The organism is Clostridium beijerinckii (assembly GCF_036699995.1).
In the GTDB taxonomy this organism is placed as follows: Bacteria; Bacillota; Clostridia; order Clostridiales; family Clostridiaceae; genus Clostridium; species Clostridium helianthi.
Genome location: NZ_CP144906.1, coordinates 2,819,387 through 3,050,072, shown reverse-complemented (window position 1 = coordinate 3,050,072; position 230,686 = coordinate 2,819,387). Strand labels below are relative to the sequence as shown.

Genomic DNA, 230,686 nt, shown 5'->3' with positions numbered 1-230,686 from the left:
ATAATTACTGTAACTAATGATATATTAAAGAAACTCCCTACTATGGGAAAAGATTTATACGAATATTCTTTGGAAACTGTACGAAGTTTTTATAAGGATGCATCAAGTTTAGGATTTTCTATTTTGTAGCATTAAGGAAGGTGGCAAGGCTATGATTGAAAAGTTATTTAATAAAGAAACAATTGAACTAAATGTTGAAGTAAATGATTGGATAGAGGCTATAAGATTTTGTGGAAGTCTATTTGTTAAGAATGGAAATACTGAAGCAAAATATACTGATGCAATGATAAATACAGTAAAAAATATGGGACAATACATTGTTATTGAAAAGGGAATAGCTATGCCGCATGCAAGACCAGAAGATGGAGTTAAGAAAATTGGTATGGGGCTTATAAAACTTAAGAAGCCTATAGAATTCGGTAATGAAGAATATGATCCTGTTGATATATTGATTTTTATATGTGCAATAGATAAGACTTCGCATTTAAAAGCCTTGGCCGAACTTATGATACTTATTGAGGATAATGAATTTTTAAGCATTGTAAGAAATTCATCTTCAAAAGAAGATGTTCTTAGCTATATTAAGTCAAAAAGCTTTTAAATTAGCTTAAAGGACTTTTAGTAATATTATAAAGGAGATAGTAAAATGGAAATATTAACGGTTTGTGGCAATGGAATTGGAAGCAGTTTAATGTTAGCTATGAAGATTGAGGAAATCTGCAGGGAAAACAATATAAAAGCTAATGTTGAATCAACTGATTTTAATTCAGCACAAGGGAAGAAGGCAGATTTGATAATTACTGTCAAGGAACTTGCTCAGCAGTTTGATAATAGAGATGTTGCAGTAGTGAGAAGTTATATAAATAAAAAGAAGATAACAGAGGATGTTTTGGAAATTATTAAAAAGAAGTATATGGAATTAAATAAATAGGGGGTAAGTATATGTCAGTTCTTGAGTTTTTTAGAGACGTATTGAAACAGCCGGCTTTATTAATGGGAATTATGTCATTCGTTGGACTTATTGCACTTAAGAAACCTGGTCATAAAATTATGACGGGAACTTTAAAGCCTATACTTGGTTACTTGATGCTTGGCGCTGGAGCAGATTTTATTACCTCTAACCTAGATCCTCTTGGAAAAATGATACAAGAGGGATTTCATATAAATGGAGTTGTTCCAAATAATGAAGCTATTGTTTCTGTTGCACAAAAAGTATTAGGCGTAGAGACAATGACAATTTTAATTGTAGGACTTTTAATTAATTTATTGATAGCAAGATTTACAAAATTTAAATACGTCTTTTTAACAGGTCATCATAGTTTTTTCATGGCTTGCCTTTTATCAGCTGTTCTTGGGACAACAGGTATGAGCGGAACTGAATTAATATTATTCGGTGGATTCTTACTTGGAGCATGGAGTTCAATATCTCCTGCGATAGGACAAAGATTTACTAGAAAAGTAACTGATGGTGACGATATTGCACTAGGTCACTTTGGTAGTTTAGCGTACTATATTTCAGCATGGGTAGGATCTAAGGTAGGAAAACCTGAAGAAAGTACTGAAAAAATTGAAATACCAGAGAAATGGGGATTTTTAAGAGATACAACTATTTCTACTGCATTAACAATGATGATATTTTATTTAATTGCAGCAATAGCTGCAGGTCCAACTTTTGTAGCAACTATTTCAGATGGTACATCGCCTATATTATTTGCCCTTATGGCAGGACTAAAATTTGCAGTTGGAGTAACAATTGTTTACAGTGGTGTTAGAATGATTCTTGGTGATCTTATTCCAGCATTCCAAGGTATTGCAACTAGAATTATCCCTGATGCCGTACCAGCTGTTGACTGCGCAGTATTCTTTACTTATGCACCTACAGCTGTTGTTATAGGATTTGTATCTTCTTTCATTGGTGGTGTTATTGGTATGATTCTTTTAGGATTTGCCGGAGGAGTATTGATAATTCCAGGACTAGTACCTCACTTTTTCTGTGGAGCAACTGCTGGAATATTTGGTAATGCAACTGGTGGTCGTAAAGGTGCTATAGTAGGTTCATTTGTAAACGGGCTTTTGATTACTTTTGCACCAGCATTACTTTTACCTGTTCTTGGTTCATTAGGATTCCAAAACACAACTTTTGGTGATTTTGATTTTGGAGTTTTGGGTATTATACTTGGTAAAGCATCAGAATTAGTAGGAAAATTTGGTGTTATAGCTATTGTTGTTATATTACTAGTAGTTTTAATTGTTCCTAATTTCATAAAAACTAAATCAAAAGCAATTAATAATTTAGATTGATATTTCTAATAAATTAGAGGAATTTATCTTAATGACATAATATCCTTTCTCTTCAATATAAATAATATTAGTGGGTTGAAAGTAAATTAAGCTTTCAACTCATTTGCTTAAGTTAATGAATATTTAAATATTTAAGGCATAATCAAAGGAATAGCAAGTCAATGGTATATTTAGGTTTGTTGTTTTCTTTCATATGCCTAAAAAAGTGAGTGATCTTATTAAAAGCAGGTGTATAATATGCTAAATAGCAGGTGTTCAGATATACTAAAACTCATAGCAAGCAGCAGTATGCCTCTAACTATAAAGGATATTGCTCTTAAGTTTAAAATAAGTTCTAGAAGTATAAGATATGATTTAGATAGAATAGATGAGTATTTAAAAGAAATAAATTTAAAACCATTAGTTAGAAAACCTAATGAGGGAATATCAATAGATTTAAGACAAGATGAAAATAAGAGACTTTTAAACTTAATAGAATCCATAAACAGCTATGATTATGTTATGTCTCAAAAGGAAAGAACAATTTATATAATCTATAAGTTATTAGAAAAAAATAGCTATCTAACAATAAACAGCCTAGCTGAAAATATGTTCGTCAGCAGAGGAACTATTAATAATGACCTTAAAGAAGTTAGAAAATTACTTGAAGGTAATAATATAAAGCTTAAAAGTGAAAAATCCAAAGGAATAAAAGCTATTGGAGATGAGAAAGATCTTAGAAAAGTTGTTTCGAATCTTATGTTTGAAAATGTAGCTGACTCAGATTTGATTGGTGTTAATTTTAAAAAGTTATTTAAGGATATGGATATAGAATTCATAGGTAATGTAATAAAGACTGCAGAAGATCAATTAGAAAGTACATTATCTGATTATTCATTTAACAATTTATTGATTCATATTGCAATTGCCATAAAGAGAATTGAACTAGCTAAAGATATCGTGATGGATGAGAATGAGCTTAAAAATTTAAGTAAAACTTGTGAATTTTCTATAGCTTCTGCAATGGCAAGAATGCTGGAGGATAGATATGATATAAAGATACCCAAAAGTGAAATTGGGTATATGACAATACATCTTCTTGGAAGTAATGTAATGTTAAAAGAAGAAAAAAATGATGATCTAATATACATACAGCTTATTTCAGCTACATTGATAAGTGAAGTTGAGAAAAGGACAAAGTATAATTTTGAAGCGGATGAGCATCTTTTAGAAGGATTAATTCAGCATATAAGACCAATGATTTATAGATTAAAACATGGAGTCAGTATAAATAATCCTCTTCTTGATGAAATTATATATAAATATAAGGAAGTTTTTACTTTAGTAGAAGAAAGCCTGATATTTTTGGAAAAGGATTTAAATGCAGAAATAAGCAAAGAAGAAATTGGCTATATAACTTTGCACTTTATGGCATCTTTAGAGCGGATAAAGAATTTAAATAAGATAAACCCTAGAGTTTTAGTGGTATGTGCTACTGGAGCTGGGACATCAAAATTTGTATCAATAAAGCTTAAATCAATATTTGACATAAACATAATAGATACAGTTTCAAGCCACGATATTGAAAAGATAGCAAAAAGAGAACCTATAGATTTAATTATAACAACAATCCCAATTAATATAATAGGTATAAGATGTATTTTAGTAAGTCCATTTTTGACAGAAAAAAATATAAGTGAGTTAAGTTTATTCTTTTCAAAATATTCACAAGAACTTGATGATATTGAAAATAAGAAAGAGTTTGAAAGTGAAAAAAGTTTTTCTAAATGTTTCAATGAAGATGATGAATATTATAATATGAATTTGGAATCAAAAAGAAGTGTCATAAAAAATATACTGAATATAGTTGATAAGAACTGCATAATAAGCAACTACTCAAATTTAGAAAAAGAAATAGTGACATGCTTAAGTTCATACAAAGAAACAATTCAGCCTTCATTAAGTGAAATAATAAATGATAAATGCATTAAACTAAATGAAGAAGCAGAAAACTGGAAAGAAGCAATAGTAAAAGGTGGACAAATTCTTAAAAGAAACAGCTGCATAAACGACTCTTATATTGATGCTATGATAAATAATGTTGAAAAATTGGGTTCGTATATAGTTATCTTACCAGGAATAGCAATGCCTCATGCAAGGCCAGAAGATGGAGCGTATAAAATTGGCTTTAGTATTATGACATTAAAATACCCAATTAAATTTGGAAACCTTGAAAATGATCCGGTAAAGGTAATAATAACTATGTCAGTAATAGATAATAAAAGCCATATGAAGGCTTTGAAGGAATTAATGAAAATAATAGAACAAGATGATTTTATAGATGAAATGAATCGAACTAATTCTGTAGAAGAAGTTTTGAGAATATTTAATTTATCTAGATAAAAAGCAAATGACAATAATAAGTTCTATAATGATGACAAAAGCAAGTAAGCGTAGTTTCCTAAAACTCGGAATTATAATTAAATAAAACTATTTTTAATATGTAAGCATTGTGCTAAATCGATATATTTAGTGCAGTGCTTTTCATTATTTAGGAACTACCTATTAAGGAAAAGCTTTCGAAAAGTATAATAAAAATAGCTTTATCTTATAGTAAATTATAATTTAGTTAAGTCGGCTGCTGTTGTACTTTATTTGAAGTTATAAGTTATATAATATGATTTTCAATTGGTTTGAAAAGAACCAATTGAATAAAGATGGAAAAAGGTATTCATATTCGTATTATATGGTATAATAACTACAATAAAAGCGTAACATTAATGATAGATGCTTAGGCTTTAATAAATTATGTGTATACTGTTTACAATTTTAATATGTATGTTAAAATCAAGTTTCTAAATTTCAGTCTTAAGCGAGCACTTAATGCATATTTATTATTTCGGTAAATTATCACAAAAATTTAGTTTTAAAGTTGGATATCTATAACATATAATGAGTTTATGATTGAAATAATAAACTATAAAGGAATGAAATATTTCTAGTGTTTGTACACGTAGTAAACAGTAAATAAAAATTAAGAATATTAACTAACTTTTATAGATGGAGGGAATAGTATGGAATTTAAAATTAATACAATTAAAGCTCATGAAGCTGACTTGGTTATGCTTCCTGTTTATAGTGATAATAAAGATTTGCAAGATGAAAAGCTTACTGTTATATATAAGCATTTTAGAGAAAGCAATAAATTTAAAGGTAATGCTGGGGAAATATGTGCGGCTACCAATGTAGTTGAAAGTGGAGTTCAAGACATAATATTTATTGGACTTGGAAGCAAGGATGAGTTGACAACAGAAATTATAAGAGGTTCTTTTGGAAAGGCAATAAAAAAGGCAATTGAATTAAAAGCTAAAAAAATAGCATTAAATATGATATCTAATGAAAAGTTATCAGTTGAAGATATTACAAAGTCTATGGTTGAAGGAATTGGTTTTGGAGAATATAGATTTGATAAATACAAGACTGAAGCTAATGAAAATTCGGAAATTGAGGTAAGTATCTGCACTGATGAAAATGGAAAAACAAACTCAATATATGAATATATAGATGAAGCTTTGATACTTGTTGAAACAACTAAATTTGCAAGGGATTTAGTTAATGAACCAGCTAATGTACTATATCCAGAAACTCTTTCAGAAAAGGTTATTGGCTCTGGAAACAAATATGGATTTGAAGTTGAAGTATTCGATGAAAAGAAAATTAATGAACTTGGAATGGAATCTTTCCTATCAGTGGCAAAAGGTTCAGAACTTCCTCCTAGACTTATTGTAATGAGATATTTTGGAGATGAAAGCAAAAAGGACGACATATTAGGTCTTGTTGGAAAGGGAGTCACTTATGATTCAGGTGGATATTCTATAAAGCCAACTAGCAGCATGGATTCAATGAAATCAGACATGGGTGGAGCTGCATCAGTTATTGGAGCAATAAGTGCTATAGCAAAGAAAAAGTTAAAGATAAATGTTGTAGGAGTAATTGCTGCATGCGAGAATTTAATATCTGGAGCTGCATATAAACCAGGAGATATAATTGGTTCTATGGCTGGTAAATATATTGAAGTTTTAAATACAGATGCAGAAGGAAGGCTTACTCTCATAGATGCGGTACATTATATAATTGAGAAGGAAAAAGTTAATAAGGTTATAGATTTAGCTACATTAACAGGAGCTGCCTTAGTTGCACTTGGAGTTACTACAACAGCTGTGGTATCTAATAACGATGAGTTTTATAAAGATTTAGAAAATGCATCACTTAAAGCTGATGAAAAAGTTTGGAGATTACCTAACTTTGATGATTATAAAAAACTTATTAAGTCCGATATAGCAGATCTAAAAAATACTGGAGGCAGGCATGCAGGTACTATTACTGCTGGATTATTTATAGGCGAATTTGTACAAAATAAGCCTTGGTTACATTTAGATATTGCAGGTACAGCTTGGACTGAAAAGGAAACTAGTTATTGCACTAAAGGTGGTACAGGAGTTGGTGTGAGAACTCTTTACTATTTAGCAAAGAATAGGTGTTAAGATCAATAAAGGTATTTTAATAATTTTTATTAAATTTCTTTGAGAAAATAGAACTTATTAGCTTTTAAGAAGCTAATAAGTTTTTTTATATTTATAGGGTAGACTAGAAGTAAGATTACATTCCCAAAATACTAATTTATAAAAAAGATTATTGTTGAGTGATTTTATCATGTATAATAGTAATAACATATAAGTTAAAATAGACCAAAGGAGGGGATATGAAGTGGATTTACTAATGACGATATTATTGTTGATGGGATGTTTATTGATTTCAAATATTATTAGTCACTATGTTCCATCTATACCTACAGCTTTGACACAAATTGTTTTGGGTGTAATTATTGCATTTGCATTTAAACATACTTCTTTTGAATTAGAAGAAGAATGGTTTTTTCTCTTATTCGTAGCACCGATTTTATATAATGATGGAAAATACTTTCCACGAGAAGAGTTATGGAAAATGAGGCGCTCAATATTTGGAAATTCTTTAATACTAGTTTTATTAACAACTATAGGTGGAGGATATTTTATTCATTGGATGATACCAGGAATTCCTCTTGCAGCTGCCTTTGCATTAGCAGCTATTTTATCACCAACTGATCCAGTGGCTGTAAATGGTATAGCAAAGAGAATTCACATACCTGAAAAAGTATTAAATCTTGTTAAAGGAGAGTCTTTGATAAATGATGCATCAGGTATAGTAGCTTTTAATTACGCTATAGCTGCTGTAGTAACAGGCTATTTCTCATTAAAAGATGCAATTTTAAATTTTTCGTATTTATTTTTGGCTGGGGCGGTCTTAGGTTTGATTTTTGCCTTGATTTTGACATTAATAAGATTTAATTTGCGTAAAGAGGGTATAAATGATGTTGTCTTTCACTCTCTTCTGCAGATATTAGCTCCATTTGTAATATTTATAATTACTGAAGAACTTCTACACGCATCAGGAGTAATTGCTGTGGTGGTTGCAGGTATTATTCATTCACTTATCAGCAGAAGATTTGAAACTAGCATAGCGGAAGAGCAGGTACTTACAGAAAATATATGGTCCATTATTTTATTTGTGTTAAATGGAATTGTATTCTTATTATTAGGATTAAATATTCCTCTATCAATGAGTGAAACAATAGCTGATCCAAATATAGGAAATTTAAAGGCCATTGGATATGTTATTGCAATTGGTTTTGTTATTTTGGCAATTCGTTTTGTCTGGTCTTATATTTCAGCTTTTTATGAATATCGTTTAAGCAAAAATAAAGATATAGAAGTACCTAATGTAAAGATAGCCTTATTAACTAGTTTAACAGGTGTTAGAGGTACGGTTACAATGGCGGGAGTTCTATCAATACCTTTTTTCTTGAATAACGGAGATGCATTTCCAGAACGCTCACTGATACTTTTTTTAACTGCTGGCGTAATATTATTTACACTAATATGTGCAACAGTGTTCTTGCCATTTTTATGTAAAGATGAATTGAATGAGGATGAAAAGATTATTGATAAAAACTTAATTGATGCCAAAAACAGACTTTTATCAGCCGGTATTAAAGCTATTGAGTCAGAATTAAATGATAAAAATGAAGCAGTAGCTTATGAATTAATTCATGAATATAAACATATATCTCAAAATCTTAGATTTGAGCAAACTTCAAACGCAGTTGAGAAAAAATTTAATCAGCAAGAAATGGTTGAAATACAATTAATAGCGTTAAAGGCAGAGCGAAAATATATTAATGAATTAATGGGTAAAAGTGAGATTGATGAACAAGTATTTAAAGCACTTGATAAATCTTTAGATTATAGAGAAGAAGTCTTTCTAAGAAATCCTAGTCAAGATACTATGTTTCTTGTAAGGAAATTAATGAGAGCAACGAAGATTTTTTATAAAAAGTTCAGGAAGAGAAAAGAAATCAAGCTAAATAATTTGAAATTAGTAAAAGATATTCAATTGAAATCCTTTCAAGCTGCAATTGAAGCATTAGAGGAATATCTAAGAAGTCATGAAGGATCAAACGCTGCACAAGATGTAATTCTATATTATAGAACCATGATTAATAGATTCAAAGGAAACGTAGTTAAATATAATGAGGAAAACATAAAACAAAAGGAAGAACTAAGAATTAAAGCCATGGATATAGAGCGTTCAGCAGTTCGTAATATGTATGAATCAGGAGAAATTACTAGAGAAGAATCAAATGAATTAAGAAGGTATATAAATTATATTGAAAGTGTGATTTTGTATAAGCATGCAGAATAATTCATATAGATAAAGCAGTTTTTTATGATATTCAATTGGATTATACGTTTCAATGTTAAAGAGAACAGTGAAACGGAGAATAGAGCAGTAGCTTGATTAGCTACTGCTTCATTATACATTTGTGACAAGCGTTACTCCCATGTCAAAGGCTTTTTGACAATCAACAGGAAATTGTTCAGCTTTATGTTTTGCTTTTTCTTTTTCAGAAAACCTAGAAGATTCGTATTTATCATAATCAGAGAATTGATAAGTATTATAACTATATAATGATTCTAGGGGTTTTCCTGTGGTTCTTGCAATCATATTTTCACGTAAAGTAAAACTTTGCTTAACTCCAAATTGATTAATTTGTTCTTCTGTAGCATTCATAGTATAAATAAATCCTGCAGGGATTTTCTTAGGATAAACCGTTGGTATTTCTTCGCTATAGATGTTATTAGAAAATAAGAAACGCTCAAGTAGTGCAGTCATTCCAGCAGTAATATTCATGTAATAAATGGGAGAACCAAAGATAACTGCATCTGCTGTTTTTAATTTTTCGAGAATAGGGGTTAAATCATCTCTTATTACACATTTTCCATGTTCACCGTTTTTTCTTTTACAGGCAAAACAGCTTATACAGCCACTATATTTTAAGTCATAGAGGTTTATAAGTTCAGTTTCTGCTCCTTTTGAGGCTGCTCCTTCAAGAGATTTCTTTAATAAAGTTGCTGTATTCCAGTTCTTACGTGGGCTCCCGTTAATAGCGATAATTTTCATAAATGTTTTGCTCCTTTTCATTTAAAATAAAATTTATATTATGATATAATTATATTACTAAATCAAAAATATACTAGTACGCAACTTTTTTTGACTAGGTATATTTAATTTTACTAAGGAGATTATTTATTATGAACGATGAAAGAAAGGATAAGTCCATAAATACTCATCTACAATATTTACTTAAAGTAATTGGTGGTAAATGGAAATTGCCTATACTATGTATATTAACCAAAAAAGAAGTAGTACGTTTTAATGAATTAAAAAGAGAACTAAATGGAATTACTAATATGTCGCTAAGTAACTGCTTGCAGGAATTAGAACAGTATAAAATAGTAAAGCGTATACAATACCTAGAAATGCCTCCTCGTGTGGAATATTCATTAACGGAGAATAGTAAGAAATTGATTCCTTCATTAAAAGGTCTCAGTGATTGGGCGAAGGAACAAATTGAAATTGATGATGAAGACTAAACGCTAAAATTAATATTGAAGAAAAGCTATAAAAGTGCAAACTAAGCTATAAGAATTTTGTAACAATAGAATAATAGAGCAGCATAAAAGCCGCTCTATTTATTTGAATAAAATCAAATTTTTACTATCGTAAAACTAATTTTAGAATTGATAAGTGTATAACAAAAAGCTAACAGAAATATTTAAACTGTATTTTATTTAGAAATTTGTATTTCACTTCCTAGATTATATCTATCTATTTGTTCTATATTATCTCTAGAAATTATATCTAAGGCCTTATCTTTTTCTACATTATTAAACTCTACGATATATCCAAGAGCAACATTTGGATCTTTATAGAAACTCATATTTTTATCGCTATCATAATTAGAGTAATAAACTTGACCTTCTGTAAAATTATAATACATACTCATACTACTTGCCATTAATAAACTTGCCTTTTCTGAACTTCCCTTACAATATACTTTTACAGTATTATCATTTCTTTCAATATTATATATTTCTCCTTTACTTCCATCAGAGAAATCGAAAGATTTTGAATAGGTTACATTATTAGTTGTTTGTTTATTTGTATCTTCTTTTTTATTACCATTTTCATGTGCTTTTCTAAATTCGTCCCAAGTTATATTACAAGTTAAAGGTATTACACTTATATCTTTTTGCTCTTTAAGAATATCATAAGTAGCCGACTTTGATTCATAAGTTCCTTTTGTTTCTTTATCATCTGAAGAACTTCCAGAAGCGCTTAACCTATACATTTTATCGCCAACCTTTAAGATCATTGAAGAATCCATATACATATCATCATGGTCTTTTCGAGGCTCTCTATAAGTAACTGTTGTTCCTAAAACATCAGACTCCAATTTATTTAAGGTCCGATCAGATCCAGAGATTTTTGTTGATAGATCTTTTTCAATTATGTTTTTAAATGATTCCGAAAAATCTGCGTTTGAATCCATTCCTATGTTAACTTTATAATTAGGAAATACTACATCTAGCCTTAAATCACCACTTTCAGGAAATTCTTCGTCGTCATTATCTTGATCTATAGTAATTAATAGAGTTTTATCATCTATAAAATCAGTCGACATACCTTCTCCGCCTCGATGAGTTTCACCATAAAGTAATTGAAATATTGAGTTATCATTGTATTTAGTTTTATCAAAAGGTTGTGTGCTTTCTACTTTAATTACTGCATTTAACTTATGCTTTGTTACCGTTGCCTTTTCTAATGTTACTTTTAATCCATTTTGAGTAACGCTCTTATTTATATTAACTGAATAATCTTTATAAGTAGCAGCAGCTGAAGTTGTACTACTTGTGTAAGAAGAAATTGCTTGTACATTATCATCTGCTAAAGCTGGCATTTCTAATACGCCCATGGTTAGCATAAATCCCATAATTCCAATAACTGGTCCTAATAATTTACTAATTATTTTGTTTATCATTAATAATTTTCCCCCTAACTAAATACTTAATAAGTGATAAGTTATAAGTGATAAGTGAGAGTCCAAATTTTACATTTGGGTTCTCGAACTTAGCTGACAACCGTAGGGCGTCAGCGTCCTTTGAAGTTGATTTTTGGTTACTCGAACTTAGTTAAGTCGCGCAAGTGACTTAACTTCCTTTATTGTATTTGCTTCTTTGAACTTAGCCAACAACCGTATGTTATTAGCTTCCTTTGTAGTTCTTTTAGTATATAAAACTTATGTCATGATATTTAATTCGACTAAGTTTGTCTTTTTACCGTACAATTAATTATATCCCTATAATGGAAAACAATCAATTAATTTACATAATATTCATTTTACTGTTATACAAAATCAATATATTCAAGCATTAATTAAGAAATTGATTAGCATTTACACTTATTTTATTTGTGATTGATGGATTAAGTTAAATAATAGTAATATTTTTTATATGATAAATCAAATCGCTTAAAAGCAAGTCACAAATAAATATTCTTTTGAACGAACATTTTTTAAAATAAAACTTTTTTACAATTTAAAAAGGAAAAAAGTTAAGAATTTAAAAACAAAAGAAGTTAAAAATGTAACAATTTATATTAGATATAGGGTTAAGGTGCATTAAAAGATTTTCTAAAAGACAAGTATTATGAAATATGGGAATAGTAAAAATGGGTGGAAAATTATTTTTCTAATTCGGACAATTTTCATGTAATATTAGTTACATTTTTACATTTTTTTGTGGTTTTAAAAACATGAAATATAAAATATATATGAATTAATTGTAAATTATGAAATTAATTAGAATAAATATTCCGATAATGGGAAGTTAGTGATATAATAGTTGGGTAAATTATGTAAAAAAGTGAATCAATATACATAAATTACTAAAGTTTTCTTTTGAGGAGGCAATATACGTTGCAAGATATAGATGAGCAAGAAGCAGATTATATTATAGAATCAAAAAAGAAGTGTAGAAAATTAGGATTAGATCCCAACAAACCTAGAGTGTCTCCTAATGCTATATCAGAATTAGAATTAGCTAAAAAGAAAGAGGTATATAAAGAAGTTTTAGATGTTGTTAAATTTTTTGGCAATAAAATGATTAAATCTTTAGAAGGTACTCCTATATTAGTTACTATTACTGATGAGAATGGGTATTTATTAGAGATTCTTGGGGACGAAGCTATAGGAGAAACAATGTTTGAATTTGGAGTTAAGCCAGGTATTCAATTTCGTGAAGAGGTTATGGGAACAAATGTAGTAAGTTTAACTCTTAAACAAAATCATCCAATACAGATAATAGGAGATAGTCATTATTATAATTGTCTACAGAAAAGCGCGTGTTATGGAGTACCATTCCACTATTCAGACGATGATAATTTACTTGGAACTATATGCATAATGACGGCTGTTATACTTCATAATCCATTTTTCTTAATGACACTAACTACTGTAGTTGATGCCATAGAACGAGAACTATTGCTTAGAAAACAAAATCGTAAGATAAATAAGCAAAAAGAACTATTATATGAATCAGAAAAAAAGCAAAGGGAGCTTTTAGAAAAAGATCTTGTGATGAAGGATGAATTTATAACCCTTATTACTCATGAATTCAAAACACCAATAAATGTAATTTATTCAGCTATTCAATTGATTGAACAGGTATATATTAATGAGATTCCTCAATCAGTCAAAAACTTAATAGGAAGCATAAAGCGAAATGCTTTCAGGCAGTTGAGGCTTGTAAATAATTTATTGGATATTACTAAGTTAAAAGCAGATCAATTTAAATTAAACCCCAAAAATATAGATATTGTATTTATAACACAATTAATTGCAGAGTCTATAAAAATATATGCGGAGCAAAAGAAAATCGCATTTGGATTTAAAACTAATACATATAGCATAAATACTTCAATAGATGATGAAAAATATGAGCGCGTAATTTTGAATCTTTTATCAAATGCAATAAAATTCACACCAGAAGGTGGAAATATAACTGTTGAGATTACAGAAAATATGAATAATAAAACAGTATCAATTGCTGTGATTGATACTGGGGTAGGGATTCCAGAAGATAAGCGTGAAGTGATTTTTGAACGATTTGGACAAGTTGATAATAATCTTTCGAGACAGGCAGAAGGTAGTGGAATTGGTTTAGCATTAGTAAAGATGCTTGTAGAAATATTAGAAGGTAGCATAAAGGTAGAAAGTGAATTAGGAATAGGTAGTAAATTTACAATAACACTACCTATTAAAGAAGTTATATTTGAAGAGAAAAGCAATGCATTCATATCTTCAGATAATGGATTAGTAAATGCCATTAATGTTGAATTTTCTGATATTTATTTTTAAAGGAATATTTATAAAAGTAATATATGAAAAAATTTTATAAACTAAGCTATTTAATTAGTGAGTTATTTATTTAATGTATCTATATAGATTTTGATAGGTATCGAGAAGGGAATGACAGAGTTATTATGGACTATAAGAAGTTATTTACGCCATTCAAAATTGGAAGCATGGAGGTTAAAAATAGAATAGTTTTTTCGCCTATAGGAATTAATGCATCCAATAGTGATGGTACTATTTCAAATGATGAAATTGATTATTATGAAGAACGTGCAAGAGGCGGAGTGGGACTTATAATTATGGGCGCTCAGTTTATCTCGCATGATATAGCACAAGGTCCTCTTTCAGGTATATTAGAGCATACGTATGTAATACCAAAACTTACTACTCTTTGTGAAACTGTGCAAAAATATGGGACAAAAATAGCTGCCCAATTATGTTGTGGTACAGGACGTGATGCACTTCCAAACGAATATGGAGAGCCACCGATGTCAGCATCACCTATACCAGCAGCATATAATAGAAAAGTTAATTGTAGGCCTATGAGTCATTACGATATAAAAGAAATTATTAAAAATTTTGCATGTTCTGCCAAAATCGTTAAAAATGCAGGCTTTGACGCGATTGAGATACATGGACATGCTGGAGATTTAATAGATCAATTTATGTCTCCAATATGGAACAAACGTGAGGATGAGTATGGTGGAACAGATGAAAAACGCGCTCGCTTTCCTATGGAAATTATTCGTTCAGTAAGAAATGCGGTTGGACCAGATATGCCAATATTATTTCGTATATCACTTGATCATCGATTTGAAGGTGGACGTACTATAGAAGACAGCGTACATCTTATTAAACTACTGGAAGAGGCCGGAGTTGATGCAATAGATATAGATGCAGGATCGTCTGAGGCAATTGAATATGTTTTTCCGCCTTCATATTTAGGCGATGCATGTATGGAATATTTATGTGAGCCTACACGCAAAGCTGTTAATCTTCCAATACTTAATTCGGGAAACCATACGCCCGAAACAGCAGTTAGGTTAATAGAATCTGGGAATGCTGATTTTGTCATGTTTGGACGTCCTCTAATAGCAGATCCAGAAATGCCAAATAAGCTTATGAATGGTAATCGTGAAGATGTAAGACCATGCATTCGCTGTAATGAGGGATGTATAGGACGTATTGCAGGTAGATTTGCTAAGTTAGGATGTTCTGTAAATCCGCAAGCTTGTAATGAAAAGCGTTTTAAAATTAAGCATACTAAAATTCCGCAAAATGTCGTAGTTATAGGAGCTGGGCCAGCAGGGTTAGAGGCAGCACGTGTTGCTGCAATTGAGGGACATAAGGTTACTCTATTTGAGAAAGAAAAAGTAATTGGCGGACAGATTGCAGCAGTCTCGACACCTGCTTTTAAGAGTCAGTTGCGCAGATTAATAGATTGGTATGGTGTTCAGTTTAAAAATTTAAATGTTAAAATTCAACTAGGCACAGAAGTTTCTGAAGCTGATGAGATATTAGCAAAGTGCGATAAAATCATCGTAGGAACAGGTGCAGTTCCAGCTAATCCTCAAATTCCTAGTATCGACGGTTCAAATGTTATTAATTTAATTGAGGCACATAAAGATAAAGGATTATTAAAAGGTGAGGATATTGTTATATGTGGGGGCGGCTTATCAGGCTGTGATAGTGCTTTGGAATTCGCTACTGAAGATGGTAAGAAAGTTACGATTATTGAAATGTCAGATGCAGTTGCAAAGGATGCTTTGTTTGTTAATGCAGCATCATTAATACCTATGCTTTATAAGGCGGGAGTGAAAATTTATACAAATAGTAAAGTTACATCAATTGATAGTAAGGGCGTTTATATAGAAAAACATGATGGTTCATCTGAATTTATAAAAGCTGATAGTGCGATTAATGCCTTGGGCATGGTAATGAACAATAAACTGGCAGAGGCAATAAAAGCAAAATATTATACAAAAACTAGGATTATAGGCGATTGTGAAAAAGTTGGGAATGTTGGCACAGCTGTACATATGGGATTTTATGCAGCAATTAGTTTGGAATAAGGAAAAACTTGATTCAGAAAGCACATAAGTGAAAGTGGAAATCTATGAGTTAACGGTTTATTATTAGTTAACCACTTAAGGAGTTATAATCACTTAAATGTGATTCATTTGAATTTAGTGAGAGAGGTTTTATGTAACACATTTGTGCTATTGTGGATAGACATCAGATAAGATGATTAATATTCTAAAATTACTTTCTAGAATATTAATATTAATTATAAAAGGAGAGATACATATGAGAAACATAGCATCTATTTTAGTATCCAATTTTAGAAAATGGGGGATTAATAATGTTTTTGGAGTACCAGGAAGACCTCTTGCTTCTTTGATTATGGAATTGGATAGACAAGATATTAATTTTATTTTAAGTAAACATGAAAGTGGTGCTGGTTATGCAGCAGCAGGTTACTCGTTAATTAACAAGAAATTGGGTGTTGCTCTTGTAACTTCTGGACCTGGAGGCACAAACGCATTAACTGCTGCAGGACAGGCTAAAGCTTACCATGTACCAGTACTATTTATTACTGGGCAGCAATCTATGCATAATGTTGGAAAAGCTATAGGACAAGATTCAACAATTTTTGGTACAGATTTAGTTAGGATGTTTGAATCAGTTACTAAATTTAGTGCTAGAGTCGAAAGAGCTGATCAGTTTCAAATATTATTAAAACATGCATTAGAAAAAGCTTATTCAGGAGTTAAAGGGCCAGTTCATTTATCAATACCTCTTGATATACTTGATGAAGAAATAGATGAATTTGAACTTGATTTACCTAACAATATGGATAAACTAATATCATCGAGATTAGATGAATTTGTTAGTAAACTAAATAATGCTAGAAAACCTGTTATATTAGCAGGTAAAGGAGTACATTCAAGTCTAGCTTACGAAGAAGTTAAAAACATAGCTGAAATTTGGGACATACCAGTTATGACGACTCCAGGAGGAAAAGGAACATTTTCTGAGAACCATCCTTTATCACTTGGCGCATTAGGTTTAGGTGGTACAGATAAATCAAGTGAATATATTAAGGAAGATATAGACTTAATGATAGTCATAGGAAGTAAACTATCTGATATGTCTTTAGTAGGAATATCACCGGACAATTATCCTAAAGAAGTTGTTCATTTAGATTATGATAATACATTCATAGAAAAAGCATTACCAGTTAAAACACTACCTATTATTGGTCATATCAAAGAAAATCTACAGCTAGTATTAGATAAAGCTAAAGATAAGAGAAGAAAAGAATATACTTTATTAGAAGAGATTTATGAATTTAAAAATAATATTAAAGAAATCAATAAGTATCTTTCATCTGCTCATGCTATGGAAATAATAAGAAAAGTATTACCGGATGATGCTGTCGTTTTTGGCGATGATGGAAGTCATTCTTTTTATGCAATAAGATATTTTAATATCAGAAAACCAGGCACATTCTTTTTCGATGACGTATTTGGAGCTATGGGGCATGCTATAGGATACTCAATCGGAGCGCAACTAGCAAACTATAATTCAAGAATTATTTGCATGACAGGTGATGGATGTACTTTTATGCAGGGAGCTGAAATTTCAACAGCAGCAAATTATAATATTCCAGTTACCTTTATAGTAATAAATAATGGAAGATTAGATATGCCAGAAAAGGCTATGATAAAGTTTTTTGGAAAGACAGTAGGAACAAATTATAATGTACCATTAGATGGTAAAAAATTTGGTGAATCTCTTGGTGTAAAGTCATTTAGATGCTGCAATGAACTTGAATTAAAAGAAGCGTTAGAAATTTCAAATTTACATAGGGAAGCAATTCTAATAGAAGTTATGGTTGATCCAAATGAAATACCGCCAACTATGAAAAGGGGATAGTAAAATGAATAAAGATTATGATAACGGAATCAATATGTTAAAACAAATGACAGATGAAAATGGTGAACAAATGATAAATTCTGTGGGAGAGATATTTCCAGATTTTTTGGATAAAATGATTTCTTTTGGATTTGGTCAAATATATGCAAGACCAAATTTGGATTTAAAAACAAGAGAAATTGTAACTATAACTGCTCTTATAACACAAGGCGCATTTGAACAATTAGATTTTCATATAAAAGGTGCTCTTAAAGCTGGATTAAAACAAGAAGAAATCTTAGAAATTATTTTGCAATGTGCAGCATATGTAGGTTTCCCTAAAGCATGCAGCGCATTAGGCATTGCAGGGAAAATCTTCACTGGAAAGCTCTAAATTGGAGATTGCCTTCCATAACTTCATGTTTCCACTTTTAGTGTGACAAGTACTAAATGAAATAAGCTCTAGCAGAAAATTTACTCGCGTTTGTTCGCTGATTAAGTTATTATCACACAATCAAAAATTGGAGTTATATACTTGGGAGCATTTAAATACAACATATTTTTGTGTACTTCTAAGATATTAATATAAGTACAAAGTTAAACAACTACTTACTAATAAATTTGAGTGGTCAAATTTTAAATGATTATTTCTTGAAATTAAAAAAATGCATATGATACCTGATTATGTGTGCACAAAAAGTGTAATAGAAAATTAGTTGAGCTGAGGCTTTCTTGTATTTAGAAAGTCTCAGCTTTATTGATTTTATATAAGTTCTTAAGTTTAGTTTGCTTTAATTTGACAATAAGTAGAAAAAATAAAGAGATTTTTAAAGATAGAATATAATTTGTTATGTAATAAGTTATAAATAAATGTAAAGTTGAAGGATTTTGGTATTTAATGTAGAAATTATAGTAATATAAAAGAATATTTAAAAATGGGGTTGAGTTTTTATGGAAATGAAATATTTATTTGAGACTATAATCAAAAATATCAAGCAGTCCTTACTAATTACCGATTCTAATGGAAAGTTAGAATTCTTTAATGCATCAACAGAAAAAATGTGGAATTATTCTGAGGAAGAGCTTAAAAATATGAATATTAACGATTTATTTTATTTTGAAAGTAGTTATACAGAAGATAATAAGATAAGTCAAATAAGCAATTTATTTCTATTTGAAAATTGGAATGGTGAAATTTATGCTAAAAATAAAGAAAATTCTGTATTTTGTCTAAAGGTATCTATATGTCAAATTTTTGAGGAAAATTCAAATGTTAAGAAATATCTTATTATTTCTGAAAATATTGAAGAAAAGAAAAGCCTCCTAAGTCAATTGAAGCTTAAAGATGAAGAATTGCAAAAGAGTATTAAGAATTTAGAAAATGCTCAATTTATGATGATTGAAGAAGATAAATTGGCAAACTTAGGTCATTTATCTGCTGGAATAGCTCACGAAATTAATAATCCTTTAGGCTTTATCATAAGTAATTTTGGAACATTAAAAAAATATGTTGAAAAGCTTAATGAGATAATATTGCTATATAAAAGTTTGCTAGCTAATTCAGAAGAAGGAATGTGCTTGGTTAAAGATGAAGTGGCAAATGTAGAGAGTTTAGAAAGAAAATATAATTTAGATTTTATAATGGATGATATTGATGAGTTATTAAAGGATACTGAAGGTGGAATTGAAAGAGTTCAGAAGATAATAGCTGCAATGAGGAATTTTGCTCATTCATCTTTAGAAAAGAATTTTGAACAATATGATTTAAACTATGGAATAACAAATACTCTAGTTATTGCTAAAAATGAAATTAAATATAACTCTAATATTGAAATTGAGCTAGATGAAATACCACAAGTGGAAGCAATCCCTAGTGAAATAAACCAAGTTATATTAAATCTTATTATTAACTCTTCCCACGCTATAAAGGAGAAACAAGAGAATGCGGATCTAGACTACTTTGGATTACTAAAAATTTATACTTTTAGTGATGATTTATTTGTAAGTTGTGTTATAGAAGATAATGGTACAGGTATACCTAAGGAAAATTTAGATAAAATATTTGAACCATTTTTTACAACAAAACCTATAGGTAAAGGTACTGGACTTGGATTAAGTATTGCCTATGATATTATAAAAAATACTCATAAGGGAGATTTGATTGTTGACAGTGTTTTAGGAGAAGGTACAAAGGTTACTATAAAGCTTCCTATTAGACATGAAGAAAAGGAAGAGGTGAGCCAAAATGAGTAAGTCTATTTTATTTGTAGATGATGAAAAAGCTATTTTAAATTCAATCAGAAGAGAATTTTTTGACAGCCCTTATGACGTGTATATTGCAAACGGTGGAAGAGAAGCTTTAGATATTCTTGAAAAAAACCATATTGATCTAATAGTAAGTGATATGAGAATGCCCGAAATGGATGGATATGAATTATTAAAAAGAGTTAAATTATTATACCCGGAGGTAACGAGATTAATATTAAGTGGCTTTACAGATGAAAAAACTGTATTTAAATCTATTTATAATAATTTAGCAAAGCTATTTATAACTAAGCCTTGGAAAAAGGATGATTTTAGAAGAGCTATTGATGAGGTTTTTAAAACTGAAGAATTATTACATAATAATATATCCTTAAACCATATAAAAGAAATGGGCAAGCTTCCGACAATTCCTTCTGTACTACAAGAAATAAGCGATGTTGTTGAACATGATGATCACAATATAGATAGGATAGTAAGATTAATTGAGGCAGATATAACTTTAAGTTCTGAAGTTCTAAGAATTATAAATTCAGCTTTTTATGGAATTAAGACAGCTTCAATAAAGACGGCAGTATTAAGCCTTGGACTAGTAAATTTAAAGGCAATTATGGCAACTGCAGAAGTTTTTAAATCAGGAAATGATTTTTATAATAAAAATGAAATATGGGAACATTCAAACTTAACTAATAAAATACTAATAGAATTATATAATAAAGCATTAGGTAAAAAGATTCCTGATTATTACGGTACTGCAGGTCTTCTTCATGATATAGGAAAAGTAGCTTTCTTTAAGATATATGATAAGGAATATGATGATATTTATAAATTAGCGGCTGACAAATCCTTAGGTGAGATAAGTACTTTAGAGAAAGAAAAATTCAAAATAGATCATGAAGAATTAGGCGGATATCTATTACAATGGTGGGATATACCGTATGCAATAGTCGAAAGTGCGTTATATCATCATAATCCTATGTTAAGCAGCGATGCAAATAGAGAGCTCGTATCAATGATTTACATTGCAGATTATTATTCTTGGCATATAATAAATCCAAATTATAAACCAAAGCTTTATTTAGAGGTTTTTGACAATTACGGAATATCTGAAGAAAGATGTGAACAGATAGTAAAAAACTTAGTAGAAAGGAAGAATTAGCATGGATAGATTTAATGTACTTTTTGTGGATGATGAAACTAATATATTAAATTCAATAAATAGAATAACTATTCAAGAAGATTTTAAGTCGCTTTTTGCAGGGAGTGGAGAAAAAGCCTTAGAACAATTTCAGGAAAATGAGATTGCTGTAATAGTTACAGATATGAGAATGCCTAAAATGAATGGCTTAGAACTTTTAGAGAAAGTTAAAGAAATATCTCCTAACACAGTTAGAATGGTACTTTCAGGATATGCTCAAATATCGCAAGTAATAGCCACAGTAAATAAAGTAGGTGTTTTTAAATATATTACAAAGCCATGGAATAATGAAGAGGAATTTCTTCCAGCTATTCGTGAAGCTTTAAAATATTATAACTTAGTAAAAGAAAATGAGATATTTAAAGTTCAAATAGAAGAAAAAAATAAGTTATATAAGAAGATACTTGATAGCAACAATAATTTAGTAAAAAATAGTCAAAAGGATATTAATTATATTAAAGTGGTTTCAAAAATAATATTTGACTTAAAAAATAGTATGTATGATAGCTTAAATAATGAATGCTCTAAGCAAAAACACATTAGTGAATTAATAGATAAAGTATATTTTCAATATTTAGAGACTGTTCCAAGCATTTCTGAAACTTTTAATTTAACTTCATTGCAGCCTAAATTTGACGAGTTAAAAAGTAGAAAATTACCTATAATTTATGATAATAATAATACAGCTCAAATTAATTATTTAGGTAACAAGCGAGTGTTTGAGTTAATATTTAATAATGTTTTAGAGGTTATTACTTGGGATTCAAAAGAAGAAGAACTATTATTAAATTTCATGCATAACTCAACTTTAAATATTAATTTTTTCATTAGAAACAAAAATAATTTTATAAAGACTATTAGTAAGCCAGAAGCTAAGCTTATATTAAATTTCCTAGATGGCTTAAGCAAAATATTTGGAGGCAAGATTACTATAGTTCCTGACAAGTTCTTAATAAACATCAATACAGGTCTAAAAATTGCAGATTAGGGGTTGGGAATTATGAATATTTTAATTGTTGATGATACAAAGTTTAACATAATGACGGCAAAAGAGGTAATTAAAATAAGTGAAATCAAATGTGATATTATAACAGCAGCATCAGGAGAGGAAGCCATTGAAATTGTAAATACTAAGAATATAGATATTATACTATTAGACATAGTTATGCCTAAGTTATCTGGAATAGAAACCTTAGAGATTATAAGAAGAAATAATAAGAATGTTATCATTTTGATGTTTACATCGCTAACAGATAAAAAATACTTGGAAAAGAGTTTTGAATTTGGAGCTAATGACTACATTAATAAACCAATTGAGCCTATAGAATTCGCATCCAGATTAAAATCAGCAATAAAGATGAGGGAATATCAAAATGCTTTGATGGAATCCTATAATAATTTGAAAAATACTAATGCTCAACTTAAGGAGTCAAATGCAAAGCTTAAAACAACACAAATTGAATTGGTAAATAAAGAAAAACTATCTACTATAGGAAGGTTTTCAGCAGGAATTGCTCATGAAATCAATACGCCTTTAGGATATGTTACTTCAAATATATATACAATTCAAAGTTATGCTAAAACTATAAAAGAATATTTAGATAAATATTTAACTTTTATTAAGGAAAATGAAGAATATTTTTCTGATAAAAAAGAACTTGAAGAGCTATTAGGTTCTAGAGGTAAATTAGAATTTATCCTATCAGACTTTGAACCAGTTATAACGGAGACAAATGAAGGTCTTGAAAAAATAAGCAGCATAATTAAAAATATCATTAGATTTTCTAATGAAGATGCTTACGATAATTTTGAAATGAATAAGTTCAGTGAATTAATAGAAGAATCTATGAAAATTTTGAAAATGGAACTTAAAGAATACAAAATTGATGATTTATTTGACTTAGAGCTAAACTTAATTGATGATGATTATATTAAGTGTAATAGGTTCCAAATTGAACAGGTTATCTTCAATATTATAAAAAATTCAATTTATTACATTGGCATAAAAGATAGAAAAGGCAGCATAAAAATAAAGACTTATAAGGAATCAGAATATTTTTGTTTAGAAATAAGAGATGATGGTACTGGCATTGAAGAAGAAAATATAAATAAAATATTTGATCCTTTCTTCACGACAAAAGAACCTGGCGAAGGAACTGGCTTAGGTTTGAGCATTTGTTATGATATTGTTGTAGTTAAACATAAGGGACATTTGTTAGCACAAAGTGTATATGGAGAAGGTTCAGCCATTATTATGAAATTGCCACTTTAATGGAGAAAATTAGAGTGCCGTGCAGACTATGTATTTCTGATACTTTCAAAGGTTATGCGTTCAAGAAGTAAACAGTCCGCAGAATTCACTCAAATATAAATTCATAAAGAAAAAACAAAAGACATTTGTCTAATGACAAATGTCTTTACTATTGACACAACAAAATAAAAACGATACAATAAGTTAGATATCGCTTTTGAATAATGTTATTTATAAATCTCTAATTATATTATACACTTTCGAAAAAGCAATGTCAATAGAGTTTTGAATTAATTCTATAAAATTATTTTATCATAAGGAGCGAAATATTATGAAAAATAACGACTTTGAATGGAAACTTGAACGTGAATGGCTGCTAGAGGTACTTAAAGAAGCTCAAAAACAACTTGATGAAAAACGTAACTTTAGGGAAAAATTTAAAAGTGATGCAATTGAAGTACAAAGGGAGTTATGGGAAAATGTAGGATCAGTTTCTGTAAATAATGGATTAGAACAGATCGTAGACTTTATGCAGTCTATTAATACTATGAAAATACAGAAAAGAACTCATGAATTCACAAGAAAGCTTGAGCAAAAATACGAAAGAGTACTTTTATCCCCATATTTTGCAAGAATGGATTTTATTGAAAAAGGGGAGGAAAGGGCAGAAAAGTGTTATATAGGAATATCTAATCTTATTAATGATAACTTTGATTTTCTAATATATGACTGGAGAGCGCCAATTTCAAGTATGTTTTATGATTATGAAATTGGACAGGCAGAGTTTAAATGTCCTGAGGGTATAGTAGAGGGTGAACTTACACTTAAAAGACAGTATAAAATTAATAATGGTGAAATTGAATATATGTTTGACAGTAATCTTAAGATAGATGATGAAGTATTACAGGATATCTTGAGTAAAAGTACCGACACCAAGATGAAAGGCATTGTAACAACTATACAAAGAGAGCAGAATAAAGTAATTCGTAATGAAGAATATAAAAATCTGATTGTTCAAGGGCCAGCTGGAAGCGGAAAAACTTCTGTTGCTCTTCATAGAATTGCTTATCTTTTATATAAGCATAGGGATAAAATAACGCCTAAAAATATAGTGATATTTTCGCCAAATGATATTTTTAATGAGTATATTTCTGATGTATTACCTGAACTCGGAGAAGATAATATGTGTCAGACTACATTTAAAGAATATATGCACAAGGCTTTAGGTGGAGGACTTAGCAAAGAAAACTATAGCGAAATGATGGAATATATTTTAGCATCAAAGAAGGAATCCGACTATCAAATAAGAATCAATAATATTAAGTTTAAATCTTCAAAGGAGTTCATAGATATACTAAAGAGGTATGTAACCTTTATGGAAAAGGAAGATACAAACTTTAAGAATATTAAATTTAGAGGGGATTTAATAATTTCATCTCAGGACTTAGATGAATTATTTTTCAAAGACTATGCAAATCTTCCACGAAAAAGAAGACTTCAAAAGATAAGAGAGAGGATTTTATTTCTTTTAAAGCCTTATGAAGAACAGCGTATAGAAGAAGTTGCTGGTGAACTTAAAGATTCAGGTTCTTATTTAGATAAAGCTGAAATCATAGAACATAGTACAGCTATGGTAAAGAATGAACTGAAAGAGATTTATCATGAAATAAATAGAATGACAAAATTTGATTTAATGGGCATTTATAAAAAGTTATTTGAGAATCTTGAGTTTTTCTTGAAAAATTCAAATATTGAGTTCAACGAGAAGAAAATTAGTGAAATAAGAAGCTATACCTTAGAAAAAATAAAAGTCCACAGGCTTAATTATGAGGATCAGATAGCTCTTCTGTATCTAAAAGGTGCTATGGGAGATCTTCCTAAAACATCAGAAATCAAATACGTTATTATTGACGAGGCCCAGGACTATTCACCACTTCAATATGAAATATTTTATCAGCTTTTTAACCATGCAAACATGACTATACTTGGGGATTTGAATCAATCAATAAACCCATTTATGAATGTAGGAGAGTATAAGAATATATCTCATATATTTGCTGAAGATAATACCTGCATAATAAATTTAACAAAAAGTTACAGATCAACAATGGAAATTACTAAATTTTCAAGAAGGCTCCTTGATAAGGGGATTGAGGGTCAATGTGTGGAAAGAAGTGGAGAAGAACCTTTGCTTCTTGGTTTTTCAAATGAAAAAGCTATAAAAGAAAGACTTCTTGAAGATATAAAAATATATAATGAGAAAAATTATAAATCCATTGGAATCATAACAAAAACTGCCAAGGAAGCAAATGAGGTATATAATTTCTTAAAAGATAAGACTAATGTTAGAGTGATAATGAAGGATGACGATGAGTATGTGAGTGGAATATTGGTAATACCTGCTTATCTTGCTAAAGGATTAGAATTTGATGTGGTGATTATATATAATGCAGGAGATGAAAATTATAGTTGTGAAGAGGAAAGACTTTTACTTTATACTGCTTGCACTAGAGCACTTCATGTTTTGCGCGTATACTACTCAGTAAATATAACACCATTACTTAAGTAAGATTATTATTGCGTGTTTAACAATTTTTTTAGGAGAGGTTTAATAAAAGGAAATAGAAGACTATGACTCAAATTTTATTATAGGGTTCCATATTGATAACAATACATATCCACTGTTTGAATTTCCTGAATAATGGCAATGTTGGAATTTCATAAGTTTGAATATCATTGTGGAACTCTATAAAATAAGTATGAAGTTCAGATAAATTAAAAAAATAAGAATGACATCTCATATTGAAAGTTAAAATGGTGATATTATAAAAAATTAACTATTGGTTAATTTTTATGAATAAAAGATGAAAAGTCTTCAATTGCTCAAGCTATGTAGCTTTGATATCATTTAATTATAAAGTTCCGCGTGAGAATCAAATTTATGTGGATATAGCCGAAATTGAAATATTTCAAATATTCAATGAGGAACTCAATAATGTTTTAGTTGATCAACAAGGACATAATAAATAGAGGAGTTAATTTTATGATTATAAGTGAAGTTATTAGGCATTATAGAAAAAGGGAAAATCTTACTCAAGAGCAGGTTGCTGATTATTTAAATGTAAGTACTCCGGCAGTAAATAAGTGGGAAAATGGAGTTTCATATCCAGATATAACATTGCTGCCACCTCTTGCACGTGTCTTAAAAATAGATGTTAACACTTTATTGGCATTTAATGAGGAATTAACAGATGCGGAAGTAAAAAAACTTACAAAAGAGGTAGGTGAAACTGCATCAAAAGAGGGAATTAAAAAAGCTTTTGAGAAAGGTAATGATTTAATTAAACAATATCCAGGTTGTGATGAGTTAATATTAATGATATCAGAGGTGCTAAGAATATATTTGTTAGGACCTCAAATTGAAGAAAAAGAAAAATATGAAAGAAAAATTATTGCTTGGCTTGAAATTGTAGCAGCTGGCAATAAGGAAAAGACAGCTTCTATGGCAAAATTGGATTTAGCAGCGATTTATAGGGAGAAAAAAGAGTATGAAAAAGCTCAAGAAATATTAGATAAAATTCCAGAAGTAGACGTAGATAAAAAAATTCAACAAGCAATATTATTTGACAGTATGGGTAAAATAGATGATGCTTATGGTGTTTGCGAAGATAAATTAAGGAAAAATGGTCATGAAACATTTACTGTTTTATCTCTTATAATAATGCTGCTATATAAAGAAAAGAAATTTACAGATGCAGAAGAATACATAGATCGTGCAAAAAAAATTGCTGAAGTATTTGATTTAGGGGCGTACCATAAATACGAATTAGATTTATCTTTGGCAATAGAAAGAAAAGATAAAGAAAAAACTATAGAGATGGTTATAAACATGGTAAATGAAGCAAGTACAATGGATGACTCTATTAAATCAAAATTATATAGTCATGTGAAATTTGATGTGACTAATAATTGGACTAAAGATAAATATAAAGATTTAGTAAAAAGGGGATTAAAAAAGAGAAAGAATATTGATTTTGTTAAAGATGATCCAAGAGTAAAGTCTCTGTTGGAATAAACAATATTAAGTCTATTTTATTTTGAAATTAGAAATAAAATAGACTTAATATTTATCTAAGTGATTTTTAGTTTTGAATAAATTTAAGGATATTACAGCATACATAATATAAATTTAAAAAGAATTGTATTACAGTGATTTGCGGTAAAATACTCTTATTAAAGGAGATTTAAATGTGGGGATAAAAGACAGAGCAAGAAAATTGAAATTAGATATACCGGCAGTATACATAGCATTAAAAAAGAAGGAAACATCAGTAATTGCAAAAGTTTTTACAATGATTACAATTATATATGCGTTATCACCTATTGATCTTATTCCTGATTTTATACCAGTTATAGGCTTGCTAGATGATATAATTTTACTTCCAATACTTATTGCAATAACTATAAAATTTATACCAGAAGAAATACTTAGCCAATGCAGAATTGAAGCAGAAAACTTATGGATTGGCGGGAAACCTAAAAGGTGGTATTTTGCCATACCAATTTTATTAGTATGGATAGTGTTAATATTTCTAGCATTAAAACTTCTTTAAATAAAACTTTTTTACAATTTAAAATGTAAATTATCCAGTCATGCTTGTAATAGAAAAGAGTTTAGAAATTTAGTACTTAACTTTTTGATATAAATTACAAGAATATTTGGTGATTAAGACCGATATTCCTTATTACAATATTAGATTAATTAAACCCTAATATTCATAAATCAAGATGCCACATTATTCATAATGAGTTTTGTGGCATTTTTTTGTAATTCGAATAATGCTTTTGTAATATATGCTATAATTGGTGTATAGTGTCAATAAAGTTTGTGTTATTAGAAATATATTTATTTTTTAAGATAATATGACAGTATGTTGTCATAATTAGAAATTTATAATGATTATGGAGGTGTTGATTTTGAAATATGAATGGAGAAAAGAGGAAAAAGAGATCTATCAGCCAAAAGAAAAACCGACTTTAGTTAAAATTCCTAAAGCAAAATATTTCTGTATTAAGGGAGAAGGGAATCCGAATGATGGAGATTTTTCTAATAGAATTGCTGTATTATATTCTCTTGCCTATGCAGTAAGAATGATGCCTAAAAGTGGTTTTATTCCTGATGGATATTTTGAATATACTGTTTATCCTTTAGAAGGATTGTGGGATATGACTGAAGTTGGTAAGAGTAGTGAGGTATTTAATAAAGATGAACTTATATATACGATAATGATAAAACAACCAGATTTTATAAACGAAGAAGTAACAAAGAAAGCCTTTGAAATTGCTAATAAGAAGAAGCCTGATAAATTATTAAAAGAAGCCTATTTTGATGAAATAGAAGATGGATTATCGGTTCAAATGCTACACATAGGTTCTTATGACAATGAGCCAGAAACATTTAGTAAGATGAAAGAATATATTAACGAAAATAATTTAAAAATTAAAAGCTTAGTTCATAGAGAAATATATTTATCAGACGCTAGAAAAGTTGAAAGAGATAAATTAAAAACAGTATTAAGATATACGGTAACTAAATAATAAACTTATATTTATACAAGAGTTTAAATTAATAATCATTTATACAATAAAGGAGAAATACTATGGCATATAAATTAAAAGAAATAACAATAAGAACAAATAATTCTGATGAGGGAATAAAAATGATTGATGAACTATGGGGGGATATTGTAAGTGGTAAATTACCTCTTCTTTTTGATAGTGAACATATACTTCAAAAAGATGCTTCTCCAATTTCAAAATATAGTAACTATTCTAGTGATGAAAGAGGGGATTATGACCTTACAATAATGAATGTAACACCTGATTTTTTTGAGAAAATGGAAATGAAAGTGAGTACAGGCTTATATAAAAAATACGATGAAATAGATGAAGATGGAAAAATAGATGTGTGTGCAAAAAAAGCATGGGAAAAGGTATGGAGTGAGCAAAAATTAGGAGCTATAAAGAGAGCATTTTCGGAGGATTATGAAATTACTGTTCCTAGTGAATACGCAAAAGATGGAAATGCACATTGTTATTTATATATTTCTGTTCAGTAAAATAGAATACACAATTGTAGAGATAATTTTAAATTCATAAACTTAGGTTTTAGAAATATTTATAAATTAGTCTTATGGTAGTGGAAAGAAGTGATAGATTAAAAGTATGTTAGGAGTATATTTTAGTGGAACAGGCAACACAAAACATTGTATTGAACTGTTCGTAAAAGAACTTGATGCAACAGCGAAAAGTATTTCAATTGAAGATGAGAGTGTGCAAGATGAAATGCAAAAAAGTGACTTTATCGTTCTAGCGTATCCAATTTATTTCAGCAACTTGCCTAAAATAATGAGAGATTTTATTTTGCAGAATAAACAAAAGTTTATGGATAAAAAAGTTTTTATTATTGCTACTATGGGATTATTCAGTGGTGATGGGGCTGGGTGTAGTGCAAGGTTACTCTCAAAATATGGTACTGAGATTGTTGGCGGACTACATCTAAAAATGCCTGACTGTATAGGTGACGAAAGGGCATTAAAGAAAACATTAGAGCAAAATAAAGCTATTGTAGAGCAAGCACACATAAAGATAAAAAAATCTGCAAATCTCATAAAAGAGAATAATGCAACACAAGACGGAACTGGATTTTTCTATCATATTGCAGGTCTTTTTGGGCAAAGACTTTGGTTCTATGGAAAAACAAAAGAATATTCAAATAAGCTGAAGATAGACAATAAAAAATGTGTTTCTTGCGGAGTTTGCACGCAACTATGTCCGATGAAAAACTTAACTATTGTAAACCAGAAGGTAGCACAAAAAGGAAGATGCACCATGTGTTACAGGTGTATTAGTAATTGCCCTAAGCAGGCAATTACTTTGTTAGGAAAAAAGATATATGAACAATGTAAAATAGAAAAATATCTCTAATGGACAAAATGAGAATATACAGTATATATTCTTATAATGACTATTAATTTAGTAATTTTAAAAAATAAGTTGAAATACATTTTAAAGCGTTATATTATGAATTCAGGCACCGGTGTACTTTATTAATAAAGAAGGTAAGGTATGGATATTAATATTGAGATGATACCAGAATATAAAATTGCTTATATAAGGAAAATAGGTCCTTATGGTTTAGAAAATGTGCAAGTAATGGAACAATTGAAAGGCTGGGCTAAAGAAAATAGCTTATTTAATGAAAGGTCAATAATCCTAGGAATAACTCAAGATAATCCTGAGATTACAGAACCTGCAGATTGTCGCTATGATGCATGTCTAGTTGTTTCTGATGAATTTGATTTTGAAAGTAAGAATATTAACATTGGAAAAACTATTGGTGGAAAATATTGTGTGTTTAAAATAAATCATACAGTAGATGCTATACAAAAAGCATGGATTGAAATATTTTCGGAGTTATCAAAAAGAAATTATAAAATTGATGATAAAAGAAAGATTATTGAACGTTATACCATGGAAATGATAAGCAACCATTATTGCGAAATTTGTGTGCCTATAGTGTAAAAAATATTAAAACAAATTCTAGTTTACCTGAGCAAACAATATGAAAGAGGTATGCTATGATTAATTTTGGATTTTAATATAATAATAAGCGTTTAAGATTTAGAATTAAATATCTGCATATTAGGAAGAAGTATCTAAAAAGATAAAGATACTTCTTCTTTTTGTAAATAATAAAGTGATGTTATACATATGATCTAAAATACTTTATAAGCAAATATATTGGGTTATATTACAAGTTAGCGGCGAGTTTACTATAATTTTTTTAAGCGAAATTTCTAACATTAAGTTTATTTACAATATAAGGTTATTATGTTAATCTATATACATAGATATACTAGGTATAATTAATGGAGGTGGCGTAATGAAAATAAACAAAGAACTTCTAAAAGGAAGCACAAATATCCTAATATTAAGTCTTTTACAGAGAAATGAAATGTATGGTTATGAAATAATAAAAGAAATGCAATTAAAGTCTAGTGGAGTTTTTGAATTTAAAGAAGGTACTTTATATCCAATACTTCATAGTCTTGAAGAAGAAAACTTAGTTGAGTCCTTTTGGAAGGAAGGTGAAAATTCAAGAAAAAGAAAATACTATAAAGTAACCAAAAAGGGAAGAGAAGCTTTAAAGGAAAAGAAAGATGAATGGGGATTGTTTACAGCAACTGTGAACAAGATAATTACTGAATAGGGGTGAATAGTGGTTATGAGAAACGATACAATTGAAAACTACTTAAAAGAGGTATGTAGTTACATTAGGAATAAGGATGTACATCAAGAAATTTCAGAGGAAATAGAAAATCATATTAGCGAAATTGCTGATGAATATATTAATGATGGACTTGAAGAAGTAGAATCAATAGACAAAGCAATTAAAAGGTTTGGAAGTGCCTATGAGTGTGGCACTAGGTTAAATAAGGTACATAGGGCAAAGCCTGATATAACTACTATAATATTGGCTATGGCGTTAGCAAGTATAGGCATATTTACCATGTATTCGATGAGCGAAAATAGTTCGGCAGTCTATGATTTAGCTTTCAATAATATAATTGGATTAATTATAGGAGGGATAATTGGTATAGGAATTTACTTCTTTGATTATAGAAAGCTAAAAAAATATAGTTACTATATTTATTGGCTATCGATTATCATGTTAATAATTTCGTCAATGAAAGCAAATATTTTTCATGTTATAAAAATCGGTGAATTTTCTATTAGCGAGGTTTCAGTTCACTTGTCAGTAGTAACATTGGTTTTAATAGGATTAAGTGGAATAATAAACATTAGGAGCATAAATAACAAGATTGATTTGGCTCTAATTGGAGCTGTGGGAATTATCCCATTAATTGTATTTTATTCCACATCTGACATAACTATAGGATTAGTTTATTTGTGTGGTATAAATGTAATTTTTTTATCATCAAAAGTTAGTAAATCATTAAAAAAGAGTTTAATTTACATAGAAACAATTTTTATAGTAATATCCTTATTTTTATTGTTACGTGAGCCTTATAGAATTAAACGTATCTATAGTCTTATTAATCCAACCCAAGATCCACTTGGAGATGGTTATACTATTAATAGGATAAGAAATTTATTGTCTAATGTAACCTTGCTTGGAAACAAATTAAGTGTAAAAGAATTAAAAATTGGAGATGTAAAAAGTAATTTTGCTTTAATATATACTATATATAATTTTGGAATTATATTTGGAGGAATATGCATATCTGCAATGATTGTATTTGTAGCAAGAATATTTAATATCATGAGAAAAGTTAAGGATTCTTATGGAAGAATGCTAGTATTGTCCATAGGATATGTATTTTTTGTACAAACAATAATAAATCTTCTTAGTAATCTTGGAATTATGGGGATTTATATTAGTTTACCATTTATTTGTTTTGGAAGTATTGATTATATTATAAGTATATCAATGGTTGGCTTAATATGTAGTATATATCGAAGGAGAGGGCTTAGTGATAGAGCTGTTAGTTAATCATTCATTTAAATAAATATTATTTTAAATAAACCTTTTTCAAAATTTAAAAAGTAAAAAAGTTACGAAGGTAAAAACAAAAAAGTTAACAATTTAACTTAAGGTGAATCTCTATCTAATTAAAAAAGCCCCTCTACTTGGGGTAAATAAGCACTTTAACTTAACAGGAAATAGAATTATAATAGTATTTAATAAATTTGAAGATATTTTTACAATAAATTATCGTAAAAAACCAAAAATATTATTATTGAGTTATGCTTGTTGGAGTAAAAACTAATTGACCATTACCTAATACAACAAAATTAAAATCCTCTTTCATTGGTCTTAAGACATAACGTATTGAATTACCTTCTAAACGTATGGATTGCTGTATTACTTTGCTACCATCGAATATAATCAAGAAAACTTCAGTGGGGGAAACATTCTGAGCAGTATACGCAACATTGGGGAGCAGATTTAAATCCTTCATTCTGTAAATACCTTGTGAGAATGTTTTTTGAGCTGGAGACGCAAAAGAAGGAATTGTATTTAGGTTAAGCGATAAGAATAAAAAAATGGAGCAGATAAAAATAATTTTTTTCATCGATTTGCACCCCTTCATAATTTTAGTAACTAAATTTATTATGTGAAGGCTCAAAGAAAATATTCGTGTTAGAAGATTTAAATATTATAGTAAAAAAGATCAAGAAATAGTCAGTGAATAAGCAGTTTATAAAGCTAGAAAATGCTATATATAATATACATCTATCTGTAGCCAATAATGAAATACTTATCTAATATGCTATAATTAGTTTATTAAAAATTTATATTTCATATAAAGGGGGATTAATTATGATAGTAAAAAGTGTAACAATTTATGTAAAACAAGAGCATGTAGATGAATTTATTAAAGCAACTAAAGAAAATCAAAATAATTCATTGAAAGAAAAAGGAATTATATGTTTTGATTTTTTTCAATGCAAAGATGATTCAACTAGGTTTTTACTTTACGAAGGCTATAAATCAGAAGACGATGTGAACAAACATATGGAAACCGAACACTTTAAAAAATGGATTAATACAGTTGAACAGTGGTTTTCAGCTCCGAGAGATAAGGCTACATACATACCTATTCCATAAATAGAATGAATATTAAGGATAAGATTATTACTTTATTTTACATTTAATAGAGAAAATAATTCTTATTAAGTATAATTTTAGGCGTTGCCATGTAGTAAGAATAAATTAAGCTAAGATTTTCTTGAATTTAGAAAATCTTAGCTTTAAATATATTATCTTAAATATCAATAGAATTAAAATCTATTTCAAGATTATCATAAATATTTACTTTAACTTTATCTGCAAAGGTATAAGCTATTGGAGCATCATATCCACCTTCAGTTAGGATATAAACTAAAATATTTCTTCTCATAGGGTTTACAATCCAATATTCCTTAACTTTAAATTGTTCATATAGATTTAATTTTCGTATATAATCATTTCTTGGATTAAAATTCGATACAACCTCGACAATCATATCCGGTGAACCAGTACAGCCTTTATCAGTTAATTTGTTTTTATCACATATAACTGATATATCAGGTTGAACTATATTTTTACTGCTGATCAATTCATCATCATCATTTTTTAATATTACATCAAATGGGGCGGTATATACTTTGCATGGGCCATTATTAGATTGAATATATTGCCTTATTTTAAAAAGCATTTCAGTTATTATTTCCTGATGTATTCTACTTGGCGCTGGACTCATATTAATTATTTCTCCATCTATAATTTCTATTCTCTCATTTTCATCATAAGACAAATAATCTTTATAGGTATAAGTTTTTATTGGATCTATTAGCATTATAAAGCCTCCTTTACTTATATTATTGACTAAGAATTTACTTAGCTAAACTGATTCTTCTAACTAAAATAATATCATTAAAAAGTATTTTTGTAATCATTTGATATATAAAATGTTAGATGATTAAGACGTATAAGCAATAGATTATAGAGAATTATACATGACTTGAATGAAACAGAGAGATTTTATCACAGCATTTGAAAGTACAGATACATGAAGAAATTTTCACTACACCAAATTCGTCTGCAATTTGCTTCTTTTTAAATTTAACTTAATTAGTAGATAAGATGTAAGATAAGGAATTTAGTTAAATACATATCATTCTTAAAATTATAGGGTTTTATCATATAATATGGTAAAATTAAGATGTTCAATAAGAATTATAATGAAAGAAAGGAGAAGATATGACCGAAATTATAGTGATTTTTGCATTAACACTAATAACGCTTAGCGCCATATTCTTGGATATCACTAAAAGATTAAATTTGCTACATAAGATTTTAATGTATATATATTTTATCTTTGCGCCACATATTGTTGCGTTAGGATATTTTTCAATCCAACATAGCAAATTTGGACAAGATAATGCTATATACAGATGGGCTATTTTAACGGAGATAATTATTTTTATTCTATATATTTTTATAAAAGTAAACATAATTCCAAATAATAAAAAGCAAATAGTAAACCTTAGATTAAGAATAATGTTAGGCGGAAGATGTCTTGTTTTATATGGATTATATACAGCATTTGTTCAAATTATTATATATTTAATAGGAAATACAATAATGCAAAGATTGGCAATTCCAGAACACATATTAGTAATTGATAGCATTATTGTTGTGTTAAACATTATTATTTTAATTATCAATGGAATGCTAAGAATTTTATGTACTTCAAGAAGATTAAATATTGTAAAAAGACTTATAGTAGGCTTTTTGAGTCTTATTCCAATCGTAAATATTTTTGTGATGTTATATGCTTGCCATATTGCAGCAATAGAGTATGATCATGAGTGTTATAAAGTAATTAATCATGAAGCTCGTGTTGATTCAGAAGTATGTAAAACAAAATATCCTCTTGTATTAGTTCATGGTGTAGGGTTTAGAGATTTAAAATATATTAATTACTGGGGCAGGATACCTAAAGAGTTAATTCGTAATGGAGCCACAGTTTATTATGGAAATCAGGAAGCTTGGGGAACAGTTGAGTATAATGCAGAAGATATAAAAAATAAAATATTAGGTATATTGAAAGAAACAGGATGTGAAAAGGTAAATATTATTGCGCACTCAAAAGGTGGACTAGATTCACGTTATATGATTACTAAATTAGAAATGGGAGATTACGTTGCATCATTAACCATGGTATCATCTCCACACAGAGGATGTAAGTTTGTTGATCTTGCTTGTAAAATTCCTGATAGAATCTATAAAGCCATTGCAAGATTTTTTGATAACCGTTATAGATTTCTAGGTGATAAGAATCCTGACTTTTATACTGCAAGCAGACAGTTTTCAACTTACCATAGTAAAAAATTCAATGAAGAGGTAAAAGACGTAGATGGTGTGTATTATCAAAGTTACACATCTGTAGTAAGAAATATATTTAGTGATTATGTTGTTGCAATACCATATATTTTAGTAAAGTTAACAGAAGGTGAAAATGATGGTCTGGTATCTATTGAATCTGCTAAATGGGGAGAATTTAAAGGGGTATTGAGAAATAAACGAAGGCGTGGAATCTCTCATGGAGATATTATAGATCTAAGAAGAGATGATTATAAAGACTTTGATGTAATAGAAAAATATGTGGAAATTGTATCAGATCTTAAAAATAAAGGTTTTTAGGTAGTATTATAAAATTTATATAAAGCATTATAGCTTATGAATAAAGGATTAAAAATACTAAGGCAGGTTTAATTAACTTGGCTTAATATTTTTAATCCTTTATATTTTAAACATTTTTATTTTATCGCTTAAAACCAATATTTATTACTTCTTAAACGTGTTATTTTACAATCATATTCTGATTCAAACTTTTAAATTTTGTATTATTAAAAAAATCTAAAAGCAGCAAATACTAATAATATTATTATAACTGGAATAGACAAGATAGATGCCATTATACGCCTACCAATTTTACTTCCAAAATTAATAGTGCTTCCTATACCATTCCTCTTATCAACAGATTCAGATGGATTATCTGGATTATAGTAGAGAATTCCAAGTTTCCAATGTCTAGGGTCGTCATCTTTATTCACTAGAAATACATCTCCTTATATTTATATACAAATAGTTAATTTTATATTTGTTTAATTATATACCTTTAATTGTAAATATTCAAATGTCTAATGTATCTACATATAAATTTTGAATATTGATTTTGAAAACAGGATGCAAAGCTAAAAATATACTAAATGAATAGTGTATTTAACCAAATGACTCTGTATAGATCATTCTTAAACTGAGAATATTGTACAAGGTTTTGAAATTTTGATAAATAATTAATAATAGTGAAAAATGACAGTATAGCACAAATACTAGACGTTACTGTGAAAGATAAGCATTCCGTATACTCTACATTATTTCTAATTCATTATTAAAATAAGTAATTGTTCTAAATCAAATATTCTGCTCGTGTTAAACATTTCCTCAAGATCATAAAGGGTTTTTTCTGAATTTTCAACTTCCTTAGAATACATATGCATTATGTCTATTTGATCATTTATATCAAAGTTATAATTATTATCAATCCAGCGTACCACATTTAACTCTTTAATAATGAGATAGCTCATGACAGCTAGTGTAACCTTAGAGCATAATTCTTCATCAAAAATAGCTTTCATAAAATATTGGAATATAAAATATACCATTAAATGTTCATATTCATAGGTTCTTGTTTTATAATATTCATTAAAAGCATCATATTGTTTTTTATAAAAAGCAACATCGTCTATTTTATAAAAATAGTCAATAGCATGTTCTAGTATTTGTGGCCAGTTATCATTAATAGGATTGAGGTTTTTATACATATTCATACATTTAAGCATATTTTCATACTTATCAGATTGTTTTGCTTTATACTTATCAAACTTATTAAGAAGCTCTTTCTTATAAGATTCTCTAGAATATCTATTTACTATATTTTTAGTTTTGGATAGATCATTTTTATTTATTTCTTCTTGAATATCATGAGCAAAATTAATTACTAATGCAATCCTATGATTTAAATCTACAGATCGATCTTGTAAAATATCTAAGGCCATTTTCCTAGCTGATATTAGCTGCACGGAAATATCAAAATTTATATCATCATATGGATTTTCCATTTCATAATCATCTGAAACTTCAAAACTAATTGGATTAGGATCTTGAAGAATTAATCTTGCAGCTTCAGGACAGGACAAAGATACCCCCATTTCACGTAAATTACTATATTCCTCTATTAACCTTGGGTATGTTTTGCATGTATAACATAAGCTTTTTTCTCCAAGTTCAGTATAGATATCACAGAGGTTATTTTTACTTAAAAATGGGCAGTTATTATTTTGTAATACAAAACCAGGCTCTCCATCTTCATATAATGTTAAATTTGATCTTAATCTTTCACCAAATTCACCACTTACCTTGTTATAATTCCTATATGTTTCGTCATCAATTATAATTTCCCACCCAGCACAACAAGTATCAGTACATTTTGAAGCGATGCATTTAAAATTTTTATAATAATGGGGTACTATTGTTTTCATGTAAATTACCTCTTATGTTTATTAATTAAATTCCATTATAATATACCACTTAATTTAACATTTAGAAAAGTATTTTAACAAGTTAACGTTTGGAAATATATTATAGATGATTTGAATAAATTAAAAGACATGTGCATTTCAATCTTGTAACTTCGCAAGGTTTTGATTTGATGCCAAACTTACAATAAAATTCTGTTTTGCTCCAATGTTATTATACAGAGCTCTAGTATAATACTTCTTGTATCTCATTTTAAGGATGAATGATACATAAATTCCATTTTAAAGGGAACATATTTGTAGTTTTACTGCATGAGAATATATGTTATCGTATACACAAGGAAGACACAAAAAGAAAAGTAAAGGGGGAAAAGAATGCATAACCTAAATAGCAGACAGGTTGAATTTATAAATTTGTTATTAGATGAGAATCAATATAGACCAATTAAATATTATACAGAATTCTTGAATGTGTCTGATAAAACTTTAAAGAAAGATTTAGTTGTAATTGAAGAATATTTAAACAAATTTAATGTTGAATTAGATAAAAAGCATAGCGTTGGAATAGCGATAAAAGATATTATGAACGCAAAACTAATTTTACGCAATACTCTTGAATCACAAAGAAATAAAAATAAGAAGATTTCCATTAATGATAGAAGAATTGAGATTATTAGAGACATGCTAATTGATTCTCATAATAGTACTTCGATTCAGAAGCTTTCTGATAAGTATTATGTGAGTAAAACAAGCATAATTAATGATTTTAAATATATAGAGGAATGGCTTCATTCCTTTAACTTAAAATTAGAAAAAACAGTAGAAGGGACACAAATAAAAGGCTTTGAAGTTGATATCCGTAGAGCTATTGCATCTTTACTTTTTGAATATTCGAAAGATGGAAGAAATAAAAAGACTATTGAAGAATTAGCAACACGTTTAGATGTAATTACATTAAATGGATTGTCAGAGTTATTTGAAAAAGACAAGGTGATATATGTTAATAAACTTTTACTCGACTTAGAAAAGAAATATAACTGTAGAATAGATGATCCATATTATATTAACTTACTTACTCATATTTTAATTTCAATGGTAAGAGGTTCAAAAGGGAGAACAGTACACAAAAAGGAAGTCATCGGAGAATTTAAATCAGAAAAGGATTATAAAGAAGCTGTCTTATGCATTAACAAAATTAATAGCGATTTTGGGATGAAATTAGATGAGAGCGAGGTTTATTACTTATATCAATATTTTGTATCTTTTGGATTAATTAAAGATGTAATTGAAAATGAAGATAAAGTGTTAAACAAATTAGATTGTCTAGCAATAACCTATAGAAATAAGATGACTCAATGCATGGAAGAGATATTACAAGTAAACATTGCAAAAAATCAAAGTATAATGGAAAAATTATTACTCCATATACGTCCTATGCTAAATCGTATGGAGCATGATATTCAAATATCAAATTCACTTATGAGTGATATAAAAGACCATTATCCTATTCTTTTAAATGTGTGTAAAGCGGCTGCACTTATGGTATCTCATGATATGAAACTAGAGGTTATTCCTATAGATGAAATTGGATATTTAACTTTATATTATCAGTTAGGCTTGGAGGAATGTCACTCTGAAAGGAAACGAGTTCTAGTTGTTTGTCATAGTGGATATGGAACATCAAAACTCTTAAGTACAAGACTTAAAAGATATTTTCCAGAATTTGAAATTATAGAAAGCATTTCAGCAAATAGGCTCATGAATAGGAATCTTGATGATATTGATTTTGTAATCTCGACAGTTCCATTAGATTTAGAGAGTAATCCTTTCTTACTAGTATCAACATTTTTAAATGAGAATGATATCAAAAATATATCAGATTTCTTACTTAATAATAAAGAGAGATTTTCTAATATGCCAGTTGCAACTAAATTTATCGGAGAGTATTTATGGGAGAATTTAATATATTTCAATAAAAACCAGAGTGACATAGAGAAAGAAATTAAAAAAAATATCAAGGTGAACATTAATTTTAATGAAATAGATATTAATAGAAATTTAAAAATACAATTAGGTTTTTGCAAGGAAGAATGTATACTTGGACTTTCAATAAATGACATAGAGAATAATGAGAAGCAATTAGTATTTTACGTTGCTATGGATGATATTGAGATAATGACTCATATTTTAAGAGAAGCAGTAAATTTTAGTGTTAAAGAAAGTTATGCTAATTATTTAATGAAATGTAAGAAGGAGAAAGATATAAAGCAATACTTTAAATTAAATAGCGAAGGTGGTACAAAAATGGAAGCAGATTTAGCAAAAGTAATACAAAAGGAAACAATAAAACTCAATATGAAAGCGACTACAAAGGATGAAGCATTAAAAGAACTTACGGAATTATTATATGATGCAGGTGCACTTTCAAGTAAGAAAGAATTTTTGGAAGACGTATATTATAGAGAAACTCTGGGTTCAACAGGTATAGGCAATGGAATTGCAATTCCACATGGAAAATCTAAATTTGTAAATAAAACATCCATAGCTTTTGGTAAAACAAATTCAGATATTAAATGGGAGACTTTAGACGGCAAACCTGTGAACTTCGTTATACTATTTGCTGTAACTGAATCTGATAAAAATAGTGTTCATGTTAGGTTACTTTCCAAAGTAGCAGCAAAACTTGGAGATGATGAAGCTTGTGAGGATTTATTAAAAGCAAAAACACCGGAAGAAGTATATGAAATATTTACAAGAGCAGAGGAAATTTAATAGGAATCATAGATATAGATTTTCGCTTATCCGATCAAGTTGAAGATAACAGCTATAGGCTCCTGGACATTACAATCTTTGAGGTTAATTAGTGCCAATTGAGAGGATAAGTTCAACTAGAATTCAGATTGGGATTGTAAACTCGCCTTAATCAAGTTTAACTTTATAATGCTTAACAATAAAATTTATCCGATAGCTAGCATCCGTAACACTCCCTCTTCTACGAGCGGGAGATAACGGCTGCACGCTCCTGGAAAAGTTCAACTAAATTCAGTTGGAGTATAAAACTCCACCTGAAAAGTTTCACTTTATATAAATAAAAAATAAAAGGGGGACAACTTTATATGAAAATTGTAGGAATAGCAGCTTGTACATCTGGGATTGCACACACTTATATAGCAAAAGAAAAATTAGTACGTGCTGCAAAAGCATTGAACCATGAAATCCATATTGAAACACAAGGAACAATTGGGACAGAAGATGAACTTAGTCTTAAAGAGATCGAAGAAGCAGATGTAGTGATTATCGCAGCAGATATTAAAGTAGGAGGGAGGGAGAGATTTAAAGGAAAGAAAGTTATTGATGTCTCAACAGATATTGTAATTAAAGCTCCAAAAGCACTTATTAATAAGATTCAGCAAGATTTAGGGTCAAAGTAAAAATTTTGTGAAAAGGGGAGAGAACTTATTATGTTAAAAAGATTACAATTAAAAAAACATGCTATGACAGGTATATCATACATGCTTCCACTAGTTGTAGCATCGGGTCTATTAATCGCCATCGGTAATTTAGCAGGAGGAAATCCATCATTAATTTCTGATTATAAAAGTTCTTATAATGTTTGGCAGGCTGCAGTTTCACTAGGTGTATTTGGTATGGGATTGTTACCTTCAGTTATGGGTGCTGCCATTGCATACTCTATTGCAGACCGCCCTGGTATTGCACCAGGTTTATTGATGGGTATGGTAGCCAATGCTATGGGTGCTGGTTTCTTAGGTGGAATGCTTGGAGGTTATCTTGCAGGTTATTTTGTAAATTATCTAAAGAAAGTCATAGTTGTACCTAAGTGGGCCCAAGGGTTATTGCCAATGATGATCATTCCATTAATATCTTCTGTAGTCATAGGATTAGTTATGTTTTTTGTAATTGGCAGGCCTATAGCAGCAGCTTCAGCTGCACTTACAAATATGCTTAACAACATGCAAGGGGGATCAAAAGCCGTGTTTGGTGCTATTATGGGTGCTATGGCAGCGTTTGATTTTGGTGGGCCTGTTAATAAAGTTGCATCTCTTTTTGCAGATGGACTTCTATTACAAGGAGTTTATGGTCCAGAAGCTATTAAGATTTGTGCTTCTATGATTCCACCTTTTGGAGTTACATTATCATGGTTAATAAGAAGATCTAGATATACTAAGGGTGAGTCAGATAATATAAAAATAGCATTTCCAATGGGTATATGTATGATTACTGAAGGTGTTATCCCTATTGCAGCAGTTGATCCACTTCGTGTAATTTTCTCTTGTTCTTTTGGTGCAGCTGTTGGCGGTGCGTTAATCATGCTATTAAATGTTGGATCTCCAGTTCCATCAGGAGGAATGTTTATTGTACCCGCAATGCAAAATCCAATTGGTTTCTTAGTAGCATTAGGTGTTGGATCAGTTATTACAGCAATTTTACTTGTAGCTCTTAAAAAAGACGCTAAAGAAAAAATATATGAAGAAGAGGAAGAAGAGGAACAAGTGGATTTATCAGGTATAGAAATAAAATAAATATTCGTATAGATAAGGAGAAGTGCTATGTATGTTTCTATGAGAGAAATGCTGAAAAAAGCAAATGAAGAAAATTATGCAGTTATGGCTATTAATTGCTTTAATTTGGAGACAGCAAGAAGTGTAATTAAGGCTGCAGAGCTAGAAAATGCACCTATTATAATCAATTTATATCAAGAACATTTAATTGATCACTGTGATAGTGAACTAATAACTCCTATTGTGAAAACACTAGCGAGTAGAACATCTATAAATGTAGCCTTAAACTTTGATCATGGACAAGAAGTTATATTTTTAAAAAAAGCAATAGATGATGGTTTTTCATCAGTAATGGTAGACGCATCACGCTTTGGATTGCAGGGAAATATCGACATGACAAGAGAAGTTGTAAATTATGCTCATCCAAAGGGTGTTAGTGTTGAAGGTGAAATCGGGTGCTTGGGTGCTACAGAAGGGCGTGCATTTACAAATGATCATATGTATACGAATCCAGAAGAGGCATTAAAGTTTGCTAAAGAAACTGGAATTGATGCATTGGCAATATCAATTGGCACGTCGCATGGAAATTATCCTGATGGAATGATACCAGAATTTGATTTTGAAAGATTGAAAACTATTAAGGAATTAACAAAAATGCCACTAGTACTTCACGGAGGTTCTGGCTCAGGAAGAGATAATATTTTAAAGGCTGTTAAATATGGTATTAATAAAATTAATGTTGGTTGTGATTTTATGAATGCAAATGTTGAAGCTATAAAAACGATACTACAAAAAGATCCAAACATTAACTACTATGTCCTAATGCATAAAGTTGAACGAGAAAGTATCGAATTGGTGAGAAGTTACATTAGGTTATCAGGGTCAAATAATAAAAATCAGTAGTAAAGATATTCAATGTAATAATTTTGAAATACAAATTGAAATAAAAAGGAGAATGATATTATGTTAATAAATATGAAAGAGTTGTTATCTGTAGCTCAAGAAAATAAATTTGCTGTGCCAGCTTTTAATACAAGCAGCAATATGATTTTAAGAGGTGTAATGGAAGCTTGTAAAGAAAAACAAGCTCCAGTAATTATTGCAATACATCCAGATGAATTGTCATTTGTAGAAGACAGCTTTATAGCAAGTGTAAAGGAAGAAGCTTTTAAATCAAATGTACCAGTAGTTATTCATTTGGATCATGGTGGAACTTTTGAGCAGATTTTAAGAGCAATAAAATGTGGGTTTACATCAGTAATGATTGATGCTTCACATATGTCCTTTGAAGAAAATATTGCAATTACAAAAAAGGTAGTAGAAGCAGCACATCCAATTAATGTTTCGGTTGAAGCTGAACTTGGAACTATAGGGACAACTGGTAATGGCGGAGAATATGGAGCTGATGAAATAATATATACAGATCCAGAAAAAGCAAAAGAGTTTGTTGAAAGAACTGGTGTAGACACTCTAGCAATTGCTATTGGTACATCTCATGGAATTTATCCTAAAAATATGAAACCAAAATTAAGATTGGATTTATTAAAAACTATAAGAGAAATTGTACAAATTCCATTAGTATTACACGGAGGATCAGCTAATTCAGATGATGAAATTGCTGAGTCTGTAAAATTAGGAATATCTAAAATAAATATTTCTAGTGATATAAAAGATGCATTTTATAAGAAATGCCGTGAAATATTAACAGAGGATTTAGGTGCTCGTGAACCAAATGCAATTTATCCACCATGTATAGAAGCTATGAAGGAAGTTATTTATCATAAAATAAATTTATTTAATGATCAAGACAAAGTAAAATATTACAAATAAAAGATAAAAAAGCGAATTTCATTAAATAATTTTCCCGTGTAAATAGTCTGTGTCTACTTCATTTCAGTATTTAAACGATGAGATAAAGTGGACACAGACTATATTACTTTCATTAATGGCATCTATATTCCAATCAGGATATTCTTTGTACAGTTCATGAATGGTAATTTCATCAGGATATTTAAGTAATTCTCTCTTCCATACTTTATTTACTTTTGAACTCTCTATATCTGGATGAGCTGAAATAACAAGTGTTTTCATATGTTTTCTCCTTTTCACATTAGTATTTTTATAATAATATTTTACGATGCCTGGTTATATATGTAAATACACACAATAAAGTAACAATGTTACTTGAAAGTAAGTATAGAAGAATGTTAGTATGTTATCAAGAAAAGTACACTATAGATAGCAGGCAATGTAGATATGCTTAAAATATACCATTATTTATATATAAGAAGTTCATTAAAACGATAAGTAATAAGTAATGATATTCATATATGGCCTTTTTATTTACTTAATAATAGTAATATAAAAGAGAACTATCATATGATTCTTAAAAAATACACATAAAAAATCTTTGATTCTACACCAACCTAAAAATATTTATAAAAATTTTAATTTTTTTGCAACACTTCTCTAAGTTGGATTGTATTACTAATATAAAGGCAATCAAAAAATAACTAGTCCATCTGTCAGCTTATATTCAATCATGCTTTTTAGGCAGATAACACTAATATGTCCGGTCCACTATGAGTGCTATTTGTCTTCTTGCCTGATATGCTCATGGCAATTTTGGACTTGTTATTTTCTTTCAAGTGCCTAAAATGAAAAATTAATACGTGAGCACATAAAAATAAATATAATATTAGATTGTGCGAGCTTAGAAGGAGAAGATAAGATTATGAAAAAATTAATGATAGGTTTATTAACAGCAGTAACAATTGTGGGGATGTCAGCTCAAGCATTTGCAGCAGATGATATATCAAGACACAAATCTAATCCAGCGAATATTATTGATGATACTGTTCCAATATCAAGCTATGCACCTAAGGATGTTGATATTAACAAGGTAGCAATATGCGGAAAAAATATTGAAATTGGAAGAAATGGAGTTTTAATATATAAAGGCAAAATTATGGTTCCACTTAAATTTACAGCAGAAAGTCTTGGTTTTAAAGTTGAAGCAGATAAGGATAATAAAACTGTAAGATTAGACAATGGTAAAATTAAAATAAATGTTTATGTAGGAACAGATGGTTTTGGGTATACAAGTACTGATCCTGATACTATGGTATTAGCTGTGATGCATGTATTAGGTGCAGAAACTATAATAGATGATAATACTATATACGTGCCAATAAATTTATATAATTCCATATTCAATGATCAAAAAACAGTAGGAAGCTTTTTTGTAAGAGATAAAGATGGACAATGGATTTATTCAGCTAATGGGGAGTTAGCAGTAGGATGGAAATTAATAAATAATAAGTGGTATTTCATGAATAATAATGGCATAATGCAAAGAGGATGGGTTCAAACTAATGGCCATTGGTACTATTTATTAAATAATGGAGAAATGGCTGCAGGCACAGTAACCCCAGATGGATATAAAGTAGATGAAAATGGAAAATGGGATGGTAAACCAGCTGCTACAGTAGTAAATAAACCTGAAGATGCAGATGATATAATAAGTCCTATTGAGAGATTTGATACTATAGACGAAGCACAAAAAGCATTAAAATTTAAGATTACAGTGCCAAAAGAATTATTAGGTAAATACAATATAAAATATATAAATACTATATCAAGAGATTTATTTCAAATATGCTATGTAAACAAACAAAATGACATCATATTTAGAATGGGACAAGGAACTTATGATATAAGTGGTGATTATAACAACTATAAAATCAATAATACTGTAAATTTAAACGGAATCAATGTAAAATTAAAAGGAGATGACAATCTTATTAAAGTTGCCGTTTGGAGCGTAAATAATATGTCATATTCTATCTCACTAAATGATGGTATGAAACAAGATGATATTATTAATATTGTAAAAAGTACTTTTTAGTTATACGGAAAATCAACACAAAGACCTAATTTGTGCCTCAAATGATAGAAATTCAATACATATTTCTTCATATGGATTGATGAAATTTTTACTGGAATGTTCTAAGAAGAAGGTTTTATCTATTTATGCATATTTCATAAACAAGTTTTAGATATGCAATATCTAGGACAACCTCTATCTAAGGATATTTACTAAGATAAATTTCAAGTAACACCATAGCAAATATGTATCTGGTTTCTATCTAGAGGTTCAAAACAGGTTTTGTAAAAAAATATAGATACATATTAACCAAGTTTATGATTATATATTCTAGCAAATAATTCTCATTACATATTATTATAATTACAATTAAATAAAGTAAGTTAATCAGAACTTGTATTAGAAAGAAATTTAAATAACAAGTAACATAAGTAGAGACATGAATAATAAGGAAGAGTTAATTTTGGGACTATGGATAAACAGTTTGAAATATAGATTTAAGCAATACTATAACTTTTGATATGGTATTTATTAGATAAACATATTTAGTTGCTAAAATGGTGAAATCTACACCTTGGAATCTTCGGCGATATTTTCATAGCTTTTCGGAACAAAATATTTATGATTTCGGTAAGTTACCACATAAATTTAGTTTTAAAGTTGAATATCTACAATACATTGTTGTGCTACTGGATGGAAGGATGAGTTTTTTAATGAAAGATGTTTCATTGCGTACGGATGAAATTATTTCACAAGATTTAGATCATTATGGAGATATGCTGCTGAGGCTTGCATATTCATATATGAAAAATATATACGATGCAGAAGATGCTGTTCAAGATGTTTTTGTACAATTGCTTAAAAATATAGAGATATTTGAAAGCGACGATCACAAAAAGCATTGGCTTATTTGTGTTACCAGAAATATATGCAAAAATAAGTTGAAATCAGTATGGTTTAAAAAGCATGTAGAGTTAACTGATATGCCCTATTATGATGAATATAAAGATAACAATGTTTTAAATCAGGTTATGAAACTTCCACTGAAATATAGAGAAATTATTCATTTATATTATTATGAAGGCTATACTACGGTTGAAATATCAAATATAGTAAATAAGAAAGAAGCTACAGTAAGATCATTACTTAGCAGAGGAAGAAATATGTTAAAAATAGAGCTGAAGGAGGAGTATGATTTTGAGTAAGAAATATAAAGAAGAACTAAATAAAATAGTGATGAATGATGATATGAAAAAAAGAATACTCCAAAATGTTTTGGCTGAAAATAAAAATGATAACAATGAAGAAAAAGAAATAAAAGTTGAAACTACTATGCCAAAAGTAAAGAAATATAATGTTAAAAGAAATATGCAAATGGCGGCAGCCTGTGGTGCAATACTTATATGTTTAAGTGTAGCTAAAAGTTATCCTATGCTTTTCAAACATGCGTCTAATGATTTAGAACAGACTGAAGTGGAAGAAAATCATGAGGATAAGAATAATGACTTAAAATCTAGTGATGATAGTGAATTGATCTATAATAATGATAGTAAAGAAGCATCTGACAGTGATCATAAAGAAGAGATAGCTGTAAATCAAAATAATAGAAATAATAATAAAAATGATAATAACTATAATAATGGCAGTAATCATGTGAACAAAAATACCAATAATGCCTCAAAAGCTGGGCAGGAAGTAAAAAACAATTTACAATCTAACTCAGGATTAGAGGAAAAGAAGAGGCAGACATCCGAAAATAATAATAATGATAATAAAGTTACTGATAATAAGGCTATAGAAAATTCAAATACTTCTTCAAAAACGAATCATAAAGATGATAATAATAATAAAGAAGAAAAAAATCCAACAAGCACAGATCAAAAAACAGCTCCAGAAGATGTAAAGGAAAATAAAATATCAGAAGATGATACAGATGATAGTGTCTCTAGTACATCGGTTGTAATGGACAAAAATGTAGGTTATAGTCAAGAATATAAGACATTAGATGAAGCGGAAAAAGCATTGAATTTGAAAGTAAATCCATTAAAAACATTGCCTAATGGATTTAAAGTAGAAAATGTAAGTGTTATATCAAATGAAATGATACAAGTAGATTATAACAATGGTAATAACAATATGATTTTCAGAGCAGGTAAAAGCACTGATAATATAAGTGGAGATTATAATACCTATCAAGTTAAGAATACAGTAAAAGTAAATGGTATAGACGTAACTCTTGAAGGAAATAAAAATGAAGAGTATAACTTAGCAACATGGAAAAAGGATGATATATCATATTCAATTTCAACTGAAGATGGTATTAATGAAAAGACAATGTTAGATATGATAAGTTAACTATACTATTTTTAAAGCTTATAAAACCATGAGGTATCTTATAATGATATTTCATGGTTTTAATTTATCTGAGAACATATATAGGTGTTTATATAACTTAGGTAATATATATAAATACTTGGTCTAAGTTTATAATATCGCCAGTAAGAGAAGTAATATGTTGGCACTTAAACAATACTTATTTACAAAATATGCTATAATTTATGGATAGCAAGGGTTGACTTTAGGAATAATCACTACTTTAAAACAAATAAAAACAATGTCAAAAGTCAACAAAAGCGCTATCAATATAATATCTTTAGGAGAATAATTATGAAATTTAATGCATTAATACCGGAATTATCAGTATCTAATATTGAGTATACAAAACAGTTTTATATATCAATTTTAGGGTTCAAATTAGAATATGAAAGAGTAACTGAAAAATTCATATTCTTATCTTATGGTGAAAGTCAATTTATGTTTGAAGAAATTCATTTAGACGGATGGATTGTTGATATTTTAGAATACCCACTAGGCAGAGGAATAAATTTCTCCATAGCTTGTAGTGATGTTGAAAAATTATACGAGGTCGTTAAAAGTAACCAAATCAAAATTTATAGGGAATTAAAAGAAACAACATATCTTTGTGATGGAGAAGAGCACATTCAGAAAGAGTTTCTTATACAAGATCCAGATGGTTATTTGTTGAGATTTACAGATTAATATGCAATAATCCTCAAAATATTTCAGTGCGATGGAAAAGCTATTACAAAAATTGTAAGTGAAGTGATATAAAGGCGAGTAGAATTAACTTTTTATAGTTAACGATCGATTATTATCAAATATAATGGACAACACTAATTTTTTCAGATATTTAGTGTTGTCATTTTTATAAAAAATAAATCAGAACTGATTCTCGTTAATATTTAATTAGCATTTTATTTACATAATATGCTATAATTAGTTAGATATGGACAGTGATTTAATTAACTCAAAACAGAAAGACATTGGGGGATGGAGTGGTAAATAGTGGCGAAGTTAATAATTCTAAGAGGCAATTCTGGAAGTGGTAAGACTACTACAGGAAAAGCTTTGCAGAGAAAATTTGGACACGACACAATGCTAATTTCGCAAGATGTTGTTAGAAGGGACATCCTATTTGCAAAAGATGGACCCAATCCCAAAGCAGGTGAATTAATATTTGAACTTTCATTATACGGCAAGAATCATTGTAATATAGTAATTTTAGAAGGAATTTTAAATTCAAAGTGGTATAAAAAATTATTTCAAGATTTATCAGATGGATTTAATAATCAAATCTTTGCATATTATTTTGACATACCATTTGAGGAAACTTTAAATCGTCATAAGCAAAAGTCCAATTCACATGAATTTGGAGATAAAGAAATGAGAGAATGGTGGAACGAAAAAGATTTATCAGATGTTATTTCAGAAGTATGCTTACATGAAGAATTAAGCCTAAATGAAATAGTGGATATAATCTACCAAGATGTTATAAAGTAAAGGATAAATTCAAATTATAGGAGTAGTTGCAGCATGGAAGATTTTCCTGAGTTTATGAAAATAGAAAGGAATAAAATCCCATCGGAACAGCAGAATACGAGAGATATTGAAGGGTATTATTTTGAGGAAAAAGACGGTAGCCAAATGGCATTCTGGACATACTATTCTGACAGAGAATCGAAGGAACAAACACATGAATTTGATGAATATACGGTTTGCGTTTCAGGACAATATATAGAAATAGTTAATGGTATAGAACATGTTTTAAATCCTGGCGATGAGATTTTAATGCCTAAGGGAACACCACATTACGGCAAATGTATTGCAGGAACTAGGACAATTCATGCATTCGGTGGAAAGAGAATTCAAAAAGATTGATAGATAAATCTAAATACTAAATTAAAGATTAAGGAGAGCAATATGGAACAAATATGGGAAAAGCTTTATAAAGAAGCCATGAATGTAATAAATCCACATGAAATTTCAAGTACTATGCGGGTTGGAAGCGTTGCTTCAGCTGTGCTAACAAAAAAAGGAAGTATTTATACAGGGATTTGTATCGATACAAATAGTTCATTAGGGATGTGCGCCGAGAGAAATGCTTTATCAACAATGCTCACAAATGGAGAAAATGAAGTAGATAAAGTCGTTTCTGTTTATAAGGATGGTAAAGTTATACCTTCTTGTGGTGCATGCAGAGAATTTATGATGCATCTTGGAAAAGATTCAGATAACATTGAAATATTACTTGATAATCAAGGAAGGTCAATCAAGCTAATTGACTTACTGCCAGAATATCCAAGATATAAATAGTTTTGTGATATTTGAATTATAATTTCTAATTAAATACTGGGTATTATAAATAGTAATTTGTAGAGGAGAAAGAATAAAATGAACTATCCTATTCCTAGTCATATTAAAGAGTTTTTTCAATTAGCTGATTCCAATAACAGCGAATATAAAGTAAAAGGGAAATTAAAATGTTCTTGTGGTACTGAGAACTTTAATGTTTATCAAAGCAACAACAAAATGATTGTAAAGGCAACATGCAAAAAATGTAACAAAGAAATTAGTATTTTTGACGATGGAAAGCATGGATGGAACGGTTTTGTATGTAAGTATGATTCTTTAGATAGAACTCAATTGTTTGAGAAAGTAATTTGTGAAAAATGTAAAAAAGATGCTTTCGTAATATCAATGGAAATTTATTCGCAAGGAAAACAGGATTTTATCGACGAATGTGTCAGTAACGATGATTCTTTTTCAGAAGAAGATTGGGTTGATGGTTTTGAATGGATATGCATTTCGCTAAGTTGCGAAGAATGTAATAATCATAGTGAGAATTGGATGGAACATGAGACGATGTAATATAATAGTTTTTGGCAAATGGAGGTAAGAGATGATTTTCTTTGATATAGATGATACATTATTAGATCATAAAAGTTCTGAATTACTTGGTGTAGAATCATTTTATGAGGAGTATAAGCATTACTTTAAGCTTGGAAAAGAAATGTTTTACAAACTTTGGTGTCAGATATCAGATAAATATTTCAATAGTTACCTTAAAAGAGAGATGACATTTGAACAACAACGTATTGAAAGGATGAAGTCTCTATTTAGATATTCAAATATTAAACTTGGAGATGAGGATGCTAATATCAAATTTAAGAAATACTTAATTAACTACGAAAAAAATTGGAAGTCATATAACGATGTAGTTCCTTGTCTAAAGTATTTATCAAGAAAATATGAGCTTGGAATTATTAGTAATGGAGATCTTAATCAACAATTATTAAAGTTAGAAAAAATGAATATTAAACAATATTTTACCAATATTTTGACGGCAGGAGAAGTTGGAATTTCAAAACCAAATATACAACTATTTAATATTGCTTGTAATAGAGCTAATAGGCAACCACAAGAATGCTGCTATATTGGTGATAATTTGTATACAGATATTATTCCTTGCGAAAGAATTGGTATGAATGGTATTTGGTTAAATCGGAGGGGAGAAACAATTATTGTTAATAATATAAAGACTATTTCTAATTTAAATGATTTAAAAAGCATTTTTAATAAAAAGATTTAATAAATATAGTATTTAGATAAAAGGGGGAAAGGAATGATAAAATTAGGAAATGCACTTATCATTTTAGCATTTATAGCCGCTTTATTTTTTGCTGTTATTGCAACAATTAGAGGATATAAAGGGATGAAGATGAGTAAACGCTTTGATACATCAGATAAAAAAGTAAAAGTTAGTTATTGGTTACTTTCTGCTATACATATGTGGCTCGGCATTTTGATAACATTATGTTATTTGATTGCAGGCGTATTCATTTTAAATAAATTATAGGAGAGGTGATATAATGGGATTTATAATTTTCTTTCCATTCTTTGCAGCTATAATTGGAATTATCATTGCTCTTATTTGTTTTATAGGAACAGGCTTGATAATTATCGGTGGTACAGGCATAGCGATGAATAGAATATACTTGAAACAGAAGAAAACAAAAGACAGCGCATTAAATTTTTCATTTAATATAGGTTCAATAATTTTAGGAAGCATATTTATATTATTTCCTTTAGGATGTGTTTTATATGGTATTATTTTTTCATTAGCATCAAAATAAGAGTATAAGCAGTGTTTATATAATAAACATAATCAGTAGTAGACTTAATATAAAATATTCTATTGTTATATATAAAATTTAATGAGTGACTGTAAGTTAAATATCTAGCCAATGGCGTGAAAAATTTTAAAAGCTGAAATATAAAGAGGAGTATATATGGACTTTCAAACTTGCTTTGATAAATCTTCGTCTATTTTAATGGAGGGAGCTTTAGGAGAGAGATTAAAAAGAGAATTTAATATTAGATTTGATGATAAGGTTGCGATGGCTGGTTTAATTTATGATTATGATTCAAGACAAGCCATGTGCAGTATTTATAAGGAATATCTGAAAACTGCTGAAAAATATGAATTTCCCTTTATTGTAACAACACCAACAAGAAGAGCCAATAAAAATCGTGTCTTAGAATCTGAATTTACTGAAAAAATAATAGAAGATAACGTGAGATTACTACAAAAAATAAAAAGTAATGCAAAGATAGATATGTTTGTAGGAGGTTTAATGGGATGCAAGGGAGATGCATATAAAGCTAGTGATGTCTTATCAATAGATGACGCAAAGGAATTCCATTCGTGGCAGGCAAATTTATTTAAAGAATCGGGAGTAGATTTTCTATTTGCAGGTATTATGCCTGCGTTGTCTGAAGCTACTGGAATGGCAAAGGCTATGGAAAGTACGGAATTGCCATATATAATTAGTTTTATGATTAGGGATGATGGGCGACTAATAGATGGAACTACCATTAATGATGCAATTTTACATATAGATAATGCTACAATTAAAAAGCCGATTTGCTATATGGTAAACTGTGTTCATCCAGCAATATTAAAAAAATCTTTATCTTATTCTTTCAATAAAACAAAATTAGTTAAAGAAAGATTTCATGGAATACAAGCAAACACTTCGCCATTATCCTCAGAAGAATTAGATAATTCTACTGATTTGAAATTTTCTGATAGTGCTAGTCTTGCTGATGATATGATGGATTTATATAAATATTTTGTTCCTAAAATTTTAGGAGGTTGTTGTGGAACTGATAATACTCATATAGAAGAAATAGCGAAAAGGTTAAAGTGTAAAAAAGTATGAAATCTGATGCAATTAAAATAAAAAGAAGAGGTCGTCTAATATCTTCTGATTCAAAAATGGCAAATGAGTGTTAAATAATAGTAAACATATAAGTTATAATTTGGAGGGTAATTATGAAAAAATGGTATGATGAAGAGTACGAATGGGAAATTGAGGTGACAGGATTTCTTCGAAGTGACCACACAGAAAGGTATTGCCGAAACGGCGAGGAAGTTGGTGATAAGTATACTTGCACCTATGGTTGTCCTGTAAATAATGATGGACAAGGTATATGTTCAAAAGTAATGATGATTATGTTTCCAATCATGGAGGCTGTCAGAAGTGGTGGGGATTTAGAGAATATTGGTGGAGATAGTAAGTATACTAAAGATGTTATATGTCCAGATGGCTGCGTTATATTTAAAATGACGGCGAAGAAACTTGAAAATGAGAATTTTTATAAAGGGAAGTTTTTCGATTAGCTTAAATTTATATTATGTTAAGTTTACAGATAGTCCAAATATATAAATTCAGTTTGGTAATCTGGAAAAGAGGAGTTGAAATTTGAATTTTGTTCTATTATAGGGTGACAGAATGGAAAATGTACCATTGAATACTGATTTTGTAAACATTTAATATTGAACATTATAAATAGTCAACTGGAGGTGAATTGATATGAATTTAAGATTGGCTAATTTAAATGATTTACCCAAACTCAAAGCTATGTATGGAAACATAATTGATGATATGGACAGAAAAAACATACCAATTTGGGACGAAATATATCCGTGTGAGTTTTTCAGCAAGGATATTGAAAATAATCGCCTTTATTTATTGGCTGAAAAGGATGATAATATAGTTGGCTCATTTGCATTGTGTGAATCAAATGCCGGAGAGAGTTTTGTAGAATGGGAGAATTCCAATGGCAAGGCATTATATATTGAACGCTTTGGAGTTAATGTTGATTATTCAAGACAAGGAATTGGCAGTATAATGCTTGAGCATGCCATTACACTAACTAAGCAGATGAACGTTAAATATTTAAGGCTTTTTGTTGTTAATATAAATAAACCAGCCATAAATTTATACCTAAAAAACGGATTTAGGCTAGTAGATGGAATCTATGAAGAAATAATCGATGCAAACCTTACATTGCATGAATATGGATTTGAAATAAACGTATTAAGATAGCACAAATTTTAATTTCTCTAAGCAGGCAAAGCCAGATTATTATGTTACTAATGGATTTTCTTAAAAGGATTAGAATTATTATAGCTCTTATTAGTAACATAGTATATTCATATGTATTTTATTTCTAAAACTTTAGTAGATTGTTGTGAAACTCACAATGTTCATATAGAAGAAATAGCAAAAAGATTAGATTTTCCGGATTAATTTTAAAATGGAAAAAAATAAGATATACAGCATACAAAGAACTTTCTATGAGGTATGAACAAAGAGACTTAGCTAAAGAACTTTTACTTCAGGGTAGTTTTGAATATTATAAAGAATTAAAAGAAATCACAGAAAATGAAGCAAGTTTCTATAGTGATTTAAAACAAGAACTTAAAAATCATAATGGTTATCAGGCGAAGAGGATTTTTCTTCAGATAATATTAGAAGAAAATGATTTGGATGAAATAATGGAATATGTAAGAGACAATCCAACAAGTATCGATAGCTATGCAGAAATTTTAATGTCTAAATTTAAAGATGAGGTTATAGAAATTTATAAAAAATACATAATGTTTGAAGCAAGTCGGGCTGCAAATAGAAGTCATTATAAAAATGTGTGCAGAATAATTAAAAAATATAAAAAGATTGCAGGAAAGCAAAGTCAAATCCCAATAGTTAATGAATTAATAGCTTTATATAGAAAGAAACCAGCATTTTTAGATGAACTTAGCAGAATTAAATAAAGAATTAAGACAATATTTTTTCGTAAGATAAAATTAAAATGTAAATAATAAAATTACCTCTTGACTTTAACCTTAACTGGAAGGTTTATACTATGATTGTCGACAGGAAGGAGAATTAATTGTGTACACCATTGGGCAGTTTTCTAAAATTGGGAGAGTTTCAACTAAGACACTTCGTTATTATGATGAGATCAATCTGTTAAAACCTATACATGTGGACAGCGATACTCAGTACAGATATTACGCATATGAACAGGTTTTAAAACTTCTTTCTATATCTGAATTAAAAGAATATGGATTAAAGTTAGAAGAAATTAAAGCCATTATGGATAAGGAAGATGCTGATTTGCTTAAAAAGTTTTTGCAGAACAAAATTGCTGAGATTAATAAGGAAGTCCAAAATAGCTTGAAACTCAAGAATTCTATTGAACAAAAAATTAAGAAGATTGAGTTAGGAGGCAATATTATGGAAGCTAAGAAGGATTTAAAAGTTGAATTGAAGGAAAGAAAGTCGTTAATTGTTATAAGCAGGAGAACAATTACAAGTATGAGCAATATAAGTAGTGTTATAGGAAAGGTATTTGAGGACATCTTCAGGATGAATCTTAAGCCATCGGGGCCAGTAATGACAATTTATCATGATAAGCAGGAATTTGATGTGGAAAATGCAGATTGTGAAGCTTGTGTTCCCGTAAATAGAATGGTGAATGCAGAGAAAAATGAAAATATAAAAGAACTTGCAGGAGGTCTGGTTGCATCCACAACTTTTGTTGGACCTTATTCAAGGCTTGGAGAAGCTTATGCTAAAGTTGTCAAATGGATTGAGGATAATGGCTATAAATATAATGGAGCTCCTTTTGATATTTATTTGAATGGACCTCAAAGCGTTAAAAATCCAGAAGAATTTGTTACTGAGGTTTGCTTTCCAATTAGTAAATAATATGTAGATGGGCAATAAAAATTTAAGATTTATTTTTAATTAATAAACTAATTATAGTAAAATATAATATAAGTGAAAACAGAGTAACTTTCAATATTAAAATTGGATTTTTAATTTTTAGAAACATTACGAGAAGGTGAAATTATGAAGATATTTTTACGTATGCATCCTAAGAATAGAGTATCCTCTGTGCAAATATAAAATTAATATTGTACAGAGGGGTGCATATTAGATGAATAGATTAAATAAGCCAGTTATTACGAAAGAAACAATCAAAGCAATGGAGGATATGTCGTTTTTCATTCATGCTAAGATTTTTGACGATTTGCTTATTGTTGCACAAAAAGAAACAAATTGTTTTGTATTAAAGACAAGTGATGGGCTTATAGTGATAGATGCTATTTGGCCATCAAAAAAAGCCTTTGAAGCGATAGTTAATTCGATTAAATCTGTAGGATGGGATCCTGATACAATAAAAAAACTTGTTTTGACTCATGGTCATGTTGATCATACAGGGTGTGGAAAATGGTTTATTGATAAATACCATGTCCAAACATACCTTTCCAAAATAGATGATATTTTTTGGGAGGAACATCCAACGAAACCTAATAGACCAGAAACGTGGAAAGATTATAAAATTGATGTTTATGTTAAGGATGGAGATACAATAACATTAGGTAATAAAACAATGCATGTTTACTGTACTCCAGGTCATACTCCAGGAGGGTTAAGCTATATATTTCCTGTAGAAGAAGATGGCAAACTTCATATGGCAGCATTATGGGGTGGTACTACACCACCATGGACAAAGAATGAAGTTAAAGAATATATCAAATCATTGGATTATTTTATTAGTGAAGCAATGCGTAAAAAAGTAGATGTGGCTTTAAGCAATCATACATCTGTAGATAATGGCTTGGAGCGTATCACATATTCAAAAGTAAGAATGGACTACATGCCGAATATTTATATCATCGGACAAGATGGATTTAAAAATTACTGTCAAGTATTTAGGACATTAAGTTATGATGCGCTAGAAAGATTATGAGTTGCAACATGAGATCAATGAAGTTAAATTTTTATTAGTGCAAAACCTTAAAAAGTTGATATATGTTTTTAATATCACATTATTCAAAACAATATATGAATAGTGTGATATTTTTTGTTACGGAGGTATAACATGATTCCTTTTATAATAATTTTTATATTTACCATTCTAAGCACAATCTACATAGATAGATTAGTAAGCATTAAGTTTCGAGATGAAAGAAGATCTGTATGGAAAGCTATACATATAGTTGCTTATATAATAATATTTATTCCTTTGCTGTGTATAACATACTTAGTATCTGACGGAAACTTAATTGAAATTGGAATATTGTTTCTTAGCATATTATTATATTTAAGCTTTAAAAAATATAATAAGCCAGGGATTTAATTATATGGCATAGCATAATTTAAACCCTGTTAAAAATAAACAAGTTTTCAAAGTTTCCATTAAAAATTCTTTTAAAGAAACATAGTTTCAAACAAAACTTTTTTACAATGTAAAAATGAACGAATTTAAGAATAAAAAAAGTTAACAATTTATTGGAAACATAAGGGCTCAGAGATGTTAAAAAGCTTTTGAGAAATAATATAATCTAAAAATTTAGAGGATGAGATATTTATTTTTGGTGTGTTTAGCGATAAATATAAATGATCTAATTAATATTTAATTCGGTAAATAAAAAATGTACTACTAGAAAACATAATAGTATAACATTTACAAAACATGCTATAATTTACTTATAAACAAACATCATATTCATAGAGTATTAAATAGTGATTTAAGCAACTGAAATCAGAATAATAAATTAGAATTTATATGATACATTTAGGAGGATAATATGTTTCCAAGTAGAGAAGTGGCTGAAAAAGAATTAGAAATAGCAGGACAATTAAATCAAGGACCATGGACAGAGCATTCTATAAATGTTGGATTAGCAGCGCAAATTATTGCTAAAAAATGTAGTGATCTTAATCCAGACAAAGCTTATGTGCTAGGACTTCTTCATGATATAGGTAGAAGATATGGCATAAGTGCAAGAAGACATGGCATTGACGGATATAAATTTATGTTGGAAAAGTGTTGGGGTGAAGTAGGAAGAATTTGTTTGACACATTCATTTCCGATTCCTGATTTTGATAAAGAAATAGGACAAAATGATATGAGTGATGAAGAAAGTAAATTTGTTAGAAAATATATTAATGATTTAACCTATGATGACTATGATAGATTATTAATTCTTTGTGATTCACTTGCGGACGCTCAAGGATTTTGTATGTTAGAAAAGCGATTTGTTAATACTACAAGACGCTATGGAACTTTTCCATTTACTGTAGAACGTTGGAATGCAACATTTGAAATGAAAGAATATTTTGAAAAGCAAATGAATTGCTCTATATATGATATTCTTCCTAATATAAAAGAAACAACATTTATGGAGGCGCCATTATGGAAACCACCAGTAAAATAGAAATAGATAATATTCCAGCGATCTTATGGGGAGAACCTTCAGATAAAATATATATATTTGTTCATGGAAAAATGTCTAGCAAAGAAAGTGCACATGAGTTTTCACAGATAGCATCAGAAAGAGGATATCAGGTTCTTAGTTTTGATCTCCCAGAACATGGTGAAAGGAAAGATAAGAATTATCTATGCAATGTTTGGAATGGGGTACATGATCTCGAAAAAATTGGAGCATATGTACAAGAAAATTGGAAAGAAATAGACTTATTTGGGTGCAGTCTTGGCGCGTATTTCAGCTTGCACGCATATAAGGACCTTCCAATAAAGAAATGCTTATTTCAATCACCAATTGTTGATATGGAGCATCTTATATGTAAAATGTTTAAATGGTTCAATGTTACAGAAGAGCTACTTAGAGAAAAAAAGGAAATATCTACTCCTATTGAAACCCTTTCATGGGATTATTACAGCTATGTAAAAGAGCACTCAATTAATAAATGGAATATACCTACTGCAATTATTTATGGATCAGAAGATAATTTTCAGAGTCATGAGGTTATAGATAATTTTTCAAAAAGATTTAATAGCCATTTAACCGTATCAATTGGTAGTGAACATGACTTTCATACAGAGGAACAATCACAAGTTATCACAAAGTGGTTGAAAAAATACATCTAAAAGTAAGCCTGGATTTGCATTCTACAAATCCCAGCTTATAAGAGGTTATAACCATATTGGGGAGCAGCTCAAAGAAAAATAAACTAGAGTGTTTTACTATAAAATTTTTCTGTATTTTTCAGAATGTTGTTTTTAACATATGAAAAAGTTTTGTCTTCTCCTTCATTGGCTAGTTTATTAAGCAAATTTTCTAAAAGAGCACGTACATCTTCATGTAATACATAATAATGTTTCCTATTTTCGTAATAACTAAGAGGACTTTCATCAGTATATTTTTCTTTTAAATAATTTTTTGAAGCACAAACCCTGTCTATAAACATTTCTACAACATAATTAACAGGCATTTTCATTCCTTTAAGACCTTCTACTTCATTTACTCCATAATCAATCCAATACTCGAAATGATGCTTATTTCTACCCTTATGATGTAGCCATGCTGATGAATATCCTTCAACAGCTTTTTGAACACCATTAGGACTTGCATACCCCTTATAATACTTTATTCCAGCTGAAAACTCTACAAACGAGTACTTTGATAAATCATGAAGGAATCCTTGTTTATATAAACCTACTTTAAAACAATATTTCATAACTAATAGTTTATGGTTAGTTATAGTTTTAAAATGATTAATAAAATTCATAATTATTATTTTCTCCTATCTGAAACTAGGCTTATGTTTAAATCTACTGAAGTAATACATATTTTTACTTTGAAACACTGTTAAGATACTTAGCATAAATATATATTACCAATTTCGGTGAAGTTATATTTATAGGCCTAGGCTATAGTTTTCCTATATATTTTGCAATTCACAATGCACATTTCACAATTCACAATTACGGATAAAATTCTTGTAGTATTTTTAGAATTATGATGAAGGATTATTTTTGCAATATATATATTATATATTTTTTGTGTTTAAACATAAAGAATTAAAACTCAGAATAAGAATAATGAAAATATCTAAGAATTATAGATAACTAAACTAAGACCTGAACTTATGAGTGTGCCTCACCGAAATGAATAACGCACTTTTGTTCCAAAAAGCTATGAAAATATATTTATGATTTCTGATTGAAAGATATTTCATAGTTTAATTATAGTTTATGATTATGTTATCTATATGCAATAATTTTTTAATAAATATCAAATTTTTTATTGGAAAACAGTTGACTAATTTTATCATTAAAGTTAATATAATATTATAAAATACAATATAACAAAATTTAATTTTATAAAATTAAATTATTAATTTAGAACAACTTATTGGAATTTTTATAAATTGTATATTATCAAAGAATATATAAATGATTATTAGGAGAGGTGTTGGTAATATGAAAGATATTATTATAATTGGAGGAGGACCAGCTGCCCTTACAGCAGCATTATATGCAGGTAGAGCGGGATTAAATGCATTAATGCTTGAAAAACAATATGAAGGTGGCCAGATAGTTACTACAAATGAAGTGGAAAATTATCCTGGTTTTCGCAGCATAACAGGTTCAGAACTTGCCAATACTATGTATGAACATGCAAAAGATTTTGGAAGCATTATGAAATATGAAGAAGTAATAGATATAAAAGTTGATGGAGATATAAAAAAAGTTATAACTGGCGTGAATACTTATGAAAGTAAGGTCATAATCTTATCAATGGGTGCAAAGCCTAAAAAATTAGGAATCGATAGAGAAGAAGAACTTACAGGTAAGGGGGTATCATACTGTGCTACTTGTGACGGAGGCTTCTTTAGAAAAAAAGTAGTTGCTGTTGTAGGTGGTGGAGATACAGCAGTAGAAGATGCACTTCATCTTTCAAGAATTGCTGAAAAAGTGTATGTAATTGTTAGAAGAGATTCACTTAGAGCAAATAAATCTGCACAAAAAAAGTTATTTGAAGCAAATAATGTAGAAATAATCTGGAATAGTGGAGTTACAAAACTTAATGGAGAAGAAAAATTAAGTGGTATAGAAATTAAAAATAATAAAGATGGTAAGATAGATAATTTAGAAGTTAATGGTGTTTTTGTAGCAATTGGAAGTGATCCATCTTCAGAATTAGTTAAGGACTTAGTAGCTTTAGATAAAAATGGTTATATTATTGCAGATGAAAGCTGTAAAACAAATGTAGATGGTATATTTGCCATAGGAGATATTAGAACAAAAGAAGTTAGGCAAGTACTTACAGCTGCTGCTGATGGAGCCGTTAGTATATATGGAGCAGAAAAATATTTGATAAACCACTAAGAAAATAGTTAAAATATAATATTAATAATTTAGGAGGAATGAATTATGAAAGTTAAATTTCAAGGAAATGAAGTAACATTAGAAGGAAGAGAAATTAAAGTCGGTGATACTGCGCCAAACTTCGTAGTAACAGATAATGGTTTAAATGCTGTTAATTCAAAAGATTTTACAGGAAAGAGAGCATATGTAAGTGTTCCATCAATAGATACACCAGTATGTGATCTTGAAGTAAGAAAATTTAATGAAGAAGCTGGAAAATTAAATAATGTAAAGATATATGTAGTATCAATGGATCTACCTTTTGCGCAAGGAAGATGGTGCGGAAATCAAGGCATTGATGCAGTACAAACATTATCAGATTATAAGGATAGGAGCTTTGGTAAGGAATTCGGAACTTACATTAAGGAATTAGGTCTGCTAACAAGAGCAGTATTTGTAGTTGACGAAAATAACAAGGTTACTCATGTAGAATATTGCGAGGAAGTAACATCAGAACCAAATTACGAAGCTGCTTTAAATGCATTAAAGTAAGGTGAATTTTATTTGTGCACAGAGATATTGTTATAGCTTTGCATCCTTTGTGTACCTATAAGATGTCCTCTAAAGAAGAAAAAACAATAAAGATTAAAGTTCTCCAATATTATTTGTATATAGGAGAACTTTAGTCTTTATTTTTATTCTAAATCTCAGGTTACTGTTGAACCTGAGATTTTATTTTATGTATACATTTACTTTTTAGTAAATAGATTAGTGCAGTTAAAGTGACGATATCTATTTAATAATTGGACCTGGTGAAGGGTAGACTTGTCTACCGAAAGCGGTATTAACAATAATTGCAGCGGCAAGATAAATTCCTAAAATACCTGCTATTAATAATCCAAAGGCAGGTATATTTGAAAAAATTTTTGGTAATACTCCTAAATCAATTAGAGAAATACAGAGCGAAGATAGATCTAAAGCAAAAACGATTAGGGATAACACTAATGGTGTTTTGAGGAATGCTGGTGTCCACATGATAAGTGAAATACTAAGTACTAACCATGCCCAACCATCCATGCGCGTATCTAGAGAAATTCCGTTAGTTACTGCATTAAATTTAATGAGCATTTCAATTCCGCCTGTTAACATAAAAAATGCACTAAAGAATAAAAATGTGTTTCCCCCAGTAGTATTGCCACCTTTTAAATCGATTAAAGCAACTACAACTTGTACGACAAAACCTCCAATAAGCCAGCATCCAAGAAGTGGCAAGGCTCCGCTTGTTACTCTTCCTGATAATAAGGCAAAAAAGCAGAAACTTGCTACTGCTAAAGCAACTAGGCCTGCGGGACTAGGATTAGACCATTCTTTTGTTCCGTTTACCTGGTTCAATATGATATCCTCACTTTCATATATTATTTTAAAGTTTGGAGAAAAGATTATTTTTCCATCCTTTAAAGATAATTATATAGAATATATTACAATTAATCAACATTTTTCGAGCAAAATTGTTATTTTTTTATCACCTTTAATAACCTTTTTTTACTTTATAAGTTAATTACATAATGTTTATGCTAAAAAACATTGATACAGATGTTTTACCACTACTTCGCTGAAATTAAAGAGAAAAATTATTAATATGTAATATTAAATAATTCTATAGCAATATCGTTCATTTACGATATTGCATATAAAGCGTGAAATTTATTGTTAAAGTTTTCTCAATTCATTTTATTAAATATAAATGGCTCAATATTTCAGATAGACTTACGGACTTTGCAAAGAATATGTATACAGTAGAGAAATTTTTCCTATATACTAAGTATTAATAAAATGCAATAAATTATTAGAAGCAATATACAAATAATGAAAGCTGTGCTATAATTTTATCAATAAATAATAATCATTATCAATTAATAAAATTTATAAGCTTTGATTGATTTTACAAAAGTAACATATAATAAAATGGAGAAAATTTAATCAATATATTTTTTAAAAATTAGATAATTCTAACTTGATTGATATCATAGGGGAATTATTAAAGACTATTTATAAATTATATGAAGTATCAAGGGAGGTTACGAAATGGAAAAAAATAATATACTTAAAATAAGTAAGCTAAGTTCACAGTGGCAGACAAGTGATCCTTTTATATTTTGTGCACATCACAAGGATGCTTATCCAAAGGGCAATAGTGAGATGGGACCAGATGCTTCTTTGTATGGGAGAACTATTGGCAACGACTTTAGAGGAATTGATGGATGGAACATGTATCATGGAGATACCATTCCAGGCTTCCCTCAGCATCCTCACAGAGGGTTTGAAACAGTCACAATAGTTCTAGATGGATATGTTGATCATGCTGATTCAGCTGGTGCTACAGGACGCTATGGAGCCAATGATGTGCAGTGGCTGACTGCAGGTAGAGGCTGTAATCACACAGAAATGTTCCCTTTGGTTAATACTGAAAAGGAAAATCCACTAGAATTATTTCAAATCTGGCTCAATCTGCCTAAGAAAGATAAATTCGTTGAACCACATTATAAAATGCTTTGGGCAGAGGATATACCTGTTATAAACTCAAAAGACAATAATGGAAAAACAAGTACTGTAAGAATTATTTCGGGTACTTATAATGGTACTAAAAGCTTAGAACCTTCGCCTAATTCATGGGCAAGTAAAGAGAATAATCATGTAAGAATATGTATTATACGTATGGAACCTGAAGCAAGTATAGAACTTCAAAAGGTATCTTCAACATTAAATAGAACTATTTATTTCTATGAGGGAGAGACAATACGGATTGAAGGAACTGATATTGATGTTTATAATAGTGTAAAACTTGCAGGTGATGAAGTTATAAAAATAGAAAATGGTTCTAAAGAAAGCTGTATTTTGCTTTTAGAAGGAGAACCTATTGGAGAGCCAGTTGTAAGTTATGGACCTTTTGTTATGACATCAGATAAGGAAATTATGGATGCTTTTGCAGACTATAAGAGCACTGGTTTTGGAGGCTGGCCATGGGAACGTGACGATTTTGTTCACCCAAGAGAAAAAGGAAGATTTGCACAATATCCTGATGGAACAACAGAATTTAGATAATATCTTTAAAATAAAGTATTATCAATAATCTATAAGAAAAAAATTTAGAAACAATATACAACTCATGAAAGTTATGCTATAATTTTATTAACGAATAATTATTATTAATTAATAAAGCTTTGTGAATGGAGTGAGATGTATGAAAACAATGGATAGTTTTAAATTCTTTTCAAGATTTTCTGAAATAGATGGAATGAAAGACGTAGATGCTAGCAACAAAGTGTTGAGAAATTTAATAGATTATGATGATGAGGTTTGCTTAGGACAAAGACAAGTAGGCGAGAGAAGTTACCATATCTTTTATTTAAATAAAAGACAATTTTGTGTTTACTATCATGGTGGCGGCACAGATGCAATGTGTTGTTCAAAGAAATTAGATGATGTTCTAGGGTATGTAAACAGCTTAAAGCCTGAAGATTTCAAAAATTAATAAAATCAGATTCCGAAAGGAAGCCTTAGGCTGTCGATAACTTCGACAGCTTTTCATTTATGTATAAAGAAAAAATTAAAGGCGTCTAAATTTACTAGACGCCTTTAATTAATGTGCAAATATAGACTATTTATCTTAAAGATATAATTAAAATCTATTTTATAAGTTGTCAGAATCACCAATCACTTCTGATGAAACTTTAAAGTTTACTTTAAAATTTTTGTAAGTGTAAATGCTAGTAAATAGGGCGCCAATACTTCCGCAGATAATGTCCCCAATAGTATCCACTAGACTATTATTTTGGCTTCTAAGACCAAATAATCTATCAGTTGTAAACTCGTAAATTTCCCAAACTCCAGCCATAGCTATTGCAAAGAAAAGGCTAAAAAGGATAATTGTTTTTATATTAAGCTTATTTGTTTCATTTTTATTTATAAGTTCCAATATTAACGAACCTATATAGAAGAGTATAACCCCTGACGACAGATGTTCTATTTTATCAAGATAAGGTATAAATGAATAACCTTTAAATTCATTAGCAAAAAACATAGTAACAAAAATAAATGCTAAAACAGAAAATCTTAAGCCAGTCGAAATTGGAATTCTACTTTTATTTATTAATACTTTTATAAAAGTTAACACTAGGATTATTAATATGGGTTGAAGTGTTCTTTGCATATCGCCCCTAATAAGAAAATAAATAGAACAAATCACAGCAAGAGCATATAAAAACAACTCAAAGTAGTCATTAAAACCATAGTTTCTTTTAGTTTTCATTTTCTATTCTCCTGTCTTAGAAATTTTTATTTATATTTTATAGTAATTAGATTTTTACATCTTAATCTGAACTCAGCATTTGCTTTACTATGATTTCAAATATATATTTATCATTAAAGCAATTTACTGAGCGGTAACAACAATATTAGACTAAAATTAATTAACAATCAATCATATTTTAGAGTCAGAATTACCATATTCTTCTTAATGAAATAATATCAGATCTGCTATTGGCAAAAAGTTCAATCTGTTATAATATACATATATTATATAAATTGTTGATGAGGTGGTTATAATGATGGATTCTGTGGAGGAATCTTCAAAAATGAAATATAGAGAAGATAAAAATGGAAATAAGCTATCAATATTAGGTTATGGATGTATGCGTTTTACTAGAAAAGGGGCCAGCATTGATATAGATAAAGCAGAAAAAGAAATTATGGAAGCGATAAATAACGGTGTGAATTACTTTGATACGGCTTATGTTTATCCAGGTAGTGAGGCTACACTTGGGGAAATTTTAAAAAGAAATAAATGTAGAGAGAAAATATTTATTGCAACAAAGCTCCCACATTTTATGGTTAAGTCAAAGAAGGATTTAGAAAAGTATTTTAAAGAACAATTAAGAAGACTCCAAACAGATTATGTTGATTATTACCTTATGCATATGCTTACTGATGTTCAGACTTGGAACAGACTGAAAGCATTAGGAGCAGATGATTGGTTAAAAGAGAAAGTTCAAAATGGGCAAATTCGTAATGTTGGCTTTTCCTATCATGGAAATACAGAAACTTTTCTTCAGCTACTAGAGGTTTATGATTGGGACTTTTGCCAGATTCAATATAATTATTTAGATGAACATAGCCAGGCGGGAAAAAGAGGATTAAAGGCAGCTAATAAAAAAGGTCTTCCTGTAATTATAATGGAGCCATTACGTGGTGGAAGATTAGTTAATTTATTACCTGAAAAAGCTAAGAACATAATAAAGGAAAATTCAAAAAAACGTACTCCAGCAGAATGGGCATTTAGATGGCTTTGGAATCAGCCTGAGGTTACATGCGTATTATCAGGAATGAACTCACTTGAAATGCTTCGTGAAAATATAGATATTGCAAGCAATGTTGAGATTAATGAATTCACAAAAGAAGATTTTGAATTAATAGAACAGATTAAAAATGAGCTAAATAGAAATATTAAAGTTGGCTGCACAGGATGTGGATATTGTATGCCATGTCCTAAGGGGGTAGATATACCAGGAACTTTTCATTCCTACAATCTCATGTATTCTGAGAATAAAAAGTCAGGCAGGCATAATTATCTAATGTGCACTGCAGTGCGTAAAAATCCAAGCAGCGCTTCACAATGTGTTGAATGTGGTAAATGCGAAAACCATTGTCCACAGCATATAGAGATTCGAAAGGAACTTAAAAATGCAAGTAGAGAGCTTGAAACTCCTGTATATAAAATTGCAAAAACAGCAGTTAAATTATTCAAGTTATATTAACATTATAGAAAGTCATCCAGTGAAATGGATGGCTTTTGCATTTTTATAAGAATTAAACACACATTTTTAAGAATAAAAAGAATATTTACAAAAAACACACTGTAGATTTACGTTTTATTCTAAAATATATACGTTTAGAGAAATGGGTGTTTACTTTGGATTTTTATCAGAGTATTATCAAGATATAAAGTAAAGCATACACATCACAAGCATCATATCATAAAAATAATTCTTTACATAACTATAAAATTCTCATTTATAATGAAATCACCAATGAATAAAGAAATATTATTGATAGCTCATTTTCAAATGTTTTCTCCATATTATGACCCTTGCGGTTACAAATATATTTATGATTTCTAGTGAAGATATGAACTTAAAAGTTTTAGCAACTTTGTAAATATAGTCATCTAATAAATCAAATTCTTGTTATTTAGTAAAAGGAAGTATTTTATGTATACGTTTCAATTGAGTTCTTGACACAAAAACTACTTCCAGTTACTAATTAAATAAATTCAGTTAAATAAGTTTAATAATATGATATTTATCTTCATCATTCTTAATACTAAAGCGCTTTAGTATTAGGTATTAGTGAAGTAAAATATAAAACTTAACCTCAAAACAGTTAAGTAAATTAATGTCTTTGTTGCAACAAAACATGTAGAGTATTTTTAATTAAGAAGCTAAATATTCAAAATATAAGGTTAAATTGTATTTTTAGGAGGTAGTTTAATAATGATTAGGAGAAATAAAAGAATTTTATCATTAACTCTTTCAATGGCTGTCTTTACTACTATGTTTATGTCAACTTCATTTATCACAAAGGCTGAAACTGTAAGTTTAGGAGCAAACAGTGAAATTACCTCAAATGCATCTACAGAAAGTGTAGCAGTAGCAACTAATATTGCGTTAAATAAGTCGGCAACTTCATCTTCAGTTACAGGTGGAAATACTGCTTCTTTAGCTGTTGATGGAAATGCAGGAACTAGGTGGGAGTCTGCTCAAGGCAGCGATCCTCAATGGATATCTATTGATTTAGGTGGAAGTTATAATATCTCAGGAGTAAAACTAAATTGGGAAACTGCTGCTGCAAAAGATTATAAGATACAAGTATCAACTGATAATAAAAATTGGATAGATGCTTATACAAAAACAGGAGGAACAGGAGGAGTAGAAAACATAACTTTTAATTCTACTGCAACTGGAAGATATATAAGAATGCTTGGAACAGCAAGAACTACACAGTATGGGTACTCTCTATGGGAATTTGAAGTATACGGTACTCCAGATGGTAATACAGTAAATAATGTAGATTTAGGTCAAAATGTTAAAATATTTGATCCATCAATGCCAAGTTCTGATATCCAAAATACTGTTGATAGCGTATTTAGTAAGATGGAGACAAATCAGTTTGGAAATGAAAGATATGCCTTTTTGTTTAAGCCAGGTTCATATAACGTAAATGTAAATGTAGGTTTCTTTACGTCTGTATTAGGACTTGGAAAGACACCAGATGCTGTTAATATAACTGGTGCAGTACGTTGTGAAGCAGATTGGATGGGTGGAAATGCGACTTGTAACTTCTGGAGATCGGTTGAAAATGTTGCTGTGACTCCAACTTATTCTTCTAATAATTTAGCGCCAGCAGGCACCTTGACTTGGGCAGTATCACAAGCTGCACCAATGAGACGTGTTCACATTAAAGGTGGATTGTCTTTATGGGATCCACTTGGAACTAATTATGATGGAGCTTGGTCTAGTGGTGGATTTATAGCTGATTCAAAGATTGATAATTCAATTACTTCCGGATCACAACAACAATTCTTTACTAGAAACAGTCAAATGGGGTCTTGGAATGGCGCAAACTGGAACATGGTTTTTGTGGGGAATAATGGAGCACCTACAGATGACAATGCATATCCATCAACACCAGATACAGTAGTCAGTCAAACACCAGCTATTAGAGAAAAACCATTTCTTTATATTGATGATAATGGAAATTACCAAGTTTTTGTTCCTGATCTTAGGAAGAATTCTCAAGGGATAACTTGGGCAAATGGTCTAGGACAAGGTACATCATTACCTATAGATCAGTTCTATATAGCAAAACCAGATACATCTACAGCTGAAAGCATAAATGCAGCCCTTATCCAAGGAAAGAACATTATATTTACCCCTGGAGTATATCATCTTAGTGATGCTATAAATGTAACAAAGTCTAATACAGTTATATTAGGTCTTGGACTTGCAACTTTGATCCCAGACAATGGTACTGCTGCAATGAATATTTCCGATGTTGACGGAGTAAAGGTTTCTGGAATTCTATTTGATGCTGGAGCAAAGAATTCACCAGTATTATTGAAAGTTGGACAAGATGGAAGTTCCGCTGATCACTCAGCTAATCCTACAAGTCTAAGTGATTTATTCTTTAGAATTGGTGGGGCAGCAGTAGGAAATGCTGATACAAGTCTAAAAATAAATAGTAATAACGTTATAGGCGATGATTTCTGGGTATGGCGTGCGGATCATGGTACAGGAGTAGGCTGGACAGTTAACAATGCAAAAAATGGTGTTATTGTAAATGGTAATAATGTTACACTATATGGATTGTTTGTGGAGCATTTTAAGGAGTATCAAACTATATGGAATGGTAATGGCGGAAAAGTATACTTCTATCAAAGTGAATTACCATATGATGTTCCAAATCAAGCATCTTGGATGAGCAATAATGGTACTCAAAACGGATATGCTTCTTACAAGGTAGCTGATTCAGTTACTTCTCATCAGCTTTTTGGATCAGGAATTTACTCATACTTTAGAGATGCTGTAGTATCAGAAAATAATGGAATAGAGGTTCCAAATGCGTCTGGAGTTAAAGTACACCATGCATGTTCCGTATATTTATCTGGTAATGGTGAGATAACACATGTAGTAAATAATACAGGTAATACAGCAAAATCTGGTAATATGAAACAATCAGTTACTGACTATCCTAATTCTTGAAATTAATAGGATATAAATTTCTTAATTTTCGATTCGTAAAAAGAGCTCTCATTCTATGTGGGAGTTCTTTTATATTTTAGGAACTACCCCTGAAAGGAAAATCTTTACAAAGTATAATAATTTTATTTTCGTAGAAAAATATAATGCAATTAAATCTGTAGGTAAATTATAAAACAATATTTTCAAATAATCTTGAATTCAATCAGGAGAATAAAAAAATAAATTCACCTGTCAGATTTTTTTTATATACATTAAAAAGTGCAGAGGCCCACAGAATATCTAGCTTAGAAGTATCATAAGACTTTATTACTAAACTATTAGGGCATTGACAGCATTTTAGTAAATAATGTATAGTATATTATGAGTTTATATTTGTAAACTATTAATGTGGTTTACAATACAGCGCCGGAGGGAGGGATAAAAGTATGTCAGAAATTAAAGTAGGAGAAAACGAATCTCTAGAGCAAGCATTGAGAAGATTTAAAAAGAAATGTTCAATGTCTGGAATCCTTTCAGAGGCAAAAAAGAGACAACACTATGAAAAGCCAAGCGTAAAAAGAAAGAAAAAGTCAGAAGAAGCTAGAAAGAGAAAGTTTAAGTAATAAATTATAGCGTTACTAATAGTATTAACTATTATAATATAAAACTATTTTACTTACAAAAAGCGACTTCCACATTTTGTGTCTCGGAAGCATTCTTGGGGAAATTAAAAATTTACAGGTAGTTATTATTTAACTACCTGAATATTAACAGACTAAAAATTTTAGCCTAAAGTTGAAAGTATTTTTTGAAAATTTTCTGCTTTAGGCTCTTTTTATTAAGAAAAAATAATTTGAAATAGAGGAACTATAAAATGAAATTACTATTTGATGACGAAGGAAAAGTAAATTATGATAAAATTACTAAAAATACAACAGTTAAAGATGTGTTAGATGCTATTGATATATTTTTAAGTAATAATCCTCTTGATTGTAATGGGTGCGAGGAGAGCTGCTGCAAAAAGTCTTGGTCTGTAGAAATGGATAATGTATGCGTAAATAAACTAAGTAAGTGGGATAATGAAGCAGCTTCTAATTTCGTGGAGGAAAAGTTAGTTAAAAAGAGAAATTACTATAGGGATTTTGATCAGTACGTATTAGATAAGAAAACTGACTGCAATTTCATAACAGAAACAAATCTATGCACTATATATGAAGAGAGACCAGTAATATGCAGGCTTTATATATGTAGTGCGAGAAGTTATAGATATAATGTGATTAGAGAACTCATAGGAAGTACATATTTAAAAGCACTTGTGCTTGAAGAGAAGATGAGAAAGAACGATTTCCCAGAAAAAACGATTGATAAATATAAAAGAAACCCAGCAGTTTTTGCTAAAGAATACAATATACTTTTAGAAGAAATATTTGATTATGCAGAAGATGAAGGATGGCTTTACTCAGATGAAAGAGATGAATTGTACGAAGAAATATCCTTAAATCTTTAACATAATTTTCAATATAAAAGCATTGTGCTAAAGTCATATACGCGCAGTGCTTTATTGTAGTACAGATCTTCTTCACATGCAATTACAAGTCGGGTGAGCAGAAAATAACTATAAAAATGTAACTTTAGTGGAAATTAATTGAATAAAGGTATACAATAGTAATGTACATAAAAAATAAATAAAAGGACTTGATAAAATGGAATATCTATATTCAATATCTACAGTATTAAGCTACATATTTCTAGTATTATTTTTTATCAGAGTATTTATAAATAAGAAAGAAATAGACTTTAAAAGTAATAAAATTGAATGGCAGGTGCTTGCGAGTCTAATAATTTTAAGTATTGTACCAATGGCAAACACATTCTTAACTGGTTCAAGCATTTACTTTTCAATACTAATGAAACATGATAACTTTATAAAGCTTATGAACAGAGAGCTTTAGAAGAGTTTCAGGCTATCTATTATATAGATAGTAACCCAGCTATTCCGACTTCAGAAGTATCAGTAAGATCTTGTTGAAGAAAGAATAACTGAACTTTTTATAAGAAGTTAAAGTAAATTTATTTAGATTTACATTATCCTCTTTAGAATAATAATGTTTTATTGAGTTGTTTTACCATTATCTAGTAACATTCGTCCAATAACCTTTTTAGGTCTTTTGTTATTTTTAGTGTTATTTCCCTTTTGTTTCTTTTCTTCTATTAATTTCTTCATCATTTCTATTTGTTTCTCATTCATGTTTATCCCTCCAGTGTAAGGCCTATTCATAAAATAACAAGTCGTAACTCTCGTATATTTTCTTTCATATGCCTATAATAAATCATATAATCCAAATGATTTTACAATTTTATAATTGATTGTATCATAGATTCAAAAGTTTATAAACTAAAAGAAATATATATGTTGCAAAAATAATTTTTCATGATAATTCTAAAAAGTGTTATAAGATATTTAACCATAGCTGTGAATTGTGAAATGTGCATTGTGAATTGCAACAAATACATTCTATTTATTTCTAGAGATTATAAAAAATGTATCCAAATAACTTCAAAAGTTACTTAGATACATCTCGTTTTTATAGATATGAAATTTAAAGATTTAGCTTATTAGATAAACATATTTATAAAGTTGTTAAAACTTTAAGTTCATATCTTCACCAGAAATTACATGTTGTTTATCTATATAATACTAGAAGTAAAAAAATAGGCTCTATACTTCAGGTTCCTTTGCAGAAATGCTATCTTTCTTCTTAGCTATCTTTGATTCTTTAGTAGAACTATTATCTGATTGATTAGTTATATCAGAATGTGTAGGAGTAACAGTATTTACTATTGATCCATTAGCACTAGCCATGTTAGCTAAAATCATACTTAAAATTCCTTCCATAGCATTAGGAGTTTTTCCATCAGCACCACCCATAATTACTGTTTGTGGTACAAGAGGGGATTTGCTTATCTTTAATGCTTCTGCAAAAGCAGTTAATACGCTTTGTTGTACTTGTAATTCAGGACCGCCATAAGCATCAACTAAGGCTTTAGCAGCAGTACCTTTTGCAAGACCAACCTTTGTTTCTTGTTCTGCAGTCGCTTCTGCAACAGCTTTGATATTTAAAGCTTGAGCTGCACCGACTTTTTCAAGTTTGAAAGCTTCAGCTCCAGCTTGTAATTCTACTTGTTTAGCATTAGCAGCTGCATTAAGTTCAGTAGCTTTAGCGTTAGCAGCAGCTTCAGCTTCTTTTGTATATCTTAAAGCATCAGCTTCTTGAGTTCTCTTGTACTTATCAGCTTCAGCAAGTTTTTGAGTCTTTAAAGCTAATTGTTCAGCAAGTTTTAATTCAGATTTACCTTTGTTATCAGCAACTTCTATATCGATACTTGATTGAGTAAGCGCTGCCTGAGCTGCACTTTTAGCAATTGCTTCATTAAGTTCTCTTTGTTTTTCTGCTGACTTTTGTTTTGCTTCATTTGTTTTAATTTCTTCCAATGCAACTTGTCTATCTCTAAGTTGTGCAAGGATTAGATCAATTCTCTTATCTGTTGAAGAAGCAGCAGGTGTACCAATTAATACTTCCTGTAATTCTAAATCATATAATTTGAATTTTTCCTTCATTTCTTTAGAAGCTTGTTCTTGAATAGCGCTTCTATCTTGTACCAATTCAATTAAAGTCTTAGTTTGTCCAATATTCTTAAAGTAACCTGCAACCATAGGATCTAGTGATTGTTCAATAAGAAGTTTAATATCACCAAATCTTTGGATTACCGAAGAAGCTTTTCTATAATCAATATTAAACACTACAGTAAGTGGGAGATTAGGTTCAAAAGCATCCTTAGTTATAAGATTAATTTCTTTTAAATTATCATCTAGTTTATGATCTCCAACCTGACCGCTAATCCATTTTAATATAACATTAGTAGTAGGAACTGGAATGATCTTACCGGCATAAGTATTAAATGGATACTTACCTGGCATCATACATTCTCTCCAAATACCTTTCTTGCCTTGCTCAACAAGTTCTCCATGAGAGTAATCTGATCCAGATACATCTTCACCTTTTTCACCAAAGTAACTAACAACAACACCTACATAACCAATATCTATAATACTTTTTGGAACTATGTCCACATTAGCAAATAACCTATTAATAAAGTAAACACCATCTGTTAATACCTGCATCTGCTTACCTTTTCTACCACCAGCAGCTAAGAATTTTTCAGGTTCTTGGAAGTTACTATGGTAATATTCATTTGTAATACCATCACCAACTATTGGAGCGATTATAGCTCCGTTATCTGGAGTAGGTCCTTCATTAACAGTTACTATACCAATTGTATCTTTAGTTTTAATATTATTTCCATATTCATCTTGTTCAAGATTTTTTGAGCTTGAGATAACTACAGGAAGGAATCCATTAACTCTAAGTAAGTCACTTCTCATAGTTTCTATTTGCTCTGATTCATCCTTTGAAGTAAATATTGAATGTACTTTATCCTTTGTAATTATGATAAACTGAGCTAGATTAAATGCATAAGTACCTTCACGAAGAATTTGCCTTTGAGGACCTTTTTGTCCTCTATTATTTAAAAAAGCTACTACATCCTGAAAGGATTTACACTCAGGAATAACTTTTCCTAAAGTTTGTCCATCAGCAAGGCTTTCTCCTGATCTTGCAAATACATAACCTATCTGTCCTTGTGGGATAGTTACAAGTCTTACTTTCTTAACCTTGTACTTAAAAGGAGTTTTAAAATGCACTCCAGCTCTAAGTACGTTTGGCTGATAACCAGCTTCACCCTTCAATGCAATTAAACCATCAGCAGGTACAGACCCTTTTAAACTCCACCATTTTTCTACTATACCTACTTCATCGGTTCCGATACTTGTAAATCCTATGCCATAGAGTAATATAAATAGCGCTAAGATTCCAATACCCACATAAATTAGAATTGATATTGTTTCTGAATTCATAAAATTCCCTCCATAAATTTATTGTCTTTTTGTAAGACATTTACTTGTTTGATTGGTATAGATAGTAATATATTATATTAGGCATTAATTGTAAATGTCCAAATTAGTCAAATTTCTTCATTAGATTTGTTGCCGTTACCAATTAGAATAAACTAAACTTTATTATCTTTCGCAATATCATTCAATCGCTTTAAATCTACCTCCCATACATTTACTTTTTAAGAATATTTTAATACATGCTGATTTATGAGCACTTTTCAGTAACTATTCTCTTAAATAGTCCAATTATTAAATTTTTTTAATGTTATGTTTGCGTAAACTAATTCAATCGTATCGCGGCTTTTAAATGATTATCTTTTAGGTAGAAAGGACTATTCTCTATTATCATTGTCTATTGTTCGTCAATGATAATAGAGATTGTATGAATCCCACAAATAAAGGCTTATAAAGTTTTAATACATTATTTTGTTATTTAGGGGTATAATGGAAGTGGGGCGTGTTGAGAAACAGCTTTTATTTTACTTGGGAATATTTAAGACAATTTGAAGGGAATATTAATATGAATTATATATTGAAAACTGATAATCTAACAAAACAGTATGGAACACAATTAAGTGTAAGTAACTTATGTATTAATATCGAGGAAAGGGACATATATGGATTTATAGGAAGAAACGGAGCAGGAAAAACAACTACTTTGAAGATGATCTTAGGATTGATCCCTGCAACTAGTGGTAAAATAACGGTTTTGGGAAAAGAAGTTAATAAAAAGGATATTTCTTATTTAAGAAATATAGGATCTATTATAGAATTTCCATCGTCTTATGAGAACCTAACTGCTTATGAGAATTTAAAACTTCATTCTAATTATATGGGGTTGGAAGACAAGGGCATAATAGATGAGTGCTTAGATAAGGTTGATCTTTTAAATGATAAGAATAAAAAAGTTAAAGAGTACTCATTAGGTATGAAACAAAGGCTTGGTATAGCGCGCGCAATTCTTCATAAGCCAAAGCTTTTAATTTTAGATGAGCCTACTAATGGATTAGATCCACTAGGAATAAGAGATCTTAGAAATTTCATACTAAGACTTGCTAATGAGGACAATATGACTTTTATAATATCAAGTCATATATTAAGTGAACTAGAACTTACAGTGACTAAGCTTGGTATTATAGAAAAAGGAATTTTATTAAAGGAAGCTTCGATGAATGAGATCAATAATAGTTACGAGGAATATGTTGATGTTAAAGTTGATGATGTGAAAAAAGCGCAAAAAGTATTAAATGAAAATTTGAACTTAGATAGTTCATTAATTGATGACAACTATTTAAGGCTTAATATAAAGGGAAAAGAAATGAAAACAAACTATATAAGCAAAGCACTAGTAAATAATAGTGTGGAGTTATTTGAATTAATTAAAAATAAGGAAGGTTTGGAGGATTATTTTGTAAGGATTTCAGGAGGAATAAGGTTATGATGAAGTATATTTTAGCAGAGATTTTTAAGTATAGAAAGGCAAAGATTAAATTCTGTACAATAGTGCTATTTATTCCAACTGTTATTTCATTTATAATATATGGCTTTAATGAAAAATACAATTCATTACTTTTATGGGAAGGTTATTTAAATGTGATATTAAATTTCCTAAATGATATTGTAGCTCCTATAATTTATGGAATAATAGCTGCTTATATATTTGGACATGAATATGAAACAAAGACTATGAATGTTATGTTTACTTACCCTATTAATAGAATGAAGCTTTTATTTTCTAAGCTTGCATGTATTCTTTGTATTATAGCAATTACTTTAATATTAGTATTCTTTACTTCAATAATTTTAGGACTTGTACTAAAGCATGAAAGCTTAGATATGGATTTACTTATATATTATTTCATATCATTCTTAAAGATGATATTATTTCACTTTATGCTTGTTTGTATAACTTGTGCAGTGGCCATCTACACAAAAAATGTATTGCCAGGCATAATATTTGTTATTTCAGCTACTTTCGCAAATATAGTAGTAGTAAATACACATTTATCAGCATTCTATCCATGGAGTGCACCAGTTTTATTGAGTCCACATGAAGGAATTGGAAGAACCTTTATTCCATCTACTTTAAGCATGATATCTCTAGTAGTTATTTTTTTAATTGGGCTTGCTATATCAATTAGAAAATATAGATATGTAGAGTAAAGAAGTAGCATAAATCTAAGTTTAATGTTGTTTATATATAGGGTTCCATATTGAGAGCCGAACTTATGTGTATATCAGCCGAAATTGAACATATATTTGTTCAATATGACTATGAAAATTTCTCTGCTCCAATATATTTCAGATTTTCAATTAGGAAACCTATAAATGATAAAAACAAAGACTTAAAGTAACTAACAGATACTTTAAGTCTTTGTTTTTATAAAAATCTAATATTTATGGCGAATTAAATCTTAATAATTTATATAGATATCCAATTTAAGAATTCGACTTATTAGATGAACAGATTTACAAAATTGCTAGAATTTTAAGCTCATATCTTTACTAGAAATCATAAATATATTTGTGAAGAAAACATTTGAAAATGAGCTGTTAAAGGTTCTTAGCTGTAGGTTGTTCCAATTTAGCTTGTCAAACTGAAAGTTGGAGCATGCTAAATTGGATACAACCTGCTGCTTAGAACCTTCAGCGATATTTTCATAGCTTTTCGGAACAAAATATTTATGATTTCGGTGAGTTTTATGCATAAGTTTAAGTCTCAATTAGTTTATCTATATCTCTAATTTTATCTATAGATTATGATAAGAAATTTTATTAGGTTTTAATCCTTTTTCTAGTGAAGTATATATGCGTTTGTTTCTTGGATCTATTAATTCCTCGTTATTATAATAGATTCTAGGAGTTTTCCAAAGAAGCTTCAAAGCACTTAAAAGCGGCATTTGATGATATCTATCTGGCCAGAGTTTTAATATTTCTTCCTTTACTAGAGAATAGTATTTAGGATTCATTCCTGGAAATAGATGATGCTCTGTGTGGTAAGAAAAATTAAAATGTAGAACATCAAGCCACTTTGGAACTGTTACTGAAAGACTATTAACCAAAGGATCATTTATAGGTACAAGAGGATTTAATCTATGATTACTTGATATATAACACATTACAATGAAATTTCCTATAAGGAATGGAAGTAAATATGAGAAAATCCATTTATCAGTTTCAACTAAGAAGAATAAACCTATCCATATAATCCAAGGGAGTATAAACTGAATCCATAGTTTTATGCTTTTTTGTCTTTTAAATTCTTTAACATATATAAAAAACATGCGAGTTCCATGAAGAGTAAAGGAAATACTTAATGCTGAGAAACTAAATAGTGAGCGAAACCACAAAGGAAGTTTATAAATGTACTTTATAAAAGATCTATTGCTAAATTGCTCAAAGCTCATCCAAGCATCTGGATCATTTATTTCATGTTGAGTATTAGCATGATGACTAATATTATGCCACTTAATCCAAAGGTTTGGACCTATGCTTAATGGCAAAAAAGCTATCCCTCCAAGCAAGTTTTTTAACCAATGTGTTTTTACAACAGTGCCATGTAAAATTTCATGGCCAAGAAAGCCTATGGATGCAAAACTAAAGCCTAAAACTAAAGATATTAAAAAGTTTATAATGTTATTAAATCTACATAGAGTAATTGTGAGTATTCCACAAATTATAATAATTGCATATGCAAGTCCTCCAAACAGCCTTGAAGGTACTGGTTTAAATGCATTTTTAGGTAGTTTGGGGGATATCTTACTAGCATACCACCCTATATTATGAAGTTCTTTCATCGATTTTACCGCCTTTCGTGATCTATAAAGTATCAATAATATTTATCTAATCAACGTACATGGATTTAAAATATAATTTCCAAAGTACTTAATTTATGTTAACAATAATCATTATCAGTTGTCAATAATTATTTGTTAATATTCTTTTGTAGAACTTAAATTTGCTAATCTATGAAACAAAATTTCAAGCATAAGCATTTTTTATGAAATTTTATTAAATTAAAACCAAAAGCGGGTAATAATACGGTTAGCACTAAAATACATATATTGTAAAGCAGCATTTAAATATATTGCTAATTGAAGGGGGATATTGTTATGAAAGTTTTAATGGTTTGCTCCGGAGGAATGTCTAGTGCAATTGTTGTACAAGCGATAAAAAAGGAAGCTGATAAAGAAGGATTTGATCTAGAAATCAAAGCAGTAGGAACTAGCGATTTTGAGGATGAAATTCAGCAAAATAAATATGATTTAGTTTTAGTTGCACCTCAGGTAAGACATAGATTAAATGGTTTTAAAGATCAAGCTAAGGAATATAGCCTTGAAGTAACTACTATTGAACCAATGGGATATACGCCTCTTGGTGGAGCAAGAGTTCTTAAGCAAATAAAGAGCTATTGTAAGTAAAAACTATAATAAATGATAAGGAGGAAGTATGAATAAATTTTTTAATTGGCTAGAAAAGTACTTATTGCCACCAATGACTAAATTATCTGAGCAGAGGCACTTAAAAGCTATTAGGGATGGTATAGTATCTACTATTCCACTAATAATAATTGGAAGTTTTTTTCTCGTAATTGCAGTTCCGCCAAATGACTGGTTAAAGCAATTAGTGGCTCCATATGTTAATCAGATAATGTTTCCATACCGCTTAAGTATGGGCATAATGGCCTTATATGCATCTTTTGGAATAGCATATAATCTAGCAAAGTCATATAAGCTAGATCCTTTATCTGGTGGAAGCTTAGGGCTTGCAGCATTCTTGCTTACAAATGTTCCATTAAATATTGATCCTAATGGCTGGATGTTATCGTTATCTAGTTTGGGCGGATCTGGTATGTTTACTGCTATTATAATGTCTATTTTTGCTGTGGAAATCTTTAGAGTATGCAAAGAAAAAAATCTAACTATTAAAATGCCAAAAGAAGTCCCAACATCAGTTGCTAATTCTTTTGCAGCTCTTATTCCAGCAGCTTTTATTATAGTCCCAATATGGATCATAAGAGATTTATTAAATTTTGATATTCAAAAATTTGTGCTAAGTATATTTACGCCTTTAGTAACTGCAGGTAATTCACTTCCTGGAATATTAGTTCCAATATTACTTATTACACTTTTATGGGGATGCGGAATACATGGAGATTCTGTTGTTGGTACTGTTGCTAGGCCTATATGGCTTGCAATGCTTGATGCTAATGTAGCAGCTCAAGCAGCTGGACAGCCTATTCCTAATATAGCACCAGAGCCATTTTTTCAATGGTTTGTATGGATTGGAGGGTCGGGAGCAACTATAGGACTTGTAATATTAATGCTAGGCTCTAAATCAAGATACTTAAAAGATATCGCTAGAGCAAGCCTAATTCCAGGAATCTGTAATATTAATGAACCTGTCATATTTGGAGCTCCAATTATGTTAAATCCATTATTGATAATACCATTTGTTCTTGGACCATTAATTTGTGGGTGTGTATCATACTTTGCTATGACTTTAAATTTAGTTTCTAAACCAGTGATTTTGGCACCATGGACATTGCCAGCACCTATTGGTGCGTATCTTGCAACTGGTGGAGACTGGAGAGCGATAATTTTAGTATTGATAAATATTGCCATTGTAACTGCTTTATATTTCCCATTCTTAAAAGCATATGAAAAGAAGCTAATTAAAGAGGGCATGGAAAATAATTAATAAAAATTGATTATAAATTTAAATTTGTTATGCAGTTATTGCATAAATGCTGCATAACAAAATCAAGTTGGAGGCGTAAAATGAGTGAGTTGAAAATTGTAATAATTGGCGGTGGAAGCAGCTATACTCCAGAAATAATAGAAGGCTTTATAAAGAGAAAGGATGAACTTCCGGTTAAGGATATAGTTTTAGTTGATATAGAAGAGGGTAAGGAAAAGCTTAATGTAGTTGGAGCTTTAGCAAAGCGAATGTGTGAAAAGGCTAATTTAGATATTAGAATTTCTCTTACATTAAATAGAAGAGAGGCTCTAAGCGATGCTGATTTTGTAGTTACACAATTTAGAGTTGGAGGATTAGATGCAAGGGCACGAGATGAGAAATTCCCTTTAAAGTATAACGTATTAGGTCAGGAAACAGTTGGTCCTGGAGGTTTTGCAAAAGCTCTTAGGACAATTCCTGTAATTTTAGATATTTCAAGAGATATAAAAGAATTATGCCCTAATGCATGGCTTATTAATTTCACTAATCCATCAGGAATTATAACAGAAGCCGTATTGAAATATACAAATATTAAATGTATCGGCCTATGTAATGTTCCAATACACATGAAGATGGATATAGTTTCAATGTTAGATGTGAACAGTAAAGATGTTTTTATAGAATATGTAGGACTTAATCATTTAGTATGGGGACGAAATGTATGGCATAAAGGCATAAATGTAACTGATAGAGTTATAGAAAAATTAAAAGATGGCGCAGAACTTACAATGAAAAATATATCAGATTTAAAATGGCCAAAGAAGTTTTTAGATGCTTTAGGAATGATACCATGTCCTTATCATAGATATTACTATATGACCGATAGATTATTGAAGGAAGAAAAAGATGCAGCCAAAACTATTGGGACACGGGCAGAACAGGTAAAGAAAATTGAAGCAAGCTTATTTGAAAAATATAAGGATAAAAATCTAGATGTTAAACCACCTGAGTTAGAAAAAAGAGGTGGAGCATATTATTCGGATGCAGCTGTATCACTTATAAGTTCAATATACAATGATAAAAAAGACATTCATACAATAAATGTTAGAAATAATGGAACTATTAAAGGAATTCCAGACGATTCCGTTGTTGAAGTTAACTGTTTAGTAGATAAGAGAGGTGCAACTCCACTATCTTTGACACGACCTGTAGAAGAAAAAATTTTAGGTCTTATTCACAGTGTAAAATTTTATGAGATATCAACAATAGAAGCTGGAGTACATGGAAATACAAATCAAGCTATAATGGCACTAGCTAATAATCCACTAGTCCCATCAGTAGATATTGCAATTAAGCTATTTGAGGACTTGTGTTCATTAAACAAAGGGTATTTACCGCAATTTAATAAATAATATTAGGAGATGAAGCTATATGGAGCAAGAAATATTCGAAATAATATCACATGCAGGAGATTCAGGAGCATATGCCTTTGAAGCTCTCGATGAAGCTGAAAATAAAAACTACGATAAAGCAGAAGAATTTTTAAAAAAGGCTAGAGAAGAACTTAAACTAGCTCATAGTACTCAGACAAAATTGATTCAAGCTGAGATAAATGGAAAAGGAATTAAAATAACATTACTTATGGTTCATGCACAAGATCAATTAATGACTGCCATGTCTGAAAATGTGCTTATTGAGAAAATGGTAAGAATGTATAAGATTATGAATGAAAAGTAAAATAAATATTATGTAATTAAATGAATAGTTCAAACAAATTTATGAAAAAATAGAATGAAAAGTCTATATAGGATATAAAGAAAAAATGTAGTGGAGGTAAGTATTTATGAAAAAATTTAAATGTATGGTCTTTGGGATTTTTTTAATCTGTACTTTTATACTACCTTTTTCTTATTGCAATGCAGAAGAAACTACTACTACTACTACGGAAGCTAGTAATAGCAAAGTTTATGACTTACAACAAGATGCTTTTAAATATTATCAAGTTGAACATAAAGGAGCTTTAGGAATTCCAGTGTCCTACTCATGTACAGAATCTGAGGCAGGAGATATTAGAAAATATACCGTGGAGCCTAAGTATTCTGAAAGCATTGACGGAAATAAAGTTGAAATACTTATTTCACATGTTAATGTTACTGGTGCAGCTGATAACTTCGATTCAGTTTTAAAAGACAATAAGTATATAAAGAATATAAAGATAGATAAACTTGATAATAATACAGCAAAAGTTGATATTGAGACTTCTGGAAAACTTAATGTTAAAATAAATCCTGTAAAAAGGAGATATTCTTCCTTAGGGGACAATAAATATGAGTTTAAAACATTTATAGATGTTACATTTGAAGAAAAGGTTAAAGATAATTCGAAAATAATAATTATTGATCCTGGTCATGGAGGCTCAGAGCTTGGAGCAACAGCTAATTTCACTTATGAAAAACAGTTAAATTTGGATATATCTAAAAGAGTAAAAGAAAACCTTGAAAAAGCAGGATATCGTATATATATAACTAGAGATGATGATAGCAATGTTGGATTATTAGATAGAACAGATCCAGCAAATCTTTTGAATGCAGATTTATTTTTCTGTATACACAATAATTCACTTCCATTGGATGTTAATATGCAGTCTGTTTATATGTTTAGGGGAACTACGGTACTATATAATTCTACTGCTCCAAAACCAGGAAGAGAATTTGCAACAATACTCATGAGAGAAGTGTCTAGTGCCATAAAAACTAACACATATCCACTTCAAGATAGACCAAATCTCGCAGTGCTATCATCAGCGTGGTGCCCCGCAGTGCTCATGGAAACGACTGTTGAGTGCGATGATGGTGATGCAAAGATGATGATGCATAGACTAAACAGCCAGAAAGTTGCAGATGCATCACTTAGAGCTGTAAATAAATATTTTATAAAATAAAAAGAATCAGGGGTGGATGTATAGATGTCAAAAAAAGTTATTAATAGACTATTCTCAGTCATTACTATTACATCATTGATTTTTATGACATGTAGTACAAGTGCAAAAGCTGATACAACTGAAACTGATTTTTCACATACAGATTTTGGTACTGTTTCAGGTTTATCAATTGAAAAGCAAAATCCATATGTCGAATATGCAGGAGTTGATCATTATCCAGTGCTAAGTGGTGACACTATCAAGATAAATATGAGTTCCAAGTATGATGGAGATTATTCTGACTACGGCAATTATGATCCGGTTCAGTATAGAGTGTTTATAGCTAAGAGTGAAAATGAAGATTACACAGAATTAACTGATGGATATTCAAATCCAATACCCGCATATAATGAATTTACATTAGAAGATAATAATGCATTAACTGAAGGTAAATATAAAGTTATGATTTTTGTAAAAAAGTCTTCATCTAATGGAACAGATCAAAATTCATATGGAGCTTATGATAAAATATATAATTTTAATTTTACTTGCTACAATAACTCAGATGCACCTAAAAATGACGATTCAAAAATTTCTAATTCATCAGGCAATATTGTAAATGATGGAATGGCTGTAGAAGATAATGATTATATATATTATATAAATAGGGTAGGAGATGTCTATGGAGCAGCTCCTGATTATTTGTACAAAATAAGGAAAAATGATCCGCCTAGAAAGGATATATGTGATTTAAGTTACAATACACAATTAATTCCAAATAGAGTGTGGAATCTTAATCTTGTAGACGACTGGATTTACTACAGTAATTGGAAGGATGCCTTTCATCACAGTATAAATAAAGTTAAAACAGATGGAACAGAGGACACATGCATAGCAAATGAAGCAGTAGGAAATATGTTTGTAGAAGGAAATTGGATATATTATGTTAAAAGAACTAATTCACATTCAATTGATCTAAATAATATATACAAAATATCTTTAGATGGCAGTTGTAGAATTAGACTTAATTCCTCTGCTACAGAGGATATGACTGTAAGCAATGGATGGATATATTACACTAATATATCTGATGGATATAAAATCTACAGAATGAGATTAAATGGAAGTGAGAATACAAAAGTATGTGATGATGAAACTTTATTTATGACTGTTTGTGGAGATACCGTTTTTTATAGCAACAAATCAGATAGTGATAAGTTATATAAAGTAAATGGAGATGGAACAGGAAAAGCTAAGTTATCTAATGACAAAGCTACTTTTATGAATGCGAGCAAAGATTATGTCTATTATGTGAATTATTCAGATAATGAAAATCTTTATAAAATTCCAGTTGGAGGAGGAAGATCTGAAAAGATCACAAACGAATATGGAACTAATATAACAATTTTAGACGATAAAATATTTTTTAACGGTATGTTTTATGATAAATAAATCATATCAATTAAATAGAGGAACACTATATTTAAAATACTTGTTAGTGAAAAGCTATAAGAAAATATAGATAGACCAAGTTGATACATGAATCTATTCTATAGATCTCCGAAATAAGGAGCATGATGATGCAGTTTAGCTTGTCAGACTAAAAGTTTGGGCAGGTTAAAGTGGATATACCCCGCTGCTTAGAACTTTCATGGATATTTTCATAGTTTTTCGTAATTAATATACTTATAATTTTGGTGAGTGATAACACAAATCTAGTTTTAAAGTTGGATATATATAGATAAACAATTCAAGAATTAGACTTATTAGATGAACATATTTACAAATTTTCTAAAACTTTGAGTTCATATCTTCACTAGAAATCATAAATATATTTGTGAAGAAAACATTTGAAAATGAGCTGTTAAAGGTTCTTAGCTGTAGGTTGTTCCAATTTAGCTTGTCAAACTGAAAGTTGGAGCATGCTAAATTGGATACAACCTGCCGCTTAGAAACTTCAGCGATATTTTCATAGCTTTTCGGAACAAAATATTTATGATTTCGGTAAGTTATCACATAGGTTTAGTTTCAAATTTGGATATCTATATAATAAAAATTATAATAAGGGAGATTTTTTAATGAGAAGGCTAGGAATATCAGTTTATCCTATGCACAGTAGTGCAAGAGAAATAGAAGATTATATAAAATTAGCATATAAATATAATTTTAAAAGAATTTTTACATGCCTTTTATCATTTGATGGAAGTAAAGAAGTAATAATAAATAATTTCAAGAAAATAATACAATGTGCAAATGAAAATGATATGGAAGTATTAGCAGATATAAGCCCTAAAGTATTCGATGAACTTGGAATTGATTATAATAATTTAGATTTTTTCAATGAGCTAGGACTCTATGGTATAAGACTTGATCTTGGATTTAGTGGTTTAGAAGAATCTATTATGTCCTTTACAAGTAAGAAATTAAAAATAGAATTAAACATGAGCAATGGGACAAAATATATAGATAATATATTTTCTTATATGCCAAATGCAGATAACATATTAGGATGTCATAATTTTTATCCACACAGATATACAGGATTAAGCTACGAACATTTTATAAAAACCAGCAAGCAGTTCAAAGCGTTAGGAATCAGAACAGCAGCATTTATTTCATCTCACAGTGCAGATCATGGTCCATGGCCTGTAAACGAGGGATTATGCACTCTTGAGATTCATAGAGATCTTCCAATAACAGTTCAAGCAAAGCATTTATGGGCATCTGACTTAATAGATGATGTAATTATTGCAAATGCCTTTGCTAGTGAAGAAGAATTAAAGGCATTAAGTAAAATAGATCCTTATGTTTTGACATTAAATTGTGAGATAAATAAAAATGTACCTGAATTAGAGAAGAAAATAGTTCTTGAGGAATTTCATTTTAACAGAGGAGATGTATCAGATTATTTAATAAGATCAACTCAAAGTAGAGTTAAATATAAAGACCAAAATTTTGAAGTATTTAATACTCCAGATATAAGAAGAGGAGATATTATTATAGAAAGTTCATTATATGGACATTATGCAGGAGAAATGCAGATAGCTAAAAAAACTATGAAAAACTCCGGCAAATCAAATGTAGTAGCAAGAATCGCAGAAGAAGAACTGTTTTTGATTGATACAATAGCTCCATGGCAAAAATTTAAATTAGTAAATAATTAATGAAAAAGATGTTATAATCTATATGGATCAAATTGAAATAGAATATGTATATGTTTTAAAAAGTTTATTATATTGAGATTTACTTTAAACTATGGATATCCAAATTAATAATTATATTTGCAGAATACAATTATTAATTTAGCTTTATTAAATAACAAGTTGAAATTAGGGACAAGTTTCAAGTGATAAGTTAATTAAATTTTTTAGAGTTTTTACAAAGGAAGAGATGTGACGATATATGCGATTAGATAAATTTCTAGCAGAGGCGGCTGTTGGAAGCAGAAAAAATGTCAGAATTTATATTAAAGAAGGCATGGTAAAGGTAAATAAAGAGATGGTAACAGAGCCTGCAATGGAAATTGATGAAAACTGTGATGTCATTGAGTATCTTAATGAGATAATCAACTATGCTGGAAAATTATATTACATGTTTAACAAACCAGCAGGTTGTATTACTGCAAAAACTGATGAGATTCATAAGACAGTATTTGATTTTTTGGGCGAAGCTGGTACGAAAGGAATATTTCATGTTGGAAGGTTAGACAAGGATACAGAAGGATTATTGTTATTTACAAATGATGGAGAATTTGAACATAAGGTAATGTATCCAGAAAAGCATGTTGAAAAAACTTATTTCTTTTGGGCATTAGGTTCTTTGAGCGAAGAAGATAAGAAACAATTAGAACAGGGAACTTTTATTGGACAAGGTAAAATATTAACTAAGCCTGCAAAGATACAAGTAGATAAGTTTGGCATATATGAAGATCTTAAACATGAAATGGCTACCGATAATGTGAACAATATAAACTCAAATCATTGTACACAGCCAGTCATTTCAGGATATCTTACTATTTCAGAAGGACGCAAGCATCAAGTAAAGCGTATGTTAAAATCTGTAGGCTGCTACGTTGTATATTTAAAGAGGATTTCAATTGGTGGACTAGCTTTAGACAAATCACTAGAGAAAGGGCAGTATAGGTCTTTGACAAAGGTAGAAATTCAAAAGGTGTTAGGAAATTTATAAAGGAGCTGATAATTAATAAGCTAAGATTTTTTGCATTTAAAAATCTTAGCTTTAATTTTTAAGAAAATATGTATTATAAATAGAACTTTAATTCATTGAAGTTTATTGCGAAAATTTCCTAGATATTGACTTCATTTTAGCATAAATAATGCTTAATGGGCTAATATATCTAATTTTATGATATAATGGGTATAAAACCGATAAGTATTAAATAAATAAGTTATCAAAATCAAGTTAAAATAAATAAAATGTGTAATTTAAGCTAAAGTAATAGCATTTTAGAAAGATAGGAAGTGGATTAATCATGATTGGATTTCAGCTAATATTTTTTGTTTTTGTGGCTTTTATAATTTTTATAAACATCAGTAAATATATTAAAAATGAAAACTCACCAATTATATCCACTAAGGCGAAATTAATTAAGAAAAAAAGAGAAACGTGCACAAATACAGACAGCAATGGAGTTATGACAACTACCGAAAAGTTAATTTTAGAATTTGAGTTAGACACTGGGAGTGAAATGAAATTTACAGTTGGAAGACGTGTCTTCAAAAACGTTCCAGAACATGAATGGGGAACATTAACTTTTCAAGGCACACGCTTTTTAAAGTTTAACTCATCAAATGGAGTTGTTGAAAAATAGCATCATATACCTGTTCTAAATTTTGTAGGAGTAAGAGCAGTTAGTTCTTTGAAAATTCTATTAAAATTTCTCTGACTTTCAAAGCCACATTCTAAAGCTATAACTGTAACTGGAAGGTCTGTTTCGCTAAGGAGTTTTTGAGCTTTATTTATTCGTAATCTATTTATGTAATCATTAAATTGGTAGCCAATCTTATTTGAAAAAATTCTTGAGAGGTAAAATTTGCTGAAACCTAAATCTTTCGCTATACTATCAAGTGAAATTTTCTCATGGTAATGAATCTCAATGTATTTAAGTAGATTTTGCATTGTACTATTATAAAAGGTGCTACTTTTTTTAAATGTAAAATGCGAATCAAGTTTTCCAAGTATGGTGTATAAAAGCCCTTTAATAACGTATTTGTTATTAACGCTTTTATATTCGTCATGAAGCATATATAAAAGAGGACTTATCCCATCATCTACAATATTTTTTGACATAAATGGATTCTCCAGTGTTTTGTCCATTCGTATACCAAAGAAGCTGCGTGTAAGATCTGGTGAGAAAATAAATAGAATAATATTTGAAAATCCATCACTATTAAAAGTATGTATATCATTGGGGAAACATATAGAAACCTCACCAGCCTTAAGGCAGCGTTGAGTATCGTTTATTGTAACTTCTATAGAGCCTTCAATAACATAAGCTATTTCTACATATGGATGTAAGTGTGGAGGAAAACTGAAATTTTCTAAAATTTTTGAACTAAAAAAGTTTTGATCACCAGATTTATTCGCTTCAAAAAAAGGATACATATAAGACCTCCAAATATTTAATATATATAATTAGTATGTGGATAATTCAATGGTATTACAAGATATTGATAGAAACACAACCCTTACAAAATTCTAAGAAGAGCGATTGTAAAATAATATACACTCAAATTAAATTTAACATAAAAAATATAACATGCACTGCAATATATGTCTATATTGGGTTAATATATTGCCAGCTTAATTTATTAAATCCATGTAATATTGAAGTAAACAAAAGAAGGAGAGTTTTAAATTATGTCTATAAAATATGTACATGATATGACTGAAGGTAATGAAGTTTCCCATATTATAAAATTCACTTGGCCAATGCTTATAGGCAATGTATTTCAGCAGTTTTATAACTTAATTGATTCAATAGTCGTAGGAAAGTTTGTTGGTGCTAATGCTTTAGCAGCAGTAGGTGCTTGTGGATCTCTAAGTTTTCTTTTTTTCTCTGTATGCTTGGGATTGTCTGTTGGTATAGGTATAATCATTTCTCAATATTTTGGAGCTAAGAAGGAAGAACAAGTAAAGAGAGCCATTGCCAATTCAACTTATGTGATTGGCTCATCTGGTGTTGTTATGAGTATATTTGGAGTTATTTTTGCACGTCAAGTTTTACAGCTTTTGAATACACCACCTGAAATCTTAAATGATTCTGTAGCTTTTTTGAGAATAGCATCAGGAGGAATGATAGCTGTAGCAGCATATAATGCTATAGCAGCCATACTTAGAGCATTAGGTGACTCGAGTACACCTTTAGTATTTTTAATTATTTCTTGTGCAATTAATGTTGTCTTAGATTTAATTTTTGTACTAAAATTTGGACTTGGTGTATCAGGTACTGCCTATGCAACTGTTATTTCTCAGGCATGTGCAGCAATTGGCTGCTTAGTATTTGCCTTGATCAAGAATCCATATTTTAAATTGAAAAAAGAACACTGGAAAATAAGTGAATCAATCATAACTAAATGCATAAGGATCGGAGTACCTGTAGCAGCTCAAAACTCACTGATTGCTGTTTCATTGGTAGCGCTTCAGAGTGTAGTAAATGGATTTGGAGAGACAGCTGTTGCAGCATTTACAGCTACTAGCAGAGTAGAACAGCTAATACAGCAGCCATTCAATTCATTAGGGGCAGCTATGTCTACATTTGCAGGTCAAAATATGGGAGCTAATAAACTGGATAGGGTAAAAAAAGGATATCACAAGAGCATTTTAATAGTAGCTGGATTTAGCCTTTTAGCATTTCTTGCAGCCCAATTTGGCGGACAGGCTGTAATGGAAGTGTTTGTTAAAGATGAATCAGTAATAAATCTTGGAGATAAAGCAATAAGGATTACAAGTTGTGCATACTTTCCTCTTGGAATGATTTACGTTACAAGAGGTGTACTAAATGGTACAGGAGATGCATTTTATGCTATGGTTAACGGTTTTGTTGAAGTGGCTGGAAGAGTTGGATTTTCGAGTGGACTAGCTATGATTCCTTTCCTAGGAGTTTGGAGTGTGTGGGTAACAAGTGGACTAACTTGGACTATTACAGCTATAGCAAGCGTAATACGTTACAGGCAAGGTAAGTGGCAAGATAAATCCATAGTTAAACCAGTTGAAAAAACTATAGAGTACAAAAAGTGTGCTGAGGGCAAGTAAATGAATATCCGATAAAATTCTGTAAGCAAAAGAATAACAAATTAAAATAATTTTAGGACAAATATTGACTACAAAAAGGCTGCGTTTTACGTAGCCTTTTTATTTGGATATTTACGCTTTATCTGTGCCATACAGTTAAATATCCCAACTAGAAATAAGAATTATGATTTTTGGGGTCCATTATCTTGGATAAAACTTGTATATATATAAATAATTTAAGAATTTGATTTATTGGATGAACATATTTACAAAGTTACTAAAACATTAAGTTCATATTTTCATGCTTTTTAGAACAAAATGTTTATGATTTCAGTAAGTTATCGCATAAATCTAGCTTTATAGATAACACAATTATAAACTATGAAATATTCTCCGCCTAGAAATGAGTAATATACTTTTGTAGAATGTTTCATTGGTAATTTTGATGGATGTGATTCTTTGGCTATAAGTTGTTGCAAATGTGCTAGTTCAAAGCTTGTTCTTTGAGGCTAGCACTTTGGGTGCAACTTTATAGCCTTAGAATCACCCATTGAAATTACCTAGAAACTGGAACAAAAGTATATTACTCATTTCGATGAGCTATACTCATAAGTATAGATTATAGTTGGTTTATCTATATACATAAATTAATTAAAATAGTATAATCATTCTGTTAATGATATTTTAGTAAAAGTAATTTTTAACTTTACTTTTAGGGAGGAATTGTTTTGTCAGAAAAAAATAAAAAATATAATATAACTAAAGCTTCAAATTCGAAAGTTAACGAGAGTTCAGGAGCTATAGTTGAAGCTGAAAAGCCTTTATCACAGTCAATGTTATGGAAATTGCAGACAGAATTCTTTGCAAACCAAGGGCCAGAGGCTTGGATTAAAGGTATTGTACCACAATATATAACAACTAATCCGTATATCGCAAATCAATACGCTAAAACTGTCTTTGGATATTTGCGAGACTATGTTGCAAGAGAAGATGTAGATAAAAATACCGTTATATATATTATGGAGCTTGCAGCAGGAGTTGGACGATTTACTTATACGTTTCTAAAAAGATTTTTACATATGATTGAAAATTCTTCGTTAAAAGATATAAAGTTTAAATACATAGTAACGGATTTTGCTGAAAGAAATATTGAATATTGGCAGAATCATAGCTTCTTAAGTCCTTATTTCGAAGCTGGAATACTTGATTGTGCAACTTTTGATATATCTAGGGATGATGAAATTAAACTTAGACATAGTGGTGAAGTACTATCAAAAGGGAAAATGAAGAATCCTTTAATTCTATTTGCTAATTATACTTTTGACAGTCTTCCACAAGATACTTTTTATGTTAATAACGGAGAGATTTATGAAGGAGTAATAACAATAACTTCTCCAGACGAAAAAGGAGATCCTAATGATAAATCAATTCTTGCAGGATTAGATTATTATTATACAGATAAAAAAATTGATGGGAATAGTTATTACGAAGATAAGAATTTAAATGATGTTTTGATGCATTACAAAAATTCTTTAGAGGATACAGCATTCTATATGCCTATAATTGGATTAAGATGTATTTCAAGATTAAGAAAGTTATTTAATGATGATGTAATTTTGATATCTGCTGATAAAGGTTATAAGAATGAAGAAAGTATGGATAAAAATTATCATCCATTTTTATCAAAGCATGGATGCATTTCTATGACGGTAAATTTTCATGCTATAGAGTTATATTTTAAAGAACTTGGTGGAAAAGCAATACATAGTATATATGAACACGAAAACATAAATGTGTCTCTATTTATGGTAAGTAATAGTGATAATGATTTTATTGAAACTTCAATGGCTTACAATGAAATTATAGAAAGTGTAGGGCCTGATGATTTCTATATAATGAAAAAAGCAATTATGCCTTTGAGTAACTCCTTGACAACTAAGGAACTTTTGACTTTTCTAAGATTTACAGTATGGGATTCAAGAACTTTGCTTGAGTTATACAATATTTTAATTGAAAGAATAGAAAATGAAGAAAACTTCCCTAAAGATGAACTTGCTGATGCTATCAATAAAGTTTGGGAATACTATTTCCCTATTGGTGAAGAAGGCGACTTAGGATATTATTTTGGTTCTATATTAGGTTATCTTGGCTATGATAATGATGCACTAAAGCTTCTAGAATCTTCACTAGAGTTTTACGGTGAATGCCCAGAAACAAATTACGAAATTGCACTTTGTTATTATAATTTACAACAAATTGATAAGGCCTTAGAGTATACAGAGAAGTCTATTGAATTAGATCCAGATTTTGAACAGGGTAAAAACTTAAAAAATATAATTGAAGATATATTAAGCGATAACTAAAATTTTAATTAAACTTCATTTCTTCTTAAAAACATTCCAATAAACCTTTAAAACTTTTTAAGAATAAATGAGTTTTAGTGATTTAAATAAATACATCTTTAAACAAAAATGTATTCAAACGAAACATTTTTTAAATAAAACAATAAAAAAAGTTAACAATATTCATTTATGAAAAAGTGGGAAGCACAACCGTGAATTTTTATAATTTATTGGAAACATGCGGGTTTAGTGGATTAAAAGATCATTATAAAAACAGATGTGAATTAGGAAAAATTATTCTAATTCACATCTGTTTTTTTACTCAAGAGCTTAGTAAAATTCAAATCAATTATTTTATTTAATAAACTTATAACGCATTATGTTATATAAATTGAAAATGGTAATTCTTATATACTTCCATATGTTATAAAATATTTTATAAAAACTTATTAGACGTTATGCTTTCGATTTTTGGATTTAGTTGGAATATAAATTCATAAATAATAATATTATTATAACAGCTAAATTTCTAAAAGGGATAATTGCTCTTAAATAATAAACTTTCTTTAATAATTGATAGCATATTATAAAAATCTGGAGGTGTATAGAGAAATGACAAAGATTAAGACAGTACAGGAAGCAGTAAAAAATATTAAAGATGGCATGAAGATAATGACAGCAGGTTTTTTAGGAGTGGGTGCTCCATTAAAGATGATAGACGCGCTAGCGAATACAAATATTAAAGATCTTACACTTATTCAAGCTGTATCAGCTCAACCAGGAGAGACTCATGATGTTGGTAAGCTCATAGCAAATAAACAAATAAAAAAATTTGTAGGGGCACATATTGGTACTTGCCCTGAAGCACAAGAACAATATAATGCAGGCACATTAGAAGTAGAATTTATACCTATGGGAACCATAGTTGAATGTATACGGGCTGGTGGCGCTGGACTTGGCGCAGTTATAACACCAACTGGACTTGGTACAGAAATCGAGAAGGGAAGAGATAAACTTAGTGTAGATGGAAGGGAATATTTAGTATTTCCAGCTATAAAAGCAGACGTTGCATTAATTAAAGGCTATAAAGCTGATAAGTTCGGAAATATTGTATATAGAGGAACAACAAAAGGGACAAATACAAGTATGGCACTTGCTGCTGATTTAGTTATAGCTGAAGTGGATGAAATCGTTGAGGTGGGCGAAATCCCTCCTGATAGTGTTGGAACACCGGGTATATTAGTAGATATAATAGTTCAAGGTGATTCTTTTGAAGATAGAAGAAAATATTTTGAAGATTTATGGATAAGAACTAATAAAATGAGATAGGGGTGAAAATGATGAATGGTAAAGAGATAATTGCAAGAAGAATCGCAAAAGAGTTTAAAGAAGGAATGGTTGCTAATTTAGGATTTGGTATACCTAATATGGCGGCTAATTATTTACCAAAAGGAATGGAAATAACATTACAATGTGAAAATGGCGCATTGAAGTTTGGCGCAACTCCAAAGATAGGAGAATCTGACCCAGATCTAGCTAATTCAGGTGGATCTCCAATCACTTTACTACCAGGATCATCAACCTTTGATATGGATTTATCTTTTGCAATAATAAGAGGTGGACATGTTGACATAACTGCATTAGGAGCTTTAGAGGTAGATCAAGAAGGAAATATTGCAAATTGGCAAATTCCTGGAGTTTTTTCGCCTGGTATGGGAGGCGCAATGGATCTTTTAGTGGGAGCTAAATATGTAATAGCTGCATTAAGCCATAATGATAAAAAAGGGAATCCAAAAGTATTGAAGAAATGTACATTACCTTTATCGGCTGCCAAATGTGTTAATCTAATAATTACAGATAAGGCGGTTATGAAAGTTACAGATAAAGGATTAGTTCTAATAGAAGTAGCACCAGATTTAACTGTTGATGAAGTGGTGAAAACAACAGATGCCGATTTAATAATAGCTGATAATGTTAAGGAAATGGAAATATAAATCTGAAGTAAAAGTTGTTTCTATCCTTGCTTGCTATGAGCTTTCTTTCGTGCATTCAGGGATGGTCTGTTAATCAGTTACTAGAATTTTATAATTATCTTTCTAGAAGCTGCGTAACAGACCATCTTATCTTTTGATAACCTATACTATATAAAAAAGCATATTATTATGTTTATTCTACTCTAGATTTCAATGCTTCAGCCATTGAAATTTTGTTTATCTTTTTCCTACTAAGTAATTTCGAGAGTTCAAAAGTTAAGTATATTATGACGAAACCAATTATAATATAGATATAATCAAGTGTTACTGGAAAAGATATGCTCATTTCTTTTGTCATTGATTTAAATAGTGCAGTTAAGGAACCAAGTAGGAGAGGTACTCCTAGTATGTAACCAAGCACAACTATAAACCTGGAACTATTTAAAATTAATGAGTAAATCTCTTTTTTTCTATAACCTAAAACCTTTAAAAGAGAAATATTATCTTTATTTTCCTCTATAGTTAGAGAAGTAACAACATATATTACAATAAGCCCGATTATAAAGGATATGAAAGCTATACTTCCTATTATTGCTTGGAGCGGTTTTGTCATTGTATCAAAGGCTTTTTTCATATCATCAACAGTTACAATTGTTAAAAGTTTATTTTCTGGAATGTCTATTTTTTCCGTGCTCCATAATCCAATATAACTTCCAGAAGGGAAGCCAATCATACTATTAAGACTGTCTAATGGCATATAAATATATTGGCCTACAAACGTTTCCGCAATGCTATCAACTGTTATGCTGTATTCTTTTGAATCCAATCTATTAATTACTTTTAATGTATCTTTGGGCGCTATATTAAGCTTATCAGCTAAAGGTCTTGTAACGATGATTCTATCAGGTTCCAATATATTACCTGATCTATCCTTAAATGAAATATATTTAGAATCTGTACTTACGCCATATACTGTAAAATTAGTTTTATCATCATGTTTCATTGAAAATGGCATTTCCAAGAAAGGTTCTCCTTTTTCTGGCTCACCATTTTGGATAGAGTTAAATACATAATGATAATTATACTTAAAGGCTTCATTAAAGGATTCTTTAAGTAAGGAGTCCATTGAGCTCTTAGATGCAAAGCCCATGAGCAGCAGCATTGCTGACATAACTATGCCAAGTAACAGAAATATGCTTCTAGGTATGCTTCTTAGGAGCTCACGTATTTTAAATTTAGTATTAAAATTGAATCTTTCAAGGTTTACTTTTCTTTCTAAGAAACCAATCTTATTCTTTTCAGCCCCACCTCGCATTAGCTGTATTGGTGAATTTTTTAGGGATTTATTAACTACAAAGTAACTGCAGATTACTAAGAAGAAAATTGGAAGTAAAATGCTTACTATAATATAGCTTATATCATAGCTTAAAGAGCCTACTGGAATATTAAAGAATGACACATAATAGTTCATCATAGGTCTTAAGGCTAGTAATCCAAGGAGAGTTCCTAGGATACCGCCTACAAGTGCAATGATTATTGGGTATAGGAGATAATGCTTCATAATCTCTTTTTTTCTATACCCCAAGGCATAAAGAGTTCCTATAACAACAGCTTCTCTCTTTAACATTCTATACATAACAATTCCAGTTAATATGCAGGTTAAAAGAAGTACAGCTATAGGCATGGAAGAACTCATTTTATCAATGCCAGAAAGCTTTGCTGTAAAATATGTAATTCTTGGATTGTCACTTGTATTCATCCAGCTGAGAAGAATAATATTTTCATTTCTTAGATAATCTTTAAACTCTGATATCTTGCTATCTATATTACTTCTATCGCCATTAAATCTTATTGAATAAGAAACATTGCCTTTATTTAAACTATTAAAGTCCTCTTTACTTATAACAGCTACTCCAAAGTTGCTTGGATCATTCATTATGTCTGATTCGCTTTTTAAGGGATAGATATAGTTAGGAAGAGACATAAAACCTGATATTATAAAATTCCTATCATTAATTTCTATGCTATCTCCAATATCTAATTTGTTAGCTCTTCCATATGATGGATCTATTAGAATCTCACCACTATTTAGAGCTTTTCCTTGAATTATAGCAGGGATATTAACCTCATTATTTTGACTGAATATTCTTAGGGTTTTATCTTCTGATACCAAGTAGTCAAATGACTTTGTTTCCTCAATACTCATATTAAATTTTGTTTCCAGAGCTTTAATATTATTTATTCTTGGAATAGCTGTAAAACTTGAATCTTCTTGATTATAATCTTTTTCAAAGGAAGAAGATAGTTTTGTAAGATTTCTCGAAACCAAGTTAAACATTGTAAAAAGCAGACAGCTAAAAACGATAAGTAGTAATGAGCCCATATATTGTGATTTGCTTTCCAGCATGTTTCGTTTGATTTTTTTATTAATAATCATTACCACTCAATCCTTTCTGCAGGCATTGCGATGCTGTTAACTGTACTCTCTACAATTTCGCCGCTTCTAACCCTATAAACCTTATTGGCCATAGCACTAATTGCAGTGTTATGAGTTATCATAAGTATTGTTGTGCCAAACTCTTTGTTTACCTTTTGAAGAAGCTTTAAAATTTCTCTTGATGTTGAAAAATCTAGGGCACCTGTTGGTTCATCGCACAGCAAAAGAGTAGGATTTTTAACTATAGCTCTTGCAATAGAAACTCTTTGCTGCTCACCGCCACTAAGTTCCCTTGGGAATCTATGCTTTTTATCAAGCATATCCACAGCTTTCAGTACTTCGTCAATATTAAGCGGTGATTTGCTTATATTTGAAACAACTTCTATATTTTCAACTACTGTAAGATTAGGTATTAGATTGTAAAATTGAAATATGAATCCGATATTTTCTCGCCTATAATCTGTAAGCTTATTGTCATTTAGTTTAGTAATGTCTATGTTATCAACTGAAACAATACCTGAATCACATCTGTCAATTCCTCCTATAATATTAAGAAGTGTTGATTTTCCAGAACCAGAAGGCCCTAGTATTACTCCTATCTCACTTTTATCTAAACTTATATCGGTACCTTTTAAGACAGTAGTAGTTATATCACCCGTATTATAGCTTTTTCTTAAATTTTCAACTTTTAAAAACATTATTTATATTCTCCCATCATTAAAGTTCTGTTAATTTGAGATATCTTTTTTATGCTTCTAGTAAATAAAACATATTTCTTTAGACATAGTGTTCACTTAATAGCAAGGCCTTATTCAATATAAAGACGGTTTTGTAGACTTGCTAACACAACCAGCTCTAGGACTTATTATTGATGAAGATAAAGTAAAATAAGTTGCCATGGAAGGTCTTAACTGGTCTAATCCAAATTGGAAAAATTATGATGGAACAAAAGCTAAATGGTAGAATAATATAAGTTATATAGGAAATAAGATTAAGGGATAACTATAATAATTATGGTTATCTCTTTTTCAATGTAATAGTGCACCAACATATACCTAATTTAAATCAATATATAAGAAAAGTGATTATAATTTCATTCTACTTTATTTCCTAGCCATCAGATAAAATAAAGATTGCTAAATCTTGACGTAATAGCCATGATAAAATATAATTGTTAGTGATATTCATTATCAATAGTGATTATAAGGAGTAGAAATATGATCTTTATTTGCACATTAATTCTAGTAACGATTTTATCATTACTTTTAACATCATCTATTAAGAAGCATTATTATCTTTATTATTCGCTGGCAACGGGTATTGCGATAATTACATCATTTTATGAAATACTACGAATAACATCTAACGCAAAGCTTGAAGGGGTTATTCTAACCCTTGAAAAAACTTCAATAAGAGGATTGATATCAGTATCATTTTTTATATTAGTAATGTATGCAGGAGCTTTAAATCAAAAATGGACAATAACAAAAAAATTACGCAGCATTAGAGCAGAATTAGCAATTATAGGTGCAATCATGCTGTTACCTCATGGAATAGTATATTTTATTCGATTTATAATACTCAAGCTTCCTAAAATCACTAATGAAGGTTCGTTTCCTGTATTATACTTAAGCTATATAGCAGTTGGACTCATTGGATTTATTATAATGATACCATTAGTTATTACCTCATTTAAGAAAATAAGACGTAAAATGCAAGGAAAGCAATGGAAGAGGATTCAAAGATGGGCGTATTTGTTTTACTTTTTAGCATATCTTCATGTTTTACTTATACTTTTAAATGAAAAGGAAATAGATTGGGTAAGGTTAAGCAGTTACACCATAGTGTTTATTAGCTATATGGGTTTAAAGTTATTAAAAAACAAAGAAATCAATATAGCAAAACCATTTAAATTAAGTAAAATGAACAACTAATATTTAATATAAATTTATGTAGTGAAAATATCAATGTCTCTATAATCGAGTTTGTGATATTTTCTTATCATATTTAGAAAACAGCAACAAACATAAGAGTATTCAATTTAATTATATAATCAATTATTTATCTTTATTGAAATAATTTTAATGTTTTATTGAATAATTAAATAAATGTTTCTTATATATTAGTTTATATCTTACTTATTTTCGAACAAGCACTTTATATGAACAAATATGTAGAAAAATAACTGATATAAACTTGAAGTTGTTTTCACATAAAGACAATAATTTACAAGAAAATAAGTTATAATGTCAAATGAGAAAATACAATGGCTATTTGCATAATAAGTTTATCCCTAATTTCGAGCTAATTTAAATTTTAACACTTTGTAATATTATATTAAGGAATTATTAACATAATCTAAAGATAATAAACAGAGATTTATAGTAACATATAAACATGAAAAAGCTGTACTAAGAGATTTAGAAATAAAACAATATTAAGGCGGTGATTTTATTTTATGAAAGATGTAAATGTAGATACAATCAAAGAAACAATAAAATATCTTCCTGAAGATGAACAAGAGATAATATTACATTTGACAGAAATATTTGAAGGCGAAGAAGAAAATATTAATGAATATGTTAAAAATGAATTAATAGGTGAATAAATTAAATATTAGTAGCTATTTTTATTTTTTGGGGTATGTATTTATTAGGTTCATTTAATTAAAATAGAAATAGAAGAACTAAATTAGTTAATATATAACCTAAGATTTAAAAGCTAATGTTTATGTACATTAGCTTTTTATATAATATCTTTTTTAAATAGTATATAAAGCAGATAAAAATAGTCTTGTATAAATTTTAAAACTATGTTAATATTAATTTACACAATGCTAACATTATACTCCCAAGATAATTACAAACTTTCTTATAGAGCGGTTCATTTAATAAGGATAATAAACAGTAGAGATATTGTTTATTATCCTTATTTTTATTTCTGAATTAAAACTAAGTTTTATTTACTATTCTAAGCTTAAGTTATAGAATCAAATCTCAAATATCCTCTTGTTTAAGTTTTAGTACTTTATTTAAGTTTTCAAATACAGACTGATCATAATCTTGGTGTACTGAAACTTCAATAACATCATAGAGTTTTTCTAGTTGCTTTATTATTTGATCAAGCACAGAATCATTTTTAACAAGTAAATACATTTTGCTTGTAGAACCATCACCTATTTGTGCACATAAAATTCCTTCTAAATTAAATGCTCGTCTTGCAAAAAGCCCAGTTATGTGGCTCATAACACCAGAATGGTTTCTAACATGTAGCTCTATAAGATAAAAATTAGTATTAATCATTTAAATTTTCACCACCAATCATATCTATATTTGATTTACCAGGAGGAACCATTGGAAGTACATTTTCAGTTTCCTCAATAGGTATATTTATTACACAAGGTCCCTCAACAGTTAACAATTCTTTTAATTTTTCTAAAGGTTTTTCCTCATTACCTAAATCACAAGATTGTATTCCAAAGCCTTCTGCTATCATTTTGAAGTTAGGGTTTGATATAAATTTTGATGCTATATAGTGTTCATTATAAAACAACTGTTGCTGCTGACGTACTAGTCCTAAATGATGATTATTCAAAATAATTACTTTTATATTCAAATTAAAGTCAGCAAGGGTAGCTAGTTCCTGAATATTCATTAAAATAGATCCATCACCACAGAATGAAATTATAGTCTTATCTTTATTGGCCAATGCAGCACCTATAGCTACTGGAAGTCCAAATCCCATAGTTCCAAGACCACTAGAAGTTAGTAAAGCCTTTGGTAATTTAAAAGGGTATCTTTGAGCTACCCACATTTGATGCTGCCCAACATCAGTAGTAATAACTGCATCACTAGGAACTATGTTTCCTACAAAAGGAATTATATTAGCAGGATGCAGTATGTTTTTATAAGAAGGGAGTGGATATTTAGATTTAAAGCATTTAACTCTTTCCCTCCAAGTATTTCGACCTTTACTTTCAATATGTGGAAGTATATCTTCTAAGAAGTCATCAACATTTGCGATCATAGATAAACTACTGGTTTTAACTTTATTTATTTCAGATGGATCAATATCAATATGAATTATAGAAGCATTAGGACAAAACTTTTCTATATTACCTGTAGCTCTATCATCAAACCTTACTCCTAGGGCCAAAATTAAGTCAGCTTCGTTTAGAAGATAATTTGTATATGGTGCGCCATGCATTCCAAGCATTCCAATACTCAATTCATCATCACAAGGAAAAGCACCAAGTCCCATAAGACTTAAAGAAACTGGTATATTATTTTTCTTTGCAATTTTATATAAGTTGGATGAAGCGTTTGAATTAACTACACCTCCACCTGCATAAATTATAGGCTTCTTTGAAGCATTGATTAATTCAGCTATGCAATAAAGCGTAGAGCTTTTTATTTGCTCTCTTTTTGGTAGATTTTCAGATGCAATTTCAGAAGGAAAGTCTTCTAAGTCTATAAATTCATTCTGAATATTCTTAGGAATATCAACAAGCACTGGTCCAGGTCTTCCTTCTAAAGCTATTTTGAAAGCTTCTTTTATAACTGTAAAAAGTTCATGTATGTTCCTAATTAAGAAATTGTGTTTAGTAATTGGAATTGTTAATCCATAAGCATCAACTTCTTGAAAGGCATCAGTACCTATTGCTGATAGAGGAACCTGACCTGTTATAGCAACAAGAGGAATTGAATCAAGTTTAGCATCTGCAATAGCAGTTAAAAGATTAGTTACTCCAGGGCCAGAAGTTGCAAAGCATACCCCAACTTTATTTGTACTTCTTGAAATGCCTTGTGCAATAAATCCAGCGCCTTGTTCGTGACGGGCTAATATATGTTTGATTTTTTTGCTTTTATATAAAGCATCATAAAGTGGGAGATTAAATCCTCCTGGAATGCCTGATATATATTCTACTCCTTCGTTCTCTAATAATTTAATAACTATTTCAGCACCATTATATTTCAAAGAAATCACTCCTTACATAAATATCTTAGAATATTTCATTATCATTTATTGATTAAATAAAAGTTCGATTTTATTACTTTTTGATTACTTGATATAAGATTAAATATTATTTTGTGTAAAAAAAAACTCCCAATCCTATAAATATTATAGGACGAAGAGATAATCACCGCGGTACCACCTAATTTTGTATAATCAAATACACACTTATTAATAATACGGGTTAAAGAACCGATATTATTGTCCTTTTAACGGTAGACAATCCGTTTAATTCTACTCTCTAACAATTAAGATTTCGATTAAAAACTCCAAGGCTACATTCCATATATACATCATGAGAATTTCCAGCAATTATTCTCTCTCTTTATTTCAGTAATATATGTACTCTTCCTCTTCACAGTTTTTAAATTATATAGGTTTGTATAAATTATAGTAAAAAGCTATAAGCATTGTCAATAATTTTTTGAAAATTCTGCAAAATTAATAATTATGAAAACAATAATTAAGAAATTGATGTAAATAGAAATAAAAAAAAGTAAAATAGTATATCGTTTACATACGGACTGTGTTATAATAAATATATAATCAGATCCATATTAAAGGGGGAATAATTATGCTAGGAATAGTAATTTTTGTTTGTGCTTTATTGATTGGTTGTAATGCTTTTTATAATACAGAAGATAATGAAGAAAGATATGAAATCTCAAGTCAAAATCTTAAAAAAAATAAATGAATCATTAATATATACAGTAATTATTTGAAACAAGATATGTTACTTTTAGACTATCTATATTATATAGGTAGTCTTTTTTTGTTTAAATTCAATCTAAATTTCTGTTTATGAGCATCCTATGTTAAAATAGTATGTATATAATCACATAAAGGAGTTTAAAATTAATGAATATAATTACTTTGGAAAATATAAGCAAGAATTATAGTGATAAAATATTATTGAATAATGTTTCACTAGGAATTAATGATGGAGATAAAATTGGTTTAATTGGAATAAATGGTGCTGGTAAATCAACATTTTTAAAAGTAGTTTCTGGCCGAGAGGAATTTTTCGATGGAAATATAGTAAAGGGTAAAAATGTTAGAATTGAATATCTTGATCAGAATCCTTTATTTGATGAAGATGCAACTGTTTTAGAACAAATTTTTAAAGGTGACACTAAAGAAATGAAACTTTTAAAAAGATATGAGGAGTTATTAGATAAGATCAATAGTTGCAATGGTGAAAACTTTGATTCTTTAAATAATGAATTACTTAAGGTTCAAAGTGAAATTGACTCCTTAAGCTTATGGGATATGGAGAGTGAAGCAAAGACAATTTTAAATAAACTTGGAATAAAGAATTATTCAGAAAAGGTTGGAAACTTATCTGGAGGACAAAAGAAGAGAATAGCACTTGCTTGTTCACTTATAACACCATGTGATCTTCTTATATTAGATGAGCCTACCAATCATCTAGATTCAGATTCAATTGAATGGCTTGAAGAGTTCCTAAATTCTAGGAAAGGCGCTCTTTTGATGATCACTCATGATAGATATTTCTTAGACAGAGTTACAAATAGAATTATTGAATTGGACAGAGGAAATTTATATACTTATCCTGGAAATTATACTGCATTCCTTGAAAAGAAGATTGAAAGAATTGAAGTAGAACAATCACAAGAAGAAAAGAAAAACGCTCTTATAAGAAACGAATTAAAATGGGTTAGACGTGGTGCTAAAGCCAGAACTACTAAGCAAAAGGCAAGACTTCAAAGATTTGACGAGTTAGTAAGCGAAGAAAGCATTAAAAGACAGGAAGATGTAGATATATCATTTGTTGGTTCTAGGCTTGGAAAAAAAGTAGTTGAATTATACGATATCTCTAAGTCATTTGGAAGTAAAGTTATAATTAAAGACTTTAATTATATATTTTTGAGAAATGATAGAATTGGTATCATTGGAGAAAATGGGGCTGGAAAAACAACTTTAGTTAATATTCTTAGAGGCAGACTTCCTATAGATAGTGGAAAAATTGAAATTGGTGATACAGTTAAGATAGGGTGCTTTGCACAAGACAACAGCAATATGGATCCTAAGCTAAGAGTAATTGATTATGTTAAAGAAGGTGGAGAATACATACCTGTAGAAGATGGGACTAAAATAATGGCTTCTACTATGTGTGAAAGATTTCTATTCGATAGCACTATGCAGTATACTCCGATTGAAAAATTATCTGGTGGGGAAAGAAGAAGACTTCATCTTTTAAGAGTATTAATGGAATCACCTAACTTTTTAATACTAGATGAGCCTACTAACGATTTAGATATCGAAACATTAAAAATATTAGAAGACTTTTTAGATAAATTTATGGGTGTAATCATTGTTGTATCCCATGATAGATATTTCTTAGATAGAATTTGTACGAAGATATTCTCTTATGAAGGAAATGGGTATATCAAGGAGTATAACGGTAACTATAGCGACTTTTTGATTTCAAAAGAAATTGAGAAGATTAAATCTGTTGAGTCAAATGATAAAAGTGGCAATGAATTTGCAGCAGATAAAGGAAAGGGATTTAAAGAAAAAACTAAAGATAATAAACCTAAGTTTACTTTTAAAGAGCAAAAAGAATATGAAACTATAGATGAAGATATTGCTAAGCTCGAAGAAAAAATCAACTCTTTAGAAAAGGAAATGGCAAAGAATGCTTCAAACTATGGGAAACTAAATGAATTGATGCATGAAAAAGAAGAAGTACAAAGTGAACTAGATAATAAATATGAGCGATGGGAATATCTAAATGAAATCGCTGAAGCAATTGAAGAATTCAAAAATAATAACTAAATATAATTTTAAAAGGAGGATATGGGATTATTTTTAAATTACTAATTTAAATAATCTCACCTAATGAAATGGAAATACATATATATTTAAAAGGAAAAAATGAACCTACTATATTTAATGCTGAAAGAATTGATATATTAGATATAAATATTGAAGGCCGTGACTATAAGCAAATAAGATATTTTAGAAAAGGGGTTTCAAAATCCCAATATATCAGTGTAGATTTAATTAAAAGAATTAAAGAAGTTAAAAATAAAAATGCAGGTGATAAACATTGATAAAACAAATTTTACTAGAGGGTTTTAATAAGAATATAACAAATTCATCTCTTACAAAAGGTCAACGTGTTCTGAAAAATGATTTGTTAAGAGAAATAAATGTTAAAGTAGATAAAGATTATATAAAAATAAACTCAAATGTAGTTTCAGAAAGCCTTCTAAGTGAATATTCGTGTAAGCTTGAAATTGATAATATGACTAAAGAAATTATAGGGACTCATTGTAGTTGTCTAGACTTTGAGAAAAACGAATTTTCTCGTGATAATTACTGTTGTAAACATATAATAGCTACTTTTTATACGTTCTTAAGAAATATTGATGAGGATGAAGAGTTAAGAACTAAGTTAAATAATAATTTATCTGTTAAAAATAATAAAGTTAGAATTAAGGAGAATTCTAATGATGATTTATTATCTTTACTTGTTGGAGATACGGATAAAGAGAAGCTAAAATTCGAAGTTATTATTAATAAAAACAATTGGTCCTCTAAACTTCAAATTGAGTTTAAAATAGGGTTAAGAAAAAGCAATAAGATGTATATAGTTAAAGATATTAATCAATTTTTAACATGCGTTTATAATAAAGTACCAATTAAGTACGGAAAAGAATTTATTTTTGATATAAAAACTCAAAGTCTTTCGTATGAAGATAGAAGATTAATAAAATTCATGAATAATATAAAAAACTTAGCAGATCATGATAGAAATTTTAGACGTTATCAGGATAAGTTAATAGAAGGAAAGACTCTTACAATTCCTGATATGATGTTTAAAGAATTTTTATACATTATAAAAAAGAATAGAGTTTTTTTAGGCGATGGATTCTTTTATAGAATATTAGAATCTGAAATAATAGAAGGGGATATGCCTATTCCACTTGCTTTATTGAGCAAAAATAACAATATAATTTTAGAAGCTCCTAATGGAATACCAGAATCATTAACTCAAGATGAAGATGTATTCTTATTTGGTACTTCAATATACATTCCATCAATAGAACAATGTGAGAGATTATCGCCGTATTTAAAAATATTTAATGCTACTAATAAAGTTAGTTTCAATAAAATCAATGAAAGTAGAATTTTGAAAGAATTAATACCTTCGATTCAAAAAGTAACAAATGATTTAGTTTTATCTAAGGATATTAGAGAAAAAGTTGTAATCGCGCCCGTAATCTTCAGGTTTTATTTTGATAAAGATAAGGATATTTCATTATTGTTTAAGGTATCATATGAAGGACATGAATTTAATTTTTTTGAAGAATACAAAGATAAAATTATTTACAGAGATACTAATAAAGAATATGAAGTTTTAGGAGTATTAAAAAGTCTTGGATTTGAAGAAGTCAATGGAAGATTATTCTTTTTAAAAGATGATGATGAGGCTTTTAAATTCTTTAAATATGATATAGAAAAGCTCCAAAGATATGGTGAAGTATTTTATTCTGAGAGATTTAAGGGAATAAAAGATATTAAGAAATCAGATTTTGTTGGGGAAGTTAGAAAAGGTAAATTCAACTATTTTGAGTTTGAATTTAAAATTTCTGATATATCTCCAGAAGAAACTGCAAAAATACTTAGAAGCTTTAGAGATAACTTGAAATATTACAAGCTTGAGAATGGAGAATTCTTAGACCTAGAAGATGAGGCATTGAAAGAATCATTGACCCTTATAGATAATTTACTTTTAGAAGAAAAATTAAATGAGAATCTCATTAATGTTCCAATTAACAAGGGAGCTTATCTTGAAGATTATTTAGAAGACAAAGAGTTAAGGTATATAAATAGCTGTGATGAAATTAAGGATCTTAAAGAAAGATTAAGCAACATTAAGGATAAAGCCTTTCAACCTCCATATGGCCTTCAAGCTAAACTTAGAAAGTATCAAAAAGAAGGCTATAATTGGCTTAGAACTTTAGATTACTTAGGTTTTGGTGGAATACTTGGTGATGAAATGGGACTTGGAAAGACACTACAAACAATAACATTATTGCTTTCAAAGCCAGATTCAAAAACTCTTATTATTGCACCTACTTCTTTAATCTATAATTGGAAAAATGAATTTAATAAATTTGCTCCATCAATGAAAATTGCAATCTGCAATGGGGTAAAAGAAGAAAGAGAAGAATTGATTAATAATTATAAAGAATATGATGTAATATTAACTACCTATAATTTATTAAGACGTGACATAGAATTATATAATATGAATTTTGATTACTGTATCTTAGATGAAGCTCAAAATATAAAGAATCAATCTTCTTTAAGTGCTAAGTCAGTCAAGGAAATAAAATCAAGAATAAGATTTGCGTTGACTGGAACACCAATAGAAAATTCATTGATGGAATTATGGTCAATATTTGATTTTATAATGCCGGGGTATTTATATAACGAGAAGAAATTTGTGACTAGATATCATAGAAGGCTTGAAGAAGGACCAGAAATTCTTGAAGAGTTAAATAGGCTTGTAAAACCATTTATTCTTAGAAGATATAAGAAAAATGTAATTAAAGAATTACCTGATAAAATAGAAAAAAGACTTCTTGTTCCTTTAAGTGATGAGCAAAAAGTTGTTTATGAAACCTATGCTAACTATACTAAAGATTTAATACAAAAGAAAGTCGAAGATTTTGAGTTTAGTAAGAGCAAAATAGAAATTTTGGCTTATATAACTAAGCTTCGTCAGATATGTTTAGATCCGTCTGTAACTATGGATAATTACTTAGGAAGTAGTGGAAAAATTGATGCATTAATTGAATTATTGGAACAAAGTATAGATGAGGGACATAAAATATTAGTATTCTCGCAATTTACTTCTGTATTAAAGAATATAAGCAAAATACTTAAAGAAAAAAATTTCTTATTTTCATATTTAGATGGATCAGTTTCATCAATCAATAGAATGAAGATGGTTGACGAATTTAATAATGGTGAAAATACCGTATTCCTGGTATCCTTAAAGGCTGGTGGTACAGGTCTGAATTTAACAAGTGCGGATATAGTAATACATTTTGATCCATGGTGGAATCCTGCAGTTGAAGATCAAGCAACTGATAGAGCACATAGAATTGGTCAAAAAAATGTAGTAGAAGTGATTAAGTTAATTGCCCAAGGAACTATAGAAGAAAAAATAGTGGAATTACAGGATTCCAAAAGAGAGCTAATAAATAAGATTTTAGGTGATGATTTATCCGTAGGAGAATTCATACATTCGTTAAATGAAAGTGAAATTTTAGAATTATTTAATTATAATTAACAATAAGATACCAGCAATTATGAAGGTGGTTATATGGAGAATACAATAAATGAACTGACAAACTACTTAAGGGAAGTTAATACTGCATCTATAATTTTAAGGCTTACTCTTGCTACTATTTGTGCAGGGATTATTGGGCTTGAAAGAGGAAGAAAAAAAAGGCCGGCTGGTCTTAGAACTCATATATTAGTTTGTATTGGTGCAACTTTAATTATGATAACAGGGCAATACATGAGAGATATATTACACATTCAGGATGATGTAAGCAGAATGGGTGCTCAAGTTATAAGTGGTATTGGATTCCTAGGAGCGGGTACTATTATCGTAGTTGGGCGTAATGAAGTTAAAGGCCTTACAACTGCAGCTGGTCTTTGGGCCTGCGCATGTATGGGACTTGCCATTGGAATTGGTTTTTATGAAGGCGCTATTATTTCATGCTTTTTCTTATTAGGTGTATTAACAGTACTTCATAAAGCAGATTTACATTATAGGGCTAAGTCTAACGAATTGGATGTATATGCTGAACTCAAGCATATAGCAGGCGTTACGAACTTTATGAATGCAATAAAACTAGATGGAACAAAAATTTCTAATCTAGAACTTAAGAAAGCTAAAGAGCTTGACAATCATATAATTGGGCTTAGAATGACTTTAACATTACCTGAAAAAATTAATCATTCAGAGTACATTTTAAAGCTTCATAGCCTTGAAAATGTAATTACAATAGAAGAAATTGTATAAGTTTTTATGAAAAAAAATACAAGGGAAAATTTCGAGTTTTCGAATTTTCTCTTGTATTTTCCCTTGTTATGGGCAAAAAAATAATAAGCCCATAATTCAATATATATTTTTGGTAAAAGTTAACATCTGCAATAGAATAATTAGATAAATTATTAACTGAAATGCAAAACTTAAAATAAATTTGAATCAGGTTGCTGATATAAATTATTGGCAACCTGATTTTTATTATAAACTATAAAAATACTTTAGCATTGATGTTAATTGCAGAATCTAATAGAAATATGTGCATAGCATTAAAAAAATGAAATACCAAGCATTGGGCAATTGTGGAAAGTCTATGCGGTTTTTATGTGTTTGTTAATTTTTTTAAACTATTTTAATGTGATACCCTTGACAATATTACTAATTAGTAATATTATTGTACCCATGGATAATAATAAAATTACTTATGGAGAATTAAATGATTTAAATTTAAAGTCAATAATAGCATTAAGTCGATGTATTCAAAGTGTAAACAAAAGAGAATACAAAATTATCAAAGAAGGAGGGTTAACTTTTTCACAATTTGGAGTGCTTGAAGTGCTATATCATAAAGGTGATTTAAGAGTCAGTGAAATATTAGAGAAAACTCTGTCAACTGGTGGTAATATGACTGTTGTTATAGATAACTTGGCTAAAGATAATTTGATTGAGCGACGTCCTGATCCTAAGGACAGACGTGCGAGCTTAATAAGTATTTCTGAAAAAGGAAGAAAACTTATGAGTGAGATTTTCCCTAAGCATGTAGATAATTTAGGTGAAATTTTTGGTGTATTAGAAGTTGAGGAGAAGAAGACTTTAATAAATATTCTAAAGAAATTATCAGGTGTATAGACTTACACCTTTATTTTTAGGTAAATACTACTAATTAGTAATTAACTAATTAGTAGTGATTGAATTTTAGTCTATTAAAGATGATTTGAGAGTGAAAAAAGATGTATAAAATAGATTGTTTGAGTAATTCATAGAATGATATTAAAGAAATATCCGATGATTGTTGTCAAAATGGATCAGAAAATTGCAATTATAAAAAATACAATATTGGATTCGTAAAGTATGTAGTAGGAAATATAAAAGATAAGGCTATAAAATCCGTAAATGATGGGAAAATCTAATTCCAAAGAATGATTTAAAATACTATGAGGATAAGATAATAGCTAGAGGAATCGCGAATATTTGCAAGTTATGTATAAATATTTTAATGAATAGTTTATAAAGGCGACTATATTATTAAACACCTTTTATATAAATAAAAACTAATGAGGAGAGAAAAAAGATGATTAAATCAATATTATCAAAATTATTTGGAATTAAACAAGAAGTTAAAACTGAGGACAATAAAATTGTTTGTGGATGTTTTAAAATAACAGAACAAGATTTAAGAAATGCTATTAATAACGGAGCTAGTTCATTTGAAGAGGTGCAAGCTATAACTAAAGTTGGTACTGGTTGTGGCAGATGTGTAAATGGTAACAAAGATTTAGTTAATGGATTATTATTAGATAAGAAAATTGATGAAAATCAAATAGTATGCGGATGCTTTAAAGTTACAGTACAAGATTTAGCAAATGCAATTAAAAATGGCGCAAGATCATTCGAAGAAGTACAAGCAATTACAAAAGTAGGTACTGGCTGCGGTCATTGTGTAGCAAGCAATAAAGAATTAGTGAAACAATTATTAGCAAGATAATAACCTAAAAAGTATACATAATAAAAGTTCAAGTGTTAAAACAAAGGATTGTTAAAAAGTTTTATATTTAAATCTAAAACGGTTAAAGGAGACGATGTAATGGATGATGATAAAATAATATGCGGATGCAAAAATGTTAAAGTAAAAGACATAAAGAATGCTATTGCTAATGGTGCAAAGTCATTTGAAGACGTTCAAGAAAAAACTGAAGTAGGTACTGGCTGCGGTCATTGTGTAGAAAGTAATAGAGTATTAGTTGATGAATTATTAGGAAAGTAACATCAAAAACAAATATAATAAATTAGAAATAATAGATACTATACCAATTATAAATCCACTACATATAGATGTAAATGCATCTATATGTAGTGGATTTTTGTTTATAGCAATAAGTCTTAATGAAATAATGTCCATACATAGATATCCAAATCAAATATTTAATTTTGGTAAGTTGCCACATAAATCGTAAGCGTAAAAAAATACAAGAAAGCAAGAATTAAAAAGTAATCTTGCTTTTTTTGTAATCAAATTATAAAAATTTATCATTGTTAAAATCAAAACATAGTGGTAGAATATCAGTGGGTAGTATCGAAAAAGAGTTACACCAAATTTTTTAGCATTAATTATATATAATACAACTCATATCTATAATGAATGAGATTGAAATTAGGATGTTGTATCACTCACACGTATATGGAGGTGATACCATTAAAATTGGATTTATTGGCCCAGGGAAGGTAGGCGTGAGTTTAGGACGCTATTTTACTCATAAAGGGATAGAATTAAGCGGCTTTTATGGAAAAGATGACTTAAATACCATGGATGCAGCAAATATTACAAAATCTAAATTTTATAACAACATTCAAGATATTATTAAAGATAGTGATATATTATTTATTACAACTCCTGATGACATCATTTCAATTATAGATATTGAATTATCAAAATTTGATCTAAATAACAAATCTATTTGCCACACAAGTGGTTCACTCAAATCAAATGTATTATGTAATGCGAAACATTCTGGTGCAATGATTTATTCTCTACATCCAATATTTGCATTCTCTAGTAAAGAAACAAACTTAAAAGAATTGGAAGATATATATTTTTCAATTGAAGGTGATATTTTAGAAGATTCATCTATTATTAGTGTACTTAAGCTTATTGGAAATAAGTACTTTGTTAGAAAAGCAGAAGATTCCTCAACATATCATTTAGCTAGCGTTTTTGTATCTAATTTGGCATTATCTTTGCTTGATATAGGAACGAGTTATTTAAAAAAACTTGGGCTAGATGATGAAGAAGCTTTAAATGCTTTAAAACCTTTAATAAAGGGTAATATTGATAGTATTTATGCAAAAGGCTTTGTTAATTCTTTAACAGGTCCCATAGCAAGAGGAGATATTACAACAATTAAGAAGCATATTTCCGTTTTAGATGACAAAGATAAAGATTTATATAAGATATTATCTTTTAATCTATTAAAACTTGTGGCTTTGAGAGATAAAAATAATGCAGATATTACAGAAAACATAGAAGAATGTTTCTATAGCATGGAAAATAAGAGTCAAATAGAAAATGTATTAAGTAATTCAAAAAAGCATTTGGAAATTTATAAGTTTTTAGGAGGCGTAAATTAGTGAAAAATACAGTATTAACTTTTAAACAAGCCAAAGAAGAGAAAAGAAAATTAAGTATGCTTACAGCATATGATTACTCAATGGCAAAAATCATTGATGAAAGTGGTGTTAACGGGATTTTAATTGGAGATTCTCTTGGCATGGTTATTAAAGGTGAAGAAGATACATTAGCTGTTACTATGGATGAAATCATTTATCATACAAAAGCTGTTAAGAAGGGTGCTAAAAATGCTCTTATTGTAAGTGATATGCCTTTTTTATCATATCATGTATCTATCGAACAAGCAGTTTTAAATGCAGGAAGATTAATTAAAGAAGGTGGAGCTAATGCTGTTAAGCTTGAGGGCGGTGCAAATGTTGCAGCTCAAATTAAAGCTATTGTAGATGCTCAAATACCAGTTATGGGGCACATAGGATTAACTCCTCAATCAGTAAATGCTTTTGGAGGATTTAAAGTTCAAGGGAAGAGTGAAGCAGCTGCAAAACAGCTTATAGATGATGCTGTACTTATTGAGAAAGCAGGGGCATTTTCAATTGTTCTTGAGGGAATTCCTGAAAAAGTTGCAGAGCTTATAACAAATGCAGTTTCAATTCCAACAATAGGAATAGGAGCCGGAAAACATTGCGATGGTCAAATTTTAGTTTATCAAGATATGTTAGGCATGTTCAATGATTTTGTACCAAAATTCGTAAAACAATATGCAAATGTGGGTACCGTTATGAGAGATGCCATTAGCTCTTATGTTAAAGAAGTACAAGCTGGTGCTTTTCCAGAAGAAAAACATACTTTTAAAATAGATGAAAATGAATTAAAGAAATTGTACTAAATCTTAGATTTATGCGATAACTCACCGAAATCATAAATATTTTGATTCCAAAAAGCTATGAAAATATCGCTGAAGGTTCTAAGCAGTGTGTTGTATCAGTTTTAGCATACTCCAACTTTCAGTTTGACAAGCTAAAATGGAACAACCTACAGCTAAGACCCTTTAACAGCTCATTTTCAAATGTTTTCTCCATATTATGACCATTGTGGTTACAAATATATTTATGATTTCTAGTGAATATACGAACTTAAAGCCTTAGCAACTTTATAAATATATTCATCTAATAAGTCGAATTTTTAAATTAAAAATCTATAAAGATATTCAACTGTAAGTTTATACTTATGTGATAATGAACCTAAATTTTAGTATTAGGATGAGAAAGGTGATCAGTAATGTTAGTTAAAGAGATTAAAGAGCTTAGAAACTTGATTAAAGCATGGAAGAGAGATGGACTTTCTGTAGGGTATGTTCCAACAATGGGAGCTTTGCATGAAGGTCATGAGAGCCTTATAAAAAGAGCTGTTGAAGAAAATGATAAGGTCGTTGTGAGCATATTTGTAAATCCAACACAGTTTGGCCCAAATGAAGATTATGATAGTTACCCAAGAAACATAAATAAAGATTTGGAACTTTGCGTTAATGCAGGCGCATCAATAGTGTTTAATCCAGAACCAAGTGAAATGTATTATGGAGATAAATCTACAAGTGTTAGTGTATCAGGTCTTACAAGTGTACTTTGCGGTGCTAAAAGACCAGGGCATTTCGATGGAGTATGTTTAGTTGTTTCAAAATTTTTAAATATAGTTACTCCTGATAAAGCTTATTTTGGAGAAAAAGATGCTCAACAAGTGGCTGTTATAAAAAGAATGGTTAGAGATTTAAATATTGATGTAGAAATAGTTGCTTGCCCTATAATCCGTGAAGAAGACGGACTAGCAAAAAGTTCAAGAAATACTTATCTTTCTAAAGATGAAAGAAATGCAGCATTAGTATTAAGTAGAAGTTTAGAAATAGCTAAAGATGCCTTAAAAAAAGGTGAAAGAAATGCTAATAATATTAAAAATGCAATAAAAGAGGTACTAAATTCAGAACCATTAGCAAAAATAGATTATGTAGAAATCGTAGATAGTGATTCACTAGAAAGTGTTGAAATCATTAAGAAAAATGTATTGATTCCAATTGCAGTTTATATAGGAAAAACAAGATTAATAGATAATTTTACATTTGAAATATAATAATATAGATACTCGAGGTGAGAATGTACTTATGAGTAAAATCCACCGAAATGAAGATCCTGCATTTGTTCAGGTTACTGAGGATTAAGCTGTGAATTTCTAATATCAGGAGTTGCACCATTTCTGCATGATCCTGAAACAAGTTCAGGACAAGCAAAAATGGAACAACTTCCACTAAAGAAATATCTACAGCTAAATCCTCTAATGTAACGCTTCCACAAAAGCATGACCTTCATTTCTGATACGGAATATACTTCAAAAGATAAGTTCAATTTAATGGGAGTATCTATGGCGATACCGAAAAGGAATATATACTAATTTGATTATTATGAATAGATAAATAAACAGATTTTCAGGAGGAATTTTTAATGATACTTACAATGTTAAAGGGAAAGATACATAGAGCTACAGTTACACAGGCAGAATTAAATTATGTAGGAAGCATTACAATAGACAAAACATTAATGGAAGCAGCAGGTATCTTAGAAAACGAAAAAGTTCAAATAGTTGATATAAATAATGGTGCAAGGCTTGAAACATATGTGATTCCGGGTAAAAGGGATTCAGGAGTTATTTGTTTAAATGGTGCCGCAGCAAGGTTAGTACAACCTGGTGATAAAGTTATTATAATAGCTTATGCGCAAATGAATGAGGATGAGGCAAGAAAATACAAACCTTCCGTTGTTTTTATGAATGAGGATAATACAATAAAAGAAATAACAAATTATGAATCTAACGAATAATAACTATAGTAAAAGAGTAGGATACACAAAATCCTGCTCTTTTTTAATACCAATTAAAATATAAAAATTCAAGGATACAAAATCTAGTTATTTAAAGTTCTAAGAAAATTACTTCCATAGCGCACGTTAAAGTAACTCTTTTAATAATATAAAGCATGGAAACAAATTTAATAGATAACAATTGGTGTAGGAGGACAAAGTTTAATGTGCGCTATGGTTAAAAAGATAATATCAGGAAATGAATTACTAAAAAAAAGAATAATAACAATGAATGCTTTTCTACCAAATGATAAATACATACTACTTAAAGGTACAGTCTGTAATCCGCATGGGAAGCCATTGTCAGGTGCGGCTATAGAAATTATTCAAATAAACAACACTTTGGATCCAGCAGTTGAAAAAAATATAGGAATAACATTTACATTAAATGATGGCTCTTATGGAATACCTTTATTATGGAAAAAAGGATATGCTTATAAATTAACTGCATATTCTCCATGATAAAGTTATAGATAAAACAATTATAAGCTAGATTTATATTATGAAATATATATCAGTTAAAAAATAGAAGAATCTTCATGGTCCTGTGAAATAACAATGTTTCTCCTTTCGGTGAATTATTGTATAATTCTAAGTTAAATATTGTTTATCTATAGTAACAATACAAATTTTTTTTCATATTATATAGGTAGAATAACTTTAGAAGAAGTATGTAAGGAGAGAATATTATGGCTAATTATAAACCAAAAACAATGGTAGTGCCATCGAGTGAAGCAAATTCAGGATTGCCTTTTACTCAAAAAATCAGCACAAATACGTGGGGAATGTTTTTATTGAAAGGAACTGCTTTAAGCCCTTCAGGCGCTGCTATGAAAAGTGGTGCTGTTCAGGTTTGGGAAAGTACTAGATTAACAACTGATCCTGCAGATCACACTACTTTTACAGATGCAACTGGTAGGTATGGTGTAACTTGTAGAGCTAAAACTCAATTAAGAATCAAATTCTTTGGTGCTTAGGATTATAAAAATATATGAATGTGTCTATCCCAAAATAATTTATAAGTTAATTTGGGATAGCTTTAATATATACCCGAAATATTCGTATCAAACAAATTAATATTTAATATTATATATTGTAAATAAAAAATACCTTAGAGGTAAATAAGGGGATAGTATGCAAAAGGTAAAAACTTTAGATGGTTATCATGTTTTTAGTATAGAAAAAGATGATAATAATTGTTATCTGGCTGATAAAGAGAATTACAAAAAAGAAATTGAAAATTTATTAAGCTCAGTAAATGATATTAAGTTCGATTCATTAATTCTTATTTTTGGAATCGATACAGGAGAATACTTAGATAGCTTAAATGATGTGCTATGTGAAAAGAACAAGGTACTAATATTTGAACCCAATAAAGATATATTTAACTACAATAAAGAAAAGATTAATAAGGACAATATTCATCTGATTTTTTATGATAAAGATAATATAAAAGCTAATTTATATAAAGAAATAAACAGTACAAATTTCAATAATTTATATGTTCATGCTTTTGGAAATTATGCTGAAGTCTACAAGTATGATTATGAAATATTTATAGAGAATTTAGACGATGCATATTATACGGCATGCTCTTCCATAAGTGTTGCAAATAGATTTAAAGATATATTTATCAAGAATTTTATAGCTAATTTGAAAGCTTTAAAAAATTCAACCCCTCTTAATTCTTATGAAGATATAAACAAAGGTATCCCAGCCATAGTAGTTTCTGCCGGACCATCTTTAGATAAAAATATAGCCGATATGGTTACGCATAAAAAAGAATTAGAAAGATACTTCATAATAGCTGGAAGCAGGACATTAAAAGCCCTTATAAAAAATAATATAAAACCAGATATGATAGTTTCAATAGATCCAGTAGATGATAATTACGATATGATGAAGGATTATTTAAAAGAAAATTCTCCCTTAGCATTTTATGAATATAGTAATAGATATTTAGTTAGAGATTATGAAGGGGAAAAGATTTATTTATCAACTTTCTTATCAAATACTATACAGGAATTAAATAATCTTAAAGGAACATTTTTAGGAGGATCTGTAGCGCATACATGTATAGATATTGCAAATATTATGGGCTGCTCTCCAATAATATTAGTAGGACAAGACTTAGCCTTCACTTATGATAAACATCATTCAGAATCAGCTATATTTGAAAGTGATGATACCAAAAATTATGAAGCAAGTTTAAAAGTTGAAAATATATTTGGTGAAAAAATAAGGACTAATATAACACTTAATCAATTTAGATTAAAAATGGAAGAATATATAGACTTCTACAAAACGCATAAGCAGGTAGAATTTATTAATGTATCTTATGGAGCAGAAATTAAAGGTGCACCTCATAAGGAATTATGTGATGTATTTAAGACGTATACAAATAATAATGTTAATAAAAAGTGTATTGTAGATAAATCTATACAAGTAGATGCAGAGACTGTCGTTTCAGATGTAATAAAATATCTAGAAGAATATATAGACAAAGCAAATAATGGAGAAGCTCTGTGCAATAGTCTATTAACAAATGAATTAGATAAATCTTTAGTTGATATAGACGAAAATGATGAAGATTTTCAAAAGTTTCTAGACGTTATGGACATCGTAAATGACTTTGAATCATCTAAGGAAAGGTATTATCTTGGCGGATACTATAATAAATTCTTGTTTGATGTAAAGGAAGAAATTTTTAATATGCATGCTGTAGATTACGAATCTTTGACTTCAAATTTAAAATATCAAAGTAAATGCTTCTTATCATACTTTCTTAAAATGAAAGGGCTTCTCGAGAAAGTTAAATCATTAGCATTAGAAACATTTGCAGAATTTTATTATGCAATAAATCAGTAGAGGTGAAGTTTTATGGAAAAAATAATAGATGGAAAATCTTATAAAGAGGTAAAGATAAATAAAATTATAGTGAATGGAAAAGAAATATCTGGATCCATAATACCAGCTGAAGACGCAACAGAAGATAATGATATGACAGTAACTATATTTACTGAAAATGCCAATGAAGAAAAATAGAAATGGTAAGAAAAAAGTTAGCACATGTTCACAAGATTCAATATTGATTAACACAAATAATTTGGATTCAAGAGCAAATCATAAACTAAATATAATTATGATGCCTAGAAAAATGGTCATTATTAAAGGGGTCGCTTACAATGTAAGAATGCAGCCAATTTCAGGTGCTGCAGTTGAAGTCATAGAAGTTGATTATAAAGAAAATATCAGAAAAGTATTAGGTTACTCGTACACTGATAATGAAGGAGAATATGTACTTTCTATAGAGGCTTTGCCGGAAATGTTTTATGAAATTGTAGTATATTCTCCTTTAAATATTAAAATAAAGGAGATATAAAAAATTGTCATCATATGCAGAAATTGTGATAACTCCAAGAGAGTTAAAGTTGCATAGGATTATAAACAAAAAAATTGTAGTAAAAAGAAAAAGAACAATATTAATAGAAGGAAAAATTTTAGATAGAAAATCAAATCCGATAGATGGGGCAATTATTGCTATAAAAAAAATAGATTATAATTATAAACCATATAAAGCAATTGATATCGCATATGCAATTTCTAACAAGCATGGAGAATACGCTATAGTCCTTGAAAAACTCTATAATATTAACTATAAAATTAAGGTATATGAACCACAAATTAAGCTGCTCAATCAAAAGTGATTACTTAATATAGAAGGAATCCTAAAATGAAAAATTATAATTATAAATCATACTTTAAAGAAGTGATAATAAGAGGTAAAGTATGCTACGAAAATGGATATCCAGTTCAAAATGCAGTAGTATTTCTTGAAGCATACTTTCCATATAAAAATCGTTCAAATCAAATAAAGTATCATAAAAAATTTTGTGGCTATACGACTACAAATTACAATGGAGAATTTTATTGCTTTATTTATGACATAAGATATTACTACAGAATAAAAGTTTTTAATAATAAACTAAATAAATTTAAGAACCTAAGTTGTAGAATTTGTTTGAATTAGATCAAGAAAATTAATATTATTGGAGGCAATAAATGAAAAGAGTTTTAGTGACAGGAGCAGCTGGTTTCATAGGTAGTCACTTAATAGAAAAACTTCTAAACATAGGATGTAATGTTAAAGCGTTTATACATTATAACTCAATTAACTCATGGGGATGGTTAGATTCATTAAGTAAAGATAAGTTAAAGGAAATAGAAATATTTACTGGAGATATAAGAGACCCAAATGGTGTGAGAGAAGCAATGAAAAATATTGAAGAGGTCTATCACCTTGCAGCACTAATAGCAATTCCTTTTAGTTATTATTCACCTGATTCATATGTGGACACTAATATAAAAGGGACTTTAAATGTATTACAGGCCGCTAGAGAACTTGATACTAAAAGAATATTAATAACTTCCACTTCAGAGGTTTATGGTAGTGCTAAGTTTGCACCAATAACTGAAGAGCATCCCTATCAAGGACAATCACCTTATTCAGCTACTAAAATAGGTGCCGACAGATTGGCTGAGTCTTTTTATAGAAGTTTTTCTTTACCAATAACAATAGTACGGCCTTTTAACACTTACGGACCTAGACAGTCAGCAAGAGCCATTATTCCAACAATAATAATGCAGTTATTATCAGGTGAAAATGAAATAAAATTAGGAGCATTAACACCTACAAGGGATTTTAATTATGTAAAAAATACTGTAAATGGTTTTGTTGAAATTGCGAAAAGTCAGAATACAATAGGAGAAGAAATAAATATAGCCAGTCAAAGAGAAATATCAATAAAAAATCTTGCAGAAGAGCTTATAAAGCAATTAAATCCAAAGGCTAAAATTATATGTGAAGAAGAAAGAATAAGACCTAAAAACAGCGAGGTAAATAGGCTATTGGGATCCAATGAAAAACTAAAAAAACTTACTCAATGGTCAGAGGAATATACTTTTGAAGAAGGCATTAAAGAAACCATTGAATGGTTTAAAATAAAGAAAAATTTAAACAAATATAAAACAGATATATATAATATTTAATTCATTATTTCAACTCTATAGATACACAACTTTAAAATCAGATTTAGGTGGTAACTTACTGAAATGATATATATTTTGATTCCGAAAAACTATGAAAATATCGCTGAAGATTATAAGTAATAATTATAGGAGGTCTTATGGAAAGAATAATATTAGTAGGTGGTGGTGGCCATTGCAAAAGTATTATTGATTCAATAAATGGATTAAAACAATTTGAAATTGTAGGAATTGTTGATAAGAAAATCAATGAAAATATTGGACTAGGTATAGATGTTATAGGCAGTGATGAAAATTTAGGTGAATTATATAAATCTGGTATTAAAAATGCGTTCATTTCTGTTGGATCTGTAGGCGATCCTTCCATAAGAGTAAAACTTTATAACATACTTAAAAACATTGGATATAATTTTCCTAATATAATAGATAAAACAGCTATAGTATCGGATAGCGCATTAATTAATGATGGAGTTTTTGTTGGTAAAGGTGCAATTATCAATGCAAAAGTTACAATAGAAAAACAATGCATTATAAATTCTGGAACCATAGTTGAACATGATTGTAATATAAGCGAGTTTGTTCATTTAGCACCTGGAGTAACGGTAAGTGGCAGCGTTAATATTGGAAAGAGAACACATGTAGGAACAAATGCTACTATTATTCAAAATGTTACAATCGGAAATGATGTAATTATTGGAGCAGGCTCCGTCATAATTAAGGATATAAAAAATAGGCTTAAGGTCTATGGAAATCCAGGAAAAGAGGCCACATGTTCATGAATAGTATTTTTATAATTGCTGAAGCTGGAGTAAACCATAATGGGGATATAAACATAGCAAAAAAGATGATTGATAATGCTGTACTTTGTGGAGTGGATGCAATAAAATTTCAAACATTTAATGCAAATAATTTAGTAACAAAAGATGCAAAGCAAGCTAAATATCAAATTAACAATTTAAAGGAAGAAACTTCACAGTTAGAAATGCTAAAAAAATTAGAATTAAGTCATGATCAATATAAGGACTTAAAAAAGTATTGTGAGGAAAAGAATATAATATTTTTATCATCACCTTTTGACTTAGAAAGTATAGAGTTTTTAGACAGTATAGAAATGAAAATTTTCAAAATACCTTCAAGTGAAATCGATAATGTTCCGTATTTGAGAAAAATAGCTATGCTAAAAAAGAAAGTTATATTATCATCTGGAATGAGTAATTTATCAGATATAGAATTTGCATTAGATACTTTAAGGACTGGAGGAACAGAAGATATTGTTGTACTTCATTGTAATACTGACTACCCAACAAAAATGGAGGATGTAAATTTAAAAGCTATGGAAACCATACGAAAAGCGTTTAAAACTCCAGTTGGATATTCAGATCATACCAGCGGAATAGAAGTTGCTATAGCAGCCGCAGCTCTTGGTGCTACAGTAATAGAAAAGCATTTTACATTAGATAGAAATATGATCGGACCAGATCATAAGGCAAGTTTAGAACCTTTTGAGCTTAGAAATATGGTTATTGCAATTAGAAATATAGAAATAGCTCTTGGAAATGGAATCAAACATCAAACTCTTTCAGAGAAGGTAAATAGTATAGTAGGAAGGAAAAGCTTGGTAGCCAAAGTTCACATAAAAGCCAACGAAGTTTTTACTGAAAAAAATTTATGTATAAAGAGGCCAGGGACAGGTGTATCGCCTAAGAATTGGGATTACGTTATAGGAAAAAAAGCAAAAAGAGATTTTCAAAAAGATGAACTTATAGATTTATAAGCTGGGAGGAGTTTTATGAAATTTGAATTCATAAATAAAAATGAATATTTACAAAGAATACAGGAATTTCAAGAGCTCTTTATGTATTGCTTTAATAAAGAGGTATCTAAGGAATTCTTAATATGGAGATACATAAAAAATCCGCTTGATGACCTTCTTATTAATGTTGCACTAGATAATAATAAAATAGTCGCAAACTATTCTGTATCTCCATATACAATTTATATTGATGGAAAATTAGAAAAAGCCGCACTGTCTATGACCACGATGACTCATCCTGATTATAGAGGAAAAGGATTGTTTCCTAAGCTAGCTACTGATTTGTATAAGAGAATGGAAAAAGATAACTATATAGCGGTAACTGGTTTTCCAAACAATAACTCTCATTCGATTTTTGTAGAAAAATTGAATTGGAATAATATATATGAGATCCCAACTATGAAATTAGATTTATCAAGAATAAATAAATCTAATAGTCCAATAAGCATTAGTGTTGTTAATGATAGTAACTTTTCATTTAATTATTCAAAGCTTATAAATAATAAAAAAAATATGATAAAGGTATATAAAGATTTAAATTATTTGAAATGGAGATTTAAGGACAACCCTGCAAATAAATATGCTAATTATATAATTCTTGAAAACAACTATGTGGTTTCATCAATAATTACTAAGAGTTTTAACAAAAGTGAATCTGATATAGTAGAAGTTAATTCGTTAGATGATTTCTCCACCAAAAGGTTACTAGAATACATTATAGATATAGAAAAAGGGAATGGTAAAAAATATATTAATATGTGGTGCCATCTTAATAGTAATACCCATGTAATGGTTGAAAAAATTGGATTTGTTAACACTGAACCAATTTCTTATTTTGGAGTTAGATACATTAAAGGTAACATAAGCAATTTGGGCAATTATAATAATTGGGATATACAAATGGGGGATTCGGATGTCTATTAAAAAGGTCTTAGGATTTACAGGGATAAGATCAGACTATGATCTATTAAGTCTTTTATATAAAAAACTTAATGAATCAAAGGATTTTGAAATTAAATTAATAGTATCTGGCGCTCATCTATCTGAGACATATGGATACACCTTTAATGACATAGTACAAGACGGAATTCCAGTAATAGCCAAGATTGAAAATTTGATTGATTCTAATTCTAGAGCATCTAGAATTAAATCATTATCTATTTTGCTACAAGACTGTATTCATACAATAGTAGAATATAAACCTGATATTATAATATACGCTGGGGATAGAGAAGAGGTTGTTGTGGGAGGACTAATAGGAACATATTTGAGAATTCCTACGATACATTTTTTTGGAGGGGATCACGCTTTAGATGGAAATATTGACAATCCAATAAGGCATGCTGTATCTAAATTATCATCTCTTCATTTCGTAAGTAATCAGGAATCAAAAAAAAGATTAATAAGATCTGGAGAACATGAGCGTAGAATATTTAATGTAGGAAGTCCTGCTTTAGATAAGTTCATATCTACAAAATACATTAGTAAAAAGGACGTACTTAATAGCCTGGATAGGCCGTACTGGGATAATTATGCAGTCATGATATATCACCCGTTTGCAGGTGAGGAAAATGAAGCTGGAAAACATTTTGAGGAAATTCTAATAGCTTTAGAGAAAAAATCCATAAAAACCTTTGTGAGTTATCCAAATATAGATGCAGGAAATAAAATAATAATAAAAATAATAGATAAATACTCAAGTAAAGATAACTTTAAATTTTATAAAAATCTTTCTAGAGAGTTATTTGTAAACCTACTTAGAAACTGTATGTTTATGATCGGAAATTCGAGCGCTGGATTATATGAAGCGCCCTTATTGAAATTAGGAGCAGTTAATGTTGGAAATAGACAAAAAGGAAGATTATGTGCAGCAAATGTTATTTTTGTTGAACAAGGAATCAATAACATAATAAAAGGCATAGAAAAAGTTATGACTAGAGAATTTCAAATCTCATTAAGTAAAGTAGAATGTCCTTATGGATATGGAGTCTCTATTGATAAAATTATAAACTTAATGAGAAGTTTAGATTTTGAATCCTATGTATCTAAATCAGAAGACCCATTATTAATGGAGGGATATTATGAGTAATATTTTAGTTATAGCACCACATCCAGATGATGAAACTTTTGGATGTGGTGGAACTATACTAAAACATATAAAAAGTGGCGATAAAGTTTATTGGGCAATAGTGACTTCCATGAAAGAAGAATTAGGCTTTTCAAAGGAAATCATAAGTAGAAGAGAATCAGAAATTGCATCAGTAGCGCAGGAATATAAATTTGAAAAGGTATTTAAATTAGGATTCCCAACAACATTATTAGATAAAATTCCTATTAAAGATTTAGTAAAAAAATTATCTAAATGTATTATCGAATCAAAATGCGACACTATGTATGTGCCTAATTATGGAGATATACATAGCGACCATAGAGCTGTTTCAGAAGCAGCAATATCCTGCACAAAATGGTTTAGGCATGAGAAAATAAAAAAAGTATATGCCTATGAAACATTGTCCGAAACTGAGTTTGGAATAAATAATTCTATAGGAACTTTTAATCCAAACGTATTTGTTAATATAGAAGAGTTTTTAGAGAAAAAGCTAAGTATTATTAGCATATTTAAAAGTGAAGTAGGCGAAGCACCATTCCCAAGGTCTCTTGATGTAGTAAAAGGCCTCTCAGTATTCAGGGGTGGAACTTCAGGATATAAAAATGCGGAGGCATTTATGTTATTAAAAGAGAGATTAGACTAATATATATGTTGCAATTCACAATGCACATTTCACAATTCACAATTACGGCTAATACTCTTACAATATTTTTAGAATTATTATGAAGAATTATTTTTGTAATATATATAAAATACAATTGAAAATATATTAAAAATATAAGAAAAAGTTTGGAGATGAAACCATGATACCGCTATCTGTACCCAATTTAAAAGGAAATGAAGAGAAATATGTAGTAGATGCTATTAGAAGTGAGTGGGTTTCTACATCTGGGAATTATGTAAGTAAATTTGAAAATAATATAAAAAGCTATCTAAATGTGAATAATGCAATTGCATGTCAAAGTGGTACTGCTGCAATTCATTTAGCATTATTGTTATCAGGAGTTACAAATAATAATGAAGTTATTGTTCCGACCCTTACATTTATTGCAGCTGTTAACCCAGTTAAATATTTAGGCGCAGATCCAGTATTTATGGATTGTGATGATAGCTTAAATCTAGATTATTATAAGCTTAAAGAGTTCTTAGAAACTCAATGCATAATGACTGAAAATGGGTTAAAAAATAAATTAACTAATAAAATAATAAAAGCAGTTATAGTTGTACATGTCTTCGGAAATATGGCTAACATTGAAAAAATTATTGAATTAACTAAAAAATATAATTTAAAGTTAATAGAGGATTCTACCGAGGCTCTAGGAACCTACTACCTTAGCGGAAAATATAAAGGAAAATTTGCTGGAACAATAGGAGATTTTGGAGCTTATTCATTTAATGGAAATAAAATAATAACTACTGGTGGTGGTGGACTTTTAGTATCAAGATCATCTGAGGATATAAAAAAAGCCAAGTATCTATCAACACAAGCGAAAGATGATGAATTGTATTACGTGCATGATCATATAGGGTACAATTATAGAATGACTAATCTGCAAGGCGCTTTGGGAGCAGCACAGCTTGAAAAAATAGAAGAATTTATTAATATAAAAATTAGAAATTATGAGTTATATAAATCAAAAATGAGCATTATAAAAGGATTAACTCTTTTGGATTACAATAATGAAGCCAGAAACAATCATTGGTTTTATTCATTAGTTATAAATGATTTTAAATTAAATAGAGATCAGTTATTGAAGTATTTATCACAAAATAAAATTCAAACTAGGCCTATTTGGAAATTAATACACACTCAAAAACCATATCTTGATAATCAATCTTATAAAATAGAAAAAGCTAATCTATATTATAATAAAATATTAAACATTCCATGTAGTACCAACTTAAAAAAAGAAAGCATAGAATATATCATAAACACGTTGAAAAAAGCGTAAATAACTCAAGGAGTGTTCTTATGAATATTCAAACTCTTTTTATAAGTAGAGATACATCTATAACAAAAGCAATCGAAAAATTAACTAAAACCGCTAAAAGGGTTCTTATAGTAACGGAAAGTAATAAATTAATTGGAGTAGTTACAGATGGGGATATAAGAAGATGGATTTTAGCAAATGGAGACTTATCATCATCAATAAATAATATAATGAATACCGCTCCAATATATTTAACTAAGGAAAATATAAATAAAGCAAAAGATATTATGAAAAACTATTCTATTGAAAGTATACCAATAGTAAACAAAGAAAAAGAAGTTATAGACATAATATTTTGGAATGATTTATATGACAATATATCTGATTATACTGAAACTATTAATATCCCAGTGGTTATCATGGCAGGCGGAAAAGGTACAAGATTATATCCATATACCAAAATTATTCCAAAAGCACTCATTCCTATTGGAGATATACCAATAATCGAAAGAATAATAAATAAATTTTTAGAATTTAAATTTAAAGATTTTTATATTACTATAAATGATAAAAAGGAAATAATGAAGGCTTATTTTAATCAGAAATTACCATATAGTATTTCACTAATAGAAGAAGAAATTCCCCTTGGCACGGCAGGAAGTTTGAGTATATTAAAGGATAAATCATTAAGTACTTTTTTTTTAAGTAATTGTGATATATTAGTTGATGCCAATTATACAAGGATCTTAGAAAGCCATAAAAAGAATAATAATAAAATAACAGTTATTACTGCCTTGAAAAATTATGTAATTCCATATGGAGTTTTTAACCTAAGTGAAAATGGAGATATAAAGTCAATTAATGAAAAACCAAACTATGAATTCTGGGTTAATACAGGCATGTATATTATAGAAACAGATATATTAAAGTATATTCCTGAAAAATCATATTTTGACATGACAGATTTAATTAAAGAGTGTTTGTTAAATGGAGATAAGGTGGGTATATATCCTATAAGCGATAAGAATTGGCTTGATATGGGTGAGTTTAAAGCAATGAAAAACATGATGGAAAGATTAGATATATAGGCTATATATGTTCGTGTATAACTTGTCATCAGTTTTCAATTATATAAGAAAATTTAGTGGTATTTTACCATAGAATCATTAATTTATTATTTGTGAGGATATTATATGCGTGAAAAAGTTTTAGCCATAATACCAGCAAGAAGTGGATCTAAAGGAATTAAGGATAAAAATATAAAGAATTTAAACGGTAAACCATTAATGTCTTACACTATAGAAGAAGCAATTAAAAGTAAAGTTTTTGAAGATGTAATCGTATCTACTGATTCAGAAAAGTATAAAAAAATAGCTGAAGAATATGGAGCTTGGGTTCCATTTTTGAGGGAAAAAAAATTAGCAGAAGATACATCAACCACTATTGATGTAGTAGAAGATGTATTATTAAAATTAAAGATTATAGGAAAAGAATATGATGCTTTAATGATATTACAACCAACGTCGCCACTAAGAGATAAATATGATATTAGAGGAGCTCTTAAATTATTTTGTGAGAAAAAAGCGAACTCTGTAGTTAGTATGTGTGAATGTGATTATCCTCCGCAATTAACTAAAAGGTTAAATGATGAAATGAAGTTGGACGGATTTTTATCAAATATAAAGAAAATAAGAAGACAAGATCTTGGAAAATTTTATAGGTTAAATGGAGCAATTTATTTAATCAAGATTCAATACTTCTTAAAATATAAATATATCTACCAAGAAAATAGCTACGCATTTATCATGGATAAGAAAAAGTCAATAGATATCGATGATTTAGATGATTTTCAATATACTGAATTTTTAATGCATAAAAATCACTTCCATATAAATAATTGTAATTGAAAAAAGTGTTTCAAGTTGATTTTTATAATTTGAAGCACTTTCTTACTATAACTAGCTTTTGAATTTTAGTTTTTACCAATCAAAAACAAATAATCTATTATTTATATTTCTAGTTTAATGAATTTATGTATTATTTTTAATAATACGAAAAAACACTATTATTTGATGGAAACATATATATATCTATTTCATACAATAAAGTAGAAAAAGATGGAATATCATCGAACTTAATGACAAATTTCAATACAAGGAGGATATAAATTATGTCTGAAATAAGAAATTGTGTTACTACAGCACAATGTCAATCAGTTGGATCAACAATGGAATGTTGTACTAATTGCCAATCAAATATGCAGGATAACTGTAGCTGTGAAGGATGCGGTCCAATAGGTGTAAGTTGTGGAAGTATAGAAGATGCAGTATGTCTACCAATTCTAGCAGAAGAATTATTTGATTCTGTAATTAGTGAAAAAGAAGATATAGGATCATTAACTAATCTTACTTTTACTTTAGATAGTCTTAATCCTAATTTAGTTGCAGGTCAACTAGTATGTATTCAACAAATAGGAATTAGTTATGATTTTATAGGCTTAGCAGAAACAGTTCCTGTTAATAGTCAAATTGTAATTAATGGACAAACATTTACACTTACACCATCATCATTATTTAATGTTAGTACTACACCTGGTACTGCTATAAATCTATTTGATGAATTGAATGGAACTATAACTTTGCAACCACCTTGCTGCTGTAACACTCCAACTCAACCAGGAACAAGATTTAGAACAATCGAAAGAAATAGGGCTTTCCAAGTAGCTAATTTACGTATAGTTGCAAGTGGAGTAATAGGCTGCAATAGATTTACTGCTACAGCTGTTACAACTAACTTAGCCCAACCAGGAACAGATGCTATACCACTTAGCGTTTTTGGTATAACTAATATGGTGTTTACAGGAAGAATTTGTTGGCCTAATAACAGAAATAGAATGACTTTAACTGATAGCTATACTCCTAATTTATCAGTTGACTGTATAGTTCCAACAAGTAATTTTATTGCACCAACAGCTGGAGGCGCTGGAACTTTCACAGCTAATATAGATCTTTCATTTATAGTTGATAGAAGATTATATGTAAGCAGTAGAGAACCAGTAGCAGTCTTTACAACACCTAATGCTGTTATAATAAAAAATGGAGAAATTATAGGATAGGTGTGTAATCAGCTTTTTTATTTAATATAGTTCTATATTATTACCGCTCATATAAATTATGATTATGATTGAAAATATTAATTTAATATTTTCATTGTGATAAATGGTTATCTTAAAATAACATTAAGTTTAAGATAACCATTTTACAATTAGTATTATTTCTAACAATACATATGAAATTTATCACAAATATATAACCAATAAATTTAAAGAATTTAAATTTATTGCTGTATAAAAATTTATAAATAATAACTTTGCTAAAGGAGATATGGATTTGATGTTTGAGAATAGAAAAACTTCAATAATAATTTTAACCTATAACAATATTAATTATAATCGTATTTGTATTGAAAGTATTAGGAAATATACAGCCGCTGGAACCTATGAAATAATCATTGTAGATAATAATTCTACAGATGGAACCAAAGAATGGCTTAAGGAACAAAATGATATTAAACTTATTTTAAATGATGAAAATGTTGGTTTTCCGAGAGGATGCAACCTTGGAATAGAGGCAGCTGAAAAAGATAATGATATTTTATTATTAAATAATGACACAAAGGTATCTCCTAAATGGCTGGATAATCTTAAAATATGTTTATATAGTGATGAGTCTATTGGTGCAGTAGGGCCTATAACTAATAATTGTTCAAACTATCAAGGCATTAATGTACCTTATATTACTATTGACAATATGATTGAATTTGCAAGTAATAATAATATTTCCAATCCTAAAAGATGGGAACAAAAACCAAGATTAATAGCCTTCTGTATGCTAATAAAAAGGATGGTTATTGATAATATTGGAAACTTAGATGAACGCTTTACTCCTGGAAATTTTGAAGATGATGATTTATGCATGAGAATAATAGATGCTGGATATAAACTTATGGTTTGCAATGATAGTTTTATACATCATTTTGGCAGTACTTCATTTAAAAAAGATTTTACTAGCTTTAACAATGCATTAATTATTAATGCTCAAAAATTCGAATCAAAATGGGGATTTAATTCTAATAATAGTAGCAGTATAAAATTTGATATAGTAGGACAAATAAATGAGCCAAATGAAAAAGAATTAAATATCCTTGAATTTGATTGTGGATTAGGCGCTACATTATTTAGATTAAAATATATGTATCCTAATTCCAAGATATATGGAATAGAAACAAATGAAACTATAGCAAAGATATGTGGGAAAATGATTGAAATAATGGTGGAAGATTTTGAAGATATATACACCATGAAATTTAATGAAAATAAATTAAACTTTTTTGATTATATAATTATAGGAGATAGACTTCAGTTAAGCAAAGACCCATGGAAACTACTGAAAGAGTTAAAAAACTTTTTGAAGCCCGGAGGGTATATAATAGCTACAATCTCTAATATAATGCATTATTCGGTGATCAAAGAATTACTAAGGGGACGTTTTGTGTATAATAAAAATTCAATATTAAATGTAAGAAATTTCAATAAGTTTTTTACATTGGGTGACATACATGAAATATTCAAAGAAAGTGGATATGTAAACCCTTATGTATTTCATTATTATACAGAGATACCACAAGAAGATAATGAATTTTTAAATAATCTTTGCAGTATCATCGGAAATGATATGAAGGAATATTTTCTTTCATATGAGTATGTTGCAAAATTCCAGAAAGATATTAATGATATAAATAGTAATATTCGGTAATAGTTAGACCAACTTAATTAATTTCTAGATATTTATTAAGTTGGTATTTTTATTATGTAATTTAATGATAACGTAATTCATTATGCAGTACATTTTAAATACTCTATTTAGCAACGTGTGTCAAATGATATTTGTTTTACATATATTATAGTAGCTAAATTTATTTTGTATAAATAAATACAAAAGATAAACAAAGATAAAAAGTAAGGAGATGGTGGGATGCCTACTATATTTATAAGTCCTACAGATGATGCATTTATATCATTGTTAAATCCAAATGCTAATTTTGGTTTATCAGGTGACTTATTTACAGGCATGTTTATTCAGGTTGGCGACGTATATAGAAGCTTACTAAAATTTGATCTATCGAGTATTCCTCCAGGAAGCTATGTTTCAAACGCTTCACTAGATTTGTTTGTTTATAGAAATGATGTACCAGATTCGGCGCAATTACCACAAACTGTTCGAGTATATACAAATTCAAGTAATTTTACAGAAAATACTGTTACGTGGAATAATGCACCTATAGCTAATTTTACACCAGATTCTATAATTATTACTGATGGAGATGTTGGAAATCATATTAATATTGATATAACTGACATAGTAAATGGATGGATAAACGGATCTATACCAAATAACGGTATAACCTTAATAGGTATAGAAAATTTAATGGATACTATCATAGGATATTTCTCTAAAGATTGGCCATTACAAACACAGAGGCCTTTCTTAAGTGTAACGTTTGCTCCATCAGGGCCAACAGGAGCAACTGGCCCAGGACCTACTGGACCTACAGGTCCTACAGGACCAACTGGAAACACTGGAGCAACAGGACCTACTGGTGCTACTGGTGCTACAGGACCTACTGGTGATACCGGAGTTACAGGTCCAACTGGAGATACTGGTGTAACAGGACCTACTGGCGAGACTGGTGCAACAGGACCTACTGGTGATACTGGAGTTACAGGACCTACTGGAGACACTGGAGCAACAGGACCTACTGGAGATACTGGTGCTACAGGACCTACTGGTGATACCGGAGTTACAGGTCCAACTGGAGATACTGGTGTAACAGGACCTACTGGTGATACTGGAGTTACAGGTCCTACTGGAGACACTGGAGCAACAGGACCTACTGGTGATACTGGTGCTACAGGACCTACTGGTGATACTGGAGTTACAGGTCCAACTGGAGATACTGGTGTAACAGGACCTACTGGAGACACTGGTGCAACAGGACCTACTGGTGATACTGGTGTAACAGGACCTACTGGCGACACTGGAGTTACAGGACCTACTGGAGACACTGGTGCTACAGGACCTACTGGTGATACCGGAGTTACAGGTCCAACTGGAGATACTGGTGCAACAGGACCTACTGGTGACACTGGAGCAACAGGACCTACTGGTGATACCGGAGTTACAGGTCCAACTGGAGATACTGGCGCAACTGGACCTGCTGGCGACACTGGTGCAACTGGACCTGCTGGTGATACTGGCGCAACTGGACCTGCTGGCGACACTGGTGCAACTGGACCTGCTGGTGATACTGGCGCAACTGGACCTGCTGGTGACACTGGTGTAACTGGACCTATCGGAGATACTGGCGCAACTGGACCTATTGGACCTACTGGTGCTGGATTAGCCGCAGATGGGTATGTATATGAACTTGCAACAATACTTGCTGCAACTGTTGCAGCTGGAGCAGATATACCATTTTCTAATAATGGACCTTTAAGTAATATAACTCATGTACCAGGCACAACAACAGTTATTGTACCAATTGCTGGTGTTTATGAGGTTAACTACAGTGCTAGCATAACTGCAGTAGTTGGAGCTCAAATTGCTATTGCTGTAAATGGTACAGTTGATGCATCTACTCCTATTTCAGCTCTTGTCGCAACTGGAGAACTCTCAGGAAATGCTATCTTAACTCTTGCTGCTGGAGACGTAATTACTTTGAGAAATAATTCGGCGTTAGCTTTAACATTAGCTTTAGCACCATCAGTTGGAGCACAATTAACCCTTAAGAAATTAGATTAATTTATAAAAATCCCCCTCTGCATTTATGCAGAGGGTTTTTAATTTGACACTTAAAATAATAGTACTTTAACCATAAGTGTCAAAAAACTCTATTTTACATATATTATAATAGCGCTATCTATCATGAATAAATTAATAACAAAAGAAAACGTAAAATAAGGAGATGGTGGGATGCCTACTATATTTTTAAGCCCTACAGATGATGCGTATATATCGCAGCTGAACCCTAATGCAAATTTCGGGCTATCAACTGATTTATTTACAGGCATGTTTGTTCAAGAAAATGATGTTTATAGAAGTTTATTAAAATTTAATTTATCTAGCATTACTCCGGGAAGCGCTATATCAAATGCTTCATTGAATTTATTTGTATCTAGAAATGATGTACCAGATTCAGCACAAATACCTCAAACTGTTCGAGTATATCTAAATACAAGTGATTTTACTGAAAATACTGTTACGTGGAATAATGCGCCTATAGCTAATTTCACTCAATATTCAATAAATATAAACAGTGGAGATGTTGGTAACTATGTTAGCATAGATATAACTGATTTAGTTAACGGATGGATAAATAACACAATTCCTAATAATGGAATAACTCTAATTGGAATAGAAAATATAATTGACACTATTATAGGATATTTTTCTAAGGAATGGCCATTACAAACACAAAGACCTTTCTTGAGTGTAACAATTTCTTCAGAAGGTCCAACCGGTGCAACAGGTCCTGGTCCAACTGGAGCAACTGGACCTGCCGGGCCTACAGGACCTACTGGCGACACAGGAGCTACAGGTCCAACTGGAGACACTGGCGTAACCGGACCTACAGGTGACACTGGAGTTACTGGACCTACCGGAGACACTGGTGTAACAGGTCCGACTGGTGACATCGGAGCAACTGGACCTACAGGAGACACTGGAGTAACCGGACCAACCGGAGACACTGGTGTAACTGGACCTACAGGAGATACTGGCGTTACAGGACCTACTGGAGATACTGGTGTAACAGGACCTACAGGAGATACTGGAGCAACAGGTCCAACTGGAGTTACTGGACCTACCGGAGATACTGGAGTTACAGGTCCAACCGGAGATACTGGAGTTACTGGACCTACAGGAGATACTGGAGCTACAGGTCCAACTGGAGACACTGGAGCAACAGGTCCTACTGGAGATACTGGTGTAACAGGACCTACAGGTGACACTGGAGTTACCGGACCTACTGGCGATACTGGTGTAACAGGACCTACAGGTGACACTGGAGCAACAGGTGCTACTGGTGACACTGGAGTTGCTGGACCTACCGGAGATACTGGTGTAACAGGACCTACAGGTGACACTGGTGTAACTGGTGATACTGGAGTTACAGGTCCTACTGGAGATACTGGTGTAACCGGACCTACTGGCGACACTGGAGTTACAGGTCTTACTGGAGATACTGGTGTAACAGGACCTACTGGAGATACTGGTGTAACCGGACCTACTGGAGATACTGGTGTAACCGGACCTACTGGCGACACTGGAGTTACAGGTCCAACTGGAGATACTGGAGTTACTGGACCTACTGGAGATACTGGTGTAACAGGACCTACTGGAGACACTGGAGCAACAGGTCCTACTGGCGATACTGGTGTAACAGGACCTACTGGTGACACTGGTGTAACTGGTCCAACTGGTGATACTGGAGTTACAGGTCCTACTGGAGATACTGGTGTAACCGGACCTACTGGCGATACTGGTGTAACAGGACCTACTGGAGATACTGGAGTTACAGGGTCTACAGGTGACACTGGAGTAACAGGACCTACAGGTGACACTGGTGTAACCGGACCTACTGGAGATACTGGTGTAACCGGACCTACTGGCGACACTGGAGTTACAGGTCCAACTGGAGATACTGGAGTTACTGGTCCTACTGGAGATACTGGCGTTACAGGACCTACTGGTGACACTGGAGCAACAGGACCTACTGGCGATACTGGAGTAACTGGACCTACAGGCGACACAGGAGTTACTGGACCAACCGGTGATACTGGCGTTACAGGACCTACAGGTGACACTGGAGCAACAGGTCCAACTGGAGACATCGGAGCAACAGGACCTACTGGAGACACTGGAGCAACTGGTCCAACTGGTGATACTGGAGTTACTGGACCTACTGGTGATACTGGAGTTACTGGACCAACTGGTGACACTGGCGTAACTGGACCTACTGGAGATACCGGAGCTACAGGTCCAACTGGAGATACTGGAGTTACAGGACCTACAGGTGACACTGGAGTTACAGGACCAACTGGTGCTACTGGTGCACCACAATTGAACTTTAATCAAATAGCTGGTGGAATTGCTGTATATCCTCCTATTAACACAGAGGTATCTGTAGTAGCAGTAAGCGTTCCAACAACTGCTGGTGAAAATATTAAAATTGATTATGCTCTTGCAGTAGAGTCTGTTACTACAGCAAATTCAACTGAAACTTTTGAAGCTAGATTATATCGTGATGGTACTTTGATTACAACTAGAATTATTGAAAGAACAATAGTATCAGCAGCAACTCAGCGTTTCAGTATTAGTAATACTTTTGTCGATACAGCAGTTATAACTGGAGCAACAACTTATGATGTTCGAGTTATCTATACAACAGCGACAAATGTTACTTCCGCTGCAGCTTTTAATAGAAATATAAACACTATAACCTTTTAATAATATTTGATTTTCAGGATGCTCTTTAGAGCATCCTCTTTTTAAAACAACTAGAAATTTACATTAGTCATACCGTTATCAAAATTACTTAATGCTGTCTTGCAAAATTTTTAATGGCTTTATAATTGTGTCAAAATGATTTTGTATCCATATTATATACTGTGAATTTTTTTGGAGGTGATTACTTGATAACAGTTAGTTTTTGTATGATAGTAAAAAACGAGGAAGATACAATCGGTCGCTGCTTAGATTCAATCAAAGATGTAGTTGATGAAATAATAATTGCTGATACTGGATCTACTGATAAAACCAAAGAAATATGTAGTAAATATACATCAAATGTATATGACTTTAAATGGATAGATGATTTTTCAGCTGCAAGAAATTTTTCTTTTAGTAAAGCATCTAAAGATTATATTCTTTGGTTAGATGCAGATGATGTATTGCTTCCAGAAGATGCAGAAAAATTTAAATCTCTAAAAGAAACTTTAGATACTTCTGTAGATTCTGTAACTGCAAAATACAATATAGGTTTTGATGAATATGGAAATGTGACCATGAGTTATAGGCGCAATAGATTAGTTAAAAGAGAAAATAATTTTAAATGGATAGGATTTGTTCATGAGTATTTACAAGTAGCAGGAAATATAATCAATAGTGACATTGCAATAACTCATAAGAAATTAAAACAAACTCCTAAAAGAAATCTTGATATATATAAAGGAAAGTTAAAAGAAGGATTAGAATTTACACCAAGAGATACTCTTTATTATGCTAACGAATTATATGATCATAATATGTATGATGAAGCGCTTAAATATTATAATAAATTTTTGGATTTAAAACAAGGTTGGTTTGAAGACAATATCAGAGTTTGTGGTAAAATATGTGATTACTATCAATCAGTAAACAAAGTGGAAGATGCACGAAAATATGCTTTTAAAAGCTTTGAATATGATACCCCTAGAGCTGAAGCCTGCTGCAAAATTGGTTTTTCTTTTTTACACGAAAGGAAATATAAACAAGCAGCTTTTTGGTATGAAGAAGCTACAAAGCTTGAAAAGCCAAAAGATAGCTGGGGATTTTTTAACGATGCATGTTGGACATGGCTACCACACCTACAATTATGTGTTTGTTATGATAAATTAGGAGATCATAAGCTTGCATATGAGCATAATGAAATTGCTGGTAAATTTAGACCTAATGATAGGCGTATATTATATAATAAAAAATACTTCAAAGATATTGGTGTTTCTTAAAAAACTAGAAGTGCAGAGCTCGTTTTGTTTAGCCTGCACGATTTTTTTAAGGTAGTTAAATTAATATAGGTTGAACATACTTTATAAAATTCTACTCTAACACTACATTCACATAATCTTTATAATAATTAGAGTTATGTAACAAATAAACATTAATCTTTATAAAATAATAATATAATAGATTTTTTTAGATGAAATTTTGGATGTAGAAGTTTTAATAGATAAATTAAACAAAAAAACAAATGAATTTCATAAAATTGAAAGGTGGCTTAATTAATGTGTGTTCAAAAAATACTAAATAATATTACCTGTAAAGAATACTGTAGTAATCATAATTTTAAATATTCTCCAATAAAAGAAGCTCATCCTCAAAGAGTCTATATACCAAATTATATCAATGAGATTAGTACCAGCAATTCTATATATGTAAATTTTCCCGAAATATATGTTGCAGAATTAAATAATGTAAAATTAATTGGCGGCAACTATATAATTTTTGATGATAATAATTACTGCATTTATGACTTACCATTTATGGATAGTGAAAATAAGTTTGATTTAAGATGCCATGAGACAATTGCTGTAAATAAAAATAACACTGTTATTTGCTATAACGAGACTGGTGAAACCATTGAAGAAGGAATAATGCTACTATCAGGTTCATCTTATAATTACTCTCATTTTCAATTTGAAGTGCTATCTAAACTTTGTCTTATTAACGATATTAATGAATATAATGATATGCCAATAATAATAGATGATACTTGTCTTAGAGTACCACAGTTTCAAGAAGAATTGCAAATGTTAAATAAACAAGGCCGAAAAATAATTCCTTTAGCAATGGGATATAGTTATTCTATAAAAAAATTGATAGTTATTTCAGATTTAGGAGTTTATCCATGCAATATTAAACCAGACTTCTTATTAAAATATCAAGATGTTGTACTTGATGATTTAGCTGTTAAACCTATAAATAAAAACCTAGCAATTGAGAGTAGTAATATTCATAGAAAGTTATATATCTCTCGAAGCCAGTCACCTAATTCTAGATTGCAAAATCAACCAGCAGTTGAGAATATTTTTAGGTCATTCGGATTCGAAATAATATTTCCAGGATCAATGTCTTTCCATGATCAATTAAAAACTTTTTCAGAAGCAGAAGTTATAGCCGGTGAATCAGGTTCTGGACTTACCAATATTATTTTTGCTAATAAAAATGCAAAGGTTATATTTATTCAACCAAAGGTTATTCAATCACCATGGTATTCTAATATTTCTGGCATATTAGGATTAAAGACCTATTTTTTGGATGGATTTCTTTATGGAAATTCACACTCACAATACTATCAAAGTGGTTTTGTTGTAGATGAAAATTACCTTAAAGACTTTTTGTATAGATTAAATTTAAGTAAATAAACCCGATTTTTCATTTAAATGAATACTATATAAATAACTTTAAATAAATACAAAGTAAGGAGAGGTTATTGGTAAGAAAAATGAAAAAAAATAAAGTAGCATTTATTACTTGTGTTAATAACGAGGAACTATATAAAAAAAGTTTGTCTTATATTAATAAACTCAAAATCCCTGAAGATATAGAAATCGAATTTATAGCCATGAGAAATTCTAAAAGCATAGCCTCAGCATATAATGAAACTATTCAAAAAAGTGATTCTAAATATAAAGTTTATCTTCATCAAGATGTTTATATTCAAAATACAAATTTTGTTGAAGATATTTTAAGCATTTTCAATAGTAATCAAGATATAGGTCTAATAGGTGTAGTTGGTGCAAAAGTTATACCAGTGTCTGGAGTTTGGTGGGAAGATCCATGCAGGGTAGGAAAAGTTTTTGACAGCCATAGAGGTTCAATGGAACTTCTAAGTTTTAATGAATTTAGCGAACCATATACAGATGTCAAGGGTATCGATGGGCTTATAATGATAACTCAATACGATATAAAATGGAGAGATGATCTTTTTGATGGGTGGCATTTTTATGATCTTTCACAAAGTACTGAATTCATTCAAAAGGGATTTAAAGTTGTAGTTCCAAATCAAAAAATACCTTGGTGCATTCATGATTGTGGTTATGTAAATACAGCAAATGGATTTGAAGAATATAAGAATATATATTTAGATAATTATTCTAAATATATATTCCCTTTAGTTAGCATACTGATACCAGCCTATAATCAAACAAACTACCTTAAAAAAGCTCTTGATTCAGCACTAAATCAGAGCTATAGGAATACAGAAATCATAATATGCGATGATAGTACAACTAATGATGTACAGAAGTTTGTTGAAGGATACAAATTAAAAACAAATAAAATAAAATATATAAATAATGGTGGTCCATCCGGTCAGAGAGGAAAAGTTAACCTTGGTAAATGTCTTTCAGCTTCATGTGGAGAATATATAAATTTTTTATTGCATGATGATGTATTTAAGTTAAATAAATTAGATAGAATGATGAATTATTTTCTTTATGACAATACACTTACACTTATTACGAGCTATAGAAAAATGATCAATGATAAGGACGAATACCTTAATGATAACTTTAGAACAGTACGGCAATATCCTTATGATATTCGTCTAACAGGTGAAGAAGCAGGAAGAAAAATTCTATTTTCAATGATTAATTATATTGGTGAATTAAGTACAGCAATATTTAAAAGAGACGCAATAGACAGCGACCTTACCAAACACAGTATAATTGATTATGATAGCAATGAAATATACTGTCTTGGTGATATATCTTTATGGTTAAAATTATTAAGAAAAGGGAATATGATTTATATCGCTGAGCCTCTAAGCAATCTTAGAATTCATAATTCACAAAATACTCAAGATAAAATTTTGACTTTTTGGGCTGCAATAGACTTTTTTAACATTATTATTTCATCTTATGAAAGTAAAGCTTTTATAAGAACTAGAGATGAATTATTAATAATCCTAAGAAAATGGTTCAAAGAATACTCTAATTTTTTAACTAGTTTCAGTGAAGAATTTAATAATAAATCTGAAAAGAATAGAGAGATAATTATTCTTAAAGAGGAATATATAAGGTGCTACACTAAATTCATAAATATATTATTTGAGTAGTTTAACAATAAATAATTTAAAAATATCAACTCAAAACTAATTTTCTTAAATCCACATAAAAGTTGATACAAAATTTCTATATATATATTGCAAAAATAATTCTTCATCATGATTCTAAAAATATTGCAAGAATTTTATCCGTAATTGTGAATTGCAATATATATTTTAATTTTCACTAGGCTTTAGATAATAAGTTTTATTTAAGGCCTATTTCCATGTTTTATATTACTAAATAAAGTTAGGTACACTTTATTTTAAACGCGCATAGTATGTTTGTATAATGGAATTTTACAAAAAGTTAAGATTCCTATAAGAAGCTTAATATAAATTATGTAAGTATATAAAGGAAGTAATAATATGGATAAAAATAAGAAATTGGTTATAATTGGTGATGGAGAATTTGCAGAAATTGCTTATGAGTATTTCACTTATGATTCACCTTATACAGTAGAAGCTTTTGCTGTAGAAAAGCAATTTATTACTCAAAAAAGCCTTTTCGGATTACCTGTTATAGCTTTTGAAGAAATGGAGCAAACCTATTCCACTAAGGAATATGAAGTATTCACAGCTATAACATTTACAAACTTCAATAGAGTTCGAACTCGTCTTTATAATGAAGCTAAGCGTAAAGGATATAGTTTTGCCTCTTATATTAGTTCGAAAGCTTTTGTATGGAGAAATGCAAAAATAGGTGAAAATTCCTTTATTTTTGAGGATAATACTATTCAATACAATGTTGAGATTGGGAATAATGTAGTGCTTTGGAGCGGAAATCATATTGGTCACAGGACTAAGATAAAAGATAATTCTTTTATAAGTTCCCATGTAGTTGTTTCTGGTTATTGTGAAGTTGGTGAAAATAGTTTTCTTGGTGTTAATTCTACCTTTGTTAACAACGTATCTATAGGGAAAAACTCATTTGTAGCAGCTGGAGCTCTCATAACAAAGAACTATGGAGATAATTTATTTTTAAAGGGTAGTCCTGCAAAACCAGATAGTAAAAGTTCTTTAGAATTATTTAATATAAAGGAATAGGGGGAATAAAATTGAAGTGGGAAAAGAAAGGAATTATCTATAGCCTAGATGGTAGTAGTACTTGGGCTAAAAATTCTACACTACAGCCAACTCCATTATTATTAAATGATGATACTATTAGAATTTTTGTTGGGCTTAGAGATGATAAAGGAGTAAGCAGAGTTGGATATGTTGACGTAGATGCTAATAATCCTAAAATAGTAAAAAAAGTTTCAAAAGAACCTTTGTTAGATATAGGTTTGCCAGGAACTTTCGATGATAATGGTGTGGTTCCTTGTGCTGTTATAAGAAATGAAGGAAAAATACACTTATACTACGCAGGGTATCAAGTAGGTTACCATGTAAGAATGATGATATATTGTGGGCTAGCTATAAGTGAAGATAATGGTAATAGTTTTAAAAGATATAGTAAAGTCCCAGTCCTCGAGAGATGTGATGATGAACTTTTATTTAGAGTAATTCATTCAGTTGTTAAAGAAGATGGTAAATGGAAAGTTTATTACGGCGGAGGTAGTTATTTTAAAGAGGGAAAGAAAAAGACACTTCCATTATACGATATTAGATATATGGAATCCGAGGATGGTATAAACTTTGTAGGTTCTGGAGATGTAATTATAGGAACACAAGGTGATGAATATAGGGTTGGAAGACCTTATGTTATTAAGGATGAGGATATATACAAAATGTTTTTCTGTGCAGGAAGCGAAGATTTGACTTATAAATTAGCATATGCAGAATCATTAGACGGAATAAACTGGACAAGAGATGATGATAAATTAAATATTTCTTTGTCTTCATCAGGATGGGATTCACAAATGATGGCATACCCATCTGTAGTTAAATATAATGATAAGACGTATTTATTTTACAATGGAAATAACTATGGCTATGATGGATTTGGATATGCAGAATTAATTAAATAATTTTAGGAAGTGAGTCACTCACATGAATTTATCAGTAGAAAAATTTAATAATGATAATGAACAAGAATGGGATAAATTTATAGAGAATAATAGTGTGAATGGAACTTTTCTTCAAAGCAGAAATTTTTTAAACTATCATAAAGATAGATTTAAAGATCATTCTTTAATAATAAAAAAAGGGACGAGTATAATTGCATTAATCCCTGCATGTGAAATAGTTGAAGATCAAAAAAAAGTATTTTATTCCCATAGAGGAAGTACTTTTGGAGGAGTTGTAATTAATAAAAACTTTAATAACATTAATCATATTGATAATCTTTTTAAAGTTTTAGATTATTATTTAATCCAAAATAGTTTTGATGAAATAATTCTTAAAAGTACCTCCGAAATATTTTGCAGCGGAAATATGAATTTATTAGATTACTTTTATTTTAAATATAATTATGAAAATTATACTGAGTTAAGTTTATATATTGATTTTGATAACTATTCACCTGTTATAGAAAATAACTTTTCTGCATCTAAAAGAAGGGATTTGAAATACAGTTTGAAATACAATTTAGAATTTAGAACACTAGAAACTGATGATGAAGTAGATGATTTTTATAATTTATTATTAAAATCACTTGAAAAGCATAATACAAAACCTGTACATTCACTAGAAGAATTGCTAGATTTCAAAAATACAAGGTTTAAAGATATTGTTAAATTCTATGGAGTATATTATAAAAACAATTTAATAGCAGGCAGCATGGTATTTAACTTTAATAATAATGTTTTCCATACTCAATATCTTGCTTCTGACTCTCTTTATTCTAGTTATTATCCTATGAATTTTCTAAATTATAATCTAATTAGTCAAGCTTATCTAAACAAATTCAAATTTTTTTCTTTTGGAATAAGTACTGAAGATAAAGGAAAATTTCTCAATACTTCTCTAGCTCAATTTAAAGAGGGGTTTGGGACTGTAGGTGCTATTAATCGTACCTATTATAAAGAATTAAAATAACAACTCTGAGGTGATGAAATGTATAATTGTTCTCTATTTAAATTTCTTAATATAGGTAGTAAATATGGGAACTTAACACCGATTGAGGGACTTGTTGATATTCCGTTTGATATAAAACGAATATATTATATTACAAAAGTTCCTCAAGATATATCAAGAGGTTTTCACGCACATAGGAAACTTCATCAAGTATTAATATGCCTTAATGGCTCTGTAAAAATAAAAGTTAAATCTCCAAAAGAAGAAGCTGAATTCACATTAGATAATTCAGCGGTTGGGCTATATATCGGCCCATATATTTGGAGAGAAATGTATGATTTTAGTGAAGGTGCAGTTCTTTTAGTTCTTGCATCAGATTATTATAATGAAGACGACTATATACGAAATATAGATTTTTATATGAAAGAAGCTTTTAATAGATATTAAGAAGGGGTTTTATGGAAGTACCATTTTTAAATTTTGAACCAATGCACAATGAAATAAAAGATGAAATTTTAAATGTTTTTGAGAAAATATATGACAATAACTGGTTTATTTTGGGACCATATGTGGAAGCCTTTGAAAAAGAGTTTTCTAAATATTGTGGTGCTAATTATTGCATAAGCTGTGGAAATGGCTTAGATGCACTTTCAATTATTTTAAGAGGATATGATATTGGTGAAGGTGATGAAGTAATAGTTCCAGCAAATACTTATATTGCCACTGCATTAGCAGTTTCATATGTTGGGGCTAAAGTTATTCTTGTAGAACCTGATATCAATACTTTTAATATAGATGTAACTAAAATTGAAGCAGCTATTACTAAAAAAACTAAAGCAATAATTGCTGTTCATTTATATGGTAGACCAGCAGAAATTGATAAAATAAAACCATTATGTAAAAAATATAATTTAAAACTAATAGAGGATTCAGCTCAAGCTCACGGTGCAATATATAACGGACAAAAAGCTGGGAATCTTGGGGATGCTGCAGGATTTAGTTTTTATCCAGGAAAAAATTTAGGAGCACTAGGTGATGGCGGAGCGATTCTAACTAATGATAAGGAGTTAGCAGAAAAAGTTCGAGCTATTAGAAACTACGGATCTAAAATAAAATATTATAATGAATACAAGGGCGTTAATTCAAGACTAGATGAAATTCAAGCAGGATATTTAAGCATAAAACTAAAATCTCTTGATAAATGGAATTCTTATAGGCAAAAGGTGGCCAAAGTATATTTAGAGAAAATTACTAACAATAAATTAATTCTTCCTAATATAGATTTAGCAACTGATTCTATATGGCATGTATTTGCACTGCGAACAGAATTTAGAGATGAATTAGTAACTTATTTAAATTCTCATGGAATTAGTACTGTAATTCACTATCCAATACCTATACACCTTCAGAAAGCGTACAAGGAGTTAGAATATAAAGAAGGAGACTTTCCATTGGCAGAATGTATCTCTAAGACAGTACTAAGCATACCAATATGGTATGGGATGACTAATGAAGAAATAAATTATGTAATAGATATTTTAAACAAATGGTAATATAGCCATATTATTTATGAAAGAATAGTAAAAGCAACTTGTTAAACAGCATTTTCTAAAAGAGAAGGAAATGCTGTTTTCTAACTTTATGAAATTAGAAAGTAACTATATGCTTAAGTTTTTCATAACATAATTAATAAACAAAATTATCCTAGTTAATGTAATAACTAAGATATTGTGGGGGATTAAAATGAGAGGAATTATTTTAGCAGGTGGTAGTGGAACACGCCTGTATCCATCAACAAAAGCAATGTCAAAACAAATGATACCAATATATGATAAACCAATGATTTATTATCCAATGTCAGTTTTAATGCTTTCAGGAATAAGAGATATTTTAATTATCTCAACATCTAGAGATATAGTTAGTTTTAAAGAATTATTTAAGGATGGAAAAGATCTAGGATTAAATATTGAGTATGCAGTTCAAAAAAATCCTAATGGACTTGCAGAAGCATTTATTATTGGAGAAAAATTTATTAAAGATGATAATGTAGCAATGGTGCTTGGTGATAATATTTTTTATGGCCAAGGCTTTTCAGATATTTTAAAAAAAGCTGCAAGCTTAGAAAACGGAGCATATGTGTTTGGATATTACATTCAAAATCCAAAAGCTTTTGGAGTTGTTGAGTTTGATAGTAATGGAAAGGTTATCTCATTAGAAGAAAAACCTGAAAATCCAAAATCAAAATATGTTGTTCCAGGTCTATATTTTTATGATAATACAGTAGTTGAAAAAGCAAAAAAGTTAAAACCATCGGCAAGAGGAGAATTAGAAATAACAGATTTAAATAAAGCTTATTTAGAAGAGGATTCATTAAAAGTTCAATTGTTAGGTAGAGGTATGGCTTGGCTTGATACAGGTACACATTCAGCGATGCTTCAAGCATCTAATTTCGTTGAAACAATTCAAAATACTCAAGGCATATATATAGCGTGCCTCGAGGAAATAGCCTATTGTAAGGGTTGGATAACAGCAGAAAAGGTACTAGAAATTGCTGAGACTCTAAAAAAGACTGGATACGGAAAATATCTAATCGATGTAGTTAAAAGTATTGAATCGAATACTAAATGTTAGTAAATAAGAGGTGAAGTATGGGAAATTTCAAATTTATTGAAACCAAGATAAGTGGAGTTTATGTAATAGAACCAAAGATTTTTGGAGACAATAGAGGCTATTTTATGGAAACTTATAATAGAAAACATTTTGAAGAAGTAGGACTTAATATGAATTTTGTCCAAGATAATGAATCAAGATCCACTAAAGGAGTTTTAAGAGGACTTCATTTTCAGAAAAGGCATAGTCAGGGAAAACTTATTAGAGTAAGTAAGGGTGAAGTTTTTGATGTAGCTGTTGATTTAAGAAATGGTTCAAAAACATACGGCAAATGGGAAGGAATCATTTTAAGTGAAGAAAATAAAAAGTTATTTTATATTCCAGAAGGTTTTGCACATGGATTTTTAGTACTTTCTGATGAAGCTATATTTAATTATAAGTGTACAGATTTTTATGCACCCGAGTACGAAGAAGGTATCAAATGGAATGATCCTGATATAAATATTTCATGGCCTTTAGACAAAGTTAATAATGTAATTTTATCAGAAAAAGACAAAGGTAATATAGGTATAAGCGAGATAGATCTAAGGGAATATCCAGATTATAATATCTAGTTAAAAGAGGTGCGTATTTGACAATGAAAATATTAATAACTGGAGCAAAAGGACAATTAGGCAGAGAGATTACGGAAATAATAAAAATCGGAAGAGCTGATATAGGAGAGATATCAGAAAGTATAAAGCTATCTGAAGTTATTGGCTTTGACGTAGATGAGCTGGATATAACGAATTTAGTCAAAGTTAAAGAGGTGCTAAGTTATTTAAAACCAGAAGTAGTAATAAACTGCGCTGCAGCCACCAATGTTGATAGATGCGAAATTGATGAGGATTTTGCATTTAGGGTTAACTCATTAGGGCCAAGAAATCTTGCTATAGCTTGTGACTCAATAGGCGCTAAACTAGTACAAGTGTCTACCGATTATGTGTTTAGCGAAAATACTCATAAGCCATTAAAAGAATATGATTTAGCTTCACCATCTAGTGTATATGGTAAAACTAAATTTCTAGGAGAGCAGTATGTACAGCTATTATGTTCAAAGCATTTTATTGTAAGAACAGCGTGGCTTTATGGTTATGTCGGAAGTAATTTTGTTTATACAATAATGAAACTTTCTAAAGAAAAAAACCATATTAATGTTGTGAATGATCAAGTAGGAAATCCTACTTATGCTAATGATTTAGCATATCATATCTTGAAGCTAATAGAAACAGATGGTTACGGAATATATCATTGTACCAATAATGGCGAGTGTACATGGTATGAATTTGCTAAAAGAATTGTTAAATTATCTGGAGAAGAATGTGAAGTAATACCTTGTACTTCTGAAGAATATAAGACTCAGGCAAAAAGACCTGAATATTCGTCTCTGGATAATATGATGTTAAGAAATACTGTTGGCGATGAAATGAGAGATTGGAAAGATGCAATAGAAGCGTTTATAAGTAAATTAGGTAAGTGAAATAAAGGAGTTGTAGTCATGAAAACTTATTTAGTTACAGGTGGAGCTGGATTTATAGGATCAAATTTTATTTTATATATGCTAAATAAATACGAAGATATTAATATAATAAATTTAGATAAGTTAACTTATGCAGGGAATTTAGAAAATCTTAAATCTATAGAAAATGATAAAAGATATGAATTTGTTCAAGGAGATATTTGTGATAAAGAATTAGTCGAAATACTTTTTAAGAAATATCATATAAATTATGTTGTCCATTTTGCAGCAGAATCCCATGTTGATAGAAGTATAAAAGAACCTGAAGTATTTGCGAAAACAAATATACTTGGTACTGTTAATATCCTAAATTGCGCAAAAAATGCTTGGGAAAATGATCAAGGATTTGAAGAAGGCGTTAAATTTCTTCAGGTATCAACAGATGAAGTTTATGGCTCGTTAGGCTCTAAAGGCTTTTTTAAAGAGACTACCCCTTTAGATCCTCATAGTCCATATTCTTCAAGCAAGGCAGGGGCAGATTTAATAGTTAAAGCTTATTATGATACGTATAAAATGCCAATAAATATAACAAGGTGCTCAAATAATTATGGACCTTTTCAATTTCCAGAAAAGTTAATTCCTTTATTAATAAATAATTGTTTAAATCATAAGAGACTTCCGGTCTATGGGGATGGAATGAATATAAGAGACTGGCTTTTTGTAGAAGATCATGTGAAAGCTATTGATATGGTAATTAATAATGGCAGGATAGGAGAGATATATAATATTGGTGGTCATAATGAAAGAACTAATATACAGATTGTAAAAACAGTTATTTCTTATATTAACGAAAATGTAGACAAAAATGTAAGTGAAAGCTTGATAAAATATGTTGAGGATAGAAAAGGACATGATAGAAGGTATGGCATAGCACCAGACAAAATAAAAAAGGAATTAGGTTGGTACCCAGAAACTACTTTTGAAATTGGAATAAAACAAACAATTAAATGGTATTTAGATAACAAAGAATGGATGAAAAATGTAACCTCTGGTGATTACCAAAAATATTATAAAAATATGTACAAATAATATATTCCAATTTCTTGTTAAGAATTGCCTAAATTTATATTTATTATTTAATCTAAAAAAGCATTATTATGATGCTTTTTTATTTTTTTAATAGTATGTTATGCAATAGAGTAAATTCGTGTTTATAAAGTAACATAAGAAGTAGTGAAATCATATTATAAAATACTACGAGTAGAAAATGAGGTGCTAAAGATATGGATGTTGTAATATTATGTGGCGGAAAAGGAATGAGGATGAGAGAGTACAGTGAAAGAATTCCTAAGCCTCTTGTAACGGTAGGAGATAGACCTATTATATGGCATATAATGAAGACTTATTACCACTATGGTTATGATCATTTTATTTTATGTCTTGGATATAAAGGAGAATTAATTAAACAATATTTTGCTAATATGCTTATTCTTAATAGAAATTTCACAATAACAATGTGTGATGATGATTATAAAATAAAATATTTAGATGGAGAAAAAGAAAAATGGTCTATAACCCTTGTTGATACGGGATTAGAAGCGAAAACAGCAACAAGACTAAAGAGGGTTAGTGATTATATTGAAGGCGAAGAATTTTTTATGACATACGGCGACGGATTAAGCGATGTTAATATAAACGATTTACTTGAGTATCATAAAAATAAAGGTACGTATGTAACTTTAACAGGAATTAATCCTGTATCAACTTTTGGTGAATTAAAAACTAATAATGGAATAGTAGAAAATTTTGAAGAAAAACCAATCAAAGATACAATAATTAACGGTGGATATATGGTTATTAATAAAAAGGCTCTAAACTATATTCCTAATGAAGACTGTATGTTTGAGCAAGAACCTTTAAGAAGTCTCGTTAAAGATAGACAAGTATCTGTGTTTAATCATTACGGTTTTTGGAAAGCTGTAGACACAGCCAAAGATGTAGAAGATATAAATAATCTATATAATGCGGGAGAAGGTAAGTGGAAGATATGGGAGTAGAAGACAAAAGATTAAATCTTGATAAATACAAAGGTAAAAAAGTACTTGTAACAGGACATACTGGATTTAAGGGATCGTGGTTATGTATGTGGTTACTAAAATCTGGAGCTAGTGTAATTGGAGTATCTAAAGACCCATATACAAAATATGATAATTTTGTATTAGCTAAATTAAGTAATAAAATAGTTGACCTACGTAATGATATACGAAATTTAGATGAAATGGAAAAGATATTTGATAAGTATGAGCCTGAAGTTGTATTTCATCTCGCTGCACAACCATTAGTGAGATTATCTTATGAAATGCCAGTGGAAACTTTTGATATTAATATAAAGGGAACCATAAATATACTTGAATGTATACGAAAAAGCAAAAGTGTCCAAGCTGGGATTATCATAACCTCAGATAAATGCTATGAAAATATAAATCAGATATGGGGATATAAAGAAACTGATAGACTCGGGGGATATGATCCATATAGTTGTAGTAAAGCTTGTGCAGAGCTTGTTACTGGATCATATATAAATTGCTTTTTCAATCCTAATGAATGCAAAAATCATGGAAAATTTATTGCAACTGTAAGGGCTGGAAATGTAATTGGAGGAGGAGATTGGAGCAAGGATAGAATTATTCCGGATATAATAAGATCATTGCAAAATAAGGCTCCCATAGTAATAAGAAACCCAATTGCAATAAGGCCTTGGCAACATGTTTTAGATCCGCTAAGAGGATATCTGATGTTAGGTAATCATTTGATTTCACATGAGTCTGAATTTATTGGAGCTTGGAACTTTGGACCAAATTCAAATGATATTTTAACAGTTAAAGATATTGTTTCTAGAACAATAAAGCTTTGGGGTGAAGGTGCTTTTATAATTGCTCAAAATAATGGTCCCCATGAAGCAGAGTTATTAAGCATTGATTGCACTAAAGCTAAGAGATATATCAAGTGGAATCCTATCCTTGGTATAGACGAAGCACTTAAAATGACTGTTGAATGGTATAAAGGCTATAAAAATAGTGATGTTTATGAGCTATGCATGAAACAAATAGAAACCATAGAAGACAAAAGTTTTGAGTAGAGGTAGGGTAATAATATGAATATTTTAATTACAGGTGGATTTGGATATTTAGGAAGTTATTGTGCAGAATATCTCTCTTTAAAAGGAAATGAAGTAACACTTATTGGAAGAAAAATCCCGAAATATATGGAGGAATGGACTAAGAAATTTAATGTGGTAATTGCGGATATAACTGATGAAAAACTATTCTTAAAACTATTAGGAAATAAGTATGATTGTGTTATACACTGTGCAGCAGCCAATGAGGTTAAGTGTAAAAATTCACCTAAGGAGTCTATTTTAATAAACACGTATGGTACTGAAAATATGCTTGATATATGTACTAAATTAGGAATAGGAAGATTTATCTACGTTTCAACATTTCATGCATATGGAAGTTCCAACATTGTTGGAACAATAAATGAAAAAAGCAGCATTGAAGCATCGACTTTATATGGAATAACTCATTACTTTGGAGAACTTCTCACAAAACGTTATTCAAATAACTCTAATATCTTAGGAACTTCTATAAGACTCGCAAACCTTTGTACTAGACCACTTTTCAGTGGAATTGAAAGATGGAGTATTGTGCCAAATAACTTCATAGTACAGGCCTTTAAAACTAATAAAATCATAATAAATTCATCAGGAAACCAAAAAAGAAACTTCTTATCTATTAAAGATTTGTGCAGTGCAATTGATATTATATTAGAAGAGCAAAAACAAAAATATGATGTCTTTAATATAGGAGGCGATTCAAATTATTCTATAAATGAAGTTGCAGAAATTGTAAAAAGTGTTGGCGAAAAACTTTTAAAAGGAAAACAAATCGAAATAGCTCATACAAAAAAACTTGATCAAATAATTGAAAAAGATGACTATATATTCGATATATCTAAAATAAAATCAATTGGATATAAACCTAATTGCAACATTGAGGATGAGATAAAGGAAACATTTGAACAATTTATAGAGAGTGAAGTGTAAAATGAAAAATAAAACTGTAATAATAACAAGTATGTTTAATGTTAAACCCTATATACAAAATGGACGAGATCGCTATACTAAAGAATGGATAAATTATAGAATCAAAGTATTTCAGGAATTCACACTCAGAAGTTTAAAATTACAAACCAATCAAGATTTTAACTTCTTCCTTTGTTATGAAGACGCTACTGATGAGTTGATAAAGTCAGCATTAAATAAGTATGAGACTCTTCCAAGTAATGTTCATTTTGTAATGAAATCTAAGTATCGCGAGGAAATAAAAGAATATTTAAAAGACTATGAATATGTTTATTTTGTGAGGCTAGATTCAGATGATGCTTACCATAAAACATTTATACAACAATTATATGACTATAATCCAAAACCTGAAACTGTTTCTTTAATTAATAGAAGTGGATATATTTATGATTCGGTAAATAAATCAATAGGTAAATGTTATTGCAAGGTTGTAACATTTTATACCTTTATTTATAAAACACAAGACTATTTAAATGGTAAAATATACAGCCAAGATTTTACAGATATTGATAATGAACAGTATATAGCTATTAGAGTTCCACATGAATTTATAGAAAAGAGAAATTATTTATGGCATGTTCATGGTAAAAATACTATTACAAGCTTTAATAATTGGTTTACTCAGGTGGATGATGCTACTGATGATATAGAAGTTGTAAATAAAATAATACCTGAATATATAGGTAAGTAATCCATAAAAAAACTTCCAAGGTGGTAAATTACCACCTTATTAATTGTTATAGAAATCTAACATGAGATTTTAAAATCGGAATAGGAATTTCTTCATCTGCTTCTTTTATATAAGGATTTATCCATATAAATTCTTCACCATCATTTAATACTTCACATATAGTGCCAGCCTTTATAATAATACCACCAATAGCGGTGAAATCAGAAACAACTAAACATCTCGCTTTATTCATTTGATGCATCTCCTAATCAAATCGTTTTATAGCATTATATGTAGAAAGTTGTATATAGTTTAACATATAAGGCATATATTACATATATTATAATAAAGTTTGTTTTAGGAGCGTCACAATTTGATAGATGGAGTAGTTATAAAAAAATTAAATAAGATACCTGACGATAGAGGAACTATTTTAAAAATGCAAGAGAGTACTGATGATGAATTTAAAGGGTTTGGTGAAATATATTTTTCTACAATATATCCAAACGTTGTTAAAGGCTGGCATCTGCATAAAAAAGCGGTTCTTAACTATGCAGTAATCAAAGGAATGATAAAACTTGTACTGTACGATTCTAGAGAAAATTCAAGTACTACCAATGAACTTATGGAAATATATATGGGAACAGAAAATTATTGCTTAGTTCAGATTCCAGCAGGAGTATGGAATGGATTTAAAACTGTTGGCAATGAGTATGCTATAGTAGCAGATCTAATAACAGTAAATCACAAGGATGATGAGATGTTAAGAATGGATCCATGGAAATCTTTCATTAAATATGATTGGAATGTGAGGGATAGATAAAATAATGAGCGAAATTTTTATACAGGATGAAAATTCAATACGTAAAGAAATTCTAGATAAAGTTAAAGATATATATAAGGTAAGAAAAGAATCCGAAAAATTTATTGAAGGAAAAACTAAAATTCATTATTCAGGAAGAGTATTTGATGAAAATGAAATGATAGCAGTTGTAGATTCTGCTCTTGATTTTTGGCTGACATTAGGTAGAAAGAGTATAGAATTCACCGATGCATTTAAAAACTTTCTAGGAATAAAAAATTGCTTAGTAACTAATTCTGGTTCGTCTGCAAATTTAATTGCTGTATCAAGTTTGTGTTCTAGACAACTCATTAATCCCTTAAATGACGGGGACGAAGTAATTACTACTGCAGTTACATTTCCAACAACATTAAATCCCATAATACAAAACAATCTTAAACCTATCTTTGTTGATGTGGAACAGGGAACGTATAATATAGATCCAAAATTAATTGAGCAAGCAATAACTGATAAAACAAGAGCAATTATATTCGCTCATACATTAGGAAATCCTGCTGATATGGATGCAATAATGGAAATTGCAGAAAAGAATAAATTATATATTATAGAAGATACTTGTGATGCATTAGGATCAACCTATGATGGTAGATTTTGTGGCACTTTTGGAGATTTTTCAACTTATAGCTTCTATGCTGCTCACCATATTACTATGGGTGAAGGTGGAGCAATATGCACAAATAATCCAGAGCTTAGTAGAATAGCCCTTTCAATTAGAGACTGGGGAAGGGCATGTTATTGTCAACAAGATGAAAAAAATCCGAATGGGGCCTGCAATCATAGATTTGATTTCAAATTTGGAAACATGCCTGAAGGTTATGATCATAAATATATTTATACTAATATTGGATATAATTTAAAGCCACTAGATATTCAATGTGCAATGGGAATAAAACAGTTAGAAAAATTACCAGTTTTTATTCAAAAGCGAAAAGAAAATTTCAAGAAACTATATAATTGCTTAAAAAAATATGAAGATAAAGTTATTCTTCCTAAATCATACAAAAAAGCTGATCCAGCTTGGTTTTCATTTCCAATAACAGTGCGAGATAATGTTGGCTTTACAAGACGAGATTTTGTTCGGTTTCTAGAATCAAGATGTATTGAAACAAGAATGCTTTTTGCAGGAAATATATTAAATCAACCAGCATATAAAAACATTAATCATAAAATCATAGGAGAATTAAGCAATTCAACTCAAGTCCTTTCATCAACATTTTTTATTGGTGTTTATCCTGGAATTACCACTGAAATGATGGACTATATGATTAGTACTATAGAAGACTTCTTTAAGAATATAACCACAGGATTAAAGATTTAAAATGGATAAAAGTATAGTAATATTAGGAGCTGGTATAACAGGAATTGCAGCAAGTTACTATGATGAAAGTGATCAAACTATTATTTATGAAAAAGATAATTCCTATGGAGGCATATGCGGTAACTTCCAGCTTGATGATTTTATTTTTGATAAGGGTATTCATTTATCTTTTACTCAAGATAGCGAAGTTAGACATATTTTTGATAAAGTTCCGCATAGATCTTTTGAACCACACCCTAAAAATATTAGTAATTATAGGTGGTTTAAACATCCGATACAAAATAATCTCTTTAGCCTTCCTATTGAAGAAAAGGTTAAAGCAATAGTTAGTTTTTGTGATAAAAATAAGGTGAATACTGAAAATATAAATTATAAAAACTGGCTATATAGCAAATATGGAGAATATATAACAGAGAATTTTTTCTTAAAATATACTAAAAAGTATTGGTGTGAGAATGCTGAAAACATGGATATATCATGGATTAAAAACAGGGTATATACTCCAAGTCTTGAAGAGGTTATTTATGGTGCACTTACTGAAGATACACCAAATACGTATTATGCAAAGGAAATGAGATATCCCATTAGCGGAGGGTATAAAGAGTTTTTAAAACCAATTGTTAATAACTGTAATATTGTATTTAATGCAGAGGCTATTTCTTTAGATTTGAAAAATAAAACAGTTGAATTTAGTAATGGAGATAAAGTTAACTATGAATTTTTAGTTAGCACTATACCTCTTACTGAACTAACTTCTATTACGAAAGACATTAGTGAAGAACTAAAAAGTAGAGCTCAAAATTTACGATCAACTTCGGCAATTTTAGTTTCATTAGTTATTGAAGGAGAATTAAATTTTGATGATATTTGGTTTTATATTTATGATGAAGATATACTTCCAGCAAGAGCATATCTGCCAGGCAAAAAATCGATAAATAATATTAAGCCCGGATATAGTACAATTCAATTTGAAATATACAGTTGCAAAGCCAAACCTTTGAAATGTTCAAATGAAAAAATAATTAACAATATCTATGATTTCATTGAGAAAGCTAAAATTGCTTCAAGAAATAGCGTAATACTTTCCGATATTAGAAGTTTAGATCATACAAATGTGATCTTTTATAGAGATACAATAAAAAATAGGGATTATATAATAGATTTTTATGAGAAAAATCAAATTTATTGTGCTGGTAGATTTGGTCAATGGGATTATTTGTGGAGTGATCAGAGTTTATTAAGTGGAAAAAATGCAATAAACAAAATCAAATGTAAGGTAGGAAACGAAAATAGGAGATGAACTTTAATGAAGAATAAGAGTATTGTAATTCTAATACCATTAAATATTGCGAGCTATGAAGAAGTTGAGTATGAAGAAAAAAATGATATACGCGGATATTTTGACACTGTAGATAAAGAAAGAGAAGACGAGATTTGGATAAAAAATAGAATTAATATATTTATGAATTACACCTATAGAAGCCTTATAAATCAAACAAATCAAGACTTCACAGCTTGTGTTTTATATAGTAAAGAAAGTGAAGAACTTATATTTTCCGAAATAAGTAAATATGGGCCAATGCCCCAAAATATTGTTTTTATCAGCAAGAATATGGCAGACATATTTATAAAAGAAAAAATCATAGGAAGTGAATATGTATATTTTGTAAGAATTGATTCAGATGATATGTATCACAAATCATATGTTCAGAAGTTATATGATTATATTCCTAAACCTGAAACAACTGCACTATTGAATCAATGGGGGTATCTATATGATTCGTTTAATGATAAGTTATTTATATGTAGTGCAAAAGTGACATCATGTTATACCCTAATTTATAAAACTGAAGATTATATAAATGGAACTGTACCAAGTGTAATTACAGACAAGCTAGATATTCAAATGGGAACCGCTTGGAGTATGCCTAATAAAGAATATTTGGATGGCTTGAATTATGCATGGCACGTCCACTCAAAAAATACTCTAACTTCTTCTGAGGAGTGGTTTACAAATGAATGGACATATTATTTAAGCGATCCAATAAATAAAGATATTATTAATCCAATAATAAGTGAATTTATGGGGTGATCTGTTGAAATATAAAAAAGGCCGTAAAAATAATAGTTTTAAGAATATATGCTGCTATGATAAGAATTGCAGCATATACTCTGATGAGCCATATGAATTTCGCTTCATTGGTGGTACACCTGACGGAAGAATCATCGTTCCAAATAGCAAAATTTACGCTCCTTCTGATGTAAGAAAAATAGTTTTGAAGAAAAACTCGGTTAGCATTAAAAGTTCTAAAATTGAGAGAATAAGAACTATAAATAGATGTGATAACAGATATATTGAAGTGATAATAAAATATAAAGTTTCATTCTGCATAAAAATCTATAATAGATATAATCATTTATATAAGATGAAATGCTATATAGACAAATACCCAATGCCGAATAATCAATCATTTAGTAAAGACTTTATTAGGGTATACTCCATTGCTACAACTAGAATTTTAATAAATTGTGGTAACAGAGACATATGTAAAGATAGCCCTGATCCAAAAGTTACTTTATATGATAAAGCATGTATAAAAAATATTAATTACAAGTATTGCAAAGAAAAAAAATATATAAGTTTTTATGATGTAAATTGTGAAGAATATGTATTGATGCGTGTTGGGATTTTGATTATAGGTAAAATGAAAGTAGTATTTAATAAAGATATATGCTAAATTCAAGTAATAATAGAGTATATTATTAAAGTTCTTGCTCAAATAATTACATTATTACCTGAACAAGAACTTTATTTATAAAAGACATGTTGAATCGTTTTTTATCGTAGTCTAGTTTATGGGTTCAACTGATATTGAACCAATCAATTTTGTTAGTGAATTCAAATTTGACGACAATTCTAATAACTGAGAGCTGACAGAGTTCAAGTTAGAAAAATCAAGTTTCTCTGCCTTAGTAAAGTCATTAATTGCTTCTCTTAGACTCTCAAGATTTACACTTAAATTAGGTAATAGAGCTTTTAATTCTAATATCTCATTACTTAATGATGACATATTTATATTCAACGTTTCAATGTCATTTTGTTTTAAACTAACAAATTTTTCATCTAATAAAGATAACTCATCATCAATATTCGCTAATTTGCTCGATAAACTGCTTATCTCTTCACTTAAAGACTCATTGTAAGAATTCAAAGAGTTCAATTTCAAATCTTGATTTACTAAGACCTCATCTAATGATGATATATTTATATTTAATGTTTCAATATCATTTTGTCTTAAATTAGTAGAATTTTCATCTAATAAAGATATTTTATCATCGATATTCGCGACTTTGTTTGATAGGCTGTTTATTTCTTGGCCTAAAGATTCACTGTAAGAGTTCAGAGAATTTAGTTTCAAATCTTGATTTACTAAGATCTCATTTAATGATGACATATTTATATTTAATATTTCAATATCGTTTTGTTTTAAATTAGTAGAATTTTCATCTAATGAAGATATCTTATCATCAATATTTGCCAGTTTATTTGATAAGCTGCTTATCTCTTCACTTAAAGATTCATTGGAAGAATTCAAAGAGTTCAATTTTAAATCTTGATTTACTAATATCTCCATAACTTTATTAAGCAGATGATTAATTAACGTAACCTCTTCTTGATTCTTTACACTATCTCTTTCAACATTTGAAGATTCCTTTGAGGTAGAAATGTCTTCAGAATTATTAGTCTCAGTCTCCTCATCATCGTAAGTATTCTCTTCAACAGGTTCTTCAATATAAGTTTCAATATTAAGTTCTTCCGATAAATCAATATTATTTGTCGAATCTATATTATATGTTATTATATCTAAATATGGAGGATATTTTGACTCGAATGAAGATAACTTAATAATTGAATTAGAATCCTGATTTTGAGGAAGTAAAAATATATTATAGCTTTCATTATGTGTTGCTAGAGATCTAATCAATGAAGTAACATTAATTTTTAAATAATATCCCACATTATATCCATGTATTATATGATTTAATAACTTTGTATAATCCTTTTTGGGCAGGCTTGACCAATCGATAGCAGCTATATCTACATTGCTATAATTACCTAAAATACCAAAGCCAAAGGAATTCTTATAATCTGGTTTAATATCTTCAATAAACAAATATAAATATGCTTTCTTTATAGAGTCAGGGGACAATTCAGATAGTTGAAAATTTAATAAAGAAATATAGCGATTATTGCCTAATGACCTATTGTTTATGGAACCAACGAGTAATGACTCGTTATTTGAAAAGTTTGTATTCGAATGATATTTATCCAAGTATGTTGAAGTATTACAAATAGCTTTAATTGAATTTTCCACTTTTACTACTCCTTAAATTTTAAAGGTTTCATATTATACTATGAAATTTTATATTATTAGGTGCTTTTTGCTTATATACCAATATAAATTTATTTCTTGAGTCCTAGTATCTCTAGAGAGTTATTATAGGCAAAGATAGCTGATGAGTTATCTATTATATCATTATGATAATTTGATTTATAATTATAGCATTTAAAAGGATTGTTATATGCTAAATTATCTGTGAAAGGATTCAACCACGTTTTCCCAATATCATACGAAATGCTCGTATATAAATTTGAGTATTCTATCCATTGAAGATAAAGCATATTTTTGCATTGTATTAGATTAGGAAACGTACATGCAATAGTCTTGCTTATAGTTTGATAGTTATAAGCAATAAATTGATTGTCATTTATATATCCTTTTATGTAGGTGCAATAATATCTACGCGAATTATTCTCAGAAAATGCGATATGGCAATTATTCTTAGAATCCATAATAACAGATAAATATACTTTAGATTTATTAGAATTTGTTACTTGACAAGGTTTAGACCAACTATTTGTACTTGAATCAAAAATAGATACAAAAAGTTCTTCATAGTTATTAACTATTTTAAAATAAAATATTATAGGAATAGAATCTTTAAATATCACATTAAAATTACTTAATATTGTATAATTAGAAGTATCTATTTCATTTTTTATCCATTTTCCATTTATATTGCAATAATGAATCAATGTGAAATAAGCTCCTGAGTTATTAACCAAGTAATACAGAAGGTGGATATTACCATCTATTTTTTTTATATAAGGAAACTTAATTGTAAAGGCATTGGAATTATAATTTAGTAGCACATTTTTTAGAATAATTTTATTATTTATATATAAATACATAAGATTACTCTTTTGTATACTTACTAAACCATATATAGTATCGTCTTCATTTATATCGAAACAAAGGTCGGCAAAAGTATAACTTCCTTCTAATATTTTTTTTGATGATATTAAATTAAATTCAGGAGAATAGTTATACACTTCAATACCTTTATCCAAATTTATGATAGCAATATCCTTATTGGATTTTCTCATTAAAGTCTCAAATTTTCTTATAAAGGACATAAAATTCCTCCTAAAAGATTTCTTCTACTATGTATATTTAGCGACGGGCTATTTTATACATTTCTTTTAGGAGGAACTAAAAATAAATAATTTTCTATATAATATTGTAATGTTTTAAAGCATATTTAATTCCATCATCCTCAATATCCTTTGTGACAAATGATACTAAGTCAAATAATAATGGAGTACTATTTCCCATAGCAATACTATTTTTCACATATTTAAGCATAGATAAATCATTGGTACTATCACCAATAGCATATGTGTTTTCGTGGTGAATATCTAAATAATTTATTAAGTATTCTATACCTGATGCTTTAGAGAATCCTAAAGGAACTAATTCATAAAAGCCTTCACCACGATGTATAAATTCAAATAAACTTTTAAATTCATTATGAAAGCTTTCAAAATCACTATTTTCATTAGTCCAAATTACAAATTTATCAAAGTTAATTTCAGCATCATCAAAAGTTTTACCTTTATAAAATCCTTCCCTTATATGACGTTCTTTGATTCTAAGAACTTCTTTAGAATGTATATTGGTATCGTAATAAATATCATTCTTACCTTCTAATATAGCATCGATATTATATTTGCGAAGCTTGGCTACAATTTCTTTTGATAAATCTATTCCAAGATTTCTATGTAGTATTTCTTTATTTTTAAATTCTATGTAAGTTCCACATCCACAAACATAACCATCAAAATTTAGTTCTTTGACACAATCATCAATTCCTATAATTGTTCTCCCTGTGTTAATGAAGATTAGATGCCCATTTTCTTGTGCTTTTTTTAGAGCTACCTTAGCACTGTTAGGGACTGTATAAGTCTTTTCATTAAATAATGTTCCATCAATATCAAAAAATATAATATTGGATTCCATTATGTCACCTTCCTTTTTCGTTTGTATATCCATATTTAAATTGCCTTATTTTACTTTGTTTATTATAACTATTTTATAAGATTAATACAATGTTTGATCGATTAATTAAAGATTTTTCGATAATTGACAAACAAATTTACGTTATTTCTCTAAACTTTACATACAGCTATTAAGTATAGTATAATTACAAAATAATTAAGAATTTATGTTCGATTTATAAAGTGAAATTCAATGAAAAAAGGAGGGGAGAAATATGGAATTTGGCAAAAAACAAAAAAAGATAATTAATAATAAGCCAAATGGTCATCTATTAATAAAAGGTCCTAAAGGGTCTGGGAAGACCACTGCATTTATACATAAGATTCCATCACTACTTAATAATTATTGTATATCTAAGGATGATAAAATACTTGTCGCAGCTTGTAACGAAGAATATTCTGATTATTTTTATTCTGTCTATAGAAATATTGAAGGTGAAAAATATCATCAAAATAGCTTCTTTGATGAAGATAATAGTGATAAATTAGAAATAAGAACAATAGATTCTTTAGTCTCTTATTATTTAAATAAATATGTGAAAAATAATAATAAAAATCTTACTTTGGCATCTTTTGAAGAACGTGAAGCTGAGCTTAAAAATGCAATACTTATAGTGTCAAAAAGATACGAAAAGAAAAAACCGAATATATTAAATTTAGATCATATTGAATTTATAAAAGACGAGATTAAATGGATTAAATCATGTAATTATTTAAAACTTGAAGAGTATCAAAGCGCTAATAGAGTTGGTAGAATTAATAATTTGAACACTGAGATATCTAAAATTCTTAGAAGAAACTCTAAACAAAGACAAGCTATCTTTGAAGTTTTAGAAGAATATACTAATAACTTAAGAAAGCTTAATAAAGTAGATGCTCAAGACATGGAACTTTTGGCTTTAAATGAAGCAAAAAAAGCTCCAATAATTAATTATACCCACATATTTATAGATAATAGTCAGCAGCTTACGAAAGTTCAATTAGAATTAGTTAAATCAATATATAATGAAAAATCTTATTCCAGTATAACATTTATTATGGATACTTTTGAAACTGCTATTCCTAATGCTTGGCTTGTGAAGGGACGCCGCTTTTCTAGTTTAGGATATGATATGAAGGGAAAATGCATTTCTTTGAATGAATCTTACAAAGAAATAGAAGTTGAAGAGATCGAAGAATTTGTAGATAGTAATGATAAGTTGATTCAAAAAAATGAGACTACTAAGAATTTATTACAAAGTTCATCTCTTACATTAGGGTCTATAGAATACATAGATTTAAAGAGAAATATATCTCATAGATTTATAAAAGATTCAGGATCAGTAGATGAAATATATGTAGATTATAACAATTTTGAAGAAAAAGTAGACGACGTAGTAAATATTCCTGTATTTAATGAGATTGCAGCGGGTAATCCAATTTTAATTAATGAATATATTGAGGATAGCTATTCATTACCAAAGGATTGGATAAGAACTTCAAAAGATGTTTTTATGCTTAAAGTTAAAGGTGATTCCATGATAAATAAAAATATTTATGATGGAGATTATGTAGTAATAAGTAAGCAGAATATGCCACGTATTAAGGATATTGTTGCTGTTGATATTGAAGGTGAAGCAACGCTTAAGACTTATAAAGTTATTGATGGGAAAATTGCTCTTATACCTGAGAACGACAACTATCAGCCAATTATTATAGAGAATCAACAATTTAACGTTTTAGGTGTAGCTATTGGGCTTATTAAAAATTCATAGATTTAGTGAAAAACCTTGTAATTATTGGTATAATTGTTACAAGGTTTTTTTACTTATACTAAGTTTATGTCATTAATCAATTTGAATGATATGTGCAGAAATGATTACAAAAGCTATATAATGAGGAAGTGAATTAATATGTTTGAAATTAGAAATATAAAATTTAGAAATATATTAGATATCAAATTTCTGAATATAGATAAACCAATTACATGTGTTGTAGGGCCCTCTGGTAGTGGAAAGACAACTTTACTTCGTATGTTAAACCGTTTAAACGTACCCGATGAAGGAGTTATACTTTATAATAATAAAGATATTTCTAAAATTGATACAATATTATTACGTAGAAATGTGGTTATGTTAGGTCAGACTCCCGTTATTTATAGTGGTAATATAGAAGATAATCTCCAAATTGGATTAGAATTTTCAAAAAAACTTCCTGCATCAAAAAGTAGAATGAAAGAAATTCTTGAAAGAGTCGAGCTTAATAAAAAACTCACTGATGGATGTGGTAACCTTTCTGGCGGGGAAAAACAGCGACTATGCCTAGCTAGAGTGATGCTTATGGATGCTGATACATATTTGTTAGACGAGCCTTCAGCTGCACTGGACAAAGATACTGAGCAATTTATAATAGATAATTTTTCAAAGTTTGTGTTAGAAAACAATAAGGAACTTATAATGATCACTCATTCAGAGCAGATAGCGCAGAAATATAATAATTCAATAGTGAGAATTGAAAAAAGAGAGGTTGTGAAATCTTATTATGAATAATGCAGTCATGAATCTATCGGTCTTCCAACTTTCAATTGCTTATGTTTTTGTACTAATAATGCTTATTATTTTTAAATCAAGAGGCATCAAAAGAGAAAAACAAATATTGATTGCTTCAACTAGAATGACAATACAACTTACTATAATGGGTTATGTTCTCATGTTCGTATTTAATAATCCAAGTTGGTGGTTAACTTCTTTTATGATTATAATTATGATTTCTTTTGCAATCTATAATTCAATAAAGAGAGTGAAAGTTCAAATGTCAAAGGAATTAAAAAGTATAATTGCTTTTTCAATGACCTTTGGAGCTCTTTTGACTGCAGCTTTCTTTATAATAGTTGTTCTTAGTGTTCGCCCATGGTTCAATCCTCAATATTTTATTCCTATTTCAGGTATGATTGTTGGTAACAGCATGACAGGTATTGCACTAGGCGCAAATAAACTATGTAGTGATTTTGAAGATAAAAGAATTGAAATAGAAAATTCGTTAATGCTTGGGGCAAGCCCACTTGATGCCACTAGACAAATTGTTAATAATGCTTTCGACAGCGCCATACTTCCAACTATGAATAATATGCTAACTATGGGAATTGTATCTCTACCAGGAATGATGACAGGACAGATTCTTTCTGGAACATTTCCTATCACTGCAATAAAATATCAAATTGGTATAATGCTTGCTATATTAGGTAGTACTGCTGTATCCACTGTTTTGTTTGTTACTCTTGGATATAGAACATTTTTCACTAAAGATAACAGGTTAAAATAACTAATTTTTATAAGCTTTATACGAAGAGGTATTGGATATTCTTAAAGTTTTAATTAATATGAATTTTAATCTTAAATTTTTCATAAAATTCATAAGAAGTAATTTTTTATATTCCATACTTTATAACAATAAGCCGTATTTCCAAGAATAAAAATATATTAATTATTAAATTTTATTAATTTATCTGGATATAATATAATAATTAGTATATTATATTATTAAATGATAATTAATATTAATTAGTAAATTGTATTAAAGAGGTGAAGGAATGTTTAATTGTATAAAATGCGAAAATAATAACTTTAAAAATTTAATAAATGGTGAATGGGTTGGTAGTAAAGATAACAAAGTAATTGAAATTTATTCGCCACTTGATAATTCATTAATTGGTACAGTTCCTGCTATGACAAAGGAAGATGTTGATAATGTAATAAATATTGCAAAAGCTGGGCAAAGAGAATGGAGTAAAGTTCCAATAAGTGAAAGAGCCGAAATTTTGTATAAAGCAGCTGATATTTTAGTTGAAAGAACTGATGAGCTTGTTGATATTATGGTTAGAGAAATTGGTAAAGATAGAAAGAGCTCAAAATCTGAAATCCATAGAACAGCAGATTTTATAAGATTTACTGCTGATACAGCTAAGAATATGTCTGGTGAAAGTATACCAGGAGATACTTTCCCTGGATTTAAAAGAAATAAAATCTCAGTTGTAAATAGAGAGCCATTAGGAGTAGTTCTTGCAATATCTCCATTTAATTACCCAATAAACCTATCAGCATCAAAGATAGCGCCTGCAATAATTGTAGGAAACTCATTAGTATTAAAACCTGCTACTCAAGGTAGCTTATGTGGTTTATACTTAGCAAAAGTTTTTCAGGAAGCTGGAGTGCCAAATGGGGTATTAAATACAATTACAGGTAGAGGCAGCGAAATAGGAGATTACGCAGTTACTCATAAAGGTGTAAACTTTATTAATTTTACTGGAAGTACAGACGTTGGTGTTAGAATTTCAAAACTAACTAGCATGGTACCACTTTTAATGGAGTTAGGTGGAAAAGATGCCGCTATAGTTTTAGAAGATGCGGACTTAGAGCTTGCAGCTAATAATATTGTAGCAGGTGGTTACTCATACTCTGGCCAAAGATGTACTGCAGTAAAAAGAATTCTAGTTTTAGAAAAAGTTGCTGATAAATTAATTTCTAAAGTTAAAGAGAAAATGAATAAACTTGTGGTCGGAAATCCATTAGAAAAAGATGTAGATATTGTACCATTAATTAGTACTAAATCGGCTGATTATGTTATGGAATTAATAGATGACGCCAAAGATAAAGGTGCAGATCTAATTGTCGGTGGAAATAGAGAAGGTAATTTAATATATCCAACACTTTTTGATAATGTTACTACTGATATGAGGCTTGCATGGGAAGAGCCTTTTGGACCAGTTCTTCCGATAATAAGAGTAAAAGATAAAGATGAAGCTATTGAGATAGCGAATAAATCAGAATACGGACTTCAAAGTGCAGTATTTACAGAAAATATTGATGATGCATTTTATGTAGCTGACAGATTAGAGGTAGGTACAGTACAAGTAAATAATAAAACTGAGAGAGGTCCAGACCATTTCCCATTCCTAGGAGTTAAAGCTTCTGGAATAGGAACTCAAGGAATAAGATATTCAATTGAATCTATGTCTAGACCTAAGGCAACAGTAATAAATTTAGTAAGATAGACACATAAAGTTTGAAAAAATTATTAGCAACTTTTAATTATTGGAGATTTGTTGAGTTGATATAAAATCAAATGACAAAATCTTATAGCAATCACTATATAGAGAAAATGCACCACGTTGAATTCAGATTTCTTGGATTTAACTTGGTGTATTTTTTATATTAATATAATTTTTTGTTGTCACGGTATTAGGATATATACTTTTCTCTAATTTAGCTTAAGTGACGTTTGAGCTTTAAAAGTGTATAATTCAGAGGTTTTATGTAACTAAGGCTTATTACTTGTACTATCATATTTATATAAGTAAGTAGGAGGTAAAAAAATGAGTAATAAAGAAGATGCATATGTAATTTATGATGATTTTGAAACTAGGTATTTATTAAGATTCTATTTAAGCTATGGTCTTAGTTTCGGGCCAACAAGCTACCAAAGTGGAGCTTTGAAAGAAAAGTCTCAAAAAGAATTTGAAGAAAAATATCAGTATATAAAAGATGTATTTGAAAAAGCATTAAATGCTTTACGAAACAATCAAAAAGTTGTAATAAAGAAAAGTAGAAATAATCAAATTAGAGAAATAATCAATACAGAAAGTGAATTATTCTTTTATATAAATAAATATCGTGGTAAGAGATATTTATCTCCAGAATTAATTAATAGACTAATTGATGATTTAAAGGTAGTTACTAACTAAGTTTAGGAATAATGATTTTAATGAGTAGGCATTTGAAATTCTAAGTGTCTGCTCTAAAATATTAATATGTTAAGGGAGAGTGTTGTGATATGGAAACAAAAAATGATATTCATTATGGAATGGTTGATGTATTACGCTTAGTTTTTGCAATTGCAGTTGTATCAATTCATACAATGGCTTTTAAGTCCGTAAATGATGACTTATGGATTGCTACTAGTATGGGTATTGCTAGACTCGCTGTGCCATTTTTCTTTATGGTTTCGGGTTATTTTTTATATAATAGAATTGGTTCCGAAAAAGAACCCAAATCAACTATTAAGCATTTATTACGTATCTATTTTTTATGGGTGCTTATAGAGATTATAGCTTTATTTCCACTTGTCTTAAGCAGTTTAAGTGCTCCACCTATTTTAATTATTGAGAGATTATTATTTGCAGGGGTTACAGGAAGCCTTTGGTATATATCTTCGCTAATTATTACTATCTTTATAATTTCCCCATTATTAAAAAGAGACAAGCTGTTTTTCTTGTTTATAATTGGATTTGTATTATATCTATTTGGGACAACTGGAGATACCTATTATGGGTTGTTTGAAAAAACTATGATAAATCCATTAATCAACGGATATACTTCAATATTTATGCTTCCACAAATAGGCATTACCGAATCAATTCTTTTTGTATCTTTAGGTGCAATCGTTAGCAAATATAAATTAAATGAAAAGATACAAAAGTCAGGATTACTAAGTATACTTTCAATTATATTACTTTTAATTGAAACCTTTGTGTTAAATAAAACTGGAATTGCTAAGGACGCTAATATGTATCTATCAGCAATAATTGCAGCCCCTTTAATCTTAATTTGGGCAATTAATTCCACAAAAAATATTTCTACTAAGGTTTCTAAAGCCTGCAGGGAATATAGCTTAGGAATATATTGTTCTCATCAAATAGTTATGATATGGCTTGCAATGTTTATACCAGTACTTTTTGCAAATACAATTCTTAGGTTTATCTGTTCTTTATTATTGTCTGCCTTAATAATTACAATTTTAAGAAAAACTAAAATTAGAAAAATCCTTTTAAGATAAATATTTATATCTATTTTCAGTTAAATAAAATATTAATGAAAATCTCTAAGATAATTGTTATAATTGTTCTAGGGATTTTTAGATGTATAATGAAATTTATATAAATATTACCTTAAATTAAATATATATAAATCTAGGTCGAGAAACAGTGTAACCTAGCTACATAAAAAGGAGGAAATTAATTATGGCTTTAACGCCAATGATGGTTGAATATATGAAAACAAAGGAGGAATACAGTGATTGTATTCTATTTTATAGATTAGGTGATTTTTACGAAATGTTCTTTGATGATGCAATAACTGTATCTCGAGAGCTTGAATTAGTTCTTACAGGAAAAAATTGTGGTCTTGAGGAAAGAGCTCCTATGTGTGGAATACCACATCATGCAGCAGCAGCATATATACCAAGGCTTGTTAATAAGGGGTATAAGGTAGCAATATGTGAACAGCTTGAGGATCCAAAGGAAGCAAAAGGAATTGTAAAAAGAGGTGTTGTAAAAATAATTACACCAGGAACATTCATAGATGCTAATAGTTCTCTAGAAAATGATAATACATATTTAATGACTATATATGAAAGCAATGAAAAAATAGGTTTAGCAGTTTCGGATATAAGTACTGGCGAATTTAAAACAACTTCCTTTGATAATATAAAGATAACCTTATTAGACGAGATTTCAAAGGTTGCACCTAAAGAAATTTTAGTAGATAAAAACATTAGCCAATCTTTAATAGATGATATAAAGGGTATAACTACTGCACTTATTACAGAGAAAGACTTTAATGAATTTATTGTATCAAAAGAAGAAATTATAGATCAATTTTCCGATTTAGAGGTTTCTGGATTAGTAAATGAAAGAGAAATTGCAAGCAGAGTACTACTTAAATACATATATGAAACTCAAAAAATGAGTTTAACTAATATAAATTTGCTAGAACAATATGAAATAATTAATTACATGACAATTGACGGAAATTCAAGAAGAAATTTAGAACTTACTGAAAGTATACGAGAAAAAAGCAAAAAAGGGTCTCTTTTATGGGTTCTTGATAAAAGTGCTACATCTATGGGTGGTAGAACAATTAGAAAATGGATTGAAGAACCGTTAATTATTAAATCTGAAATAGAAAAAAGACTAAGTGGTGTTAGCGAAGCATTTAGTTCAATTAGTTTTAATGAGGATTTAAGAAGTTCTTTAAAAGATATTTATGATATAGAAAGAATTGTCGGTAAAATTTCAAATAAAAATGTGAATGCAAAAGATATGTTATCTCTTAAAGCTTCATTAGACAAATTACCATCTATAAAAGAACTTTTAGGAACTGCTAATTCAGAACTGCTAAAAGAATATTATGAAAATTTAGATGAACTATCAGACATAAGAGAATTACTTGAATTTTCCATTAAAGAAGAGCCCTCTTTAAGTATAAAGGAAGGAAATATAATTAAAGATGGTTATAATTCAGAAGTTGATGAATTAAGACAGTCAAAGCTTCATGGTAAAGAATGGATTGCAGCTCTGGAAAATCGTGAACGAGAATTTACCGGAATCAAATCTTTAAAGGTAGGTTATAACAAAGTATTTGGATATTACATAGAAATTTCAAAATCAAATTATAATTCTATTCCAGAAGGTAGATATGTAAGAAAACAAACTCTTGCAAATGCTGAGAGATATATAACCGAAGAACTTAAAATTATGGAAGATAAAATTCTAGGTGCAGAAGAGAAGCTTATAAACTTAGAATATTCTTTATTCACTGATATAAGAGATTCCATTGAGAAGGAAATTGCAAGACTAAAAAAAAGTGCTAGAATAATTTCTAATCTAGATGGTATTTCCACCTTGGCATTAATCGCTCTTGAAAATGATTATGTAAAACCTAAAATCAACGAAGATGGAATTATCGAAATAGTAGATGGCAGGCACCCAGTTGTTGAAAAGGTAATTGGAAGAGGTGAATTTGTTTCCAATAATACTACCTTGAATCAAAGTGATAAGGAATTGCTATTAATAACTGGACCTAACATGGCAGGTAAATCAACATACATGAGACAGGTTGCCCTTATTACATTAATGGCTCAAATAGGATCTTTCGTACCAGCAGCTAGTGCTAATATTTCAATTTGTGATAAGATATTCACTAGAATTGGAGCTTCTGATGATTTAGCTGGTGGTAAATCCACATTTATGGTTGAAATGTGGGAAGTATCAAATATCCTTAAGAATGCAACGTCTAAAAGTCTAGTATTATTAGATGAGGTAGGACGTGGAACATCAACTTATGATGGACTTTCGATAGCTTGGTCTGTCATTGAATACATAACTGGTAATGAAAATTTAAGATGTAAAACTTTATTTGCAACACACTATCATGAATTAGTAAAACTTGAAGGAGTTTTGCCTGGTGTTAAGAATTACTCTGTAGCTGTTAAGAAAATGAAAGATAGCGTAATCTTCTTAAGAAAGATAGTTGAAGGTGGTGCTGATGAGTCTTATGGTATAGAAGTTGCAAAACTTGCTGGTCTTCCTGATGATGTTATTAATAGAGCAAAAGAAATTCTTTTAGGCCTTGAAGGCGAAAATAATTTTGATATACACAAAGTAACAAACACTGAAATCATAGAAAATGAGGTTGCTCTAGATATAAATAGAGACAATAGTGTAGTTACTATTACTGAAAAAGCCTGTGAAAGTAAGAGTCAATATATAGAAAAAGTTGAAGCAAAAGATTCTTTTAATAAAGCAGAAAGTAATAAAAATGATCATAGAATTGATGAAAAGACTGAAAATTCATCTAAAAAACATAAGAATAAGGATTCTTCTAACAATATGCAATTAGATTTTACTTTTATAGAAAAAGAGGCATTTCTAAAAGAAGTTAGCGAAGTGGATATATTAAGTTTAAATCCTATGGAAGCCATGAACACTCTATATAGGTTAGTTGCTGAAGCTAAAAAATTAAACAATTAATACAATTATCACATAATAGTTGTAGTATCAATACTTTTGAATAAAAACATAACAGTACTTCATCATAAAGGGTATTGTTATGTTTTATCTTCTTTAAAATAAAAACTTTCTAATCCTATTAAAGTAGTTTAATAGTTCCAATTATGTTAAAATAATTCTAAATGCAGTTGGAACATGAGTTTTTAAATACATAATACAATATTTTAGTAAAAAATTACTTGCTATAAGTTATGACTGTATTATATATAATATTACGGGGTGAGTTACTTTGACATATATAAACGAAAATACATTTGATGAGGAATTATTTGAAGATCTAAAAATTAATTGCCCAAAATGCTTTGGTTTTTGCTGTGTTGCATTATATTTTTCGGCTTCAGACGGATTTCCAAACAATAAAAACGCTGGAAAGCCTTGCTTAAATTTGCAATCAGATTTTAGTTGCTCTATTCATAAGGATTTGAGAAAAAAAGGACTTAAAGGTTGTACAACTTACGACTGTTTTGGTGCAGGACAAAAGGTTGCTCAAATCACATATGCTGGACATAATTGGAAAGAAAATCCTGAATTATCCGATAAAATGTATGAAGTTTTTTTGATTATGAGACAGCTTCATGAAATGTTGTGGTATCTAAAACAAGCTTTATCAATTCAAACTAATGAAAAGATAAAAAATAAAATAAATAATCTAATAACCGAAACAGAAGATATTACTAAATCTGCACCCGACCTCCTTATGACTTTAGATATAGAGGTCCATAGAGATAATGTTAATGCTCTACTCAGGCAAACAAGTGAATTTGTTAGGGCCAAAGCGCTTGGTAACAGTAAAACTAACTTAAAACGTAAAAAAACAATTGCTGGCAGACTAGATTGCATTGGTGCAGATCTTAAAAAGATTAATCTTAAAGGCGCGGACCTAAGAGGGGCATTTCTCATAGCAGCAGATCTTAAAGGAAATGATTTGAGTTATGCGGATCTTATTGGAGCTGACTTACGTGATGCAGATATTAGAGGTGCTAATCTTAAAGATAGCTTATTCATTACGCAATCTCAGATTAATTCAGCGAAAGGAGATTCTAATACAATCTTACCAAAGTCAATAGCACGTCCAACTTCTTGGTAAAGGAATCAATGTTAGATTTTTATAAAATGTTATAATCATAAAGTATTTTGTATTTTTAATAATACACTAGGCTGTATATGTGTTATATATAGTCTAAACACTTTGATTCATTAAAGTTTATCTTAAACTTTAATTTTATATAACCAAACAAATTTATATAAAATGAATTATCTTTTTGGGAACTTATATAAGGAACTAAATAATAAATCTAAGTATAGTGATTATAATAAAAAAATAGGCTTTTACAAGCTTATTTTTTTGCAAAGAATTATTTAAGTATTAGAATATGATAGAATAATTTTAAAAGAAGAATTAAAATACAAGGAAGTGAATATGATGCCCATATTTAGACTAACAAATGAGATAATATTTCCTAATCCTGAGCTTTCAGAAAAAGATGGGCTTTTGGCAATCGGAGGAGATTTATCATTAGAAAGATTGATATTAGCTTATCGTAATGGTATATTTCCATGGTATAACGAAGGTGAGCCGATTCTTTGGTGGTGTCCCAAGCCAAGATTTATATTAATACCAGATGAAATTAAAATTTCTAAATCAATGAAGAAAATTATAAAAAAAGAGACGTTTCATGTAACTTTCAACAAAGATTTTTATGGTGTAATTAGTAATTGCAAGGATATTCGAGAAGATAATAATGAGGGAACTTGGATAAGCAATGATATGAAAAAAGCATATATGAATTTATTTAATAAAGGTTATGCAATGAGCGTGGAGACATATCTTAATAATGAATTAGTAGGAGGTTTATATGGCGTCAAAATAGGAAAATGCTTCTTCGGAGAGAGTATGTTTTCTAAGGTAAGTAATGCATCTAAAATAGCATTAATAAAGCTTGCAGAAAAACTAAAAAACGAAAATTTCATATTTATAGATTGCCAGATGCATACAAAGCATTTAGAAAGTATGGGTGGAAAATTTGTAGAATGGGCTACATTCAAGGACTTATTAAGAAAAGGTATAATCTAATTGATGAAGCATCCTAAATAATAAATTCCTAATATTGAAATTATCTATAAATAATCATAGTATTGTAGATGAAATTAATATAAAATATAAAAATAGGTTTAAAACTAATATATTAATACTGTTAGTAAACAAGATTATTGAATATAAGGTGAGTTGAAGTATGGAAGAGTTGAAAAAAGCAATTAAAGAAATAATAGAAGACAATGTTATAAAGCTAGTTGTTAGCAATAAAACAAATAAAAATTTTGAATATAATAAAATAGTTATATATCTAAAAGAAAATAATAAAAGAACGTACTATCAAATAGAAAAATATACTGATAAGCAGGTGTTCCATGAAAACATTGATACAGATATTTTAGAAGAAAGAATTATTGAGTATGTGGAGCCAAATTATAAGCAAATTTCTGCATGGTCAAATTCGGCTAGCTTTGAGGTAAAAATATCAAAAAAGGGCAAGGTTCTATTAAGTAAGAAAAAGAGTGATAATCAAAAAACACTTAATAAAGCACATAACAAGGAAAAAAATTATATATTAAAAGAGGGTATGATTATTGAGCCCTTAATAGATTTAGGTGTATTTACTAAAGAAGGAAAAGTAGTGAACTCAAAGTATGATAAATACAAGCAAATTAATCGTTTTGTCGAAATTATTGATGATGAAATCAAGAAAAATGATTATAAAGAACTTACTGTTTTAGATTTTGGTTGTGGAAAATCTTACTTAACTTTTGTATTGTATTATTACCTTGTAGAAATAAAGAATATTAAAGTAAAGATGATTGGATTAGATCTTAAAGCTGATGTTATAAAAAAATGCAATGATATAGCCAAAAGTTATAACTATGAAAATTTACACTTTGAACTTGGAGATATAAATGGATTTAAATATAATAATAAAGTTGATATGGTAATAACATTACATGCATGCGATACTGCTACTGATTATGCATTATATAATGCTATAAAATGGAATGCCAAATTAATATTCTCTGTCCCTTGTTGTCAACACGAATTTAATGCCCAAATGAAAACAGATTCACTGTCTATATTAACAAAGTATGGAATAGTTCAAGAAAGAATTGCAGCACTTATGACTGATTCTGTTAGAGCCAACCTTTTAGAAAGCATAGGATACAAAACACAACTTTTAGAATTTATTGATATTGCACATTCGCCTAAAAATATATTGATTAGAGCCTCTAAGTCTAATATATCTAAGGATAAAAAAGAAAAAGCGTTATTTGAAGTTGAAAATTTAATTGGTCAATTTAATTTTAATCCTACACTATATAATCTGTTGAAAGATGATAATTTAATTTAAAATTCATGAATCCACGACATTATTTAATTTTTGTCGTGGATTCATAATTTTAGTGTCTTTTCTTTTTAAATTCGGTATGAGGAGAAGATTTAGCTTCTCCAAATGGACTTTCTTGATGTGCTTTTTCTTTTACTTCTTTGCTATAGTTTTGTGATGCTGGATCAGATACACTTTTAGTTGAATTATAGAATTCTTTATCATTCATAGTAAAGCCTCCTTATAGAAAATATTTAATTTCTAATATTAGCTTAACCATATTAACAGCAAATATTATTTATTGTAAATATATTTTGTATTTATATTGTTACTTATATGTAAATTAAATATAATATTGTTCTAATGGAAATATTAATAGAAATACTAAAATCATTTAGAGTATACAATAAAAATCATATTCAAAAAGATATATAAGAATTGTAGGTCATTCCTATACCAGCATTTCAATATTATTGAATATATTAAACAAGTATGCAATAATAACAATGTATTAGAAATAAGTTAATGTGTTCATTAGGAAGGCTTATTTGAACGTGATTTTCTCATTTACATTTTACGCCCATAAGCATTGAAAGGAGGAAAAGGCATCTTGAAGAGAATAAATATATTAAACGAAGACACAGCAAATAAAATTGCAGCAGGAGAAGTTGTGGAAAGACCTGCGTCAGTAGTCAAAGAATTGATTGAAAATTCAATTGATGCAAATTCTACGAACATAATCATTGAAATAGAAGAAGGTGGAATTTCTCTTATTAGAATAATAGATGATGGAGACGGGATTTATAAGGATGATATAGCAAAAGCATTTCTTCCGCATGCTACAAGCAAGATACAAGAGTCAGAAGATATTTATAATATACATACTCTTGGATTCAGAGGCGAAGCACTGCCATCTATAGCATCTGTAGGTAAAGTTAATTTAAAGTCTAAGCAGGATAAAGAAGCTTTTGGGTATGAAATATCTATTGAAGGCGGTAAAGCATCAGAAGTAACAGAGTGTGGAATAAATAAAGGTACTATAATAGAAGTGCAAGATCTATTCTTTAATGTTCCTGCTAGGAAGAAGTTCTTAAAATCTGTATCAAAAGAGAGTTCATTAATAAATGATATAGTAACAAGATTATCACTTGCAAATCCTAAAATAAGTTTTAAATTGTATAATAATCACAAAAAAGTATTACATACCTTTGGTAATGGAGATCTTAAGGATGTAATAAGAACTATATATGGTAAATCTATAACAGATAATATACTTTACTTTAGTGATAGTTCCGATTTAATAACTGTTTATGGCTATGTAGGAACTGAGGAAATAGCTAGAGGATCAAGAAATAATCAAAGTATTTTCGTAAATAAAAGATACATAAAAAATAGGGCGTTAGCAATAGCTGTAGAGCAAGCATTTAAGTCATTTTCAACAGTAAATAAATTTCCGTTCTTTATATTATTTATAGAAGTATATCCTGAATATGTAGATGTTAATATTCATCCAACAAAGGCTGAAATAAAATTTAATGATGAAAGAATGATATTTAAAAAGATCTTTGGAGCAGTTCATACTGCATTAAAAAATGAAGTTTTTGAGACTTTTGCGATAAAAGAAGAAGAAAGTATAAAAAAAGAGCCAATACCAACATTTGAGGAGATTACTTTTAAAATAAAAGAAGAAGAAGAAAAGGTTAAATTTGCAAGTTCTGCAGCAAAGACTTTAATGTCTCAAGGAAAAGACCTCAAGGCTAATAACGAGAGTAGCTTTAAAAGTGTATATGATCCAAGCTTGAATAATATTAATAAAACAACAATAGTTGAGGAAAGTGCTGATTATAACGAGGAAAATAAGGAGCCTATAAGTATTCCTGTAGATCTTAAACCTAATTCATATATAGAAAATTTGGTTGATGATTATAATGACAATGATGAAGATGAAATAAAATCTAATTCTGAACCTATAGAAAACAAATACGAAAATATTAAACCAAATCCTATTGCTAAGTTTCCACCAATTACTATAATAGGTCAATATAATAAAACTTATATATTAGGAGAGTATGACGGTACTTTATACATGATTGATCAGCATGCTGCTCATGAAAAGATATTATTCGAAAAATATCTTAAAGAAATTGAAGAAGGTACTATTATAATTCAACCTCTTATTGTTCCAAGTATAATCGATTTGAGTATTGATGATTATTCTTATTTTGAAGAGAATAAAGATATATTTAGAGAAGCTGGTTTTTTATTAGAAGAGTTTGGTGGAAGTTCATTATCCTTAAAGGAAGTTCCGTATTTTCTAGGACGACTTAATCCTAAAAACTTGTTCCTAGATATACTTGATAATTTAAAAAATTTAGGAAACGGCAAAACAAGTGAAGTAAAACATAATGCTATTGCAACTAAAGCATGTAAAGCGGCTATTAAAGGAAATGATAAATTAGAAATGAATGAGATGATTAAATTAATTGAAGATTTAAGATATATAGATGATCCTTTTCACTGTCCACACGGAAGGCCTGTAATAATAAAATTTACAAGTATAGACATTGATAAGAAATTTAAAAGAATAATATAATACTTTTATATTATTCTAAATGAATATAAACTTTAAAATTGTTAACGAAGGGATAAAATAATGAAGCAAAAATTATTAGTTATTGGTGGCCCTACCGCAGTAGGAAAAACTGATCTTTCAATAAAATTAGCAAAAAATTTAAATGGAGAAATTATTTCAGCTGATTCTATGCAAATCTATAAATATATGGATATAGGCTCTGCAAAGGTAACTAAAGATGAAATGAACGGGATAAAGCATTATTTAATTGATGCAATAGAACCTGATACTCCTTTTTCAGTAGCAGATTTTAAACAACTTGGTGAAGAAGCATTAGAAAAAATTATATGTAACGGAAAATTTCCAATAATATCAGGAGGAACAGGTTTATACATTAATTCATTAACTTGTAACATGACTTTTACAGAAGCAGAAAAAGATGAAGTTTATAGAGAATATCTAGAAAATTTAGCATTAGAAAAGGGTAATGAATATATACATGAAATGCTTAAAGATGTTGACCCTGTAAGTTACAAAGAAATTCATGCTAACAATAGAAAAAGAGTTATTAGAGCGTTAGAGGTTTATAAACTTACTAATAAGCCTTTTAGCTCGTATAATGTGGGATTGGATTTTTATAATAGTGATTATGACGTATATTATTACGTACTAACTATGAATAGAGAAAAATTATATGATAGAATCAATATGAGAGTTGATTTAATGATGGAAAAGGGATTGCTAAACGAATGCATAAGATTAAAAGAAATGGGATATAATTCAGATATTCAATCTATGCAGGGGATAGGATACAAAGAGATATTATATTATCTAGAGGGTAAAATAACTCTAGATAAAGCAATAGATATGATAAAACAAGGATCTCGAAATTACGCTAAAAGGCAACTTACATGGTTTAGACGTGATAAACGATGTATATTTTTAGATAAAGATATTATGAGTGATGATGAAATTTTAGATAAAGTTATTAATGACATAATAAAGAACTAGCGTTATAATATTAGTAATAAAATCACTTATGGAGGTGTTATATTTTGGTCAATAAGCAACAAAACAACCTACAAGATGTATTTCTAAATAATGCGAGAAAAAATAAAATACAAATAACAATACACTTAGTAAATGGATTCCAATTAAAAGGTACTGTAAAGGGTTTTGATAATTTCACTGTTATTTTGGATTGCGATAATAAGCAAATGCTTATATATAAGCATGCAATATCAACTATAACGCCAACTAAACCAATTTTATTTGCAGATAACGAATACGAAACTACTTAGTAAATAGGCATTTTTGCCTATTTATTTTTGAGTATTTCTAAACTTTGGAGGATGAGACTTAGATATGTTAAAAAAGACAGAAGAATTTTTAATTAAGAACTATAATATTAGTGAAAGGACATTTGAAATATATAGACAGGCTTTATATGATACTGAAGCTCAATTTAAGGAATATGATGAAATTAGAGAATTTAATCAACTTAAAGTACTGAAAGCATTTCAATTAGAAAAGATTAGCGACTCTCACTTTACAAACACTACAGGTTATGGACTTGATGATTTAGGGCGTGACTCATTAGATAAAGTATATGCTAATATCTTTAATACTGAAGCCGGACTTGTCCGTCCACATTTTGTTAGTGGTACACACTCTATTGGATGCGCTATCGCTGGTAATGTTAGGCCTGGAGATAAGATCTTATGTGTTTCAGGACTTCCTTATGATACTTTGCTTGGGGTTCTTGGACTATCAGAGAAGAAAAACGCCGGTTCATTAGATCAATATGGAATTAAAACCGATATAGTAGATTTAGATAATGAAGGTAAATTTCAATTTGATAAAATTCAAGAAGCATTGAGAAATGATCCAAGTATTAGACTTATACATATTCAAAGAAGCACTGGTTATGCTTCAAGAAAATCTTTTCTAGTTTCTGAAATAGCTGAAGTTATTAGACATATAAGACAAATACGAGAAGACGTAATTATATTTGTTGATAATTGTTACGGAGAATTTATTGAACCTGTTGAACCTACAGAATATGGTGCAGATATAATGGCTGGATCACTTATGAAGAATATAGGTGGAGGTATTGCTCCAGGTGGAGGATATATCGTTGGAAAGAGGCAGTATGTTGATGCAGCTGCTAATAGAATGACTGTACCAGGTGTAGGAGGCGAATATGGCGCTACATATGGACTTATGAGAAGTTTATATCAAGGATTGTTCTCCGCTCCTCACGTAGCCATAGAAGCTGTAAAAACAGCAATATTTTGCGCCCGTGTAATGGAAATTGCAGGATTTAAGGTATTTCCTTCATCAACAGATAAAAGAACTGATATAATTCAAGCAATTGAATTTGGCGACGCTAAAAAATTAATTAATTTTTGTAGTGGTATTCAAGCCGGATCTCCTATAGATGCATTTGCAGTGTGTGAGCCATGGGCAATGCCTGGATATGATAGTGAAATTGTAATGGCTGCTGGAGCATTTATTTCAGGTTCAACAATCGAATTATCAGCTGATGGACCAGTTAGAGAGCCATATATAGCATATATTCAAGGTGGATTAAACTTTGATCACGGAAAAATAGGAATACTTATTGGGTTGAGCAAAGTTTTAGAAGTAGATAGATAATATCATTAATTTATCACTAGCTTACAAATATGTAAGTGGGTATGAAATTAAAAATAGACTATTAAATTTTATAGATCATAAAATTTAATAGTCTATTAATTTACTATCTTATAATATAATTTCGAAATCAATAACAAAGTAATTTGTTTAAAAAGATCTGAATATACCTACAAGTTTTCCTAAAATCATGCAATCATCTACTATTATAGGATCCATAGCATCATTTTCTGGTTGAAGTCTAATATGATCTTTTTCTTTAAAAAATCTTTTGATTGTAGCACTATCTTCTATTAAAGCTACTACTATATCACCATTCATCGCTGTTTGTGCACTTTCTATAATAGCGAAATCATTATCTCTAATACCTGCATTAACCATACTTTCACCAGAAACACGCAGCATAAACAATTCTCTATCATGTTTTATAAAATCCAATGGAAGCGTAAATGTGTCTTCTATGTTTTCAGTTGCAAGTATTGGAGAACCTGCTGTAATTTTGCCTATAATAGGAATGTTAATCATTTCTTTTTTCGGCATTGAAAGTTCTGCTATTTCTAAAGCCCTTGGTTTAGAAGGATCTCTTTTAATCATTCCCTTTTTCTCTAATCTTTTTAAATGTCCATGAACAGTTGAAGTTGACCTTAAAGAGACTGCTTCGCAAATTTCTCTTACTGAAGGTGGATAACCTTTGCTCTCTGTATAACTTTTTAAAAATTCATATATCTCTGATTGCTTATCTTTTTCGTCTGACATTACAAACACCTCACTATTCTTCTAATAATTATAACATATACTATATAACATAGCAAACTTGTGTTCTAAAGTGTTTATAGGTAGTATGTATTTGGTTTAGATACAACACTAAATTGCAATACAATATATTAACTAAGTATTCCAATTAATTAAAAATGGTAGTATTATTTTATAGTAGAATAACTAAAGTTATAAAATAATTTTTTTGGAACAATAGTTTCAAAGTGAGGCGGTAGTAGATATGTTTGATATTAAAATTTTTGAAGGCATGAGTACAGAAAGCAAATTAGACAACATGCTTATAATGCTTGAAGGTTTGATTCAAGGAGATGAAGATTCTCCAATAACAAAGCTTTGTAATGCATCAGCATTAATTAATGCCCTTATAGATAGAATAAATTGGTGTGGATTCTATTTGGTTAAAAATAATACTCTTGTATTAGGACCATTCCAAGGAATGCCTGCTTGTACAAAAATTGAAATAGGGAAGGGGGTATGTGGAAAAGCTGCATTAGAAAAAGAAACTTTACTTGTTAAAGATGTACATAATTTTAAGGGGCATATAGCGTGTGATGCTGCCTCAAATTCAGAAATAGTCATTCCTATAATTAAAGAAGAAAATCTTATTGGAGTTTTAGACTTGGATAGTGAAGAATTCGAAAGATTTACTGAAGTAGAAAAGACTTACTTAGAAAAAGCTGTTGGTATACTTAGTAAATATATAGAATGGGATGATATAATTTAGATTGAACAATTAGATCGAATAAAATAATTTATCTATGTTAAATTATTTTATTCTTTATTAGATATTTATCTTCGATAAAAAATTTGATTTAATTTATTGTTTTTGATATAATTAAGTTTCCATAATAAAAAAATGAGGTGTTTTAAATGACATATAAATATACTGATGATGATTATTGCGATATCTATGAAAATAAAATATGTGATAATTGTGGTAAGTGTTTGCAAATGAACGGCATAGATACAAAAGCCATTAAAATAGAAGACATTGCGAAAACACAAGAAGAAAATGAATTACTAGAAGAAGAATTTTTAAATGACTTAAAAGCATCCTTAAACGAAGATGAATTACATGAAATTAACGAAGATAAATTAGATTTAAAATCTATATATAATAAGTTTGCAAAAACATCAAATGACATTGACTTAAATGATTTTAATCTTGAAGACAGTGCTTACGAAGATGCTTTTGATCATATTGAATATTTAGATGAAATCAGTTTGGCTGATGATATGGTCCTCGATGAAATGACAGAAGAAGTCTATCCTGGAGTTAGAAGATTAAAAAAATCAATTGAATAAAAGAAGCTTGTAGACTACAATAAAGAAATGCATAGATTTTCGCTTTATTTCACATAATAATTTCGTAGAAGATTTCACAAGAAAGGATGAATTATTATGAAGCGAAAATCTATTTTAGCGTTGAATTTGACAGCAATTCTTTTGGTTTCAATATCTTTGTTTGGGTGTGGTAACATGTCAAGAACAAGAACAAATAATGATGCCACTAGACAAAACGACATAACAAACGATGGCATTAGAAGTGGAAGTGTAGATGGAACAGGTACTGGTGCTAATAATTTTCAAAATGGTACTGACGGAAACATGCAAGGCGGAACTTCTAATAATGGAAGTTCATCGGATGGAATTGGCGGAACAGGAAATGGGACTACAGGAGGGAATACCAATCAAAATAATGCAGTAGGAGATACTAACCAAAACAACGTAGCTGGATCAAATTCAGATACTACGAGGGATAGAACAGGTCTAACTACTAATGATACAACATATAGAGCCGCAGACTTTAAAAACGATTTCACAAATGCCGGATATGATGTTAAAGAATCAACTAACACTAATAAAAATGATTATTTTAAAGGAAATGAAACAGATTATTTATTAGGTGGAGATGTAGTTAGAATATACGAGTATAATTCTCCAACAGAGCTAGAATGGGCTATTAACAGAATCGTACCAAACGGAATGAATGCTAGCAGCAATAATGCAAATAACAATACGAGCCCTTATTATTATAGAAAAGGAAATACTCTTATCGTTTATGAAGGAAAAGAACCTGCATATGTTGACGAGTTTGGAAAAATGTACGGAAACACACTAAGACCACAACACTAAAAATATTTATATTAAGCACAAAAAGGTTACGATAGAAAATAAAGTAACCTTTTATTTTTTTATTTTAAGCAATACCAAAGCATAGTAGGAGAGTAGTAGAAATCTTTTATTATAAATTTTAATAATAAAACTTTACAATTTTGAAAGAGGATTTGATTTTACAGCATCTCTCAACGAATCATCATCAACATGCGTATAAATTTGAGTTGTCGAAATATTTGTATGACCCAATATACTTTGCAAACTTCTTATATCTACGTTTCCGTACTTATACATAAGAGTTGCAGCAGTGTGCCTCAACTTGTGTGGAGTATATTTATCATCAGTTAACCCTGCATTTGTTATATGTTTTTTTATCATTATCTCAACCGTACGTTTATTTATAGGAACATTTCTAGATGATAAAAATAAAAACTTTTTATTATCCGGCAAAGCTTTAGAATCATCTCGTACATTTAAATAATTTGTTAAAGCTTTGAGGCATGCATCATTTAAATAAACGGTTCTTTCTTTATTTCCTTTACCTATGATAGTAAGAGTATCATCTCTAATTTTATCAATTTGAATACTACAGAGTTCCGAAAGTCTCATTCCGCAATTCAAAAAGAACATCAAAATACAATAGTCTCTGGAGTAGTTTTTATCATTTTTATTTAAAGATTCCAATAGATGAATGCTTTGATTTAGAGTAAGGTATACAGGATGACGCTTATTTATTTTAGGTGATTCTAACTCTAAAGCTGGATTCTCTGTGATCACTTTAGCTTTCCCAAAAAGAAACTTAAAAAAAGATTTTAAAGTAGCAACTTTTCTGGCTCTAGCATACGAACTATTGTCTCTGTATTTCTCCGTGAAAGAAAGGAACGCATACAAATCTCTAAGTTTTATACCCCTTAAAAACTCATCATCAATAACGCTTATGTCTATATCTTCAAACTCAACAGAATCAGAATTCACCTTTCCTTTATAAATCATCATAAATCTAAAAAATATAGTTAAATCTATTCTATACCCATCAATTGTATTTATAGACGTACTTTTAATTGTCTCTAAATAATTTAAAAAATCAACTAAACTTTCTGGCAGATTATTATTCTTAAGAACTTGGATATCGTATTTCATTTTTCCACCTGCATTATTTATAAATTTCTTATTAATTAAGTTACGATATTAATAATTTAAATCATCATTGATAAAATTTATTCTAATAAAGTAATTTTATACTAAGTTAAAAATATTATATCAAATATCATAAATTTATGCAATTATTTCGCTAAATGTATATTTAGCGAAATAATTATTAGCTATTTTTATTATAATTTAAATGATTTTATTATAATTTTAGTCTTTGCATTTAAATCAATATCAGAATTATTCCTGTGCTTTCTCATTAAAAACTATTTATCATCAATACTTTATAATAAGCTTTTACGATTCAATTCTCCAAACACTTTTGATTATTAAAACTTAATCAAAATTTATAACTTCAACCATAAATTCCAAAGGAATATTTTTTAATTTTATTTGAAATAAAAAAACGAATGATTTTCATATAATAAAATTAATTTTAAACACTATTAAGTTTTTTCTTTTTCTCCACACAATGATAATAATTATCACTGCACTGTTTTCTCTCATATTTTCACAATTATATTTCCATTAAATACTATTCGATTCTGACAAAAAAATAAATTCGAACGTTATTCGATACTATATTTTCTACATTTAACAAAAGTTCAAATTCATATTAATCAAACTCAGTTTTTAATCAAATTCAGATGATTTTTGTATCTAAAATTCAAATATATAAATAATCTTAAAACAAAAAACTATATCTGCTTTTATGATATAATTTAAATAAATAATGTCACTAATCATTAGTAGTGAATATAAATTAAAACTTACGGAGGAATGTTAAAATTATGGCTCAAGGAAAAGGAAAAACTAATGCTATGAGAATTCTAGATAACAACAAAATAAATTACACAACTCACAGCTACGAAAATAATGATGGTAAGATAGATGGTATTGCAGTTGCACACAAAATAGAAAAAGACGTTAATCAAGTTTTTAAAACTTTAGTAACTCAAGGTCATTCTAAAGAATTTTATGTTTTTGTTATTCCAGTTGCTGAAGAATTAGACATGAAAAAAGCCAGCAAAATAGCAGGTGAAAAAAATATAGAAATGATTCACGTTAAAGATATAAACAAAGTAACAGGATACATTAGAGGTGGCTGTTCCCCACTCGGTATGAAAAAGATATTCAAAACTTTTATTCAAGAAAACGCATTATTATTTGATACAATTGTATTTAGTGGAGGAAAAATAGGTTCCCAAATAGAAATGAATCCTAATGATCTAAAAAAAGCAATAGAATGTTCATTTGTAGATATAATTAAAACTAATTAAACAATTGCTAAAATCAAATACAAGTTTAACTTCTTTATAGATATCCAACTATAAAACTAAATTTATGTGATAACTTACCGAAATCATAAATATTTTGTTCCGAAAAGCTATGAAAATATCGCTTAAGGTTCTAAGCAGCAGGTTGTAGCCACTTTAGCATGTTCCAACTTTCAGTTTGACAAACTAAGCTGGAACAACCTACAGCTAAGAACCTTTAAAAGCTCATTTTCAAATGTTTTCTCCACAAATATATTTATGATTTCTTGTGAATATACAAACTTAAAGTCTTAGCAAATTTGAAAATATATTCATCTAATAAATCTAATTCTTAAGCTGTTTATCTATATATTTTAAAAAATAACAAATTAATTCTTATAATTCACAGAACAAACGTTCTCAGATGATAAAAATGGCATTTATTCCACAAGATATCATCACAACATGAAATATTTTTTATTTTTATTATGTGATAAATCCCACATTAAAGTTCTTTAAACCTATAATTTATATTTTTTTCAAATTATAAAAGCAATAATAGGTATAATGAACAAAAATGCTATTTTTATAGTTTTAGAACAAATGTTCGTATTTACTTATAAGATTTTTATTTTAACCAACTAAAGAAAATAGTCTGTATGATCTATTAGGGTAAGTTATAACGCCTCTCCTATTAAGAATCTATACAGACTATTTTAATTTATTTTATTTAAATCATAAATTTATTTTTTACTTTTCAACTTCTCCAATTAAAGAGAATGAATTAGCTTTAACTATTTTTACATTAACTAATTTTCCTATTAGGTCTTCCCCACCCTCAAAGTTAACTAGTCTTCCGTTCCTAGTTCTACCTGTTAGTTTTGACTCATCATTTTTACTATAACCTTCAACTAAAACTTCATACGTCTTTCCTTCTGCATCCTTATTTCCTTTAGCTATGCCTGCATTAACTATCTCAACTAATCTGTTAAAACGTTCATGTTTAATTTCATCTGGTATCTGATTTTCCATTTTATCCGCTGGAGTATGATTTCTTCTCGAATAAATAAATGTGAAAGCAGCATCATATCGAACTTCTTTAGCTAGCTCTAATGTTTCACTAAAATCTTCTTCAGTTTCTCCAGGGAAACCAACAATTATATCAGTAGAAAATGTTACATCTGGAATTTCAGCTCTTATTTTTTTTGCCAATGTGATGTATTGTTCCTTTGTATAATGTCTATTCATTTCTTTTAAAATTCTATCAGAACCACTTTGCACTGGTAAATGAATTTGCTCACATACTTTATCACAATCTCTTATAGCATATACAACATCTAAAGTTAAATCTTTTGGATGAGAAGTCATAAATCTAATTCTTTCAAGTCCCTCTATTTCATTAACTTTTCTCAAAAGATCTGCAAAAGTAATATTTTCTTCTAATCCTTTTCCATACGAATTAACATTTTGTCCTAAAAGAGTTACTTCCTTATACCCTCTTGTTACCATGTCTTTTATTTCATTTACTATATCTTCTGGCTTTCTGCTTCTTTCTCTACCTCTAACATAAGGAACTATACAATATGTACAAAAGTTATTGCATCCATACATAATAGTTACAAAGCCCTTAATATCACTTTTTCGATCTATAGGTATCCCCTCTACTATTTCAGTTTCCTTGTCAATAATCTCTTTAATTTGAACACCTTCTGTTTTAACTCTATTTAAATATTCAGGAAACTTATACGAGTTATGAGTTCCAAATATTATGTTTACATATGGAAATCTCTTCAATATATCGTCAGCCATCCCTTTTTGCTGCATCATACATCCACATATTCCAATAACTAAATCAGGATTCTTTTCCTTTTGCTTTTTTAAAGCGCCAAGATTTCCAAAAACCTTATTTTCCGCATTTTCTCTAACACAGCAGGTATTAAATATAATTATAGATGCCTCATCTCTATTCTCAGTATTTTCATACCCCATCCTTTTAAGCATACCTGAAAGTTTCTCTGAATCTTCTTCATTCATTTGACAACCATAAGTTTGTATAAAGAATAATTTTTTTTCATCACTAGCCATTTGGCTATCTAGTTTTTCTATATCAAAGTTCATTATTGTTCCTCCGTATAAATTACAATTTCTATAGTATTATAACAAATAATAATTCTAAATAAAAGACTAGAATTATGCATAATTAAAGGAGTTATACTTATTGACAACTCCTAACGCTAATTAATTAATTTTTTTATACCAACTAATAAAAGATTGATATTCTCTAAATCCAATTTTAGTGTACAAAGATAAGGCTTTTAAATTATTCCTTTCCACTCTTATATAAACAGTTTTTATAGAATTTCTATAACATAAGTCTATGAGATATCTAACTAATAACTCTCCATACCCATGTTTTCTGTATTCTTCTAATATCCCTAAATTAACAATAGTATAAAATCCTCTATTGAAAATAATTTGACCATATCCGACAACTTGTCCATTATTATTGCATATAAAAACACCAAAATCTTTTATATAGTAGTCTTCTTCTTCTTCTCTATATATATCATCAACTGTTAAAGGAACTCTATTTTTTTCATTAAAAACAGAATTTTGAATTCTACATCTTAACTCTTCATCTTGTCCTTCTTTAAAATGTTTGAAAAATATTTTATTTTCATAAAAATTATTTTTAATATTGCTTGTCCTTATCTTCATTAAAATATTATTAGAATTAACATCAAAATTTAATTTTTTCATTATAAAAGAAGCCTTTGAGTTTGCTAACATATCGAATCTGAAAGCACTAGCATTAAAGAATGATAAGATTTTAGAATTAATTAAATGTATATATTCATCTTTCAAATATATAGAATATATATTACTAAAACCGTTATACGAAGGATATTCGTACCATATATACCCGACATATTCCCTATTAACCCTAAAAAGCCTAATTTGTTTACGAATTATATATTTTACTATAAAAGATTCTTCATCATAAATTTCAAAAAAACTTTTATCGCACGAATATGCATCTTCACTCCTATTATATAATCTCCTGAAATGATTCATATTGAATAAAGATAATTTTTCTAAAAAAACCATAAAAATTCCTCATTTCCCCTTTAATAAATAAATTATAAATCTTACAAAAATTATAGTCAACTTTTGATAGACTTAAACAATGTGTTAATATATAGAATAATATATAAATAAATATATATTAGAATATTTTCAATTTAAAAGTTTAAATAGTTAAAAATATAATATCGTAGTTTATTGTTAATAGTATGATTCATAAAAATCGTTTCCTTCATATAGGCAATAGCTAATCTATATGAAGGAAACTTTAAGTATTTTATATTAATATATATACTTAATTTATATTTTTATTCATTAACACCATTTACTATCTGATAATTGTTTATCTTTTATTTTACCTTCAAATCCTTTTACAGTATAGTGCTCTGTTAAAACTTCAGGGTCATAAGAAATATATCCACCTTGATAATCATAATAACCATCATTCATTTTGTCAGACTCACGTCTTTTCTTTTCTTCACTCATAATATCCACTCCCTCTTTATTTAAAGTAGTATTTATTACAGTAAGTTCTTACTTAGATGTAGATGTCCATTGATTATTAGTGGCAGTTTTTTCATGTTTATGTGTAGACTCTTCTTTGTCATAAGTACGTGGTACAGAATCCCATTGATTACACCCTGCACTTTTTTGTTCTCTAAGTTCTTCTTTGCTAGATAAATCTGAATCACTAGTGCCACTTGTACTAGAAAAGCTTTGAAGATTGTTTGATTTTGATTTTGATTCATTACTCATTATAAACACTTCCTTTCTACAAGAATATATTGTGCACTAATGTAGACTTTTATCCTTATTTTAATTATCCTCATTTTTCATTTTTATCATATTCTAGATTATTTAATACTTCTAAAAACATATTATACATTTCTACCTTGCTATCTTCATTCGAAAGAATTTTAAGTCCAAATACTAAAATTAATACAATATATATGCCCAAGAAAGTTGGACTAAGTTTTTTTATATAATTATCTATATAAGAAAAAATACCACTTGCTGTTAATCCTGCCAAAATTGATGCGCCTATTCCACATCCTCCAAACGTATATGAGTCTAGCTTTGACTTGATATAAATTCTTTCAATGCTAATATCTAGATTATTTTCTTGAGAATAGTAATTATAAATTTTTCTATATAGTAGGAATTTTACCTTGACTTTATCCTCATTAATTTTTAATAATCTTCTTTGGTAATCTTTATACTTTTCTATCATTTCAGGAGTATATATCTTGAAATTATTTGAATTTACTTTTTTTGAAGATTTATTATATTTAAGTTTAATTAAATTATTTTTTTCCATCTATATTCTTCCTTCAAAAATAATAACATTATCATTTTTTATTACTATATAGATATTCAATAAATATATATTAATTGCAAAATAATAGGTTCATAAAAAAAGTATTTTCGCATATCTACTATTATTAACTTATTTTTTAAGAATTCAAAAAAGGAGCTTTCATTTAAAACGAAATACTCCTTTTCTTATAATTACATATTTTCTATAAGCCTAATAACATAACTTAATGTATAAAAATCTCTATCAATCTCATATCTAATATAATGTAGACCTTCTAAAAGCGTTGGTTCATCAAATTTTTCTTTTAGAATCAATAAAGATAACGTATTTATTTTTCCATCTTTAGTATCAAAAACCCTCGATTTTTTTATAAATTCATTTTCCATCACATTTGAAATCAACTTTTCTAATTCATCGCTTATTTCAACTTCTGGCATTGTATCAAAAATTCTGATATTCTTATTATTTTCACTTATATTCTTAGCCTTAGTTATATCGCAGTTTACAAATATGGTATTTTTGAATTTAGCATCTTCAAAATTCACTCCATCTAAATTTGCTCCTTCAAATACCGTGTCTTCAAATTTAGCCTCCCTAAACTTACACCCCTTTAAATTTGATCCTATAAACTCTGCTCCTTTAAAACTACATCTAAAAAAGTTACATTTCTTAAAATGAGCGCCTCTTAAGCTGGCAAAATCGAAATTTGAATTTGAAAAGTTGCAATTATAACATTTACTTCTCTTAAGGTTTTTATAAATAAAATTTTTATTGGTCTTCTCCGCATTATCATAATAAAAATTTTCTGGTGCACTTCTGTTTATCGACATTTTATCTATCCTTCCATATTACAAATAAATATTTTTAGTAGTTTACAATAACATTGTATTTATATATTAAAAATAATGATATCTTTCTTTTATAACTTGTCCTCCTTAATTCTTTCTAGATTTATCTAATTTTATCATATAAAACTAGATAAATCTTTATAATAAGAAAATTTCTATCTCAAAATGTATGCAAGTAACTTTAATATGACATAACTCTAATAAATTAATCTTAACTTTACTTAATATTTTGAGATATATTGAATTTTAATATTTTTGATTAATTGTGATATCTCTACCTCTAGATACCACTTTATTTGTTGGCTCCTCTCTCTCTACAAAAGATTTAACTTTAGATTGCGACATTTCTCCTGTTTTTTGTATTGTTTTTTCCTTTTTATTATATGTCATTTATATCATCTCCTCTCTTATTTATATTATTAGTTTTGCAATAATACTTATGTAATATAACAGCAAATATTATTTGATAAATTATGTTATATGATGTAATATATTAATATATAGTTAAAAATTTCAGAATATAAAGTTAAACTTTTATGCTACAGGGTATAGTTTTTCTGGTTTTTTTAATTGTGTTAATTATAATGTTTTTATTTATGGGAGGTATTAGTATGTTAAGTGAAAAACTGATTACAAAGCTAAATGAACAAGTTAATTTTGAAATTTATTCGGCCTATACTTATTTATCTATGGCTTCGTACTGCGAATCTGTTGATTTAAGTGGGTTTGCAAATTTTTTTAAGGTTCAATCTCAGGAGGAATTATTTCATGCAATGAAATTCTATGATTACATATTTCAGAAAAATGGAACTGTAACTTTAGAACAAATTGAAAAACCACATTCTGATTTTGACAATATCCTAAATGTCTTTGAAGCAGGTTATGAACACGAGCAAATTGTAACTAGCAGGCTATATAAAATTGCAGATATAGCTACTGAGGAAAAAGAACATGCAACAATCGGTTTACTTAATTGGTTTATTAATGAGCAAGTTGAAGAAGAAAATACATTTAACACTATAATTAAAAAGATTAGGAGATGTGAAAATAACTCTGCAGCATTGTATATGTTAGACGACGAACTTGCTACAAGAGTGTATACGCCTCCTACAACAACTAATGCTTAAATTATTATAAAAAAACAGAGCTAGTAAAGAATTCTTTACTAGCTCTTATCACTTTATTAGCTAAAAAGTTATAGAATATTCAAAAATATATTACAAACTTTTAATATAAACTTACTGATTTAATGTGCCCTCTAACCAATTTATAAATTGAATTGCTGTTCGTGGCGAACGAGCATTATACCATCTTACCCATTTCAATGCTTCTGCATGCAAATATTCCTTATCAACTTTAAGCCCTCTTGCTTCTGCTACTCCATCTATTATCTTTAAGAATTCTTTCTGATCAGGCGAATAGAACGATACAGTCATACCGAATCTATCTGCTAGAGAAAGTTTTTCTTCAATTGTGTCATTAGCATGCACATCATCACCAGACCTTTCGCTAAATGTTTCTTTTACTAGGTGTTTTCGATTGGTTGTTGCATAAATTAGAATATTGTTTGATCTATTCTCTACTCCACCTTCTAATATTGTCTTTAAAGCTGAATAACTAGCTTCCCCTTCTTCAAAAACTAAATCATCAACAAAAATTATAAATTTTAAATTCTTACTTTTAAGTATCCTAATTATCTTTGTAAAATCGCATAATTTATTTTTATCAACTTCAATAAGCCTTAAACCATCATCATAATACTCATTTATAATAGCTTTTACAGTTGAAGATTTACCAGTTCCTCTTGATCCATATAGTAGCATATTATTCGCTTGATATCCATTTAAAAACTGTTTTGTATTATCTATTATAATCTCTTTTTGATATTCATACCCTACTAAGTTTTCTAGCCTAACTGGATCTGGTGATTCAATACCTCTAAGATAAGGCGCTCCATCTTCGTGTTCCCATACAAACGCTCTATACTCCCCAAATATGCCAGTCCCATATTGCTTGTAAAATTCTACAATGCTCTCTAATGCATCTCCCCAATTATCACAATTTAATATATTTACCTTTAACTTATCAATAGCTTTGCTTGAGATATTACATTCCAAGTCAGAATCAAAATCCACAAGCGACTTAACTATACCTATTTCAAACTCTTTAACGTTTCCTTTAATAATTATAGCATCTTTAATCGCAGAAGATTCTATACTAGATATGTACTGCAAAGCATTTAACTCATAATGCACTTGATTAAAAAGTTTATCACATGAATTTTGTTCGTCAATCATTTTAGTAAATGGATTATTATCGAGAAAAATCATATCAATTATATACCTTTTTAATGATTTTCCATCAGCTTTGTTTAATAGTTCATAAATAAAATCAGTATATAATTCAATGCCCTCTTCCACTGATATATCCTTGCTATTAAGGTACTTTAGTAGTGTCTTATATTTTAATAAAACACTGTCATCTTTTAGATTCTTAAAAATACATAATGAATTTATCATTATGTTTGCTTTGTTTATTTGTTCAAATTCTGTATACATACTTGTATGCCCCCTTTATAAAATACGTATAGTAATATATTACTACTCTTAGTGTTGTTTTACTATTCTTTTCTTATTTAAATCACAATGTGTATACGTAAGGATCAATTATAAATATACTCTTCAAAATTTGTGATTAAACATTATTTTCTTATTCTCATGCAATACTATGGAGTATAAATGAATTGTATAAGATTTCAAGCTATATATAAAAGTTGACATAAATGATAATGATGTTATAATTAATATGCGCATTTTAGCGTGGGAGGGTGAGGGAGTTATGAAAGATAGGTTGAAAGGATGGAAAGATTTTTTAAATTAAAAGAAAACAATGTTACAATTAAAAGCGAAACTATAGCAGCGCTGACTTCTTTTGTTGCTGCAGTTTACATCATCATCGTCAATGCCAGTATATTAAGTGATGGTGGCATTTCTATGGAGCCTCTAATCATTGCTACAGCTATATCATCAGCTGTAGGTTGCTTGTTAATTGCTTTAATAAGTAATACTCCACTTATAATTATGCCTGGTATGGGAATTAATGCATTATTCACATATACAATAGTTCATACTCTAGGCTTAAATTATTGCCAAGCATTAGCTTCAGTTTTTATCTCAGGATTAATATTTGTACTTATAGCAACAACTCCATTATCCAAGTTTATTATTGAAGCTATTCCTCAAAATTTAAAAGAAGCTATTACAGTAGGAATTGGTTTATTTATAACTTTTGTTGGATTTCAAAAATCTAAAATTATAGTATCTGATTCTTCTACTATGTTAAAACTTGGAGATATTACAAGTATTCAAGTACTAGCTTTTATATTCATAATGATTCTAACATTAATTTTATTCCTTAAAAATATACCTGGAAGCTTTTTAATTTCAATTATAGTCGGAACTATATTTTGCATAAAACTTGGTATCGTTGATACACAAGGTATAAGTTATACTATGCCAAATTTTAATGAATATAGTAATATACTTTTCAAATTAGATTTTACTGGAATAAGTACAATTAAATTCTGGGTTGGAACATTTTCATTAACTTTAGTACTTGTTTTTGAGAATATTGGAATACTTCATAGCCAGATTTCAGGAATACTGAAAAAATCAGACAAAACCTCTAACGCTATGATAGCAGTATCATTATCTACAATTGGATGCGCGCTTTTCGGTTCAAGCCCTTCTGTATCAACAGTTGAAGGAACTGCAGGAATAACAGCTGGAGGACGAACAGGTTTGGTTTCATTAATTTCTGGTATACTATTTCTTTTATCAATTTTTTTTATACCGTTTATTTCTATCATACCAGATGTAGCCTTAGCTCCTATTTTAATTATAATAGGCTGTTTAATGAGTCAGAACTTGAAAAATTTAAACTTTAATGATTTAAGCGAACTATTTCCTAGTTTTATGATAATAATATTAATACCATTAACATATAGCATCGTTGACGGTATAGCATTAGGCTTTATATTGTATCCTATTTGCAAGCTGTGTTATAAAAAAGGAAAAGAAGTATCCATTCTGATGTATTTTACATCATTTGTTTTCTTAGTATATTTCGGTTTAAATTCAGTTGTTAAATAACATGAAAATATATATATGATTTAATATGGATCCATATATTACAATTAAGTTTCTACATTCTAAACTTAATTAAGCACCCTGCTTGTTAGGGTGTTAAATGTAAATTTATCATCGAGGAAAACATATAATAAAAAAACTGGTATACACAAATTTTCTGCGTATACCAGTTTTTTATTATTGAAATAATTTTTCTCCTAGTAATGCAAAGCTTTGAAGAAGCAAAAAACATTTAATGTCAAATTTCTCCTTGCTCTGTATAAGCTCTTTAGCTTCATCCTGAGATATTAGAAGTGCCTCAATACATTCATCGTCTTCCAGGTGTTCATCACTTATTTCGCCTTCACAAGTACAATAAGCCATAGCTAACGATTCATCTGTCATTCCTGCAGAAACATATACCTTATCAAGACTTTTATTATGGATAACTTCAACTAACCTAAGACCTGTCTCTTCCATCAATTCTCTTTTTATTGTACTAATAGAATCTTCTCCTGGATCGATGAGACCTGCTGGTAATTCATAAACATAATCATTAAGTGGTATTCTAAATTGTCTTATTATAACAATCTTATTCTCATCTTTATGGTATGCTGCAATTATTACGCCATCTGCTGTATCTTCTTTATTCTCAAAAAATTGTTTTTGTATAGTTTCATTATTTTTTCTGGATGCTATTGTCCACGTTCTTATATTTCCAACTTTATTTTCATACTCTGCTTCATATAAACTCAAAAACTTAGTCTCTACTAAAGATTTTACTTTAGTAACTTTATTTTGTTTCATAAGTATATAGCCTCCTAACAATTAAAATTTAAATATTACGAACTTTAGATATCCAATAATCATTACGCATAGTAATATTATACTTCAATTCTTTACCTTATGCATATAATTAAAATCTACGTATACATTACCTATTTCTAGAGTTAAAATAATTTCATAAAAATTATTTTAACCATACATAAAAAACAAAAAAGTAGAAGAAAATATTCCTTCTACTTTTTTGTTTTATACATCTTTTATACTTAAGCTTATTCTTTTATTTTCTTCATCAACACTTAATATCTTAGCTTTAATTTCTTCACCAATTTTTAAAACTTCAGAAGGGTGCTCTATTCTATTATGAGATATCTTTGATATATGAACTAACCCATCTACTCCTGGTTCCAATTCTACAAAAGCACCAAAATCATTTAATCTAACTACTTTACCAAGTACAATAGACCCTTCTGGATATTTTTCTTTAGCATTATCCCAAGGCTTAGCTACAAGTTCTTTAATGCTTAAAGATAGCTTTTTAGCTTCCTTATCAAGACCAATGATCTTAACATCAATAATTTGACCTTCTTTTAATACATCACTTACCTTTTTGATATGATTCCAAGAAATTTGTGATAAATGTAATAATCCATCTATACCATTGACTTCCACAAAAGCTCCAAAGTCTGTAAATCTTTTTACTTCACCTTTTATAACATCCCCAAGATTAAAACTCTCCCAAGCTTTTGCGTCTTCAGAATTCTTGCTTTCTTCTAATAAAACTCTTCTTGAAGCAACTAATTTTACAGGATTCTTTAGAGAAAAATCTATCAATTTAACTTCTAATTTCTTCCCAACATATTCACTTTTATCTTTAGTAAACTTTATGTCAATTTGTGATGCTGGAATAAAGATTCTAGCTCCCTTATAATCTGCTACTATCCCTTTTTCTCTAGCTTCTTTAACATTAACTTCAAATGTTGTTCCTTCTGAATATATTTTTTCGAGTTCTTTAAACGCTTCTTCTCTTTCATATTCTAATCTTGATAATACTACATACCCATCATTATTTTGTAGCTTTATAACTTTTGCGTTAATAGTATCACCTATATTAAGTTTATCTGCAAATGTTAGTGGATCTTCTTTTGCAGACAACTCTGTAAATGGAATCACTCCATCTGACTTGTATCCAACAAGTGAAACTATAACTGAATCTCTAGTCTTTGAAAGTATTTCTCCTTGTACCTCATCGCCAATAACAAATCTTTTGTCTAATTCGTTCATTAATGATAATTGATCTTCAAAATTATTATTTTCTGTGTTCATAATATCTAGTACCTCCCTAATAATCCAATCTGGTGTTGATGCACCAGCTGTAACTCCTATTTTGTTTATATTATTATTTTTTATAAAACTTATTGGTAGATCTTTTGCGTTTTCAATATGAATTGTATTTTCACAATTTTCTTTAGCAATTTGATATAACTTAGTAGTATTCGAACTATTTTTTCCGCCAATAACTATCATAGCATCTGTTTTTTTGGATATTTTATTCGTACTTCTTTGTCTAACATCAGTAGCTGCACAAATTGTGTTAAAAGCTAATATTTCTCTTGCATAACTTAAGTTTTTCAGTGTTTCTTCCCAATTCTTCATCTTTTCAGTTGTTTGAGATACAACACATACCTTATGCGGCATATTTTCTTCATCAAAAGTACCATCTTTAGTGATAATTGCTTTATCATCACACCATCCATTAATTCCAATGACTTCTGGATGATTTTTATCTCCTAATATTACTATATGATATCCTTCTTTTGAATATTTCTTAACTTTTTTTTGAATATTAGCAACAAAAGGACAAGTCGCATTTATGACTTTTAGTTCCTTTTGTTCAAGTGTATCTAAAACTGTTTCAGATACACCATGAGATCTTATAACAATAGTATCCCCTTTATTTAATTTATCTATTTCTTCAAATTCTATAGAAAATATATTATTTTCTTCTAAATATTTTACTACATCATTATTATGTATTAAAGGACCTAAAGTATAGATTTTCGAATTATGTTCTTTTTGAATCCGTATAGCTTCATTTACAGCTCTTTGAACTCCAAAGCAAAAACCCGAATTTTTTGCTAGAATAACTTTACTCATTACTATCTCCTTGTTACTTTCCTTTTCCTATGTACTCTGCAATTACATTAACAACACCATTAATGTCTAAATTAGTAGAATCAATCTCAATTGCATCCTCTGCTTTTTTCAGCGGATCTGTAGCCCTATGAGTATCCTTATAATCTCTATCTATTATATCTTTTAGTATTTGATCATAAGAACACTCTATATTTCTTTCTTGCAATTCTTTAAATCGCCTAGTTGCTCTTTGTTCTGGACTAGCTGTTAAGAAAAACTTAAAATTTGCATCTTTTAGAACAACGGTTCCAATATCTCTTCCATCCATTATTACACTAAATTTGCTTGACATTTCTCTTTGAAGTTTTACAAGAATAGCTCTAACTTCCGAAATACTAGCATATCCAGATACAATACTACTTATGTTTGGAGTAGTTATTTTATCCTGTATATTTTCGCCATTTAAAATCAAATCATCATTTTCAAAATGCATTTCCATAGTTTTTATTATATTACAAATTTCTTGAACATTTTCTGGTTCCAAGTTTTGTTCTTGTGCTTTTAGCGCCACAGCTCTATACATTGCTCCTGTATTTATATACATAAGATCAAACCTCTTAGAAACCAATTTTGCTATAGTGCTTTTTCCTGCTCCAGCCGGTCCATCTATTGCTACTGAAATTTTCAAAACTTTCTCCTCATTTCCAAATCCTATAAATTTATGCTTTCATTAAGATTATATAATTTTTTACCTTTCCAAACAAGGAAATATTTTTTTATATCAAATATTGCTTCCTGCTATAAATCCTGTAGAAAAAGCTATTTGTACATTATAACCACCTGTAAAAGCATCTACATCCATAACTTCTCCTGCAAACGAAAGATTTTCTATTATTTTAGACTTCATGGTAGACGGATCAATTTCTTTTATATCTACACCTCCTGAAGTTACAATTGCTTCATCTATAGGTCTTAATCCTTTAATATCAAAGCTCAAATCCTTAATAGCCTTTACTAAAGTCTTTCTTTCCTCTCTCGTTATTTCATTTACTTTTTTATTTTCGAATATTCCTGAGTTATTTATAATTACAGGAATTAATTTTTGTGGTAATAACTCGTCTAAAGAATTTTTGAAATCTTTATTTAAATATTTATTAAAATCCTTTTGGATACGTTTATCTAATTCTCCTAAATTTAATGCAGGTTTTAAATCTATATGCAAAGTATATCTTTTTCCTTTTTCTATAAATCTACTTCCACTTAATATAAGAGGTCCTGAAACTCCAAAATGAGTAAATAACATTTCACCAAAATTCTTATAAACTACTTTCTTGCCATTTTCTTTAATCATAACTTCTACATTTTTTAATGACAAGCCCATCAATTCTTTTGTTTTGGAATCAACAACTTCTATTGGAACAAGAGCTGGCATTAGTTGAGTAACATTATGACCAAGCATACTTGCAAATTTTTGTCCTTCCCCTCTTGAACCAGTAAGTGGATACGATGCACCACCTGTTGCAAAAATAAAATGATCTCCAGACAATCGTTCTTCATTATTAATTTCTACTGCTGTAATTCTATTACTTTTAAATTCTATATTAGTAACCTTTGATTTCAATCTTATTTTTACATTAGTTCTACTTAAAGCATTTGATAATCCTCTTATTATATCTGATGACTTATCGGATTCTGGGAAAACCCTGTCTCCTCTTTCAACTTTTAATTTAATTCCTTCGTTCTCAAAAAAATTCATTGTATCATCATTGGTAAAACTATATAATGAACTATAAAGAAAATGAGGATTACCTGGAATATACTCAAAAAACTCAGATATATCTTTTGCATTTGTAACATTACATCTGCCTTTTCCAGTAATAAAAAGCTTTTTACCAATTCTTTCATTACCATCTAATAATATTACATCATGTTTCTTCGCCGCTTGTATAGCAGCCATCATTCCTGCAGGCCCTGCACCTATAACAATTACTTTACTCAATTTAAATATCAGCTCCTTAATAAAAATGTATTGCAGTCATTACTTTGCTAATTAGTACAAATCATTTATGCAATACATTAGGTTATTATCTATTATCTACTTTCTCAGGATACATATCATGATTCATCATTCTATAATTAGCCATTTCCTCAAACTTAGTTCCTTTCATTCCATAATTGCAATAAGGGTCTATACTTATACCTCCTCTTGGTGTAAATTTTCCCCATACTTCAATATATTTTGGATCCATAAGTTTTATTAAGTCTTTCATTATGATATTCATACAATCTTCATGAAAATCCCCATGATTTCTAAAACTAAAAAGATATAATTTCAGCGATTTACTTTCAACCATTTTTATGTTTGGTATATAGCTTATATAGATTGTTGCAAAATCTGGCTGACCTGTAATTGGGCATAAACTTGTAAATTCAGGACAATTAAATTTTACAAAATAATCATTATCTGGGTGTTTATTTTCAAAGACCTCTAATACTTCAGGGGTATATCCGTAATCATATTTTGTTCCTTGATTTCCGAGCAATGTTATACCCTCAAGTTCTTTTGATTTTCTTCCACTTTCACTCATTATTTTTTCTCCTTAAATTCGTTTTATATTTTATACTTTATATTTTAATTTTTACTTTTCTTACTTCCTAAATACTTATCTAAACCATTTTTTCTAAGCTTACAAGCAGGACATTCTCCACAACCGTCGCCAACAACTCCTTTATAGCAAGTAAGAGTCTTTTCTCTTATATACTCTAACTTTCCAAAATCATCCGCCATCTTCCATGTTTCGGCTTTATCTATCCACATTAATGGGGTATGAACTACAAAATTATAATCCATTGCTAAATTTAAAGTTACATTAAGAGATTTTATGAATATATCCCTACAATCAGGGTATCCACTAAAATCAGTCTCACACACTCCTGTTACTATATGTTTTGCGCCTTTTACTTTGGCCAATACTCCTGCAAAAGTTAAGAATAGCATATTACGCCCTTCAACAAATGTTGAAGGAAGGGAACCATTTTCTCCAGCTTTTATTTCTATATCATTTCTTGTAAGCGCATTAGGAGCTAATTGATTAAGAAGCCCCATATCTAATATATGATGCTCTATTCCTAATTCCTTTGCTATACTAGTTGCACATTCTATTTCTTTTCTATGTTTTTGATTATAATCAAAAGTTACTGCTATAACCTCATCAAATTCCTTTAATGCCCAAAATAGACATGTAGTAGAATCTTGTCCTCCGCTAAATACAACAACTGCTTTATTACTCATATTCAAAACCTCCTAAAATAAATTAATTAAATAGAAATATACCAAAGCACTACTGCTTCTTCGTTCGTTACTTATCTCATAATTAGTAAAGCTTCTTGTCTTAGTAAATCATTAGTTTGAAATTTTCCTGTAAAAGTGGTTGTTGTAGTCAATGTTCCAGGTTTTTTTATTCCTCTTGAAGTCATGCATCCATGCTCTCCAGTTATAAGTACACCAACATCACTACTTTTTGTAACCATAGAAACTATTTCTGCTATATCTGTTCCAATACGTTCTTGAAGTTGAAGTCTTCGCCCAACCATATCTGCAATTCTTGAAATTTTACTAAGACCAATTATCTTATCTTTTGGTATATATACTACTGTAACCTTCATATTATACATAAGCGCTAAGTGATGTTCACAATAACTATGAATTGGTATATCCTTAACCACAACCATATTATTATGAGTTTCTGAATCATAATCTTCATTCTCAAATGTGGTTCCAAACGCTTCTGCTATTTCCCTGTTTGAAAGTGTCATTCCTTGAAAAACTTCTTCATACATTTTTGATACCCTTTTAGGTGTATCTAGTAATCCTTCCCTATCAGGATCATCTCCTAAAGCAACAATAATTTCTCTTATACATTCCTCTATTTTTTTTGTATCTATCTTCTTTGGCATAACTTAAGCCTCCTTGTATTTCTAAACCTTTTGTAAAAACAAAATTCACTATAAGCTAGTCTATATTATATATAATAACCACTCAATTATTAAACTCCGCGTGCATTTTTATCCCAGATAATTTTATGTAATTGCACTTGCAACCTTACTCTATTCAAATTTTTATCTTTCATAAATTCTACAATTTCTTGCATTTCTATATTTCCCGAAACTGGACTTAAATAAACAAAGCATTTTGATGTTAAATTGTACTTACATATTATTTCATATGCCATTTCTAAATCTTCCTTACTTCCTATCACGAATTTATAAACATCATTGGATTCTACAATGCTTAAATTATTAAAATCCATTCTATCAATCATATTACTGCTAGGAAGTTTAAAATCTACAATATAACTGATATTATTCTTTATAAATTTATTTTTAAAAGGTCCTATGTTAACAGCACCATTTGTTTCTATATGAACTTTTAAGTTCTCATCTGAGTTCAAAAGTTCTAGTAATTCATGTATATTTTTTTGAATAAGTGGTTCTCCACCTGTTAAAGTAACATTAGTAACTTTATTTTCTTTTATATACTTATAAATTTCTTCGGCAGTTAGAACTTCTGAAGTATTTTCTTTATCCCACGAATAAGTTGTATCGCACCAAGAACATCTTAAGTTGCAGCCTTGAAATCTTATAAATGTTGCAAGTTCACCAGAAGTAGGACCTTCCCCATCTATTGATAAAAATTTTTCAATTATATTAAACATAATTCCCCTCCATTAGTCCTCTGTATAAATGCAGCTATTATTAGGAGTTTCAAATAATTCTACTTCACACACTGACAATCCTTTAGCTTTTAATCTATTAAAAATATCTCTAGACATTTCTTCTGCTGTAGGTCTATAGTCAACTAAATAAATGTTGAAATTATTTTGTAGTTCTTCGAGTTTCTTAACCAAAGCTTTCCCATCTTCATTATTTTCAATAATTAATTTATGGTCAAAAGTTTCTGCAATCTCTTTTAATATATTTTTAAAATTTCCGAAATCATCTACCATGCCTCTAAGCTGACCATCTTGATGCAACTTTTCAGATCTTAGTTTTGCAATTAATTTGTACCTATGACCATGAATGTTAGAACATTTTCCTTCATACCCACTTAAATAGTGCGCCATATCAAATTGTACTTCACTTTTTATTTTAAACATATTTTTCTCCTCACATAATTTCTATAAAATTTTCGAAATCAGTTTTATAAGGCTTATCCATAAATTAACTTTCCATTTAAATATAAAAAAGATTAATTTTGTAACATCTAAAACTAGCGCAACAAAATTAATCTTAAATTAAAATAATTCAAAATTAAAATGCCTAGTTTTTTTTAATGACAGGATGGTCTTAATGAACTGTCCGTATTTGATTTTTCATAATTTTTTTGATATTGGTAATGATAACATATTTCATTTAATTATGCAAACTTTCTATTGTATTTTTATCCAATGTGTTATAATTATCAAGAATCAGTTAAATTTATCTAACTTTATCTTTTAGGAGGTCTTTTTTTGAAAAAAATAATGGGATTTAAAGATAAATTCGCTTATAGTTTCTTTAATTTTGAAGCATACAGAGAATTCATAGCACAAGGACTTAGAAAGTCAATATTATATATTTTTCTTGTTACGTTGATATTATCAGCAATAACTAATGTTAAGGAAATAAATATGATTGCCACCGAAATATCGGTAGTACAAAATGATCTTTCAAATAATGCACCAAATTTTGAATTTAATAATGGCGTATTATCTGTTGATTCAGATGAAACTATTTACAATAAACATGAAGGCGATTTTCTATTTTATTTAATATCAAGCTTTATTGGAAACATAAATACAGTAAATTCACTTGACTCTGATGCCATAAGTATTCAGGACAACCTTGAAAATGATTCCTCAACTTTTAGTATTGATGCCTCAATGCTAAGTGTAAGTACTGATCAATCAAATTATTATACTTTTATTATTGATACTAAAGGTAAAACTGACAAAAATATTCTAAATTCTTACAAAGATGCTGTGTTTCTTGATTCTAATAACATATATCTTAGAAAAGATTATAGAACAGTTGGCACTATCAACTTTTCTGATTTTTCTAGTATAAATATTAATAACGAAAATTCGGGATACTATCTTTCCATAATTAAAATACTTACACCAATAGTTTTTTTGGTTGTTAATCCTATTAATTCCTTTATTACTAATTTGATTTTAGGATTCTTAATATTTGGTCCATTTGCTGTTTCTATAGGTTCATTTATGGGAGTAAAACTAAAATACTCTAGAGCTTGTACTTTAAGCTTTTATGCGATGAGTTTACCACTTTTACTTGAAGCCTTAATACATGTTGCTGGAATAATAATGCCAGAATTTTTTCTTATATTCTCCATTATTACATTAATCTATTGTAGCTTGGCTATAAGAGAAATTAAAAATAGTGATAAATCTGAATTAAATTTTATGAAGTAAAATTATATTATATGCTATTAAGTGCTTAAAATATGCTATTTATTGTTTCCAACATAATGTACCTTATAAAAATATCCTAAAGATTTATTAATCAATCTTTAGGATATTTTTATTCTTTAGGGAATTATAATGCAATTAAATCTGTGGATAACTTTATAGTAGTATATTTTACTAGGGTTAATAACTATAAAAGAATAAAAAACAAATCATATTCGCCTGCCAAATTTTTCTCACATGCGTTCGAAAAGGCAGATGCGTGAAAAAAATCTTCAGCTCCACAGTCGCCTGCGATTTTTTTATATTTTATCTATGTGTGAATGTAAATATTGAAGTTATGTGAAGCATGTCAAGTAGCATTACTATATTAATACATATAAGCATTCCACATAATATATCCTCAATTTTACTATTTGTCTTTATCATACAAATAGAAAACCTCTTTTTACTAAACGGGTAAAACCACGGCAATCCTCCAATCGTTAGGCTATCTAGAACTAAATGAGAAAATATTCCTAAGAATATCCCCTTTATTCCAATTAACAGAAGCTTATCTGTAAACATACCAATGACAGTCGAATATAAAAACAAATATACAAGTGGCGCATGAAATAACTTTCTATGGCCAGCCAATTTATTTATTGCTTTTGATACACCTTTAGTTTTTTTCCCAATATAACTATTTCCATGATCTATGTCTGGAAATATACTCCCAACAAAAGCTCCTCCAAGTAATACTGCTGTAGACACAAGTGGCATATTTGCAAATTGGCAATTCGCATATAATCCTACTAGTATTCCACCATTCATATGTGTTTTGTAATTCATTTTTTAATTCCTACTTTCGGTTTCTCATTTTATCTTAGGTTTAAATTTCTTCATTTTGTTATTATACTATAAATCATTTTATAGTATAAAGAAAAATCCACTAAAACGCTATGCTTTTAGTGGATAAATTTATATATTTAATATTTTTTATTATTGATTATTAGGCTTATTTGTTTGAGCAATTTTTATACCTGTATTACTTTTGTCTGAACAGATTTTCTCAGATTTACAGCCCTTACATCCACAGTTGCATTTTCCTTTTGAAGAATTCTTAAAAGATTTAAAGATTATAAATCCAGCAAAAGAAATTATTATAATCGTGATTAATATTTCTATCATTTAAGCTTCACCTACCTGCTATTATAAAAGTATGATTTAAGTCTTGATATTGATACTTAATCATATTCTTAACAATTATTAAAAAAACAAACTATTCATTTTTAAAAATAAATGCACAAGGTTATAAAGAAAACCACCCAAATTAAATACTAAGAAAGAAGCAATCCATGCGACAATTAACTGAAAGAAAATTGAAAACAAAGTTAATTTACTTCCATATTCTTTTTGCATCGTACCAATTGTTGATATACATGGAGTATATAGTAGTATAAAAACCAAAAATGCATATGCAGAAATATTAGTGAAATGAATTGGTAAAATTACCGATAAATCCCCTGCAAAAATTACTTGCATAGAAGCTAAAACTGATTCTTTAGCTAGTAGTCCTGAAAGTAATGATACTGCAGATTGCCAATTACCAAAACCTAAAGGTTTAAAAACTGGTGCGAGAACATTACCTATTGATGCTAATATACTATCATCAACTTGATTCACCATACCATGAAGATTAAAGTTCGATAAAAACCATACTACTACGCTCATTGCAAAGATAATAGTTGCAGCTTTTTGTAAAAAACCGCTAGCTTTATCTAATGTTTGTTTATATATAGATGATATTTTAGGCATCTTATACTCAGGAATTTCAATTATAAAAGGTTCTTCATCTTTTTTGAAATATGTATTTTTGAATAAAATACCAAGCAAAAATGCTACTAAGACTCCAAGTAAATATAGGGAAGATACCACTAATCCTCTATGAGATTCAAAGAATACAGCCGCAAATACAGTATAAACTGGAAGTCTGGCGTTACATGACATAAATGGAACTAGCAATGCTGTAAGTTTTCTATCTTTTTCACTTTCTAAAGTTCTAGCAGTCATAATTGCTGGAACTGTACATCCAAAACCTATTATCATAGGAATAAAAGCTTTGCCCGAAAGCCCCATCTTTCTCATCAATTTATCCATCATAAATGCGACTCTAGCCATATAGCCACTATCTTCCAAAATAGTTATACATATAAATAATACTAATATTATTGGAAGTAATACTATAATTCCTCCAACACCTGAAATAATACCATCTACAATTAAAGAGCTAAACCAATCAGAAGAATTCGATAATAGTTGGTGCGCAGTCGGTATAATATTATTATTTAAAAGATCATCTAAAAAATCTGAAATTGGTTGTCCAACCCAAGAAAATGTCAACTGAAACATTAGAGCCATAAGTAAAAGAAAAATAGGATATGCTAGAACTGGATGTAAAACAAACTTATCCAATTTCTCAGTAATGCTTTCTTGTAGGTTGTCTCTTATTGTCATACACGATTTTAATACATTTTCTATAAATTTATACGCTTCTTTTTCAGATGAAAAATCAAATTTTCTATGATTCAATGGTTTAGTAAAGTTTCCTTCTCTAAGTCTTTCCTTAACTTTATCTACTCCTACATTTTTTCCTGCAATAATTGGAATTACTTCAACATCCAGTTCTTTAGACAACTTATCATAATCAATAACAATTCCTTTATTTTCACAAACATCAATCATATTCAAGGCTAATATTATAGGTTTATTAAATTGTTTAAGTTGAGTTGTAAGATATAAATTTCTATTAAGATTAGATGCATCCACAATATTTAATATTAAATCAACATCACCTTCTTCTAGAAATTGCTTGGACACTTTTTCTTCATTTGAGAAAGTATCCATAGCATATATTCCAGGTAAGTCAACAATCTTAATATTTTCAAAAAGAAAACCTTCTTTTTTATCTACAGTCACACCTGGCCAATTACCAACATACTGATTGGAGCCAGTGAGTAAATTATATAATGTAGTTTTTCCTACATTAGGATTACCAAGTAAAGCTACGTTTATCATTTATTTAAGTCTCCCCTATTTTGCTAATAATTAAAATATCCAATCCACAATTATTATAATTTTTTTAATAGTATATTCTTAGCATCTTTTTTTCTAATTGCTAAATCAAAGCCTCTAAAGTTTATAATAATTGGATCACCTAGTGGTGCTGTTCTTCTAAGTTCAACCTCAGTTCCTTCAATGCATCCTAACGCAAACAACCTCTTAACTAATTTTGAATCTCCTTTAATAGATGAAATTATTCCTTTCTCTCCCGGATTTAAACTGCAAATACTCATAATAATGACACCTCCTAAATGAAATTATTTATCATATAATTAAGAATATCATTATTGGCTATAATAAGCAATATAAAATTGGTATATTTGCTCATATTTTTGATATATTTAAGATACTTTTTTCTTATGCAACAATGCAAAATCAATTCATATACAATTTAGCATTAAATAATACCGAATGTTAAATAATGAATTGTATATATTTAACAATTCATACTATTATTCTATTACTTACGATGCTATAAATCAAATGTGTAATTGCATTTATACAAAATTGCCTAAATTTTATAACTATTTAATTTTCTATAGATAGATCTACTTTAAAATGGCCGATTAAATTAATAACTATTTCAATGATAATTTTATTTGATAATTAATATTTTATTTAACTATTAAAAAAGGCACCTTAACATTAAAATAGGCACCTTTCTTGAAATTTATTTTTTACTATTCTTTGATCTCGCTAATTATATGCTTTGATTCATTATAAGAATTTGCTAATTGTTTAAGTGGCGAATCATAAGGATTTACCCATCCTCTATTAACAGTTAATTCTGTAAGAGCTGTATGTCCTTCAACAATTTGTCCTAATGAGGCTGAATATATAGCTCTTAATTCAGGAGTACTGCTTGTAAGTGTTGCATTTAGATACATATCTGCGCCTTCCTTCGCTGTAGAAAGCATACTTGATGCTATTATTTCATCATCTATATCCATAGTGCTTTTAATCATATTTCCAATTATACTTCCCATTTTACAATACCTCCTTTGAAACTGGAACTCCATTTTCATTCATAAATTGTTGAATTCCTTTTATCCTGCCTTCAGTTGCTAGTACACTTGCTTCTGATTGTCTTTTTAAATCTCCATCTGTAATTAATGAATTAACAGCTCTTTGCATTGCTAATCCATCACTCTCCATCTTTAAAACTGATGTTAAAGATAAAATTTCTGCTTCCGAAAGTGTTCTCATATCATTACCTCCACATAATATATTTTACTTATATATTATGTGTTTTTTAATTATTAATAGTCGTGTAAATTTTGCCTCTTTTCCTCATAGAATAAATATTAATCCAATATGCTAATCATATTACATAATTTATGAAACCACTTTTAAAATATACTTCCAAATCGTTTTAAACTTCTATCTAGATGTTCGTTATAGTCATTTGAATTTTTATTTAAACTATTTATTTTTACTACATCATTACTTGTTGATGAATGTATATATTTACTATCACCTAAGTACATAGCAACATGTCCCGGAAAAAATATTAGATCTCCTTTTTTTATTTGCTTAAATGTTATTTCTTTAATAGGAAAACCTTCTTTAATCTTTGCATCTCTATAAATTAGAATTCCATTCAACATATATGCCATAGAGCAGAGACCCGAGCAATCAATTCCAAGAGGAGTTTTTCCTCCCCATCTATATTGTGTTCCAATATAAGATACGGCCGATGATACTAAATTATCCCTAAGACCTTCTTCATTATTTATATCATAACTTTTCTTCAAATTGGATATGAAACAGCTTCTTATCCAGCCTATACTATGATTAGGCAATATAACTTTTGTAAACTTATTGTCTTTACTACATTCATAGGTAGAAATTAAATTAGCTCCTCTTGTCAGAGTTGCAATTGGAAACCCAGATGCTTGAGGATTATTAAGAATATCTGCAAAAGAATTAATTACTATTGAATTTTTTTCTGTTTCCCACTTTTCTGATATTTTATCATTTATTATTAAATCAATACCATTAATATATCCTTCGTAATTGTAGCGAGTTCTTACATAAAACCAATTATTAACGTCCTCTTTGAGTATTTCAACATTCATTCCGAATAGCACTTCATCTACACTTTCCGAATTATTTTTTGGCTCACGTTTTAACATTCCTATAGTATTATTAACTATTGCATTTTTCATCAAATCACTCCAATGTATAATGTTTAATAATCAACTAAAGAATAACTATTTCGCTTCTTTCTCCGTTTATCTTTACTTTTGCTCCTAATGGAATACTTATAGTAGGAGCGCAATGTCCGCAAGCTAAATTATAAATTGTCGGAGTATTTTCTGGCTTTATCAATTCTTCAAATATCTCCATTAATGTTAAACTACTATTCCCTTCTATTGGATCACACCCAGTCCATGATCCTAAAATAATTCCTGCAGCATCTTTAAATTTTCCACACTGCTTTAATTGAAGTAACATTCTATCTATTTTATATGGATATTCATCTACATCTTCTAAGAATAGTATTTTTCCTTTTGTATCGAGTTCATATGGAGTTCCCATAGATGATGCAACTAAAGAAAGATTTCCTCCAACCAATTTCCCTATTGCTTTTCCGTTTACTAAAGTTTTTATTTCTTGTTTATCTGGATTTTTTAGTATTCCTAATGGTTTATCACTAAATATATTTTTTATAAAATAATCCATTGTATAATCATCTACACCTTTATAAAATTCGGTTGATATCATTGGAGTATGAAAAGTTATAAATTTACATTTTTCATTAAATACAGTATGGAGCGCTGTCACATCACTATACCCTGCAAAAACCTTCGGATTTCTTTTTATCATATTGTAATCCAGCATGTCCAAAAGTCTTCCTGCTCCATATCCCCCCCTTATTGCAAAAATACCTTTTATGGTCTTATCATCAAACATTTTATTAATATCATTTGCTCTGATTTCATCACTTCCAGATAAATATCCATGGTTGCACCTGCAACTCTTTCCTAAAACAACTTCAAATCCTAGCTCTTCCATGGCTTTAATTGACGGTTCTATTCTATCTGGTTTTGTTGGACTTGAGGCTGCAATTAATCCTATTCTATCACCTTTCTTTAAAGGCCTTGGTCTTATCATATCTATACCTCTCCTGTATATTTGTTATACTCAAATTTAATAAAAAGACCATTGTATTTAATATAGTTTACTAAAAATTACATGAACTATATTTTGCAATACAATGATATTTTATAATCATTTGCCAAATCTATTTAATTATATGAATAACCAATATACTTTATAATATATGCTAAAAATATTTGCAGATTCTAAGACTTTAAGATGTAATATACCGTAAAAATATCCCTATTGGAATGAACTTTTTAATGAAAGCTAACACCTTGAAATCTGTTAAGTGTTTATTCAGAAATAATGAGTATAATAAAATTATAAATAAGTATTTTAGTAATCTATGTTTGTATTAACACTACTACATATTAATACAGCTTTACAATAATTATATCAACTTTATTGATAAATTTGCTTAACAATATTATAGTTGAAGTAATATGGATTACCGAATAAGATACTTCAGTCGGCGTAACACATTTCTTAAAAGGGTAACAACTTTAATTTCTATATACTGATTGATTATCTTTAAGCTCATGCAATGCATAATCATTATAATTATAAACTTATTAATAAATGCTATTTATAATTATTAATAGAAGTTTATAGATGCTAGTTTATTTTTAAGGGGATTGTTCCATTAGACTAATGTTAAATATAAGTTGGTGGTTTCATCAATATGGTTTATAGTAAAATTGAACTCTTATTCTCTTGAATAATACTAAAATATATTCAAAAAATACATAATGAAATTAAATAAAAACTATGATTTCTCATCTTTAATAAATTAACAAGCATAGATGAGAAAATTTACAGGAGGAAACTTATGGATAATATAGTTCAAAAATTTAAAAATACTTTCTATACAAAAGAATTCGTTACTTTTTTAATAATAGGACTTATCAATACATTTAATGGAACTGTTTTTTCTTATATATACTCAAGCTTTTTAAATGAGAATATAGCATTTATAGTTGGCTATATTTCTGGTTTGATTATATCCTATTTATTGAACAGTCTTATAACTTTTAAGGAAAAACTGCAATTGAATAAATTTATAAAATTTGCAATATCATATATTCCAAATTTTATTATTCAGAATATAGTTGTAGTAATAGTTTTTAATTTTATGGGTTTAAATAAGCTTATTGCTTATTTATTAGCCGCAATAATAGGTGTTCCAATCACATTTATATTAATGAAATTTTTTGCATTTAGTAAAAAATCTGTTTGAGTATTTCTCCAAAAATTACATTGGTAAAATCAATGAAAGAAATTAGACTTCTAATTTTAAATCTGTATAATCAATATTAGGCATACAAAATAAGTGATAGATATGTATGCCTTAAGTCATCTTTTAAGAAATTGGAGGTACTTAATGAATAAGATAAAAAAATATTATATTATTATTCCTATAATAACAGCTATCCTGTCTCTTATAGTAATGATAGTAACATCAATAAATTCAAAAGTAGTTAATAAAGGTTATTCTTATTTTACTGAAGATCTTAATTCTAATAAAATATCAACTGTAATAGTTGATACTTCTCCTAAAATGACTGTAATACTCAATAGTGGTGATAAATACTCTACAGATAATCCACATACTGATACTTTAAAAGAAAAGCTATTATTAAATGGAATCGAAGTTAAGGACGAAACCACTCCCCCTATTTCAAAAACTATTCCTTCTGGAATTTTAGGGTTATCACTTTTTGCAATAGTTGCGATGCTTGTATATAAATCAAAGGGTGGTGTTTCTTCTGTAACATCGATGGAAATGCAAGATTTTAGCAAAGATAAGAAAGCAGCCTTAAACTTTGATGCTGTAGCCGGAAATGAAGAAGCTAAAGAAAGTTTAATGGATGTTGTAGATTTTCTTAAGAACCCAGAAAAGTATCAAAAGTATGGTGCTAGAATGCCAAAGGGTGTTATTCTCTATGGTGATCCAGGTACAGGTAAGACATTGCTTGCAAAAGCAGTTGCAGGTGAAGCTGGAGTTCCGTTTTATGCACTTAGTGGTTCTGATTTTGTCCAAGTATATGTTGGAGTTGGTGCTGCAAGAGTAAGAAACTTATTCAAGAAAGCAAAAGCTCAAGGAAAAGCTGTAATATTCATTGACGAAATCGATGCTATAGGTAAAGCAAGAGGTAATGGAAAAAATGGATCTAGTAACGATGAAAAAGATCAAACATTAAATGCGCTTTTAACTGAAATGTCTGGATTTGGACAAGAAGAAGGAATTGTAGTAATCGCAGCTACAAATAGACTTGATATGTTGGACAAAGCTCTTCTTAGACCAGGAAGGTTTGATAGACATATAGAAGTTTCATTGCCAGATGTTAATGCAAGAGAAAAAATCTTATCTCTTCATTTAAAGAACAAACCACATGAAAATATTGATATTAAAGATATAGCTAAAAAAACAGTATATTTTTCTGGTGCAAAGCTAGAAAGTTTAGTTAATGAAAGTGCTATATTAGCAGCTAAAGATAACAGTAATTATATAACTTCTGACCATATAGAAAACGCCTATTCTATAACTTTAGCTGGCCATGAGAAAAAAGAAAGAAGTTATCTTAAAGAAGAAGATAAACTTCTTACTGCGTATCATGAAGCAGGACATGGATTAGTTAATATGCTATTACTTCCACAAGATAAAGTTTCTAAAATAACAATTATACCGACAACAAAAGGTGCTGGAGGTTATACATTATCTATTCCTGAGGATACCAGCTACCACAGAGTAGATTATTTAAGAAATAAAATAAAAGTTTCACTAGGTGGTAGAGCTGCAGAAGAAATAATTTTTGGTAAAGATAAAATTTCTACTGGAGCGCATGGAGATATATCTCAAACTACTGATATTGCATTAAAAATGGTTACTGAGTATGGTATGGGTGAAACCTTAGGGCTCATAAATCTATCAAGTGTAGGTCCCTTATATAGTAGTTATGGAAATCCTGTTATTGAAGAATGTAAAAATATTGTTAGTGATCTATACAATGAAACACTGAAACTTTTAATTAAAAATAGAGCTTCTCTTGATAAGATTGCTATAGAATTATTAGAAAAAGAGACTTTACACGAAGATGAATTAAATAAATTAGTTATGCAGATGACTTAAGCTTAGTTAAGTAAGTGAATTTAAATGTGCATATAACTTAATTCTTTTAGAATAGTTGCTTTAAAGATTCTAAGTAGAAGGCTGTATATATTTAATGAATATTCCAATTATATTGAAACATTCATTAAATAAAACAGTCTTCTATTTTTACATTCTATTTTATATTTTTATGCTAAATCCAATCATATAACTCATATTCCGCCTAACTAATTTTTCCTATTTAACCTCAACTATTCACTATATTATTTGACTAAAAATTATTATGATTACGGTATGCAAATAATATTTAATGGGGGGATTGGAATGGATAAAGAGTTGTTATTGGAAAATATTGAAATGGAAGCATATAGCCATGGAAAAGCGACGCTTGTAGCAGGTATGTGTAAGAAACTAGGAGTTATCAACATCTTTGATCAATATTTGACTAAACAAAATGGGAGAAAGCCTGATATAGCTTATGGGATAATGGCTCAAATGATGTTAGCAAATCTTTGTCATTCAAGACGACCATTATATCTTATGGATGAGTATTTTGAACATATTGATATTGAAGGGACATTTAACAGCGATGCGAAGCCTCATAATCTTACAGATGATAGATTTGGCTGTTTTCTTGATAATTTTCATGAAGCTGGTCCAAGAAAAATTTTTTCTGAAATAAGTATGACTGCTTTCGCTACGTATGGATTGAGTATAAAGAATATTAATTACGATACTACCTCAAAGGTAATGTGGGGCCAGTATGAAACAGAAGAAGGTAAAATAGATGAAATATCAATTGATTATGGATATAGTAAAGATAAAAGAAATGATAAGAAACAAATAAAAATTGGAATTGGAACAGCTAACGGTATAGTTGTAGACGCAAAAGTTCTTTCGGGTAATACAGATGATAAAACTTATAATAATGACGCTATAGATGATGTTGATGAAATTTTAAAAAAATCCAAAACTAGTAAAGATTCATTCTACTATGTTGCAGATAGTGCATTTTTTACAGAAGAAAATATTAATAAAGCAAATGGTAGAGATATAAAATTTATAACAAGAGCTCCTGAAACAACAAATATGTCTAAAATCTATATTGGTAAATTTTTTAGTGAAAGACAGTTAACAAAAGATGTTATTTTTGAAAATGCCCAAGGTAAAAAAGTTAAATATCAAGTATTAGATTATAAATCAGAATATAAGGGGATTCCAGTTAAACTGGCAGTCTGTTATTCCTTCACTCTTGAAGAAACCAAAAGGAAAACTATTTCTAGGCATGCAGAAAAAGAATATGCCGAATTAGAGAAAAAAATCAAAGTATTTTCCAAGCGTAGCTTCGCGTGCGAAGCAGATTCACAAAAAGAAATAGAAGAGTTTTTAAAGACTAAAGGGAAAAAATTAAAATACCATTCTGTTAATTTGAATATTGAAATGAATGAAAAACGTAAGCGTAAAAAAGCTGATAATAAGGATTCACAAAAGGAATATGAATATACTATTAATTTAGAAATTAACCGTGAAGATTCAAAAATTGAAGCAGCAATTGAAAGAGAGTGTACTTTCATCTTAGCAAGTAATGATTCTGATATTTCATGTGAAGAAATGCTGAAAGAATACAAAACTCAAAGCAGCGTAGAGAAAAAGTTTCAGCAGCTAAAAGCACCAGAGTTTATAGATGACCTTTTTGTAAAAACTCCCAAAAGAGTTGAAGCCTTAACATACATGATACTTATTGGTTTAATGATTTTATCAGTAATGGAACATGTAGTCAGACGTGAGATGAAGAAAGATAATACGATTATACTTGGACCTGGAAAAATAAAAATGTCCAAGCCGAGTTTAAAAGCTATAATGGGTATCTTTGAGTATGTGCCTATACAAGTAATTAAAGTTAATAACAATTGTATAAGAAAGTTTCAAAAACCACTAAAAGATAATCAACGGCAGATATTGAATTATTTAGGTTTGGATGAAAGTATTTTTGTTGGACATGCTATTTAACAAGTATATATTTCAAAAAATTTAATAATGATTCCATTAGGGATAGTTTAGAAATTTACTATGGAATAATTCACATATAGATATATATTATTCCAAACTTTAAATAAAGAAAAGATATTTCACTGAAATGCATAGCATTCAGCGAAATATGAGATATAAGCATTAAATAAAAAATAGAATATTAGAATAATTAGTTTGACATGGTATTAAAACTAAATTATAATATTTTTTATTAATTATAGTAATCGTGTGATGAATTTGGGAGATGCTACAAACAATGTAGAGCCGAAGGTGAAATCGCAACAAACTCTCAGGCAAAAGGACCGAATTCTGACGAAACTCTGGAAAGTCTTATGACACGCAAGAAGCAATCTTTTTAGTTAACTATTAAAAGAGAATCTTTCAGGTAAAATAACAGAGGCGAATTGTTTATGCAATTCGTCTATTTTTATGCATAAAATTTAATTGAAAGAGGTGTTTGATTTATGAATGATATTAATATATTGGAGTATCTAGGCATATTTGCATTTGCAGCATCTGGGGCTCATGTTGCAATCGAGGAAAAATTCGACTTATTCGGTATATATATTCTCGCTACCGTCACAGCTATGGGAGGTGGAGTTCTTCGTGATATTGTAACGAATGTTGGAATTCCATTATTTTTTGAAAACTATACAACTATTCCTTTTATTATTTTAGGTGCAACAATTCCTGTTATACTTCGTGGAAAACTAAAATATAATAATATGTTTGTGATAATAGATGCAATAGGGCTTTCAGCTTTTTCTGTCTCTTCTGGAATTAAAGCTCTTGAAAGTGGCTATAATTTAATGCTCTTTCTATTTGCTACAAGCATTACTGGGGTTGGTGGAGGCGTACTTAGAGATATAATTACCAATAGAAAACCTGAAATTTTTAAAACTGATGTTTACTGCATTGCATGTATTCTTGGTTCACTTTTACTGTGGTTTCTATATCCACTTTTAGGAACTCACTTATCTCAGCATATATCATTAATCGTTATTTTTTCAATCAGAATGATTTGTTATATAAAAAAAATAAATCTTCCTATAATTGATAAGAATTAATTGTAGAAAGGCATCATCCTAGAGCAAATTAACATAAAAATACTTTACTCTAGGACAAGCTCATTCTTAAACGTACATATTTTTATATAAAAAAGGAAAAGATATCATTAGATTTATAATCCCTATAAATATTTAGAAGTATATACATTAGAAAGGGGTTGATTTTAATGATTAACAAAAGCAGTAAAATTAGCGTAATATTAGCAATATTATTTGAAATATTAATTATTATTACAGCTATTAAGACCGCCTCATCAAATCCGTGGAGTTATCTACTTTTTTTACTCTGGGATGCTATAAGCATATTTATTCCTTTTATCGTTCTTAAAGTTGCTAATTCTAATAAAATAACCCTTCCATCTAGTTTTTTATCAGCATCAATAATATTTATATTTGCTACTTTATATCTAGGAGAAACTTTAAAGTTCTATAGTATGTTCTGGTGGTGGGATTTATTTCTTCATGGTACATTTGGTGTATATGGCGTTATAATTGGAATGCATCTTTTGCAGGGAATTATAGAAAAAACCAAAAATACAACTCAGAAAAAATTTTCTAAATTCAGCTTAGTATTTGCCTTTTGTTTTACAATTTCAATAGGTACTATATGGGAAATATATGAATTCTTAGCAGATTATTTTTTTAAAACTGACATGACAAATGGAAGTCTTGAAGATACTGCAACCGATCTCATAGTAAAGATTACATGTGCCTTCATTACATGCTTAATATATTATTTTTCTAAATTAAAAAAGGGAAATAATGTTTAACAATCAAAGAAATTCATTAAACATTATTTCCCTACTATAAAAAGTATTATTTATTATTAAATCAATGATTTGTAAATATAGGGTGACTAAAAATCACCCTATATTTTCTTTTGGTTCTGAAAAATAATATCCCTGAGAATAATCTACATTCAAATCTTTTATTTTATTATATATTTCTTCTTCAGATACAAATTCTGCAATAGTTTCTATCCCCAACTCTTTTGCAAATAATACTATAGTCTTTGTAACAATTTCTGCTGACTTATCTTTATGCACATTTTTAATAATTGATCCATCAATCTTTATATAATCTACATTTAGTTTCATAAGATAGTTAAAATTTGAATAACCAGTTCCAAAATCATCAATTGCAATTTTCGACCCATATTTTTTTATTTCTTTTATAAATTCAGTAACTTCATTAAAATTTTCAATACCTTCCGATTCAACTATTTCAAATACAATCTTTTCAGGGTTTCGTACATTCTTTAATTTCTTTATAATTAGTGCTCTAATTTCACTGTTCATTATATCCTGAAGAAGAAGATTTATAGATATTTCATAATTAGTTTTATTTAAAACTTCAAAAGTTTTTTCTAACATTATTATAGTTAATTCTTTATATAGTCCAGCTCTTTTGGCTATATCCAAGAAAAAATATGGAGATATAACTTTTCCATTTTCATCAATCATACGAATTAAAGCTTCACATTTCTCAATTGTTTTTAAATTATTATTAACTATTGGTTGAAAAAATGGAACTATTCTATTTTCAGCTATAGCATCTTTAATTTTTTTAGTCCATATTATATTCTCCTTGATTCCCTCATATATATTAAGATCTTTCCTATATATTTGAAATAATTCTTTATTTTTTTTTGCATAATTTAAAGCCATTTCTGCTTTCTCAAATAGTGATTCTTCTTCTAATGCAACTCCCATTACAATTGTCAAGAAAATTTTACCTTCTTCGTAAACGAAACATTGATTGTTTATTTCATTTTGTAAAAATTGTATTTTTGCAATGAAATCTTCTTTTGCTATACCACTACTTGCTATAGCAAATATATCTGAATTTACTCTGTATGAATTTAATTTATTCTCCTTACAATACCAGCTAATTAACTTAGAAATATCTTTCAATACCTTATCGCCTATTGTATTTCCATAAAAATCATTAATATCATTAAAAGACCTTATATCAACAATTGTGAGCTTATTGTATTTTTCTATACACAAATCATTAATTAGTTTATTTCTATTTTCTAAACCTGTCAACTTGTCTGTATAATATTGTTTTTCTAACTCATCTGTTTTTTCTTTTATTTTTTCCTCTAATTTTATATTTAATTGATTTAATTCTTCCCCAGTATTCTTTATAAGATTATATAATGCTGAATCCTCCTCATTAAAATAAGAATATTCATCGTCAATTTCTGATATAATTTTAATTCTTGCATCGATATCTTCTGAAAGTGCTAATACAGTCATTGTTTCAGTGTAAAACATATTTTTATTATTGACATTGTTAAATTCACCAAAAGTATAAAAGCCACCTACGGATAAATCTTTAAATGGTATTATTTCCTTAGCATTTACTTTCTTAAATATATTTTTTCTTGAATCACATGAATATATCAATAAGCTTTCACATGGGCACTTTGTAATCTCACCATACATTTCCTTTGCACTTTGCAAAATTTCTCTTAAGTCACCAAAACCAATCCTTATTTTTTCACCAATATCTAGCTTTGTAGATATAAGTGCTTCTTCTGCATTTATGAATTTTAATACATGAACAGTAAAATATCTATTATTTCTTTTTACCATTAATGGGAACTTATTTCCCATACGTATAATTTGCTCATTACTTTTAGTACCCAAATACTTGTTATAAAATTCTTTTACTGATATAGTTCCTATCTTTTTTACTATGTTATCTTCTACCAATGTTATTTCGTGTTCTTTCCCTATAGGTATACAATTAAAACTACTTCCGTTATTTACATTTAAAAATTTACCTTTTAAAGCAACTGCAGCTACTGCGTTTTTTGCTACTCCTTCTTCTGTAAAAACGTATGTTTCATACGCTGGATCGCTCTTTCCAGCAATTCCACCCGCTACTAGAACTTGATCATTTACAGAATTTATTCCTTTTAAAAGATCATCACCCGTAATGCTTAAATCACCAAAAGATATTATTGCCTTTGTATCAGGCCCAATTAGCTGACTAGCTATTTTCACACCTTTACTAAAATCAGGTATGTTATCCTTAACTAAGATGGATTTAATTATTGTTTTATCAAAAACACTTATGGAGATTATGCACTCCCGTTCAAATATATCTCCATTTAGGATTTCACCTGACGACGTAGCCCCAACTATTTTACATTGAGGAATTAATAATTTTAAATTTCTAATTATTTCATTTATAAATTCTTTATTGCATATTCCAGAAAACACCTGTACTAATATATTATTATATTTCACTATGTCATTGCTATTTACGTATAATTGTAAAGTTTTAAAGTCCCTATATTTAACATTATAGGTTTTCATAATTCACCTCAATAATCTGATATTAGATTTTTATACACATATATTCAATTATACCATTTAAATAGATATTATTCATTATTTTTCTACATAATTTAGCAGAATTTTCGTTTTAAATTATTAAAATAAATACAACAATATTGCTTTTATTTATAATATTAAATAATTTAAGAAAGTTAGTGTTATCTTGATATTATTATTAGTATACTATTGCTATTCAATATTACATTATATTTCCATTAAGTTTTCATTAACATATCTTTATGATATAGAAAATTTAATATAAAGCAAAAAAATATAGGCGAATGTTCCACCTATATCTTAATTACATTAATACATATTAAATTCACTCTAAGTCTGCAATAATTGAAGTTAATATCACCTATAGGCGGCATATTGCCTTTAATTAAATGATTTAAAATAAAAATATATTCATCTAGTTCATTAACCATATGATAGAATTTTTGAAAAAATTATTATTTACTTTATAACTTAACAAATAAAAAAATAGAAAGTAATGTATCCTAATTTCCATACAAATCCATTACCATCTATTTAATTTATTATTAAGTTATATTGAATTGTGTTAACGCCTACTTATTAGATGCCTTCTTTAGCTCATTTCCAGATACATTAGCTTTTTTATCCACTGAATCTACATTAAACTTTATACTCTCACCATTAGAAGTTGCTATTATAGTTCCTTGAATATCTGTTCTGAATACCTTAATATTTTTTTTATTAAGTTTATCTATAGTTTCTTTATGGGGATGTCCGTAGTCATTGCCTTTTTCACAACTTATTACTGCATATTTAGGATTAACTTTATCAATAAAAGCCTGAGTTGTAGATGAATGACTTCCGTGGTGTCCAACTTTTAAAACATCAGCTTGAATATCAAGTTGTTTTGCTAATATCTCATTTTCAGAAATATCTTCAGCGTCTCCCATAAATATAAAACTTGTTCCACCGAACTCTAGCTTAATAACAATAGAATAATTATTTAAATCATCATACTTACTACTATTTGGTGCTAGAAATGTTAATACTGAATTCCCTATATTAATCTTTTCTCCTGTTTTAGGAACATTAATTTTTAGACCTTTATATTTTAGAGCATCAATCATATTTTCATATGTCTTAGTTGTTGTAGTAACTTTTGGGGCATAAAAACTTCCAATATCATAATTAATAATAACATCATCCATACTGCCTATATGATCTTCATGAGGGTGCGTTGCTATTACATAGTCTAATCTGGTAATACCAAGTGATTTAATATAATCTAAAGATTTTTTATCGCTTGTACCTGCATCAATTAAAATACTTTTCCCATTAACCTGTATTAATGCAGAGTCACCCTGTCCAACATCAATGTAATGCACCTTTAACTTTTCATCTGCACCTGAATTTCTATTTGAATTGTCATTTTTTCACATGAGATTAAAAACAAAGATAAAAATACAACCAATAATAAACATAACAATTTTTTAGTTCTTTTCATTTTAACTTTCACCCACCCATTATACTATTGTATATTTTTATCTCGTAATGTCAATTTTTTAGATTATTTTTTTGATATGAGTTAGTAATGAAGTTATATGAGCTTCAAAAAATGACTTTATATTTTTTGAAGCAAATTTCTAATCAACATTGGTCATTCCGGTCATTTAATTCATTAATGTTCAATTCATTTTTTAAAGCAAGAAAAAGGCACTAAATTTATCTTTGATAAACTTACTGTCATAATTATGAAATCATTATTATATTTTTTTATAAAAGTTCCTAAGGGTTTCATCCAATTGAATATTAACAATATTACATATAATTTTATAAATATTTAAATTGAAAGATGTAACTTCCCTTAGGATATTTGTGTAAATAAAATCAACGATAATAAAGCAATTCTAAATTTATGATTATTCTAATAGATATATAGTAGTAGTTTTTCTACCAAATTGTTTGGCTTCTTCATATGACGGGACCCAAACATCTATTACATAAGTGCCATCTTTCTTTACTTTAATTGCTCCACCTCTATCTTCAACATCAAACATGCCATCAGATTTATAACTTTGCAACTCTGGAATATACATCTTGCTTCCAAGCGGTATATTAGATGGGGCCGCAATAACACCTATTCTTGTTCTTGTCTGCATTGCTGTCTGTGACTCCCATTTCCCTGAACATCTAGGATCATCGCTATATGCAGTTAATTCTGCTTTAATAGGTTTACCTACCTGCTTTTGATTTTTTACCGATGATGTATTTACTGAATCAGATGAAACTTCATCTGATTTCTTTACTGATTCTGCATATTTATCAGTATCGGTACTTTCTTTTTGGAAATCAAGATCTTCTTTATAGCTACCTGTAACAATTCTATTTATTTGAATATTTTTAGTTTGCGGATCTAAAAAGTTTGTTTCAAATCCTAACAAACATACTCCTAGAAATATACAAGTTTTTATAACATTTATTTTTAATTTAATCAAATTACCACTCCTTGTGTTTTATTTGTGACCTAAGAATATTCTAGGTTACTTTCCCCACCGATATGGTATTGCCCTATTATAGGATAAGAATGTATCAAACACAAAAGTAATTTTTGTTACATATAGATATAATTTTCATAATTGCATATGAAAAGGTTATATATGTTGTATTCTCGCATATTTCTTGGTAATATAGGCAGCAAATAATATTTGAAAAATTTTAATTTTAGTATTCTTTAGATGCATTAAATAGATCATATGATTTTTTAGATTAGTATAAATAATAATAAAATCTACTAAAATAGACCTGCATTTTAATAAATAAAATGCAGGTCTATTTTAGTAGATAAATCGCTCTATTCCTAAAGCTACTCCATCATTTTGTACTGTATCAGTTACTTCCTTGGCGTGTTCTTTAACGTAATCCTCCGCATTCCCCATAGCAATCCCACATCCTACTGTAGATAACATTTCTATATCATTCTTACCATCTCCAAAAGCATAGCTATTTTCTATTGGAATATCTAAAAAGTCCAATACTTTTAATATTCCAGTTGCCTTTGTATTTGATTTTGAATATAGTTCAAAAGATTTTTCCTCTATATTATGAATATAATCATAATCCTCATTCGCTAAATTCAAGCAATAATCCATTCCAGTTTTATCATCATATAGCATCTCAATTTTGTATGTCTCTACTTTTTCTAGATCATATTCGGATTGGAAATACTTTTTAGATATACTAAAAGAATCATAGAAAGAATGTAATTTTTTATATTCATCTTTAATATATGAATATGTTTCTCCTTGCAAGATATATTGAATATTACGCTGCTCAAAATTATACACTAATTCTTTTATAGAGTCCCTTTTAAGAGATTCTTTATATATACATTTTTCCTTAACTTTTACATATGCTCCATTGGTAAGAACAAAGCCATCAAATCCAAAGTTATACAAAGATTCATTCAAAAAGGCATATGGTCTGCCTGTTGCAATAAATACATAATCTCCATTTGCTTGGAGTGAGCGAATTGTTTTTTTTACTCTAGGTCTAATATCTGTTATTCCATTTAAACAGTCCATTAAAGTCCCATCTATGTCAAAAAAAACTGCTTTTTTCATAATTACATCTCCCCCATAGTAATTCATTCTCATTCAATGTACTTTATTATCATTTAATATCATTTTATTTTATTTATTCATCATTGTCAAATCATTTGATTATGTTTTAATAACATAATCATTAAAATAAGATTAAACGAGAATTAACTATAGCAACATCTATATATCTAGTGCGTTCCTTATATGATTAAAACCTAGTCTACTTATTGTCATTCCTAATCTTTCACCTTTGATAGCATTATTTTTATAATACTCAATAACCATTTCTGTAATAGCTTCCAATTCATCAGGCTGGTAAAGTTTTTTAAGACGATTTCCTATTCTTAAATTTCTTCCAAACTTTCCACCTAAATATACTGCAACTCCTTCATTCTCTAACTTCATAGCTTTAAAAGGACATGCTTTGATACATTGCCCACAAGAAATGCATTTATCGTAATCTATTACTGCTTTTTTATGTACCATTGATATCGCGTCAACTTTACAAGTACGCTCGCAAATCTTACATCCTTTGCACATATCTGCCTCAACCTTTGGTTCATTTTGAGCTAAAAAACCCAAATCACTGATTGGAGCTTTTACACAATTATTAGGACATGCTGCTACTCCAATTTTAAATTTACCTGGAAGATCTATTCCTAAAAACTTTCTATCGAGATTTTTAGCTATTTCTTGTGAATCTAATAATCCGAACCTACAAAGTGCTCCTTTGCAAGCAGCTACAGCTACAACCCTTGTACCAGTACCTCCGGTCTTGATTCCTACGCTTAATATCCTTTTCTTAACCTCTGGAATCAAATCTTCTCTAATCCAAGGTATTTCAACACATTGCCGTGTTGTAAATCCCATGTATCCATTTCCATATAATTCAGATATTTCTGCTAGACAAACCATTTCATTAGAACTTAAATTTCCTGCATCTGTCAGTATTCTAAGTGAAAAATATTCTTTTTCTTGTTGCTGCATGAAACCTTCTAATTTTAATGATTCAAGCTCATTTTTAGTCATTGTTTTTTATCTATCCTTTCTGCGCAAGCGGTCTATGTGCTAATCTTACCTAAAAGTAATAATTTATATTATGAAACTTTTGAGCGCAATAAAAAACCTACAGTTATACCTGTAAGTAACTGCATATAGCTTATATTTAGATCTATAGCTAAAGCCGCTTAAAATTTTATATTACTAAATTACAGTATCACGATTTATTATATAAAACCGTGATTGATATCACGTTTATGCAATTACTCATATAATCTCTTTATAAAATCACATTTTTATTTTATAAGTCCTCTTTAAATATACTTAATTAAATTTTCATATTACTTGTTAAAGTCAATCATTATAGCGAATAGGACAACTCTATATATTGTATAAATACTTTTTTACAAATACAACATATTGTATTTTATCATAAAATGATTTAAAATAATGTTATTATAAAACTTGAAGATATTATAATTCAAAAGAATATAAGGATTAGAAAGAAATTATTAGCTTATTAAGTAAAACTGGAGGAATATATATGAGTGAACTATTATCAGAATCATTTTTAAGCAAATACAGAGAAATTAACCATACGCCTTTAAGCAATATTGGCGAATTTGTTTATTTACGAACTTATTCTAGATATTTAAACAATAAAAAAAGAAGAGAAACTTGGTTTGAAACAGTTCTTAGAACAACAGAATATAACATTGAACTTGGTATAGAATTTAAAAAGAAACAGGGATTAAGTATAAATCTACAAGATGAAGTAAAAGAAGCTGAACTGTTATTTGATAATTTATTCAATTTAAGGACCTTTACATCAGGTAGAACTCTTTATATGGGTGGAACTGATATAGTAAAAGAATATCCACTTTCAAATTATAACTGTGCATTTACAATGATTGAGAAATTCCATGATTTTGTAGACATATTCTATCTTCTCATGATTGGGTCAGGTGTCGGTGTTAGAATAGATAAATCTCTAATATCAAAAATGCCTAATATAAGGAGAATATTTCTTGACAGCGAATATAATGAAGATATTCATAAGTTCATGCCAAAAGAATATATGGAAAACACCAAACTTATTTTAGACAAGGTAAATCCATCAGCCGCTAAGATTAAAATTGGTGACAGCAAAGAAGGCTGGTGTAATGCTCTAGAAACTTACTTTAATTTGATTACAAGTCCTGAATATATTGATATTAAGAAAATTACATTTGACTACAGCTATGTAAGGCCTGAGGGTGAAAGATTAAAAAGGTTTGGGGGCAGAGCATCTGGTCATAAATCATTAAAAAGAATGTTTGAAAAAATAAATAAGGTTTGCAGTAATCTTGTTGAAGGGAGATTAAGGTCCATAGATGTGCTTGATATAGCTACCATAATAAGTGAGAATGTAGTTTCTGGTGGAGTTAGGCGTAGTGCAATGATGATAATTTGCGATGAAAATGATGAGGATGTTATAAATGCAAAAAGTAAATTATATACAATAGTCAATGGAAATTGGATTGAAAATTCAGAAGTATCTCATAGGAAAATGAGTAATAATTCTGTTTTATATAAAGAAAAACCATCGCTTAATAAAATAAAGAAAATCCTAGAATCCATAAAAATAAATGGTGAACCTGGTTTTATTAATGGAAGTGAAGCTATGAGAAGAAAAAGTACATTTAAAGGTTGTAACCCATGTGGAGAAATTTTGCTTAATTCACATCAATGCTGCAACCTATCAACTAACAATTTAGCCTCATTCGTAAATGAAGATAATAACCTAGATATTGATAAATTAGAAAAAATAATAAAGCTATCTACTAGAGTGGCTATTAGAATGACCCTAGTAAACGTAGAACTTCCAGATTGGAATAAAATCATGCAAAATGATAGAATCGTTGGAATATCATTAACTGGAATGATGGATATGGTAAATAGAACAAACATGACTTATAAAAATTTAGGTTTATTGCTAAAGCGTTTAAGAGATGTAGTTAGAAGCGAAGGTATTAAATACTGCTCAGAACTTGGAATTTCCATTCCTGAGCTTATGACAACAATTAAGCCTGAAGGATCTCTATCCACACTTCCATGTGTAAGTTCAGGAATACATTATTCACATTCTAATTATTATATTAGAAGAGTTAGGATCTCTACATCTGACCCTCTATATAAAATGATAGAAAAGCTAAAATGCTATCCAATTTATAATGAAAATGGTCAAAGTGATGAAAATTGCACAACAAAAGTTATAGAATTTCCAATCAAAGCTCCTTACGGAAAAACAAAATATGATGTTGGAGCTATAGAACAACTTGAACTTTATAAATTATCAATGATAAATTGGACTGATCACAATACTTCAATTACCGTACATGTAAGAGAAAATGAGTGGAATGATGTTGCCAATTGGCTCTATGAGAATTTTGACTATGTGGTTGGTATAACTTTCCTTCCTCTAACAGACGAAACTTACCCTCTTTTACCTTATGAATCTACAACAAAAGAAGATTATGAGGAACGTATAAAAAATATTAAACCTATAGATTATGAATTATTGGCTGAACTTGATGATGATGACGAACATGAAATAATTGATAAAGAGTGCGCAAATGGAGTTTGTCCAGTAAGGTAATATAATATTTTATATTCTTATATTAAAAGAAACTATTAAGTAATTGAACGAAGCCAGTGTTTTTATAGCGCTGGCTTCGTTCAATCATAAACATAAACTTATATTTTATAGATAACTGCCTTTTTCGGTATCTATATATTATAGGTTCCTACAATGAGAGCCGGACTTATATGTATATCAGAGGAAATTGAATACATATTTGCTCCATATATATGTTGCCATTAAGTGTCTGGATCTCCAGACTTTTAAATATATCAAATATATGTAATTAATTAATTTATATATTTGATATAATAGTATAATAAATTAATTAATGGAGTAAATAAAATTATGAAAGCAAAAATACTTTTTTTAGCGCCCTACTTTGGCTTAAAAGAAATCGCAATGTCAGTTTCATCTGAATATAAGGATTTTCAAATTGATGTGTATCAAGGAAATTATGAACAAGGACCAAAAATTCTGAAACAAGTAAATATAAACAAAAAATATGATGTGATCATAACAAGAGGTGGTACTGCAGAAATTTGCAGGAAAATCACTCAAACTCCTATTGTTGAAATTCATATTAATGCCTTTGATATACTTAGAATTTTAAAATTATCTGAAGGATATAAAGGGAAAAAAATATTTTTTTCTTATCCAAATATATTTGAATCATTTAAACAGTTAAGCGACCTTTTAGGTTACTCAATCGAATCAAAGTGTTATTTTGAACATAAAGATATTCCAGACTTAATTAAAGAACTAAAACAAGAAAACTACGAACTCATTATCGGCGATAATATGGTATATGAAACAGCGCAAGAGTTTGGAATTAATAGCATACTTATTACAAGTGGAATTGAAGCTGTAAAAAGCGCTATTGATGAAGCAGTACGCTTATGCAACGCTCTTTCTAATAATAAAGACTTAAGATCTGAAGCAATTGACTATACATATTATGAAAAAAGAGAAAAAAGTAATATTGATGATTTTATAAAAATATTAAATCCAGATGAAATATCACCAAGCTTTGTACATACAGTATTTCCTCAAACAATTCTTTCTCAAATATCACATCTAAGTAACACACCACTTCCAACAATCATTACTGGCGAAGACGGAATGTGCAAGAATGATATCGGATATTTATGCACTTACTATGGTCCTCAAAAAAGAAAAAGCTTAATATGTATAAGCTGTCACTCTATTCCTGAATATTACAACTACGACTTTCTATATAAAATCATAATTGATAATTTTAAAAACCAAGGCGGCACATTATTTCTGGAGGATATTGATACGTTACATACAGAAGGGCAAAAAAAGATAGCTAATATTTTAAAAAAATTATCTAGAAACAATACTATTAAAATAATTGCGTCTTGCGAATTACCTGTTGAACTCTGTGTTAGTAGCGGAAAATTACTTAGGCAGCTCCGTTCAATAATTGATGAAGTTAGAATTGAATTAAATCCTTTAAAAAATTACAGCAATGAAATCAGCAATATGATAAGTATGTATCTTTCAAAACTAGATTTAAGATGTGCAAGCCAAGTGGTAGGTATAAAAGAAGGTGGTATAAAATTGCTATCTGAATACGCTTGGCCTGAAAATATACGACAATTTATGAGAGTCGTAAACCAATTAGCACTTAAATGTAATGGCTCTTATATTAATGTTGACGAAGTAAAAACAGCATTAAAGGCTGAAATTGAAAATCATAAAAATGCTTCTCTAGTCCCTATTGATTTAAATGGAAGCTTAAAAGAAATAGAAACTCGTATTATAAAGTATGTAATGGAGCAAGAAGGAATGAATCAGGTCAAAGTTGAGAAAAGATTGAAAATTAGTCATAGTACATTATGGAGAAAGCTAAAATGATTTCAAAATGAAACATTTTCTCTAATTAGTTTGTTGAAGACGTAGTCTCCCCTTTAGTATAATAACCTAATGAAGAAATATTAAGGAAGTGAAAATTATGACTAAAGATATGACTAAAGGGAATATACCTAAGCATCTTATAAGCTTTTCTATTCCATTAATACTCGGAAATCTGCTCCAACTTACTT

Annotated in this window: 213 protein-coding genes, 1 pseudogene, 1 riboswitch and 1 other annotated feature (2 of these 216 cut by a window edge); of the genes and pseudogenes, 158 read left to right on the top strand and 56 right to left on the bottom strand. The window is 29.1% G+C overall.

Annotation, left to right across the window (positions count from 1 at the left end; all coding sequences use genetic code 11):
- From PZA12_RS14115 to PZA12_RS14085, 7 genes are all read left to right on the top strand, one after another.
- A protein-coding gene (locus PZA12_RS14115; RefSeq protein WP_078115393.1) for a transaldolase crosses the window boundary here: on the top strand, positions 1-129 show its final stretch. The gene continues 588 nt to the left of window position 1, outside the view; 129 of the gene's 717 nt are visible here — the last part of the coding sequence; its start codon lies off the left edge, out of view; the stop codon is at positions 127-129.
- 22 nt (positions 130-151) lie between these two features.
- Positions 152-601 carry a PTS sugar transporter subunit IIA gene (locus PZA12_RS14110; RefSeq protein WP_078115394.1) on the top strand — a complete coding sequence of 150 codons (450 nt, stop codon included), beginning with the start codon at positions 152-154 and terminating at the stop codon, positions 599-601.
- Between the two features lie 45 nt (positions 602-646).
- On the top strand, positions 647-931 hold the full coding sequence (locus tag PZA12_RS14105) for a PTS sugar transporter subunit IIB (RefSeq protein WP_065419258.1): 285 nt from the start codon (positions 647-649) through the stop codon (positions 929-931).
- A gap of 11 nt (positions 932-942) precedes the next feature.
- Positions 943-2,301 (top strand): PTS ascorbate transporter subunit IIC, encoded by a 1,359-nt coding sequence (locus PZA12_RS14100; protein WP_077307081.1) that lies wholly within the window; start codon positions 943-945, stop codon positions 2,299-2,301.
- 237 nt (positions 2,302-2,538) lie between these two features.
- On the top strand, positions 2,539-4,683 hold the full coding sequence (locus PZA12_RS14095; RefSeq protein ID WP_103698534.1) for a BglG family transcription antiterminator: 2,145 nt from the start codon (positions 2,539-2,541) through the stop codon (positions 4,681-4,683).
- 671 nt (positions 4,684-5,354) lie between these two features.
- Positions 5,355-6,824: a leucyl aminopeptidase gene (locus PZA12_RS14090; RefSeq protein WP_078115396.1), complete on the top strand. Its 1,470-nt coding sequence runs from the start codon at positions 5,355-5,357 to the stop codon at positions 6,822-6,824.
- A gap of 223 nt (positions 6,825-7,047) precedes the next feature.
- Entirely contained in the window at positions 7,048-9,081 is a 2,034-nt protein-coding gene (locus tag PZA12_RS14085) for a Na+/H+ antiporter (RefSeq protein WP_078115397.1), read from the top strand.
- A 111-nt stretch (positions 9,082-9,192) separates the two neighbouring features.
- Here PZA12_RS14085 and PZA12_RS14080 read toward each other — a convergent pair whose 3' ends face one another.
- On the bottom strand, positions 9,193-9,840 hold the full coding sequence (locus PZA12_RS14080; RefSeq protein WP_078115398.1) for a flavodoxin family protein: 648 nt from the start codon (positions 9,838-9,840) through the stop codon (positions 9,193-9,195).
- 131 nt (positions 9,841-9,971) lie between these two features.
- Between PZA12_RS14080 and PZA12_RS14075 the strand changes: the two genes are divergently transcribed.
- Positions 9,972-10,313 carry a winged helix-turn-helix transcriptional regulator gene (locus PZA12_RS14075; RefSeq protein ID WP_017210606.1) on the top strand — a complete coding sequence of 114 codons (342 nt, stop codon included), beginning with the start codon at positions 9,972-9,974 and terminating at the stop codon, positions 10,311-10,313.
- Positions 10,314-10,507: 194 nt separating this feature from the next.
- Here the strand turns inward: PZA12_RS14075 and PZA12_RS14070 are convergent, their stop codons facing one another.
- On the bottom strand, positions 10,508-11,761 hold the full coding sequence (locus tag PZA12_RS14070; protein ID WP_077842462.1) for a DUF4179 domain-containing protein: 1,254 nt from the start codon (positions 11,759-11,761) through the stop codon (positions 10,508-10,510).
- 936 nt (positions 11,762-12,697) lie between these two features.
- Here PZA12_RS14070 and PZA12_RS14065 point away from each other — a divergent pair.
- The 17 genes from PZA12_RS14065 (at position 12,698) to PZA12_RS13985 (ending at position 33,340) form a co-directional block, all read left to right on the top strand.
- Entirely contained in the window at positions 12,698-14,137 is a 1,440-nt protein-coding gene (locus PZA12_RS14065; protein WP_078115399.1) for an ATP-binding protein, read from the top strand.
- Positions 14,138-14,262: 125 nt separating this feature from the next.
- Positions 14,263-16,206 (top strand): NAD(P)/FAD-dependent oxidoreductase, encoded by a 1,944-nt coding sequence (locus tag PZA12_RS14060; RefSeq protein WP_078115400.1) that lies wholly within the window; start codon positions 14,263-14,265, stop codon positions 16,204-16,206.
- A 235-nt stretch (positions 16,207-16,441) separates the two neighbouring features.
- Positions 16,442-18,073, top strand: coding sequence for a thiamine pyrophosphate-binding protein (locus PZA12_RS14055; protein WP_078115401.1), 1,632 nt, complete (start codon positions 16,442-16,444; stop codon positions 18,071-18,073).
- Between the two features lie 4 nt (positions 18,074-18,077).
- Positions 18,078-18,446: a carboxymuconolactone decarboxylase family protein gene (locus PZA12_RS14050; protein ID WP_078115402.1), complete on the top strand. Its 369-nt coding sequence runs from the start codon at positions 18,078-18,080 to the stop codon at positions 18,444-18,446.
- Positions 18,447-19,003: 557 nt separating this feature from the next.
- Positions 19,004-20,305 carry a PAS domain-containing sensor histidine kinase gene (locus tag PZA12_RS14045; protein ID WP_078115403.1) on the top strand — a complete coding sequence of 434 codons (1,302 nt, stop codon included), beginning with the start codon at positions 19,004-19,006 and terminating at the stop codon, positions 20,303-20,305.
- On the top strand, positions 20,298-21,473 hold the full coding sequence (locus PZA12_RS14040; protein WP_077842466.1) for an HDOD domain-containing protein: 1,176 nt from the start codon (positions 20,298-20,300) through the stop codon (positions 21,471-21,473). Before PZA12_RS14045 ends, PZA12_RS14040 begins: the two co-directional genes overlap by 8 nt.
- 1 nt (position 21,474) lies before the next feature.
- Entirely contained in the window at positions 21,475-22,500 is a 1,026-nt protein-coding gene (locus PZA12_RS14035; protein ID WP_078115404.1) for a response regulator, read from the top strand.
- Between the two features lie 12 nt (positions 22,501-22,512).
- Entirely contained in the window at positions 22,513-23,784 is a 1,272-nt protein-coding gene (locus PZA12_RS14030) for a sensor histidine kinase (protein WP_078115405.1), read from the top strand.
- A 310-nt stretch (positions 23,785-24,094) separates the two neighbouring features.
- Positions 24,095-26,332 carry an RNA polymerase recycling motor HelD gene (gene helD / locus PZA12_RS14025; protein ID WP_078115406.1) on the top strand — a complete coding sequence of 746 codons (2,238 nt, stop codon included), beginning with the start codon at positions 24,095-24,097 and terminating at the stop codon, positions 26,330-26,332.
- Between the two features lie 474 nt (positions 26,333-26,806).
- Positions 26,807-27,838, top strand: a complete 1,032-nt coding sequence (locus PZA12_RS14020) for a helix-turn-helix domain-containing protein (protein ID WP_078115407.1) — start codon at positions 26,807-26,809, stop codon at positions 27,836-27,838.
- A 175-nt stretch (positions 27,839-28,013) separates the two neighbouring features.
- The gene (locus PZA12_RS14015) at positions 28,014-28,376 is read left to right on the top strand and encodes a YkvA family protein (protein WP_078115408.1); all 363 of its coding nucleotides are present in this window, start codon (positions 28,014-28,016) and stop codon (positions 28,374-28,376) included.
- Positions 28,377-28,740: 364 nt separating this feature from the next.
- A complete protein-coding gene (locus tag PZA12_RS14010; RefSeq protein ID WP_078115409.1) occupies positions 28,741-29,361 on the top strand; it encodes a GyrI-like domain-containing protein in 621 nt (206 codons plus the stop codon).
- Positions 29,362-29,423: 62 nt separating this feature from the next.
- Entirely contained in the window at positions 29,424-29,882 is a 459-nt protein-coding gene (locus tag PZA12_RS14005; protein WP_078115410.1) for an AraC family transcriptional regulator, read from the top strand.
- Between the two features lie 106 nt (positions 29,883-29,988).
- Entirely contained in the window at positions 29,989-30,750 is a 762-nt protein-coding gene (locus PZA12_RS14000) for an EFR1 family ferrodoxin (protein ID WP_078115411.1), read from the top strand.
- A gap of 141 nt (positions 30,751-30,891) precedes the next feature.
- Entirely contained in the window at positions 30,892-31,347 is a 456-nt protein-coding gene (locus PZA12_RS13995) for an AraC family transcriptional regulator (protein WP_078115412.1), read from the top strand.
- A 361-nt stretch (positions 31,348-31,708) separates the two neighbouring features.
- Complete coding sequence (locus PZA12_RS13990) at positions 31,709-32,035, top strand: PadR family transcriptional regulator (RefSeq protein ID WP_078115413.1); 327 nt, start codon at positions 31,709-31,711, stop codon at positions 32,033-32,035.
- A 15-nt stretch (positions 32,036-32,050) separates the two neighbouring features.
- Positions 32,051-33,340 carry an FtsW/RodA/SpoVE family cell cycle protein gene (locus PZA12_RS13985; RefSeq protein ID WP_078115414.1) on the top strand — a complete coding sequence of 430 codons (1,290 nt, stop codon included), beginning with the start codon at positions 32,051-32,053 and terminating at the stop codon, positions 33,338-33,340.
- A gap of 244 nt (positions 33,341-33,584) precedes the next feature.
- Here PZA12_RS13985 and PZA12_RS13980 read toward each other — a convergent pair whose 3' ends face one another.
- A complete protein-coding gene (locus PZA12_RS13980) occupies positions 33,585-33,923 on the bottom strand; it encodes a hypothetical protein (RefSeq protein WP_078115415.1) in 339 nt (112 codons plus the stop codon).
- Between the two features lie 248 nt (positions 33,924-34,171).
- Between PZA12_RS13980 and PZA12_RS13975 the strand changes: the two genes are divergently transcribed.
- On the top strand, positions 34,172-34,459 hold the full coding sequence (locus PZA12_RS13975) for a putative quinol monooxygenase (protein WP_078115416.1): 288 nt from the start codon (positions 34,172-34,174) through the stop codon (positions 34,457-34,459).
- A gap of 157 nt (positions 34,460-34,616) precedes the next feature.
- Here PZA12_RS13975 and PZA12_RS13970 read toward each other — a convergent pair whose 3' ends face one another.
- Positions 34,617-35,189 carry a Uma2 family endonuclease gene (locus tag PZA12_RS13970; protein WP_078115417.1) on the bottom strand — a complete coding sequence of 191 codons (573 nt, stop codon included), beginning with the start codon at positions 35,187-35,189 and terminating at the stop codon, positions 34,617-34,619.
- Positions 35,190-35,593: 404 nt separating this feature from the next.
- Here PZA12_RS13970 and PZA12_RS13965 point away from each other — a divergent pair, with 404 nt between their 5' ends.
- Positions 35,594-37,039 (top strand): lipase family alpha/beta hydrolase, encoded by a 1,446-nt coding sequence (locus PZA12_RS13965; RefSeq protein ID WP_078115418.1) that lies wholly within the window; start codon positions 35,594-35,596, stop codon positions 37,037-37,039.
- 206 nt (positions 37,040-37,245) lie between these two features.
- Here PZA12_RS13965 and PZA12_RS13960 read toward each other — a convergent pair whose 3' ends face one another.
- Positions 37,246-37,452 (bottom strand): DUF5808 domain-containing protein, encoded by a 207-nt coding sequence (locus tag PZA12_RS13960; protein WP_065417184.1) that lies wholly within the window; start codon positions 37,450-37,452, stop codon positions 37,246-37,248.
- Between the two features lie 327 nt (positions 37,453-37,779).
- Positions 37,780-38,940, bottom strand: a complete 1,161-nt coding sequence (gene fliB, locus PZA12_RS13955) for a flagellin lysine-N-methylase (protein ID WP_078115419.1) — start codon at positions 38,938-38,940, stop codon at positions 37,780-37,782.
- A gap of 372 nt (positions 38,941-39,312) precedes the next feature.
- On the opposite strand from fliB, the gene PZA12_RS13950 reads away from it, so the two are divergent.
- From PZA12_RS13950 to PZA12_RS13930, 5 genes are all read left to right on the top strand, one after another.
- Positions 39,313-41,709, top strand: a complete 2,397-nt coding sequence (locus PZA12_RS13950; RefSeq protein ID WP_103698535.1) for a BglG family transcription antiterminator — start codon at positions 39,313-39,315, stop codon at positions 41,707-41,709.
- Positions 41,710-42,053: 344 nt separating this feature from the next.
- Complete coding sequence (locus tag PZA12_RS13945) at positions 42,054-42,368, top strand: PTS fructose transporter subunit IIB (protein ID WP_041896754.1); 315 nt, start codon at positions 42,054-42,056, stop codon at positions 42,366-42,368.
- Between the two features lie 30 nt (positions 42,369-42,398).
- Positions 42,399-43,478 (top strand): PTS fructose transporter subunit IIC, encoded by a 1,080-nt coding sequence (locus tag PZA12_RS13940; RefSeq protein WP_078115421.1) that lies wholly within the window; start codon positions 42,399-42,401, stop codon positions 43,476-43,478.
- A gap of 27 nt (positions 43,479-43,505) precedes the next feature.
- A complete protein-coding gene (locus tag PZA12_RS13935) occupies positions 43,506-44,360 on the top strand; it encodes a class II fructose-bisphosphate aldolase (RefSeq protein WP_078115422.1) in 855 nt (284 codons plus the stop codon).
- Between the two features lie 60 nt (positions 44,361-44,420).
- The gene (locus tag PZA12_RS13930; protein WP_078115423.1) at positions 44,421-45,287 is read left to right on the top strand and encodes a ketose-bisphosphate aldolase; all 867 of its coding nucleotides are present in this window, start codon (positions 44,421-44,423) and stop codon (positions 45,285-45,287) included.
- A gap of 63 nt (positions 45,288-45,350) precedes the next feature.
- On the opposite strand, the gene PZA12_RS13925 is transcribed toward PZA12_RS13930, so the two are convergent.
- On the bottom strand, positions 45,351-45,548 hold the full coding sequence (locus PZA12_RS13925) for an NAD(P)H-dependent oxidoreductase (protein ID WP_103698536.1): 198 nt from the start codon (positions 45,546-45,548) through the stop codon (positions 45,351-45,353).
- Between the two features lie 643 nt (positions 45,549-46,191).
- On the opposite strand from PZA12_RS13925, the gene PZA12_RS13920 reads away from it, so the two are divergent.
- The 19 genes from PZA12_RS13920 (at position 46,192) to PZA12_RS13830 (ending at position 60,957) form a co-directional block, all read left to right on the top strand.
- The gene (locus tag PZA12_RS13920) at positions 46,192-47,364 is read left to right on the top strand and encodes a stalk domain-containing protein (protein WP_103698537.1); all 1,173 of its coding nucleotides are present in this window, start codon (positions 46,192-46,194) and stop codon (positions 47,362-47,364) included.
- A 692-nt stretch (positions 47,365-48,056) separates the two neighbouring features.
- Complete coding sequence (locus PZA12_RS13915; protein ID WP_017210572.1) at positions 48,057-48,548, top strand: RNA polymerase sigma factor; 492 nt, start codon at positions 48,057-48,059, stop codon at positions 48,546-48,548.
- The gene (locus tag PZA12_RS13910) at positions 48,535-49,698 is read left to right on the top strand and encodes a hypothetical protein (protein WP_103698538.1); all 1,164 of its coding nucleotides are present in this window, start codon (positions 48,535-48,537) and stop codon (positions 49,696-49,698) included. The genes PZA12_RS13915 and PZA12_RS13910 overlap by 14 nt, the downstream gene beginning before the upstream one ends.
- Before the next feature lie 312 nt (positions 49,699-50,010).
- A complete protein-coding gene (locus PZA12_RS13905; RefSeq protein WP_103698539.1) occupies positions 50,011-50,403 on the top strand; it encodes a bleomycin resistance protein in 393 nt (130 codons plus the stop codon).
- A 306-nt stretch (positions 50,404-50,709) separates the two neighbouring features.
- Positions 50,710-51,204, top strand: a complete 495-nt coding sequence (locus PZA12_RS13900; RefSeq protein ID WP_103698540.1) for a kinase — start codon at positions 50,710-50,712, stop codon at positions 51,202-51,204.
- Positions 51,205-51,237: 33 nt separating this feature from the next.
- The gene (locus PZA12_RS13895) at positions 51,238-51,582 is read left to right on the top strand and encodes a cupin domain-containing protein (protein ID WP_103698541.1); all 345 of its coding nucleotides are present in this window, start codon (positions 51,238-51,240) and stop codon (positions 51,580-51,582) included.
- A 42-nt stretch (positions 51,583-51,624) separates the two neighbouring features.
- Complete coding sequence (locus PZA12_RS13890; protein WP_103698542.1) at positions 51,625-52,017, top strand: cytidine deaminase family protein; 393 nt, start codon at positions 51,625-51,627, stop codon at positions 52,015-52,017.
- 78 nt (positions 52,018-52,095) lie between these two features.
- On the top strand, positions 52,096-52,572 hold the full coding sequence (locus PZA12_RS13885) for a hypothetical protein (RefSeq protein WP_103698543.1): 477 nt from the start codon (positions 52,096-52,098) through the stop codon (positions 52,570-52,572).
- 31 nt (positions 52,573-52,603) lie between these two features.
- Positions 52,604-53,293, top strand: coding sequence for an HAD family hydrolase (locus PZA12_RS13880; protein ID WP_103698544.1), 690 nt, complete (start codon positions 52,604-52,606; stop codon positions 53,291-53,293).
- 33 nt (positions 53,294-53,326) lie between these two features.
- Positions 53,327-53,560 (top strand): hypothetical protein, encoded by a 234-nt coding sequence (locus tag PZA12_RS13875; protein WP_103698545.1) that lies wholly within the window; start codon positions 53,327-53,329, stop codon positions 53,558-53,560.
- 13 nt (positions 53,561-53,573) lie between these two features.
- A complete protein-coding gene (locus PZA12_RS13870) occupies positions 53,574-53,837 on the top strand; it encodes a hypothetical protein (protein WP_078115431.1) in 264 nt (87 codons plus the stop codon).
- A 156-nt stretch (positions 53,838-53,993) separates the two neighbouring features.
- Complete coding sequence (locus PZA12_RS13865) at positions 53,994-54,926, top strand: homocysteine S-methyltransferase family protein (RefSeq protein WP_103698546.1); 933 nt, start codon at positions 53,994-53,996, stop codon at positions 54,924-54,926.
- Between the two features lie 113 nt (positions 54,927-55,039).
- Entirely contained in the window at positions 55,040-55,387 is a 348-nt protein-coding gene (locus PZA12_RS13860) for a TIGR04076 family protein (RefSeq protein WP_103698547.1), read from the top strand.
- 193 nt (positions 55,388-55,580) lie between these two features.
- On the top strand, positions 55,581-56,096 hold the full coding sequence (locus PZA12_RS13855) for a GNAT family N-acetyltransferase (RefSeq protein ID WP_103698548.1): 516 nt from the start codon (positions 55,581-55,583) through the stop codon (positions 56,094-56,096).
- Between the two features lie 251 nt (positions 56,097-56,347).
- Entirely contained in the window at positions 56,348-56,824 is a 477-nt protein-coding gene (locus PZA12_RS13850; RefSeq protein ID WP_242984846.1) for a hypothetical protein, read from the top strand.
- A 121-nt stretch (positions 56,825-56,945) separates the two neighbouring features.
- Complete coding sequence (locus tag PZA12_RS13845; protein ID WP_103698549.1) at positions 56,946-57,764, top strand: MerR family transcriptional regulator; 819 nt, start codon at positions 56,946-56,948, stop codon at positions 57,762-57,764.
- Between the two features lie 232 nt (positions 57,765-57,996).
- The gene (locus tag PZA12_RS13840; protein WP_206490926.1) at positions 57,997-58,812 is read left to right on the top strand and encodes an MBL fold metallo-hydrolase; all 816 of its coding nucleotides are present in this window, start codon (positions 57,997-57,999) and stop codon (positions 58,810-58,812) included.
- Positions 58,813-59,653: 841 nt separating this feature from the next.
- The gene (locus PZA12_RS13835) at positions 59,654-60,283 is read left to right on the top strand and encodes an HD domain-containing protein (protein WP_103699321.1); all 630 of its coding nucleotides are present in this window, start codon (positions 59,654-59,656) and stop codon (positions 60,281-60,283) included.
- Positions 60,262-60,957, top strand: coding sequence for an alpha/beta hydrolase (locus PZA12_RS13830; RefSeq protein ID WP_103699322.1), 696 nt, complete (start codon positions 60,262-60,264; stop codon positions 60,955-60,957). The genes PZA12_RS13835 and PZA12_RS13830 overlap by 22 nt, the downstream gene beginning before the upstream one ends.
- An 83-nt stretch (positions 60,958-61,040) precedes the next feature.
- On the opposite strand, the gene PZA12_RS13825 is transcribed toward PZA12_RS13830, so the two are convergent.
- Positions 61,041-61,598: a DUF5662 family protein gene (locus tag PZA12_RS13825; protein ID WP_078115441.1), complete on the bottom strand. Its 558-nt coding sequence runs from the start codon at positions 61,596-61,598 to the stop codon at positions 61,041-61,043.
- 694 nt (positions 61,599-62,292) lie between these two features.
- Between PZA12_RS13825 and trxB the strand changes: the two genes are divergently transcribed.
- Positions 62,293-63,201: a thioredoxin-disulfide reductase gene (gene trxB / locus PZA12_RS13820; RefSeq protein ID WP_078115442.1), complete on the top strand. Its 909-nt coding sequence runs from the start codon at positions 62,293-62,295 to the stop codon at positions 63,199-63,201.
- A 45-nt stretch (positions 63,202-63,246) separates the two neighbouring features.
- Positions 63,247-63,732: a thiol peroxidase gene (tpx, locus tag PZA12_RS13815; protein ID WP_077843333.1), complete on the top strand. Its 486-nt coding sequence runs from the start codon at positions 63,247-63,249 to the stop codon at positions 63,730-63,732.
- A 240-nt stretch (positions 63,733-63,972) separates the two neighbouring features.
- On the opposite strand, the gene PZA12_RS13810 is transcribed toward tpx, so the two are convergent.
- A complete protein-coding gene (locus PZA12_RS13810) occupies positions 63,973-64,572 on the bottom strand; it encodes an acetate uptake transporter family protein (RefSeq protein WP_077843332.1) in 600 nt (199 codons plus the stop codon).
- Positions 64,573-65,265: 693 nt separating this feature from the next.
- On the opposite strand from PZA12_RS13810, the gene PZA12_RS13805 reads away from it, so the two are divergent.
- Together PZA12_RS13805 and PZA12_RS13800 are read left to right on the top strand one after the other, a co-directional pair.
- Complete coding sequence (locus tag PZA12_RS13805; RefSeq protein ID WP_078115443.1) at positions 65,266-66,282, top strand: pirin family protein; 1,017 nt, start codon at positions 65,266-65,268, stop codon at positions 66,280-66,282.
- A gap of 139 nt (positions 66,283-66,421) precedes the next feature.
- Positions 66,422-66,712: a hypothetical protein gene (locus PZA12_RS13800; RefSeq protein WP_017210553.1), complete on the top strand. Its 291-nt coding sequence runs from the start codon at positions 66,422-66,424 to the stop codon at positions 66,710-66,712.
- 159 nt (positions 66,713-66,871) lie between these two features.
- Here PZA12_RS13800 and PZA12_RS13795 read toward each other — a convergent pair whose 3' ends face one another.
- Positions 66,872-67,489, bottom strand: a complete 618-nt coding sequence (locus tag PZA12_RS13795; RefSeq protein WP_103699323.1) for a hypothetical protein — start codon at positions 67,487-67,489, stop codon at positions 66,872-66,874.
- A gap of 295 nt (positions 67,490-67,784) precedes the next feature.
- On the opposite strand from PZA12_RS13795, the gene PZA12_RS13790 reads away from it, so the two are divergent.
- The 5 genes from PZA12_RS13790 to PZA12_RS13770 all read left to right on the top strand — a co-directional run bounded on the left by PZA12_RS13790 (position 67,785) and on the right by PZA12_RS13770 (position 73,927).
- Complete coding sequence (locus tag PZA12_RS13790; RefSeq protein WP_078115445.1) at positions 67,785-68,993, top strand: aldo/keto reductase; 1,209 nt, start codon at positions 67,785-67,787, stop codon at positions 68,991-68,993.
- A 735-nt stretch (positions 68,994-69,728) separates the two neighbouring features.
- The gene (locus PZA12_RS13785; protein ID WP_103699062.1) at positions 69,729-71,996 is read left to right on the top strand and encodes a discoidin domain-containing protein; all 2,268 of its coding nucleotides are present in this window, start codon (positions 69,729-69,731) and stop codon (positions 71,994-71,996) included.
- A gap of 425 nt (positions 71,997-72,421) precedes the next feature.
- Positions 72,422-72,598 (top strand): 30S ribosomal protein S21, encoded by a 177-nt coding sequence (gene rpsU / locus PZA12_RS13780; protein ID WP_012058882.1) that lies wholly within the window; start codon positions 72,422-72,424, stop codon positions 72,596-72,598.
- 251 nt (positions 72,599-72,849) lie between these two features.
- Entirely contained in the window at positions 72,850-73,482 is a 633-nt protein-coding gene (locus tag PZA12_RS13775) for a YkgJ family cysteine cluster protein (protein WP_077840393.1), read from the top strand.
- A 196-nt stretch (positions 73,483-73,678) separates the two neighbouring features.
- Entirely contained in the window at positions 73,679-73,927 is a 249-nt protein-coding gene (locus PZA12_RS13770; RefSeq protein WP_017210548.1) for a hypothetical protein, read from the top strand.
- Between the two features lie 158 nt (positions 73,928-74,085).
- On the opposite strand, the gene PZA12_RS13765 is transcribed toward PZA12_RS13770, so the two are convergent.
- Both PZA12_RS13765 and PZA12_RS13760 read right to left on the bottom strand, forming a co-directional pair.
- Positions 74,086-74,223, bottom strand: a complete 138-nt coding sequence (locus tag PZA12_RS13765) for a hypothetical protein (RefSeq protein WP_023975606.1) — start codon at positions 74,221-74,223, stop codon at positions 74,086-74,088.
- Positions 74,224-74,694: 471 nt separating this feature from the next.
- Entirely contained in the window at positions 74,695-76,950 is a 2,256-nt protein-coding gene (locus PZA12_RS13760; RefSeq protein WP_103699063.1) for an SPFH domain-containing protein, read from the bottom strand.
- Between the two features lie 559 nt (positions 76,951-77,509).
- Here PZA12_RS13760 and PZA12_RS13755 point away from each other — a divergent pair.
- A complete protein-coding gene (locus PZA12_RS13755) occupies positions 77,510-78,430 on the top strand; it encodes an ATP-binding cassette domain-containing protein (RefSeq protein WP_103699076.1) in 921 nt (306 codons plus the stop codon).
- A complete protein-coding gene (locus PZA12_RS13750) occupies positions 78,427-79,152 on the top strand; it encodes an ABC transporter permease (protein WP_103699064.1) in 726 nt (241 codons plus the stop codon). Before PZA12_RS13755 ends, PZA12_RS13750 begins: the two co-directional genes overlap by 4 nt.
- Before the next feature lie 587 nt (positions 79,153-79,739).
- Here PZA12_RS13750 and PZA12_RS13745 read toward each other — a convergent pair.
- Positions 79,740-80,786 (bottom strand): fatty acid desaturase family protein, encoded by a 1,047-nt coding sequence (locus tag PZA12_RS13745; RefSeq protein WP_103699065.1) that lies wholly within the window; start codon positions 80,784-80,786, stop codon positions 79,740-79,742.
- 315 nt (positions 80,787-81,101) lie between these two features.
- On the opposite strand from PZA12_RS13745, the gene PZA12_RS13740 reads away from it, so the two are divergent.
- The 9 genes from PZA12_RS13740 (at position 81,102) to PZA12_RS13700 (ending at position 90,419) form a co-directional block, all read left to right on the top strand.
- Positions 81,102-81,410 carry a PTS sugar transporter subunit IIB gene (locus tag PZA12_RS13740; RefSeq protein ID WP_103699066.1) on the top strand — a complete coding sequence of 103 codons (309 nt, stop codon included), beginning with the start codon at positions 81,102-81,104 and terminating at the stop codon, positions 81,408-81,410.
- A gap of 28 nt (positions 81,411-81,438) precedes the next feature.
- A complete protein-coding gene (locus PZA12_RS13735; protein WP_103699067.1) occupies positions 81,439-82,689 on the top strand; it encodes a PTS sugar transporter subunit IIC in 1,251 nt (416 codons plus the stop codon).
- Between the two features lie 80 nt (positions 82,690-82,769).
- Entirely contained in the window at positions 82,770-84,080 is a 1,311-nt protein-coding gene (locus tag PZA12_RS13730; RefSeq protein ID WP_103699068.1) for a 6-phospho-beta-glucosidase, read from the top strand.
- 19 nt (positions 84,081-84,099) lie between these two features.
- On the top strand, positions 84,100-84,405 hold the full coding sequence (locus PZA12_RS13725; protein WP_103699069.1) for a PTS lactose/cellobiose transporter subunit IIA: 306 nt from the start codon (positions 84,100-84,102) through the stop codon (positions 84,403-84,405).
- Positions 84,406-84,511: 106 nt separating this feature from the next.
- Complete coding sequence (locus PZA12_RS13720; protein ID WP_103699070.1) at positions 84,512-85,609, top strand: N-acetylmuramoyl-L-alanine amidase; 1,098 nt, start codon at positions 84,512-84,514, stop codon at positions 85,607-85,609.
- A gap of 24 nt (positions 85,610-85,633) precedes the next feature.
- Complete coding sequence (locus PZA12_RS13715; protein WP_103699071.1) at positions 85,634-87,040, top strand: DUF5050 domain-containing protein; 1,407 nt, start codon at positions 85,634-85,636, stop codon at positions 87,038-87,040.
- Between the two features lie 626 nt (positions 87,041-87,666).
- Entirely contained in the window at positions 87,667-88,752 is a 1,086-nt protein-coding gene (locus PZA12_RS13710; RefSeq protein ID WP_103699072.1) for a DUF871 domain-containing protein, read from the top strand.
- A 238-nt stretch (positions 88,753-88,990) separates the two neighbouring features.
- On the top strand, positions 88,991-89,776 hold the full coding sequence (locus PZA12_RS13705; protein ID WP_078115458.1) for a pseudouridine synthase: 786 nt from the start codon (positions 88,991-88,993) through the stop codon (positions 89,774-89,776).
- A gap of 304 nt (positions 89,777-90,080) precedes the next feature.
- Complete coding sequence (locus PZA12_RS13700; RefSeq protein WP_078115459.1) at positions 90,081-90,419, top strand: DUF2500 domain-containing protein; 339 nt, start codon at positions 90,081-90,083, stop codon at positions 90,417-90,419.
- A gap of 2 nt (positions 90,420-90,421) precedes the next feature.
- On the opposite strand, the gene PZA12_RS13695 is transcribed toward PZA12_RS13700, so the two are convergent.
- Complete coding sequence (locus PZA12_RS13695) at positions 90,422-91,213, bottom strand: AraC family transcriptional regulator (protein ID WP_078115460.1); 792 nt, start codon at positions 91,211-91,213, stop codon at positions 90,422-90,424.
- A 255-nt stretch (positions 91,214-91,468) separates the two neighbouring features.
- On the opposite strand from PZA12_RS13695, the gene PZA12_RS13690 reads away from it, so the two are divergent.
- The 4 genes from PZA12_RS13690 (at position 91,469) to PZA12_RS13675 (ending at position 97,178) form a co-directional block, all read left to right on the top strand.
- The gene (locus tag PZA12_RS13690; protein ID WP_078115461.1) at positions 91,469-92,863 is read left to right on the top strand and encodes an MATE family efflux transporter; all 1,395 of its coding nucleotides are present in this window, start codon (positions 91,469-91,471) and stop codon (positions 92,861-92,863) included.
- Between the two features lie 707 nt (positions 92,864-93,570).
- On the top strand, positions 93,571-95,205 hold the full coding sequence (locus tag PZA12_RS13685; RefSeq protein WP_078115464.1) for a tetratricopeptide repeat protein: 1,635 nt from the start codon (positions 93,571-93,573) through the stop codon (positions 95,203-95,205).
- 591 nt (positions 95,206-95,796) lie between these two features.
- Positions 95,797-96,513, top strand: a complete 717-nt coding sequence (locus tag PZA12_RS13680) for a CoA transferase subunit A (protein ID WP_078115465.1) — start codon at positions 95,797-95,799, stop codon at positions 96,511-96,513.
- Between the two features lie 11 nt (positions 96,514-96,524).
- Positions 96,525-97,178: a 3-oxoacid CoA-transferase subunit B gene (locus tag PZA12_RS13675; RefSeq protein WP_078115466.1), complete on the top strand. Its 654-nt coding sequence runs from the start codon at positions 96,525-96,527 to the stop codon at positions 97,176-97,178.
- 172 nt (positions 97,179-97,350) lie between these two features.
- On the opposite strand, the gene PZA12_RS13670 is transcribed toward PZA12_RS13675, so the two are convergent.
- A complete protein-coding gene (locus PZA12_RS13670) occupies positions 97,351-99,594 on the bottom strand; it encodes an ABC transporter permease (protein WP_103699073.1) in 2,244 nt (747 codons plus the stop codon).
- Complete coding sequence (locus tag PZA12_RS13665) at positions 99,594-100,292, bottom strand: ABC transporter ATP-binding protein (RefSeq protein WP_103699074.1); 699 nt, start codon at positions 100,290-100,292, stop codon at positions 99,594-99,596. The genes PZA12_RS13670 and PZA12_RS13665 overlap by 1 nt, the downstream gene beginning before the upstream one ends.
- A 519-nt stretch (positions 100,293-100,811) precedes the next feature.
- On the opposite strand from PZA12_RS13665, the gene PZA12_RS13660 reads away from it, so the two are divergent.
- Both PZA12_RS13660 and PZA12_RS13655 read left to right on the top strand, forming a co-directional pair.
- Complete coding sequence (locus PZA12_RS13660) at positions 100,812-101,528, top strand: ferric reductase-like transmembrane domain-containing protein (protein WP_103699075.1); 717 nt, start codon at positions 100,812-100,814, stop codon at positions 101,526-101,528.
- Between the two features lie 524 nt (positions 101,529-102,052).
- On the top strand, positions 102,053-102,202 hold the full coding sequence (locus PZA12_RS13655; RefSeq protein WP_012058857.1) for a hypothetical protein: 150 nt from the start codon (positions 102,053-102,055) through the stop codon (positions 102,200-102,202).
- Between the two features lie 388 nt (positions 102,203-102,590).
- Here the strand turns inward: PZA12_RS13655 and ilvN are convergent, their stop codons facing one another.
- Positions 102,591-102,896 carry an acetolactate synthase small subunit gene (gene ilvN / locus PZA12_RS13650; protein ID WP_077844328.1) on the bottom strand — a complete coding sequence of 102 codons (306 nt, stop codon included), beginning with the start codon at positions 102,894-102,896 and terminating at the stop codon, positions 102,591-102,593.
- Entirely contained in the window at positions 102,889-104,571 is a 1,683-nt protein-coding gene (gene ilvB, locus PZA12_RS13645) for a biosynthetic-type acetolactate synthase large subunit (protein WP_103699077.1), read from the bottom strand. The genes ilvN and ilvB overlap by 8 nt, the downstream gene beginning before the upstream one ends.
- A 144-nt stretch (positions 104,572-104,715) precedes the next feature.
- Positions 104,716-104,975 (bottom strand) — a binding site (T-box leader).
- Positions 104,976-105,465: 490 nt separating this feature from the next.
- On the opposite strand from ilvB, the gene PZA12_RS13640 reads away from it, so the two are divergent.
- The 10 genes from PZA12_RS13640 (at position 105,466) to panC (ending at position 117,110) form a co-directional block, all read left to right on the top strand.
- Positions 105,466-107,406 carry an ABC-F family ATP-binding cassette domain-containing protein gene (locus PZA12_RS13640; RefSeq protein WP_103699078.1) on the top strand — a complete coding sequence of 647 codons (1,941 nt, stop codon included), beginning with the start codon at positions 105,466-105,468 and terminating at the stop codon, positions 107,404-107,406.
- 68 nt (positions 107,407-107,474) lie between these two features.
- Complete coding sequence (locus tag PZA12_RS13635) at positions 107,475-107,684, top strand: hypothetical protein (RefSeq protein WP_012058853.1); 210 nt, start codon at positions 107,475-107,477, stop codon at positions 107,682-107,684.
- Positions 107,681-110,938, top strand: coding sequence for a DEAD/DEAH box helicase (locus tag PZA12_RS13630; RefSeq protein ID WP_206490907.1), 3,258 nt, complete (start codon positions 107,681-107,683; stop codon positions 110,936-110,938). The genes PZA12_RS13635 and PZA12_RS13630 overlap by 4 nt, the downstream gene beginning before the upstream one ends.
- Before the next feature lie 33 nt (positions 110,939-110,971).
- Positions 110,972-111,679 (top strand): MgtC/SapB family protein, encoded by a 708-nt coding sequence (locus PZA12_RS13625; RefSeq protein WP_017210515.1) that lies wholly within the window; start codon positions 110,972-110,974, stop codon positions 111,677-111,679.
- 426 nt (positions 111,680-112,105) lie between these two features.
- Positions 112,106-112,552: a MarR family winged helix-turn-helix transcriptional regulator gene (locus PZA12_RS13620; RefSeq protein ID WP_026015754.1), complete on the top strand. Its 447-nt coding sequence runs from the start codon at positions 112,106-112,108 to the stop codon at positions 112,550-112,552.
- Between the two features lie 442 nt (positions 112,553-112,994).
- Entirely contained in the window at positions 112,995-113,408 is a 414-nt protein-coding gene (locus PZA12_RS13615) for a (2Fe-2S)-binding protein (RefSeq protein WP_078115475.1), read from the top strand.
- Between the two features lie 99 nt (positions 113,409-113,507).
- Positions 113,508-113,687 carry a (2Fe-2S)-binding protein gene (locus PZA12_RS13610; RefSeq protein ID WP_078115476.1) on the top strand — a complete coding sequence of 60 codons (180 nt, stop codon included), beginning with the start codon at positions 113,508-113,510 and terminating at the stop codon, positions 113,685-113,687.
- Positions 113,688-114,058: 371 nt separating this feature from the next.
- Positions 114,059-115,048, top strand: coding sequence for a Rossmann-like and DUF2520 domain-containing protein (locus PZA12_RS13605; RefSeq protein ID WP_078115477.1), 990 nt, complete (start codon positions 114,059-114,061; stop codon positions 115,046-115,048).
- Complete coding sequence (panB, locus tag PZA12_RS13600; RefSeq protein ID WP_078115478.1) at positions 115,048-115,875, top strand: 3-methyl-2-oxobutanoate hydroxymethyltransferase; 828 nt, start codon at positions 115,048-115,050, stop codon at positions 115,873-115,875. Before PZA12_RS13605 ends, panB begins: the two co-directional genes overlap by 1 nt.
- A gap of 392 nt (positions 115,876-116,267) precedes the next feature.
- Positions 116,268-117,110: a pantoate--beta-alanine ligase gene (gene panC, locus PZA12_RS13595; protein WP_078115479.1), complete on the top strand. Its 843-nt coding sequence runs from the start codon at positions 116,268-116,270 to the stop codon at positions 117,108-117,110.
- Positions 117,111-117,184: 74 nt separating this feature from the next.
- On the opposite strand, the gene PZA12_RS13590 is transcribed toward panC, so the two are convergent.
- The gene (locus PZA12_RS13590; RefSeq protein ID WP_161223098.1) at positions 117,185-117,331 is read right to left on the bottom strand and encodes a hypothetical protein; all 147 of its coding nucleotides are present in this window, start codon (positions 117,329-117,331) and stop codon (positions 117,185-117,187) included.
- Between the two features lie 147 nt (positions 117,332-117,478).
- On the opposite strand from PZA12_RS13590, the gene panD reads away from it, so the two are divergent.
- The 37 genes from panD (at position 117,479) to PZA12_RS13405 (ending at position 154,616) form a co-directional block, all read left to right on the top strand.
- Positions 117,479-117,853 carry an aspartate 1-decarboxylase gene (gene panD / locus PZA12_RS13585; protein ID WP_077840819.1) on the top strand — a complete coding sequence of 125 codons (375 nt, stop codon included), beginning with the start codon at positions 117,479-117,481 and terminating at the stop codon, positions 117,851-117,853.
- A 204-nt stretch (positions 117,854-118,057) separates the two neighbouring features.
- A complete protein-coding gene (locus PZA12_RS13580; RefSeq protein ID WP_078115480.1) occupies positions 118,058-118,354 on the top strand; it encodes a hypothetical protein in 297 nt (98 codons plus the stop codon).
- Between the two features lie 227 nt (positions 118,355-118,581).
- Positions 118,582-118,869, top strand: coding sequence for a hypothetical protein (locus tag PZA12_RS13575; RefSeq protein WP_078115481.1), 288 nt, complete (start codon positions 118,582-118,584; stop codon positions 118,867-118,869).
- A gap of 157 nt (positions 118,870-119,026) precedes the next feature.
- Positions 119,027-120,760, top strand: a complete 1,734-nt coding sequence (locus PZA12_RS13570; RefSeq protein WP_078115482.1) for a motility associated factor glycosyltransferase family protein — start codon at positions 119,027-119,029, stop codon at positions 120,758-120,760.
- 12 nt (positions 120,761-120,772) lie between these two features.
- Positions 120,773-120,937, top strand: a complete 165-nt coding sequence (locus tag PZA12_RS13565) for a hypothetical protein (RefSeq protein WP_161223099.1) — start codon at positions 120,773-120,775, stop codon at positions 120,935-120,937.
- Complete coding sequence (locus PZA12_RS13560; RefSeq protein ID WP_192927302.1) at positions 120,924-121,274, top strand: hypothetical protein; 351 nt, start codon at positions 120,924-120,926, stop codon at positions 121,272-121,274. The genes PZA12_RS13565 and PZA12_RS13560 overlap by 14 nt, the downstream gene beginning before the upstream one ends.
- Before the next feature lie 4 nt (positions 121,275-121,278).
- Positions 121,279-121,599: a hypothetical protein gene (locus tag PZA12_RS13555; protein WP_192927303.1), complete on the top strand. Its 321-nt coding sequence runs from the start codon at positions 121,279-121,281 to the stop codon at positions 121,597-121,599.
- Between the two features lie 26 nt (positions 121,600-121,625).
- Positions 121,626-121,922 carry a hypothetical protein gene (locus PZA12_RS13550; protein ID WP_078115483.1) on the top strand — a complete coding sequence of 99 codons (297 nt, stop codon included), beginning with the start codon at positions 121,626-121,628 and terminating at the stop codon, positions 121,920-121,922.
- Positions 121,923-121,954: 32 nt separating this feature from the next.
- Positions 121,955-122,941 (top strand): NAD-dependent 4,6-dehydratase LegB, encoded by a 987-nt coding sequence (locus PZA12_RS13545; protein WP_078115484.1) that lies wholly within the window; start codon positions 121,955-121,957, stop codon positions 122,939-122,941.
- A gap of 137 nt (positions 122,942-123,078) precedes the next feature.
- The gene (locus PZA12_RS13540; protein WP_078115485.1) at positions 123,079-123,717 is read left to right on the top strand and encodes an acetyltransferase; all 639 of its coding nucleotides are present in this window, start codon (positions 123,079-123,081) and stop codon (positions 123,715-123,717) included.
- Positions 123,714-124,712 carry an N-acetylneuraminate synthase gene (gene neuB / locus PZA12_RS13535; RefSeq protein WP_078115486.1) on the top strand — a complete coding sequence of 333 codons (999 nt, stop codon included), beginning with the start codon at positions 123,714-123,716 and terminating at the stop codon, positions 124,710-124,712. Before PZA12_RS13540 ends, neuB begins: the two co-directional genes overlap by 4 nt.
- Positions 124,713-124,727: 15 nt before the next feature.
- Positions 124,728-125,675, top strand: coding sequence for a GNAT family N-acetyltransferase (locus PZA12_RS13530; protein WP_078115487.1), 948 nt, complete (start codon positions 124,728-124,730; stop codon positions 125,673-125,675).
- Complete coding sequence (gene neuC, locus PZA12_RS13525; RefSeq protein WP_078115488.1) at positions 125,665-126,840, top strand: UDP-N-acetylglucosamine 2-epimerase; 1,176 nt, start codon at positions 125,665-125,667, stop codon at positions 126,838-126,840. Before PZA12_RS13530 ends, neuC begins: the two co-directional genes overlap by 11 nt.
- Positions 126,833-127,504, top strand: coding sequence for a PIG-L deacetylase family protein (locus tag PZA12_RS13520; protein WP_078115489.1), 672 nt, complete (start codon positions 126,833-126,835; stop codon positions 127,502-127,504). Before neuC ends, PZA12_RS13520 begins: the two co-directional genes overlap by 8 nt.
- Before the next feature lie 160 nt (positions 127,505-127,664).
- Positions 127,665-128,813, top strand: coding sequence for a LegC family aminotransferase (locus PZA12_RS13515; RefSeq protein ID WP_078115490.1), 1,149 nt, complete (start codon positions 127,665-127,667; stop codon positions 128,811-128,813).
- A 20-nt stretch (positions 128,814-128,833) separates the two neighbouring features.
- Entirely contained in the window at positions 128,834-129,880 is a 1,047-nt protein-coding gene (locus PZA12_RS13510) for a sugar phosphate nucleotidyltransferase (protein ID WP_078115491.1), read from the top strand.
- A 105-nt stretch (positions 129,881-129,985) separates the two neighbouring features.
- Entirely contained in the window at positions 129,986-130,699 is a 714-nt protein-coding gene (locus PZA12_RS13505) for a cytidylyltransferase domain-containing protein (protein WP_078115492.1), read from the top strand.
- A 263-nt stretch (positions 130,700-130,962) separates the two neighbouring features.
- Positions 130,963-131,907: a hypothetical protein gene (locus PZA12_RS13500; RefSeq protein ID WP_078115493.1), complete on the top strand. Its 945-nt coding sequence runs from the start codon at positions 130,963-130,965 to the stop codon at positions 131,905-131,907.
- Between the two features lie 277 nt (positions 131,908-132,184).
- The gene (locus PZA12_RS13495) at positions 132,185-133,606 is read left to right on the top strand and encodes a glycosyltransferase (protein ID WP_078115494.1); all 1,422 of its coding nucleotides are present in this window, start codon (positions 132,185-132,187) and stop codon (positions 133,604-133,606) included.
- A gap of 219 nt (positions 133,607-133,825) precedes the next feature.
- Positions 133,826-135,652, top strand: a complete 1,827-nt coding sequence (locus PZA12_RS13490; RefSeq protein WP_206490905.1) for a DNRLRE domain-containing protein — start codon at positions 133,826-133,828, stop codon at positions 135,650-135,652.
- Positions 135,653-135,823: 171 nt separating this feature from the next.
- The gene (locus tag PZA12_RS13485) at positions 135,824-138,358 is read left to right on the top strand and encodes a DNRLRE domain-containing protein (RefSeq protein ID WP_206490903.1); all 2,535 of its coding nucleotides are present in this window, start codon (positions 135,824-135,826) and stop codon (positions 138,356-138,358) included.
- Between the two features lie 185 nt (positions 138,359-138,543).
- Positions 138,544-139,617 (top strand): glycosyltransferase, encoded by a 1,074-nt coding sequence (locus PZA12_RS13480; RefSeq protein ID WP_078115496.1) that lies wholly within the window; start codon positions 138,544-138,546, stop codon positions 139,615-139,617.
- A 276-nt stretch (positions 139,618-139,893) separates the two neighbouring features.
- Complete coding sequence (locus PZA12_RS13475; RefSeq protein WP_078115497.1) at positions 139,894-141,033, top strand: glycosyltransferase family 61 protein; 1,140 nt, start codon at positions 139,894-139,896, stop codon at positions 141,031-141,033.
- A 68-nt stretch (positions 141,034-141,101) separates the two neighbouring features.
- Positions 141,102-142,727 carry a glycosyltransferase gene (locus PZA12_RS13470; protein WP_078115498.1) on the top strand — a complete coding sequence of 542 codons (1,626 nt, stop codon included), beginning with the start codon at positions 141,102-141,104 and terminating at the stop codon, positions 142,725-142,727.
- A 357-nt stretch (positions 142,728-143,084) separates the two neighbouring features.
- Complete coding sequence (locus tag PZA12_RS13465; RefSeq protein ID WP_077837632.1) at positions 143,085-143,762, top strand: acetyltransferase; 678 nt, start codon at positions 143,085-143,087, stop codon at positions 143,760-143,762.
- Between the two features lie 11 nt (positions 143,763-143,773).
- On the top strand, positions 143,774-144,685 hold the full coding sequence (locus tag PZA12_RS13460) for a hypothetical protein (protein ID WP_077837631.1): 912 nt from the start codon (positions 143,774-143,776) through the stop codon (positions 144,683-144,685).
- A gap of 22 nt (positions 144,686-144,707) precedes the next feature.
- Positions 144,708-145,694, top strand: coding sequence for a GNAT family N-acetyltransferase (locus PZA12_RS13455; protein WP_078115499.1), 987 nt, complete (start codon positions 144,708-144,710; stop codon positions 145,692-145,694).
- A gap of 18 nt (positions 145,695-145,712) precedes the next feature.
- Complete coding sequence (locus PZA12_RS13450) at positions 145,713-146,120, top strand: sugar 3,4-ketoisomerase (RefSeq protein ID WP_077837629.1); 408 nt, start codon at positions 145,713-145,715, stop codon at positions 146,118-146,120.
- Positions 146,121-146,131: 11 nt separating this feature from the next.
- Positions 146,132-147,226 carry a DegT/DnrJ/EryC1/StrS family aminotransferase gene (locus PZA12_RS13445; RefSeq protein WP_078115500.1) on the top strand — a complete coding sequence of 365 codons (1,095 nt, stop codon included), beginning with the start codon at positions 146,132-146,134 and terminating at the stop codon, positions 147,224-147,226.
- A gap of 190 nt (positions 147,227-147,416) precedes the next feature.
- The gene (gene rfbA / locus PZA12_RS13440) at positions 147,417-148,304 is read left to right on the top strand and encodes a glucose-1-phosphate thymidylyltransferase RfbA (RefSeq protein ID WP_078115501.1); all 888 of its coding nucleotides are present in this window, start codon (positions 147,417-147,419) and stop codon (positions 148,302-148,304) included.
- 17 nt (positions 148,305-148,321) lie between these two features.
- On the top strand, positions 148,322-148,897 hold the full coding sequence (rfbC, locus tag PZA12_RS13435; protein WP_078115502.1) for a dTDP-4-dehydrorhamnose 3,5-epimerase: 576 nt from the start codon (positions 148,322-148,324) through the stop codon (positions 148,895-148,897).
- A 23-nt stretch (positions 148,898-148,920) separates the two neighbouring features.
- Positions 148,921-149,802, top strand: coding sequence for a dTDP-4-dehydrorhamnose reductase (rfbD, locus tag PZA12_RS13430; RefSeq protein ID WP_078115766.1), 882 nt, complete (start codon positions 148,921-148,923; stop codon positions 149,800-149,802).
- A gap of 18 nt (positions 149,803-149,820) precedes the next feature.
- A complete protein-coding gene (gene rfbB, locus PZA12_RS13425; RefSeq protein ID WP_078115503.1) occupies positions 149,821-150,870 on the top strand; it encodes a dTDP-glucose 4,6-dehydratase in 1,050 nt (349 codons plus the stop codon).
- 194 nt (positions 150,871-151,064) lie between these two features.
- A complete protein-coding gene (locus PZA12_RS13420; protein WP_077843020.1) occupies positions 151,065-151,838 on the top strand; it encodes a sugar phosphate nucleotidyltransferase in 774 nt (257 codons plus the stop codon).
- A complete protein-coding gene (gene rfbG / locus PZA12_RS13415; protein ID WP_078115767.1) occupies positions 151,829-152,920 on the top strand; it encodes a CDP-glucose 4,6-dehydratase in 1,092 nt (363 codons plus the stop codon). Before PZA12_RS13420 ends, rfbG begins: the two co-directional genes overlap by 10 nt.
- Before the next feature lie 15 nt (positions 152,921-152,935).
- Entirely contained in the window at positions 152,936-153,886 is a 951-nt protein-coding gene (locus PZA12_RS13410) for an NAD-dependent epimerase/dehydratase family protein (protein ID WP_078115504.1), read from the top strand.
- Position 153,887: 1 nt separating this feature from the next.
- On the top strand, positions 153,888-154,616 hold the full coding sequence (locus tag PZA12_RS13405; RefSeq protein ID WP_078115505.1) for a glycosyltransferase: 729 nt from the start codon (positions 153,888-153,890) through the stop codon (positions 154,614-154,616).
- A gap of 46 nt (positions 154,617-154,662) precedes the next feature.
- On the opposite strand, the gene PZA12_RS13400 is transcribed toward PZA12_RS13405, so the two are convergent.
- Entirely contained in the window at positions 154,663-154,848 is a 186-nt protein-coding gene (locus tag PZA12_RS13400) for a hypothetical protein (RefSeq protein WP_077843017.1), read from the bottom strand.
- 120 nt (positions 154,849-154,968) lie between these two features.
- On the opposite strand from PZA12_RS13400, the gene PZA12_RS13395 reads away from it, so the two are divergent.
- Genes PZA12_RS13395 through PZA12_RS13375 form a run of 5 tightly spaced genes read left to right on the top strand, consistent with a single transcriptional unit; the run spans position 154,969 to position 159,513 of the window.
- The gene (locus tag PZA12_RS13395; protein WP_078115506.1) at positions 154,969-155,418 is read left to right on the top strand and encodes a dTDP-4-dehydrorhamnose 3,5-epimerase family protein; all 450 of its coding nucleotides are present in this window, start codon (positions 154,969-154,971) and stop codon (positions 155,416-155,418) included.
- A gap of 4 nt (positions 155,419-155,422) precedes the next feature.
- Positions 155,423-156,775 (top strand): lipopolysaccharide biosynthesis protein RfbH, encoded by a 1,353-nt coding sequence (rfbH, locus tag PZA12_RS13390; protein ID WP_078115507.1) that lies wholly within the window; start codon positions 155,423-155,425, stop codon positions 156,773-156,775.
- 1 nt (position 156,776) lies between these two features.
- Positions 156,777-158,075 (top strand): protoporphyrinogen/coproporphyrinogen oxidase, encoded by a 1,299-nt coding sequence (locus tag PZA12_RS13385; protein ID WP_078115508.1) that lies wholly within the window; start codon positions 156,777-156,779, stop codon positions 158,073-158,075.
- A 6-nt stretch (positions 158,076-158,081) separates the two neighbouring features.
- A complete protein-coding gene (locus PZA12_RS13380; protein WP_078115509.1) occupies positions 158,082-158,867 on the top strand; it encodes a glycosyltransferase in 786 nt (261 codons plus the stop codon).
- 4 nt (positions 158,868-158,871) lie between these two features.
- Positions 158,872-159,513: a hypothetical protein gene (locus PZA12_RS13375; RefSeq protein ID WP_078115510.1), complete on the top strand. Its 642-nt coding sequence runs from the start codon at positions 158,872-158,874 to the stop codon at positions 159,511-159,513.
- Positions 159,514-159,624: 111 nt separating this feature from the next.
- On the opposite strand, the gene PZA12_RS13370 is transcribed toward PZA12_RS13375, so the two are convergent.
- The 3 genes from PZA12_RS13370 to PZA12_RS13360 all read right to left on the bottom strand — a co-directional run bounded on the left by PZA12_RS13370 (position 159,625) and on the right by PZA12_RS13360 (position 163,137).
- The gene (locus tag PZA12_RS13370) at positions 159,625-161,151 is read right to left on the bottom strand and encodes a DNRLRE domain-containing protein (RefSeq protein WP_242964379.1); all 1,527 of its coding nucleotides are present in this window, start codon (positions 161,149-161,151) and stop codon (positions 159,625-159,627) included.
- 89 nt (positions 161,152-161,240) lie between these two features.
- Positions 161,241-162,254: a hypothetical protein gene (locus PZA12_RS13365; protein ID WP_078115511.1), complete on the bottom strand. Its 1,014-nt coding sequence runs from the start codon at positions 162,252-162,254 to the stop codon at positions 161,241-161,243.
- 94 nt (positions 162,255-162,348) lie between these two features.
- Positions 162,349-163,137 carry a Cof-type HAD-IIB family hydrolase gene (locus PZA12_RS13360; protein ID WP_078115512.1) on the bottom strand — a complete coding sequence of 263 codons (789 nt, stop codon included), beginning with the start codon at positions 163,135-163,137 and terminating at the stop codon, positions 162,349-162,351.
- A 253-nt stretch (positions 163,138-163,390) separates the two neighbouring features.
- On the opposite strand from PZA12_RS13360, the gene lexA (PZA12_RS13355) reads away from it, so the two are divergent.
- From lexA (PZA12_RS13355) to PZA12_RS13310, 10 genes are all read left to right on the top strand, one after another.
- On the top strand, positions 163,391-164,929 hold the full coding sequence (gene lexA, locus PZA12_RS13355; RefSeq protein WP_078115513.1) for a transcriptional repressor LexA: 1,539 nt from the start codon (positions 163,391-163,393) through the stop codon (positions 164,927-164,929).
- Positions 164,930-165,067: 138 nt separating this feature from the next.
- Positions 165,068-165,703, top strand: coding sequence for an ABC transporter ATP-binding protein (locus PZA12_RS13350; protein WP_078115514.1), 636 nt, complete (start codon positions 165,068-165,070; stop codon positions 165,701-165,703).
- A complete protein-coding gene (locus tag PZA12_RS13345; RefSeq protein WP_078115515.1) occupies positions 165,696-166,475 on the top strand; it encodes an ABC transporter permease in 780 nt (259 codons plus the stop codon). The genes PZA12_RS13350 and PZA12_RS13345 overlap by 8 nt, the downstream gene beginning before the upstream one ends.
- A gap of 268 nt (positions 166,476-166,743) precedes the next feature.
- Positions 166,744-168,204, top strand: a complete 1,461-nt coding sequence (locus PZA12_RS13340) for an NADP-dependent glyceraldehyde-3-phosphate dehydrogenase (protein ID WP_078115516.1) — start codon at positions 166,744-166,746, stop codon at positions 168,202-168,204.
- 321 nt (positions 168,205-168,525) lie between these two features.
- On the top strand, positions 168,526-168,894 hold the full coding sequence (locus tag PZA12_RS13335) for a hypothetical protein (protein ID WP_077843005.1): 369 nt from the start codon (positions 168,526-168,528) through the stop codon (positions 168,892-168,894).
- An 89-nt stretch (positions 168,895-168,983) separates the two neighbouring features.
- Positions 168,984-169,985 (top strand): acyltransferase family protein, encoded by a 1,002-nt coding sequence (locus PZA12_RS13330; RefSeq protein WP_078115517.1) that lies wholly within the window; start codon positions 168,984-168,986, stop codon positions 169,983-169,985.
- Positions 169,986-170,169: 184 nt separating this feature from the next.
- Positions 170,170-172,959 carry a DNA mismatch repair protein MutS gene (gene mutS, locus PZA12_RS13325; RefSeq protein ID WP_078115518.1) on the top strand — a complete coding sequence of 930 codons (2,790 nt, stop codon included), beginning with the start codon at positions 170,170-170,172 and terminating at the stop codon, positions 172,957-172,959.
- Positions 172,960-173,227: 268 nt separating this feature from the next.
- Positions 173,228-174,085 carry a pentapeptide repeat-containing protein gene (locus PZA12_RS13320; protein WP_078115519.1) on the top strand — a complete coding sequence of 286 codons (858 nt, stop codon included), beginning with the start codon at positions 173,228-173,230 and terminating at the stop codon, positions 174,083-174,085.
- A gap of 336 nt (positions 174,086-174,421) precedes the next feature.
- Positions 174,422-175,072, top strand: coding sequence for a leucyl/phenylalanyl-tRNA--protein transferase (aat, locus tag PZA12_RS13315; protein WP_077843001.1), 651 nt, complete (start codon positions 174,422-174,424; stop codon positions 175,070-175,072).
- Between the two features lie 160 nt (positions 175,073-175,232).
- On the top strand, positions 175,233-176,396 hold the full coding sequence (locus PZA12_RS13310) for a class I SAM-dependent methyltransferase (RefSeq protein ID WP_078115520.1): 1,164 nt from the start codon (positions 175,233-175,235) through the stop codon (positions 176,394-176,396).
- Between the two features lie 49 nt (positions 176,397-176,445).
- Here the strand turns inward: PZA12_RS13310 and PZA12_RS13305 are convergent, their stop codons facing one another.
- The gene (locus PZA12_RS13305; protein ID WP_171983629.1) at positions 176,446-176,601 is read right to left on the bottom strand and encodes a hypothetical protein; all 156 of its coding nucleotides are present in this window, start codon (positions 176,599-176,601) and stop codon (positions 176,446-176,448) included.
- Positions 176,602-176,982: 381 nt separating this feature from the next.
- On the opposite strand from PZA12_RS13305, the gene mutL reads away from it, so the two are divergent.
- The 4 genes from mutL to PZA12_RS13285 all read left to right on the top strand — a co-directional run bounded on the left by mutL (position 176,983) and on the right by PZA12_RS13285 (position 181,602).
- On the top strand, positions 176,983-178,965 hold the full coding sequence (gene mutL / locus PZA12_RS13300) for a DNA mismatch repair endonuclease MutL (RefSeq protein ID WP_077842999.1): 1,983 nt from the start codon (positions 176,983-176,985) through the stop codon (positions 178,963-178,965).
- Between the two features lie 60 nt (positions 178,966-179,025).
- On the top strand, positions 179,026-179,955 hold the full coding sequence (miaA, locus tag PZA12_RS13295; protein ID WP_077842998.1) for a tRNA (adenosine(37)-N6)-dimethylallyltransferase MiaA: 930 nt from the start codon (positions 179,026-179,028) through the stop codon (positions 179,953-179,955).
- A gap of 44 nt (positions 179,956-179,999) precedes the next feature.
- Positions 180,000-180,245 (top strand): RNA chaperone Hfq, encoded by a 246-nt coding sequence (hfq, locus tag PZA12_RS13290; protein WP_077837605.1) that lies wholly within the window; start codon positions 180,000-180,002, stop codon positions 180,243-180,245.
- Between the two features lie 64 nt (positions 180,246-180,309).
- A complete protein-coding gene (locus PZA12_RS13285) occupies positions 180,310-181,602 on the top strand; it encodes an aminotransferase class I/II-fold pyridoxal phosphate-dependent enzyme (RefSeq protein WP_103698786.1) in 1,293 nt (430 codons plus the stop codon).
- A gap of 147 nt (positions 181,603-181,749) precedes the next feature.
- Here PZA12_RS13285 and lexA (PZA12_RS13280) read toward each other — a convergent pair whose 3' ends face one another.
- On the bottom strand, positions 181,750-182,355 hold the full coding sequence (gene lexA, locus PZA12_RS13280) for a transcriptional repressor LexA (protein ID WP_103698785.1): 606 nt from the start codon (positions 182,353-182,355) through the stop codon (positions 181,750-181,752).
- Positions 182,356-182,596: 241 nt separating this feature from the next.
- On the opposite strand from lexA (PZA12_RS13280), the gene PZA12_RS13275 reads away from it, so the two are divergent.
- The 3 genes from PZA12_RS13275 (at position 182,597) to PZA12_RS13265 (ending at position 184,512) form a co-directional block, all read left to right on the top strand.
- Positions 182,597-183,100: a GAF domain-containing protein gene (locus tag PZA12_RS13275; protein ID WP_078115522.1), complete on the top strand. Its 504-nt coding sequence runs from the start codon at positions 182,597-182,599 to the stop codon at positions 183,098-183,100.
- 146 nt (positions 183,101-183,246) lie between these two features.
- Positions 183,247-183,681, top strand: coding sequence for a hypothetical protein (locus tag PZA12_RS13270; protein WP_077842995.1), 435 nt, complete (start codon positions 183,247-183,249; stop codon positions 183,679-183,681).
- A 96-nt stretch (positions 183,682-183,777) separates the two neighbouring features.
- Positions 183,778-184,512, top strand: a complete 735-nt coding sequence (locus tag PZA12_RS13265) for a hypothetical protein (RefSeq protein WP_078115523.1) — start codon at positions 183,778-183,780, stop codon at positions 184,510-184,512.
- 132 nt (positions 184,513-184,644) lie between these two features.
- Here the strand turns inward: PZA12_RS13265 and PZA12_RS13260 are convergent, their stop codons facing one another.
- Entirely contained in the window at positions 184,645-185,634 is a 990-nt protein-coding gene (locus PZA12_RS13260) for a tyrosine recombinase XerC (RefSeq protein ID WP_078115524.1), read from the bottom strand.
- A gap of 800 nt (positions 185,635-186,434) precedes the next feature.
- Between PZA12_RS13260 and ybaK the strand changes: the two genes are divergently transcribed.
- The gene (gene ybaK / locus PZA12_RS13255) at positions 186,435-186,923 is read left to right on the top strand and encodes a Cys-tRNA(Pro) deacylase (protein WP_103699162.1); all 489 of its coding nucleotides are present in this window, start codon (positions 186,435-186,437) and stop codon (positions 186,921-186,923) included.
- A gap of 726 nt (positions 186,924-187,649) precedes the next feature.
- On the opposite strand, the gene miaB is transcribed toward ybaK, so the two are convergent.
- The 7 genes from miaB to PZA12_RS13220 form a co-directional block, all read right to left on the bottom strand.
- A complete protein-coding gene (gene miaB / locus PZA12_RS13250) occupies positions 187,650-189,017 on the bottom strand; it encodes a tRNA (N6-isopentenyl adenosine(37)-C2)-methylthiotransferase MiaB (protein ID WP_078115526.1) in 1,368 nt (455 codons plus the stop codon).
- Between the two features lie 120 nt (positions 189,018-189,137).
- Positions 189,138-190,007, bottom strand: a complete 870-nt coding sequence (locus tag PZA12_RS13245) for a GNAT family N-acetyltransferase (protein WP_206490900.1) — start codon at positions 190,005-190,007, stop codon at positions 189,138-189,140.
- A 291-nt stretch (positions 190,008-190,298) separates the two neighbouring features.
- The gene (locus PZA12_RS13240; protein ID WP_168982030.1) at positions 190,299-190,469 is read right to left on the bottom strand and encodes a hypothetical protein; all 171 of its coding nucleotides are present in this window, start codon (positions 190,467-190,469) and stop codon (positions 190,299-190,301) included.
- Between the two features lie 48 nt (positions 190,470-190,517).
- Positions 190,518-190,739, bottom strand: a complete 222-nt coding sequence (locus PZA12_RS13235) for a hypothetical protein (RefSeq protein WP_077837596.1) — start codon at positions 190,737-190,739, stop codon at positions 190,518-190,520.
- Positions 190,740-190,809: 70 nt separating this feature from the next.
- Positions 190,810-191,301, bottom strand: coding sequence for a hypothetical protein (locus PZA12_RS13230; protein WP_103699163.1), 492 nt, complete (start codon positions 191,299-191,301; stop codon positions 190,810-190,812).
- A gap of 191 nt (positions 191,302-191,492) precedes the next feature.
- Positions 191,493-192,131: a pentapeptide repeat-containing protein gene (locus tag PZA12_RS13225; protein ID WP_077837594.1), complete on the bottom strand. Its 639-nt coding sequence runs from the start codon at positions 192,129-192,131 to the stop codon at positions 191,493-191,495.
- Positions 192,132-192,395: 264 nt separating this feature from the next.
- Positions 192,396-192,539 carry a hypothetical protein gene (locus tag PZA12_RS13220; RefSeq protein WP_168982027.1) on the bottom strand — a complete coding sequence of 48 codons (144 nt, stop codon included), beginning with the start codon at positions 192,537-192,539 and terminating at the stop codon, positions 192,396-192,398.
- Between the two features lie 221 nt (positions 192,540-192,760).
- Here PZA12_RS13220 and PZA12_RS13215 point away from each other — a divergent pair, with 221 nt between their 5' ends.
- On the top strand, positions 192,761-193,276 hold the full coding sequence (locus PZA12_RS13215) for a ferritin (protein WP_078115529.1): 516 nt from the start codon (positions 192,761-192,763) through the stop codon (positions 193,274-193,276).
- Between the two features lie 111 nt (positions 193,277-193,387).
- On the opposite strand, the gene PZA12_RS13210 is transcribed toward PZA12_RS13215, so the two are convergent.
- Positions 193,388-194,707: an ATP-binding protein gene (locus PZA12_RS13210; protein ID WP_103699164.1), complete on the bottom strand. Its 1,320-nt coding sequence runs from the start codon at positions 194,705-194,707 to the stop codon at positions 193,388-193,390.
- 300 nt (positions 194,708-195,007) lie between these two features.
- On the opposite strand from PZA12_RS13210, the gene PZA12_RS13205 reads away from it, so the two are divergent.
- On the top strand, positions 195,008-196,300 hold the full coding sequence (locus tag PZA12_RS13205) for an NCS2 family permease (RefSeq protein ID WP_103699165.1): 1,293 nt from the start codon (positions 195,008-195,010) through the stop codon (positions 196,298-196,300).
- Positions 196,301-196,474: 174 nt separating this feature from the next.
- Here the strand turns inward: PZA12_RS13205 and PZA12_RS13200 are convergent, their stop codons facing one another.
- The 9 genes from PZA12_RS13200 to PZA12_RS13160 form a co-directional block, all read right to left on the bottom strand.
- Positions 196,475-197,083: an NUDIX hydrolase gene (locus PZA12_RS13200; RefSeq protein ID WP_078115532.1), complete on the bottom strand. Its 609-nt coding sequence runs from the start codon at positions 197,081-197,083 to the stop codon at positions 196,475-196,477.
- Between the two features lie 225 nt (positions 197,084-197,308).
- On the bottom strand, positions 197,309-199,216 hold the full coding sequence (locus PZA12_RS13195; RefSeq protein WP_012058756.1) for a bifunctional 4-hydroxy-3-methylbut-2-enyl diphosphate reductase/30S ribosomal protein S1: 1,908 nt from the start codon (positions 199,214-199,216) through the stop codon (positions 197,309-197,311).
- Between the two features lie 13 nt (positions 199,217-199,229).
- Positions 199,230-199,883: a (d)CMP kinase gene (cmk, locus tag PZA12_RS13190; protein WP_017211623.1), complete on the bottom strand. Its 654-nt coding sequence runs from the start codon at positions 199,881-199,883 to the stop codon at positions 199,230-199,232.
- A gap of 93 nt (positions 199,884-199,976) precedes the next feature.
- Positions 199,977-201,194 carry an NAD(P)/FAD-dependent oxidoreductase gene (locus PZA12_RS13185; protein ID WP_103699166.1) on the bottom strand — a complete coding sequence of 406 codons (1,218 nt, stop codon included), beginning with the start codon at positions 201,192-201,194 and terminating at the stop codon, positions 199,977-199,979.
- A gap of 85 nt (positions 201,195-201,279) precedes the next feature.
- On the bottom strand, positions 201,280-201,783 hold the full coding sequence (gene queF, locus PZA12_RS13180; RefSeq protein WP_041897047.1) for a preQ(1) synthase: 504 nt from the start codon (positions 201,781-201,783) through the stop codon (positions 201,280-201,282).
- A gap of 44 nt (positions 201,784-201,827) precedes the next feature.
- Positions 201,828-202,487 (bottom strand): 7-cyano-7-deazaguanine synthase QueC, encoded by a 660-nt coding sequence (gene queC / locus PZA12_RS13175; RefSeq protein WP_103699167.1) that lies wholly within the window; start codon positions 202,485-202,487, stop codon positions 201,828-201,830.
- 71 nt (positions 202,488-202,558) lie between these two features.
- Positions 202,559-203,152: a GTP cyclohydrolase I FolE gene (gene folE, locus PZA12_RS13170; RefSeq protein WP_087702038.1), complete on the bottom strand. Its 594-nt coding sequence runs from the start codon at positions 203,150-203,152 to the stop codon at positions 202,559-202,561.
- An 89-nt stretch (positions 203,153-203,241) separates the two neighbouring features.
- Positions 203,242-203,910, bottom strand: coding sequence for a putative 7-carboxy-7-deazaguanine synthase QueE (gene queE / locus PZA12_RS13165; protein WP_103699168.1), 669 nt, complete (start codon positions 203,908-203,910; stop codon positions 203,242-203,244).
- A 12-nt stretch (positions 203,911-203,922) separates the two neighbouring features.
- The gene (locus PZA12_RS13160) at positions 203,923-204,351 is read right to left on the bottom strand and encodes a 6-pyruvoyl trahydropterin synthase family protein (RefSeq protein ID WP_103699169.1); all 429 of its coding nucleotides are present in this window, start codon (positions 204,349-204,351) and stop codon (positions 203,923-203,925) included.
- Between the two features lie 354 nt (positions 204,352-204,705).
- Here PZA12_RS13160 and PZA12_RS13155 point away from each other — a divergent pair, with 354 nt between their 5' ends.
- Positions 204,706-205,665, top strand: coding sequence for a DUF1189 domain-containing protein (locus PZA12_RS13155; protein WP_103699170.1), 960 nt, complete (start codon positions 204,706-204,708; stop codon positions 205,663-205,665).
- A gap of 303 nt (positions 205,666-205,968) precedes the next feature.
- Here the strand turns inward: PZA12_RS13155 and PZA12_RS13150 are convergent, their stop codons facing one another.
- The 8 genes from PZA12_RS13150 to PZA12_RS13115 form a co-directional block, all read right to left on the bottom strand.
- Positions 205,969-206,490, bottom strand: coding sequence for a metal-dependent hydrolase (locus PZA12_RS13150; RefSeq protein ID WP_078115540.1), 522 nt, complete (start codon positions 206,488-206,490; stop codon positions 205,969-205,971).
- Positions 206,491-206,640: 150 nt separating this feature from the next.
- Positions 206,641-206,829 (bottom strand): FeoB-associated Cys-rich membrane protein, encoded by a 189-nt coding sequence (locus PZA12_RS13145; RefSeq protein WP_077837579.1) that lies wholly within the window; start codon positions 206,827-206,829, stop codon positions 206,641-206,643.
- Positions 206,830-206,907: 78 nt separating this feature from the next.
- Positions 206,908-208,716, bottom strand: coding sequence for a ferrous iron transport protein B (gene feoB, locus PZA12_RS13140; RefSeq protein ID WP_103699171.1), 1,809 nt, complete (start codon positions 208,714-208,716; stop codon positions 206,908-206,910).
- Positions 208,717-208,769: 53 nt separating this feature from the next.
- Complete coding sequence (locus tag PZA12_RS13135; protein ID WP_017211634.1) at positions 208,770-208,994, bottom strand: FeoA family protein; 225 nt, start codon at positions 208,992-208,994, stop codon at positions 208,770-208,772.
- A gap of 447 nt (positions 208,995-209,441) precedes the next feature.
- Positions 209,442-209,747 (bottom strand): spore coat protein, encoded by a 306-nt coding sequence (locus PZA12_RS13130; protein WP_078115542.1) that lies wholly within the window; start codon positions 209,745-209,747, stop codon positions 209,442-209,444.
- A gap of 1 nt (position 209,748) precedes the next feature.
- On the bottom strand, positions 209,749-209,967 hold the full coding sequence (locus PZA12_RS13125; protein ID WP_017211636.1) for a hypothetical protein: 219 nt from the start codon (positions 209,965-209,967) through the stop codon (positions 209,749-209,751).
- A gap of 143 nt (positions 209,968-210,110) precedes the next feature.
- On the bottom strand, positions 210,111-210,929 hold the full coding sequence (locus PZA12_RS13120; protein WP_103699172.1) for a C40 family peptidase: 819 nt from the start codon (positions 210,927-210,929) through the stop codon (positions 210,111-210,113).
- 34 nt (positions 210,930-210,963) lie between these two features.
- Positions 210,964-211,878 carry a S66 peptidase family protein gene (locus PZA12_RS13115; RefSeq protein ID WP_078115544.1) on the bottom strand — a complete coding sequence of 305 codons (915 nt, stop codon included), beginning with the start codon at positions 211,876-211,878 and terminating at the stop codon, positions 210,964-210,966.
- Positions 211,879-212,695: 817 nt separating this feature from the next.
- On the opposite strand from PZA12_RS13115, the gene PZA12_RS13110 reads away from it, so the two are divergent.
- From PZA12_RS13110 to PZA12_RS13090, 5 genes are all read left to right on the top strand, one after another.
- Positions 212,696-213,103, top strand: a complete 408-nt coding sequence (locus PZA12_RS13110) for a GtrA family protein (RefSeq protein ID WP_077842972.1) — start codon at positions 212,696-212,698, stop codon at positions 213,101-213,103.
- A 144-nt stretch (positions 213,104-213,247) separates the two neighbouring features.
- Positions 213,248-214,996, top strand: coding sequence for an ATP-dependent metallopeptidase FtsH/Yme1/Tma family protein (locus tag PZA12_RS13105; protein WP_103699410.1), 1,749 nt, complete (start codon positions 213,248-213,250; stop codon positions 214,994-214,996).
- A 303-nt stretch (positions 214,997-215,299) separates the two neighbouring features.
- Positions 215,300-216,985 carry an IS1634 family transposase gene (locus PZA12_RS13100; RefSeq protein ID WP_181006061.1) on the top strand — a complete coding sequence of 562 codons (1,686 nt, stop codon included), beginning with the start codon at positions 215,300-215,302 and terminating at the stop codon, positions 216,983-216,985.
- A gap of 249 nt (positions 216,986-217,234) precedes the next feature.
- Positions 217,235-217,321, top strand: a riboswitch (glycine riboswitch).
- A 149-nt stretch (positions 217,322-217,470) separates the two neighbouring features.
- Entirely contained in the window at positions 217,471-218,073 is a 603-nt protein-coding gene (locus PZA12_RS13095) for a trimeric intracellular cation channel family protein (protein ID WP_077842970.1), read from the top strand.
- A 167-nt stretch (positions 218,074-218,240) separates the two neighbouring features.
- Positions 218,241-218,843, top strand: a complete 603-nt coding sequence (locus tag PZA12_RS13090; RefSeq protein ID WP_077842969.1) for a hypothetical protein — start codon at positions 218,241-218,243, stop codon at positions 218,841-218,843.
- A 93-nt stretch (positions 218,844-218,936) separates the two neighbouring features.
- Here PZA12_RS13090 and PZA12_RS13085 read toward each other — a convergent pair whose 3' ends face one another.
- The 5 genes and pseudogenes from PZA12_RS13085 to PZA12_RS13065 form a co-directional block, all read right to left on the bottom strand.
- Positions 218,937-221,402 (bottom strand): bifunctional diguanylate cyclase/phosphodiesterase, encoded by a 2,466-nt coding sequence (locus PZA12_RS13085; protein ID WP_103699384.1) that lies wholly within the window; start codon positions 221,400-221,402, stop codon positions 218,937-218,939.
- 590 nt (positions 221,403-221,992) lie between these two features.
- A pseudogene (locus PZA12_RS13080) lies at positions 221,993-222,903 on the bottom strand (ComEC/Rec2 family competence protein).
- A 415-nt stretch (positions 222,904-223,318) separates the two neighbouring features.
- Complete coding sequence (locus tag PZA12_RS13075; RefSeq protein ID WP_077842966.1) at positions 223,319-223,894, bottom strand: 3D domain-containing protein; 576 nt, start codon at positions 223,892-223,894, stop codon at positions 223,319-223,321.
- A 339-nt stretch (positions 223,895-224,233) separates the two neighbouring features.
- Complete coding sequence (locus PZA12_RS13070) at positions 224,234-225,019, bottom strand: Cof-type HAD-IIB family hydrolase (protein ID WP_077842965.1); 786 nt, start codon at positions 225,017-225,019, stop codon at positions 224,234-224,236.
- A 159-nt stretch (positions 225,020-225,178) separates the two neighbouring features.
- Positions 225,179-226,027, bottom strand: a complete 849-nt coding sequence (locus PZA12_RS13065) for a 4Fe-4S binding protein (RefSeq protein WP_078115550.1) — start codon at positions 226,025-226,027, stop codon at positions 225,179-225,181.
- A gap of 514 nt (positions 226,028-226,541) precedes the next feature.
- Here PZA12_RS13065 and nrdJ point away from each other — a divergent pair.
- The 3 genes from nrdJ to PZA12_RS13050 form a co-directional block, all read left to right on the top strand.
- Positions 226,542-228,635, top strand: a complete 2,094-nt coding sequence (nrdJ, locus tag PZA12_RS13060; protein ID WP_078115551.1) for a ribonucleoside-triphosphate reductase, adenosylcobalamin-dependent — start codon at positions 226,542-226,544, stop codon at positions 228,633-228,635.
- A gap of 330 nt (positions 228,636-228,965) precedes the next feature.
- Complete coding sequence (locus PZA12_RS13055; RefSeq protein WP_078115552.1) at positions 228,966-230,498, top strand: sigma-54-dependent transcriptional regulator; 1,533 nt, start codon at positions 228,966-228,968, stop codon at positions 230,496-230,498.
- A 97-nt stretch (positions 230,499-230,595) separates the two neighbouring features.
- On the top strand, positions 230,596-230,686 hold the beginning of the coding sequence (locus PZA12_RS13050) for an MATE family efflux transporter (protein WP_078115553.1). 1,271 nt of this gene lie beyond the right edge of the window; 91 of the gene's 1,362 nt are visible here — the first part of the coding sequence; its start codon is at positions 230,596-230,598; its stop codon lies off the right edge, out of view.

Bases quoted from the DNA above. Each gene is read 5' to 3' on its own strand.
- panD (WP_077840819.1), top strand. From the start codon at position 117,479: ATGATACTTACAATGTTAAAGGGAAAGATACATAGAGCTACAGTTACA.
- PZA12_RS13575 (WP_078115481.1), top strand. From the start codon at position 118,582: ATGGCTAATTATAAACCAAAAACAATGGTAGTGCCATCGAGTGAAGCA.
- PZA12_RS13775 (WP_077840393.1), top strand. From the start codon at position 72,850: ATGAAATTACTATTTGATGACGAAGGAAAAGTAAATTATGATAAAATT.
- nrdJ (WP_078115551.1), top strand. From the start codon at position 226,542: ATGAGTGAACTATTATCAGAATCATTTTTAAGCAAATACAGAGAAATT.
- mutS (WP_078115518.1), top strand. From the start codon at position 170,170: ATGGCTTTAACGCCAATGATGGTTGAATATATGAAAACAAAGGAGGAA.
- PZA12_RS13625 (WP_017210515.1), top strand. From the start codon at position 110,972: ATGGAGAATACAATAAATGAACTGACAAACTACTTAAGGGAAGTTAAT.
- PZA12_RS13065 (WP_078115550.1), bottom strand. From the start codon at position 226,027: ATGACTAAAAATGAGCTTGAATCATTAAAATTAGAAGGTTTCATGCAG.
- PZA12_RS13740 (WP_103699066.1), top strand. From the start codon at position 81,102: ATGAAAGTTTTAATGGTTTGCTCCGGAGGAATGTCTAGTGCAATTGTT.
- PZA12_RS13515 (WP_078115490.1), top strand. From the start codon at position 127,665: ATGATACCGCTATCTGTACCCAATTTAAAAGGAAATGAAGAGAAATAT.
- PZA12_RS13925 (WP_103698536.1), bottom strand. From the start codon at position 45,548: ATGAAAACACTTGTTATTTCAGCTCATCCAGATATAGAGAGTTCAAAA.
- PZA12_RS13840 (WP_206490926.1), top strand. From the start codon at position 57,997: ATGAATAGATTAAATAAGCCAGTTATTACGAAAGAAACAATCAAAGCA.
- PZA12_RS13700 (WP_078115459.1), top strand. From the start codon at position 90,081: ATGATTGGATTTCAGCTAATATTTTTTGTTTTTGTGGCTTTTATAATT.
- PZA12_RS13560 (WP_192927302.1), top strand. From the start codon at position 120,924: ATGAAGAAAAATAGAAATGGTAAGAAAAAAGTTAGCACATGTTCACAA.
- PZA12_RS14005 (WP_078115410.1), top strand. From the start codon at position 29,424: ATGGCATATAAATTAAAAGAAATAACAATAAGAACAAATAATTCTGAT.
- PZA12_RS13225 (WP_077837594.1), bottom strand. From the start codon at position 192,131: ATGTCGATAAACAGAAGTGCACCAGAAAATTTTTATTATGATAATGCG.
- PZA12_RS13570 (WP_078115482.1), top strand. From the start codon at position 119,027: ATGCAAAAGGTAAAAACTTTAGATGGTTATCATGTTTTTAGTATAGAA.
- PZA12_RS13705 (WP_078115458.1), top strand. From the start codon at position 88,991: ATGCGATTAGATAAATTTCTAGCAGAGGCGGCTGTTGGAAGCAGAAAA.
- PZA12_RS13970 (WP_078115417.1), bottom strand. From the start codon at position 35,189: ATGCTAATAGATCCAATAAAAACTTATACCTATAAAGATTATTTGTCT.
- trxB (WP_078115442.1), top strand. From the start codon at position 62,293: ATGAAAGATATTATTATAATTGGAGGAGGACCAGCTGCCCTTACAGCA.
- PZA12_RS13615 (WP_078115475.1), top strand. From the start codon at position 112,995: ATGATTAAATCAATATTATCAAAATTATTTGGAATTAAACAAGAAGTT.
- PZA12_RS13565 (WP_161223099.1), top strand. From the start codon at position 120,773: ATGGAAAAAATAATAGATGGAAAATCTTATAAAGAGGTAAAGATAAAT.
- PZA12_RS13340 (WP_078115516.1), top strand. From the start codon at position 166,744: ATGTTTAATTGTATAAAATGCGAAAATAATAACTTTAAAAATTTAATA.
- PZA12_RS13860 (WP_103698547.1), top strand. From the start codon at position 55,040: ATGAAAAAATGGTATGATGAAGAGTACGAATGGGAAATTGAGGTGACA.
- PZA12_RS13770 (WP_017210548.1), top strand. From the start codon at position 73,679: ATGGAATATCTATATTCAATATCTACAGTATTAAGCTACATATTTCTA.
- PZA12_RS13940 (WP_078115421.1), top strand. From the start codon at position 42,399: ATGTTAAAAAGATTACAATTAAAAAAACATGCTATGACAGGTATATCA.
- PZA12_RS13930 (WP_078115423.1), top strand. From the start codon at position 44,421: ATGTTAATAAATATGAAAGAGTTGTTATCTGTAGCTCAAGAAAATAAA.
- PZA12_RS13205 (WP_103699165.1), top strand. From the start codon at position 195,008: ATGGAAAGATTTTTTAAATTAAAAGAAAACAATGTTACAATTAAAAGC.
- PZA12_RS13070 (WP_077842965.1), bottom strand. From the start codon at position 225,019: ATGAAAAAAGCAGTTTTTTTTGACATAGATGGGACTTTAATGGACTGT.
- PZA12_RS13265 (WP_078115523.1), top strand. From the start codon at position 183,778: ATGAAGCGAAAATCTATTTTAGCGTTGAATTTGACAGCAATTCTTTTG.
- PZA12_RS13850 (WP_242984846.1), top strand. From the start codon at position 56,348: ATGAGGTATGAACAAAGAGACTTAGCTAAAGAACTTTTACTTCAGGGT.
- PZA12_RS13735 (WP_103699067.1), top strand. From the start codon at position 81,439: ATGAATAAATTTTTTAATTGGCTAGAAAAGTACTTATTGCCACCAATG.
- PZA12_RS13405 (WP_078115505.1), top strand. From the start codon at position 153,888: ATGAAAAATAAAACTGTAATAATAACAAGTATGTTTAATGTTAAACCC.
- PZA12_RS13905 (WP_103698539.1), top strand. From the start codon at position 50,011: ATGAAATTTAATGCATTAATACCGGAATTATCAGTATCTAATATTGAG.
- PZA12_RS14100 (WP_077307081.1), top strand. From the start codon at position 943: ATGTCAGTTCTTGAGTTTTTTAGAGACGTATTGAAACAGCCGGCTTTA.
- PZA12_RS13725 (WP_103699069.1), top strand. From the start codon at position 84,100: ATGGAGCAAGAAATATTCGAAATAATATCACATGCAGGAGATTCAGGA.
- PZA12_RS13125 (WP_017211636.1), bottom strand. From the start codon at position 209,967: ATGAGAACACTTTCGGAAGCAGAAATTTTATCTTTAACATCAGTTTTA.
- PZA12_RS13680 (WP_078115465.1), top strand. From the start codon at position 95,797: ATGACAAAGATTAAGACAGTACAGGAAGCAGTAAAAAATATTAAAGAT.
- PZA12_RS14060 (WP_078115400.1), top strand. From the start codon at position 14,263: ATGGACTATAAGAAGTTATTTACGCCATTCAAAATTGGAAGCATGGAG.
- PZA12_RS13880 (WP_103698544.1), top strand. From the start codon at position 52,604: ATGATTTTCTTTGATATAGATGATACATTATTAGATCATAAAAGTTCT.
- PZA12_RS13455 (WP_078115499.1), top strand. From the start codon at position 144,708: ATGAATTTATCAGTAGAAAAATTTAATAATGATAATGAACAAGAATGG.
- PZA12_RS13445 (WP_078115500.1), top strand. From the start codon at position 146,132: ATGGAAGTACCATTTTTAAATTTTGAACCAATGCACAATGAAATAAAA.
- PZA12_RS13345 (WP_078115515.1), top strand. From the start codon at position 165,696: ATGAATAATGCAGTCATGAATCTATCGGTCTTCCAACTTTCAATTGCT.
- PZA12_RS13505 (WP_078115492.1), top strand. From the start codon at position 129,986: ATGCGTGAAAAAGTTTTAGCCATAATACCAGCAAGAAGTGGATCTAAA.
- PZA12_RS13310 (WP_078115520.1), top strand. From the start codon at position 175,233: ATGGAAGAGTTGAAAAAAGCAATTAAAGAAATAATAGAAGACAATGTT.
- PZA12_RS13670 (WP_103699073.1), bottom strand. From the start codon at position 99,594: ATGATTATTAATAAAAAAATCAAACGAAACATGCTGGAAAGCAAATCA.
- helD (WP_078115406.1), top strand. From the start codon at position 24,095: ATGAAAAATAACGACTTTGAATGGAAACTTGAACGTGAATGGCTGCTA.
- PZA12_RS13720 (WP_103699070.1), top strand. From the start codon at position 84,512: ATGAAAAAATTTAAATGTATGGTCTTTGGGATTTTTTTAATCTGTACT.
- PZA12_RS13695 (WP_078115460.1), bottom strand. From the start codon at position 91,213: ATGTATCCTTTTTTTGAAGCGAATAAATCTGGTGATCAAAACTTTTTT.
- PZA12_RS13285 (WP_103698786.1), top strand. From the start codon at position 180,310: ATGTTAAAAAAGACAGAAGAATTTTTAATTAAGAACTATAATATTAGT.
- ybaK (WP_103699162.1), top strand. From the start codon at position 186,435: ATGGCTCAAGGAAAAGGAAAAACTAATGCTATGAGAATTCTAGATAAC.
- PZA12_RS13870 (WP_078115431.1), top strand. From the start codon at position 53,574: ATGGGATTTATAATTTTCTTTCCATTCTTTGCAGCTATAATTGGAATT.
- PZA12_RS13795 (WP_103699323.1), bottom strand. From the start codon at position 67,489: ATGAAAACTAAAAGAAACTATGGTTTTAATGACTACTTTGAGTTGTTT.
- ilvN (WP_077844328.1), bottom strand. From the start codon at position 102,896: ATGATTAATACTAATTTTTATCTTATAGAGCTACATGTTAGAAACCAT.
- PZA12_RS13550 (WP_078115483.1), top strand. From the start codon at position 121,626: ATGAAAAATTATAATTATAAATCATACTTTAAAGAAGTGATAATAAGA.
- PZA12_RS13100 (WP_181006061.1), top strand. From the start codon at position 215,300: ATGGATAAAGAGTTGTTATTGGAAAATATTGAAATGGAAGCATATAGC.
- PZA12_RS13660 (WP_103699075.1), top strand. From the start codon at position 100,812: ATGATCTTTATTTGCACATTAATTCTAGTAACGATTTTATCATTACTT.
- PZA12_RS13790 (WP_078115445.1), top strand. From the start codon at position 67,785: ATGATGGATTCTGTGGAGGAATCTTCAAAAATGAAATATAGAGAAGAT.
- PZA12_RS13245 (WP_206490900.1), bottom strand. From the start codon at position 190,007: ATGGTTTTTTTAGAAAAATTATCTTTATTCAATATGAATCATTTCAGG.
- PZA12_RS14020 (WP_078115407.1), top strand. From the start codon at position 26,807: ATGATTATAAGTGAAGTTATTAGGCATTATAGAAAAAGGGAAAATCTT.
- PZA12_RS13920 (WP_103698537.1), top strand. From the start codon at position 46,192: ATGAAAAAATTAATGATAGGTTTATTAACAGCAGTAACAATTGTGGGG.
- PZA12_RS13835 (WP_103699321.1), top strand. From the start codon at position 59,654: ATGTTTCCAAGTAGAGAAGTGGCTGAAAAAGAATTAGAAATAGCAGGA.
- PZA12_RS13995 (WP_078115412.1), top strand. From the start codon at position 30,892: ATGGATATTAATATTGAGATGATACCAGAATATAAAATTGCTTATATA.
- PZA12_RS13875 (WP_103698545.1), top strand. From the start codon at position 53,327: ATGATAAAATTAGGAAATGCACTTATCATTTTAGCATTTATAGCCGCT.
- neuC (WP_078115488.1), top strand. From the start codon at position 125,665: ATGTCTATTAAAAAGGTCTTAGGATTTACAGGGATAAGATCAGACTAT.
- PZA12_RS13350 (WP_078115514.1), top strand. From the start codon at position 165,068: ATGTTTGAAATTAGAAATATAAAATTTAGAAATATATTAGATATCAAA.
- queE (WP_103699168.1), bottom strand. From the start codon at position 203,910: ATGTTTAATATAATTGAAAAATTTTTATCAATAGATGGGGAAGGTCCT.
- PZA12_RS13235 (WP_077837596.1), bottom strand. From the start codon at position 190,739: ATGAGTAATGAATCAAAATCAAAATCAAACAATCTTCAAAGCTTTTCT.
- rfbB (WP_078115503.1), top strand. From the start codon at position 149,821: ATGAAAACTTATTTAGTTACAGGTGGAGCTGGATTTATAGGATCAAAT.
- PZA12_RS13200 (WP_078115532.1), bottom strand. From the start codon at position 197,083: ATGAAACAAAATAAAGTTACTAAAGTAAAATCTTTAGTAGAGACTAAG.
- PZA12_RS13385 (WP_078115508.1), top strand. From the start codon at position 156,777: ATGGATAAAAGTATAGTAATATTAGGAGCTGGTATAACAGGAATTGCA.
- PZA12_RS14055 (WP_078115401.1), top strand. From the start codon at position 16,442: ATGAGAAACATAGCATCTATTTTAGTATCCAATTTTAGAAAATGGGGG.
- PZA12_RS13130 (WP_078115542.1), bottom strand. From the start codon at position 209,747: ATGGGAAGTATAATTGGAAATATGATTAAAAGCACTATGGATATAGAT.
- PZA12_RS13120 (WP_103699172.1), bottom strand. From the start codon at position 210,929: ATGAAAAATGCAATAGTTAATAATACTATAGGAATGTTAAAACGTGAG.
- PZA12_RS13710 (WP_103699072.1), top strand. From the start codon at position 87,667: ATGAGAAGGCTAGGAATATCAGTTTATCCTATGCACAGTAGTGCAAGA.
- PZA12_RS13760 (WP_103699063.1), bottom strand. From the start codon at position 76,950: ATGAATTCAGAAACAATATCAATTCTAATTTATGTGGGTATTGGAATC.
- PZA12_RS13150 (WP_078115540.1), bottom strand. From the start codon at position 206,490: ATGAATTACAAAACACATATGAATGGTGGAATACTAGTAGGATTATAT.
- PZA12_RS13305 (WP_171983629.1), bottom strand. From the start codon at position 176,601: ATGAATGATAAAGAATTCTATAATTCAACTAAAAGTGTATCTGATCCA.
- PZA12_RS13215 (WP_078115529.1), top strand. From the start codon at position 192,761: ATGTTAAGTGAAAAACTGATTACAAAGCTAAATGAACAAGTTAATTTT.
- PZA12_RS13655 (WP_012058857.1), top strand. From the start codon at position 102,053: ATGAAAGATGTAAATGTAGATACAATCAAAGAAACAATAAAATATCTT.
- PZA12_RS14075 (WP_017210606.1), top strand. From the start codon at position 9,972: ATGAACGATGAAAGAAAGGATAAGTCCATAAATACTCATCTACAATAT.
- PZA12_RS14040 (WP_077842466.1), top strand. From the start codon at position 20,298: ATGAGTAAGTCTATTTTATTTGTAGATGATGAAAAAGCTATTTTAAAT.
- PZA12_RS13765 (WP_023975606.1), bottom strand. From the start codon at position 74,223: ATGAATGAGAAACAAATAGAAATGATGAAGAAATTAATAGAAGAAAAG.
- PZA12_RS13745 (WP_103699065.1), bottom strand. From the start codon at position 80,786: ATGAAAGAACTTCATAATATAGGGTGGTATGCTAGTAAGATATCCCCC.
- PZA12_RS14070 (WP_077842462.1), bottom strand. From the start codon at position 11,761: ATGATAAACAAAATAATTAGTAAATTATTAGGACCAGTTATTGGAATT.
- PZA12_RS13785 (WP_103699062.1), top strand. From the start codon at position 69,729: ATGATTAGGAGAAATAAAAGAATTTTATCATTAACTCTTTCAATGGCT.
- PZA12_RS13540 (WP_078115485.1), top strand. From the start codon at position 123,079: ATGGAAAGAATAATATTAGTAGGTGGTGGTGGCCATTGCAAAAGTATT.
- PZA12_RS13450 (WP_077837629.1), top strand. From the start codon at position 145,713: ATGTATAATTGTTCTCTATTTAAATTTCTTAATATAGGTAGTAAATAT.
- PZA12_RS13675 (WP_078115466.1), top strand. From the start codon at position 96,525: ATGAATGGTAAAGAGATAATTGCAAGAAGAATCGCAAAAGAGTTTAAA.
- PZA12_RS13465 (WP_077837632.1), top strand. From the start codon at position 143,085: ATGGATAAAAATAAGAAATTGGTTATAATTGGTGATGGAGAATTTGCA.
- PZA12_RS13945 (WP_041896754.1), top strand. From the start codon at position 42,054: ATGAAAATTGTAGGAATAGCAGCTTGTACATCTGGGATTGCACACACT.
- rpsU (WP_012058882.1), top strand. From the start codon at position 72,422: ATGTCAGAAATTAAAGTAGGAGAAAACGAATCTCTAGAGCAAGCATTG.
- PZA12_RS13965 (WP_078115418.1), top strand. From the start codon at position 35,594: ATGACCGAAATTATAGTGATTTTTGCATTAACACTAATAACGCTTAGC.
- PZA12_RS13085 (WP_103699384.1), bottom strand. From the start codon at position 221,402: ATGAAAACCTATAATGTTAAATATAGGGACTTTAAAACTTTACAATTA.
- PZA12_RS14110 (WP_078115394.1), top strand. From the start codon at position 152: ATGATTGAAAAGTTATTTAATAAAGAAACAATTGAACTAAATGTTGAA.
- neuB (WP_078115486.1), top strand. From the start codon at position 123,714: ATGAATAGTATTTTTATAATTGCTGAAGCTGGAGTAAACCATAATGGG.
- PZA12_RS13830 (WP_103699322.1), top strand. From the start codon at position 60,262: ATGGAAACCACCAGTAAAATAGAAATAGATAATATTCCAGCGATCTTA.
- feoB (WP_103699171.1), bottom strand. From the start codon at position 208,716: ATGATAAACGTAGCTTTACTTGGTAATCCTAATGTAGGAAAAACTACA.
- PZA12_RS14050 (WP_078115402.1), top strand. From the start codon at position 18,078: ATGAATAAAGATTATGATAACGGAATCAATATGTTAAAACAAATGACA.
- PZA12_RS13260 (WP_078115524.1), bottom strand. From the start codon at position 185,634: ATGAAATACGATATCCAAGTTCTTAAGAATAATAATCTGCCAGAAAGT.
- PZA12_RS13530 (WP_078115487.1), top strand. From the start codon at position 124,728: ATGAAATTTGAATTCATAAATAAAAATGAATATTTACAAAGAATACAG.
- PZA12_RS13495 (WP_078115494.1), top strand. From the start codon at position 132,185: ATGTTTGAGAATAGAAAAACTTCAATAATAATTTTAACCTATAACAAT.
- tpx (WP_077843333.1), top strand. From the start codon at position 63,247: ATGAAAGTTAAATTTCAAGGAAATGAAGTAACATTAGAAGGAAGAGAA.
- PZA12_RS13855 (WP_103698548.1), top strand. From the start codon at position 55,581: ATGAATTTAAGATTGGCTAATTTAAATGATTTACCCAAACTCAAAGCT.
- PZA12_RS13545 (WP_078115484.1), top strand. From the start codon at position 121,955: ATGAAAAGAGTTTTAGTGACAGGAGCAGCTGGTTTCATAGGTAGTCAC.
- PZA12_RS13935 (WP_078115422.1), top strand. From the start codon at position 43,506: ATGTATGTTTCTATGAGAGAAATGCTGAAAAAAGCAAATGAAGAAAAT.
- PZA12_RS14045 (WP_078115403.1), top strand. From the start codon at position 19,004: ATGGAAATGAAATATTTATTTGAGACTATAATCAAAAATATCAAGCAG.
- PZA12_RS13640 (WP_103699078.1), top strand. From the start codon at position 105,466: ATGAATATAATTACTTTGGAAAATATAAGCAAGAATTATAGTGATAAA.
- PZA12_RS13755 (WP_103699076.1), top strand. From the start codon at position 77,510: ATGAATTATATATTGAAAACTGATAATCTAACAAAACAGTATGGAACA.
- PZA12_RS14030 (WP_078115405.1), top strand. From the start codon at position 22,513: ATGAATATTTTAATTGTTGATGATACAAAGTTTAACATAATGACGGCA.
- PZA12_RS13490 (WP_206490905.1), top strand. From the start codon at position 133,826: ATGCCTACTATATTTATAAGTCCTACAGATGATGCATTTATATCATTG.
- PZA12_RS13400 (WP_077843017.1), bottom strand. From the start codon at position 154,848: ATGAATAAAGCGAGATGTTTAGTTGTTTCTGATTTCACCGCTATTGGT.
- PZA12_RS14095 (WP_103698534.1), top strand. From the start codon at position 2,539: ATGCTAAATAGCAGGTGTTCAGATATACTAAAACTCATAGCAAGCAGC.
- queC (WP_103699167.1), bottom strand. From the start codon at position 202,487: ATGAGTAATAAAGCAGTTGTTGTATTTAGCGGAGGACAAGATTCTACT.
- PZA12_RS13270 (WP_077842995.1), top strand. From the start codon at position 183,247: ATGACATATAAATATACTGATGATGATTATTGCGATATCTATGAAAAT.
- panC (WP_078115479.1), top strand. From the start codon at position 116,268: ATGTTAGTTAAAGAGATTAAAGAGCTTAGAAACTTGATTAAAGCATGG.
- PZA12_RS13420 (WP_077843020.1), top strand. From the start codon at position 151,065: ATGGATGTTGTAATATTATGTGGCGGAAAAGGAATGAGGATGAGAGAG.
- PZA12_RS13335 (WP_077843005.1), top strand. From the start codon at position 168,526: ATGAGTAATAAAGAAGATGCATATGTAATTTATGATGATTTTGAAACT.
- lexA (WP_103698785.1), bottom strand. From the start codon at position 182,355: ATGTCAGACGAAAAAGATAAGCAATCAGAGATATATGAATTTTTAAAA.
- PZA12_RS13520 (WP_078115489.1), top strand. From the start codon at position 126,833: ATGAGTAATATTTTAGTTATAGCACCACATCCAGATGATGAAACTTTT.
- PZA12_RS13985 (WP_078115414.1), top strand. From the start codon at position 32,051: ATGAGAAACGATACAATTGAAAACTACTTAAAAGAGGTATGTAGTTAC.
- PZA12_RS13110 (WP_077842972.1), top strand. From the start codon at position 212,696: ATGGATAATATAGTTCAAAAATTTAAAAATACTTTCTATACAAAAGAA.
- PZA12_RS13145 (WP_077837579.1), bottom strand. From the start codon at position 206,829: ATGATAGAAATATTAATCACGATTATAATAATTTCTTTTGCTGGATTT.
- PZA12_RS13510 (WP_078115491.1), top strand. From the start codon at position 128,834: ATGAATATTCAAACTCTTTTTATAAGTAGAGATACATCTATAACAAAA.
- PZA12_RS13410 (WP_078115504.1), top strand. From the start codon at position 152,936: ATGAATATTTTAATTACAGGTGGATTTGGATATTTAGGAAGTTATTGT.
- PZA12_RS13105 (WP_103699410.1), top strand. From the start codon at position 213,248: ATGAATAAGATAAAAAAATATTATATTATTATTCCTATAATAACAGCT.
- PZA12_RS13975 (WP_078115416.1), top strand. From the start codon at position 34,172: ATGATAGTAAAAAGTGTAACAATTTATGTAAAACAAGAGCATGTAGAT.
- PZA12_RS13090 (WP_077842969.1), top strand. From the start codon at position 218,241: ATGATTAACAAAAGCAGTAAAATTAGCGTAATATTAGCAATATTATTT.
- PZA12_RS13890 (WP_103698542.1), top strand. From the start codon at position 51,625: ATGGAACAAATATGGGAAAAGCTTTATAAAGAAGCCATGAATGTAATA.
- PZA12_RS13485 (WP_206490903.1), top strand. From the start codon at position 135,824: ATGCCTACTATATTTTTAAGCCCTACAGATGATGCGTATATATCGCAG.
- rfbD (WP_078115766.1), top strand. From the start codon at position 148,921: ATGAAAATATTAATAACTGGAGCAAAAGGACAATTAGGCAGAGAGATT.
- PZA12_RS13750 (WP_103699064.1), top strand. From the start codon at position 78,427: ATGATGAAGTATATTTTAGCAGAGATTTTTAAGTATAGAAAGGCAAAG.
- PZA12_RS13885 (WP_103698543.1), top strand. From the start codon at position 52,096: ATGAACTATCCTATTCCTAGTCATATTAAAGAGTTTTTTCAATTAGCT.
- PZA12_RS13805 (WP_078115443.1), top strand. From the start codon at position 65,266: ATGGAAAAAAATAATATACTTAAAATAAGTAAGCTAAGTTCACAGTGG.
- PZA12_RS13665 (WP_103699074.1), bottom strand. From the start codon at position 100,292: ATGTTTTTAAAAGTTGAAAATTTAAGAAAAAGCTATAATACGGGTGAT.
- PZA12_RS13380 (WP_078115509.1), top strand. From the start codon at position 158,082: ATGAAGAATAAGAGTATTGTAATTCTAATACCATTAAATATTGCGAGC.
- PZA12_RS13730 (WP_103699068.1), top strand. From the start codon at position 82,770: ATGAGTGAGTTGAAAATTGTAATAATTGGCGGTGGAAGCAGCTATACT.
- fliB (WP_078115419.1), bottom strand. From the start codon at position 38,940: ATGAAAACAATAGTACCCCATTATTATAAAAATTTTAAATGCATCGCT.
- queF (WP_041897047.1), bottom strand. From the start codon at position 201,783: ATGAGTGAAAGTGGAAGAAAATCAAAAGAACTTGAGGGTATAACATTG.
- PZA12_RS13240 (WP_168982030.1), bottom strand. From the start codon at position 190,469: ATGAGTGAAGAAAAGAAAAGACGTGAGTCTGACAAAATGAATGATGGT.
- PZA12_RS13210 (WP_103699164.1), bottom strand. From the start codon at position 194,707: ATGTATACAGAATTTGAACAAATAAACAAAGCAAACATAATGATAAAT.
- PZA12_RS13690 (WP_078115461.1), top strand. From the start codon at position 91,469: ATGTCTATAAAATATGTACATGATATGACTGAAGGTAATGAAGTTTCC.
- PZA12_RS13365 (WP_078115511.1), bottom strand. From the start codon at position 162,254: ATGTCCTTTATAAGAAAATTTGAGACTTTAATGAGAAAATCCAATAAG.
- PZA12_RS13915 (WP_017210572.1), top strand. From the start codon at position 48,057: ATGAAAGATGTTTCATTGCGTACGGATGAAATTATTTCACAAGATTTA.
- PZA12_RS13135 (WP_017211634.1), bottom strand. From the start codon at position 208,994: ATGAGTATTTGCAGTTTAAATCCGGGAGAGAAAGGAATAATTTCATCT.
- PZA12_RS13095 (WP_077842970.1), top strand. From the start codon at position 217,471: ATGAATGATATTAATATATTGGAGTATCTAGGCATATTTGCATTTGCA.
- PZA12_RS13500 (WP_078115493.1), top strand. From the start codon at position 130,963: ATGTCTGAAATAAGAAATTGTGTTACTACAGCACAATGTCAATCAGTT.
- PZA12_RS14105 (WP_065419258.1), top strand. From the start codon at position 647: ATGGAAATATTAACGGTTTGTGGCAATGGAATTGGAAGCAGTTTAATG.
- rfbC (WP_078115502.1), top strand. From the start codon at position 148,322: ATGGGAAATTTCAAATTTATTGAAACCAAGATAAGTGGAGTTTATGTA.
- PZA12_RS13195 (WP_012058756.1), bottom strand. From the start codon at position 199,216: ATGAGTAAAGTTATTCTAGCAAAAAATTCGGGTTTTTGCTTTGGAGTT.
- aat (WP_077843001.1), top strand. From the start codon at position 174,422: ATGCCCATATTTAGACTAACAAATGAGATAATATTTCCTAATCCTGAG.
- PZA12_RS13635 (WP_012058853.1), top strand. From the start codon at position 107,475: ATGGAAATACATATATATTTAAAAGGAAAAAATGAACCTACTATATTT.
- PZA12_RS13715 (WP_103699071.1), top strand. From the start codon at position 85,634: ATGTCAAAAAAAGTTATTAATAGACTATTCTCAGTCATTACTATTACA.
- PZA12_RS13580 (WP_078115480.1), top strand. From the start codon at position 118,058: ATGTGCGCTATGGTTAAAAAGATAATATCAGGAAATGAATTACTAAAA.
- PZA12_RS14080 (WP_078115398.1), bottom strand. From the start codon at position 9,840: ATGAAAATTATCGCTATTAACGGGAGCCCACGTAAGAACTGGAATACA.
- rfbA (WP_078115501.1), top strand. From the start codon at position 147,417: ATGAGAGGAATTATTTTAGCAGGTGGTAGTGGAACACGCCTGTATCCA.
- PZA12_RS13115 (WP_078115544.1), bottom strand. From the start codon at position 211,878: ATGATAAGACCAAGGCCTTTAAAGAAAGGTGATAGAATAGGATTAATT.
- rfbH (WP_078115507.1), top strand. From the start codon at position 155,423: ATGAGCGAAATTTTTATACAGGATGAAAATTCAATACGTAAAGAAATT.
- PZA12_RS13330 (WP_078115517.1), top strand. From the start codon at position 168,984: ATGGAAACAAAAAATGATATTCATTATGGAATGGTTGATGTATTACGC.
- PZA12_RS13220 (WP_168982027.1), bottom strand. From the start codon at position 192,539: ATGACATATAATAAAAAGGAAAAAACAATACAAAAAACAGGAGAAATG.
- PZA12_RS13475 (WP_078115497.1), top strand. From the start codon at position 139,894: ATGTGTGTTCAAAAAATACTAAATAATATTACCTGTAAAGAATACTGT.
- PZA12_RS13865 (WP_103698546.1), top strand. From the start codon at position 53,994: ATGGACTTTCAAACTTGCTTTGATAAATCTTCGTCTATTTTAATGGAG.
- PZA12_RS14035 (WP_078115404.1), top strand. From the start codon at position 21,475: ATGGATAGATTTAATGTACTTTTTGTGGATGATGAAACTAATATATTA.
- PZA12_RS13825 (WP_078115441.1), bottom strand. From the start codon at position 61,598: ATGAATTTTATTAATCATTTTAAAACTATAACTAACCATAAACTATTA.
- PZA12_RS13360 (WP_078115512.1), bottom strand. From the start codon at position 163,137: ATGGAATCCAATATTATATTTTTTGATATTGATGGAACATTATTTAAT.
- rfbG (WP_078115767.1), top strand. From the start codon at position 151,829: ATGGGAGTAGAAGACAAAAGATTAAATCTTGATAAATACAAAGGTAAA.
- PZA12_RS14090 (WP_078115396.1), top strand. From the start codon at position 5,355: ATGGAATTTAAAATTAATACAATTAAAGCTCATGAAGCTGACTTGGTT.
- miaA (WP_077842998.1), top strand. From the start codon at position 179,026: ATGAAGCAAAAATTATTAGTTATTGGTGGCCCTACCGCAGTAGGAAAA.
- PZA12_RS13980 (WP_078115415.1), bottom strand. From the start codon at position 33,923: ATGAAAAAAATTATTTTTATCTGCTCCATTTTTTTATTCTTATCGCTT.
- PZA12_RS13230 (WP_103699163.1), bottom strand. From the start codon at position 191,301: ATGGAAAAAAATAATTTAATTAAACTTAAATATAATAAATCTTCAAAA.
- PZA12_RS13605 (WP_078115477.1), top strand. From the start codon at position 114,059: ATGAATGAGATTGAAATTAGGATGTTGTATCACTCACACGTATATGGA.
- PZA12_RS13620 (WP_026015754.1), top strand. From the start codon at position 112,106: ATGGATAATAATAAAATTACTTATGGAGAATTAAATGATTTAAATTTA.
- lexA (WP_078115513.1), top strand. From the start codon at position 163,391: ATGGAATTTGGCAAAAAACAAAAAAAGATAATTAATAATAAGCCAAAT.
- PZA12_RS14000 (WP_078115411.1), top strand. From the start codon at position 29,989: ATGTTAGGAGTATATTTTAGTGGAACAGGCAACACAAAACATTGTATT.
- folE (WP_087702038.1), bottom strand. From the start codon at position 203,152: ATGCCAAAGAAGATAGATACAAAAAAAATAGAGGAATGTATAAGAGAA.
- PZA12_RS13950 (WP_103698535.1), top strand. From the start codon at position 39,313: ATGCATAACCTAAATAGCAGACAGGTTGAATTTATAAATTTGTTATTA.
- PZA12_RS13160 (WP_103699169.1), bottom strand. From the start codon at position 204,351: ATGTTTAAAATAAAAAGTGAAGTACAATTTGATATGGCGCACTATTTA.
- PZA12_RS13990 (WP_078115413.1), top strand. From the start codon at position 31,709: ATGAAAATAAACAAAGAACTTCTAAAAGGAAGCACAAATATCCTAATA.
- PZA12_RS13275 (WP_078115522.1), top strand. From the start codon at position 182,597: ATGTTTGATATTAAAATTTTTGAAGGCATGAGTACAGAAAGCAAATTA.
- PZA12_RS13895 (WP_103698541.1), top strand. From the start codon at position 51,238: ATGGAAGATTTTCCTGAGTTTATGAAAATAGAAAGGAATAAAATCCCA.
- PZA12_RS13610 (WP_078115476.1), top strand. From the start codon at position 113,508: ATGGATGATGATAAAATAATATGCGGATGCAAAAATGTTAAAGTAAAA.
- PZA12_RS13910 (WP_103698538.1), top strand. From the start codon at position 48,535: ATGATTTTGAGTAAGAAATATAAAGAAGAACTAAATAAAATAGTGATG.
- PZA12_RS13055 (WP_078115552.1), top strand. From the start codon at position 228,966: ATGAAAGCAAAAATACTTTTTTTAGCGCCCTACTTTGGCTTAAAAGAA.
- PZA12_RS13800 (WP_017210553.1), top strand. From the start codon at position 66,422: ATGAAAACAATGGATAGTTTTAAATTCTTTTCAAGATTTTCTGAAATA.
- miaB (WP_078115526.1), bottom strand. From the start codon at position 189,017: ATGAACTTTGATATAGAAAAACTAGATAGCCAAATGGCTAGTGATGAA.